Source organism: Actinoplanes sp. NBRC 103695, assembly GCF_030269485.1.
Taxonomy (GTDB): Bacteria; Actinomycetota; Actinomycetes; order Mycobacteriales; family Micromonosporaceae; genus Actinoplanes.
The window spans coordinates 113,382-283,457 of record NZ_BSTL01000016.1; the positions used below are offsets into that span (position 1 = coordinate 113,382).

A 170,076-nucleotide genomic window follows, 5' to 3' on the forward strand; every position below is an offset into this window, starting at 1 on the left:
CACCGAGAACAGCAGGAACGGCACCCAGTGGCTGATCACCTGGAAGCCGGACAGCGCCGGCGAGTGGAACCTCTCCCAGAGCACCCAGTAGGTGATGACGTGCTCGATGTTGTCGGCCATCATCGCCAGCGCGGCGCCGAACAGGTAGGGGCGAGCGTCCGGGTTGCGCAGAGCGGCGAAGCGGCGCGGCCGGGTCGGTGGGTTCGCGGCAGACATCGGAGTCAGCATGCTCGTCTTCGCCTGCCGGCGGCGGCCGAAGTGATCTAGCTCGCTGAGAGGTCGACCCAGTCCAGGTCGCCGTTGTAGTAGTCGCAGCCGACCTTGATCTGGTCGCAGCTGGGTTTGCCGCCGATGGTCACCGGCCAGGTGTTCGCGACCTTGCCGGTGGGCCCGGCGCGCCAGGCGACGAGCTTGTCGTCGGCATAGAGATAAACCCCTTTGCGCGTACGCTCGCAGCTCGTCACGTGCCAGTTGCCGTCGTTGAGCTTGCGTGGCGCCGAGACCAGGATCGCCCCGGCCGACCCGCGGTAGTAGCACTGCAGGATCCCGTTGGGGATCTGCACCTTGAAGTTGCCTCCGGCGACGGTCGCCTGGCCCTTCTGGATGATGTTGCCGAACTTGCCGGTGGTGCGGAACCGGAAGGTCACGGCGTAGTTCCGGGTGCCGGGGTCGAGGTCGGAGTCGTCCGGCACGGTGATCAGGTGACCGGGGTGCGGCGGCGGGACGTCCGGCAGGAGCCGCGCGAAACGGTAGGCGGTGGCGCCGTTCACGCGTACGCCGGTGCCGACCTCGTTGCCGATCTTCCCCCCGAGGCCGTGCCCGGAGTTGTCGGCCATGGTCCGCGCGCCGGAGGCCTCGTTCATCCACCACGAGGCGATCAGTGAGTAGGCGGCCGCTTCGGCGGGCTGGGGTCCGGCTGTCAGCAGGGCCACGGTCAGGACCGCAGCGGCGACGGGGTGCTGAATTCTCACGTGGCCTCGGTTGAGCTGGTCGGGATCAATCGGACAAATCCAATCTACGTGTGTAGGTGCCTCCGGCGGTGGATGCCGGCCGGTGCGGCGTCGGCGCCGAAATGGCGTACAGGCGACTTGACGCAGGAGCGCCATTGATACGTGTCGTTCCAACGGATCAACATGTCTCAATACGGCCTGCGTACCCATTGTTTCGATTGGGTTACGCGGCGTAAGTGTCGGGGCCGGGACTACCCCTGGCCGCCGTCGTCGCCGGGCGCGGACACCACCGCGCACCGGTATTGAGTGGGGGAGGAACACATGTCAGGTACGCGCTTGAGACGCGTGCGATCATCCGCGGTGGGCGGGGCGCTGCTCGCGCTCGCCATCGCCGCGGCGGGCTTAACCGCCCCGGCAGCGGCATCAGCGGCCGCACCGCGGCCGTCGGTCAGCTCCGAGGTCCTGTCCACACTGTCCGCCAAGGGCAGCGCCAGCTTCTGGGTCTATCTGCGCGAGCAGGCGGACATCGGCTCGGCGGCGAAGATCGCCGACTCCAACGTCCAGGGCGCCACGGTCTACCAGCGCCTGACCAGCACGGCCAAGCAGTCCCAGAGCGGCGTCGTCGCGCTGCTCGAGGCGCACAAGGCCAAGTTCAGGTCGTACTGGATCAGCAACGCGCTGCACGTCACGGGCGACCGTGAGCTGCTGGACGCGCTCGCCACCCGGGCCGACGTCGCCAAGATCGAGCCGGTCGCGACCTACAAGGTCATCCAGCCGGTCGCCAAGCGTTCCGCCGACAAGGCGCCGCAGGCCACCGAGTGGGGCCTGAACAGCATCAAGGCGCCGCAGGTGTGGGACGAGTACGGCGTGGACGGCACGGGCGTCGTCGTCGCCAACGTCGACACCGGCGTGGACTACACCCACCCGGCCCTCAAGAACAAGTACCGCGGCCTGCAGGCCGACGGCAGCTACGACCACAACTACAACTGGTTCGACCCGGCCAACGTCTGCTCCGGCGACGCGCCCTGCGACAACAACTCGCACGGCACGCACACCATGGGCACGATGGTCGGCAACGACGGCGGCGCCAACCAGATCGGTGTCGCGCCGGGCGCCAAGTTCATCGCCGCCAAGGGCTGCGAGTCGAACTCGTGCTCGGACACCTCGCTGCTCGCCTCCGCGCAGTGGATCCTGGCCCCGACCGACTCCACCGGCGCCAACCCCCGGCCGGACCTGCGCCCCGACGTGGTCAACAACTCGTGGGGCGGCGGCCGCGGCGACACCTGGTACCAGGACGCGGTCCGGGCCTGGGTCGCGGCGGGCATCTTCCCGGCGTTCTCCAACGGCAACTCCGGTCCGGGCTGCAACTCGGCCTCCGACCCCGGTGACTACCCCGAGGCCTACTCGGCGGGCGCCTACGACTCGTCCGGCACCATCGCCGGGTTCTCGAGCCGTGGCTCGTCGGCGTTCGACAGCCAGACCAAGCCGGACATCGCGGCGCCTGGTGTCGACGTCCGCTCCAGCATCCCGGGCGGCGGCTACGACTCGTACGACGGCACCTCGATGGCCTCCCCGCACGTGGCCGGCTCGGTCGCGCTGCTGTGGTCGGCCGCGCCGTCGCTGCGTGGCGACATCGCCGCCACCCGCACCCTGCTCGACGACTCCGCCACGGACACGCCGAACAGCCAGTGCGGCGGCACCGACGACGACAACAACGTCTTCGGCGAAGGCAAGCTCGACATCTACAAGGCGGTCACCGAGGCGCCGCGCGGCCCGATCGCCCGGGCCAACGGCACCGTCACCGACGAGGCCACCGGCCGCCCGATCACCGGCGTCACCGTGACGTCCGAGGGTCGTACGGTCACCACCGACACTCAGGGCCGCTACTCGCTGACCCTGGAGGCCGGCACCCACGAGGTGACGGCCGGCAAGTACGGCTACGTCGCCGAGACGGTCACCGTCACGGTGGAGGAGGGGCAGCTCCTGGCCCTCAACTTCGCCCTGGCGCCGGCCCAGATGGTCAAGCTGTCCGGCACCGTCAAGGACGGCTCCGGTCACGGCTGGCCGCTGTACGCCAAGGTCGAGGTCACCGGCCGGCCCGGCACCCCGATCTACACCGACCCGCTGACCGGCTCGTACTCGGTCGACCTGCCCGCCGACACCACGTACGCGGTGAAGGCGACGCCGGTCTACCCGGGCTACACCCCGGCCACCGCCGAGGCCGTGGTGGGCACCGCGCCCGCCACCGCGAACCTGGTCGCCAAGGTGGCGCCCGAGTGCACCGCGACGGGCTACGCCGCGACCTACGGCGAGCCGGCGGTCACCGAGGCGTTCTCCGGCACCGGCGCGCCCGAGGGCTGGAACGTCGTCAACCGCACCGACAGCGGCGGCTGGACGTTCACCGACGAGCAGGGCCGGGGCAACCTGACCGGCGGCAGCGGTGGCTTCGCCATCATCGACAGCGACGGCCTGGGCAGCGGTAACACCCAGGACTCCGACCTGATCACCAAGCCGCTGGACCTGAGCGGGATCGCCGCTCCGTTCCTGCGGTTCAACAGCGACTTCTGGTCGATCGGCAGCAGCAACCCGATCGACGTCGACGTGTCCTCCGACGCCGGTGCGTCCTGGACCAACGTCTTCCACACCACGGACAGCCGTCGCGGCCCGCGGGTCGAGGAGATCTCCCTCGCTCCGGTCGCCGGCAAGGCCGGCGCGCTGGTCCGCTTCCGCTACCTGGGCTCCTGGGCCTGGTGGTGGGAGGTCGACAACGTGCAGGTCCTGAACCGCGCCTGCCAGCCGGTCGCGGGTGGCCTGGTGGTCGGCAACACGACCGACTCCAACACCGGCGCCGCGCTCAACGGCGTCACGGTCACCAGCAACGACGTCCCGGCGGACAAGGCGGTCTCGGCCGTCACTCCGGACGACGCCAACCTGGCCGACGGCTTCTACTGGCTGTTCTCCACGGCGACCGGGTCGCACCCGTTCACCGCTGCCAAGTCGCCGTACACGCCCACCACCAAGACGGTCGACGTGGCCGCCAACGGTGCGGTCAAGGCCGACTTCGCCCTCGGGGCGGGCAAGCTGACGGTCACCCCGACGGCGATCGAGTCGCACCAGACGTACGGCTCGGCCCGGTCCACCAACGTGACGGTCAAGAACACCGGCAACGCGCCGGCGACCGTAACGCCCACCGAGCGCTCGAAGGGCTTCGAGGTTCTGAAGTCGGCCGAGGCGGCGGGCGTGGTGACCGTACCCGTCAAGGGTCTGAGCGTGGCCAACACCGGCCGCACCTACGCCACGGCGCCGAAGGCCGGCACCAAGGTGGCGGACGCCTGGACCGCGATCCCGAACGTGCCCAGCGCGATCATGGACAACACCGCCATCACCGCCGGCGGCAAGGTCTACTCGATCGGCGGCGGCACGGAGTCCGGCAACGAGACGAAGCTGTTCGTGTACGACCCGGCGGAGAGCACCTGGACGACCGGCGCGGCCCTGCCGCACGGCCGCGCCAAGCCCTCGGTCGCGGAATCGAACGGCAAGCTCTTCGTCTTCGGCGGCTGGGGCGACGGCGGCGACCCGGTGGCCTCGGTGGATGTCTACGACATCGCCGCGGGCACCTGGTCCACGCTGGACGCCACCAACCCGAAGCCGCGGGCCGCGGCCGGCACCGCGGTGCTGAACGACAAGGTCTACCTCGTCGGTGGCTGCGTCGACGGCTCGTGTGCTCCGTCGACCGAGACCGTCGTCTTCGACCTCGGCTCGGGCACCTTCGGTGAGGGCGCCGCCTACCCGCACCCGGTCTCCTGGACCGGTTGTGGCGCGGTCGGTGGCCAGGTCGTCTGCGCCGGTGGCGCGGACGGTTCGACCGGCGTGTTCTACGCGGACACCCAGGTGCTGGACGGCGACAGCTGGACCGCCGGCCCGAACCTGCCGAAGAACAACTTCGGTGCGGCCGCCACGGCGGCCGGTGGGGTCCTGGTGTACGCCGGTGGCGCGGTCGACAACGGCGCGTCGCTGACCAACCAGACCCTGGCGTACGACCCGGCGGCCGGCGAGTGGGCGAACCTGCCCGCCATGGCCGCTCCGAAGTACCGGGCCGCCGCCGCGTGTGGCGCGTACCGGCTGGGTGGCTCGTCCGGTGGCTTCACCGGCACGCCCGACGCCGGCTTCCTCGACGGTCTCGGTGACTGCGAGGGCGGCGGCGACATCACCTGGCTGACCACCGACGCGGACGAGGGCTTCACGCTGGCCCCGGGCGCGACGCGGAAGATCAAGGTGACGCTCACGGCGACGCCGGAGGCGGGCGTCCTGCAGCCGGGTACCTTCACCGGCCAGCTGGGCCTGACCACCGACAGCCCGTACGCGGTCCCGGCGATCGACGTGGAGATGAACGTGTCTCCGCCGGCCTCGTGGGGCAAGGTCGTCGGCACCGTCACCGGGGCGGCCTGCTCCGGCACGGTCCCGCTGAAGGCGACCATCCGCCTGAACGGCGCGGCCAGCAGCACGCTGGTGGCCGACGGCCAGGGCAAGTACGGCTGGTGGCTCCAGCGTGGCACCTACCAGGTCATCGTGGCGAAGGACGGGTACATCCCGGAGGTCTTCACGGTGAAGGTCAACGCGGGCTTCGTCGAGACGGCGGACTTCGAGCTGGCGCCGGTGGTGGCGTGTGCCGCCCGGGCCAAGATGGCCGAGCGGCTCGGAGAGGTCTGACATCTAGCCAGGTAAGGGCAGCGGCCGCCGGTTCACCGGCGGCCGCTGCTTGCTGCTACTCGAACATCGAGAAGCCGGTGCCCTGGACCCGTTTGCGGGCGCGGCGCCGCACCTGGATCACCACGATGTCGATCGCCGCCAGCAGGGCGAGCGCCGCCACGATCCAGCCCACCGGGGTCCGGCCGGCACGGAACGCCAGCACCGCAAGAACTGTGCTCGTCACCAGGCCGAAGATCGCCAGAGCAAGACGGAGATTCAGCGCACTGTACGGCCGGTCGACCGTGCCGCGGCGCCCGGGCGGTTGCGGATGCACGGACATACCTCCTTTCTACCCTGACGTCACCGAGTTACTCGGCGTCACCGGCCCGAGTGGTCGAAGTAGCGACCCCTGTCTATGGTGAGGCGCATTGCACTGATCTTCTCTGGGAGGACAACATCGTGCGACGACGCACAGTGACGGCAGCGGCGAGCGGAGTCCTGGTCGCCGCGGCGTCCGCCGTGTTCGCCATCGCCGGGATGGGCACGGCCAACGCCATCGCGAACGGTGAGCTGGTGCCGGAGGGCTCGTACCGGTTCTCGGTGCAGCTGGTCATGACGGGCATCCCGACCCCCACCGGCGGCAAGCGCAACAGCGGCTGCTCCGGCGCCCTGATCGCGCGGCAGTGGATCATCACCGCCGGCCACTGCTTCCGGGACGCCAACGGGGTCCGGGTGGAGCGCCCGGTCGCCGACTCGAGCCTGGCGACCATCGGCAAGGCCGACGTCAACGGCACCGGCAAGGGGTACGCCCTGCAGGTCGTCGCGGTGCGGCAGTCGCCCACCGCCGACGTGGCCATCGCCAAGCTGGCCTCCCCGGTCCGCGGCATCAAGCCGCTGAAGATCTCGGACACCCCGCCGGAGCCCGGCGACGTGCTCCGCCTCACCGGCTACGGCTCCACGCAGAGCGCCAGCCCGGTGCAGGAGACCAAGCTGCGCACGGGTCAGCTGTCGGTCCTCACGGTCGAGGAGAACATCATCGGCGTCGAGGGCTTCGCGCCGCAGCCGGACACCACGCCGTGCCCGTTCGACTCGGGCGGCCCGTTCTTCGTCGAGCAGCGCTGGCGCGCGCCGAAGCTGGTCTCCGTGGTCAGCAACGGCCCGTCGTGCCCGCACACGGACCTGGAGAGCAGCGCCCGCGTGGACAACATCAAGGACTGGATCGACGAGGCCATCGCCGCCGCCTAGGCGACGAGAAGGGGGTGGTCCATACCGGGCCACCCCCTTTTTCAACCCCTCAGCGGGCCGGCAGCCATTTCTGCCAGACCTCGCGGTTGTCGTCCAGCCACTTCTTGGCGGCGGCGTCCCGGGAGAGCTTGTCGACCGTGATGCTCCGGGCGACCTCGTTCTGGTCGGCGTCGGTCCAGCGGAAGTTCTTCACCAGATCGGCGGCCGGCGAGCCGCTGTCCGCGAACGCCTTGCGGGCGATCTTGTCCAGGTCGTACGGCTGGTAGTCGCAGGCCACCGTCTTCGGGTCGGCGTCGCAGCCGGGCTTGTAGATCGGCAGCGGGATGTGCACCAGCGGCAGATCCGACAGCAGCCACTGCGGCGAGTAGAAGTAGCCGATCAGCGGCTTCTTCTCCTCCTCGGCCTTGCGGAACGCCGCGATCAGCGCGTCCTCGCTGCCCGAGTACACCACCTTGTAGTTGAGCTTCAGGTTCTTGACCAGCGCCTCGTCGTTGGTGACGAAGGACGGGTCGCCCGCCAGGAACTGGCCCTTGGCGCCGGACTTGGCCGTCTTGAACAGCTCGGCGTACTCGTTGAGGTTCTTGAAGTCCTTGATGCCCGGGTGCTCCTTGACCATCCACGGCGGCACATACCAGCCGAGGATGCCCTTGTTGCCGGTCAGTCCCTGCTCCACCGCCACCTTGCGGTCGTCGATGTACTTCTTCTTCAGGTCGTCGTGGCCCCAGTTCTCCAGGATCACGTCGACCTGACCGGCGGCGATGCCCTCCCAGGACTCGTCCTCGGTCATGTCCTTCTCGGTGACCGTGCAGCCCAGCTCGGTCTTCATCAGGTAGTCGACGACGGCGGCGTTCGCCTCGTACCCCACCCAGGGGTTGATCGCGACATTGACCGTCCCGCACGCGGTGCGGGAAACACCCGGCGGGGGAGTGATCGCGCTGGTCGTGCTGCCGCAGGCCGCCATGACGAGTACGGACGACAGCGCCGTCACCTTCACCAGTGCCCTCACGCCGTCACCGCCTGCTGCCGGCCGAGCCGCTTCGCGAGGACCTCTTCGGTCAGCGCCACCAGCACGCTCTTCACCGACTCCCGGTACCGCGCGTCGCACTCCATGATCGGCACGCTCGGGTCGATGCCCAGCGCGTCCCGCACCTCCTCGGTGTGGAACCGCTCGGCCTGGTCGAAGTTGTTGATGCCGATCAGGAACGGAATGTCGTGCTCCTCGAAGTAGTCCACCGCGGCGAAGCAGTCCTCGATCCGGCGGGTGTCCAGCAGCACGATCGCGCCGAGCGCGCCGTCCACCAGGTCGTCCCACAGGAAGGCGAACCGGTCCTGCCCGGGCGTGCCGAACAGGTAGAGCAGCAGCGCGTCGTCCAGAGTGATGCGGCCGAAGTCGAGAGCCACCGTGGTGGTGTTCTTGTTCTTCACCGCCGAGGTGTCGTCCACACCGATCGAGCGTTCGGTCATCTCGGCCTCGGTGACCAGCGGCTCGATCTCGGAGATCGCGCCGACGAAGGTGGTCTTGCCGACGCCGAAACCGCCACTGATGACGATCTTGACGGACACCGGTGGCGGCGCCGTCGTGGGCTCACTAGAGCGCCCGAACACGGTCCCTGATCCTTTCGATCACGCTGATGGGAAGCTCGCCCTGCTGTTCCTCGATGCGCAGGTAGCTCTCGGTCACCAGGTCCGCGACGATCACCCGGACCACCCCGAGGGGTACGCGCAGCGCGACCGCCAGGTCGGCGATCGACATGGGCGCCTGGCACAACTCCACGATCCGCCGCGACTCGAAGCGCAGCGGCGCGGACAGGGCGGCCGGCGCCGCGTGCAGCAAGGTCTCGATGCGCAGCCCGTCGTGCAGCGGCCGGGTCCGCCCGCCGGTCAGCATGAACGGGCGGACGAACTGGTCCTCGCCCTCGTGTTCCGCGCGCTGGTGCCGGCCGCCGGCGTGCGGGAGATCGGCCGGCCTGTCCCAGGGCCCGGTCATCGCGGCAGGTACTGCCGGGACTCCGAGATCAGAGCCGGAGTCAGTAGGTCACCGAAGCGCTCGGCCAGCCGGGAGATCTCGTAGCCGACCAGGCCGACGTCGCTCTCCCCGCCGGCCACCACGCCGAGGCAGCTGCCGCCGTTGATCACGGAGACCAGCAGGAAGCCGCGTCGCATCTCGATCATGATCAGCTTGAGGCCGTCGAAGTCGTACCGGCGTGAGGCGCTGCGGGACACGCTGGCCAGGCTGGACACGATCGCCGCGAGGTGGTCCGCCTCGGCCCGGCCCAGACCGTCGGAGGCGGCGATCAGCAGGCCGTCGGAGGACACCGCCACGGCGTCGCGGACGCCGTCGGTCTGGTGCACGAAGTTGCCGAGCAACCAGTTGAACTGGTGCCGGTCCGCCGTGGTGTCAACGCTCATCGGAACCTTCTTCGGGGGGAGGGGAGTCGCTACCACGTTGAACGCCGGTGCGGAACGCGGTCAGCCGGGAACGGATGTCGTCGGGCGAGTCGACGACGGTGGCCGGGGGGCGTTCGGCGGTGGTGGTGGCGGCTGCCTGGGTGGGCGAGGAACTCTCGGACCGCTTCGCGCGTGGGGTGCGTTTGCGCAGTCCATTGGGCGTGCGCTCGGCCGATTCCGGCGTGGGCGCGAAGGTGTAGAGGTCGAGGCCGAGACTGGAGGAGGTCTTCGGCGATTCGTACGGCGACGCGGCCCGCTGCGCCGGCACGGTGGGGGTGCCGGTCGCGGTGACGTACTCGACGCCGGTCGGGCGCAGCCGCCCGTCGGGGGTGGTGGCCGAGGCCGGCTCGGGCGTGGCCGACAGGGTCAGCACCGCGGTGTCGGCGAGGTCGGGCCGGTCCAGCCGGCGTGGGGGCGCCGGGGCTTGCGGCGCCGGCTCCGACACCTGGGCCTGCACCGGGGCGGGCGTCTGCGAGACCTGGGCCGGGCCCTCGGCGAGCAGGTGCGCCGGCAGCGTGATGCGGGCCGTCACACCGGTCACCGGGGACGGGTAGAGCTGCACCTCGACGCCCATGTCCATGGCCAGCCGGCCGACCACGTAGTGGCCGAGGAAGCGGGCGGGCGCGCTGATGAAGTCGCCCTCGCCGCGCAGACGCTGGTTGGCCACGTCCATGTCGGCCGGGGTCATGCCGATGCCCTGGTCGGTGACCGCGATCAGGTAGCTGTCGCCGATCCGGCGGCCCTGGATCTCCACGTCCGCGTCCGGCGGCGAGAAGGTCAGGCCGTTCTCCACGAGCTCGGCGAGCATGTGCGCGACACCGCTGACCACGGCGCCGGCGATCATCGTGTCGTCCACCCGGCGCAGGGTGACCCGGCGGTACTCCTCGACCTCGGAGACCGCGGCCCGGATCACGTCGGCGATCGGCAGCGGTTCGGACCACTGGCGCAGGCTGGCCGCGCCGACCAGGACCAGCAGGCTCTCCGCGTTCCGGCGCATGCGGGTGGCCAGGTGGTCGAGCTCGAAGAGGTTCGCCAGGCCGGCCGGGTCCGACTCCTCCCGCTCCAGGCGGGTGATGAAGCCGAGCTGGCGGCGCAGCAGGTTCTGGTTGCGGCGGCCGAGGTTGGCCAGCGACTCGGTGGTGGCGTGCCGCAGCGTGGCCTGTTCGGTGGCCAGCGCGAACGCGGTCGCCTGCACCCGGTCCAGTGCGTCGGCGACCGAGCGGACCTCGTCGGAGGAGCCCTCGGGTACGCGGACCTCGAGCGGCGCCGCGCCCGGATCACCCGCGGTGGCCTGCCGCACCGCGGTCGGCAGCGTCTCGCCGGCCAGCCGGTTGGCCTCGCCGGCCAGGGTGGCCAGCGGCCGGGCGATCGACCGGGACGCGACCGCGGCCAGGTAGACCGAGCCGGCGAACAGGGCCAGCGCGACCAGGCCCAGGATGATCATCCGCTGGGTGGCCCGGTCCTGGAGCTCGCCCGCACGGGCCTGGATGACCGACCCGACGTGCTGCTCGAGCCGGAGCATGTCGTCCAGCACGGTGGTCAGGGCGGACCACCAGGACTGCGGGTTCACCTGGAGGTAGCGGCCGTCACCCGCCCCCAGCGCGACCTGCTCGAAGGAGGCGGCGGTCTGGGCCGCGCCGGTCCCGAACACGTAGTCCTTGGACTGGAGCTGGGTGTCGGTCGCGTACCGCTGGAAGGCGGCCAGCGCCGCGTCCTTGCTCGCGCGCATCGTGGCGAACTGGATGAACTCGCCCTTGCCGAAGCCGCTCGCGGAGAACACGCCGTTGAGGAAGGCCCGCTCCTGGGCGGTCGCCTCCTTGGCGTCGCTGAGCGCCTGCAGGGCCGCGACGCCGCGCCGCAGCTCGGTGTCGGCGGACGCGTCCAGTCCGAAGTCGACGTTGGTCAGGTCGGCGATGCGGCCGGTGTAGAAGGCGAAGGTGGGTGCGCGGCCGGCGGCGCCGGTGTCGGTGCCGGCGCGTACCCCGGCCAGCCCGTCCAGCTGGCGGACCGCGGTGGAGACCCGGTCCTCGACATCGTCGCCGTCGTCGAGCAGCCGCTCGACCGCGGCGCGGCGGTCGTCCACGCGCTGCCGGGCGGGTCCGAGCTCGGCCTTGAAGCCGACGTTGCCGCCGAGCAGACCGGCGGTCAGGCCACGCTCGGTCTGGAGTTCCTGCACGAGGTCCTGGACCGAGAGGACCATGGTGACGGCCTCGGCCGTGGCATCCGCGGTGCGGTAGCCGTCCACCTCGATGACCGTGATGACCCCGAGGAGACCGAGAACCGCCGCGACCGGTAACGCCAGGGTACGGACGATCCGGCGGCGGATGGTCCCACCGGAGCGGGCGGCGATCGAGCTGGTGACCGGGCGTCCTCGTGCGGACACGAGTTTCCTCTTCTCTGTGTGGCGACTGCGGCGTTACTCCCGCGGCATCGCACGGTAGTGATGCGATCACCGCTTTCGATCGGACGCGGTGTCCGTCATTGACGGGTCACTGTCCGCACATGGCGGGAGACACTCTGCACTACCTATGCACAGTTGTCCACAGTGGATCTAGTCTGACGGACTCGTTGTCCGCCGAGTCGGCGGGGTCTCGCGGAATGGTGGGGTCGGGGGGCGTACGCGGTCGCGCCGTCCGGTCAGCGGGAAGGGTGTGCGCTCCCCGCGGCGCATTGGCAAGGATCATGCCTTAATGCGTGCGGGTCAACGCTCTCCGTTGATCTTTTACCTATGTGTAATCCGTGAAGAACTGTCGGTGATGCGCAGAATGCCTGCTGGACGGCCCGGCTGAGCGACTCGGACGTAACCGGCAGGCCCCAATCGCCCGCCCCGCAGAAATGTCCTGGTCGTTCGGCCCCTCGCGGGCGACTTGGCGCACTTGATATCTTTCCGCGGTCACGGCCGGTGAGCCGACCCTGACGGGCTCGGGACGGAGTTCTCGATGACAGAATTCGACGGCGGATGAGCCGCCACGCACGGAGGTCTCCGATGACGGACAACCGGATGAAGGATCGAGTCAAAGTGATGCTCGGAACACCAGCCGAGACCGAGACGTCGGAGCATGCCATGGTCGGGCCCAATCCCCGCTTCCCGGATCAGGCCCTGCAGGTGCTCACCATGGCGCAGCGGACCGCCGAGGAGCACGTCGCCACGGCCCACCACCAGGCCGACAAGATCCGTACGGATGCCCAGGCGGCGGCTGAGCAGATCGCCCGGGACGCCCAGGTGCACGCGCACAACGTCCGTCGCGAGGCGGACAAGGTGCTCTTCGAGGCGCGCCAGGCCTCCGAGCAGATGGCCCGCGACGCCCGCGCCCGCACCGAGGAGGCGCAGCAGAACGTCGAGAAGATCATCTCCGCCGCCCGCGAGCAGGCGGCGACCGTGGCCTCCGAGGCCCACCACGAGGCCGAGCAGCTCAAGGCGGCCGCCCAGCTGCGCTACGACGACGTGGTCGGCAGCCTCGGCTCCCGCCGCGAGAGCCTGCAGCAGCAGATCGAGGCGCTGGAGGCGTTCGACCGCGAGTACCGCTCCCGGCTGACCCACTTCATGCAGGGCCAGCTGCGCTCGCTCTGGGTCGACCAGCCGCAGGTCACCGGCGAGCTCGTGGCGCCGGCCCCGCCGCCCCCGCCCGCCCACGCCGCCCAGGTCGAGGGCCAGCACGCCGCCGACGAGAACGCCGAGGGGCCGCAGCAGCAGCCCCAGCAGCAGCAGGCCGCGGTCGCCCAGGAGCACACCCCGAACGGATTCGTGCCCGCCCAGCGGCCCGGCCACGAAGAGGCCGCCGCCGTCGCCGCCGACGACTCCGAGGACGACGAGGCCGAGACCGGCGAGCGCTGACGATCTCGCTCCAGGCCGGGTGTCGCGACTCTCGCGGCGCCCGGCGCGCCCGGCACGTTAGGTTCTGTGCATGGCTCGCATCGTGATCATCGGAGGACATGGCAGGGTCGCGCTGTTGCTGGCGCCGCTTCTGGTCGCCGCGGGCGACGAGGTGACGTCGGTGATCCGCGATCCCGCCCACGCGGACGAGGTGGCGGCCACCGGGGCCCGGGCGGTGACCGCCGACGTGCAGGCACTGGACGTCGCCGAGCTGACCGAGCTTCTCGCCGGGCAGGACGCGGTGGTCTGGTCGGCCGGGGCGGCCGGGCGGGCACCATACCCGGAGACCACCTACGCGGTGGACCGGGACGCCGCGATCCGGTCGATGGCGGCGGCCGAGGCGGCCGGCGTACGCAGGTATGTGATGGTGTCGTGGTTCGGCTCCGGCAAGGACCACGGCGTGAGCTCCGACCAGCGGCTCCACCACTACGCCGAGGCCAAGGCGGCGGCCGACGACCACCTGCGAGCGTCGTCGCTGGACTGGACCGTCCTCGGGCCGAGCACGCTGACCCTGGACCCGCCCACCGGCCGGATCGAGACCGCGGCCCGGGGCGCCACCCCCGGTTCGGTCACCCGGGCGGACGTGGCCGCGGTGGCCGCCGCGGTGCTGCACACGCCGGCCACGATCCGCACGACCATCGACTTCAACAACGGCGACACCCCGATCGCCGAGGCGTTCTGATCGATCAGTACTTCGCGTTCAGCTTGTCGATGACTCTGCCGAGCAGGTCGTCGTCGAGCGGCAGGTCGGCGACCACGGCCCAGTGCACCCTGCTCGGCGAGATCCAGTCGTAGCGCGTCCAGTTCATGCCGGGCGTCATCTGGACCTCGACGCCGCGGAAGGTCCGGATGGTGGCCTTGTGGCAGAGAGACTTGACCGTGCCGACGCTGACCCCGAGCAGGTCGGCGACCTCCCGCTCCGGCCGGTCGTCCAGGTAGCGCAGCACCACCACGGCACGCTCGCGTACGGTCAGCCGGCGCAGCGCCGCCCGCAGCACCTGCCGGTCGTCGGCCGTGGCGTACGAGTCCGGCGCGGCCACCTCGGGCAACGCCTCGGACGCGGGCGCCTCATGCCGCCGATGCGACCGCCGCCACCAGTCGGTGACCGCGTTCGTGACCGCCCGCAGCAGATACCCGTACGGGTCGTCGTGCACGATCCGGTGCCACCGCGGATAAGTCCGGGTGAGCACCGTCTGCACGATGTCCCGCGCCTGCTCGGGATGCCCGCACAGCAGCTCGGCGTGCGCGATCAGCCGCCCCGACCGAGCCGCCACGAACGCTACGAACGACTCGTCGGCCCCGTCTCCCATGCCTCCACAGACGTGGCCACACCCGGAAAGGTTGCCGCCCTTCCCCGGTCCGGAGGAACCGCGGCGCCCGCGATGACCACCTCCAGGCAGTCGCGGAACAGGTCGTCCACGGTACGGCCGGGCCGGAAGTACTCGGCGATGGCGGCCACCACGGTCGGGTGCCGCTCGCCGAAGGCGCCCATGTCGAAGTCCTTCAGCGCCTCGGCGTCCGGGCGCGGCGCCTGCTCCTCGAGGACGTGGCCGACGGTGAAGCGCTCGACGGTCAGGACGATCACGCGGGCTCGCCGCAACGAGATGCCGCGCGCCACCAGGGTGCTCATCGCCAGTTCGGAGATCGCCGCCATGGTGCGGGAGAGCTGGGCGGCCGAGATGACCCGGGCGCCGTCCGGGTGGGCGAGCAGGGCCCGGCGCAGCCGCCCGGCGAGACCGCTCAACCAGTCCTGCCAGTCCTGGTCCGGCTCGGGCGGCGACATGTCGCCGAACTCCTGGTCGAGGATCGCGTCGGCGACCGCGGTCACCAGGGCCGCCTTGTTGGGCACATGCCAGTAGAGGGTCGGCGACTGCACACCGAGCCGCGCGGCGAGCTTGCGCGTCGTCACGCCGTCGAGCCCCTCGGCATCCAGCAGGGCGACGGCCTCCGCGACGATCCGCTGTCGATCCAACGCCACTGCGGCACCTCCACGCGTCACTCTATCAGTGCTAGAGTCTCTCTATCACTGGTAGAGAGGCGGAGATCGAAATGACGAACAAGCTGCACGAGGCGACACATCGCATTCCCGGAGTCCCTGGGCATGCCGAGCAGCCGGCCGGACACCAGGGCGCGGTGGCCCACGGTCGCGCTGCCTCGCGCCCTTCGCTGAACCGCAGGTGGAACCACTCGCCCGCGCGCCCGCCCCGGTTCCTCGCAGCCCTGCAACGCCGGGTGGCCGCTTTCTTCGGCCGTGACCTGGGGTAGTCGTGACCTGGGTGGCCGTGACCTGGGTGGCCGTGACCTGGTGTGGTCGTGACCTGGGGTAAAGGCGACGGTGCCGCGCCTCGCCGGAGCTGACCGTCGACGTGCGCGATCAGCCGCCCCGGCCGAGCCGCCATCGACGACTTGCCGGCCGCGTCTCCCATGCCTCCACAGACGTGACCGCGCCACCGGAGAATGTGGCCCGGCGCTCGGGCCCACCTCTGCGATCGGAAATACGTGCGGCTGAGCAGGCCCGCCACCAGCGCCTGCAGGCGGGCCTCGGCGACCGCGTGCAGGCGGGCCTCGGCGATCGAGCGCGAGCTGCCGAGAGGGACCCGGGGCAGCGCTCACGCCGGGAGGGCCACCGTCCAGTCGGGAGGATCGGCCGGGTGCAGGGCCGGGTCGTCGGCCGCGAAGGTGAGGACCGGCCCGGGCGGGGTCGCCGGCCCTTCGAAGCGGACGGTCACCACGCCGCGGCCGCTGCCCCACACCCATCCGGCGCCGTGGGTGTCGTGCCGCACGTCCTGCCCGGGCCGCCAGCCGGAAACCGCGAAAGCCGCTGCCGCGCCCACGCCGTTCGCAGGCGCGCCCACGCTGTTCGCAGGCGCGCCCACGCCGTTCGCAGGCGTGCCCACGCCGCTTGCAGGCGTGCCCACACCGCTCGCAGGCGCGCCCACGCCGCTCGCCGGCCGGTCGGCCCCCGCCGGGTCCGGCCTGTCGCCGACCGGCGATCCGACGTGGTCGTGGGTGGACGAGGAGGAGCGGTGGGCGGCGGAGTCGACGTGATGGTGAATGGGCGAGCCGACGTGGCCGTGGGAGGCGGAGTCGACGTGGTCGTGGGTGGGCGATCCGACGTGGTCGTGCGAGGCGGAGTCGACGTGGTCAGGGGTGAGGGAGCCGAACAGGTCGTCGGCCGAGGAGCCGAAAAGGTCGTCCTGGACGAAGCCTGCCAGCGTGGTGACACCGACCCCGAGCAGCCGGATGCCGCCGGAGGTGTCGATGTCGGCCAGCAGCCGCCGGGCGATCTGGGCGACGAGCCGGGGGTCGTCGGTGGGCTGGGCCCGCGTCGTCGAGCGGGTGATGGTGGTGAAGTCGTAGTGGCGGATCTTGATGGTGATCGTGCGCGCCGAGAGGCCTCCGGTGCGGAGCCGGCCGCCGACCCGGGTGGCGAGCAGGTCGATCTCGGTGTTCAGGCGGGTCCGGTCCGTGAGGTCGACGTCGAAGGTCTCCTCCGCGGACACCGACTTGGCCTCGCGCTCGCCGACGACGGCACGGTCGTCGTCGGCGCGGGCCAGCCGGTACAGGCCGGCGCCGTGGGCCTGGCCGAACCAGTCGATCAGCTCCGGCAGCGGCGTGCGGGTCAGCTCGCCGATGGTGTGCAGGCCGGCGCGGCGCAGCCGGTCGGCGGTGGCGGGTCCGACGCCGGGCAGCCGGGTCACCGGCAGCGGATGCAGCAGGGCCTGTTCCGTGCCGGGCGCGGCGACGGTCAGCCCGTCCGGCTTGTGCAGGTCGGAGCCGATCTTGGCGATCAGCTTGGAGGTGCCGACCCCGATGGACGCGGTGACCCCGCCGGTGGCCGCCGCGATCGCCGCCCTGACCTGCTCGGCGAGCCGGGTGACGCCGGGCACGGACAGGTCGTGCCGGTCGGCGGCGGCCAGGTCGACGTACGCCTCGTCGATGGAGACCTGCTCGACCAGCGGCGACACCTCGGCGAGCACGGCCATGACGACCTCGCTGGTCCGGCGGTAGGCCGGGAACCGTGGCGCCAGGAAAGCGGTGCCGGGCGGGCAGCGCCGCCGGGCCTCCGCGGTGGGCATCGCCGACCGTGCCCCGAACCGCCGGGCCTCGTACGACGCGGTCGCGACGACACCGCGGCCGGCCACCCCGCCCACGATGACCGGCCGCCCCCGCAGGGACACCTTGTCGCGTTGCTCGACCGCGGCGAACATCGCGTCTAGGTCGACGTGCGCGATGCTCGCCTCGCGCCTCACCGCCACCACCGTCCGCCGATCACAACTCCAGTGTCGGTCACGGGTATGACATAACTCCCCCCTGCGCCCGCTCAGCTGAGCACGCGCTGGTGCAGGGCGGTGACGACCGAGCGGGCCGAGACGAAGGCGCCGTGCTGCCAGGCGACCTCGTGGCTCAGCCAGTCCCCGGCGAAATAGACGCGGCCGGACGGCTCCAGCAGCCGGTTGTAGGCGGCCGAGCCCCACGGCGGCGACGTCCAGGCGCCCTCCAGGTAGGGCGTGCGGTGCCAGGCGACGGAGAACGCGGTCGTCAGCTCGCTCCGGTACTTCTCGCCGTGGATCTTGACGCCCTGGGCGACCGCGCGGGCGGTGCGCTCCGCGGGGGTGAGGGCGCCGTAGGTGCGGGCCGCCGCGCCGGTGTTGTAGTAGCCCACGATCAGGCCGCGCCGGGCGTGGAAGTCGTGGGACGGGTACCAGACGTGCGCCAGGTCCAGGTCGGTCTCGGTGATGCCGCCGTAGATCCGCAGGTCGGTCTCCCACCAGCGGCTGCGGTACTCGAGGCCGATCTTGCCGGAGGCGGTCGCCGGGAACGAGCCGAGCGCCGCGGTCACGTCGGCGCCCAGGTTGTGCGGGATGCGGGCCATCAGGTGCGGGGGCAGCGCGGCGATGCAGAAGTCGGCGGTGATCGACCGGGTGCGTCCGCCCCGCCGGTAGGTCACCGTGACGTCGTGGGCCCGGTTCGAGACGGTCAAGACCTCGGATCCCAGGTGTACGCGATGCCGGCCGATCGCCTCGGTCAGGGCCGCCGGGATGCGGTCCATGCCGCCGACCGGCTGGAACATCATCATCGCCTGGTCGTAGCCGAACTCGAAGCTGAAGTACCGTCCCACGTTGCTCGCGAGCACATCGGACAGCCCGGGCGGGCCGGGCAGCGGGGTGCCCTCGTCGTTGCCGGCGCCGGGGTAGGAGGTGAAGCCGCGGCGGCTGCCACCGGTGTACGTGTGCGCCGGCCCGATCGATCCGAAACCCTCCAGGAACGACAGCAGCCGCGCCTTGTCGCCGGGCGTCAGCCGCGTGTCGAGGGCGCCCTGGTCGGTGGCCTTGGCGAGCAGCTCGGACACGTACCCGTAGATGTCTGCTTTTGCCGTGCGATAGCGGACAGGGGCGCCGTTGGCCTCGTTGTGGATGAGCGCGTCGGCGTTGGCGTTGACGAACGGCTGGATGGGCACGCCCAGCTCGCGGCAGTAGTCGAGGGTGACCATCCACTGGGCGATCCGGGCCGGTCCGGCGTTCAGGTAGACGCCGGGGGAGTACCCGGCCCGCTGGGTGTGCCCGTCCAGGTCGGTCTGGGTGGTGCCGCGGCGGACGGTGAAGTTGCGGCCGCCGGTGACCCCGCGGGCCTCCAGGATCGTGCAGTCGTAGCCGGCCTTGCCGAGCTCGTACGCGGTGGCCAGCCCGGCGATGCCGCCGCCGAGGACGACCACCTTCTTGGCGCCGCGGCCGGTCAGGTGGAAGTCGGAGGGCCGCGGCGCCTGGAAGTCGGGGGCGGTGGCGTGGGCGGGGGCGAGCCCGAGGGCGCCCATCGTGGCGAAGAGGGCGCCCGCGCCGCCGCTGACGCCGACGGACTGGAGGAAACGACGACGGCTCACCGCAGCTGCATCACGCATGTGGTTGATCCTGTGTTCACAGTGTTACATCGACATCTGTCGAAAGTTGCGTGCCGGTTTCCGATAATCTGGCCCCTGTGCCGCTGCTGACCTCGCTGTACGGACCCGACCGGGCCGCCGCCGTGACCGCCCCGGACGCCACGCTGTCGCGGCATGAACTGCTCGAACGAGCCTCCGGGGTCGCGGCCGCGATCGGGGGCGCGAAGATCATCGCGGTGGAGGCGACGCCGACCGCCGCCACGATCGTCGCGATCACCGGCGCGCTGCTGGCCGGCGTACCCGTCGTACCCATCCCGCCCGACGCCGGGCACGTCGAGCGCGCCCACCTGCTCACCGACAGCGGGGCCTCGGTCTTCGAAGCGGGCGACGCCAAGGGCGACGTGCCGCCGGAGCCCGACCCGGCAGCGCCCGCGCTCGTGCTCTACACCAGCGGGACCACCGGGCCGCCGAAAGGCGTGGTCGTCTCCCGCGCCGCCATCGCCGCCGACCTGGACGCGCTCGCCGCCGCCTGGGAGTGGACCGAGGACGACACCCTCGCCCACGGCCTGCCGCTCTACCACGTGCACGGGCTGGTCCTCGGCGTGCTCGGCGCCCTGCGCACCGGGTCGCGGCTGGTGCACACCGGCAGACCCACCCCGCAGGCGTACGCGGCCGCGGGCGGCACCCTGTACTTCGGCGTGCCGACGGTGTGGTCCCGGATCGCCGCCGCGCCCGCCGAGGCCCGCGCGTTGCGCCCCGCCCGCCTGCTCGTCTCCGGGAGCGCCGCTCTGCCCGTACCCGTGTATGAGGGGTTGGAGAAACTGACCGGGCAGGCGCCGGTGGAGCGCTACGGGATGACCGAAACCCTGATCACGGTCAGTGCGCGGGCGGACGGCGAGCGGCGGCCCGGACACGTCGGCACCCCCGTCACCGGCGTCGAGACCCGGCTGGTGGACGAGCAGGGCTCTCCGATCGAACCGGACGGCGTCACGATCGGTCACCTGCAGGTTCGTGGCGCCACGCTGCTCGACGGCTACCTGCGCGGCGGCACGGTCGCACCGGCCGGACTGGTCGACGGCTGGTACCCGACCGGCGACGTCGCCACGATCGGCCCGGACGGCTGGCACCGGATCGTCGGCCGCGCCTCCACCGACCTGATCAAGACCGGCGGCTACCGGGTCGGCGCGGGCGAGGTGGAGGACGCGCTGCTGGCGCATCCCGCGGTCCAGGAGGCGGCGGTGATCGGGACGCCGCACGACGACCTGGGCGAGCAGATCACCGCGTTCGTGGTTCTGGGGAGCGCCGCCGGGGAACGGGAGCTGATCGATTTCGTCGCCGCACGGCTGGCCGCGCACAAGCGCCCGCGCGTGATCAGGCTGGTCGGGGAGCTTCCTCGCAACCCCATGGGCAAGGTGCAGAAGAGTCGCCTACGGTGAAGACGTGTCGACCATCCTGAACCGCCGCGATCTCGACTTCCTGCTGTACGAATGGCTCGACGTCGAGGCGCTGACCGCCGACCCGCGGTACGCCGACCACGGCCGGGAGACGTTCGACGCCGTGCTCGACCTCTCGGAGCGCATCGCCGAGCGGGAGTTCGCCCCGCACAACCGCCGCAGCGACCTCGAGGAGCCGACCTTCGACGGCACGTCGGTGACCGTGATCCCGGAGGTGGGCAAGGCGCTGCGTTCCTTCGCCGACGCCGGGCTGCTGTCGGCGACGTTCCCGCCCGAGGTCGGCGGGACGCACCTGCCGCACACGGTGAGCCGCGCCTGTTTCGCATGGTTCCAGGCGGCGAACATCGCCACGTCGGCCTACCCGATGCTGACCATGGGCAATGCGGCGCTGCTGCTGCGGTTCGGGTCCGCCGAGCAGGTCGCGACCTATGTGCGGCCGATGCTGGAGGGCCGCTACAGCGGGACGATGTGCCTGTCCGAGCCGCAGGCCGGGTCCTCGCTCAGCGACGTCACGACGCGGGCCGTGCGCAACGACGACGGCACCTACGCCGTCACCGGGTCCAAGATGTGGATCTCGGGCGGCGACCATGAGCTCACCGAGACCATCGTGCACCTGGTTCTCGCCCGCGTCGCCGGGGCGCCGGCGGGGGTCAAGGGACTGTCGTTGTTCATCGTGCCCAAGCACCACGTCGGCACCGGGCAACGGAACAACGTCACGCTGGCCGGGCTCAACCACAAGATGGGCTACCGGGGTACGACCAACGCGGTGCTCGCCTTCGACGGTGCGACCGGTCATCTGGTCGGCTCCGAGGGCCAAGGCCTGGCACAGATGTTCCACATGATGAACGAGGCGCGTATCGGGGTCGGGGCGGGCGCGGTGGCCCTCGGTTACACGGGGTACCTGCACGCCCTGGCGTACGCCCGCGATCGTCACCAAGGCCGGCCACCCGCCGGGAAGGACCCCTCGGCACCGCCCGTGCCCATCGTCAGGCACCCCGACGTGCGGCGGATGCTGCTGGCGTCGAAGAGCTACGTCGAGGGCGGCCTGGCGCTGGTCCTCTACGCCGCGAGGCTCGTCGACACCGGCAACGACCTGCTGCTGGACGTCCTCACGCCGATCGTCAAGGCGTGGCCGTCGCAGTGGTGCCTGCGCGCCAACGACCTGGCCGTCCAGGTGCACGGCGGTTACGGCTACACCCGCGAGTACCCGGTCGAGCAGTTCTACCGCGACAACCGCCTCAACCCCATCCACGAGGGTACGGACGGGATCCAGGCGCTCGACCTGCTCGGTCGCAAGGTCCTCCTTTCTTCCGGGGCCGGTTTGCGGGCGCTCGTGTCGGCGATCTCCGCGACCGCCGCCGCCGACCCGGTCTACGGCCCCCGCCTTCTCGCCGCGGGTGAACGACTCGCGGCGGTCACGTCGACGCTCTGGGCCTCCGGCGATCCCGGCAAGGCGCTGGCCAACGCGACGACCTATCTGGACGCCGCCGGGCACATCGTCATCGCCTGGATGTGGCTGTCGCAGCTCCATGCCGCCGGGGACAAGACGGGCGCGTTCTACGACGGGAAGCGGCTGGCCGCCCGGTACTTCTTCGACCACGAGCTGCCGCGCGTCGGCCCGTGGCTGGACCTGCTGGAGTCCGGCGACACCCTGCTGCTCGATCTGGACGACACGGTCCTTTGAGCCGGTGGCTGCTGGGCGCCGCCGGGTTCCTGGCGTTCGTGCACGCGTCCGCCGAGCTTCTCGACAAACCCGTCTTCCGGTACGCCGAGGTGCTCGCTCTCGTGGCGCTGCTGGCGGCGGCCCTCGTCGCCGGCCTGCCGTCGCCGCGCTGGGCGCTGCCGGTGGGCTTCGGAGCACTCATCCTGGACGCCCTCCTCTCGCTTCCCGAGGCTGCTCCGTCCCAGCAGTTCCTCAGCCCGACCGTCCTGCCCAGCCCGTCCGCCTTCGAGGTCGGCATGCGGCTGACCTGGGCGCCGTTCCTGTTCGCGATGGCCGTCCTGATCGCCTCGTTCCCGCTGCGGCGACGGTTGCTGCCCTTCGCCCTCGGCGCCGTGGTCCTCGGCTACGCGATCGGCATCGTGATCCTCGCCCACGACGGCGCCGACCCCGGCTACCTCCTGACCGGATCGCACCGCCAGACCGGCGCCGTCATGCCCGTGATCATGGGTCTGGGCGCCGCCGCGCTGGCCTTCCGCAGCGGCCCGCCCGCCGTGGCGCTCACCGTGGCCGCGCTCCTGCACATCGACGACGCGGTGGGCTCGAGCCTCGGCGTCTCCGCCCTGATCCCGTCCTCGACGACGCTGCCCGGCAGCCTCGCGGCGCTGACCACGGTGCTCGAGATGTCCGCGTACCTGCTGGTGGTGGCCGGCCTGAATTCGCGTACGCCGGTGCCCGTGCCTGACTAGCGTTCCTCAGCGATGACTCTCGTCCATGACGTGGCCGGCGACGGTCCTACGGTGGTCCTGCTCCACTCGACGGTGTGCGACCGCCGGATGTGGGCGCCGCACGGCATGGCCCGGGTTCCCGGTCGGCCCGGAACGCCGGGCGTTCGGGGAACGCGAGGACGAGTTCCTCGCCGCCGGCGACCTGGACGGCGCCACGGCGCTCAACGTGGACTTCTGGGTGGGCCCGGAGGCCTCGCCGGAGACCAGATCGCTGGTCGGCACGATGCAGCGCCACAACTTCGAGGTGCAGCCCGAGGATGCGACGGAGATCGACCACCCCTACGAGCCGTCGGCGATCACCGCGCCGGCCCTGCTGATCTCCGGCGCCCACGACGTACCCGAGTTCACCGCGATCGCCACCCACCTGGCCGGGCTGCTGCCCCGCGCCGAGCACCGCCACCTGGACTGGGCCGGTCACCTGCCGAGCCTGGAGCGGCCCGGCCTGCTCAACCCCATCCTGCTGGACTTCCTCGCCCGTACCCGCGCTTAGGTCCGGCCCCGCGCTTAGGTCCGGCCCCGCGCTTAGGTCTGGCCCCGCGCTTAGGTCCGGCCTGTACCCGCGCCTAGTTCCGGCCCCGCGCTTAGGTCCGGCCTGTACCCGCGCCTAGTTCCGGCCTGGGAAGCGGGTAGCGACGGCTCGGCGGTGGCCGACCCGCGGGGCCGGTGCCGTCGCATCGGCGGCCGCTGACCCGCGGTGCCGGCGAGCGTCGGCCGCCACCGTCTCGTCGTCGTCCTTCTCCAGCTCCTGCCGGATGTGCCGCGGGACGACATCGGAGGTGGCCATCGAACGGCGAACCTCCACCGACCGGTCGTGCAGCAGATCCCGCAGATCCGCCTCGCCCAGCTCCAAGGCCCGCACGAGCGTGGCGCGGACGTCGGGTGAGGAGTCCTGGGCCAGCTGGTGCCGCTGCTCAGGGGTGGTCCGCTCGTTGATGGCGAGACCCTTGCGCACCCGGACGGTGCGGTCGCGCAGCAGGGTCGAGATGACCTCGAGGTCGTGGGTGTGGCGGGCGAGCCGCTCCCTGACCTCGGGAGAGACGTCGTCGATGAGGATCGCGGCCAGCTCGGGCTCCAGGGCCGGCATCTCCGCGAGCAGGCCGCGCAGCTCCTTGTCCTGCGCCTTGGCCATCTTCGCCCGGACGGCGGCGTCACACCCCGGGTTGCCCGCGACCGCCCACCGCACCTTCCGGTCCGAGTCGGCCACGAGACGCAGCAGGTTCACCGGCGAGGTGGCGGGGTTGCCCGCGACCGCTTCCCGGACGGTGCGATCACGATCTCGGACGAGGGGCCGCAGCGCCTGCGCCGGAGCATCCGGGCGGGCCGCAACCGCGGCGCGGACCAGGACCGACGGGTCGGAGACCAGCTCGAAGAGCTCCATGGGCGCGGTCGTGCGGTCCTGCGCGAAGGCGATCCGTGCATCGAGGTCGCCGGTAGCGCGCTGATTTCCCATGGTCAGATCTTCTCACGGTCCGTCCCTGCGACTTTCATCCGGACTTCGGGCGTAGGGTCAGCATGCTGTACGGATTACGCGACCGCCACGCGTACGTCTTCCCTCGCCCGCGCCGCGTCTGGCGGGCACGAAGCTGCACGTCCACCACCCGTTTCAGGGAGGTTCGGTCATGTCCAAGGACTCGACGACGAAGGCGAACGTCAAGAAAAAGGGCAAGACGATCAAGGAGAAGCAGACGGCGAAGCGCGAGAAGCGCGACGAGCAGAAGGGCAGTTCCTCGAAGATCCCGCCCACGGGGCGCTGAGCGTCACGCCGGCGACCACCGCGACAAGCAGACCTCCGACAGGGAGCGCGATCCGGCAGACGGGGCCGCTACGCGTATCCGAGTGACGCCGGCTCGGGTTTCAGGAGGTAACGGTGGGGGTCCGTAGCGCGCTCCAACCGAGTACCCCGGTGACTGATTCCAGAGGGTTGCGGACGGTCAGGCCGTCCGCGCCGATGGTGAAGCAGCAGACGTCCTTGCTGTGGTCGCTGTTGCGCATCTTCACGATGTTGAGCGCTCGACCGGTGAAGGAGTTCATCTCGATATAGCGCAGCAGGATCACATTGTGGAACAGGAACGTGACTCCTCCGATGGGTTCTGGGCTGGGACCCAGTGTGGTGGTTTCGCTGGTGATGAGCAGGGTGGCGCCGGCGGCCCGGATGATCCCGGTCAGGCTGCGGGCGTAGGCGGGGAACCGGTCGGATTCGCGGGAGGCGAAGACCATCTCGGCGAGGCTGTCGATCACGACGCGGTGGACCGGCCCGCCGGCGAGTTGTTCACGGATACGGGCGGCGAGCAGATCCAGATCGAGTTCGCCGAGCGGCACGTGGTGAACGACCAGGTGCTCCTTCTCAAGGGCAGCGCCCAGATCCCAGCCGAACGTGGCAGCCATTTTGACGAGCTGGTCGGCGGTGTCCTGGAAGGTGACGTAGAGACAGCGTTCGTTCTGGGCGATGCCTTCGGCGACGAACCGCAGTCCGCCGATGGTCTTGCCGACTCCGGACGGGCCCAGGATGACGGTGGCCTCGCCGGCGCCGATCCCGCCGCCCATGAGGTCGTCGAGGCCGGGAATGCCGCTGGGGATTCGGCCGCTGACCTCTTGGGCCGGACCGGTGTCGAGGGTTTCGATGCGGGGGAACACCTCAAACCCGATGGGGCTGATCCGGAAGGTGTGTTTGCCTTCCAGGTGGTGGGTGCCGCGCATCTTCACGACCCGCAGCCAGCGCCGGTCGATCGGTTCGCGGGGCTCGTAGGCGAGGTGGATGATCGTGTCCGCCAGGGAGAACTCGACCCCGGCCGCCATCTCGGAGGGGGTGTACTCACCGAGCAGCAGCAGCGCCGCGTCGGTGTGCGCGAGGCGGCTGGTCAGGTCGTAGAACGCCATCCGCAGCTCGCGCTCGCCGGTGAAGTCCCGCAACGCCTTCGCGCTGTCGATCACCACCAGGACGGGATGTTCGTCCATCGTCTTGCGCGCCACCTCGTCGACCAAAGGTCCCATCCGCCCAGGCCGGTCGTCGCGGATGAGATCACCGAGATGCAGGTACTCCACCTGCGGGCCCAGCGATTCGGGAGCGAAGAAGTCGAACGGGTCCAGATGCCGGACCAGTTTGGAATGCGGCTCCGACAGGGTCGTGTAATACACAGACCGATGCTCCAGCGTGGCGTTGGCGAAGCACATCTGCTGGGCCAGGATCGTCTTGCCGGTCCCGGGGGCTCCGGCCAGCACCGTGACCGAACCGGGCTCCAGCCCGCCGCCGAGCACGACATCGAGTCCGGGAACACCGGTTGCCAGTCGCTTCACGTTCGGTCCGCCTTCTGTGCCAGGAGCGCGCCTACCGTGGCCAAAAGCTGTTGCGATGTCCAGGGTTTGGTCAGTACCGCGTCGGCGCCGTCTGCCAGATGGGCGTCACCGGTCACGGCCAGGATCGGTATCCGCGCGGTGACCGGGTCGCGGCGCAGCAGGCGAATGAGTTCGGCCCCGCCCATCACGGGCATCATCATGTCGGTCACCACCAGATCCGGCGGCGAACGATGAACGGCCTCCAGCGCCGATGCACCGTTCCCGGAGTCCGACACGCCATGGTCGGCCCGCTCGAAGATCCGTCGCAGGATGTAACGCAAGTCCGGCTCATCATCGACCACCAAGATCCTGAACAACGAGACCCCTCACCCGCTGTGAACGCCCACGGCGCCACCCGCTCGGTCAACCGGACGCCGGCCGAACGCCTCAGCCCTCCCCGGGGTCCAGGGGGCGGGGCAGCGAACGGCCGAGAAAGCCCTGAAAAGGCCGCGCGACAAGAGGCAAATTTACATTTTAGTCGTTTCTGAGGGGATTAGCGGTGAATTGACAAGATCGCTCCCGCGTCCACACATGGCGATGTCGGACCTGGCGTGCGGCAGGTCGTGCGGCTCCAGCGTGACTATACGAGGGGGAAGGCCCAGGACGAAGCAACTGCTTCCTCGGTCGTACACGGAAGATCGGTTCTCATGAGCAGTCCGTTTCTGGTCGTGGACAGTCCGGAGATCGCCTGTGTCAGTGAGCCTGGCCGGGCGCTGACGCAGATGGTGGTGCGCGGGCGCTGGAACGGCGGGCTTCGTCAGGAAGCGTCGCGGGTGTTGCGGGCATGCGTGGCGGCATCCCCGCGGGTGTTGCTGGTCGATCTGACGTGGTTGCAGGACCCGGCCGGCGAGTCCGTGTCGACGTGGCACACCGCGGCGCTGTATGCAAAGCGAGCCGATTCGCAGGTCATGGTTGTTCTGGCTGCGCCGCCGCCGGCGGTGCGGCGGCGTCTGTCGACGGGTGACGGTGATCCGGCGGTGGCGCTGGCCGACACCGTCGATGCGGCACTGGCCGCAGTGTCGAGCCTGGATGGCGGGATCCGGCAGCACCACCTGGCTCTGCCGGGACAGCCTACGGCGAGCGCGCTGGCACGCACGATGGTCGGTGACACCTGCCGGGTCTTCGAGATGGAGCACCTGACGCACCCGGCTCGGCTGATCGTGTCGGAACTGGTGACCAACGCGGTCCTGCACGCCGGCACTGATCTTGAGGTGTGGGCGTCGGTGCGCGGCGCGGCGTTGTATCTGGCCGTGCAGGACCGCAGCCGGGATTTCCCGCAACTGCTCGACGCCGGACACCGGCATCCTGCCGGATTTCCGGAATCAGGAATGGGACTCCAAGTGGTGACCGCTACGGCCACCACCTGGGGTGCCCTGTCGTGCCGGCGCGGGAAGGTGGTGTGGGCGACCCTTGCCACCAGTGCGGGGAGGGCGTCGTGACCGGCCCTGCCGATGACAGTGGCCGGCTGCACACCGCGGTGCATACCGACGGCGACCGGACCACGATTACCTTGACCGGTGAACTGGACCTGTTCAGCGGGCGGCCGCTGACGCGGCTGCTGGACACCGCGATGGACGGCAGCGTCAAGTACCTGGACGTGCGGATGGCCCAGGTCGGCTTCGTCGACGTCGACGGGGTGCGGGTACTGGTGCGTGCCTACCATCTCGGCGCGGGCCGCGGTGTCAAGCTGACATTGCATGATCCTCAGCCGGATATCGTCTGGCTGCTGCACACCACCGGCGCCGCCCTGTTGCTGGGCGACAGCACCGCATCCGCCGACGCCGTGATGCCGTGCCCTGGCGGCCCGCCACCGCCGGTCAGGGCCGCCGGTGAACCGGTGAACAAGGTTCCTTCCCTCCCGCCGGCAGGCACCACCAGCCGGCGTGACCGGCGTGCCGACGAGCGTGACCGGGCTGCCGATGAGCGTGAGGAACACGCCGACGACCGTGATCGGCTCGCGCAGGAACGTGATCGGCTTGTCGACGAACGTCAGCGACGCGTCAGCGAACATCAGCGCTGGGAGGACATTCGCGAGGACGTGGCCGACGCCCGCGAGCGTGACCTCGAACGCCGAGAGAGCGAACGCTGATCTTCAGGTCAGCCACCCGGCACCAGGATGCGCCACCTCGCCCGTGACAGCCAGGTCGGCGTCTCGACCGCCGCGCCGGTCATCCTCCACATAGACACAACCGCACCACAGGACAACTCTCCGGGTCGTCCAGGTCGTGTTTCGAACTCGCGCCTGGCCGGGTTTGGAACACGACCTATCGGGCGCTCTGCGAGCTGAGGTCGCGAAGGGTGCTCTGGTCGGCGACGATGGCGTGTGCGACGTCGGTGAGCTTGCGGTTGTTGTCCCGGGCGTAGGTGCGGATGCGGGTGAACGCGTCATCGACGCCGATCCCATGGGCCTGCGCAACGGCGCCTTTGGCCTGCTCGATCACGATCCGGCTGTTCAGCGCGCCCTGCAGCTGCTCAGTCAGGACTTCGCCACGGTGGATGGCGCGTTCCTGCAGCAAGGCGATCGCGGCGACGTCCGCGAGGGCCTGCACGATCGGCACGTCCGCACCTTCGAAGTCGCCGCCCTTGGTGTCGCCGAAGACGTTCAACGCCCCGATGATCTGGTTGCGTAGCCGCATCGGGAAGGCATGTACGGACTGGAACCCGATGGAGGTGGCGCGGGGAGCGAAGCGCGGCCATCGGGGGGCGGCTTGTTCGAGGTTCACGTTGATGACTGGCTGCCCGGTGCGGAACGCTTCCAGGCAGGGCCCCTCGCGGGTCTGCAGCTGGAACAGTTCGAGGAGTTTGACGTTCTCGTTGGAGCCCGCCATGAACTCCAGGCGGCCGCCCTTGTCGGCCAGGACCAGTCCGACGGCGGCGGCGCCGACCAGGTCGGCGGTCCGGTCGGTGAGCATGTGCAGGAACTCGATCAGGTCGAACTCATCGACCAGGGTGTCGGCGACCTCGACGAAGATCGTCGCGAGCCGTTCGGCGGAAACGGTGGTCATGCCTGCCTCCCGGCATCATCGCGTGGGTCTCGGTCGAACTGCAACCTGCGGGCTACGACGTCACGGGCGACATCACCGAGGCCACGACCCTCGGCGTAGGCGTAGGCCCGCATCCTTGCCATGGCCTCACTGATTGTCCCCCCGATCTGCACCATCACCATGCCTTGGGCCTGGAACAGTTCCGCCCGGTATTCGACCGCATCGGCCACACCATCGCCGGTGCCGGCGATGCCGGTGGCCTCGTGCTGGTCGAGCAAGGCCTCCATGGTGAGCTCGGCGAAGGTCATCGCGTCGCTGAGCTGGTCATCCGACAGGGCCCCGGGGTGTTCGCGGAAAACGTCCAGGACACCCAGCCGGGCGGCACCCGTCTGCAGCGGGAAGGCGAACACGGCTCGGACGCCGTTGTCGTGGGCGGCGGGACCGTACATCGGCCAGCGGGCCGCCGCCTGGCCGGCGAGGTCCGGGATCAGGACCGGGCGGCGGGAGTCGAAGGCATCGATGCAGGGACCCTCGCCGAAGACGAACTGGAGTTCCTCGATCCGCTCGCTGTGCGGGTCGGAGGCGGCGCATACCCCGCGCACACCGTCATCGGTCAGCACGCTGATCCCGGTCCCGGACGCCGACAACCTCCGGGCGGCGGTCTGACACACCCGCTGGAGGTAATCGGTGGTGCTGCGGGCCTGGCCCGGCCGCACCGCAATGAGATTTCTGAGCGCGGCGACCCGGTCACTCACGAGGCGTGCCGGAGCGGAACAGCGGCGTACTCGGTCGGCGCGGCGCCGTCATGGAAAAGCAAGAACGGAGAGCTGGCACGACTGCACCTCTGCGGTGGATGAAGTGACCGCCGGGGCTGATGGCAGTAGAACCAGACGATCCGATCCTCATAGCAGGCTACTCGCCCTGACGGTTCTCGGAGATCCGAGCAACGAAACGCCGGCCGGCGTGCGGGTGACAACTCCCCGGGCGGCATTTTCTGTTGCGGCTCCCGTGGTTGGGCCGTTGCACGGACCCGGCATTGCCGCACGCCACACAAGGCGGGATCATGCCATGACCCCTCGTCACGCTTTAGAGGCTGTCGGCCGGATGTCGGCTCAGGGTAGCTTGGGCGCGTATCCGTCAACGGCCGAGGAGCCCCCGGCTCAGGGGATCTCGCCAATTACGGTGTGGGATCTGAATTCCTCGCGCTAGCGCGAGGCGGGAACGTGAGGTCCTGACCAATGGCCGACGAACACTTTGCCGTGCAGCAATTGAGGGCTTTCCCGGACCAACCCGGACCTCCGGATCGGGTGTGGGAGCTGGTCAGCGCCTACGGTCCGGACCTGGCCGGCTTGTGTCAGGCCAGCGGCAGGCTCGTGCCCGGCGTCTCCGGGATCGGCTTGTCGGCCGGCAGCCCCGTGACGGGTCCGCGGCTCCGGTTCGCCAGTGACGACACCAGCTTTCTGCTCGAAGACCTCCAGCTCACCATGGACGAAGGCCCGCGCCGGGACGCGGCCGCCACGCGGCGGCCCGTGGTGGCCGCTGACCTGACGACCGGATCCTGGCGGCAGCGGTGGCCGCAGTTCACCCCCGCCGCCCTGGATGCCGGGGTACGGGCGGTGGTCGCTCTGCCGTTGCGGGTCGGCGGCGTGCGGCACGAAGGGGCGGTGAACCTGTATCGCCGTCGTCCGGGTGGGCTGAACGGCACTGAACTGGCGGCGGCGTCGGCCTTCGCTGCGGCAGCCGCGGAACTGCTCACTCTGGACGATCTGGATCTGAACCTGACCGACGCCTTCACCCGCGGCCGGCGCGGCGGCACGTGCCTGTCGGCCGGTGCCACGCCGATCATCGCCGGTTCCAGCGTCGCGGCAGGCTCGTCGGCGGTGCTGTCGGTCTGCTGGTTCGACGTCACGACGCTGGCCACCGTGCGCGAGCAGGTACGCGTGGAGTGTGCCGGCCAAGGCCTGGCAGGTGATGGCCTGTACGTGTTCGTTCTGGCCGTGTACGAAGCGATGACGAACGTCGCACGCCACGGCGGCGGTCACGGTCAACTGTTGCTGTGGTGGCACGCCGACCACCTGTGGTGTGAGATCACCGATCACGGTCCCGGCATCCCCAGCACCTGCCTGCCGGCCCGCTCACCCGGCACCAGCCTGCTCGGCGGGCGTGGGTTGTGGCTCATCAAACGTGCCTGCACCAGTTGCAAGGTGACCACCGACGCCACCGGCACCCGTCTGCTGCTCGGCTACCGCCTCGACCATCTCCCCAGCGCCAGCACAACGCCCCATCTCTGAGCCTTCCCCGCCGGTCGGCAGACACCGGGGCAACACCACTCTCGAGGGTGAATGACATCGACCCCACCGAGCACGACCCGGGAGCGCCTCGAGAGGGGAGAATGATCTCGGTACCGCCTGGCCACGCCTTTCGGTCCCGGTCCCGGTCGACCACCGAAGGCCGGTCGATAAGACCGGAATTTCCAGCCATCCGGTCGTCGTGTGCCGAAACGTCAAATCCGGGCCAGGCCCCGACCACCCTAGAATGCAAGGCGCGGTTCCTTTTGGCGAACCGCTGCCCCGGACCCCGGCATGCTACGAGCCAGCCAAGGCGGAACCATGCCTCCGGACTCCGACGGCGCCTACCAGATTCGCGAAACAGACCTCACCTTTGCGGTGTCCGCCTCACCCGCGGACACAGCCACACCCATGGCCATCTCCGGCATCCGGCATCCCTGCGGCACTCTCACCGTCACGGTGACCGGGGATCTCGATTTCTGCACCGCGTCCACCTTCCAACGGCAGATCCGCGGGCTCCTCGACGGCCGATACGGCGGCAGCCTGGAACTGGATTTCTCCCGTCTCGACTTCTGTGACCTCGCCGGATGGCGCGCCGTCCACGCGGTGGTCGAAACCGCCGCCACCATGCGGTACCAAACCCGCATCACAGCAGCGGCGCCATGCCTCGACGCAGTGCTACGGCTGTGCCAGATTCCTGCGTTCCTGGGTTACACGCCGCGGAAAGCGTTGTAGCAGTCCCATATACCGCCACGGCTGCCCGATCTGTGGGCCAGGGACGGGGGTTGCAAATGCCATGAAAACCCCTCAAGCTTGCTGACGTCGATCAATCTCTGTGAAGGCGGCTTCCATGGCCCGAGCGCTGAACCTTCTGTCGATCACGATCCTGGCCTGTGCCACCTCGATGGGAGTCAGCGCCCCGGCCCGGGCCGCAGTCCCGGAACCCGAGGTCATCCCCATCGACCTGTTGCTCGCCGGCTCCTACACCGACGCGGTCCGCGACGCGATGACGATCTGGAACACCACCGTCCCGACCATCCGGTTCGTCGAGCAGGACACCCCGGCAGCCCTACGGGTCAAGGAGTACAAGACGGCCAACGGCACCAGTTCCCACGTCTACATCAACGGCGCCGGCCGCGGCTGGGTCTACCTCGAGGTCGGAGACGCCGAGACGTACCGGCCTTCCCGGATCGCCGCCCACGAGCTGGGCCACATCCTGTCCCTTCCCGACCTCGGACCCGACAGCCCCTGCGTCAAGGTGATGTCGGGCGCCTGGGCCGGACCGGAGTGCGTCAACGACCATCCCGACGCCGAGGAGATCACCGCCGTCACGGACTTCTTCGCCGCCAACGACGTCGGCGACCCGGTCCCCTGGTGGGGAGGGTTCGCCCGATAGGCGGCGCCGTTGTGGACGGTTCGATCGATGGCCGGTCTTCAGGAGTCGCAGTCGCTCATCGGCTGGTCGATCTGCTCGATCACCTCGGTCAGCTGAACCCGGGCTTTCGCCAGTTCGGCGATCTGCGCGTCGATGCGTTCGCGCTCGGCGGCCAGCCGCGTCTTCGCGACGAGCGGGGTGATGCCCGCCCGGGGACAGGGCAGCAACTCCGCGATCGTCCGGCTGGACAGGTTCGCGGAGAACAGGCGTTGGATGAGCCTGACCCGATCGACGGCCACCTCCGGGTAACGGCGCTGACCCGTGGAGCTCCGCTGGGCGGGCAGCAGCTGTTGTTGCTCGTAGTAACGCAGGGACCGCGTGCTCACGCCGGCGCGGGCGGCCAGTTCTCCAATGCGCAAGGTGACCACGGCCACATTCCTTTGCTCTTCTCATTGGTGTCAACTTTTAGCGTACCGGCATGCACATTTCAGGAGCGATTGCCCTGGTCACCGGGGCGAACCGCGGCCTCGGCCGCCAGTTCGCCACCCAACTTCTGGAGCGTGGCGCCACCAAGGTGTACGCCACTGCCCGCCGGCCCGAACTCGTCACCGTCCCCGGGGTGGAGATCCTGCCCCTGGACATCACCGATCCCGCCTCGGTGGCCGCCGCCGCGGAGGCTGCCGCCGATGTCAATCTGCTCGTGAACAACGCCGGGGTGGCCTTCGGCACGGACCTCGTCGTGGGCGACCTGGACGTGCTCCACCGGGAGATGGACACCAACTTCTGGGGAACCCTCTCCGTGGTCCGGGCCTTCGCGCCCCAGCTGGCCGGCGGCGCGATCCTCAACGTGCTCTCGGTGCTGTCCTGGATCGCATTTCAGGGATCCGGCGGGTACGCGGCGTCGAAATCGGCCCAGTGGAGCCTCACCAACGGCGTGCGTCTGGAACTGGCCGGGCAGAAGACGCAGGTCACCGGTCTCCACCTGGGTGCCGCCGACACCGACATGACGGCCGGCTACGACGTCCCGAAGACGGATCCCGCGGTGATCGTGAAGGCGGGACTGGACGGCCTCGAAGCCGGCTACTGGGAGGTGCTCGCCGACGAATGGTCCCGTGGCGCGAAGGCCGCTCTCGCCGCGGACCCCCGGGCGTACTACAACCAGCAGTGAGGTGAACACGGCGGACGGGGATGAACCCACCCCGTCCGCCGCACGTCTCGGCGCCCGCGACGGCGGGATCGTCGGCGTCGGCGGCAGGTACCCCGCAGCGGCTGTGACGCGGCTGTCGGTCAGGGACCGCGGGGGTGGATCATCGTGCCATGAATTCCTCTGTGGACGAGTCGGGCCGGACTGACGCCGACGCTGTGGTCCTGCTGCATGGATTGGGTACGAGCGGCTGGATGTGGCATCGGATAGCGCCGATGCTCGCGGAGGATTCCCACGTTCTGGTGCCTGACCTGCCGGGCCATGGGCGCAACGGCCAGACATGGAGCTCCTTGGCCGACACCGTGGCGGCCGTGGCGGAGCTGATCAGAACCCGTACGGCGACAGGTCAGGCTCACGTCGTCGGCCTGTCGCTCGGCGGTTATGTGGCCGCGCTGCTCGCGGCGAACGAACCGGCCGTGGTGCGCAGTGCCGTCGTCAGCGGCGTGAACGTGCTGCCGTTCCCCCGTCCGGCGATGATGCGGCTGGCCGGCCGGATCATCGGCCCGTTCTCGACGTCCGGGCCGATGGTGCGCGCGAACGCGACGATCCGTGCCCATGTCACGGACGCCGACCTGCCCCCGAGCCTCCTTCGCCCGGCCGACGCCTGATCGTCCCGGCTGATTACCGAACAAACCGGCGTGATCGAGAAGCACCTTTCTCGGCAAAGCTGTGGTCGGCGCCTCAGCGGCCGAACGCCAGCCCGGCGGCCAGGTCGGGCACCGTCAGGTGGACGCAGTCGACCGCCCGCAGCGTGGTCATCCCTCAGGCGCCCACCAGCGTGCGGACCCGGTCGGCGCCGACCGCCAGGAGCAGGGTGGGCAGGCGCGGGCCGGTGTCGCGGCCGACCAGCAGGTGGTAGAGCAGGGCGAAGAAGGCACGCTGCGCGGCCTTCAGCTCGGGGGTCGGCTTGGTGTCCATCGGCAGGCCGGCCTGAGTCTTGGGTACGCCGTAGACGAGCGCCGTCAGCCCGTCGAGGGACCAGTTGTCGTCCAGCCCGGCCAGCAGCAGCCGCAGCGACTCGCGCTGGGTGTCGTCCAGCGTGGCCAGCAGTTCCTTGTCCGGTTCCTCGCGGACCCGGGTGCGCTGCTCGGCCGGCACCTGCGTGGCCACCCAGGTGGCGGCCCGGTCCAGGCGCGGGCGCACCTCGTCGAGGCTGGTCACCGGGTCGGCCGGGTCCAGGTCGTGCAGGATGCGCAGCAGCTGCTCCTCGACGCCGGTGGTGATGTCGGCGACCGAGGCGAGCATGCGGTAGGGCAGCGGGCGCGGCGTCGCCGGCAGCGGGCCGGCGGCGGTGCCGATCGCCCGGGTGTGCGCCGCCACCTCGGCGTCGCCTGCCTGACCGGCGGCGATCCGCTTCTCCAGGGCGTCCCACTCGTCGTACAGCCGCTGGATCTCCTGGTCGAACGCCACCTTGAAGGCCTGGTTGGGCCGGCGGCGGGCGTACAGCCAGCGCAGCAGCGGCGCCTCCATGATCTGCAGGGCGTCGGCGGGGGTCGGCACCGCGCCCTTGGAGCTGCTCATCTTGGCCATGCCGGAGATGCCGACGAACGCGTACATCGGGCCGATCGGCTGCTCGCCGCCGAAGATCTCGGTGACGATCTGCCCCCCGACGACGAACGAGGAGCCGGGCGACGAGTGGTCGACCCCGGACGGCTCGAACACCACCCCCTCGTACGCCCACCGCATCGGCCAGTCGACCTTCCACACCAGCTTGCCGTTGGTGAACTCGCTGAGCAGCACGGTCTCGGTGTGCCCGCAGCCGGTACAGCGGTAGGTCATCTCGGTGCTGTCGTCGTCGTACGCGACGACCGTGGTGAAGTCTTTGCCGCAGGACGAGCAGAACGGCTTGAACGGGTAGTAGCCGGTCGCCGCGGACCCGTCGTCCTCTTCCGCCGCGCCCGATCCCTGGGCGGCCTCGGCAGCCGCGGCGGCGTCGGCCTCGTCCAGCTTGGCGTTCTGCTGCGTGACCTTCTTCTTGGTGCGGTAGCGCTCCAGGATCGCGTCGATCCGCCCGCGTTCCCGCATCGCCAGCAGCACCTGCTCGCGGTAGGCCCCCGAACGGTACATCTCGGTCTGGCTGACGCCCCGGTACTCCACGCCGAGCTCGGCGAGCGACTCGACCATCGCCGCCTTGAAGTGCTCCGACCAGTTCGGGTAGGTGCTGCCGGGCGGCGCCGGCACCGCGGTCAGCGGCTTGCCGATGTGCTCCGTCCAGCTCTGGTCGATGTCGGCCGGCACCCTCCGGAACCGGTCGAAGTCGTCCCACGAGATCAGGTGCACCACGTCGTGGCCCCGGCGGCGGATCTCGTCCGCCACCAGGTGCGGGGTCATCACCTCGCGCAGGTTGCCCAGATGGACCGGCCCCGACGGGCTCAGCCCCGACGCACAGACGATCGGCTTGCCCGGCGCACGACGTGCCGCCTCGGCGATCACCTCGTCCGCGTACCGGTTGACCCACTCAACTTCAGCCACGACCTGCTACACCCTTCCCTGGAACCACAACCCTCCCATTCTCCCAGCCCGCCTGTCGCGCCGTTCACGCGGCCACGTGACCCGGCGGCGGCCGGCCGCTTTCGGTTGCGTCTCCGGCGCATCATCGGGTGATGAAGTACTTCCGGGACGCCCCCTGCGCCTACCGGGACCTCGATGCCGCTCGCCGGTTCTTCACCGAGGCCCTCGGCTTCGTCGAGCGGTCGGTGCGGCCCGACCGGGTCGAGCTCGTCTTCGAGCCCTCCGACCGGCTCATCGCCACCCGGGCCGAGCCCGGCCGGGTGCAGCCCCCGTCCGAGTATCACCAGGGCCGGTTCCTGATGGGCGCCGACTCGGACGCGATGGACCGGCTGGTCGACCGGGCGAGGGCGGCCGGCGCCGAGCTCGTCGACGTCGAGGTGGGCAGCTACGACGACGGGGACGAGTTCGACGGCGTCTACACCTTCACGGTGGTTGACCCGGAGGGCCACCGCTGGCGCTTCGACGGGGGCGTCGCCCTCAGCGGCTGACGGTCGCGGAGGGGGCGGCGTCCTCGTTGCGCTCCGGGAAGCGGCAGCCACCGGCGGTTGACCTGCCCGAATACCTCTTGTTACGACCGGTTGGGCGGACCAGAATCACTGCGTGGATCTGACAGAGCGGGCGGCGCGAAGCGCGGCGGTGGCGGCGGTGTTCGACCGGGTGGCCGACGTCTACGACGGAGTCGGGGTGCCGTGGTTCACCCCCATCGCGCGGGAACTGGTACGCCTTGCCGCGCCCGCGCCGGGCACGCGGGCCCTGGACGTCGGGTGCGGGCGGGGAGCCGCCACGATCGCTCTGGCGGAGGCGGTCGGCGGCGACGGTCATGTCACCGGTATCGACCTGTCCCCCCGCATGATCGAGGCGTGCGAGGCGGACTTCGCCGGCCTCGGTCTTTCGAACATCGACGTCCAGGTCATGGACGCCTCCTCGCCGTCGCTGCCGGCGGCCGGTTACGACCTCGTCGTCTCGTCCTTGGTGGTGTTCTTCCTGCCTGATCCGCCGGCGGCCCTGAGCGCGTGGCGGCGCCTCCTTGCCGTGCCGGGCGGCCGGCTCGCGATCTCCACCTTCGGCCCCCGCGATCCGGTGTGGGACGCGGTCGATGCGACTTTCCGGCCCTATCTGCCCGCGAAAATGCTGGATGCCCGCACGACCGGCGCCGCCGGGCCTTTCAGCAGCGACGCGGGCGTCGAGGAGCTGGTCGGCGCGGCGGGATACACCGGCGTGCGGACGACCCACTCCGACGTCGAGGTGACGTTCGCCGACGCCGGCGAGTGGTATCAATTCAGCCGATCGCATGGCCAGCGAGCGATGTGGGACGCCATCCCGGACGCCGACCACGACACCGTCAAGGCCGTCGCCGGAGAACACCTGGAAGAGGCCCGCGGTACCGACGGCCGCATTCATCTGACCCAGCAGGTGCGCTTCACCCTGGCCGCAGCGCACTGACAGCGCGCCGGCGCGCTTCTCAGTGGGTGGGGGTCAGGCCCGGCACCACCAGACCGCGGCCGCCCCGAGCAGCGTTACCTCGAGTCGCGGGCCGCGAAGCTGTCACCCCAGGCCGCTGCGGATGGCGGCGGCCGCGGTGGTCAGGACCAGCTGCTGAGCGGTCTCCAGGGCCCACCGCCCGGCCGCCCGGAGGTGGCGGTTCGTCCCGGTCTCGTCGCCGCGGGCCGCGGCCTCCCCGGCGGCCACCACGGCCGTCACCGACTCCTGCTCCTGCGGCGTGCGGGCGGCCGCGGACAGCACCTCCCGCAGCTCCGTCAGCTCGGCGGCCAGCGGCTTGAGGTCGGGCGCGGCGTTGATCGTGGTGTTCTCGATCCGGTTGCCGTCGCCGATGCTGCCGGACGTGACGGGGCCGTTGAAGGTCGAGCTGGACATGGTGCCTCCCTGGGCGTGGATCTCGATCCGGTTGGGTTGGTCGATGCGGCGGCGCAGCGTGTCGAGCTCCACCTGGAAGTTGCGTTCCCGGTCGCAGCGGCGCAGCGTGCTGTGCAGGAGCAGGTCGGTGTTGCCGGCCTCCGGGCGCTGGCCCATCACGCCGAGGTAGACCAGGCGGGCGGCCACCCGGTTGGCCTCGTTCCACTGGGCCCGGGCCTGGCGGATCAGGTCGCGGCACTCGTCCCACCGGCAGCGGTCGACGGCCAGCTCGGCGCCCGCCCAGGCCAGCCATCCGCGCACCCGGGCGAGTTCCATCTCGGTCAGCGCGCGGGCGTTGCGGGACACCTGGCGGCTCACCGCCTCGTCGAAGATCCGCTGGTACGCCGACACCGCCTCACGGCCGGCCACCACCGCGTCGGGATAGTTGCCGTTCTGCGCCTCGCGCAACGTCTCGACGAAGCTCTGCGCCGCCTTCACGTAGCGCACCCCGTCGGACAGGTCCCGGCGCAGCTCCTCGAACTGCGGGTCGGCCGAGTCGGACGCCTGGCGCAGCAGCTCGTCGAAGACCACGCCGGTCTTGTCGAAGCACCCGTACGCCCCGACGAAGTCCCCGGAGCGCATCTGCGAGAGCCCGGTGACCATCTGCAGCATCGCCTCGGTCAGCGTGTAGCGCAGCGCGCCCACCTCGTGCAACGGCAGGTCGTCGTCCTCGGCCAGGCGCGCGAACGCGGCCATCGCGGACCGCAGGTGCACCTCGGCGGTCTCGAAGTCGGCGGCGCCGCGGCGCTCGTCGGCCCGGTTGACGTCCTGCAGGCCCTCGGCGAGCAGGACCGCGCCGGTCGTCGCCGCGATGATGTGGTCGAGCGTCGCCGCGTACTCCGGATCGGCGTCCGCACCGGCCTGCCGCTCGCGCAGCGCGATCTCCCGCTGCACCTCGTTGAGCTGGGCGAACCGTCCGAACAACTCGTGCGCGCCGGCGAACTCGAACGCCTTCTGCCGGGAGGCCGCCGCGCCCATGACGATCGTCTCCAGGGCGGATTCGGCCCGCACGTACGCGTCGAAGGCCTCCCGGTCCAGGGACGGCTGGTGTTCGTAGTAGTCGACCTCGGCGACCAGCGCGTCGAAGTCGTCCGGGTCCGACGTGGCCGGTGGGCTGCTCGTCCTCACTCGTCCGGCTCCCCGGTCGCGGCCATCGCGGACACGGCGAAGGGCGGTGAGGAGGCGGTGCGGTGGACCAGGATGCGCGCGCCGGCGGCGGGTTGGTTCTCCAGGATCCACCGATTCAGGGGTACGCGTACCCAATCCTCCAGCAGCGGGCTGCGGATCTGCCGCGCGCCCAGCGCGGAGCCCCGCCGCGCGATCTCCTCGGCCACCGCGCGGCTGATCGCCGGCCGGTCCAGCACCAGGTCCCAGCCGCGGTGCCGGGCAGCCTCCTCGAGCTGGTCGAGGAACTTGGCGGTGATGTCCCTGGTGACGTCCTCGCGCAGCAGATCGAACACGACCACGCCGCTGCCCAGCCGGCCGAGCAGCTCGGGCCGCCGCAGCCGGGTGCCGAAGTGGTCGCGGACCGCCTGGTGGAAGTGGTCGCGGACGGCCTCGTAGGACATCTCCGGCCCGGCGTCGGCCCGCCCCAGGTCGCTGGCGCCGATGTTCGACGTGAAGATCACGATCGAGTGGCTGAAGTGCGCCGTCCGGCCCTGCCCGTCGGTGAGCCGCCCGTCGTCGATGATCTGCAGGAACTTGTCCATGATCTTCTCGTGCGCCTTCTCGATCTCGTCGAAGAGCAGCACGCTGAACGGCCGTTCCAGCACCCAGTTGGTGAGCGTGCCGCCGTGCTCGTGGCCGACGAAACCGGGCGGCGAGCCGGTCAGCCGCTCGCTGGTGTGCTCCTGGCTGTACTCGCTCATGTCGAACCGGCGCAGCGCGGTCTCGTCGTCGAAGACCAGCTCGGCGAGGGCCTTGGCCAGCTCGGTCTTGCCGGTGCCGGTCGGGCCGACGAAGAAGAAGACGCCCTTGGGCCGGCCGCCGGCCCGGTCGCCGCCCGCCCCGAAGTCCAGCCCGGACCGCGCGTTGACGAGCACGTCGGTGACCGCGCGGACGGCCGCGGGCTGGCCGATCACCCGCCGGGACAGCGTTCCCCCGGCGGTGCGGATCCGCTCCAGGTCGAGCTGTTCCCACGGGTCGTCGCGCAGGCCGAACCGGTGCCGGGCGACCAGCCGGTGCGGGGCGGTGGGCGGGATCCGGGCCAGCCGCGAGGTGTCCGCGAGCGCGCCGAGGTCGATCACGGTCATCCCGTCGGTCAGGTTGGCCAGCACGGTGGTGGCCCGGCCCAGCTCGTTCTCGGGCATGTCGGCGGCGCCGTGGTAGCCGCCGATCCGCTCGGCCAGGAACGCGGCCCGCTCGGCGACGGCGGGCCGCTCGGCCAGGACGGCGGCCACCGTCGGGTTGTCCCGGTGCAGCCAGGCGGGCAGGGCGGCCAGGTCGCGGGCGACCAGCACGAGCCGGGCGGCGCCGGTGGCGAGCAGGCTGCGGACGTGCGCGACGTGTGTGAGGTGGTCGCCGGTGACCTGGGCGGCCGTGCCGACCAGCAGGTCCGCCGACTCCCAGACGATCGCGCAGCTCCGCTCGGTCTGCGCGGCCAGCCGGCGGGCCACGGCGAGCAGGTCGGTCGCGGTGCGCGGTTCGGCCGTACCCGCGCTGAGAAGTTGCCTTTCGAGGGCGTCGGCCGAGGCAGCGAGCCGTTCCTGGCGAGGGTCGGCCGGAACCTCCGGATGAGGGCTGGGCGCCGGCTGGGTGGCCGGTCCGGGTTCCGGGCTCAGGTACGGCCGGACGAACTCGCGCACGGCCGGCGACGGGTACGTGATCCCGTCGGCCAGCCCGAACCGCAGCACCACCTCGAAGCCGGCCACCGCGAGGAAGTCGGTGAGCGTGGCCGGGAACGGCTGGTAGCGGTGGTCCCACCGGACCAGGTCGTCCACGTTGCCGTGGATCACCAGGTGCCGCCCGCGCTGCAACTCGTGGTAGGCGCGCACCAGCCACGGCGCGCCTTTCGGCGGATCGGTCACGGCCGAGCCTCCCGGCGGACGGCGTCGCCGGTCTGATGGGGGAGGCGGATCGCGCCGCCGGATGACGGGTCGTCGTCGCGGCCGTCCCAGGTGACGCCGCTGAGCACCACGCCGTCGTGTTCCGCCCGCACGTGCAGCGCGTTGATCACGTCGAGGAGGCTGTCGCAGGCGGGCCCGGGCCCGGTCTCCCGCCGTACCGTCTCGGACGCGTACCGCACCCGGTGACCGCCCTCCTCCTCGGCGGTGACCAGCACGGCCATCGCCTCGCCGCCGGCCCGGACCGCGCGCAGCCCGATCGTGCCGTCCGGGTTCTCGGTGAGGCTGCCGGCGTCCACCGCGAAGCCCACCGCGGGCAGCGCCTTGACCAGCGAGCCGAGGATGGCACGGCGTTCGGAGATCTGGTCGATCACCTCGTCCAGCCCGTCCTCGATGCCGTCCAGCCGGCGGCTCAGCGCCGCGCCGAGCAGCGGCACCTCGGTGACGTCGCGCGCGGCGATCCGCTCGTGCAGCATGGCGATCGCCTCCCCGGCGCGCTCGTCGTCGGCCAAGGGCACCCGGGCCACGCGGGCGTCCGCGCGCAACGTCTCCAGCCGGTCGGCGAGCCGGTCGACCAGGGCGCCGGCCTCCTCGCGCTCCCGCTCGGCGGCGGCCCGCGCGGCGGACACCCGGTCCAGGTGGGCGCCGACGGCGGCGGCGAGCGCATCCGGGTCAGCCGCGCCGGTGCCGGCCAGCTGTGCGTCGATCTCCCGTGCTCCGGCGGGGTCGAGGGCTGCCCGGTCGGTCACCCGGCTCAGCTCGGCGCGCAACGACTCCAGCTTGTCCCGCACCGACGCGCGTTCCCGGAGGGCGGCCTCGGTGCGCAGCCGTTCGATGTCCCGCCGCGTCCGGTCCAGCCCGGCCACCGCCTCGGCCAGTTCCTCGGGCGTACCGGCCGCCCCGAGCCGGTCGAGTGCCCCGGCGAGGTCCGCCTGCCGGCCGGTGGCCGCGGCGGCGGCGGTGAGACCGGCCGCGCCCGCCCGGTGCCGGGTCGCCGCCTCGGTCACCGCCCGCCGCCGTTCGCGGTCGGCGGCGTCGCGCCGGCGTCGCCGCCGGACGTCCTGCTCGCGGCGCAGCGCATCCCGGATCTGCCGGGTCATCTGGGCGAAGCTGTACTTCGGCGACCTGCTCACCGTGGATTCCTCCCCATCGCGTTCTCGAAGGAGCGGCGGAATCCGGCGACCGGCGGAACGCCCAGCCACTGCATGTCCCCGCCCGCGGTCACCTCGAACTGGAGCCCCGCGCCGCGGTCGTCGGCGAGCGGCGGATGCCGGTCGGTGAGCCGGTGCACCCGCTGGTTGTCCGAGCCACGCCAGCGCAGGTCGGCGTGCCGGTGCGCCAGGTACGGCCCGTCCACCAGCAGGTCCAGCAGCCCGAGCAGCCGGCGCTGGCCCGCGTCGCCCCGCCGCCGCAGATGCTCGATCGTGAAACCCGAGTACGCCATCGTGGACATCTCGCGCCGGGCCCGCACCGCGGTGATCAGGTCGGCCACCGCCCCGGCCTGCGCGAACGGTTCACCGCCCGAGACGGTCAGCCCGTCGACCGGCGCGCCGGCGATCCGGGCGGCCAGATCGTCCACCGGCACGTCCCGGCCGCCGGCGGCCGGGATCCATTGCGGGCTGACACAGTCCCGGCAGGTCAGCGGGCACCCCTGCACCCAGACCACGAAGCGCGTGCCGGGTCCGAGCACGTCACAGGCGGCGTGGGTCTCCGCTATCCGGATCATGCGGAGTTCGCCACCGCGACGCAGAGGATGAAGACGATGACCGACAGCACGACGATCGCCAGGATCAGGCCGGGCGAGGTCTTGGTCTCGACCTTCGCCGGGGTGACGGGCGGTGTCGGAGCCGGCTGGGATACCGGCTGGGTCACCGGTTGCGGCGCACCGGTCTGGACGGACGGTCGCGGCGGCGGGGGATAGGCGCTCAGCCGCGGACGCTGCCGCTGGAGCGGCATCGTCACGGTCGGCTCCCAGGCGGGCGGCGCGGTCCAGCCGGCCGGCGGCGGGAAGTGGTCGCCCTGCCCGGCGGCGATCCGGGCACACCACACGCAGGCCGGCGCCGACCGGTGGTAGGCGTGGCGCGGATTGTGGCGGCAGCCCATCAGCTCGTACCCGGTGCGTTCCAGCTCGTCCGCCCAGGCCAGGCCGGCCGGACGGTTGCCCGGTGCGGCGTACCCGGCCTCGAAGCAGGCGCCGATCAGCGCGCGTACCCGTGGAGGAAGGACCTCACCGCCCAGCGCGCCCACCGCCGGGACCATCCGCTCCGGATGGGTGACCCGGTTGTTCTGCAGTTTGATGTTGTCGGCGACGTTGACCGACGGCGGCGAACCGGTCGACACCCCCTCGTACGGGTGGTCGCCCTCCATCAGCAGCTGGCAGAGCAGCACGCCCAGCGCGAACAGGTCGTGCTCGCGGGTCATGCCGGCGCCCTGGCGCAGCAGTTCCGGCGCCGCGTACTCCGGGGTGAATTTCTCGCCGCGGTGCAGCTCACCGGTCACCGGATCGGTGAACTGCACGCCGTCGCAGTCCAGCAGCGTCACGTGCCCGTGCCGGTCGACCAGCACGTTGCTCGGGCTGACGTCGCCGATCACCACACCCGCCGCGTGCAGCATGTCGAAGAGCCGGCCGATCCGCGCCGCGATCGCGAACGTGGTCCGCCACGTCGGTTCGTCGAGCTCGGTGATGCGCCGCGCCGGGTCGAGCAGCCGCAGCAGCGGGACGCCGGAGATCCGCGGCACCACCACGCCGCGCAGGCGCCCGTCGTCGTCGCGCAGGGTGGCCCGCGGCCAGGCCACATGCAGGTGCCCGGAGCAGTCGCCGCCCCATTCCACCGGGGCGAGCCGGGTGAGCGCGTCCAGCCTCGGGCTCAGCCCCGCCGCCCGGTCCGGATCCGAGTAGATCTTGGCGCAGACGTGCTCGCTGTCCGCGACCGGCAGGACCACGCCTTCCGCGCCCCGGCCGATCTCCGCGTCGACGACGACGTCGACCGGGCGGCCCGCTGAGGTGTGCAACGTGCGAGTCCTCACTTGCGTACCGCCATGAGCAGGGTCTTGTCGTCGCCGGACGACGCCGCGAACTCGCGGGACGACAGCTTGCGGTTCAGGTCCGCCGCGTCCACCGCCGGGCTGCGGAACATGTCCAGGTAGGCGTCGACGTCGGCGGGCGCCGAATGGTGCATGCGCCCGTCCGGCGCCCGGGTCACGTCCAGCAGGCCGTCGATCACACCGTCGGTGCCCAGCGCGATCCCGCACAGCCCGGTGTCCACGAGCAGGCCGTGCCGCAGGTCGTCCTCGCGCCCAGGCGAGGTGAGGAAGACCGTCTCGCTCGCACTCTCCCGCGTGGCCGGTGGCGGCACGAGCAGCCGTGACCCGCCCGGTTGCCGCTGCGTGACGAGAAAACCATCACCGACGCAGACGTACGCGAGGAACGGCGGCCCGGCCACGACGGCGAGCAGCGTCGTCGCGTAGTCCGCCGGGGTTCCGCCGGACCGCACCACCTGCTGGTCGAAATACTGCAGGCAGGCAACCGCGAAGGTGGGCACCGCCGCACGCCACGCCGCCGGTGAGCCCGGAGGCCGGGCGAAGCACTGCACGGCCGCGTCCACGGCCGCCTCGACCGCGAAGTTCGAGCCGATCGACGCCCGCGCGGCCGATCCCGCGCCGTCCGCGACCGCCAGCACGTGCAGGCCGCCCGGCAGCGCCCGCTGCTTGACACTGTCCTGGTTGGGCAGCCCGACGTTGGCGTGGTTGGGGCCCGGGACCGAGCCGGCGATGACCCGCCAGCCCGGCAGGCCGGCCGTGGCGGTCATCCGTTCGTCAGCCAGTCACGCATGGCCGCGTTCTTCGCGTTGTCCTCCTGGAAGTGCTGGTAGATCTGGTCGGCCGGGGCTTCCCGCGACTCCGCCTGCGCCGAGCCGATGCTGGTCGACACCAGCCGCAGCACCTCGGTGAAGTTGGTGTCGTGAAGCAGGTAGTTCGCCTGAGGCGCCAGCCCGTTCAGCACCGCCGGATCGGCGCCGCGCACGCCCATCCCGAAGAACAGCAGGTGCTTGCCGGCCTCGTGCTGGCGCAGCAGCGGCGCCACGTCCTGCCAGCGGTCGGTGGGCCGGCCCTGCTCGTCGGTCGGCACCCCGTCGGTGAGCAGGTAGATCATCGGCCGGTACGCGAGGCCGACGCCCTCCTGCATCAGCTCCGACTTGCGCGTGCTGAGCACCTGCAGGGCGTACTGGATGGCCTCGACCATGGGCGTCACCCCTTCCGCCTCCAGCCGTGGCGGGTTGAACTCCCGGATCGGCGCGAACGGCCGGGTGGCCTGCCCCGCGACCTGCCCACGCGGATCCACCGCGACGACGTGTCCCCGCCCGAACGTGATCATCGCGATCTCGCCGGAGGACATCAGGAAGTCGTTGCCCCGCAACTCTTCGGCCCAGTTCCGCAGCGCGGTGTTGAGCTCCTCGATCGCACCGGTCTGCCGCATCGACGACGACGTGTCCAGCAGCATGATGATCAGCGTCCGGTTACGGGCCTGCCGCACCGGCAACGAGTCAACGGTCATGCCCGGACCTCCTGATGGCCGTCAGCGCCCCGTTGCGGTCCTGCCGCTCGGGCGGTGAGTCGATGGTCATGGCCGGACCTCCTGACGGTGGTCGGCGTCCGGTTGCGGTCCTGCCGCACGGGCGGTGAGTCGACGGTCATGGCCGCACCTCCTGCTTGACGCTGAGACTGACAACGAGCGCATCTTTTTCCTGACTGTGCTGGACGACGGAGAGTGAGCTGCCCGGATGGACCGGCTCGCCGGGCCGGCGCAGGGCGGCCCAGACCAGGACACCGCCGGCGTCCACATATCCGCCGCCCGGTCCGAAGTGGGTGACCGCGGTGACCGTCGCGGGAACGGCGTCCAGCACCTCGTCGGGCAGCGGCCCGGGCGGCGGGCCGACCTGCTGACCGTGCTGCCCGCCGTGGTGCGAGCCGTGCTGGCCGCCGTGGTGCGCGCCGTGCTGTGGGCCGGACTGCGTGGCGTGCTGCTGACCGTGCTGTGGAGCGGCGTGCTGCTGACCGTGCTGTGGAACGGAATGCGCGCCGTACTGCTGACCGGGGTGTGCGCCGTGTTGAGGGCCGGGCCTGTGGTGCCGTTCTTGCGTTCCGGCGACCGGACGCGTGACCGCCGGGGCCGTCGCCGGAGTCTGGGCTGAGGCCCGCGGCGACGGGTGCGACTGTGCGGGCGACGTCGGCGGGCCGGAACGCTGGTAGGGCGGCACCTGGTGCAGGCCTGTAGCCGCCGCTTGCTGTCTCCGCGCGCGGACGAGCAGAACGGACACCGCGACAGCACCCAGAAACGTCAGCACCCCGCCGGTCTTCACCGCCCGCCCCGTGCCGAAGTCCCGCCCACCCGAAGCCGAGAAGGTCCGCACGAACGTCGCGGTAGGGGCCCGCTGACCACGGTTCTCCCAGCCGTTCGGCAGATCGGTCCCATCATCGGAAGCCTCCAACGGCACGGCGTGCTCCCTCAGGTCGGCCAAGGCCCGACACGATTTCGGCACCGACGACTCTTCGCAGTCGGCGAGGCCGGCTTGGATCGTGGGCGACTCCGGCCGGACAACGACAACGAAGTCGGCCTCCACATCGGCGAGTTCCCCACTGAGCCGCCGGTCGTCACCCTTCTTGAAGGCATGCAGATCAACCACCGCAATCGTGGTCGTGCGCGCCGAGCCAGCGGTAAGCCCCGCGATCAACGGAGTGAACACCAGCACGACCGACACTCCGATCGCGACCGACGCGACGATGGCCAGCGCCCGTGCTTGCGCGTTCATGCACCTACCGCTCCCCGCACCGCCCCCGGCGATTCCGAAGGCATGCCGAATCCTTCGCCACGGCGAGTGACGGCTACAACGGCCGCGAGAACGGAACCGCCTGTCCGTTCCCTGCCCCGAAGCGGCGATCGACCTAATCCCTCCGGGGGAGTCCGAGGGTTCACCACCGCCTATGCGCCGGTCTGAGCGATCCGTCTGAGCCGGCCCGCGTGAGCTGCTCCGCCCGTGCGGTCTGCGAGCTGTTCTACCCCGTGCGGTCTGCTTGGGCTGCTCCGCCCGTGCGGTCCGCTTGAGCTGCTCTACCCGTGCGAACCCGTGAGCCGATCCACCCGTGCGATCCACCTGCCGGTCCGCCGCTGCGCCGGTCCACCGCTGCGCCGGTCCACCGCTGCGCCGGTCCGCCGCTGCGGTCGGGCAACTCCAGCACCCGTTCGCGCAGGTCGACGTCCGCGTGAGCCGGTCCGCGCGGGTGATCGACCTGAGCTGGTCCGCCTGGGTCGCTTCGCCTACGCGATCTGGTAGCCGACTCCCGGTGTCGTCGTGATGACCGGCGGGGCGCCGAGCTTACGGCGCAGCCGGCCGACCGTGACCGCCACGGTGTTGGTGAACGGGTCGGCGTTCTCGTCCCAGACCTGATCGAGCAGCGCCTCGGCGCTCAGGAAGCCCGGGCTGGCCGCCAGCAGCGCCTCCAGCACGGCGAACTCCTTGACCGACAGATCCAGATGGCGGCCGTCCCGGGTCGCGGTGCGCCGCAGCGGGTCGAGCTCGATGCCGGCGGACGCGAGCGTCGGCGGACGCGCGAACGGCCGGCGCCGGGCCAGCGCCCGAATGCGCAGAATCAGCTCGGGAAAGTGGAACGGCTTGGCCAGATAGTCGTCGGCGCCCAGCGTCAGCCCGCTCACCCGGTCGCCCGGCGCACCAGCCGCCGTCAACATCAGAACCATCGGCCGGTCCGCACGCTGAATGATCATCTGGCAGAGCGTGTCGCCGTGCAGCCGCGGCAGGTCCCGATCCAGGACGACCACCTCCGGCGTGGTGACATCCATCTTGGCCGCGGCGTCCAGCCCGTCATACGCGAGGTCGACCGCCATACCTTGGTCCCGCAGTCCCTCGGCGACCACCTCCGCCAGGGCTTGGTCGTCCTCGACCAGCAGGATTCTCATGCGGACGGCGAGCTTCCGGATGGCGGGATCACGAACGGGGAGGTCTCGGACGGCGGGGTGATGGATGGCGAGGTCCCGGACGGTGGGGTGACATACGGTCGAGTGCCTGACTGAGGGGTGCCTGACTGAGGGGTGCCTGACTGAGAGGTTACGGACGGAGGGTTGACGGGCGGCGGGGCGACGGATGGCCCGGTGTCGGACGGTGGGTTGACGGAAGGCGGGGTAATTGAAGGCTGGGTGTCGGACGGCAGGGTGATGGTCACGGCGAGGCCGCCCGAATGGCGGGCCCGCAGGTCGACCCGGCCGCCGTGGGCCGCCGCCACCGCGGCGACGATGGACAGGCCGAGGCCGGAGGAGCCGGTCCGTTCGCCGCCCAGCCGCTCGAAGGGCTGCGTCAGCCGGTCCACCTCGGCCTGAGCGAGCAACGCCCCGCCGGTCTCGACGGTCAGCGTCGCCTCGGCGTACCCGCGGACGCCCTTGATGGTGATCCACCCGTCCGGCTCGTTGTGCGTGACGGCGTTGTCGATGATGTTGCCGACCAGGCGGGACAGCAGCGGCGGACTGCCCCGGACCACCAGCGACGGAGGCATGTCCAGGGTCGTCGCCGGAGCATCGGCCGGCAACGCCGCCGTCACCAGCGCGGTCAGGTCGACCGGGGCGGTGTCGGCGAGGGCGCCGTGCTGGGCGCGGGCCAGCACCAGGAACCCGTCGAGCAGATGCTCCACCCGGTCCAGCTGGGGGCGTAGCCGGTCGGCGAGCGCCACCGTGGACGTCGCAGGGGCGGGTTTCGCGACCGCCACGTCCAGCGACGCGCGCATCGTCGCGAGGGGCGTTCGCAGCTCGTGCGAGGCGTTCGCCACGAAGCGGCGCTGTGCCCCGAACGACACCTCCAGCCGTTCCAGCAGCTCATCGACGGTGTCGGCGAGATCTTTCACCTCGTCGACCGGCCCCCGCACGGCCAGTCGCGCATCCAGGCTGTCGGCCGAGATGCGACGGGTGGCGCTCGCGATGTCCCGCAGCGGCCGGAGGACCCGCTTGGCCAGCAGGCGCCCGACCAGCAGGGAGGCGATCGCCATGATGATCAGCGAGAGCACCGCTCCCACCAGTAGCTGGCGTGTCTGGATCGCCTCGGGCGGCGGCGCCGGCGGACCTGGTGGCCTGGGCGTGCCCGCCGGGGACGTGGCCTTGGTCTGGGCAAGCAGAAACGTCAGCCCGATCATCAGCACCCCGGACGCGAGGAAGCCTCCCGCGTACAAAATCGTGAACCTCGCCCTCGCTCGCATGTCGCCCAGCATGCCCTGCGGCGCCTAACAGGGGCGTGACAACACCGATGCGGCTGGCGTTAGGCCCAGCGCCGTAGAACTTCTCGCATGCGCCGACTCATCGCCTTGGCAACCGCAGCCCTCATCGTCATCGGGCTGGGGCTGCTTTCCGCGTACGGAAATCGCTCCTCCTGCGGTGGACCTTGCCCCACGCCGCTGGCCGAGGGTTCCGACCAGTTCTGGTTCTACCACCGCGACCTGGGCCCGTCCGGCAGCATCACGGTGCGGCTGACCTCGATGACCGGCACGGTCACCTACCCGCCGAGGCCCGGCCTGGTGCCGTGGGCGAAGACCGGGATCATCGTCAAGGACGGCGTGCGTCCCGGCTCGTCTTACGCCGCGCTGATGCTGACCGGAGCGCACGGGGTCCGCTTCCAGCACGGCTTCGAGCACGACGTGGCCGGCGGCGACGGCAACTGGCTGCGCCTGACCCGCAGCGGCGACACGATCACCGGCGCCCAGTCCACCGACGGCAAGCAGTGGCACACCGTCGGCACGGCGACCCTGTCCGGCCTGCCCGAGACGGCGCAGGTGGGCCTCTTCGCCACCTCACCCGGCGCGCTGACGGTGCTCCGCAACGGCACGGAGCAAACCCGCTTCACCCAGGCGGTGGGCGTCTTCGACAACGTCACCCCGTCGTCCGCCCCGTGGCGCAGCGAGCCGGTCGGCGAGATGAACATGACCGACTGGGAGAAGCATCACCACGCCTCCGGAGCCGTCTCGCAGGACGGCGTCATCACGGTCAGCGGTACGGGCGACATCGGCCCGCTCAGCGATCAGGGCGTGCTCACCGTGCGGTCGCTGATGCTCGGCCTGCCGATCGCGCTGATCATCCTGCTCGTTCTCGGCGCTCGTCCCCGCTGGCGGTTCCTGCCCTTGGCTTTCGCCGCCTTCGCCACCGGCCTGGTGGCCGTCGGTGTCACGGTGGCCGCGGGCTTCGCTGTGCTGCACGCTCACCACATCCCGGTCCAGCCACTGTCTCCGCTGACGGGCGCGCGGGTGATCATCGGCCTCGCCGTGGCGCTTGCACTGAGTGCCGTCCTTGCACAGGGGCTGTCCCGCTGGACCCGGCGACCGTGGCTCGGTTCGGTGATCGCGGTGGCCCTGGTCTGCGTGCCCTACCTGCTCACGGCCCTGCCGCTGCTTCCCGATGCGGTGGCTTCGTGGCTGTTGCGGCTGACTCCGGCGGCCGGGTTCGCCGTGCAGCAGACCCTGGTCGAATACCCGCAGGTGGTCGCGAACTACGCGCCTTCGGCGGGTTACTTCCCGCTGCCTTGGTGGGGCGGGCTGGCGGTCCTGGCGGCCTACGCGGGGGTGGTGGTCGGTCTTTCCAAGATCAAGGCTTAGGTACGCGCAGCGAACGGTCCCGGCCTGGATCAGACGCTTCCGTAGGTCACGTGTCCGTCCGGGGTGGTGGTGGGTGTCTCGGGTTGCGGTCGACGGTGAGGAGGTGTCTCGGGCTTCAGCCGCCGGCGAGGAGGTGGAGGGCGGCGGCCACCGTGTTGGCCATCGCGTCTCGGGCCGGTGCGATGTACTTGCGGGGGTCCACCAGGCCGGGCTGGTCGGCGAGTGTGGCTCGGACCGCGCCGGTGAAGGCTGTGTTCAGGGCCGTGCCGATGTTGATCTTGACCATGCCGGCGTGGACGGCCTTGGTCAGTTCGTCGTCCGGGACGCCTGAGGAGCCGTGCAGGACCAAGGGCACGGGCACAGCCTCGCGCAGGCGGGCGATCAGGTCGTGGTCGAGTGTTGCGGTGCGCGTCAGCATCGCGTGGGACGAGCCGACTGCCACGGCCAGCGCGTCGATGCCGGTCGCCGTTACGTAGGCTGCCGCCTCCGCCGGGTCTGTGCGCACACCCGGGGCGTGCGCGCCGTCCTTGCCGCCGACCTCGCCCAGTTCGCTCTCCACCCAGAGGCCCTGGGCGTGGCACCGTTCCGCGGCGGCACGGGTTGCGGCCACGTTCTCCTCGAAGGGTCGCTTCGACGCGTCGTACATCGCCGAGCCGAAACCGTTGCCTGCGGCCTGGTCCAGCAACTCGTCGTCCTCGACGTGGTCCAGGTGCAGGGCCACCGGCACGGCGGCCGCCTCGGCGACGCTCAGCGCGGCCGCGGCGATCGGGGCCAGCCGGCCGTGGTGGAACTTCACCGCGTTCTGGCTGATCTGCAGAATCACCGGAAGACCGGCCTGTTCGGCGCCGGTCACGATCGCCTCGGCGTGCTCGATCATGATCACGTTGAAGGCGCCCGCCGCGCCGCCGGCCGCACGCGCCCGCTCGATCAGCTCTCCGGTCGGGGTGAACATGGTTGCTCCTTGGTGTTTCTCAGCGAAGTGGTTCGGGGCGGCCGGGCCCGGTCAGGACGGCGACCTCGGTGGCCGCTCTCGGCCTTTGGTATGGGGTTCGGGTCGAAGGTGCCGGCCACCAGCGTGACAACGGTCGCCCCGGCTGGCGCCACCGCCTCCACGAGCTCGACCACGGCGTGTGGTCGCCCTGGCCGGCGCCACCGCCTCCACGAGTGACTCGACCACGGCGTGTGGTCGCCCCGGCCGGCGCCACCGCCCCCACGAGTAACTCGACCACGACGTGTGGTCGCGCAGGCCGCGCGCCAGCGCCGTCGGCGACCGCGCCGTGCGCCGTGACTCGATCGGGGCCACCACGATCATTCTGCGATCGAGTCAACTGATCGAACGCGCAGCTGTCAACAGCCGTTTGTGCGCGTATGGTGCTGTCCAGCGCTGAGAAGCGGCATTCGAGCATTTCACAGTGAGCGTTTAGGAGCGAGCGTGGACGTACTGGTCGTCGGTGACGCCAACCCGGATCTGATCCTGCGGGGGGACGTGCGGCCTCGATTCGGGCAGGCCGAGCAGCTGCTGACGGCGGCCGACCTGGTGCTCGGCGGGTCGGCGTCGATCACCGCCGCGGGGCTGGGGCGGCTCGGGGTGCGTACGGCGCTGCTCACCAAGATCGGGCGCGACGTCTTCGGTGACGTGACCCGGCGGGCCATCACCGGCCGCGGGGTCGAGCTGCGGGAGGTCGACCGCGACGACGACACCCCGACCGGGATCAGCGTGATCCTCTCCGAGGTGGCGGACAAGGCGATCCTGACCTTGCCGGGCACCATCCCGGTGCTGCGCCCCTCCGACATCACCGGCGAGCATCTGGCCGGCGTCCGGCATCTGCACGTGGCCAGCCTCTACCTGCAGCCCGCGCTGGCCGCGGGGCTCGCGGACGTCTTCGGGCGCGCTCGGGCCTCCGGGCTCACCACTTCGCTGGACACGAACTGGGATCCGACCGGGAAGTGGGAGTCGATCGGGGCGATTCTCGAGCACACCGACGTGTTCCTGCCGAACGCCAACGAGCTTCGGGCGGTGACGGGCTTGAGTGATCTGGACGAGGCGGCGCGGTCGCTCGGGGACACCACCGTGGTCATGAAGGACGGCGAGCACGGCGCTCGGGCGTGGTGGGACGGGCGTCGGGTGGCGACGCCCGGTCACGTCGTCGACGTGGTGGACACGACCGGTGCGGGGGACAGCTTCAACGCCGGGTTCCTGGCCGCGAGGCTGCAGGGTGAGACGGTCGAGTCGGCGTTGCGGTGGGCGGTGGCAGCCGGGTCGCTGAGCACCCGTGCGGCCGGAGGGACAGCCGCGCAGGCGACTCGCGAGGATGTGCTGGCACTGATCGGCGGCGCGTAGCCGGTCGAGTATTTTCAACCCAGGTCGAGGGTGGCCTGGAAATGGGTGCCGAGTTTGTCGTAGCGGGTTGCCATGCCGCGCCGGTGCTTGCGCCGGTTGAAGCCGCGTTCGACCTGGTTACGCGGCTGGTGGGCGGCCGGGTCGAACGCGCGCGGCCGGCCGCCGTTACAGCCTCCGTGTTTGCGGTTGGTGATCCGCGAGACGGAACCTAGCCCTTCAGGCCGGTGAACGTCATCGTGGCGATGAACTTCTTCTGGGCTATCAGGAACGCGATGATCAGCGGCATCGTCGCCAGGACGTTGCCGGCCATCAGCTGGGACCATTCGGTGCGGCGGGTGCCCTGGAAGCTGGCCAGGCCCACCTGGATCGTGAACTTGCTGTCGTCGCTGATCGCCACCAGCGGCCACAGCAGGTCGTTCCAGCTGGACAGCAACGTGAAGACGGCCAGGGTGGCCAGCGCGGGCCGGGCCAGGGGCAATACCACGCTGGTGAAGGTGCGCAGGGTGGAGGCGCCGTCCAGTCTGGCCGCCTCCTCGAGTTCCACCGGCAGCCCCAGGAAGAACTGCCGCATGAGGAAGATCCCGAAGGCGGACGCCAGCCACGGTACGAAGGCCGCGGCCAGGGAGTCGACGATGCCGGCCCGGGCGAACATCAGGTAGGTGGGGATCATCAGCAGCTGGATGGGGATCATCACGGTGGCCAGGATCAGCATGAACGCGAGGCCCCGGCCGGCGAACTTGAGGCGGGCGAAACCGTAGCCGGCGAGTGAGCAGAGGATCAGGTGGGAGACGACCGAGATGGCCGACACGAGCACCGTGTTCGCCAGCCAGCGCAGCACCGGCGTCTCGGTCAGCAGGGCCTTGTAGCCCTCCAGGTGCAGGCTGGTGGGCAGCAGCTGGGGCGGGAACTGGTTGATCTCCGCCGTGGACATGAAGCTGGTCAGGACCATCTGCACGAGCGGCAGCACGAAGATCAGTGCCATCGGCATCAGCAGCAGGTGCCACGGGCTGAAGGGGAGCCTGCGACGCATCAGAACGCCTCCGTACCGCGGCGGCGGCCGTACCAGATGACCAGCGCGGACAGGAGCAGGGTCACCGCGAAGAGCAGGTACGCGGCGGCCGCTCCGTACCCGAGTCTCTGGGTCTGGAAAGCCAGCTCGTAGATGTAGTAGACGACGGTCTGGGTGCTGTTGAGCGGCCCGCCGCGGGTGGTGGTGTAGATCAGGTCGAAGAGCTGCAGCGCCGTGATGGTCTGCCAGATCGCGGTGAACACCGTGACCGGCCGCAGCTCGGGCAGGGTGACGTGCAGGAAGATCCGCCAGGGTGAGGCGCCGTCGGTGCGCGCCGCCTCGATCAGTTCCTTGGGGATGTCCTGGAGCGCGGCCAGGTAGATGACCGCGGTGAAGCCGATCTCGCCCCACAGCGCGATGATGCAGATGATGTACATCGCCTGGCCGGGGCTTTCCAGGAACTGCTGCGCGGGGATGCCCAGGTTGCGGAGGATCTCGTTGGCCGCGCCGAACTGCGGGTTGAAGACGAAGCCGGCGAGGATGCCGGTGGCCGCGGCGGACGCGACGTACGGCACGAAGATGCAGGTGCGGTAGAAGCCGATCAGCCGGATCTTCTGGTTCAGCGCGATCGCCACGAGGATGCCGATGACGATCGAGGCGGGTACGAACAGCGCGGTCAGCAGCAGCGTGTGCTGGGCGGCCGCGGCCATGTCGGGGTCGCCGGCCAGCCGCTGGTAGTTCTGCCAGCCGACCTGGGTGGCCGGGGCGATGCCGTTCCATTTGGCCCGGGAGATGAAGAACGCCCAGACGGCGGGGAACAGTGACAGCCCGACGACGATCAGGGTGGCCGGCCCGGCGAACGCCCAGCCGGTGAGGTGGCGGGACAGCGCCCGGCGGCCCGACTGGGGCCGCCGGTGACCGGCCGGTGCCGCGGAGCGCGGCGTTGCGGCGAAGGTCAGCGCCATCTCATTCCTCCACTGCGTCGGCGGACTTCTTGGCCGCCGCGTCGAGCGCCTCCTTGGCGGTGGCCTTGCCCTGCAGCACCTGGGCGATGGCGTCGCCGACGTTGCGGGACAGCACCTCGTAACCGGCGACGGTGGGGCGGGCCTTCTTGGCGTTGGCCAGGTTGTCGAAGAACTTCTGCCCGCCCTTGTACTCCTCGGTGTACTTCTTGAAGGCGGGGGTGTCCTTCTCGGTGGTGCGCAACGGCAGGTTACCCACGGCGAGGTTCCACTTGGCGTCGGTTTCCGCGCTGGTCAGCCATTTGGCGAACTCGCGGGTGGCGCCGGCCCGGTTGGCGTCGGAGTGATCGAAGAGCACCCACAGGTCGGGGCCGGAGACGGTGGTGTGGTCGCCGTTGGTGCCGGGCAGCAGGGCCACGTCGTAGTCGAGCTTGGCCGTCTTGAGGTCGAGCAGCGACCACGGTCCGGAGATCATCATGCCGACCCGGCCGCTGTTGAAGAGGGGGCCGTACTTCTCGTCGGTCTGGTCGAGGTACATCGACTTGTCGTCGACCGCGATCTGCCGGAGCGTCTCCAGCGCCTTGACTCCGGCGTCGGAGTTGAAGGTCGGCTTGGTGCCGTCGAGGATCTCCCCGCCGTTCTGCCACAGCAGCGGCCACAGGTGCCAGGTGGTGTCCTCGCTGCCGGAGACGGAGTACGCGGTGCCGTACTGGTTCTTCGCCGGGTTGGTCAGCTTCTTCGCGGTCGCCCGGAAGTCCTCCCAGGTCCAGTCGTCCTTCGGGTACGGCAGGCCGGCCTCGTCGAACATCTTCTTGTTGTAGATGACGGCCAGGTTGTCCACCAGCGCCGGTACGCCGATCACCTTGCCCTTGGAGGTGGCCACCTCCCGTGCGGCCGGCGGCATGTCGTTCCAGCCGAACGACGGCTCCTGCACGTACGACGTGAGGTCCTGCGTCTTCCCGCTCGCGCCGAGGTCACCGGCCCAGTTGCCGAAGGCGTACGAGATGTCGGGGTAGCTTCCACCGGCGAAGCCGGCCGACAGCTTGGTGAGCAGGTCGTCCACGGTGGGCGCGCCGGGGGCCGCCTTGATGGTCACGTTCGGGTGGAGCTTCGTGTACTCGGTGGCCAGTCCCTCCGCCACCTTCTGCGCCTCACTGGTCTGCCCGGTCCACCAGGTGAGCTCCACCTTGGCGTTGGGGTCGTACCCCGCGGCGTCGTCCTTGCCGTCGTCGGTCGTTCCGCCCATGCAGGCGGACAGGAGAAGAAGGGTCGCGCTCAGTCCGCCCAGGATCAGGCGGCCGCGCCGGAGGGTGGTCGTCATCGGCTTAAACCTCTATTTCGTCAGGCCACGGCGTCCGTGAGGACGACCGACCGGGTCAGCAAACGGGGGCGGTCGGGATCGAGGCCGCGATGTGCGGCGAGAGCCAGCGCGAAGCGCTGGGCGAGGACGAGCTGGGCGAGAGGGTCGAGACGATCGCGGTACGCGGTGGCACCGGCCGATCGCGCTACCTCGTCGAGGCCGGCCGCGACACCGCCGAACGACCAGACGAGGCTGCTGTGCCCGGCGACCGCCACCGGTCCGTGCCGGAAGTCGCCCGCCGGGTACGACTCGGAGTAGGCCTGGGCGGCCTCCCGGACCTTGAGCGCGGCCTCGTGGGCCAGCCCGACGGTCCAGCCGGTGCCGAGGAAGACCAGGTGTTCGATGGTGGACGGGTCGGCGGGCAGCGGGGCGGCGAGCGCCTCCCGCCCGTCCGCGGCCAGCCCGGCGAGGTCCTCGCCGAACGCGGCCCGGGCGAGGGCCAGGACGGTGGTCGGGAATCGGGTCTGGACGACGCTGCTCTCGTCGGCGAAGTCGAGCAGCAGCCGGGTGTCGGTCAGGGCGTCGACGGGCATCCCGGCGACGGCGGTGATCGCCACCTTGTGGGCGTCCGCGGGGGCCACGCGGAGCGCGTCCAGCACCTCGGTGGAGGTGCCGGACCGGGTGACCGCGACGATCCGGTCGTAGCGGCGGCGCGGAACGTATTCGGAGGCGCAGACCGCGTCGGTCTCGCCGAGCCCGGCACTCTCCCGGAGCTCGGCGATGCTCTGCGCGACGAACCAGGAGGTGCCGCAGCCCAGGACGAGCATGCGTTCACCGGGTGCGGCGAGGGCCGCCGTGGCCTCCCCGGCCAGCCCGAGGGACTGCTCCCAGACCGCGGGCTGGCTGGCAATCTCCGAAGACGTGTAATTCATGTTCGAGGATTATGCTCGTTTGCGCTCGCTTAACAAGATCTCGCCAACAAACGAACATTCTGGGTTGCGCGTTAGATGCTGACCTGCAGCGACTCGGGCAGAAGTTCACGATGCGCCGCCACCAGCTCGTTGCACAAGTCCCAGATGGCGTCGACGCTGAGCGTCGCCGCGGTGTTCGGGTCGACCATCGCCGCCTGACGGATCTTGCGCGGATCGTTGTCCACGGCGGCGGCCACGGTCAGCTGCCCCACGGAGACGAAGCTGCGGTTCAGCGCGGCGCACTGCGGTGGCAGGGCGCCGACCCGCTCCGGGCGTACGCCCAGGTGGTCCACCACGCACGGCACCTCGACGGCGTACCCGCCGGGCAGGTTGCTGATCAGGTCGTGGTTGGCGACGTTGCCGTGGATCCGGCGCAGCTGCCCGGTGACCATGCTGTGGATGACCTGCGGCGCGTACTCGGTGGCGTCCCGGCTGACGTCCAGCGGCTCGCCGGCCAGCACGGACTTGCGGGTGGCGTGGTACTCGGCCACATTGCCGGCGCTGATCTTCAGGTAGTCGCCGACCGGGATGCGCAGCCGCTCGATCTCCGAGTCCAGGTGCAGGTACCAGGGCAGGTACTCGGACGAGTGCTCGCTGGTCTCGGTGGGGAAGTAGCCGAGCCTGCGGTACATGTCCATGCGTACCCGCCGCCGCAGCTCGGGCTCGCGTTCCAGCAGCTCGTCGAGCTTGGGGTAGAGCGACTCGCCGTTGTGCTCGAAGCGCAGCAGCCACGCCTGGTGGTTCACGCCGGCGCCGGTGTAGTCGATCTCCTCGAGCGGCACGCCCAGCAGGCCCGCCAGGTCGTGCACGGTCCAGAAGACCGAATGGCACAGGCCGACCGCCTTGAGGTTCGGCGCCGTCGCGGCCAGGTAGCCGATGTTCATGGCCATCGGGTTCGTGTAGTTGAGCAGCCAGGCGTCCGGGCAGATCTCCTGGATGTCCTTCGCGATGCCGGCCAGCACCGGGAACGTGCGCAGCGCGCGGAAGATGCCGCCGACCCCGAGTGTGTCCGCGATGGTCTGGCGCAGGCCGTACTTGGCCGGGATCTCGAAGTCCTTGACCGTGGCCGCGTGCATGCCCACCTGGATCGCGTTGATCACGAAGTCGGCGCCGTCCAGCGCCGCCCGCCGGTCCAGGCTCGTGGTGATCACCGGAGTGGCCCCGAGCTGCTCGGACGTGCGCTTGGCGATGGCCTCGGCGGTCTCCAGCCGCTCCGGGTCGATGTCGTGCAGCGCGAGGGTGACGCCGCGCAGTTCGTCGAAGGAAAGGATGTCGGCGAGCAGCTCGCGCGTGAACACCACGCTGCCGGCACCGAGGAAAGTGATCACAGTCATGGCCGGATTCTCGTGATGTTTGTTGCGAACGCGCAAGCACATCTGGCTTATCGCTTGGAAACGAACTAGCCTGACTGCGCGTTTGAGCAAAAGGAGTACACATGCCGCCCAGCACGTTGCGTCGCGCCGACCGGGTGTCCGCGATCCTGGAGCGCGTGGCCAACCACGGCTCGGTCGACGCCGGGCACCTGGCCGACGAGTTCCGGGTCTCTCCCGCCACGATCCGGCGAGACCTTCAGGTGCTCGAGGATCAAAGACTGCTCTCGCGTACGCACGGCGGCGCGGTCGCCGTGGACGTGGCGTACGAGCTGCCGGTCCGCTACCGCGTCGGTCAGCACCGCGAGGAGAAGGCGCTGGTCGCCCGTACCGTCGCGAAGATCCTGCCCAAGGGCCCGCTGACCCTGGGCCTGACCGGCGGAACGACCACCCACCTGCTGGCCCGCCTGCTCGCCGAGCGGGTCGATCTGACTGTGGTGACCAACGCGCTGAACATCGCCGCCGAGCTGGCCCTGCGCCCCCGGCTCAAGCTGATCATGACCGGCGGCGTGTCCCGCACCCAGAGCTACGAGCTGGTCGGCCCGATCGCCGACCAGGCGCTGGCCGGGCTGAACATGGCGGTCGCCGTGGTCGGCGTGGACGGCATCAGCGCTCGCGGCGGCCTGACCACGCACGACGAGATCGAGGCGAACACCAACGCCCAGATGATCCGCCGCGCCGACAAGGTCATCGTGGTCGCCGACGGGTCCAAGATCGGCCGCATCTGCCTGGCCGGCATCTGCGCGGTCACCGACGTGGCGGTCCTGGTCACCGACAGCAGTGCCGACGACGCGGGGGTCGAGGCGATCCGCCGGATGGGCACCGAGGTCGTGGTGGCGGCCTGAATCACCGGCGCCGGCTCCACGCGTGAACCCGGCGCCCGCCGGTGAGCGGGCCCCGTCCGTCGCGTCAGGTCGTGATCAGAAGGGGGGTGCGTCCTGGCCCATCATCGCGAGCACGGTGCCTCCCTTGCCGCTCTTGAGGCTCTGGATCACGACCTTCCCGGTACTGCCGTCGGGCAGTTCCAGGGTGAAGGTCTTGCCGACCGCGTTCTTGGGTCCGTTGCCGGCGCTGTTGGCGGGCCGGAAGTCGCCTGCCCAGGGCGGAAACCCACCCTTGCGGGCCGGTTCGGCGAAGAGTGCGGCGGTGCCGGGAGTCCTGGTGCCGTCCGACGAGAGGAGCACTGAGGCGCTGCGAAAGGTAGCCATATGCGCCTAGGTTATCGCGGACCGCGCTCATCCGCGCCATGACACCGTGTCGGTCAGGCCGCGAACAGTAGCGCGGCGCTGATCAGAACGACGACCGCGGTGGCGAGATGGACGCCGAAGGCGACGGCCCTGGTGCCGCCGTTCCGCAGGACGATCACCATGTCTCCCAGTGGCACCAGCGCGATCACGAGCATGAACCAGGCGCCCGCCTGTGCTCCGACGAAGGCGAGCAGGGCCAGGCCGATCAGGCCGCTGGTGAGGTCACGCAGGCCCTTCACCGACAGGTAGGCGTCGCCCTGGCCCGCCACGGCCGGTACGCCGTAGCCCGCCGCGGCTTTCTGTGGAGCCAGGAGGAACCGGGCGCCGATGAAGATGATGAAGAGGTCGAGCACGATGGCGAGCCCGTACGCGAGCGAAGTGAGCATGACGACTCGAAGCTAGCAGTGCTAGATAGTAAGCCGACGCTAGCATGCCATCGATACGTACGCTAGCGCTGCTAGGAAGTTCGCCGTGCCGACCGGAGCCGTCGGTCCCGGCCCGAGCCGGCCCGCACGCTACGGTCTGCCTATCGCCGCGACCGTTCTGACGACGTCCGCAGCGATCAATCCGATCCTGGACAGCACGAGGAGACACAGATGACCGACGCCACCAGCGACGCCGACCCGGCTGCTGACGCCGAAGAGGGATCCGAGGACGTGCCGCAGCCCTTCGAGAACCGGGCGGCGCGCCGGTCCAAGGGCAAGTCGACCCCTAACCACGCCGGAGGCACCGGCGGCCGTGTCGTCGGCCGGTCCGGCACCGTGCAGAGCCCCCGCCAGTACGGCAACCGTCGTAGCGGCTGATCGCCGGGGATGTCAGCGGCCGCGCCTGAGAAGGCGCGGCCCGGCTGATCAGAACGACACGACGACGCCGATCATCGGCGGACGGCGCAGCCGCAGCAGACGAGCGAACCAGTTACCCACCCGCGACATCACGTACCGGCGGGCCAGCAGCTCGCGGGCCGTCGCCGTCCCGTCGTCGTCCAGCAGGCGGGCCGTTCCGGTCACGCTCGGCGCGTCCGGCGCCACCGTCCCCCGCACGGAACACGGCGTCACGCTCACCTGCGGGTTGTTCCGGATCCGCTTGACCTTGCCCGAGCCCGCCTCGGTCACGATCCACAACTCGCCCTCGTGCGGCACGTGCCAGACGGGCGTGCGCACCGGTGCGCCGGTCTTGCGGTACGTCGTCAGACTGACGTGCCGGCTCTGGACGATCTCGTCAGCCAAGGTCATTCTTCCAGCCTAGCGAGCCGCGACTGCCGGATGGTCACGACCAGGAGTGCGAGAAGCGTTCCCCCGAACGCGATGATCCAGCCGCGGTCGTCGATGTATCCACTGTCGAGCTCGTCGGAGACGTAGAGGTAGCTGTAGAGGAAGACCGCCGTACCCCCGCCGATCCAGCCCAGGAGGAAGGCGCCGGCGAGTCGCCGCGGAGACGCGAACGCCGCGTACGCCGGAACCACGAACGCCAGGCCGCTCGCGCAGAACCAGGGAAGCTCACCCCACGCCTCGAACCCGAACTGCGAGAGAGCCGGGGCGAAGACGAGCAGCGCCGCGGTGCCGGCGAGACCGAGGAGAGTCACCAGCCAGGCGACCGGACCGGAGGGCCGAAGGCTGAACCGTACGTCCGCCGTCCGGACCAGCACGGCCACCGCGAAGCCGGCGGCGAGCAACAACAGCAGGTGGGCGGAGAACAGGAACCAGAATCCGACCTCCAGTCCGTCACTGACCGCCAGCTCGACGCCGAGGAAGCCGAGTCCCCACACCGACGCGGCCGTGGCGCCGGCCAGGGCTGCCGGGCCGTCCGGCCGCCGGAGGGTGCGTGCGCCGATGCCGGCGGCCAGAACGGCCAGGACAAGCGCGTACGCGAGGAAGGACGACAACATCGGGTCGTCGTGCCCGACCATCGGCTCGTCCCACTGGTAGTCGGTGACGAGGCCGGTGACCAGCAGCGCCGCGCTCAGGACGGCCGACCAGCCCGCGATCCGCAGCCGCCGATCGGCCGCGGGCGGAGCCGTGGCCACGTTCCGGGGCGCGGGCGCCGCCACCACCTCCGGGGCGGGTTCCGGCCGTGGGGCGTCGGCGTGCAGCGCCGCTGCCGCGGCGGAGGCCACCGACCGGCTGTCGTCGTCGGTCAGATGTTCCAGGGCCTGCCTGGCGGCGAGGGACCGCCCGGCGTGCCGGCCGCGCAACACCCCCCGGAGTTCCTGCACCGCGCCGAGCCGGACGCCCGCCAGCGGATGGTCGAGCGCCTCCTGCAACTCCGCCGGGAGCGCCGCGGGCCGGGCCACCGGGCGGCTGCGCCGGGCGATGTACAACTCGCCCTGTACGCCGAACGTCCACTTGCTCGGCGTCTGGTTCGGGGTCGTGGCCCGGACCTTGTCGTAGATGTAGTCGTACAGCTCGTCCAGGGCGATCAACCCGTCCTGGTCGCGGTCGGCGTCGCCGGTCGCCAGCCCCTCCACCAGCGCGCTGCTGAACACCGACGGCGCGGGTTCGTGAACGTCGGTGAGCTGGTCGTCGGTGAGCTGGTCGCCTTCGAAGGCGTACTCCATCGAGCTGGACGCGGTGATCACCGCGCGACCGCGACCGCCCAGCTGCTCGGCGATGTCCACGCCCCCGGCGGCCCGTGGCGTCAGGCCTCGCTCGAAGGCTCCCGCATAGCAGCAGTCCAGCAGCAGCACGACCCGCCGGGAACGGGTACGGCTCATCCGCCGGTTGACGAAGTCGGCGGCCACCGCGGTCGCCGCCAGCCGGCGCAACCGGCTGTCGGCCATGGCGAAGTACAGCTCCCCGCCCTCGCCTTTGACCCCGTGGCCGGAGAAATGCACCAGCAGCAGGTCGTCGGGGTCACGGTCGGCGAAGAACTCCTCGACCGCCAGATTGACCAGATGCGCCGGCTCGTTCAGCAGGACGCGCACGTCGAACCCGCCGATCCGCGGGTCGCGCAGCACCGCGGCCAAGGCCTCGGCGTCCCTGGCCGGAGCCCGCAGCCGGCGCAGACCCGGATCCTGATAGTCGTAGCTGGCGACGATGAGCGCGCTGCGCGAGCCGTCCGCCGCCAGGGGAGTGGCCGCGCCCGGTCCGGGAGGGCTGTGCCGGCTCAGCCACGTGCGGGTCGACCGCCGCTGCTCGTCGGAGGGCGCCCCGGTCAGTTCGAGGACATCGCCGTCGATCTCCAAGGTGACCGACCGCTGCCGCCGGCCGGCGAGCCACGCGGCCACCGCGCTGACGACGGCGGCGAGGACCGGGGACTCCGCGATGGTGACCAGGATGGCGCCGAGCGCTTCCAGATCGACTGCCCTGGTCCCCGCGGGCGACGGCCCGGCCGGCACGGGTCCGGCCGCGGTGACATCGAGATCCAGTATTTCCCGCCGCAGCCCGGCCGCCAGGGCCGCGACCTCGTCCGGCTCCGCCAGTTCGTCGTGAACCCGCACCGTGATCCGGGTCGTGGGCTCTGTCATCACCGGCCTCCCCATCGGAGTGCCAAGCCCCATCGGATTGCCAAGCGCAACGATGCACGCATTGATAAACATAGGGCCGCGCGTGATCGCCCGACAGGCCCGCCGCTGTCGGATCTCATCGCTCGGGCGGTGGTATGGTCGTCGCCAGGTCATGAGTGCCAGCGCGTAGCCCCGGCTTGCTGGCCGGCAACCCTTGCGTTCGCGATGGGGTGCCCCGGGTGAGGACCAGGCACGCGTCAAAAGGCGCGGGCAAGCGCGGACCCGCGGAGGCGTTTCCATGTCCCTCACCCTGCGATCCATCGAGCTCGCCGTCGTCGGCGACGACCTGACGGTTGAGCTCTCCAGCGGCCGCACGGTCCGCTTCGCCCACCTCGACTACGCCGCCTCCGCCCCGGCCGTGCGCGCTGCCGCCGACGCCGTCCGCGACCTGCTCCCGTTCTACGGCAGCGTGCACCGCGGCACCGGCCTCAGGTCACAGACCTCGACCTTGGAGTACGAGCGCGCCCGCGACACCGTGGCCGAGTTCGTCGGCGCCCGCCCCGGCGACCACGTGATCTTCACCCGCAACACCACCGACGCCCTGAACCTGCTGGCCCGATCCCTGCCCGCCGGCACCACGACGGTCGTCTTCGACGGCGAGCACCACGCCAACCTGCTGCCCTGGGCGTCCCCGCTGCGCCTGGCGTCCCCGGCCACCCCCGACGCGGCGGTCGAGGCGCTGGACGCCGCGCTCGCCGGCCTCGAGGGGCCCGTGCTGGTCGCGGTGACCGGGGCGAGCAACGTGACCGGCGAGATCTGGCCGATCCGCCGCCTCGCCGACGTGGCCCACCGGCACGGCGCCCGGATCGTCGTCGACGCCGCGCAACTCGCCCCGCACGTGCCCGTCGACCTGGCCGACCTGGGCGCCGACTACCTGGCGCTGTCCGGTCACAAGCTGTACGCCCCCTTCGGCGCCGGCGTGCTGGCCGGCCGCGGCGACTGGCTCGACGCCGCCGACCCGTACCTGCGCGGCGGCGGCGCGAGCGCGGCGGTCGGCGACAACCCGGCCGACGTCACCTGGACCACCGGCCCCGCCCGGCACGAGGGCGGCACCCCGAACCTGCTGGGCGCGGTCACTCTCGGCGCGGTCTGCGCGGCCCTGCTCCGTGCCGACCGGGCCGCCCTGCACGAGCACGAGCAGAGCCTGCTGGCCGCGCTGGGCGGCGGTGTGACCCTCTTCGGCGGCCTGGCGCCGCGGGTGGGGATCGCGTCCTTCGCCGTGCCCGAGCCGGCCGTGGTGGCCGAGCGGCTGGCCAAGGACTACGGCATCGGCGTACGGGCCGGGCAGTTCTGCGCCCACCCGCTGGTCCGCCGCCTGACCGGCGCCGGCGGCGACTGCGCGACCACGGGCCTGCTGCGCGCCAGCTTCGGCCTGGGCTCCACCACCGAGGACGTCGACCGGCTGGTCACCGCCCTGGACGAGCTGGGCCTGTCCGGCGTCTGACCGCCGGCGCGTCGATCCGGCCGGGAGGGACCTTTTCGCCAGGTGCCGTTGCTGTCCGGTCGAGATGTCGGGTTCAGCAGCTTCGCAGCAGGCGGTCCAGGACGCGGGTGCCGAAGGTCAGGGCGTCCACCGGCACCCGCTCGTCCACGCCGTGGAAGAGGGCGGCGAAGTCCAGGTCGGGTGGCAGGCGCAGGGGCGCGAAGCCGAAGTGGCGGATGCCGAGGCGGCGGAAGGATTTCGCGTCGGTGCCGGCCGGCATCATGTACGGCAGGAGCCGCGCGCCCGGGTCCTCGGCGGTGATCGCGGCCGCCATCGCGTCCGGCAGCGAACCGTCGAAGGTGGTCTCGACGGCCGGCATGGTGTCGATCTCGAGTTCGATGCCGGGGCCGAGCACGGCGGCGAGCTCGGCCGTGAACGCCTCCTCGCGGCCGGGCAGGATGCGTACGTCCACGGTGGCGTGCGCGGTCGAGGGCACCACGTTGGTCTTGTAGCCCGCCTGGAAGACGGTGACCGTCGCGGTGTCGCGCAGCGTCGCGCCGATCATCCGGGACAGCGGGCCGAGCCCGGCCAGCATCGCCTCCGGGTCGGCCGGGTCGAACGGGATGCCGGTCATCTCGGAGAGCCCGGTCAGCAGGTCGCGGACCGGGTCGGTGAGCACCAGCGGGAACCGGTGCTGGTCGAGGCGGGTGACCGCGGCCGCCAGCTTGGCCACGGCGTTGTCGGTGTGCAGCAGCGAGCCGTGCCCGGCCGTGCCGCGCGCCTTCAACCGCAGCCACATGGTGCCCTTCTCGGCGGTCTCCACGAGGTAGGCGCGGGCCTGGCCGACGGTGACCGAGAAGCCGCCGACCTCACTGATCGCCTCGGTTGCGCCCTCGAACAGGTCGGGGCGGTGATCGACCAGCCATCCGGCGCCGTTGAGGCCACCGGCTTCCTCGTCCGCCAGGTACGCGAAGATCAGGTCTCTCGGCGGCACCACGCCCTCGCGCCTGAAGCGGCGGGCCACCGCGAGCGTCTGTGCCAGCGTGCCTTTCATGTCGACGGCGCCGCGCCCCCACACGTAGCCGTCGCGGACCTCGCCGGAGAACGGGTGCACCGCCCAGTCGGACGCGTCGGCGGGCACGACGTCGAGGTGACCGTGGACCAGAAGGGCGCCGCGGGACGGGTCGGCGCCGGGCAGCCGGGCGATCACGTTGCCGCGGCCGGGCGCGCCCGACTCGACGTACGTCACGTCGTAGCCCACCTCGGTGAGCTTCTCCGCGACGTACTCGGCGGCGGGCCGTTCCGTCCCGGGCCCGCCGGCGTCCGCGGTGTTGGTGGTGTCGATGGCGATCAGCTCGCTGGCGAAGCCGACCACCTCGTCCTCAGCGTCTGCCATGCCGGCTCCTCGATTGGCGGTCAACGATCGGTCAGCGACCTGTCGTCATTCTGATCGGACACCGGCCGGTCGGGGTCGGACGACCAGGCCGACCAGGAGCCCGGGTACAGCGCCGCGTCGATGCCCGCGATCGCCAGCGTGGCGATCTCGTGGGCGGCCGTCACGCCGGAGCCGCAGTAGACGCCGACCGGCCCGGTCACCGCGGCGAAGCGGTCCCGCAGTTCCGCCTCGGTCCGGAAGCGGCCGTCGCGTAGGTTCTCCGCGGTGGGCGCGCTGACCGCGCCGGGGATGTGCCCGGCCCGTGGATCGATCGGCTCGACCTCGCCGCGGTACCGCTCGGCCGCCCGGGCGTCGAGCAGCGTGCCGGTGGCCGGCAGGGCGGCCGCCTCGTCGGCGGTCAGGGTCGGCAGGTGGCCGCCGTCCAGCACGATCGTGCTCTCCGGCCGGGGGCGGGCCTCGCCGGTGGCTTCCGCGTGCCCGGCGGCGCGCCAGGCGCCCAGGCCGCCGTCGAGGATGCGTACGCCGGTCACCCCGGCCCAGCGCAGCAGCCACCAGGCGCGGGCCGCCGCGAGGCCGCCGCTGTCGTCGTAGACCACGACGCCTCGCTCGCGGGTGACGCCCCACCGGCGGGCCGCGGCCTGTAACCGCTCGATCGACGGCAGCGGGTGGCGTCCCTCGGCGGGCGACGGTGGCGCGGCGAGCTCGGTGTCGAGGTCGACGTAGACGGCGCCGGGCAGGTGCCCGGCCCGGTAGTGCTCGGCGCCGTGCGGGTCGCCGAGCGCCCAGCGGACGTCCAGCAGCACCGGCGCGTCGGGCTGGGCGGACCTCCGGTACACGTCGGCGGCGTCGATGAGCACATCCGACCTGAGTCCGGGCAGCGTGGCCGCGAGGTCGGCGTCGCCCAGCGACTGGGGTGCGATGCCCGCCTCGAACGCCTGGTGCACGCGCGCCTGGATCGCCGCGTTGGCCGGTGTGTCGACGCCGTGCAGGCGGCCGAGCAGGACGATCTCGCCGTTCAGGTAGTCGGTCTCCGGGCCGGTGGCGCGGGCCAGGCTCTGCCACGTCGAGTTGCCGCCGCGGTCGCGCCCGGGGATGTCGGCGACCCGGAACCCGGCGGAGTCCCTGACGGCCGGCACGATCCCGGCGGCCGCGTACACCCGGCGGGCCTCCTCGCGGAGCAGTTCCAGCGCGGCCGTCCGCAGGTCGCTCGGCGCGTAGAGCGCGTCCAGGCCGTTGACCAGGTTGCCGATCAGCTTGGCGGCCTTGTGCGCGGTGATGTCGGGTACGACGTTGACGGTGAACGTGCCGCGGCGCAGCTCCTCGGCGATCCGCTCGGTCTCGGCGTCGGCGCCCGCGGGATGGCGCCCGAGCCACAGCACGGCCGGGACCGGATCGGCGTGGTTGGCGACCTCGCCCGGGGTGGTGAAGGTGGCCGGGATCCAGACCACCCCGCCGATCACCCGGGCGAACGAGCGCAGCACGGTCCGCTCGTTGTCCAGCCCGTTCTGCAGGGTCACCGCGGGCACGTCGGCGGAGGCGACGCCGGTGCCGCCGTCGGCGCGCTTGACCGGCTGCCACGCCCAGTCGCGTACCGCGGCGGCGGTGTCCGGCGTCTTGGTGGCCAGCAGCAGGACGTCGCCGTCGGTCAGCTCGACCTCGGCCGGGCCGCCGGCGACCGGGATGTGCAGCCGGTGCTCGCCGTCCGGGCGCAGGTAGCTCAGGCCGTGCTCGCGGAGCGCCGCGAGCTGGGCGCCGCGCGCCACGAGCAGCGTGTCCACGCCGGCCCGGTGCAGTTCGGCGGCGATCGAGGAGCCCACCGCACCGGCGCCGACGACGATGTACCGGCTCATCGGATGATCGCGGCGCCGTTGCGCAGCCGCTCCAGGAAGATGACGACCGTGGCGGCCACCGTGCGGTGGCTGAGGTCGTTGAGCACGTCGTGCTTTCCACCATTGATGACTGTCACGTCGCCAGGGTAGGCGGGCGCGGCCTGGTCGAGCGGGCTGATCGGGTCGTCAGCGCCGTGCAGGCCCAGTGTGGGGACGGTCACATCGCCTATCAGACCGACCAGCTCAGTAGGAATTAGGGCCGAGAACAGGGAAGACGTCAGCACCCCTCGGTGGGCCGGGCAGCCGGTGCGCGCGTCGAGCTCGGCATCCCAGGACAGCAGGTTGATCCCGGCCGGCGCGCGCTGCACCGGGAGGCCGGCCAGCACCAAGCCGTCCAGCCCGGGTGCGCCCCGGGCGGCCAGGGTGCGGGCGAAGAGGGCGCCGGTGTCCGAGCCGACCACCACGCGCGGCGCCGGTAAACCGTCGTCCACCAGCAGTTTCCCGGCCTCGGCGAAGCTCTCGGCCAGGTCGGCGGTGACGTCCGGCAGGATGCGCACGCGGTACCCGTCGGCCGCGATGCGCCTGCCGAACCGCTGGTAGGCGTCGGCGGTCTCGCCGCGCCCGGCGGCGACCAGCACGGTGCCGCGAGGGTTGATGCCCTCGGGTTCGTCAAAGGCGTTCATGCCGGTCAGCATGCGGGCGCGGACGTGCATCGGTCCAACGCCGATCCGGCATCGGATCGAGAAGCAAACGCGATCGGAACGATGGGAAATCATCGTTGGACGTTGCGTGAGTATCCCTATTGACTATGTAGGACTTGTAGGGAAGGAAGCGCCGCATGAACGCCTTCGATCCGACCATCCCCCCGACCGCCTCGCCCGAGGTCGAGTTCATCAGCCTCACGCACCTGAACCCGTCGACCGAGATCAACCCGGTCCCGGCGCGCGGCATCGACCTCGGCTACTTCCGGCGCTACGTGGAGGCCCTGGAGGAGGGCGGCTACGACTACACCCTGCTGCCGTACGGGTCGTCCAGCGCCGACTCGTTCGTCACCGCGGCCGCGGTCGGCACGCTGACCGAGCGGATCAAGCCGATCGTGGCGCTGCGGCCCAACACCACGTTCCCGACCGTCGGGGCGCAGAAGCTCGCCACCCTCGACCAACTGACCGAGGGCCGCGCGGTGGTCCACCTGATCTCCGGCGGCAGCGACGCCGAGCAGGCCCGCCAGGGCGACTACCTGCCCAAGGACCGGCGGTACGCGCGCACATCGGAGTACGTCGACATCCTGAGGAAGTCGTGGACCGAGCCGGCCGCGTTCAGCCACGAGGGCGAGTTCTACCGGTTCGACGGCTTCGGGCCCGGCTTCGCGCCGTACGGGAGCCCGATCCCGATCTCCATCGGCGGCCAGTCCGACGAGGCGTTCGCCGTGGGCGGCGCGAAGGCCGACATCTTCAGCTTCTGGGGTGAGCCACTGGCCGACCTGCGCACCGAGATCGACCGGGTGCAGGCGATCGCCCGGGCGGCCGGCCGCACCGACCTGCCCCGGATCTGGGTGACCTTCCGCCCGATCATCGCCCGGACCGACGAACTCGCCTGGGTGAAGGCGCACGAGTACGTCGCCAGGGTGGCGGCGACCTTCCGGAACGCGCGCTTCGACCGGCATGGCACGCCGCAGAACTCGGGCTCGCAGCGGGCGCTGGCCTTCGCCCAGGCGTCCGAGCTCTACGACCGGGCGCTGTGGACCAAGACCGCCGCGGTGACCAACGCCGCCGGGGCCTCGACCGCGCTGGTCGGGTCGCCCGAGACGGTCGCCGCCGCGATCCTCGACTACGTCGACCAGGGCGCTTCGCTGGTCTCCATCCGCGGGTACGACACGCTGACCGACGCCGTCGACTACGGCCGCTACATCCTCCCGCTGGTACGCGAGGAACTGGCGCACCGCAGGGCGACCGGGCAGCGCGGCAAGCTGCAGGCCGAGCACGTCGGCAACTACGGCGCCGAGTACCGCCAGTTCGCCACGGCCGGCCATGTCTCCTGATCACCCCGACCTCTCCGACGCCGCGCTCGCCGACGTCACCGCCCAGATCGCCGCGACCGCCGCCGAGTACGACCGGACCGGCGAGTTCCCGTGGAAGGGCGTCGAGGCGGCGCATCAGGCGGGCCTGCTCACGGCCACGGTCGGCAAGCGGTTCGGCGGGCCGGGCGCCGGCCCGCGGGACACGGCACGCATCCTGAGCGCGATCGGCGAGGGCGACGCGTCGGTCGGCCTGCTCGCCGCCAACCTGCTGAACACCCACGCCGCCCAGGCGGACCGCCCGACCTGGCCCGCGGCCTACTACGACGACCTGCTGCGCCGTTCGGAGTCCGGCCCGGCGCTGGCCAACGCGATCCGGGCGGAACCCGAGCTGGGTGCCCCGGCGCGCGGTGGTCTGCCCAAGACCACTGCTACGCGTACGCCGCAAGGATGGGTTCTCGACGGTCGCAAGGCGTACGCCACGGGCGGCGCCGGCCTGGCCTACCACGTCGTCTGGGTGCTGGCCGCCGAACCGGACGGCGACCCGGACCGCCCCCGCGTCGGCCATCTGATCGTGCCCGGCGACCTCCCCGGCATCACCTGGGTCGACACCTGGGACCACCTCGGCCTGCGCGCCTCCAACACGCACGACGTGATCTACGACGGCGTGCGGCTGCCCGCCGACGCGTTCGTCGAGATCCCGCGCGGCCCGGACGGCGTCTACCGCGACCCGGCCGCGGCCACCGGACCGGGCGGCTTCGGCCACCCCGCCCTCTACATCGGCGTCGCCCGCGCGGCCCGCGCGGCATTCGCCGAGTTCGCCCGCACCCGGGTGCCGGCGGCGCTGGGCAAGCCGATCGCCGAGACCGAACGCATCCAGGCCGCCGCCGGCGAGATCGACCTCCAAATCGCCCAGGCCGAGACGCTGCTGCACGGCGCGCTGCTGCGCCTGGAGGCCGGCGACCCCGGGTTCGGCCCGCAGCTGTCGGTCGTCAAGGTGGCCATCGCCCGCGCGGTGATCGCCGCCACCCAGACCGCGGTGGCGGTGCTCGGCAACCCCGGCCTGTCCCGGCACAACCCCCTCGAACGGCACCTGCGGGACGCGCTGTGCATCCGGGTGCACCCGCCGCAGGAGGACGCCGCCCTGATCGCCGCCGGCCGCCGGCTGCTCCAACCATTCTGAGAAGAGGACGACGTATGCGCACCATTCGCCGCCGCTCCCTGTTCGCGGTCGCCGTTTCCGGACTGCTGGCGCTGGCCGCCTGTGGCGGCGGTCAGCCGGGCGCCTCCGACGGCAGCGGGCCGCCGAAGTCCGGCGGGACCTTGAAGGTCTCGTTCTGGCCCGACAACCCCACCTTCTCCTGCATCGACCCGTTCCAGGTGTACTGGATCGAGAGCCGGTCGATCATCCGTAACTTCGCCGACTCGCTCACCGACCAGGACCCGGAGACCGGGAAGATCGTGCCGTGGCTGGCCGAGAGCTGGGAGATCAGCAAGGACGGCAGGACGTACACGTTCAAGCTCAAGGACGGCGTGACCTTCGCCAACGGCAAGAAGCTGGACGCGCGGGCGGTCGCCGACAACGCCGCCGGGTGGATCGCCACGGTCAAGGCGACCAACGGCGCGGCGTTCGGCTCGTCGTACGTGCAGGGCCTGACCGGGGCGAAGGTGGTCGACCCGCTGACCGTCGCGTTCCAGCTCAGCAAGCCCAACTCGTCGTTCCTGCAGGCGACCTCCACCACCAACCTGGCGATCACCGACCCGGCCGAGTTCCAGCTCGCCCCGGCCGACCGGTGCGCCGGCAAGGGTGTGGTCGGCTCCGGCCTGTTCGCCCTCGACCACTACACCGCCAAGGTGGAGACCGTCCTCACCAGGCGGGCCGGTTACTCCTGGGGCTCCGAGCTGTCCGAGAACCGCGGTGAGGCGCGGCTGGACAAGGTCGTCTTCGACTACGTCGCCGAGGACAGCGTGCGTACCGGGAATCTGGTCTCCGGCGCGACCGACATCGCCTGGCCGCGCAACCCGTTCAGCCCGCAGGACGAGCAGCTGATCACGAAGTCCGGCAGCACCGTCGAGAAGAGGCCGCTCCCCGGCGTCGCGTACACCCTCTTCTCGAACACCGACCCCGGACGGCCTCTCGCCGACCCGCAGGTGCGCAAGGCGCTCTCCAAGGCGATCGACCGCAAGACGTACGCGACCACGATCTTCGGGCCGGGCTACCCGGTCGTGCAGGGGCCGTTCGACTCGACCACCCCGTACTTCGAACCGCAGGCCGAGAAGCTGGCCTACGACCCGGCGGGCGCGCGTCAGCTGCTGGACGCGGCCGGCTGGACCCCCGGGGCGGGCGGCATCCGGTTCAAGAACGGCGCCGAGCTGAAGATCGACTACCCGGTCACCTCGGCCGTCCCCGGCGGCGAGCTGCTGCAGGCCCAGCTCAAGCAGGTCGGCATCAACCTGGTGCTGCGCCCGCTCACCCCGGCCCAGCAGGCCACCTACACCAAGACCGGCGACTACGACCTGACCTCGACCTACTTCACCCGGGCCGACCCGGGGGCGCTGCAGTTCATCCTCAACCCGGACGTCGCCAACTCGAAGGGACTGGCCAACCGCGCCGCGCCCGCCGCGACCGTGACCCAGGTCAAGGCCCTGTTCGCCAAGGCGATAGAGGCGAGCGAGCCGGCGCCGGCCTACGCCGAACTGCAGGACTTCCTGGTCGACCAGGGCGTCACCATCCCGCTCTTCGAACGGGTGCAGAAGGCCGGCATCGGCAAGAAGGTGCACGGCTTCGCGTTCACCTCGGAGAGCTTCCTCAAGCTCAACGACGTCTGGAAGGACTGAGCGGACCATGGCCCGCTACCTCGTGGGTCGCATCGGGCAGGCGGTCGTGGTCCTCTGGGCCGCCTTCACCCTCACCTTCGCGATCCTCTACCTGCTGCCCAGCGACCCGCTGGAACTGCAGCTGGCCGCCGCCGGCATCCAGCAGGACAGCCTGACGCCCGGCCAGCTCGCCGCGCTCAGGGCCCAGTTCGGGCTGGACCAGTCGATCCTGGCGCAGTACTGGGACCACCTGATCGGCGCGCTGCACGGCGACTTCGGCGTCTCGCTCAGCCAGGGCGTGCCGGTCACCGACCTGATCGGCCGGCGGATCGGTCCGACCCTGCTGCTCAGCGTGTCCGCCGCGGTGGTCGCGCTGATCGCCGGGTCGGTGCTGGCGTACGTCGCCACGTTCGTCCGGTGGAACCCGCTGCGGGTGTTCCTCACCCGGCTGCCCGCCCTCGGCGCGTCGTTCCCGCAGTTCTTCGTCGCGCTGTTCCTGATCCAGTTCTTCTCGTTCCAGCTGGGCTGGTTCCCGGCCACCGGCTCCGAGGGCGCCGCCTCGCTGGTGATGCCGGTGCTGACCATCGCGGTGCTCGCCTCGTCGGTGCTGGCGCAGGTGCTGATCAAGAGCTTCGACGAGACGCTGCGCCAGCCGTACGTGATGACCGCCCGGGCCAAGGGCCTGTCCCGCACGGCCGTGCACCTCAAGCACGCCTTCCGCAACGCCGCGCTGCCCGCCATGACCATCCTCGGCGTCATCGTCGGCCTGACCGTGACCAGCGCGATCGTCGTCGAGACCGTGTTCACCCGGGAGGGCGTCGGCAAGCTCGCCCAGGAATCGGTGCTCTCCCAGGACGTACCGGTGGTCCTGGCCGTGGTGACCATCGCGGCGGCCGTCTTCGTCGTCGTGAACCTGATCGTCGACCTGCTCTACCCGCTGCTCGACCCGCGGATCTCGCACACCCGGGAGGTGGTTGTCGTATGACGCTGGTCGCCGATGTCGCCGCACTCGACTCCGAAGACGTGCCGGCCGAGGAGCCCGCCGGACGGTACGCGAACCTGCGCCACCGGCTGATCCAGCTCGCCCGGCGGCCGCTCTTCCTCGCCGCGACCCTGTACGTGCTGTTCGTGGTGGCGTCCGCGTTCCGGCCCGGCCTGTTCACCTCGAAGGGCCCGTTCGACACGCATCCCGAGGCGGCTGCCCTGCCACCCGGCGCCGGTCACCTCTTCGGCACCGACATCCTCGGCCGCGACCTGTGGACCCGCGTGCTCCACGGCTCGCCGCTGACCATCAAGGCCACCCTGATCGCGCTCGGCATCGCCCTGGTCGCCGGGCTCGGCCTGGGCATCGTCTCCGGCTTCTTCGGCGGGTTCGTCGACGCCGTCCTGATGCGCGTCATCGACGTCCTGCTCGCCATCCCCGGCCTGCTGCTCGCGCTGTCCATCGTGACCGCGCTGGGCTACGGCACGGTGCCGGTCGCGGTGGCCGTCGGCGTCGCCATCGTGCCGGGCTTCGCCCGGACCACGAGAGCGGAGGTGCTGCGGGTCAGGACGCTGCCCTACGTCGAGGCGGCGAGGGCCGGCGGTGCTTCCTGGGTACGCGTGCTGCTGCGTCACATCCTGCCGAACTCGTGGGGACCGGTCGCCGTGCTCGCGGTGCTCGACGCCGGGGTGGCCATCATCGCCATCGCGTCGCTGAGCTTCCTCGGCTTCGGGGCGGCGCCACCGGCCGCCGAGTGGGGGACGCTGATCGCCGACGGCCGCAACTACCTCGTGACGTCCTGGTGGCTGAGCCTGCTGCCCGGCCTGTTCGTGGCACTGCTGGTGCTCAGCCTCAACCACATCTCCAAGACGCTGCAGGAGCTCACCCGATGACACCCAGTCCTTCCGGGGCCGCCTTTCCCGCCGCTCTTCCCGACGCCGCGGGATCCCGCCTCGTCCACCTCGCCGGCCTCGACGTCGGCTACCTCCGGCACCGCGCCGTACGCCCGGCGGTGATCGGTCTTGATCTGACCGTCGACGCCGGTGAGGTGGTCGCCATCGTCGGCGAGTCCGGCTCCGGCAAGACCACCACCGCGAACGCGATCATCGGCCTGCTCCCCGCCAACGGCCGGATCACCGCCGGATCGGCCACAGTGGACGGGATCGAGACGGCCGGAGCTTCGGAACGGCAGCTGCGCTCACTGCGGGGTTCGGTCGTCGGTTTCATCCCGCAGGATCCGATGGTCGGGCTCAACCCCACCAGGCGGGTCGGGGCGCAGATCGGCGAGGCGGTGCGGCTGCGGGGGATCGCCGGGCCCGCCGTGCGTACCGAAGTCCTGGAATTGCTCGACCAGGCCGGGGTGCCGGACCCTTCGCTGCGCGCACGGCAGTATCCGCACGAGCTCTCCGGCGGCCTGCGTCAGCGGGCGCTGATCGCGACCGCGCTGGCCGGGAGACCCAAGCTGATCATCGCCGACGAACCGACCAGCGCGCTCGACGTCACCGTGCAGAAACGCATCCTCGACCACCTCGGCGGGCTCGTCCGGGACCAGGGCATCGCGCTGCTGATCATCACCCACGACCTGGCCGTCGCCGCGGACCGGGCCGACCGCGTGATCGTCATGCAGCACGGCCGCAAGGTCGAGGAGGGCGCGCCGGGCGAGATCCTCACCGCGCCCCGCCGCCGCTACACCCGGCAGCTGATCAGCGCCGCGCCGCGCCTCGCCCACGGCGGCCGGATCGTGCCCCGGTTCGACGTCCGCGACCAGGCCACGCCCGAGCCGGTGCTGGTGCTGGAGGGCGTCGGCAAGACCTTCGGCCGGGGCTTCCGCGCGCTCGACGACGTGAGCGTCACCGTACCGCGCGGGCGCACGCACGCGCTGGTCGGCGAATCCGGCTGCGGCAAGACCACCACGCTGCGCATCGCCCTCGGGCTGGAGAACCCGACCAGCGGCTCGGTACGCCTCGGCGGCACCGACATCGCCGGCCTCTCCTGGCGCCGCATGCGCCCGCTGCGCCGGACCGTCCAGCTGGTGCACCAGGACCCGTTCGCGACGCTCGACCCGAAGTTCACCATCGGCCAGTCGATCACCGAGCCGCTGGTGTCCTTCCGGATCGGCGACCGCCGCAGCCGTGCCGCCCGGGCCCGTGAGCTGCTCGACCAGGTGGGGTTGCCGCCGGCGTACCTGGACCGGCTGCCCACCGAGCTCTCCGGCGGGCAGCGTCAGCGGGTGGCGATCGCCCGCGCCCTGGCCCTGCGCCCCGATCTGCTGTTGCTCGACGAGCCCGTGTCCGCCCTGGACGTGCTCGTTCAGGAACAGATCCTCCAGCTGCTCGCCGACCTGCAGTCGGCGCTCGGGTTGTCCTACCTGTTCGTGTCGCACGACCTGGCCGTGGTCGCCGAGGTCGCGCACACCGTCTCGGTGATGAGCGAGGGCCGGGTCGTCGAATCCGGGCCGGTCGCCCAGGTCTTCACGTCGCCGCGGACCGCCTGCACGCGCGAGCTCATCGACGCGATCCCCGGCCGGAAGGCCCCCGCCACCGATGCCGCCTGACACCCGCCGTGTCCTGCTCCGGCTGGACGGGCGGCAGCCACACGTCAGGCCTTGACCTCGCGGAGGCGGCCGGTCTCGACCTCGTAGACGAAGCCGCGCACCGAGTCCTTCGCCGGGATGAACGGGTCGTCGAGGATGCGGCGGAGCGACTGGCGCACGTCGTCGTCGAGGTCCGCGAAGGCTTCCGCCGCCCACGCCGGTTTGATGCCGACCTCGGCCTGGATGGACGCCTTGAAGTCGTCGTCGGTGAAGGTCAGCATGCCGCAGCCGGTGTGGTGGATGAGGATGATCTCGGTGGTGCCCAGCAGCCGCTGGCTGATCGCCAGGCTGCGGAGCTGGTCGGCGGTGATCACCCCGCCCGCGTTGCGGATGACGTGGGCGTCGCCCTCGGAGAGGCCGAGCAGGCCGTACGGGTTGAGCCGGGCGTCCATGCAGGCGACCACGGCGACGTGCTTGGCCGGGGGCAGCGGCAGGTCACCCTTGTCGAAGGAGGCGGCGTAGCGCTCGGCGTTGGCGAGCAGTTCGTCTGTGACAGTCATGCCGCCAACCTATCTCGCCGATCGGATTTGGGGACAGGGTGCGCGGGGGAAACCCCAGTTCAGCGCAGGCGGCGGGTGAGCATCAGGCACAGGTCGTCGTCCACCGTGACCGGGTCGCCGGGCTCGCAGGTGCGGCCGCCGTAGGTGATGCCCCGGCCGTCGGGGCGGTAGCCGCGCGCCAGGTACATGAGGTGGGCGGGGCCGTAGTCGGCGTACAGGCCGACGCCGATGCCGGCGACCGGGCTGCGGGTGGCCTCGTGCTCCTCGGCCACGTCCATCAGGGCCGAGGCGATGCCGTGGCGGCGCAGGTGCGGCAGGACGTTCAGGTCCTGGACCTCGGGGATGCCCTGCTCGCGGAACGGGGCATATCCCGCATCCCACTTGACGGTCAGGTATCCGGCGAACTCCCCGCCGTCGGTCCGCGCCACCAGGATCAGCCGGTCGCCGGACGACTGCTCGCGGACGTAGCGTTCGTACTGCGGCCGGTCCTTGCCGGGCCAGCCGATGGCGGCGAACGCCGCCACTATCTCGTCGATGTCACCGGGTGTCAGCAGGTCGATCGGCATGGGCGGATCCTGCCCCAAGGCCGGCCGGGTGGCAGCTGATATTCGGACGGCGCGGCCCGGATTCCTGCGGGATGACCTGCGCGAAGTGTGAGAAGCCGAAAATTTCTGAGGTGCGATGTCGATTCCGGCCCTCGCCGTTCGAACTCCTCTGCGACGAAGGGAGCGGACATGCTGATCGCCGGGATCATCGCCGGGCCGTTGTACGGGGTCAGCGGATGGATCACCTTCGAGTCCGTAAAGATGAACGAAATGGAGGTAGCCCGATGAGGTTCCTGACCCTGCTCCGCGCCGCCCACCCCGACGGCCCGCCGCCGCCCGAGCTGATGGCCGCGATCATGCGGCTCGGCGAGGAGGCCACCGCGTCCGGCGCCTTGCTCGACACGGCCGGGCTGGCCCCGTCGATCACCGGCGCCAGGATCGCGCTGAAGGGTGGCGACCTGTCGGTGACGGACGGGCCGTTCGCCGAGGCCAAGGAGGTCATCAGCTATGCGATCTACGATGTCGGCAGCCGGGACGAGGCGGTCGAGTGGGCCTCCCGGTTCGTGAAGGTGCACCGGGATTCGTGGCCCGGCTGGGAGGGCGAGGTCGACGTGCTCAAGGTGTTCGGGCCGGAGGACTTCACGCCCGCGTGATGGACAAGGTCGAGGCGATCTGGCGGATCGAGTCGGCCCGGTTGATCGCCGGGCTGGCTCGATTCGTGCGGGACGTGGCTCTGGCCGAGGACCTGGCCCAGGACGCGCTGGTGGCGGCGCTGGAGCAGTGGCACCGGGACGGGGTGCCGGATGCGCCCGGTCCGTGGCTGATGGCGGTGGCCAAACGCAAGGCGATCGACGCGTTGCGCCGCCGCGATGCGTACGCGTCGAAGTTGATTTTGATCCAAGAAGTGCCCGAGGCGGAGGACTGGGACGACGCGATCGACGACCACCTCGGCGACGACCTGCTCAGGCTGATCTTCACCGCGGCGCATCCCACGCTGACCACGGACGCCCAGAAGGCTCTGATCCTGCGCATGCTGTGCGGCCTGAGCACGCCGGAGATCGCGCGGGCGTTCCTCATCCCGGAGGCCACCGCCGCCCAGCGCATCGTCCGGGCCAAGAAAACCCTGACCGGAGTGCGTTTCGAAATGCCCACGAAGGACGAAACGACCGCGCGGCAAAGTCAAGTGCTGCAAATCGTCTATCTGATCTTCAACGAGGGCTATGCGGCGACCGGCGGCGACGACTGGGCCAGGCCGGCGCTGTGTCACGAGGCGATGCGGCTCGGCCGTCTGCTGGCGTCGCTGCTGCCCGACGACGCCGAGGCGCACGGCCTGCTGGCGCTGATGGAGTTGCAGGCGTCGCGGCTGGCCGCCCGGGTGGATGCGGCGGGGGAGCCGGTGCCGCTGCTGGAGCAGGACCGCCGCCGCTGGGACCGGGCGCTGATCCGGCACGGGCTCGATGCGCTGGCCAGGGCCGAGGCGCTGGGCGGTGGCCCGTACACCCTGCAGGCGATGATCGCCGCCTGCCATGCCCGCGCGATCAACCCCGCGGCGACCGACTGGCCGCGGATCGCTGCCCTCTACGAGGTCCTCGCGCACGTGCAGCCGGGCCCGGTGGTGCGGCTCAACCAGGCGGTCGCGCTCGGCTTCGCCGGCGACCCCGGGCGTGGGTTGCGCATCGTCGATGAGCTCGATCTTCCCGATTACCCCCACCACCCCGCGGTACGCGCGGAGCTCCTGGACCGCCTCGGCCGCGGCGACGAGGCGCGCGCCGAGCTCGGCCGCGCGGCCGCGATGTCCCGCAACGCCGCCGAGCAGCGACTCTTCCGCCGCAGGGCCGACCGCATCAACCCCGCGAAGTAGTGCATGCTGATCTCATGCCTCATCGCGTAGTCATCGTCGGCGCCGGATTCGGCGGACTGTTCGCGGCCAAGTCGCTGCGCCGTGCCGACGTCGAGATCACGCTGATCAACGGCACCTCCTACCACCTGTTCCAGCCGCTGCTCTACCAGGTGGCCACCGGCATCCTGTCCGAGGGCGAGATCGCCCCGCCGATCCGCGAGATCCTCAAGCGGCAGGACAACGTGGACGTCCGCCTGGGCTGGGTGACCGGGGTGGACCCGGCGGCGAAGAAGGTCACGGTCGAGGCGCCGGGCATCGACTACGAGGTGGCGTACGACACGCTGATCGTCGCCGCGGGCGCCTCCCAGTCGTACTTCGGCAACGACGGCTTCGCCGACCACGCGCCGGGCATGAAGAGCATCGACGACGCGCTGGAGCTGCGCGCCCGGATCTTCGGCGCGTTCGAGCTGGCCGATTTGCAGACCGACCCGGTGACGATCGACCGCTGGCTGACCTTCGTGGTGGTCGGCGCCGGCCCGACCGGCGTGGAGATGGCCGGCCAGATCGCCGAGCTGGCCCACCGCACGCTGCCGGGGCAGTACAAGCACATCGACCCGCGCAAGGCCCGGGTGATCCTGGTCGACGCGATCGGCTCGGTGCTCAGCTCGTTCGGCGACCAGCTCTCCACCCGCGCCCTGCGGCAGCTGCACCTGATGGGCGTCGAGGTGGAGCTGGAGACCAAGGTGGTCGGCGTGGACGCCACCGGCATCGACGTGGAGACCGCCCGTGGCCGCGAGCGGATCGAGTCGATGACCAAGATGTGGGCGGCGGGGGTGGCCGCGCCGCCGCTGGCCCGGCAGCTCGCCGAGGCGACCGGCGCGCCGGCCGACCGGTCCGGCCGCATCGAGGTCAACCCGGACCTGACCGTGCCCGGGCACCCCGAGATCTTCGCGCTCGGCGACATGACCTCGCTGAACCGGCTGCCGGGCGTGGCCCAGGTGGCGATCCAGGGCGGCAGGTACGCGGCCGATCTGATCAAGCGCCGGTTGGCGGGCCGGGAGCCGGCCGGGCCGTTCCGCTACTTCGACAAGGGCAGCATGGCCACGATCAGCCGCTTCCACGCCGTGGCCAGCGTCGGCAGGCTGCGCTTCTCCGGGTTCTCCGGCTGGCTGCTCTGGCTGGCGGTGCACCTGCTCTATCTGGTCGGCTTCAAGAACCGGGTGACGGCGGTGCTGCACTGGGCGGTCAGTTTCCTGGGCCGGGGTCGTTCGGAGCGGGTTTCCACCTTCCAGCAGGCGTTCGCCCGGGCCGCCGTGCGCGAGTACGGGGACCCCTTCGAGCGCGTCAGAAACGGTCACTCAGCGCGTAACGACCCATGACGCTACGCGGTGTGACCATTTGACCGATGCGGGCGTATTCACCTTTCCCTAGCGTTGTCGAGCATGGGCGGGACTCCTACGTTGCGGAGCCGTCCCGCCGATCTGTCAGGTATGACCGTTGACGCGCGGGCGCCTATTCGCCATGTCCTGGCGACGGCGGCCCTCGTGATCGCCGGGTCGATCTGGTACGTGTTGTACGTATTCGGCGTGGCCGGCCCGTTCTGGCCGGTCTACTGGCTGCTGCCGATCGGCGGTGCGATCGCGGTCTACGGCATGGTCCGGCTGATCAACGCGGTGCCCCTGCTCCCGGTGGTGCGCCGGTTCTGGGGCCGGACAGCGGTCGCCGGCGCCTCGATCGTCACCGGCTACACGCTGCTGGCGATCGACGTGATGCGCAACTCGGTCGGCGACCGCCCGCCGCCGATCGGCGGGATCGCCGCCAGCTTCGTCGGCCTCGGCTTCGGCATGGCCATCTGGGCGGTCACCGCGGTGCCGATGGGCCGCGCGCGCGGCTCGCAGTGGCGGCTGCTGCTGGACCGGTCGATCGCGTTCTTCGGCCTGGCCGTGCTGCTCTGGCACTTCTGCGTGGCGCCGATGCTGTCCGCCGCCGACCCGTGGAGCGACGCCGGCATCGCGCTGGTCGGGATGGCCTGCCTGCTCGCGATGGGTGGCGTCGCCAAGGTCTCGTACGTGACCGGTGGCCCGGTGGACCGCACCGCCGTGCGCCTGATCGCCGCCATCGGACTGACCGCCGCGGTGCTCGCGGTGCTCGCGGTGAACCTCGGCTGGGACGGTGACGTGCCCGGCCAGGCCATCGTGCTGCCGATGGCGCCGCTGCTCGCCGCGCTGGCCGCCCGCTCGCAGTGGCAGGCGGTGCTCACCCCGCCGGTCGAGCCGGAACGCCCGAGCGGCTCCTGGCTGCCCTACCTCGCGGTCGGCTCGGTGGCGGTGACCCTGACCGCCGTCGCCACCGGCGGCATGACCTGGACCGACCGCACCGCGATGCTGCTGTCGGTGCTGGTCGGCCTGCTGGTCACCACCCGGCTCGGGGTCGGCTTCCGGGACAACGCGCGGCTGCTGGCCGAGCGGCAGCAGTCCGAGCTCCAGCTTCAGCACGAGGTCACCCACGACGGCCTGACCGGGCTGGCCAACCGGGCGCTGTTCCGCGACCGGCTCGCCGCCGACCTGCGGGTCCGGGACGCGGTGTCGGCGCTGATCATCGACCTGGACGACTTCAAGACGGTGAACGACTCGCTGGGTCACGCGGTCGGCGACCGGCTGCTGGTCTCGGTGGCCGAGGCGCTGCGCACCGCGGCGGGCTCGGACGGGCTGCCCGCCCGGCTCGGCGGGGACGAGTTCGCGGTGCTGGTCAGCGAGCGGCCCGAGATGGGCACCATCGTGGCGCAGCGGGTGCTCGACGCGCTCAGCCGCCCGCTCGGCCCGGACAGACTCCTCGTGCAGGCCAGCATCGGCGTGTCCACCGCGGCGAAGGGCACCACGCTGGACACGGTGCTGCGGCAGGCGGACGTCGCGATGTACGCGGCCAAGCAGCGCGGCAAGGCCGGCTATGTGACGTACCTGCCGGGCATGGAGAAGCCGGTGCTCACCCACATCCAGCTCGGCGGCGAGCTGCGCCGGGCGCTGGACGAGGGCGAGTTCCGGGTCCACTACCAGCCGGTGATGCGGCTGGAGGACAACACGCTGATCGGTCTGGAGGCGCTGGTCCGCTGGCAGCACCCGACCCGCGGGCTGGTGCTGCCGGGCGAGTTCATCGCGGCCGCCGAGCGCACCGGGCTGATCGTGCCGCTGGGCCGCTGGGTGCTGCGCGAGACCTGCCGTCAGGTGGCCGCGTGGCTGACCGAGTTCGGCCCGGAGTCGCTGCAGAAGGTCGCCCCGAACGTGTCCGCGCGGCAGCTGCACGACCCGGACTTCGTCGCCGACGTGCGCGAGGCGCTGGCCGAGAGCGGCCTGCCCGCGGAACGCCTGGTGCTGGAGCTGACCGAGTCCGAGGTGCTGCGCGGCCGGCAGGTGCTGATCGCCCTGCACGAGCTGCACGGGCTGGGCGTCCGGCTGGCCCTGGACGACTTCGGCACCGGCGAGTCGTCGCTCAGCCTGCTGCGGGCGTTCCCGGTGGCCATCGTCAAACTGGACAAGTCCTTCGTCGACGGTATCGAGATCGAGGACGGCGACCCGGCCGCGGCGGACGCCCGGCAGGCGGTGGCCCGCGCGGTCAGCCAGCTCGCCGGCGCGCTGCGGCTGGACACGGTGGCCGAGGGCATCGAAAATGCCGGCCAGGTCGCGAAGTTGCGCGAGCTCGGCTACAGGCTCGGCCAGGGCTATCACCTGGCCCGGCCGATGCCGGCGGAGCAGATGCGAAAGCTGCTGCGTGCCCAGGCGCACAAACCTGTCGTAGCCGCCAACTAAACTCCTCCTCCCATGGAGGCGGATGCGCTCACCGCGTGGCTCGACCAGCTGACCTTCGGCGACCTGACCACCGACGAGGTGACCGCCCGGGTGCTCGACGCCGTCGCGGAGTGGGGCAGCGGGCAGGGCTGGCGGGTCTACCGGCGCGCCCCCAGCGTGATGACCCTGCCGCCGCCGATGGACCGTCAGCATTCGGTGGTCGACCTGGCCTTCGCCCGCACCGACGGCCCGCCGCTGGTGGTCGAGGTCGATCACAGCGACCGCACGCGTACGGTCGACAAGCTGCTCGCCGAGGCGCAGGCCGGGCGCATCGCGATCTGGGTCCGCTGGGGGAGCGGCCCGTTCAAGCCGCCGCCGATGCCCGTCCAGATGGCCACCCTGACCGTGACCCGCCGTTCGGGTCGCCGCTTCGCCCGCGCGCATGATCTGATACCTCCGGCACACGGCGCCGGCTTCACCCAGGCGCAGGAGATCACGATGCCGTTCGGGGAGACCACATGACAACCGAGTCTTCGGTACGCCTGGCCTGGCGCGTCACCGAGCCGTTGCACGCGATGATCTACTTCGCGCCGGAGGCGTTCCGCCGCTTCGCCGACCTGGGCCTGAGCCCGATGGAGGGCTACTTCGCCTCGCGCGGGGCGGTGTTCGGTCCGGCCGGCCCCGGCCCGGTGATCGCCACCTTCTACAACTTCCACCCGGGCCTGGTCCGGCGGGTGCTGCCCGCGGTCTGGGAGCGGACCACCCCGGCGGCGGCACTGGACGCCCGGATGTCGGCGGCCGACGAGGCGCTGCGCCGGGGCCTGGGCGACGTCGGCACCGCCGAGATCGCGGAGGCGGCCGGTCTGGCACGCCTGGCGGCCGAGTCGGCGGCGGAGTTCCCGCAGGGCCGGCCGCTGTTCGCCGCGCACGCCGGCCTGCCCTGGCCGGACGAGCCTCACCTGCAGCTCTTCCACGCCCAGACGCTGCTCCGCGAGTTCCGTGGCGACGGGCACGTGAGCGCGCTGCTCCTGGCCGGGCTCACCGGGCTGGAGGCGAACGTGCTCCAGGTCGCCACCGGCCGGGTGCCACGGGTGTTCCTGCAGAAGACCCGGGGCTGGAGTGACGACGAGTGGGCCGCGGCGACGGACTCCCTGCGTACCCGTGACCTGGTCTCGATCGAGGAGCCGGCCACGCTCACCGAGGCCGGGCAGGCGCTGCTGGCGGACCTGGAGGCGACCACCGACCGGCTGGCGGAGCCGGGCTGGGCCGTGCTGGGCGAGGAGGGTCGGCTGCGGCTGGCCGAGCTGACCCGGCCGCTGAGCCGCGCGGTGGTCAAGGCGGGCATGCTCGACCCGATGACCCTGGTGAAAGCGGCACGTAACGGCGCACCATAGGACACCCTGGAGGGGTGGACGGTTCAGGGCACGCGCCGCACCCCGCGGAGTGGTGGGCCCAGTTCCCCGAGGCCTCCGAGCGGTTCGACGCGGCGCTGCTGGTGGACGGGTTCGGTGACCTGCTGGTCCGGCGGATCACCGCGCCGCTGCTGCGCCAGGAGGCCCGGCTGGCCACCGACGTGGTGGTGCGCTGGCTGAACAAGCCCGCCAGCAAGGAGCTGGAGACCTGGGCGCACGGCGCGGCCGCCCGGCTCGCCGACGCCGTGCGCCGGTTCAACGACAGCCCGACCAGCACCGCCTCCACCGAGGAGGCCCAGGTGCTCAGCCTGGCGCTGAAGGGTGACTTCGCCGAGGCGGCGGAGGGCGCCGAGCCGCTGGTCGGCTTCATGCCGCTGCTCCGGCTGTTCGTCACTTCGCTGCGGCTGGAGTACTTCGACATCCCGCTGACGCTGCGGCTGCTGGACAGCGGGCAGAACCCGGAGCAGGCGATCCGGTCCGGTTTCCTGATCGGCAAGTACGGCTGGTGGCCGGCCTGGCTGCTCAAGGTGGTCACCGAGCGGGCCCTCGCGGGGGCGCTGGACGCGGTCACGATCCGGGCGCTCGACCAGTGCGCGTACGCGGAGCTGAGTCCCTTCCAGGCCCGGCTGGCCCGCCGGCTGCTGGACGGCGAGACCGAGTTGATCTCCACGGCCGCGCAGCGACTCGAAGGTTTAGGCGAGAAGAACGCCGCTGAGCGGCTCAGACTCGGCGATCTGGAGACGGTGGCCCTGGCAGCTCGTCTCGTTCCGCTGTAGAGCCGTATGCACCGCCCCAGCCCCGCCGCCACCCTTAACCCGACTAAAGACGATTCAATCTGCTTACCGGGACTTAACTTTCGCACGATCTGACGAATCTTTATCTCGTGACGCCTTTAACTTCCCGGTAACGTCGCCATTGCACATCGTCGATCTTTCATCGCCCCGTGCCCGTCCACACCCGACCGGGGAGGCCACCTCATGACCGTCAGCCGCAGAAACTTACTCGGCGCCGCAGCCGCGGGCGCCGCCGCGCTCGGCACGTCCACAGTGATCTCCGCGCCCGCTCAGGCGAGCGGGACCAGTGGCCGCGTGCCCAAGGACCACATCAGCGTGCAGCTCTACACCCTCCGTGACCAGCTGAACATCGACCTGGAGGCGAGCCTGGAGGAGCTCGCCGAGATCGGGTACACCCGGGTCGAGCACGCCGGCTTCGTCGGACGCACCGCCGCCCAGTTCAAGGCGGCTCTCGACAACGCGGGCCTGCGGGCGACCTCCGGGCACGCCGGCATCCCGCAGCCGTGGAACGCCGACACCTGGAAGCGGACGCTGGAAGACGCCGCGATCATCGGCAACAAGTACATCGTGCACGCGTTCTTCGGGCTCGGCCCGAACGGGCCGATCCGGGACGCCGCGGTCTACCGTGCCTTCGCCGCCGACCTGAACAAGGCGGGCGAGCTGGCCCGCCGTGCCGGTCTCAGCTTCGGCTACCACAACCACCACCTGGAGTTCGTCCGCCAGGACGGCACCGACCGCACCGGCTTCGACATCCTCACCAGCCAGACCGACCCGCGGTACGTGCACCTCGAGGTGGACCTCTACTGGGCCTGGCGCGGGGCGAGCGACCCGGTCGACCTGATCCACAAGCACCGCGGCCGGATCCGGCAGGTGCACGTCAAGGACCTCAAGGTCGACACCAGCAACTTCACCAGCGCGCCGTTCGAGGACGCCGGCGTCGGGGTCATCGACTTCAAGCGGATCTTCCGGCTCGCCCGCGAGGCCGGACTGGACGAGTACATCGTGGAGCGCGACGACGCGGGCACCCCGCCGCGCACTCCGGAACAAGCCTTGGACACCGCCCGCGTGGGCTACGACTTCCTCAAGGGATTGCGGTTCTGACATATGCGCAGACTTCTTGCTTCCGCCGCTGCGGGCCTGCTGATCGCGGCCTCGCTCTCGACGCCGGCCATGGCCGCCGCCGCGCCACCTGACTCCGACTTCCAGAAGGTCACCCTCAACGACTTCCCGGGGGAGCCGATCGCCCTGGCCGTACTGCCGGACAAGCGGGTGCTGCACACCTCCCGCAAGGGCGACGTGCGCATCCACGAGCCGCGCACCGGCCGTAACGTGCTCGCCGCGCGCATCCCGGTGTACCAGCACGACGAGGAGGGCGTGCAGGGCATCGCGGTCGACCCCGACTTCGCCACCAACCGCTGGGTCTACGTCTACTACTCGCCGGTGCTGAACACGCCCGTCGACAACCCGGACACCCCGGGCGTCAACGAGGGCGACGCGCCGGAGAACGGCACCGCGGCCGACTTCGCGCGGTTCAAGGGCCACCTGCAGCTGTCCCGCTTCAAGCTCAAGGGCAACACCCTCGAGCTGGCCACCGAGCAGAAGATCCTCCAGGTGAACACCGACCGCGGCATCTGCTGCCACGTCGGCGGCAAGATCGACTTCGACAGCAAGGGCAACCTGTACCTGTCGACCGGTGACGACACCAACCCGTTCGCCTCGGCCGGCTACGCGCCGATCGACGAGCGCGCCACCCGGAACCCGGCGTTCGACGCGCAGCGCACCGCGGGCAACACCAACGACCTGCGCGGCAAGATCCTGCGCATCAAGGTGAAGCCGAACGGCACGTACTCGGTCCCGAAGGGCAACCTGTTCGAGGCCGGCACCCCCAGGACTCGCCCCGAGATCTACGCGATGGGCCTGCGGAACCCGTTCCGGTTCACCGTCGACCCCGACACCGACGTGGTGTACGTCGGTGACTACTCGCCGGACGCGAACGCCGACAACCCGTCGCGTGGTCCCTCCGGTCGTGGCCGCTGGGCCGCGATCGACAAGCCGGCCAACTACGGGTGGCCGTACTGCGTCTCGCCGACCCTGCCGTACGTCGACTTCGACTTCGCCACCGGGCAGTCGGGCCGGCCGTTCAACTGCGCCCAGCCGGTCAACGAATCACCGAACAACACCGGCCTGCGCAACCTGCCGACGGTCGAGAAGGCGGAGATCATCTACGGGTACGGCGCCAGCGCCGAGTGGCCGCAACTGGGCACCGGCGGCATCGGCCCGATGGGCGGCCCGGCGTACGACTACGACCGCACGAACTCCTCTGAGACGGCGTGGCCGGAGTACTACGACGGCAAGCCGCTGCTCGGCGAGTGGACCCGCGACTGGGTCAAGGCACTCACCCTGGACGGCCGCAACCAGGTCACGAACATCGAGTCGGTGCTGCCGTCGGTCATCTTCGACAACCCGATGGACCTCGAGTTCGGCCCCGACGGCGCGCTCTACGTCCTCGAGTACGGCGACGGCTACTTCGCCGAGAACCCGGAGGCGCAGCTCGCCCGGATCGACTACGCGCCGGCCAACAAGACCCCGATCGTGAAGATCAACGCGGAGCCGACGGTCGGCTCGGCGCCGTTCACCGTCGCGTTCTCCAGCGCGGGCACGTACGACCCGGACGGCGACGACCTGAAGTACGCGTGGGACTTCGACGCGGACGGCACGGTCGACTCGCGCAAGGCGTACCCGTCGTACACGTACACAACGAACGGCGACTACCGCGCCACCCTCAAGGTCACCGACTCGACCGGGCGTTCGGCCTCCGCCGAGTTCCTGCTGCACGTCGGCCCGGTGGCCCCCACGGTGCAACTGGTGACGGACCCCGCCGAGGGTGAGCCGTTCCAGTTCGGCGACGTCGTGACCTACCAGGTGACCGTCACCGACGACCGGCCGGTGGACTGCGCCAGTGTCACGGTGAACTACATCCTGGGCCACGACCAGCACGGGCACCCGCTGTCCGCGAGCGCGGGCTGCAGCGGCTCGATCACCACCTTCATCCCGGCCGGGCATGAGGGCGCGGACAACCTGACCGCGGTCTTCGTGGCCGAGTACACCGACGCGGACGGCTCCACCGGTTCCGCCCAGGTCGTGCTCACGCCGACCGAGTAGAGGTAAACGACAGATGAGGGCCGGGTGTACAGCACCCGGCCCTCACTGCTTTCCGTGACGTAGCCGCAACAAATACGCCATTTTGGGGAAACGGAAGGTGAACGAGCGACGAACAGTCGGACGTCTCACGTTCACGCTCTAGATGGCGGGCCGTTCGGGCAGTCACGATCTCCTCGTGAGCCACGAGTTCTTCATCCTGGTGCTGGTCGTCGTCACCGCGCTCGGCTTCGACTTCACCAACGGGTTCCACGACACCGCGAACGCGATGGCCACGTCCATCGCCACCAAGGCTCTCAAGCCGCGCACCGCCGTCGCCCTCGCCGGCATCCTCAACCTGGTCGGCGCGTTCCTCTCCGTCGAGGTCGCCCTCACCGTCACCAACGCCGTCGTCAAGATCCAGGACAAGACCGGCGCCCCCAAGGCCGAACTGCTCTCCGACGGCGGCGGCGCACTCCTGCTGATCGTGCTGGCCGGCCTGGTCGGCGGCATCATCTGGAACCTGTTCACCTGGCTCCTCGGCCTGCCGTCGAGCAGCTCCCACGCCCTGTTCGGCGGCCTGATCGGCGCCACCGTCGCCGGCCTCGGCTGGGCCGGCGTCAACTGGAACGGCGACGGCAGCAAACTCGACGGGGTCGTCGGCAAGGTGCTGCTGCCGGCCCTGCTGTCCCCGGTCATCGCCGGGGTGGTCGCCGCGTTCGGCACCTGGGTGATCTACCGGATCACCCTCGGCGTCGCCCAGCGCTTCACCGACCAGGGGTTCCGCTGGGGCCAGATCGGCAGCGCCTCGCTGGTCTCGCTGGCCCACGGCACCAACGACGCGCAGAAGACCATGGGCGTCATCACCCTGGCCCTGATCGCCGCCGGCGACTGGACGGACACCGGCGCGGTCCCGCTCTGGGTCAAGGTCGCCTGCGCGCTGGCCATCGCCCTCGGCACCTACGTGGGCGGCTGGCGGATCATCCGCACCCTCGGCAAGGGCATCGTCGAGATCACCCCACAGCAGGGCATGGCGGCGCAGAGCGCGTCGGCCGCGGTCATCCTGGCCTCCAGCCACCTCGGCTTCGCCCTGTCCACCACGCATGTGGCGACCGGCTCCATCGTCGGCGCCGGCATCGGCCAGCCCCGCGCGGTGGTCCGCTGGAAGGTCGCCGGCCGCATGATCGGCGCCTGGCTCATCACCGTCCCCGCCGCGGGCGTGGTCGGCGCCCTGATGTGGTGGCTGGGCCATCTGGTCGGCGGCGCGGGCGGCGCCCTGCTGATCTTCGTCGTCCTCCTGGCCGCCTCCGCCGCCATGTACCTGCACTCCCGCCGCCGCCCGGTGAGCGAGCACAACGTCAACGAGGACTGGGAGCCCGTGGCCCCCGTCTCGGTCTCCGGATAGGACGCGCCCCCGTGCACAACGTGACGTTCGCCCTCGACAGCGCCTGGCGGGTCCTGCTCACCTGCCTGATCCTCGGCGCCGGCCTGCCCATCCTCTTCGCCGCGGGCATCCGCGCCCTGGCCTGGTCCTCGGGCGGCGAGCCCACGGTCACCGAGACCGGCGTGGCCGTCCCCGCACCCCGCCCCGCGGGCAAGGTCCTCGCCTACGCCTGCTTCACGGTGGTCGTCCTGGCCGTCCTGCTCGGCATTACGTTCATCGTCGCCTCCGGCTTCGGCAAGGCCATCACCTTCGACCACGTGATCCCCACCCTCATCGACAAATAGCGGCCGGTCCGTGCGCGGTCCAACCCCATTTTCGGTACGCGCACACCGAAGTCCCGTGGCACACGCCCGGCCACCGTCGTGGTCAGGCTCCGCGAGCCGTTCCGGGTTGTCCTGCAACACCGGCAAGACCCCCGCCCACCCGCCGGCGCACGCCGAGCAGCGTCATCGTGGCCGGCGGAAGCCTCGGCGAACATCCGCTTGCCGCCGCCCAGCACCGGGCCGTGCAGCGACCGCCGGTCGTGAGTGGTCGGTCACCGTCCCCCGGCCAACGCCGCGCCCACCTGCTCGTAGGTGGGTGCCAGCCGTCGCAGACCGTCCGCGGCGGCCCGGTCGTCCCGGCGTACCAGAGGGAATTGAATGGCCCCGAGCAATTGCGCCTGACGTTGCAGAATAGCGGCCGCACCGGGAACGATGTCCGCGAGCCAATACGCGGCATCGGCGAGCCGTCGCGCTCCGAGGCGCACCGCGAAATAGACGAGATGGTCGCGGAATTTGTCGTCGATCCCTTTCTCGATCACGTCGGCGAGCCGGCCGACCGCCGTGCTGTCCGCGCCCAGCCACCGCACGGCGTGCGGAATGGACTCGCGCAGCGCCGTGGTCAGCGGCACCTCGCGCACCCGGCGGAACCCGGTCCGCAGGGCGTAGGGCCCGCCACACTCCACCGCGTCGGCCCGCCAGGCGGCCAGAAACTGCGCGGTGGGCAGCGTCGCGTAGGGAAACCCGTCCGGGTCGTGCAGCACCACCGTGTCGTCGTCCGCCTCCAGCACCACCAGCCAGTGGTCGGTGCCGGTGGCGACCCCTACCGACCAGGGCTGATGCGTCAGCAGCCCGATGTCGACCGGCCCGACCATGACCGGCCCGCCCCGGTTGGCCGCCCGCAGCCGCTCGAGCGCCTCGCCGGCGCTGCCACCGGAGGTGCGTTCCCCGGCCCACCCGAGCAGGTCGAGCGCGGCATCCAGCCCAAGATCCGGATCCCACCCGACCGGATCAAAATAGGGCAGCCCATTAGCCCCGAAGTGCATCCCGAACGGAGACCCGGTGAGCACTTCAATCACAGACGGCGGCGGCGAATCGTCACCGAGAACCATGGCGAGCGAATTGACATAGCAGTAGGGCCCCGACCCGAGAAACGACATCATCGCTCGAGCGTGTCATTTTGACATTTTCGTCGCCACCCCTATCGTCGAGCCGACGGCGTCGTCCTGGAGGTCGACCATGGCTGAACCGAAGACCACCGCCTCGTCGGCGAGCGCCGCCGACTTCCTGGACGCGGTGCCCGACCCTCGACGGCGTGCGGACGCGATCGCCGCCTGCGACCTGATCGCCGAGGTGACCGGCGCGGCGCCGGTGATGTGGGGCGGCAGCATCGTCGGCTTCGGCGCCTACCACTACCGGTACGCGTCCGGGCGTACCGGGGACTGGCCGGCGGTCGGGCTCTCGCCCCGGAAGGCGGCGCTGGTCCTCTACCTGTCCACCGGCTTCGACAGCGCGCGGTCGCTGCTGGACCGCCTCGGCCCGTACAAGATGGGCAAGTCCTGCCTCTACCTGAAGCGCCTCGACGACGTTGACCACGACGTGCTGCGTGAGCTGGTCGGCAACGCCTTCCGTTCGGTCGACGGCACGACGATCAACTCGAACTGACCGCCTTCTCGTAGAGCGCCTTCGCCTGCGGGGAGAGCCACGTGTAGTCCTTGAGCGCGGCCAGCACCTTGCTCGGGTCGTCCGGGAGTTTCTCCAGGGCGGGCCGCCGCTCCCCGGCCTCGGCCAGCGCACCCAGCTCGGTGCCGACGGCCTCGTCGAGATACGCCTGCGCCTGGTCGGAGAGGTCGCCCGGGTCGGCGCTGGGCTCGACGTCCTCCTCCTCGGTGACCTGCGCCGACGGGTCCGGGCCGCCGAACGGGTCGTCGCTCTCGGAGGTGGACGGAAAGATCGGGGCCGGTGGCGGCGGCAGCGGCGTCGGCGCCTTGTCGCTGCCACACCCCGCTAGCACCGAGGCGGCGATGACGACGAGTGTGCGGTAAACGATTCGGCCCATCCCGACATCCTGCGCATCGAGGAGCCCGGATCTCAAGATGAGCGGGCTATGGCGAAGAAGAAGATCGACAGGAGCTCCGCGATCTGAGCGGTCCGGCCGGGCGGTGCCGCGGCTTCCGGCGGAGGCCGTGACGTCGCGGTCACCCCGACGGGCGGCGAGTGCGATCTCGCCGGCCGTTTCCTGGATACGCTGCCCGCTCGATCGTGCGGAAGGGCGCCTGAACCGTGGTCAAGACCAATGATCCTCTCCGTGCGGCCATGCAGGCCACGCTCCGCGACGGGATGGGGCCGGTCAGCGGCGCGGCCGCCGGGCTTGCTCTCGGCGCGGTGGCGCTGCTGGCCGGCCACTCCGCCGCCGCGGCCACGGTGACGGGCGCGGCGATCGGGCTCGGCGGCTACCTCGCGTACGTGGCCAACGGCATCATCTGGAAGCTGAAGGCCGGCGCCGTCTCAGCCGCCGAGCTTCGCCCGGAAGGACGGCCGGACCGCGCTGGCGAAGGCGGCCGCGAAGGCCGCGGACAGCGACTTGGTCACGTCGACCTGTAGATCCTCCTCGTCGGTGGTGGCTCGCAGGATCTGCTGGAGCGGCGCCGCCTGGGTCTCGTCGGCGCAGACGCACACCGGGTACACGGGTACGGCCGCGACGTCGGCGCGCGGGTTGTCCAGCACTTCCCGCACGCTCTGGTCCCAGTAGTCGTCCTTCCCGTCGGTCATCACGACGACGGCGTAGATGTCGTCCGCACCGTCCCGACCGGCCGCTTTCCTGCGCGCCGCGACTCGCTGCTGAGCACCCAGGATCGCCTGGTAGAGCGGGGTGTCGTTGTCTTCCTTGCGGACCGCGAGCCCGGTCGCCGCCGCCGTGAACCGGGCCTCGTCGAACGGTTGCCACGTCGCCGGCCCGGTGCACACGGCCCGGCAGAGATCCACCGGATCGGGGCCCTTGGTCCCGCCGTTCTTCTTCGACCGGGCCGCGAAGCCCACGATCGCGAACTCGTCGTTACGCCCGAGCCACCCTTGGGCCCGGCGGAGCGCGTCGCGCACCTCGTCCATCCGGTTCTTCCCGCGGATCGTTCCCGGCTCGCCCATCGTCCCGGACTCGTCGATCGCCACCATCAGGTGCACCGGCCGGCGGCTGGCCAGCCAGCGGTCCCGGATGCCGGCGATCGCCGCGCCGTCGAGGTCCGGTGCGGTGGCGGTGGATCGCTGCGGCAGCACGTCGGCGCCCATCCGGCTGTTCAGGCCGGTGAGGCCCCCGGCCGGGAAGCGGTCGCCGTTGGAGTCCCGCAGGCCGGCGGCCGCCAGGAATCGCCGGGACGGTTCGGTGCGGATGAACGCGAGCAGGTCGTCGGCGGCCCGGCGCTGGTCGTCGGAGATCCCGGGCAGCCGGACGAAGGGGTGGTCCATGACCCAGTTGGTCTCGGCGTAGAAGGGCACCAGGTCCTCCGGCGTCCCCGCGACGCCGGACCGGCACGGGGTACGCGGGTTCGGGGCGCCGCCCAGGTTGTCGGTGTCGTACTGGTACATCAGCGACTCCTGGATGATCACGGCGCTGGTCGTGCCGCCCCAGTCCGGGCTGCCGCAGCGCGCCTCGAAGCGCAGGCCGCGCATCATCTGGGTGCCGTCCGGATCGATCACGCCCGGGACCAGCCGCTCGATGCGGCGCAGGTACTCGGGGACGGCCGCGTCGGGCACCCGGCCGGCCGCCGCGGCCTGGGCGACGGCGATCAGCGCGAACAGCCCCGACGTCGACTCCACCGGGTCGTCCTTGGTCAGCGCGAACCCTTGCCACTCCTTGCGGCCGCGGCCGAGCAGGCCGTCCCGCCCCCACCGCAGGGGTTTGCCGCCGACCACGAGCCGGTCGAGCAGCGACCAGTCGAATCGGGCGCCGGCCGCGTCCAGCCCCTCCTGGAACGCGACGGCCTTGCTCCGCGGCATCGCCAGCACGAGAGGGCTCCGCGCCAGCGACTCGGCCGCCCCGGGCGCCGGCGCCGCGGCCGGGTTCTCGTGCCGCAGCAGCGACACCCACGCCGACGAGGTGGGCAGCCACACGTCGGGCCGGCGCCGTTCGCCGGTCCGCCCGGTCCAGTTCGTCGCCAGCGCCCGCGCGGCGGTCCCCGAGGTCAGCGCGGTCAGCGAGATGTCGGCGCATCCTCGGCGACCGTCCGCGAGGGCGAACCGCCGGCCGCCCGCGTGGTAGGCGCCGACGATCTCGTCCATGGCCTTGGGTGACTCCGGCACCCCCGACGCCTTCTCGGTCGACGAGGACACCTGCAGCGCGATGCGCTCGCAGGCCCGGGCCCCCGGCCGCAACATGACGACGACGACGGCGGAGACGACTACGACGACCAGAACGCAGGCCAGTCCGGCAACACGAGACTTCACAGCGGCCATCGTCGACCGCCGAGATCCACGTTTGCGGACAACCAGTCCGATTCAGGCGTGGGCGACGCCGGCGATCTGGGTGTTGAAGGAGACGAACGGGGAGTGCAGCCGGTACGGCTCGATGTCGACCCGGGCGAACCCGGCCGCGCGCACCAGGCCGGCCAGGTCCCGCTCGCACGAGCACCCTTCGAAGACCCAGGCCCACGGCCGGCGCAAGGCCCGCTGGAGCGCGCGCGTGGGGCTGCCGTCGCGGGCGGCGACGTGCTCCACGAAGCGGAAGGTGCCGCCGGGCCGCAGGACGCGACGGACCTCGGCCAGGACCTCGGCGGGGTCGCTCACCGTGCAGAGCACCAGCGAGGAGATCACGCTGTCGGCGCTCCGGTCCGGGAGTCCGGTGCGCTCGGCGACACGGTCGCGGAGATCGAGGCGTACGCCGCGGCGCTCGGCGGCGGCCCGCAGCCGCCGGTGCATGGCGACGTTGGGTTCGATGGCGACGAGCGTGGTGCCCGGGTGCAGGTGGCGCAGGTTGGCGCCCACCCCGGGGCCGAGCTCGACGACCGTCCGCGGCAGGCCGGCGAACACGCGCCGCTTCTGCCGGCGCACGTTCCATTCGATGTACGGGCCCAGCACGCTGAAGAACGCGGCGTTGAAGGGTCCACGCGCACGGTGCAGCTCGAAGCCGGTTGTTGAAGACATGGCCACACTCTGCGCCGATCCCACCGGCGAATCAGGCGTGGAACTACCCCACTGTCAGAGCTGTGCGCTGAACCACGCGGCGATCTGAGCACGGGACCGGAACCCGAGACGCAGGCGGATCCGTTCGACGTGCCCCTCGGCCGAGCGCTCGTCGATGCCCAGCCGAGCCGCGATCTCCCGGTTGGTGCAGCCCTGGCTCACCAGCTCCGCCACCTCGCGCTGGCGTGCCGTCAGCCCACCGCCGGCGGACCGTGCCACCGGCAGGCCGAGGAACCGGCGGACCACGCGCACCAGCGCGTCCCGGTCACCCGCGTAGGGGAGGTGCGATCGGCCGGGCAGCAGTTCCAGCCGGGCGCCGCCGATGCCGGCGGCGAGGGCCTCGGCCTGTGCGACGGGCGCCGCGCGGTCGCCGGTCCGATGCACCACCAGCGTCGGCGCCCGGACCCGGCCGAGCTGGTCGCCGACGTCGAGCTCGTAGCTCAGCGCCAGCAACGCCCGGGCGGTCGCGGCGCTCGAGCAGGCGCGCTGGTAGCGGGCGAGCTCGGCACGGGTCGCACGGTCGGCGTCGGGGGCGAAGATGTCGGTCAGCACGTCCGACCCCAGACCCCAGTGCGATTCGATCAACCCCAGGACATGATCGCGTACGCCGGGCCGGGAAAGCTCGCGACCGCGCACCCAGCCGCCGTAGAGCACCAGCCGCCGGACCGTCTCGGGATGAGCCGCGGCCCAGGCCACCGCCACCGGCGCGCCCATCGACGTGCCGATCAGATCGAACGGCTCATCCAGCGTCCCGGCGACCGCGGCCAGCTGCTCCAGCTCGAACGCCAACGACGCCGGGCGGTCCACGGCCGCCGACAGCCCGCACCCGGCGCGGTCGTAGCGCACGAGCCGGCCGCCCCGCGCCAGCGCCTCGTAGAGCGCCCGCTCGGCCGGCAGCTCCCAGCTCAGCCGGAGATGCGTGAGCCACCCCATCACGTAGACCAGCGGCCGGCCGGCGCCCGCCGAGGCGTACGCCACGGTCGTGCCGTCGGCCAGCGTCGCCTGGTGGAGCCGCTGTTCCACCAGGTCATTGTCGCTCACCCCGGGGGCTGGGCCCCCGGCTGGCGTCTGGTGCACGCCGGCCGAGCCTGCGAGCGCCGGCCGGCGTGATGTCCGGGGCGCCGCGCCGGTACGGCCATACTTGTCCGCCATGAACCTGGACGAGTACCAGCGCGGCGCCCTGCGCACCGCCGCTCCCCGTGACAAGCGCAACGAGCTGCTCCACCTGGTGCTCGGCCTGGTCGGCGAGTCGGGCGAGGTGGCCGAGAAGTTCAAGAAGTGGGTCCGCGACCTGGACAGCGACGAGTCGCGGCTCGACCGTTCCGACATCGCCAAGGAACTGGGTGACGTGCTCTGGTACGTGGCGGTGCTCGCCGACTACCTCGAGTTGTCGCTGGACGGCATCGCCACGGCCAACCTGGCCAAGCTGGCCGGCCGCCAGAGCCGGGGCGTGCTCGGCGGCAGCGGCGACAACCGCTGACCGATGATCTCCACGTTCCTGGTCGAACATCGTGCTCTTCGTCGCGCCGGTGCTGCTGGCGGGCGTGGCCACGCGACGCCCGCTGGTGGTCATGGTGGAGGTGTTCCAGGCGGCCGTGCCGGCGCTCGGCCGTTCCTGCGACTCCGGCGACTGGATGACCAACACGATCGGCGCCGTCATCGGCGCGCTGCTGGCGTTGTTGTCGCTGGTGCTGGCTCGCTACTGGTCACGCCCGGCTTGCTGAGCGCCCCGGAGCCGCCCGTCCCGATGGTTGGCATGAGCTCGCCGACCATGGAGAGTGGCTCCATGACGTGCATCGTCGGGATCACGGACGGGCGGACCGTCACCATCGGCGGGGACTCGGCGGGGAGCGACGGGTGGCACGTCGCGGTGCGGTCGGATTCCAAGGTGTTTCAGGTGGGTCCGTACCTGATGGGCTTCACGACCAGCTATCGGATGGGTCAGCTCCTGCGCTACTCCCTGACGGTCGGCGAGCCCGACACCTGGGACGTCGACCGGTTCATGGCGACCTCGTTCATCGATGCCGTCCGTGAGTGCCTCTCCACGGGCGGCTATGCGAGGACCGAGGACGGCCAGGAGCAGGGCGGGCAGTTCCTCGTCGGCATTCGTGGCCGCCTCTACGTGGTCGGCGACGACTATCAAATCGGGCACACGATCTCGGGTTACGCCGCCGTGGGGTCCGGCTACCTGGTCGCCCTGGGGTCGCTGCACTCCACGGCCAGTTCGCCGGCCGGCGGTCACCGGCGTGCGGTGATGGCGCTCGAGGCGGCGGCCGAGCTGACCGAGGGCGTGCGGCCGCCCTTCACCGTGGTGCAGTCGGAGTGAGATGCGGCTCGGAGGAGAAATGGGTCGGCGTCTTCTACCAGGTTCGGATCACCGGCGGTGATCTGCGACCCGAGCCGAACGGCGAGACCGCCGAGTCACGCTGGATCCCGGCGTCCGATGTGGCGGGCCTGCGCCGATCGTCGCTCGTCGACGTCGGGCTTTCCCTGGCTCAGACCCTCCCTGTGACCGGCCATGTCGCTCCCGTGGCGGTCGGCGGGCGAATCCGGCACTGAGCCCGGGCGGGACGGACCACCCGAGACCGGCGGTCGCTGCACGGCCCGGACGGGCCGCTCAGGTCGCGGAGCGGGAACGGTGCTGTGCTGTGCGCGTACCGGAAAAGGTTTGTCAGGCGTCGCGTAGCCGGCGGAGAGTGTCGGCCGGGAGCATCGCGTCGCAGTGGGGGAGAGCGGCGGCGACGGCGGCTACGCGGGGTTCGAAGCCGGGGGCGCGGCGCGTGGGTTGAGCTAGGCCATGGCACGTGTCAACGGCGACCTAAGCAACTTGCTCAACCCGCGTGCCGCGCCAAAACAGCGATGGCGTCTTGCCCTTTCCGTCATCACCGCGTAACACTGACGACATGGAATTTGCATCACGTGTGCAATATTTCGGGCCGGACGCCGACGCCGTGATCGCGCTGGTCGACAAGGGTGCGCCCGGCGGGGCCCTGGTGCTCAGCGGTCCCACCGGCAGTGGCAAGAGCACGCTGCTGGAGGCGATCGCGGGCGAGTGCCGCGAGGCGCGGTTGGTGCGGGCGGATCCCGGCGAGACCGACATTCCGTACGCCGGACTCCAGCGTCTCGTCGGCCCCGACCTGCACCGGGCCGACGGATTGCCCCGATGGCAGCGCGACGCGCTCCGGCAGGCCGTCGAGGGCATGCCGATCCGGGCCGGCCGCCTCGCACTCGGCCTGGCCGCGCTGGGGGTGCTGCGAGAACGAACGTTATTTCTGCTGGTCGACGACGCGCACCACCTGGACCATCCATCCTGGGAGGTGCTGTCCTTCGTGGCGAGGCGGTTGCCCGGCGAGACCGTCACACTCGTTGCCACCGTCCCGCCCGGGCATCCGGTCGGCGGCCTCCCGGTGCGCCGGCTCGCCCGCTGGGACGCCGCCACCTCCCGGCGGATGCTCGCCGCCACCGTGCCCGGCCTGCCCGCCGACGTCGCGGCCGCGGTCGCCGACCTGGCCGGCGGCAGCCCCGGAGCGCTCGCCGACCTGGCCGCCGGCCTCACCCCGGCGCAGCGCCTCGGCGACGCCCAGGCCCCGGTCACGCTGCCCCGGCACAGCGCCGTGGCCGCTGCCTTCCGCGCCACCCTGGACGGACTGCCCGCGGACACCCGGCGGCTCGTCCTGATCGCCGCCGCCGCGGACGACCTGCGCCCGTCCGACCTGCACGCCGCCGCGCTGGCCCGCGGCACCGGACTGGACGCGCTCGCACCCGCCGAACGGGCCGGGCTGATCTCCACGTCCGGGCCGGTGGTCACGTTCGCCGAGCCGGTCACCCGGGCGGTCGCCTACCACGACGCCCCGCTCGCCGACCGGCGCGCGGCGCACGACCTGCTCGCCCGTACCCTCGCCGCCGGAGGCCGCAGACTGCCCGCGCTGATCCACCGCGCCGCCGCCACCGCCGGGCCTGACGAGGGTCTGTCCCGCGCGCTGATCGAGTCGGCCGCCGGCGCCGCACCGCGGGCCGCGGCCACCGCCCTGGAACACGCCGCCCGCCTCACCGCCTGCCCGGACGCCGCAGCCGAGGCCTCCCTCGCCGCGGCCCGCCAGGCCTGGACCGGCGGCCAGCGCCACCGAGCCGCCCTCCTCCTCCGCGCCGTCCCGGCCGTCACCCCCGCCGCCGTGGGCGCTCATCCGATCGGTGCCGGTGCCGGTGCCGGTGCCAGTGCCACTGCCGGTGCCAGTGCCAGTGCCACTGCCGGTGCCACTGCCAGTGCCGGTGCCAGTGCCGGTGCCGGTGCCGGTGCCGGTGTCGGTGCCAGTGTCGGGGCGGCTCGGCTCGACGCGGAGATGCGGCTGCGTGACGGCTCGGCCGCCCTTGCCGGCGACGCCCTGCTCGACCACGCCCGCCGGCTCGCCGGTCACGACGTGTCCGCGGCTGCCGAAGCGCTGGTCCTGGCGGGGGAGACCCGCTACCTGGCCGGGCGGCACGACCGCTACCAGGAGATCGCCCGCGAGATGGCCGCGCTGCGCCACGAGGACGGCCCGCCGGAGCTCACCCTCGCCTTCTGTCACGTGGCGGGCCTGGCGGCGATGTTCCGTGGCGACCACGCGGCCGCGTTCCCCGAGTTGCGCAGGGTCGTCGAGCTCGCCGACCACGTCCCGCAGCCGGCCGCGCTGATCCGGGCCGCGATGGCCGGCCTGCTGACCGGCGACGGCGCCCCGGCCGCCGACCTCGCCGCCCGCGCCGTCGCCCTGGCCCGGGCGCGGGGCGAGGCCGCGCTGGTCCCGCAGGCGCTGGAGGTATCCGCGTTCGCCGACCTGTCCGCCGGCCGCTACGAGGCCGCCACCACCGCCGCGCTCGACGGGGTCGCCCTCGCCCAGGCGTGCGGCCAGCCCCGCCTCGCGCAGAGCCTGCTCGGCACCCTGGCCGTGCTCGCGGCGCTGGCCGGCGACCGGGAGACGTGCCGGCTGCGCATCCGCGAGGCGGCCGTCCGGGACGGCGCCGAAGGCCCCGACCAGGCGCGCGGCCTCTGCGAATGGGCGCTGGCCGTGCTCGACCTGGTGCACGACCGCCCGCAGGCCACCCTGGACCGGCTGCGCCCCGGCCTGGTCGCCGCCGCCGAGCACGGCAACGTCGTCCTCCAGGTGGCCGCCACCCCGCACCTCGCCGAGGCGACGTGGCGCTGCGGCGAACTCGAACCGGCCGCCGACGCCGCGCTCAAGGACGCCTTCGAGGGCTGGGCGGCGATCACCGGCAAACCGGCCTGGCTCGCCCTGCGGGCCCGCTGCCAGGCCCTCCGCGCCGTCGACGAGGACGAGGCCGGACAGCACTTCCGCGAGGCCCTCGACCTGCACGCCACCGCCGATTTCCCCCGGGCGCACACCGAGCTGCTGTACGGCCGCGAACTCCGCCGTCGCCGACGCCCCGGCGCGGCCCGCGACCACCTGCGCAGCGCCCTGGAAACCTTCCACCTGCTCGACGCCCGCCCCTGGGCCGAGCAGGCCGACGGCGAACTCCGCGCGGCCGGCGAACATGTGGACCGCACGGGCACGGCCGGCCTCCCGCTGACCGCGCAGCAGGAGCGGATAGCCAGGCTGGTGGCCGACGGCGCGACCAACCGCGAGGTGGCCGCCCGCATGTACCTGTCCCCGCGAACCGTCGACCACCACCTGCGCAACGTCTTCATCCGGCTGGGCGTGCGCTCCCGCACCGAGCTGGCCCGCCTGATGGTTTCGGCCTGACACTAATCTCGGAGCCCATGATCGTATGGCTCAACGGGACGCACGGCGCGGGTAAGACGACGACCAGCGTATTCGTGCAGCGGCTGATCCCGGACTCGCGGGTGTTCGACGCCGAGCAGGTCGGCGTGGTGCTCATGGACATCAGGCCGGGGCTGCCCGAGACGGACAACTTCCAGCACTGGCCGCCGTGGCGTCCGCTGGTCGTGGAGACCGCCCGCCGGGTCCTCGACTACACCGGCGGCACCCTGGTGATTCCGATGACCGTCCTGGTCGAGCAGTACTGGCGGGAGATCAGCGCGGGTCTCGCCGACCACCGGATCCCGGTGCGGCACTTCGTCCTGCACGCCGACCAGGAGACTCTGCGCGCGCGGATCGCGGGGGAGCACGTCATCCCGTCCCCGTTCCGCCTCAAGTACCTCGAGCCGTACGCCGAGGCGGCCCGCACGTGGCTGCACGCCGAGGCCGAGGTCGTCGACACCACGCACCTCACGCAGGCCCAGTCGGCCGAGCAGATCGCCGATTCGCTCGGACGAACGTGCTGAGGCCGGTCACCGCGCGACCGGCGATCAGGGAGTTGATCTCGGACGCGAGGAACTCCCGCACCCGGGTGACGGTCGCGGACTCGTCAGCCGAAAGCAGGTCCTGGAAGCTGTAGAGGTCACCCACGAGAGACATAACCCCTGCATTCCCGAGCATCGGGCTGCCTAGACTTCCGTTCCATGCTCACCATGCAGGACGCGCTCGCCCGGTTGCTCGCCTACTGGACCGATCAGGGTTGCCTGACCGTCCAGCCGATGAACACCGAGGTCGGCGCGGGCACGCTCAACCCGGCCACCTTCCTGCGGGTGCTGGGCCCCGAGCCGTGGCGCGTGGTGTACGTCGAGCCGAGCGTGCGCCCCGACGATTCCCGGTACGGCGAGAACCCGAACCGCATCCAGACGCACACCCAGGTCCAGGTGATCCTCAAGCCGGAGCCGGGCGACGCGCAGGAGCTCTACCTGGGCAGCCTGGCCGCGATCGGCATCGACGTGGCCGCGCACGACATCCGGTTCGTCGAGGACAACTGGGCGTCGCCCGCGCTCGGCGCCTGGGGCCTCGGGTGGGAGGTGTGGCTGGACGGCCTGGAGATCACCCAGTTCACGTACTTCCAGCAGGCCGGCGGCGTCAACCTGGACCCGCCCGCGGTGGAGATCACCTACGGCGTCGAGCGCATCCTGATGGCGTTGCAGGACGTCAGGCACTTCAAGGACATCGCGTACGCCGGCGGCGTCACGTACGGCGAGGTGTTCGGGCAGGCCGAGTACGAGATGTCCCGCTACTACCTGGACGACGCGGACGTCGGCACCAACCGGGCGCTGCTGGAGCTGTACGCCCGCGAGGCGCAGCGGATGATCGACGCCGGGCTGCCGGTGCCCGCGCACACGTTCGTGCTGAAGTGCTCGCACGCGTTCAACGTGCTGGACTCCCGCGGCGCGGTGTCGACGGCGGACCGCGCGGCCGAGTTCGCCCGGATGCGCCGCCTCGCCGGTGAGGTGGCCCGGCTGTGGGTGGCCCGGCGCGAGCAGCTCGGCCACCCGCTCGGCGTCGCGGCGAAACCCGCGCGGGCTCGTGCGGTGCCGGCTGCCGAGGGCGGCTCACGGCCGCGGACCTTGGCCTTCGAGGTGGGTACGGAGGAGATGCCGCCGGCCGCGGCCACGGCGGCGGCCACCTTCTTGAAACAGCGGCTCACCGAGCTCCTGGGCGGCACGCGGCTGACATTCGGCGAGGTCAGGGTGGCCGTGACGCCGAGGCGGCTGATCGCGATCGTGCCCGAGGTCGCGGCGCGGGAGAACGAACGTTCTTTCCGCGTGAAGGGCCCCCGCGTCGGCGCGCCGGACCGCGCTCTCGAGGGCTTCACCCGAGCTCAGGGAGTTTCGTCGCTGGTCGTCGACGACGGCTACCACTACGCCGAGCGGCACGAGACCGGCCGGACCGCGGGCGCCGTGCTGACCGAGGTCCTCGGCGAGGTGGTCAAGGGTTTGCGCTCGGCCCGCAACATGCGCTGGAACGACCCGTCGCTGTCGTTCACCCGCCCGATCCGCTGGCTGCTCGCCCTGCTCGGCGACGACGTGGTGCCGGTGGTGGTGTCCACGCTGGCCGCCGGCCGTGAGACCCGGCTGCTCCGGGACTCTGCGGAGCCCGTCCTCACGGTGGCGTCGGCCGAGTCGTTCATGGAGGCCATCTCGGTGAACGGCATCGTCGCCGACCCCGAGGACCGTGCCGAGCTGATCGCGACCGGCGCGCAGGACCTCGTCTACCCCGACGGCCGCGCCGACCTCAGCGGCCTCCTCGAGCAGGTCACGCACCTGGTCGAAGCCCCCAACCCGCTGCTCGGCACCTTCGACGAGAGCTACCTGTCCCTGCCGGCCGAGGTGCTCACCACGGTCATGCGCAAACACCAGCGCTATTTTCCGGTACGCGACGAGAACGGCACCCTCCTGCCGATGTTCGTGGCGGTCGCCAACGGCGTCGTCGACGTGGAGCAGGTGCGGTCGGGCAACGAGGCGGTGCTGCGCGCCCGCTACGAGGACGCGGCGTTCTTCTACCGCGCCGACCTGGCCGTCCCGCCCGCCGAGATGCGGGCGCGGCTGGCCCGGCTGACCTTCACCGACAGGCTGGGCTCGATGGCCGACCGGGCGGATCGCATCGGCCGCCTCGCCGTCTCCCTGGGCTCCGCCGTCTCCGTCGGCTCTGCCGGCTCTATCGGCTCTGCCAGCTCTATCGGCTCTGCCAGTTCGCCGGGTTCCGCTGTTTCCCCCGGTTCCGTCACTTCTCCGGGTTCAACCTCTTCTCCGGGTTTCGCCTCGGCGACGCTGGAGCGTGCCGCCGAGCTCGTCAAGTTCGACCTCGGGGCGCAGCTGGTCACCGAGATGACCAGCCTGGCCGGGGTGATGGCGCGCGACTACGCCTACCAGGCCGGGGAGAGCCGCGCGGTAGCCCAGGCGCTCTACGAGTGCGAGCTCCCGCGCAGCGCCGGAGACGATGTGCCGGCATCCCTGCCAGGGGCGTTGCTGTCGCTGGCCGACCGGCTGGACCTGGTCGCCGGGCTGGCCGCGACCGTAGGCCTCCCGACCGGCAGCAGCGATCCGTTCGCCGTACGCAGAGCGGTCCTGGGCCTGATCGCCGTGCACCGCAGCCAGCCGGCGCTCGCGTCGCTCAGCCTGACCGACGCCCTGGCCCGCGCGGGCGACCTGCAGCCCGTGCCGGTCACCCCGCAGATCGTGGCCGACGCAGCCGAGTTCCTCGCCAGGCGGCTGGAGCAGCAGCTCACCGAGGAGGGCAACCCCGTCGATCGGGTACGCGCGGTGCTCGTGCACGCCGGCCGTCCGTCGGTGGCCGACGCCGTGCTCGCCCAGCTGTCCACGCTGTCCGGCGACGCGGCGTTCCAGAGGCTGGCGGCGGCCCTGACCCGGGCGCGGCGCATCGTCCCCGCGTCGACCTCAGCCACCTACGACCTGGCGCTGCTCACCTCGCCTGCCGAACTCGACCTGCACGAGGCCGTCTCCACCCTCACGCCCCCTTCTCCCGCCACCTCCACCCTCGCGCCTCCGGCTGCTGCCGGCTCGGCCCCCGTGCCCTCTTCCCTTGGCGGCTCCGCGCCCGTTGATCTCGTCGCTTTCACCGCCGCCGCCGGGCCGTTGGTGTCCGCGGTGGATCGGTTCTTCGACGAGGTGCTGGTGATGGCCGAGGACCCGGCGGTGCGGCAGGCGCGGCTCGGCCTGCTGGCGCGGGTACGTGACCTGGGAGAGCCGTTGCTGGACTGGCCGCAGCTGCGCCTCTGACAGTTCCCGGATCAGCTACGTCCACGCCACCTGCGCGTCGGATCGATCACCTTGGCTCGGTGTCGCTCGTACATCGTCAAGGAGGACCATCGTGGCTGACCGCCGTCAGGTGCTGCGCTACGGCGCGCTCGCCGTTGCCGCACCCGCCATCGCCGCCGCCGTACCCGCAGCTCCGGCCGTGGCCGCCCCGACATGGGCTCCGACATGGGCCGGACCGGCCGGGCCGGCCACCCGCCGTGGCCGCAAGCACATCGTGGTGGGTCACCGTGGCGCGTCCGGCTACCGTCCCGAGCACACCCTCGCCTCGTACGAGCTGGCGGCCCGGCTGGGCGCCGACTTCATCGAGCCCGACCTCGTGTCCACGAAGGACGGTGTGCTCGTCTGCCGGCACGAGCCGGAGATCGGCGGCACCACGGACGTGGCGTCGCATCCCGAGTTCGCCGACCGGCGGCGCACGGTCCTGCTCGACGGCGTGTCGGTGACCGGCTGGTTCACCCACGACTTCACGCTGGCCGAGCTGCGGACGCTCCGGGCCACCGAACGCATCCCCGCCGTGCGCCAGCGCAACACCCTCTACAACGGGCTGTTCCCGGTGCCGACGTTCAACGAGGTGCTGGCCCTGCGCACGCGCCTGTCCCGGGAACTCGGCCGGGAGATCGGCGTGTTCCCCGAGACCAAGCACCCCACGTACTTCCGCGCGCTCGGCCTCGCCTTGGAGACCCCCCTGGTCCGAGCCTTGCGCAACCACGACCTGGACCGGGCCGCCGCCCCCGTCTACGTGCAGAGCTTCGAGGCGGCCAACCTGATCGCCCTGCGCCGCGTGCAGAAGGTCAAGGCGCCCCTGGTGTTCCTGACCAGCGGCAGCGGAGGCCCGTTCGGCGACTCCCGTACGTACGCCGACTACCTGACCCCCGCCGGCCTGACCGAGCTGTCCCGCTGGATCGACGGCCTGGGCCCGGAGAAGTCCCAGGTCCTGCCCGCGACCCCGGCCGACACCCCCACCCCGCTGGTGGCCAACGCCCACGCGGCCGGCCTCAACGTCATCCCGTACACCTTCCGCGCCGAGAACCAGTTCCTCCCCGCCCACCTGCGCGCAGGCACCGACCCCACCGCCTACGGCAGGGCCATCGACGAGCAGGTCGCCTTCTGGAACGCCGGCGTCGACGGCCTCTTCACCGACATGCCCGACATCGGCGTCCTGGCCCGTTCCCTCGTCCACGTCTGACCTGAAGGTCCGGCCGTGCGGGGAATTCATTCGCCCACCCCGCACGGTCCGGAGTAATGTCGCGATCATGCGTTCAGGCATCGCTTCGATGAGGCTCCGCACCCGCCGCTGACGGCGGCGCGTCGAGCCCTTTCCGCCCCGCCGTCCCGGCCCTCCCGCCGGGCGGCTGACGAGGCTGCCCGGCTCCCTTCGGAGCTGCGGAGCATTCCCGTGCCTACCTCTTCCCATCCTGTAACCGCCCTGCCTACCGGCGATCCCGTTGTAACCGCCTTGCCTACCGGCGATTGTGGAGACTTCCGCGGCCCGGGTGCCGTCGCCGGACGTCGTGCTCACCTGCGCGCTGTCGACGTCAGCGTTACCTTGGGCGCCCGCCGTGTCCTCGATCGGGTGTCCGTCACCGTTTCCGCACGATCCCGCCTGGCGATCGTCGGCGAGAACGGCCGCGGCAAGACGACCCTTCTGCACGTCCTCGCGGGATCCCTGACACCGGACACCGGCACGGTCCAGCGGGCCGGCACCGTCGGGCTCGCCGAGCAGGCCCTGCACGTCGGCCCGCCTGCCCCGCTCGACCAACCGGGCGGTGACGCGTCCTCTCCTCACAACCGGCCGGACGGTGACGCCTCTCTTCCTCACAACCGGCCGGGCGGTGACGTCCCTCTTCCTCACGACCAGCCGGGCCGTGACGCGCGGCGGCTGACCGTGGGTGACCTCACCCGGGCGGCATTGCGTCCCGCATACGAGGCCCTGACCGAGTTCGACCGGGCCTCCGCCGATCTCGCCGCCGGGACGGCCGGGGCGGACGACCGTTACGCGGAGGCGCTGGAGGCGGCGACCATCCTGGATGCGTGGGACGCCGAACGCCGGGTGGACATCGCCCTGGCGGCCCTCGACGCCTGCACCGATCGCGCGCGCGAGCTGGTCACCCTCTCGGTGGGCCAGCGTTATCGCGTACGCCTGGCCTGCCTGCTCGGCGCCCACCACGACCTGCTCCTGCTGGACGAGCCCACCAACCACCTGGATGCCGGCGGCCTGGCCTTCCTCACCGAAAGACTGCGCTCGCACGCCGGAGGCCTGGCGCTCGTCAGCCACGACCGTGCCCTGCTCCGCGACGTGGCCGAGGAGTTCTTGGACCTCGACCCGAGCGAGGACGGCGCGGCCCGTTTGTACGCCGGAGGCTACGACGGCTGGCAAGCGGCCCGGTGCCGCGACCGGCGGCGCTGGGAGCAGGACTTCGAAGAACAGCAGGCCGAACACCGCCGGCTGACCACGGCCGTCGACCAGGCACGCGACCGCCTCAGCACCGGATGGCGCCCGGACAAGGGCACCGGCAAGCACCAGCGCCAGTCCCGGGCGCCGGGCGTGGTGCAGGCGCTCCACCGAGCCCGCCAGGCCCTCGACGCACACCGGATCACCGCGCCCGAGCCACCGCCGTCGCTGCGCTGGCCGGACCTGGCCACCCGGGTCGGCGCCGACGATCAGCCCCGGACCGGCCAGGTCCCCGATCGACCGGGTGCTGGTCCGGCCCGGGCTGACGAGTTCCGAGCCAGCGATGCGCTGATCCTGGCCGACGAGCTCCGAGTCGGCACCGCGCTGGTCCGGGCCGACGAGGTCATGGTCTCCGGCCGCCTGCACCGGCCGGTCACATTGACCCTGAACAGCGGCGGCCGGCTGCTCGTGACCGGCCCGAACGGCAGCGGCAAGAGCACCCTGCTGTCCCTTCTGGCCGGTCGGTCGCGTCCCACCGGCGGCCGGGTTCACCACCGGCCGGACACGCGCATCGCGCTGGTGGCCCAAGAGGTCCCCGAATGGCCGGCCGACGCGATCACGGCCGACCTGCTGCCGGGCGACACGATGGGTCTGCTGGACCGCGAGGCCATGCGTACCCCGGCGCGGCGCCTCTCGCAGGGCCAGCAGCGAAGGCTGGATCTCGCGATCAACCTGGCCACACGGCCCGACCTGCTGATCTTCGACGAGCCCACCAACCATCTGTCGGCGGTGCTGGTCGACGAGCTGACCACGGCGCTGCTGGACACGCCCACCGCGATCGTGGTGGCCACCCACGACCGCCAGTTGCTCGCCGACGTGGCCGGCTGGCCCCGGCTGAATCTCTGACGTGGCCGGTGTGACTGAGCGCGCTTGATGGCGGTTTGGCATGCAAGCTGGCGGCAGCAAGGGTGTCGACCAGCCTTTGTCGCTGAGCCGAAGCACGGTAGTTGTCACACAGGCGGGCATGTAGTCACCTGCGCGGTCGGACCGTTCTGGTCGATCTTGAGGGTGAGAGGCGGTCGGCAAGTCGGGCGAGAGTGTCGATCGGCATCGCCTTGACGGTGTCCGGGGTGGCCGTCGCGAACGGCATCGGATGCACGTCCTCGCGAAGCTCCGCGGCCCTCAATCGCCGCCCGCGGACACCCGGTGCTGTTGCGCGAACCGGATGATGGTGTCGCCCAGTTGTTCGAGGAATCGACCTGCCACGGCCAGTCGGGCCCCGGCGAGGGTGCCGCTCCCCAAGATGTCGGCGCCGCGCAGCACGGTCGCGGCCAGCCGCTGGTTGGCGCGGACGTTGACGACCGCGGACCGGATACCCGCGTCCTCGTCGAGGAAGTACCGATGGCGCCGGCTCCGGCCGTCGCGGCTGCGGCGTATCAGCCCGTGCTGTTCCAACAGCCCGACCGCGAGCGAGATCGTCGCCGGGCTGACCCGGAGTTGCCCCGTCAGCTCGGCGGTGGTGGCGCTACCGGTCTCTGCGGTGAACAGACAGGCCAGCACTCTGGCGGCGGTGCGCGGCATACCGGTGTCGATCAGGGCCGCGGTGAGATCGGCGACCAACGCGATCCGCGCGTCTGGATCGGGGCCGGCGGGTACGCCCGGGGCACCCCGGGCTGGAGCGTGCGGTCGGCGCCGACCGCGTCGGACGGTAGCCAGCTGCGCCAGCTCCGCGCGGTAGCGGCCCGGTCCGCCGTTGCGAGCCACCTCGCGGCTGACCGTGGATGTCGGGCGGCCGAGATCGCCGGCGATCTCGGCGAAAGTGAGCCCCTGCGCCAGCCCGGCGGCGATCCGCTGCCGGTCGGCGCTGGTCAGCCTGGGCCCGGGCATCCCGTTCGCCCCCCATCCGGTCCGCTGGCCACCAGTATGGGTGCCGATCGCCGTCCGTTGCAAAATGCGTGCATTCGCCGACACCGTCATTGCAATCACAACTACACCCTTGAACAGCGGAGATACCGACTCCCGACGCGGGCTGGGTGGACCGAGATTCGACCCGTGCCTAACGTTTGGTTACCTGTTCAGCAACCGAGAAGGAGCATTCGTGCGTGCCAAGGGCATCACCTACGACACCGGATTCACCCCCGGTGGGCGGAGCACCCGGCCCGACTTCAACCCCGGCGAAGTCAAGCAGGAGATGCGGATCATCGCCGACGATCTGCACTGCGACGCTGTCCGGATCACCGGCGGCGACCCCGAACGGCTGTCGGTCGCGGCCGGGCACGCCGCCAACGCCGGGCTCGAGGTCTGGTTCTCCCCGTTCCCCTGCGAGCAAACCGCCCAGGAATTGCTGCCCTACTTCGCCGACTTCGCCGACTTCGCCGACTGCGCCGACCGGGCCGAGGCCGCCGGCGCCGCGGTCTTCGTCGCCGGATGCGAACTGAGCCTGTTCGACGCGGGCTTCCTGCCAGGGGCCGACACCTTCGCCCGGATCAAGTCCCTGTCCAGCGGCGACCCCGAGGCGGTGGGCCAGCTCGCGGACGCCTCCGCCGCCATGAACACGCTGCTCGCCGAAGCCGCGGCGACCGTGCGCGGACGGTTCCGTGGCAATATCACCTACGCCTCCGGAACCTGGGAGGACATCGACTGGACGCCCTTCGACATCGTGGGCGTCGACGCCTACGTCGATCCCGACGACCCCGGCTTCCAGCCGGCCGTGCAGGAGTTCCGCCGGCACGGCAAACCGCTCGCGGTGACCGAGTTCGGCTGCTGCACGTACCGGGGAGCGGCTGCGCGTGGCGGCATGGGCTGGGACATCGTCGATCACGACGCCGATCCGCCCCGCATTCCCGGCGACCATGTCCGCGACGAGGAGGAGCCGGCCCGCTACCTCCGCCGTCTGATCGGCGCCTTCGACCAGGAGGGTGTGGACACCGCGTTCTGGTTCACCTTCGCGAGCTACAACAGCCCATACCACCCCGATCCGCATCTGGACCTCGACATGGCCGGATTCGGGGTGTGCAAGGTGCTGCCCGACGGTCGTCTCGAACCGAAGCGGACCTTCCACGCCATGGCCGAGCTGTACGGGAAGTAGCGGTCAGAGGATCTCGGCGGCCAGCTTGACTCGGTCGGACTCCAGCACCGGGCCTTACCCAACGGCCAGGTCCGGAGTGGACGGCGGGCGGTGGCCTAGGAAGCCTGTCAGCCAGACCAGGTAGTGACTGAGCGGCAGAGCCGTATTTCTCCCGGGGCATCGCCGCACTCGGCACCTACGGCTTCGTCGCCACCCTGCAGGCCGACGCCGACTTCGGCCGCATCCTCGTCGCCTACGGCGGCGTCTTCGTCGCCGGCTCCGTCGCCTGGGGCGTCGTGGTGGACAAGTTCCGCCCCGACCGCTACGACCTGGTCGGCGCTGCCATCTGCCTACTCGGCGTCGTGGTGATCATTAACGAGCCCCGGCATTGACCTCACGTCGTCGCAGCTCATCGACTCACCCAGGGTCTGCGGCGGTGGGAAGGGCGGCGGCCAGTCCCCTGTGGCGCCGGCGATCATCCCGTCCGAAACGGTTCGTCCGGACTCCTTGAAGCGGCCCGATTCCCGTGCCGCACCGTCAGTGCCGACCACGTCGGGGGTATCCGGGGCGAGGTTGCTACTGGTCGGTCTCGGCGTCTAGTTGGGCGATGAGCTCGTCGGTGTAAGACGTCAGCCGTTGCCGAAGCCACGCGTAGGTGCCGTTGCGGTGGCAGATGTGCTGCCACCGGTGCTGGATGTAGTGGGCGAGTTCGCGATCGCCGCGGGGACGACGTCCATTGGGCCGGGTCTGTGGGGAGAAGATGAAGTCGCCGTGGGTCACCCGGGCCCAGGCCCACGCGGCGTTCGGCCCGCTCAACACCGCCAGCTCGGCGACCTTCGCCCGCAACCGGTCCCGCAACAGCGTTCGCGCCGGATCGCGCCGGATCGTACGCGGTACGCGGTTCACCCGGCTCCGCCCGCAGCCGATCACCACTACGGAACCCGGTCTCCGCCTCCGACACGTGCGCGAACCGCAACCGCACCACCCGCTGCTGGTACTCGGTCATGTCCTCCATCCCGGGCGGCTGAACTCCACCAGCGCCGGCCCGCGGCGCCTGCGCGTCCCGCGGGGTCGTCACCGCGACCCGCTTGCCCGGCTCGCCGGCCACACCGCTGAACGGTCCGACAGCTGCGCCGCCAAGTCCACGCCGAGGCGCCGACACCACAGCAAGTGCAACACCACGCCGGCTCTGACTTCCCCGTGCGGACCGCCCGCTTCGTTGACAGCGATTCAGTGCCCGGCGCGGAGGTCATGTCAGGGCCGTGACCAGGCCGGATCATGGGCCGTGACCCGGTGAGGTCTGGGCTGTGGACGGGCCGGGTCATGTCTGGGCCCTGACCAAGGCGGTCTCGTAGGCGACGACGACCAGTTGCGCGCGGTCGCGGGCGTGCAGTTTGGCGAGCAACCGGCTGACGTGGGTCTTCACTGTCGGAAGGCTGAGCGTCAGATGTCTGGCGATCTCCGTGTTGGACAGACCTCGGCCGATCAGCTCGAGCACCTCACGTTCCCGGTCGGTGACCCCGTCCAGCCGCTTGCCGAACGCCCGCGCCGGCCGTGGCTCCGCAGTGAACGCGGCGATCAGTCGCCGGGTCACCGCCGGCGCCAGCAACGCGTCCCCGCGGGCGACGACCCGCACCGCCGCGACGAGCTCGGCCGCTCCGGCGTCCTTGAGCAGGAAGCCGCTGGCGCCGGCACGCAGCGCGCCGTACACGTACTCATCCAGGTCGAAGGTGGTCAGCATGAGCACCCGCACGTCCTCGGTCTCCGCGCAGATCTGCGCGGTCGCCTGAATGCCGTCCAGGTCGGGCATCCGCACATCCATCAGCGCCACGTCGGGCCGCTCACGAAGAGCCATCCGGACCGCGTCGCGCCCGGTCGCGGCCTCGGCGGCGACAACGAAGCCGGGCGTCGCCTCGAACAGGACCCGTAGACTGTCCCGCAGCAGCGTCTGGTCATCCGCGAGAAGCACCCGGATCGGGCCACCGTCCGCGCCGTCTGAGCCGGTCTCGTCTGTGCGGTCCGGGCCGGTCTCGTCTGTGCGGTCCGGGCAGGGGATGTTCGCGCGGTCCGGGCCGGACCCGGCTGTGCGGTCCGGGCGGGAGGCGCCCGCGCGTTCCGGGACGGGCACGCCCGCGCTCCTCGGGTCAGTCACGGCTACGCGCCGGGTCCGGGAGGTGGGCGATCACGGCGAAGCCGCCGCCGGCCGCGGGACCGGCGTCGAGGCGGCCACCGACGGCGGCGACGCGCTCACGCATCCCGCGTAACCCGTGGCCGCTTCCGCCGGCCGAACCCGTCCGGACATCGTCGGCGGCACCAGCCGGTCCGTGTCCGCTTCCGTCCGGCAGGGAGGCGGCGGCGACGCCGTCGTCGACCACCCGCACCTCGACGTGGGCCGGCATGGCCGTGATGGTCACGGTGCAGCGCGTCGCGTCCTTGGCATGCCGGATGACGTTGGTCAGCGACTCCTGCACGATGCGATGGACGACCGGTCTCATCCCGGCTGGGAACGCGTCGGCGATCAGCTCGATCGCGAGGCCGGTCTGGGCGACCCGCTTGATCAGGGTCCGAAGCTGGTCGTCGCCGCCCGGCTCGCCGTCGCGGAGCAGACCGACAGCCCTCCTGATCTCCACCAGCGCGTCTCGCCCCGACTCCTCGATGACCGCCAGCGCGCTCGTCGCCTCCTCCGGCCGGACCGACACGACGTGCCTGGCCACACTCGCCTTCATGGTGATCATGCTGAGGTGATGGGCGACGGAGTCGTGCATGTCCCGGGCGATGCGCAGCCGCTCATCGGCCACCGCCCGTTCGGCCCGCTCGGTCGCCAGCCGGTCCGCCAGCCGGCGTCGACGACGGACCAGCCGGCCGATCACCCAGGGGACCGCCACGGCGGGGAGGGCCACCAGCGGTGTCCCCGGCTCCCAGAATCCCAGCGCCCCGGCCGTCGCGATCCCGGCCGCCAGCGCCGGAATCGACCACGACCGGTGGACCGCCACGCCGACCGAGTAGAGCGGCAGAGCCGCCGCCGCGCAGAGCACCGCTCCCGCGTACACGGGAATGGTGCCTGACACCAGCAGCGCCGCCGCCGACCCTGTCATCGCCGCGGCCGCCGCCAGCGGCCATCGACCCCGGACCGCGACCGGAACGGCGACAGCGGTCACCAGGAGCCACTGCCACCACGCGAGCGGCCCGGTCTCGCCGGCCGCCCACGCGGTCGACAGCAGCAGGAGGGCTGCCGCCGCGCTATCCATCAGCTTGGTCACGCCGCCAGATTAGTGAGCGTGGAGGACGCTGCCATCAGACTCAGGGCGGTCATCCTGCGGGACCATGCCGGGTCGCAAAGATGAGACCCCGGTCAGACGCGGACCGGGGCGCCACCGCGAGAACGTTTGCGGCATGACGAATCAGCGACCAGCTTTCCCCGGGCCGTGGCTCGGCGGCATCTCCCTGATCCTCGGCCCGGCTCTGATGCTGACCGGCATGCTGCTGCGCTTCGGTGTTCCGTTCTTCTTCCCGCACCAGCTCGCCGCCTATCAGAACCGGCCGGGGCTGATGGGTGCCGCCTACGCGGTCTTCCTGGCCGGGGTGATCGCCCTCTGGCCGGGCGTCATCGTGGTGGCCACGCGCATCGCCGAGACGCGTCCGGGCTGGGCGGTGTGGGGCGGTGCGCTGGTGCTGAGTGGCCTGTTCGCACGGACGTTCCACGGTGGAGTCAACACGTTCGCGCTGGCGCTGACCGACAGCGCTGGTGTGGATGCCGCGACCAAGGCGGTGGCGTCCTATTACACGTTTCCGGAGTGGGTCGTCTCGAGTCTGAGCATGAGCGTCATGGCAGGCTGGATCGTCCTGGCCATCGGCGGACTGCTGTCACGCGTGCTCCGGCCCTGGTCGGCCGCGGCTCTGGCACTGCCGGCGGGCCTGATGATCGGCGTGCTGAAGGGCGCCGATTGGCTGACGATCGTCGAGCTGATCGGGCTCTCCGTGGCTCTCGTCCCCTTGGGGGTGGCCGAGCTGCGCCGGGCTCCACGTCCGTCCCATCGGGCGGCGGCGCCTCTGGCCGTGCTCTTCCTGGCCGCGTCGGTGGTGCTCGGGCGGCTCGGATGAAGCTCGAGTCGAGGTCGGCTCGGATGCGGCCGAAGCCAGGGCCAAGGCCGGAGCCGAGGAGGCCGGAGCCAGGACCAAGGCCGGAGCCGAGGAGGCCGGAGCCTCACTGCGTGCCTGTCCTACTACTCGCGCCTGCTCCTACTACCGCTCGCGCCCGGCCATGCTCGCGCCCGGCCACGCCCGGTCACGGCCGCGGGCGGCGGCAGTGACGGTGAGCGGGCACCCAGGCGCCTGGCACACCCGCATCGACCCACCGCCGCGCGATGGCGGCGGCAGCGACCGTGACCGGGCCGCATGGCAACCCGGCCCGACCCGAGACCCAGCGGAAACGCCGGCAGCAACGCCAGACCTTCACACCGAACGGTGTTCAGCGCGCCAGCCGGACGCCGCCGCCGTGGCGCTTGGCGCGGTACATCGCCGCGTCCGCGCCTCGGAGGAGATCGGGCATGCCGCCCGCATAGTCCGGGAACAGGGCGATCCCGATGCTGGCGCCTACCTTGATCTCCTGGTCGTCGACCCCGTACGGCTCGCACAGGCGCTCGTGGATGCGCTCCGCCACCGCGAACGCCCGCTCCTCGTCGGCGTTGCGGGTGAGGAGAACCGCGAACTCGTCGCCCCCGAGGCGGGCGACCAGGTCGTCGTCGCGCAGGGTGCTGAGCAGGCGGCCGCCCACCTGGTGCAGGAGGGCGTCGCCGGCGTGGTGGCCCGCGGTGTCGTTGACCTGCTTGAAGCCGTTCAGGTCCAGGAGCAGCAGGGCCATGCGGTTGCCGGTGGCGCCGGCCAGTTCGATCGCCTCGTCGGCGCGGTCGAGCAGGTGCGAGCGGTTGGGCAGGCCGGTCAGTGCGTCGTGGAACGCCTGATGGGTCAGGTTCTGCACGTGCGCGGCCTCGGCCTGGCGCATGCGGGCGCTGTCCACGATCAGGGCGCCCTCGACGGCGAGCTGGCGGGCCAATGTGCGGTCGTGTCCGGTCCACTTCCGGCGTCGGCTGCTGTCGCCGCAGACCACCATGCCCACCGGGGTCGTGCCGGCCAGCAGCGGGATGGCTACGCACGAGCGCAGGTGCATGGCCTGGGCCAGGCCGCCGGAGCGGACCTGCCCGTCGACGGCGTCGCTGATCAGCGCGGGACCACCGCCGACCACCGAGCGCCACACCGGCGACTTCAGGGCCTCCTTGCCCACGACTGCCGTACGGATGGCTTCGGTCTGCTCGTCGTTCATGCCGACGCCGATCGCGTGCATGATCTTGCCGTCGGAGTCGATCAGGGTGAGCGCCGCGTGCTCGGTGCGGAAGGCCGCCGACACGGTCTCGGCGAGCACCCGTCCGGCCTCCTCGACGCTCGTCGTGAAGGTGCCCTCCTCGAAGAGCCGCCGGGTAGCCGCGGTCACGTGCGCGACCATCTGGCGGCGGCGTTCCGCGTCCAGCGAGAGCAGGGTGGTGGCGACATGCAGAGCAAGAGCGCTGACGACGTACGGCTGGAGCGCCCCGGGGTCACCGCCGGCGAGGACCAGCACCCCGACGGTCTGGCCGCCGGCGCGGAGCCGGATGCCGAGCCGGTCCCGGTCGATCAGGGCGCCACCGCCGGCGGGGGCACGGAAGACCCGGAAGGCCAGGGCGCCGTCCTCGCGGTCGTCGGCGGGGCCGGCGACCACGCCCAGCGTGCCCTCCTCGGAGTCCAGCGCGAAGATCGTGATGTGATCCAGGCCGCACGCGTCGAGGTGGCCTTGCACGAGGTCGATGAGAGGTTCGATCGCCGGGGTGTCCCGGGTCATGAAACTCACCAGCTCGCTGAGCATCGCCACCTGCGGTTCGGGGGCATGCTGCGGCTGCGGCGCGGGCGTCTCGAGCACCGCGCCGTTCGGGAGCACTCCGCTACCCACGGTCATGGCTGACACATCGGCAGTCCTCGGCCCGGCTTGAGCGGTCCGGCGTCGGCTACGGTGTCGGTTGCCGTGGTGAAAGGGGACGACTGTCATGAAGGTGTGCGTGGTCGGCACAGGCTACGTGGGGCTCACGACCGGGGTTAGCCTGGCTTTCCTGGGACACGACGTGACCTGCGTCGACCTGGACGAGAACAAGGTGCAGACCCTGCGGGCGGGCCGGTCCCCGATCTACGAGCCGCACATGGAGTCACTGCTGGGGGAGGCCGCCGAGCGGCTCACCTTCACCACCGACTACTCCGAGGGTGTGCCCGGCGCCGAGGTGGTCTTCATCGCCGTGCAGACCCCGTCTCTCCCGGACGGCAACCCTGACCTGCGATATCTCAGCAGCGCCGCCGAAACGGTCGGACAACACATCTCGGGCGAGGGCGAGTTCACCGTGGTGGTGAACAAGTCGACCGTGCCGATCGGCAGCAGCAACTGGGTGGACTCGATCCTGCGTGAGGCGTTCGAGCGGTCGCACGGCCGGCGTGCGGACGGCGAGTTCACCGTGGCGTCGAACCCGGAGTTCCTGCGCGAGGGCGTGGCGATCTTCGACTCGCTCTACCCGGACCGGATCGTGGTCGGCTCGGACAACCCGCGCGGCCTGGACGTGCTGCACCGCTTGTACCGTGCCGTGCTCAACCAGACGTTCACCCCGCCCACCTTCCTGCCCCGGCCGGGCGAGGTCGGCGCCGTGCCCATGGTCTCCACCGACCTGGCGTCGGCCGAGCTGATCAAGTACGCGGCGAACGCCTTCCTGGCCACCAAGATCAGCTTCATCAACGAGGTGGGCCGCCTGGCCGGCAAGGTCGGCGCGGACATCACCCAGGTGGCGCGCGGTATCGGCCTGGATGCCCGGATCGGCCCGCGGTTCCTGGAGCCGGGTGTCGGCTGGGGTGGCTCGTGTTTCGGAAAGGACACCGCGGCGCTGATCACGACCGCCGAGGAGTACCACCACGACATGCCGATCGTGCGCGCCGCCCGCGAGGTGAACGCCCAGCAGCGCTCGGTGGTGGTCGATCAGCTGCTGTCCGAGCTGCGCATCCTCAAGGGACGCAAGATCGGGCTCCTGGGGCTGGCGTTCAAGCCGGACACGGATGATCTGCGTGATTCGCCCTCGGTGGACATCGCCCGCAAGCTGATCTCGCGCGGCGCCCGGGTGACCCTGCACGACCCGGTGGCCTCGGACCGGTTCCGCGCCCAGCACCCGGACCTGGCCGGTCAGCTGGCCGACTCGATCGACGAGGTGTTCGACGACGCGGACGCCGTGGTCCTGGTGACCAAGTGGGATCAGTACCTCGACCTGGACTGGGGCAAGTTCACCGGCATCATGCGCAAGCCGGTGCTCCTGGACGGCAGGCACTGCCTGGACGCCGCCCGGCTGGAGCGGCTCGGATACCGCTATCTGACGACGGCGGGCTGAGCAAACCGGCGGCCGGGGCAAAACCGGCGGCGGGCTGAGTAAAGCGGCGCAAACCCTTCTATCACGGTGTAGAACATCGGCGAGCATCACATCGAACCTTGACGTTGCCTGCGCAACATTGTTGAAATGTGTTTGCTCATGGCCGTCCACGATCGCTCCCGACAGCTTGTGTGGAGCGCGGCTGGGTGCTGTCCGCGTACCGATCAACGCGATAGAAGGGACCACCCCCCATGCACTACAGACGACGGCGCGTGCTCGCCGCGTCCTCCGCTGTCCTGATCGCGGTCGGCGTCGCCGGCCCGTCCGTCCCGGCCGCCGCCGCCCCGGCCTGGCACAAGGGCACGCCCCCGATCTCCACCCCGTGGACCGACGAGGTGGGCCCGGACAACGCGCTGCCCGAATACCCGCGTCCGCAGCTCACCCGCGACGCGTGGCAGAACCTCAACGGCGTCTGGCAGTTCGCCAAGGCCGAGGTCAACGAGGCGCCGCCGACCGGCCGGGCGCTGAACGAGCGCGTGCTGGTGCCGTACCCGATCGAGTCGGCGCTCTCCGGCATCCAGCGCCACGAGGACCGGATGTGGTACCGCCGGACCTTCACCGTCCCCGCCGCCTGGCAGGGCCAGCGGCTGGTGCTGCACTTCGGCGCCGTCGACTACGACGCCAAGGTGTGGGTCAACGGCACCCAGGTCGCCACCCACCGCGGCGGCTACGACAAGTTCGATGTGGACGTCACCAACGCGCTGCGCGGCAAGGGCCCGCAGGAGCTCATCGTCTGGGCCGAGGACCTCACCGACGCCACCGGCCAGCCGATCGGCAAGCAGCGCCGGCAGTCCGACCGGGGCATCTTCTACCAGGGCAGCTCCGGCATCTGGCGGACGGTGTGGATGGAGCCCGTCCCGGCGTCCAGCATCGAGAGCCTCAAGACCACGCCGGACATCACGGCCGGGGCGCTCAAGCTCACCGCCCGTACGGTGAACGGGTCGGGTCTGACCGTCAAAGCCGTCGCCCGGAACGTCAACGGTGGCATCGTCGGCCAGGTCACCGGCCCGGCCGACACGCAGCTGACGCTGCCCGTACGCAATCCGAAGTTGTGGTCTCCGGACAACCCCTACCTGTACAACCTCGAGGTTCAGCTGCTCAGCGGAACCACCCCGGTGGACACCGTCGGGTCGTACTTCGGCCTGCGTGAGATCGGCAAGAAGGCCGGCGCCGACGGCAAGCTGCGGATCGCGCTGAACAACCAGATCCTGTTCAACCTGGCCACCCTCGACCAGGGCTTCTGGCCGGACGGCCTGAACACCGCGCCCACCGACGCCGGCCTGAAGTTCGACCTGGAGGCGCACAAGCGGCTCGGCTTCAACGCCGTCCGCAAGCACATCAAGGTGGAGCCGGACCGCTGGTTCTACTGGGCGGACAAGCTGGGCCTGATGGTCTGGCAGGACATGCCGTCGTCGAACACCGGGCCGATCCCCGAGGCGTGGCGCGGCCAGTTCGAGGCCGAGCTGCACGAGATGGTCCGCGAGCACGACAGCTGGACCTCGATCGTCGCCTGGGTGCCGTTCAACGAGGGCTGGGGCGAGTGGAACCGGGAGGACACCGGCCGGATCGCCGAGGCGGTCAAGGCCCAGGACCCGACCCGTCTGGTCAACGCCCACAGTGGCGTGAACTGCTGCAACTCCAAGGGTGACTCGGGCAAGGGCGACGTCATCGACTGGCACGAGTACAACGACGGCGGTCCCGCCGCACCGTCCCCGGACGCGCTGCGCGTCTCCATCGACGGCGAGCACGGCGGCTTCGGCCTCGAGGTGCCCAACCACATGTGGTTCGGTGAGGGCCACGGCTACGCCGACCTGTTCCCGGACTCGGCGGCGCTGACCCGGCGCTACGTGACCAACGAGCAGGATGCCATCACGGCCGCCCAGCGGTGCGGCATCAGCGGCTCCATCTACACCCAGATCACCGACGTCGAGCACGAGGTCAACGGCTTCTTCACGTACGACCGGCAGGTCGAGAAGATGGACTTCACCAAGGTGCGCAACGTCAACAAGCGCATCATCCGGGAGGCCGACGGCTCGGCGGCCAACACGCCGCAGCCGCCGCCCGGCACGCCCGGCCTCGGCGGGGTCGCGTACTACCCGCTGGACGGCAACGCCCAGGACAGCGTCGGCGACCACGACGGCACGCTGGTCGGCAACCCCGCCTTCGTGGCGGCGCACACCGGTCAGGGCGTCGACCTCAACGGCAGCACGCAGAGCGTCGACCTGGGCGCTCCCGTGCTGGACACCTCCAGCGACTACTCCGCCTCGGCGTGGGTCAAGCTGGACAAGGCGGACGGCGCGTTCCAGACCGTCGTCAGCCAGGACGGGCCGGCCAACAGCGACTTCTTCCTGCAGTACTCGGGGCAGAACCAGCGCTGGGCGATGAGCTTCGTCGGAGTCCGGGCGCTCGGCCCGGCCAAGCCGGACGTCGGCCGCTGGTACCACCTGGTCGGCGTGCGCGACTCGGTCAAGGGTGAGCTCCGGCTCTACGTGGACGGCGAACTGGCCGGCAGCGCGAGCGCCTGCCTCAGCACGTCCACCCCGACCGGCAACACCGTGATCGGCCGCGGCAAGTACGGCGGCAACCCGGTCGACTACCTGGACGGCGTCACCGACCAGGTGCACCTGTACGACCGGGCGCTCTCCACCGACGAGATCCGCACCCTGTACAACCAGGAGAAGTAAGGGTTTCAGCTCACCCGACGGCCCCGCCGCGCATCCCGCGCGGCGGGGCCGTCGCCGTCAGCGGAGACCCCGCACCACGAGAGCGCAGACCTCGTCGAGGAGCTCGTCCTGGCCGGGCCGCTCCCACGAATCCGCGTGCGCCGGATGATGGAACGCGAAGGTCGCGGCGAACACCGCCACAGCCGCGCCGGCGGGATCGGTGACGGCGAAGTCACCGGACGCCACCCCCGCGGCGATGATCGACTCCAGCTGGCCGAGCAGGACCGCGACGTGATCGGACGCCGCCCTGCTGTCCTCCCGGACCAGGACACCGAACGTCGCGAACAGTTCCGGCTCGTCCTTCACAGCGCGGCGCTTCGACCGGTTGAGCGCGACCAGCCAGGCCGTCAGCCGCTCGGGCGGCGGGGTACTCGCATCGGCCGCGACCGCGTGCAGGCCGTCCACGGCCCGGGACAGCCAGCGGCGCGCTACCGCCTCGCGGAGAGCCGCCTTCGACGAGAAGTGCCGGTAGACGGCGGCGTGACTCACGCCGAGCGCCCGCGCGACGTCCACCACGGTCGCCTTCGCCGGACCGTATCGCCGCAGGACGTCCTCGGTCGCGAGCATGATCGTCTCGGCGTCCAGGGCAGCCATCAGGGCGACCCTAGCAGCGGCGGGTCCGGCGCCCGCGATTGTGCGAGTCGTCACGCCCGGCCTCCTGTGGACAAGCGGCCGGATCGTCGGTCCGGCGAGGTACGTTGGCGCCCACCCAGTACGGGGCGGGGGAGGCGGTGGCCCGCGTGTCGCGGCTTTCGCGCCTGCGTGTCGCGGCTTCCGGCGGCGGTCGCGTGCGGCGGCCCGAAGCCGCGTGCGCGGCCTCGGGCCTCGGCGTGCGGCCTCGGGCCTCGGCATGCGACCTCGGCCTGCGCGTGCGGTGCCCGGTCAGCGCTCGCTGTCCAGCAACGCCATCAACGGCGCCGCATACCGCGTGCCGGCCACCGCCCCCTCCGGCACCGCCTCGTCCACCGCGGCCAGCTCCGCCTCGGTCAGGCTGAGCTCCGCGGCGGCCACCGCCCCGTCGATGCGCCCGGGCCGGGAGGCGCCGACCAGCGCCACGATCCCGTCGCCCTGGGCGAGGACCCAGGCGATGGCGAGCTGCGCGACCGTCACACCGCGGGCGTCGGCGATCGGGCGCAGGCGTTCGACGAGGGCCAGGTTGGCGGTGAGGTTCTCGCCGTGGAAGCGGGGGATGTGCCCGACCTCGCCGCCGCCGCTGTAGACGCCGGTGAGCAGCCCGTGGGCGAGGACGCCGTACGCGGTGACGCCGATCCCGAGCTCGCGGCAGACCGGCAGGATCGACCGTTCGGGGCCGCGGCTGAAGATCGAGTACTCGATCTGGACGTCGGCGATCGGGTGAACGGCGTGGGCGCGGCGGATGGTGTCGGCGCCGACCTCGGACAGGCCGATGTGCCGCACCCAGCCGGCCTCGACCATCTCGGCGATCGCGCCGACGGTGTCCTCGATCGGGACCTGCGGGTCGAGCCGGGCGGGACGGTAGATGTCGAGGTGGTCGGTGCCAAGGCGTTGCAGGGAGTACGCGAGCGCGCTCTTCACGTACGCCGGATGGGCCTGGATCCCGACGAACCTGCCGGCCGGATCGCGCAGGGCGCCGAACTTGTCGCTGATCGTGAGACGGTCGCCGGGGCGCAGGGCCTGCCGGATCAGCCATTCGTTGTGCCCGTTGCCGTAGAAGTCGGCGGTGTCGATCAGGGTGACACCGGCGTCGATCGCCGCCCGGATCGTGTCGGCGCTGCCGGGGTCGCGCGCCGGGTCGAGATCGCCGGCGGACATCGGGCCGCAGCCCAGCCCGATCGGCGGCACCAGAGGTCCTTGGGTTCCGAGTCGTCTCATCTCCACGACGGAGGACCGTAACGGGCCGAGTTACAGATTTCAAGATCTGTAATCCGTCACCCTACGTCAGATCATGCGGAGCTTGCGCGTAGCCTTTCCGCCCACTCCACAACTGTCCGGGTTTGGGTGCGCGCTAGACGTCGAACTCGCCGTCCTTGACGCCCTCGACGAAGGCACGCCACCAGTCTGCTCTGCTCTCAGTGCCTGAAACCGCCGAATCCGGCCTGGGCATCGAGAAGGCGACGCCCCGGACTCGATCCTCGACCCTTCCGGCCCTCGTGTGGATCGCGGCGGGGACCATCGCCGGAGTTGCTGCGGCGCGATTGATCACTCGGCGGGCGAAGCGTTAGTTCGTGCGATCCGCAGAGGGTCGCGTGCGCTTGGGACGTCGGGCCAGGTCATGCGGAGCTTGAGTGGGACGCCGTTCAGGCGGGCCGGGTCGCTTGTCACCGGGACCGTCTCGCCGGGCGTGGCGCCGCACGACAGGTAGAACCGCTGGGCCGACGTGTTCTGCTGAAGCACCCATAGGTACATCGGGCCGGTGGCGGCGTGCCCGAGGAGTCGCCGGCCGATGCCCGTGCGGTGCCGGTCGCGGGTCACGTGCAGGTTGTCGACGAGGTTGCCCCACCGCGGATCGTGGTCGAACACGACGTGGACGAACCCCAGCAGCCGGCCGTCCTCCTCGGCCACGGTCGTCTCGGTGCCCGCCGGCGCGGACAGCCGGGCCGACCACGCCGCGCGGCGGTCGGCCACGACGTCGCCGTCCAGGAAGGAGTCGGCGTACGCGCCGCGGTAGTGCCGGCGCCAGCTGTCGGCGTGCAGCACCGCGATCGGCCCGGCATCGTCCACAATGGCACGACGAATGTCCATGACGGCTCCGGAGGAAGTCGTGGCTTGCCCGGCACACCGCGCGCCGAGCCGTGTCATCACCCGGAGCACCCCGCCCACGAATGGAGGGTTGCCGGCCAGCGAGCCGGGGCTTGATGCTGGCACTCATGACCTGTCCGAGACGGTAACACCGAGGAGTCCGCATGACCGACAAGTGGGCGGCCTGGCTGATGGGACGGCGCGACGGTGGCGACCCGGGCGTGCGACGCGATCATCACCCGTCGCTGGCCGGCTTCCGGGACGGGGTGCTGGAGCGGGCAGCGGTCGCCGAGGGCGATGTCGTGCTGGACGTGGGCGCCGGGACCGGGCTGATCGGGTTCGGAGCGCTGGACCTGGTCGGCGCGACCGGGCGGGTGATCTTCAGCGACGTGTCCGGGGATCTGCTCGCCGAGTGCCGGCGCCAGGCCGGTGACGACCCGCGCTGCTCGTTCGTGCGGGCGTCGGCCGACGATCTCGCGGGCATCGGCGACGCCTCGGTGGACGTGGTGACCACTCGGTCGGTGCTGATGTACCTGCCGGACAAGGCGGCCGGCTTCCGGGAACTGGCCCGGGTGCTGCGACCGGGCGGGCGGCTGGCGATCTTCGAGCCGATCAACAGCTTCACGGTGGACCGGGGGCGGCGGCTGTTCGGGCTGGACTTCGCGCCGATCGCCGACCTGGCCGACAAGGTGCTTGCCGCGTACCGGGGCGAGGAAGTGATGGTCGACTTCGACGAGCGGGACCTGCTGCGCTGGGCGGGCGAGGCCGGATTGACGGCGATCGAGCTCGACTACCGGGCCGAGGTGGAGGTGCCGGCGCCGCCGCTGCCGGCGGACTGGGACGCGCTGCGGCGGACCGCGCCCAACCCGCTGGCGCCCACCTATCAGGAGGCGGTCGACGAGACGCTGAGCACCGAGGAGGCGGCGCGCTTCACGGCGTACGCCAGGAATCTGATCGAGAAGGGCGCACCCCGCACCACCCTGATGGCCACCGCCTACCTGAAGGCCGTCAAGCCGGGCCTTCCAGAAGTCCCGTGACGCGCTCCGCCAGGAGCAGCGCACGGGCGTCCGAGTCCTGCCAGCTCTCGTCGGCGTCGTCGTCCGGCGGGCGCAGGCCCAGAGCGTTCATCAGGTGCGAGAGGCGGCCCGGGTCCGAACCCCACATCGTCTCCGGCGCGGGATAGCCGGGGTCGAACGCGACGACGGTCTCGCCGCCGACGGCATAGGCGAAGTGTGACGACTGCGGCGTCCGGGAGACCACGATCATCTCCGCCGCGTTCGAGTCCTCAGCAGCGCCGACCGACCAGCCCGACTCGTCCTTGAGATAGACGAGCTGGTAGCTCTCGCCGAGCCGGTCGGCCAGCGCGCGTGCGTCCTCGAGGTTCCTCACTCAGGCCAGGGTAGTGATCAGGCCTTCTTGAAGAACCGGTAGTCGGCGGTGTACTTGACGGCCGCGGTCTGGCCCGCGCTGCACGCGCCGGCCGGGGCCACGCCGCCCTTGGTGTTGAGCCGCTGGACGAAGGTCACGTCGGCGAAGACGCCGGACTGGGTCCGGGCGGGGGAGAGCACCTTCGCGGTGATCAGCAGCTGCGGGATGCTGTTCGGGTTGGCCGACGGGGCGGACACCGGCGAGGTGCCCTCGACCAGGCTGCCGTCCGAGTCCGACTGCCAGCTCGGGCCGCGGAAGTGGATCGCGCTGGCCGGCTTGACCGGCTTGAGCGACAGGCCGGTGAGCACCGCGGCCGGCTCGAGCAGCGCCCAGGCGCCGGTGGCGGAGCAGCCGTAGTTCTGCACGCCGTGCGCCTTGAAGACCGACGTCTGCACGTTGCCGCCGGGCACCTTGATCGCGTCGGGCACGGACGGTTTGCCGCCGAGGAAGCTGTCCGCCTGGGCGGAGGAGGCGTCGGCGGGCGCGGCGAGCGGTGCGGCCTGCGGCGTCTGGCCGGCGAAGGACACACCTGCGGAGACACCGATCATGGCGAGCGCGGCGGCGCCGACGCCGGAGACGATCCGGAACGTACGCTTCTTCACTTTTGAGGTCCCCTGATTCGACAATGGCGTTACGTGAGCGCCACCGACCCTAGAGAACCCTTCCTTAGGACGGGCATAAGTTTGTCCGATGCTTGCCTGAAGTGATGGCCGTCGAAGGATCAGTATCGTGCGTATCCGGGCATCTGCGGTCGCTGCGGACGGTTCCGGTTCCGGTTGCGCAGACGGAGCCGCATCAGCAGCCCGACCCCGATGAGTACCAGCACCGCGCCGACGATCAGACCCGGTCCGAGCAGGCTGGGCGTGCTGTCCTGACCGGCGGCCAGATCGGCGGAGATGCCGCTGGCGTCGGCCGGTGGCGGGATGGCCGCCTCGGACGACTCCTCCTCCGCCGGTTCCTCCGGCGCCTCGGAAGGAGGCGTCGACGGCTTTGCCACTCCTTCGATGTCGCTCGACGCGGCGGCCTTCTGCAGCAACGTCCGCCCGGCGTCGAAGGCCTCGGCGTCGAAGGTGATCCGGCCGTCCGGTGCGTTCTCGGCGACCGACACCTCGTACCGTGCCGTCACCGTGCGGCCACGGCACAACTGGCCGGGGTCGACCTGCGTGTCGGTGATCCGGGCCTTGCCGCCCTCGTCGCGGACCTGGGTGGGGAAGGTCCCGTTCTCCTCGACCCGGTTCACCCGGACCTGGTCCAGCTCGGCGCCCTCGACGCCGAGCACCATGGAGAACCGGATCTTGCGGCAGCGTCCGCGGTTGTCCGTGGAGACGACGACCTCCACGATCTGGGGGTCGTCACCCGCCTCGAAGTTGTCGGGCGCCTTCGTCACCTTGAGGTCGATGCCGTCCACCTCGGCGTGAGCCGGAGCCGGGAGGAGAACGGCGGTGAGAGCGGTCAGGGCGCCCGTGAGCAGAAGGGCAGCACCACGATGCCGCACGGCAATCATCTCCTTACGCTGGGGAGTCACGGTCGCCTGCACACCAGGTAGTTCGCACGGTCCGGACGAATGGTTCACCGGGTGGCCCGGCTCACCTTCCGGCGGCACCTTATTTTTGCCTTAGCTGACCGTTGCGTTTCCATGTCTGAGCAGCTCAGAGGCGGTCCGTAGGAGTGAGGTTGCAAGGTCGCCCAGATGAGTGAGCAAACTTCTCGCCGATGGTTCATCCGAACCCGCCCGGCCTACGTAGATGGGGGAGGGCACGAACAGGCCGCAACGCAGGGTGCAAAAGGGCAAAGGAGATATGCGGCCGCCCCGGCCCCCCAGAACTGAAGCGCGGGGCATCCCCCACGGATGCCGGCGTCCCGATTGCCCCGACGGACGCCAACCGCTGCGGAGAACGAGGAGTCAATGGCTCGGACGAAGTTCAACCAACGACCTGAGACCAGGCCGGAACCGGTGGCGATGGGTGCCACCGGCGGACGGAAGCCACCGTCGAAGTGGTCGGTAGCTCTGCTCGCCGTCTCGATCCTGACGGCCGTCTGGGCCGCGGCGATGCTCACGCCGTTCGGCCGGGTCGCGTACTACTACTTCTTCGCGTACTCCGAGTTCTACATGGGCGTGCTGACCCTGGTGTCGCTGTCCGTCACGATCATGGTCGGGCTGGTCTCCACCGACCGGCTCGTGCTCTCCATCCGGCAGCGCGTCCTGCTCCAGTCCGCGCACCGCACCACCGGCGTCATCGCGGTCACCGCACTGGTCGCGCACGTGTGGACCAAGTTCATGGAAGAGCACATCACCGCGCTCGACATCTTCATCCCGTTCCTGGCGCCCTACAACCGGGTGTTCATCGGACTGGGCACCCTGTCCGGCTGGGTGATGATCATGGTGATGTGGACCGGTATGGCCCGGTCCAAGTTCATCGGCCGCGGCAAGCCCTGGATGTGGCGCTCCATCCACGCGGTGTCCTACCTGATGTGGCCGCTCGCCCTGATCCACGGCCTCGCCGCCGGTCGCCCCGCCGCCACCTGGGTCACCGTCAGCTACGTGGTCTGCGTACTGGGCGTGCTGGTCGGCCTGGCCGTCCGCCTCTCGGTCAGCCTGAACCGGAAGAAGGACTTCTCGTCCACCGCGACCGGCGCGATGAAGCCGGTCGGCGCCGTGGTCCCCACCAACTCGGGTGCGGCCGCGCCCAAGCGCAAGCGCCGCGACGAGCCGGAGCCGCTCGCCGCGCCGGAGTCGTTCCGGCCGGCCACCCCGCGCCCGCCGGTGATGGAGCGGCCGTCCAGCGCCATGCCCGCCAGCGGCATTCCGTCCAGTGCCATGCCGGCCAGCTCGATGCCGATCAGCAGCAACCCGATCAGCCCGATGCCGTACGACGACGACGTGTACGCCCGCCGCAACGGCCGGCGCCGTGCCGACGAGCGTTACGACGAGCCGACCGGCAGCATCTCCCGCCGCGCGATCGAGTCGTACGACGACCCGGCGTCCACGGGCAGCATGTCCCGCCGCGCGATCGAGTCCTACGGCGACCCGGCGTCGACCGGCAGCATGTCCCGCCGGGCGATCGAGGAAGAGCGGTACCGCTACGAGGACGCGCCGCCGCCTCGCCGCCGGTATGCCGACGAGGACCGCTACGAGGAGGAGCCCCCGCGCCGCGCCCGCCGGTACGCCGACGACGAGCGTTACGACGAGACCCCGCCGCCGCGCGCCCGCCGCGAGTTCCGCGACGCCGACCCGCGCGCCACCGGCGAGTTCCGGGCGCCCGACTACCGCACCGGCGAGTTCCAGGCCTACGACGACGCCCCTCGCCGCGGCCGCCGGGACGACGTCGACGCCGCCGACTCCGGCCGGCACAGCCGCAGCGAGTTCGTCGACCTGGCCCCGCGCTCCGAGGGCTGGCGCGGGCGCACCGACCCGAACTACCGGGAGGAAGGCGACGAGGTGCCCACCCTCGTCGACATGGCATCCCGCCGTGCTCGCCGCCAGGCGCAGCAGGCGGAGCCGATCAGGCCCAGGGGAGGTCGCAGGGGCGACCGGGTCAGCGGCGGCAACGAATCGCTCGATGACGACCATTACTGGCGTCAACTCAGGGGAGAGGCTCGGTAGGTGAGTTCGTCGCAGGTCCCGCCGGTCACCAGCATCGGCACTCCGCGTATCACCGCGGGCTTCGACGAGTACGGCCGGCTTGATCTGACCGCGCACCAGGAGGTGCACGGCGGATTCGCGCAGCTGTCCTCCGGCGAGCTGATCGGCCTCGCCGACCGCATCGAGTTGCGCGGCCGGGGCGGCGCGGGCTTCCCGTTCGCCCGCAAGGTCCGCGCCGTGCTCGACTCCTGCCGGCGTCAGGACCTGCCGCCGGTGATCGTCGTCAACGCCACCGAGGGCGAGCCACCCTCCTGGAAGGACAAGGCGATCCTCACCCGGGGACCGCACCTGATCCTGGACGGCGCGGCCCTGGCCGCGGCTGCCCTGGACGCCGAGGAGATCGTCATCGGCATCGCCGACGACGGCATCGGCCAGGACTCGCTGGCCGCCGCGCTGGGCGAGCGCCGGATGCCGGTGCCCACCCGGATCGTCACCGTGCCGCACCGCTTCATCTCCGGCGAGGGCGGCGCGCTGGTCCGCGGCATCAACGGCGAGGCGCACATCCCGCCCGGCCGCAAGGTCCGCTCCAGCGACAACGGCGTGATGGGCCTGCCCACCCTGCTGTCCAACGCCGAGACCTACTCCCAGCTGGCGATCGCCGCCCGGCTGGGCCCGTGGGAGTACAACGCGGTCGGCATTCCCGAGGAGCCCGGCACGGTCATGCTCACGGTCGGCGGATCGGCGAGCTCGCCGGCCGTCATCGAGGCGCCCACCGGCACGTCGCTGATGGACGTCCTGACCATGTGCGGCGCCGACATCGGCCCCGGCCTGCTGGTCGGCGGCTACCACGGCAAGTGGATCAGCGCCGAGGCCGCCGAGACGGTGACCATCTCCCGCAAGGGATTCGCCGCGGTCGGCGGCACGCTCGGCGCCGGCATGCTCATCCCGATCGGCTCCAGTACCTGCCCGCTCGGCGAGGTCGCGCAGGTGACGCAGTACCTGGCCGGCGAGTCCGCCGGGCAGTGCGGCCCGTGCCGCCTGGGCCTGCCGGACCTGGCCCGCGCGGTGACGCTGGTGTCGCTGGGCGGCAGCGCGCTGGAGAACGTCCGGGCCGCCGCCGGCGTGGTCAAGGGCCGCGGCGCGTGCAGCCACCCGGACGGCACGTCCCGGTTCGCGCTGTCCGCGCTGGAGGTCTTCGCCAAGGACGTCGAGGCGCACGCCAACGGCGAGGGCTGCGGCAAGCAGGTGCGCGGCGTTCTGCCGCTGCCGTACCAGGCGGAGCAGGGCGCGCGGAAGCTCGCCGTGGACTGGTCGCGCTGCGACGGGCACGGGCTCTGCTCGGCCGTCGCGCCGGAGATCATCCGGCTGGACGGCAACGGCTTCCCGGCGTTCCCGCAGACGCCGCTGCCGCCGTGGCTGGAGAACGGCGCGCGCAAGGCGGTCAACGTCTGCCCGGCCCTGGCGCTGCGGCTGGAGGGCGCCAAGTGATCCGCCGCCTGCTCGCGGTCTTTCTCACGATCGGCCTTCTCACCGGATGCGGTGAGAAGGCCCCCGCCGACAGCGGCGTCCTGAGCTTCACGGGGAAGACGATCGACGGGCAGGCCTTCGACGCGGCCACGCTCGCCGGCAAGCCGGCCCTGCTCTGGTTCTGGGCGCCCTGGTGCGCGACCTGCGCGGGTCAGGCCGGCTCGGTGCAGGAGGTCCAGGAGGTGTACGCCGGGAAGCTCGGCGTCCTCGGCATCGCCGGCCTGGGCAGCAACGCCGAGATGCACGAGTTCGTCAGCGACCTGGAGATCCCGGACGTGCGCACGCTCGACGACGAGGCCGGCGAGGTGTGGCGCAAGTTCGGCATCACCCAGCAGAGCACGTACGTCCTGATCGACGCCGGTGGCACCGTCGTCACGAGCAGTTACCTGGACTCCGTCGACCTGCCCGCCAAGGTGAAGACCCTGGTGGGCTGACATGCTGGCGCTGGCGGTCACCGCCGGGATGCTGGGCGCGGTGAACCCCTGCGGGTTCGCGCTGCTGCCCGCGTACCTCTCGGTGATGGTCGCCGGCGATCGCCCCGGCGGATCCGTCGCGGCCGTCGGGCGCGCACTGCGCTGCGCCGTCCTGCTGACCCTGGGGTACGTGCTGGTGTTCGGCGCATTCGGCCTGGTGCTCACCCCGATCGAGGACCTCCTGCAACCCCGCCTGCCCTGGCTGACCGTGGTGCTCGGCATCGGCCTCGCGCTGGCCGGCGGCTGGTTGCTCGCCGGGCGTTCGCTGCCCCGGCTGGGCGGTGGGTTGCGCGCGCCGCGGCTGACCGGCTCGGCCTGGTCCACGGTGGCCTTCGGCATGGCGTACGCGTGCGCGTCCCTGGGATGCGCCTCGGGGCCGTTCCTGGCCATCGTCGTGGCCGGGACGCGAACCGGTTCATCCGTCGAGGGCCTGGGATTGTTCCTGGCCTACGGCGCCGGGATGAGCCTGGTCATCTCGGTGGCCGCGGTGGCGGTGGCGCTGGTCCGGGGCTCGGTCATCAGCCGGTTGCGCCGCGCGTCCGCCGTGGCGCCCCGCATCAGCGGCGCCGTCCTCGTCGTCACCGGCTGCTACGTCGCGTGGTACGGCGTCTACGAACTCCGGGTGGCCACCGACCGCCGCGCCGCCGGCACCGACCCGGTCGTGGCCGCGGCCGGCCGCATGCAGGAGGCGCTCGCGTCCTTCGTCGGCAGCGCCGGCGCCCTGTGGCTCCTCGCGGCCCTGACCGTCCTGGCCGCCGCCGCCCTGCTGGCCACCCGCCGCCGCGCCACCGGCCACGAGGCAGTGGTAGATCCTGGCGGTATCTCGCGCCCGGATGCCGCTCTGAGCCACCACTCTCCGGACGTCGCGAGCTAGAAACTCTTCGCGGTGGAGGTCCGGCTCGCATTGCCGGGACCTTCGGTGCGTGCGCTTGCTGCCGCGTGCCTTCGCCTGTGGTGGGGTCGGGGCGGGTTGCCAGGCGCCCGGGGTGCCCGCTCACCGTCGCTGCCGCCGCTCACCGTCGCTGCCGCCGCTCACCGTCGCTGCTGCCGCTCACCGTCGCTGCTGCCGCTCCCGGTGGTGGCTGCCGCTCGCGGTGGTAGCTGGGCGCGTGGGTGGTAGCTGCCGCTCGGGGTGGTGGCTGGGCGCGTGGGTGGTAGCTGGGCGCGTGGGTGGTAGTTGAAGGCGGTGTCCCCGGGGCTGGATGACCCGCAACGATCGCTCTGGCCCACCACTCGCGCCGCCGGTGGTAGGACCGGGCGCTGTCCGAGGCCGCTGACCGCTCCTGGCTACCACGTGCGCGGATCGTGGTAGTCCAGGACGGTATTTCGGCCTGGATACCGCGCCGCCCCACCACTGCATGCTGGTCCTGCCACTCGCGCCCGCTCCTACCACTCGCGCCCGCTCCTACCACTCGCGCCCGCTCCTACCACCGACCGCGCCCGGCCACGGCCGTGAGCGGCGGCAATCAGGGTGAGCGGGCACCCCGGCGCCTGGCAGCCGCCTCGGCCCCGCATCCGGCGGAAGCGGCGGCAGCGCGGGTGAGCGGGCACCCCGGGCGCCTGGCAGCCGCCTCGGCCCCGCATCCGGCGGAAGCGGCGGCAGCGCGGGTGAGCGGGCACCCCGGGCGCCTGGCACACCCGACAGTAAGCCTGACCAGACCTCGACCTCGACCTCGACCTCGACCTCGAAAGGTGCCCAGACGCCGCGGATACCGTCCACGTCGGACTGCCACCGGACGATCCCGGCTGGACTCACGAGGTGGGGCTGCGGCCGACCTGGGCGCGCTGGGCGTACGCGAGAGCCTCTTTCGCCAGCTCGAGCCACGGGACGTCGGAGTCCGGCGCGAGCACGAACCACTCGCGCATCGGAGCGCCGCGGAGGTCGGTGAAGTGTTCGCCGTAGCCCCGCGTGACCAGCTCGTCGACCAGGTCGCGGGGCAGTTTCACCGCCAGGCCGCGCCCGGCCAGCATGGCGATCACGCGGCCCTCGTAGCGCAGCGCGGGGGAGTGGAAACGACGGCCACCCGCGGGCGGTGTGGCGCCCAGGCCCGCCATCGCGGCGATCAGCTCGTCGAACCGATCCTCCGGATCCATGCCGCAGATGTTATCGCGGCGGAGGCCTCCGGTGATCGTCAGAACGGCGTGTTCGGAGGGTCCGGCGCGTGCTGTCGAGTACTATGTCGACCCGCTCGCAGCAGGTCGGCCCGGCAGTTCGCTCCGGCCGCGCCCCGGCGACCGGCGCACGGTGGTGTCCCACGAAAAGGTGATGCTCGGTCACCTGATGTTCATCTCGCCGGGGCGGCTGCCGCGATTACCGTGATCGAATGGACGCCCTTCTCGGTCCGGCGCGGCTGGTCCGCGCGGCTCGCGACGTCGCGCAGGTGCTGCTGGCCGACCTGCCGGAGCGGTGGCGGCACACCATCGGCGTGGCCCGCCGCGCCGAGCAGGTGCGCGGCACGGTCGGCCCGGCCGAGGGCGACGTGCTCGAGGCCGCCGCCTGGTTGCACGACATCGGGTACGCGGCCGCGCTGCACGACACCGGCTTCCACCCTCTCGACGGCGCGCGCCACCTGGCCGCGACGGGCTGGCCGGACCGCATCGCCGGGCTGGTCGGGCACCACTCCGGCGCGTTCTGCGTCGCCGAGGTGCGTGGCCTGGCCGGGGAGCTGGGCCGGTTCCCGCGGGAGGTGTCCGCGGTCAGTGACGCCCTGACCTACGCCGACCAGACGGTGGGGCCGAACGGGCGCGGCATGACGTTCGCCCAGCGGGTGGCCGACATGCTCGACCGGCACGGCCCGACGTCACCGAACGCGCTGGCCCACCCGCGGCGGGCGCCCCTGCTCGGTGCGGCCGTGGAGCGGGTCGAGCGGCGGCTGGCGGTCGTGCTGACCGCGTGACCTACTCCGGCTGGTTGATCCACTCTGGTGTGAGCATGCCGAAGACCAGGTCGTCGGTCCATTCGCCGTTGATCCAGGTGTGCTGCCGGCGCTTGCCCTCCAGGGTGAAGCCGAGCCGGGTGAGCAGGCGTTCCGACGCGGTGTTGCGGGCGTCGCACTCGGCCGAGACCTTGTGCAGGCCGCGGACCTGGAAGAGGTGGTCGAGCACGGCCGTCACGGCCTCGGTCGCGTAGCCCTGCCCCTGCGCCGGCCGGGCCAGGGTGAAGCCGATCTCGGCCTGCATCAGGTTCTCGTGCGTGTTGACGCCCACGTCGCCGATCAGGGTGCGGTCGGCGGTTCGCTCGATCGCGTACTGGAACCAGCCCGCCTCGTCGGGGTCGCCCGCGGCCAGCGAGGCCGCGGCGTCCAGGAGCGTCCAGCTCTGGAAGCGGGCGACCTGCGGATCGGAGCGGTACGCGATCAGCGCCGGGGAGTCGGACGGCCGGAACCGCCGCAGGACCAGGCGTGGCGTGGTGAGCACGGGGTCAGGCCGCGGCGACGTCGGCGACGATCACGCTGACGTTGTCCGGGGCGCCCGCGTCCAGGGTGCACCGGACCAGCTGCTCGGCGCACGCCTTGCGGTCGGGCTGGGAGCGGAGCACCTCGGCGATCCGGGCATCCTCCACGTAATCGGTCAGACCGTCACTGCACAGCAGGAAACGGTCGGCGTCCTGGATCGGGATCATCCGGCCCGCCGGGCGGAACGGGCCGCCCTGCACCGCCTGTGTCACCAGGGCCCGCTGCGGGTGCCGGCGGGCGTCGTCGGGGGACAGCACGCCCTGGTCGACGAGCGCCTGCACGTAGGTGTCGTCCCTGGTCAGCTGGTTCATCTCGCCGCCGCGCATCAGGTAGAGCCGGGAGTCGCCGACGTTCAGTGCGGCCACCCGGTCACCGGCCAGCAGCATCGCCGTGACCGTGGTGCCCATGCCGTCGCGGGCGTCGTCGTCGGCCACCGCCTCCTGGATGCGGTGGTTCGCGGTCTCGACGGCGTCGATCACCTCCTGCAGCGGCTCGCCGCTGTCCGGGTGCTCGTCCACCACCGAGAGTGCCTTGACCAGGATGTCGCTGGCCAGCTCGCCGGCGGGCAAGCCGCCCATGCCGTCCGCGATCACGAGCAGTCGCCGGCCGACGAAGACCGCGTCCTCGTTGTTGTTCCGGACGAGCCCCTGATCGGAGGCGCCGACCGCGCGGATGACGAACGTCATGTCTCCAACCCTGCCAAACCCCGCCGTCCGCGTCTCTAGTACACGTTACGTAGGGTTGAGAGTGTGATGCCGGTGCCGATGGTAGGACGCGACGCCGCTCTGCGCGAACTCAGGGAGGCCTGGGCACGCGTCAAGCGCACCGGACGCCCCGTGCCCGCGGTCATCACCGGCCTCCCCGGCACCGGCAAGAGCACCCTCGCGGCGGCCGCCGCCCCGCCCGGCGCGATCACCGGCCGGGCCCGCCTGCACACCTCCGCGCCGTACGACTGGCTGGCCTCCGCGGTGACCGGCCACGACCTGAGCGGCCTCGATCTGCCCCGCGACGCGCTGCGCTGGCTGGCCCAGGACCCGGACATGCCGCGCGAGCGCTACACGCCGGACGCCCTGCTCCGGATCGCCGTGGACATGGTCCGCGCGCTGGTCGACGGCAAGCCGCGCGTCCTCGTGGTGGAGGACCTGCACGCCCTGGACCCCGCCAGCCTCAACCTGATCGCGGAGCTGGCCACCGCCGACCTTCCCGCGCTGCTCGTGGTCACCAGCCAGCCACCCGACGCCGCGGTCTCCCCGCTGCTGACCGCCCGCACCCTGGCCCGCCTCTCCGGCGCCCCCGGCGCGGTCCGCCATCACCTCAACGCCTTGGACACCACCCAGGTCCACAAGATCCTCACCCACGTGTACGCGGACAGCCCGCTGCCGTCCGACTTGGTCGACACGGTCTGGCGCCGCACCGGGGGCAACCCGTACCGCCTGACCGAGCTGATCGCCGTCGAGGGCGCCGCCGGCCCGGCAGGACTGGCCGGCAACCCGTCGCCCGACCTGACCGCCCGCGAGCGCGAGGTCCTGGGCCTGCTCGTCGAGGGCATGTCCAACAAGCAGATCGCCCGCGCCCTGGGCATCTCGGTCCGCACGGTCACCGTCCACGTGTCCAACGTGCTCCGCAAGACCGGCGCCGCCTCCCGCACGGAGGCGGCCCTCAAGGCCGTCCGGGCCTGATCTTCTCAAGAGCGCGACCGCTCACGCACGTGGAGCGAAGCGACCCTCGGCGTGAGCAGCGGTCAGCACCACCCACCCGCCTACGACCTGGTGATCTTGACCTTGATCTTGATCTTCAAGGCGGGGCGGCGCGACAAGAAGACAGCGCCTGCGACACAATCCCCCCGTGACGACCACGATTCATCAGCGCATCGCGGCAGAGCTCGGGGTTCGGGAAGGGCAGGTGACCGCGGCGGTCGACCTGCTCGACGGGGGCGCCACCGTGCCGTTCATCGCCCGGTACCGCAAGGAGGTCACCGGCACGCTCGACGACACTCAGCTCCGCACCCTGGAGGAACGCCTCGGGTACCTGCGTGAGCTGGAGGAACGGCGCGCCGCGATCCTGGAGTCGATCCGGTCGCAGGGCAAGCTGGACGACGTTCTCGAGGCGCAGATCCGGGAGGCCGACACCAAGGCGCGGCTCGAGGACATCTACCTGCCCTACAAGCCGAAGCGCCGCACCCGCGCCCAGATCGCCCGCGAGGCCGGCCTGGAGCCGCTGGCCGACCTGCTGATCGGCGACCCCGGCAAGGACCCGCAGGCCGAGGCGGTGGCGTTCGTCGACGCCGACAAGGGCGTGGCCGACGCGCAGGCCGCGCTGGACGGGGCCCGGGCCATCCTGATCGAGCGGTTCGCCGAGGACGCCGACCTGATCGGTGAGCTGCGCGAACGCATGTGGACCCGGGGGCGGCTGGCGGCGAAGGTCCGCGAGGGCAAGGAGACCGAGGGCGCCAAGTTCAGCGACTACTTCGACTTCGCCGAGCCGTTCCCGAAGCTGCCGTCGCACCGCATCCTCGCCATGTTCCGCGGCGAGAAGGAGGAGGTCCTCGACCTCACCATGGACCCGGCGACCTCACCTGACGAAGAGGACCGCTCCTACGAGGCGTCGATCGCCGGCCGCAACGGGATCGTCGACCAGGGCCGGCCCGGCGACAAGTGGCTGGCCGACACGGTGCGGTGGGCCTGGCGTACGCGGATCCTCATCCACCTGGGCGCCGACGTGCGGGTGCGGCTGTGGCAGGCGGCCGAGGACGAGGCGGTCCGGGTCTTCGCGGCGAACCTGCGCGACCTGCTGCTCGCCGCGCCGGCCGGGACGCGCGCCACGATGGGCCTGGACCCGGGCTTCCGCACCGGCGTCAAGGTGGCCGTGGTGGACGGCACCGGCAAGTGCGTCGCGACGTCGGTGATCTACCCGCACGTGCCGCAGAACAAGTGGGACCAGTCCCTGCACACGCTGTCTGAGCTGGCCAAGCAGCACAACGTGGACCTGATCGCCATCGGCAACGGGACGGCGAGCAGGGAGACCGACAAGCTGGCCGCCGACCTGATCAAGAAGCACCCTGAGCTGAAGCTCACCAAGGCCGTGGTCTCGGAGGCGGGCGCCTCCGTCTATTCGGCGAGCGCGTACGCGTCGCAGGAACTGCCCGGCATGGACGTCTCGCTGCGCGGCGCGGTGTCCATCGCCCGCCGCCTGCAGGACCCCCTCGCCGAGCTCGTCAAGATCGACCCGCGGTCCATCGGCGTCGGCCAGTACCAGCACGACCTGTCCGAGGTGAAGCTGTCCAAGTCGCTCGACGCGGTCGTCGAGGACTGTGTGAACGCGGTCGGCGTGGACGTCAACACCGCGTCGGCGCCGCTGCTCACCCGGGTGTCCGGCATCGGCGCCGGCCTGGCCGAGAACATCGTGCTGCACCGCGACGCCAACGGCCGGTTCACCTCCCGCGAGGCGCTGAAGAAGGTGCCGCGGCTGGGCCCGAAGGCGTTCGAGCAGTGCGCCGGCTTCCTGCGCATCCCGGACAGCGACGACCCGCTGGACTCGTCGTCGGTGCACCCCGAGTCGTACCCGGTCGTGCGCACGATCCTGGCCACGGCCGGCACCGACATCAAGACGGTGATCGGCAACGGCTCGCTGCTGCGCGGCATCCGGCCCTCCGACTTCGTCACCGACGCGGTCGGCCTGCCCACGATCACCGACATCCTCAAGGAGCTGGAGAAGCCGGGGCGTGACCCGCGGCCCCAGTTCACCACGGCCAGCTTCGCCGAGGGCGTCGAGAAGATCAGCGACCTCAAGCCGGGCATGATCCTCGAGGGCCAGGTCACGAACGTGGCGGCGTTCGGCGCGTTCGTCGACGTCGGCGTGCACCAGGACGGGCTGGTGCACGTGTCGGCGCTGTCCGACACGTTCGTCAAGGACCCGCGTGAGGTGGTCAAGTCGGGCGATGTCGTCAAGGTCCGGGTGGTCGAGGTCGACGAGGCGCGCAAGCGGATCTCGCTCACGATGCGGCTCGAGGACAAGCCGGCGGCCCCGCGCGGTGAGCGGCCCCCGCGCGGCGAGCGGCCCCAGCGAGGCGATCGTCCCCAGCCGGGCGGCCAGCGTCAGGGTGGTGGCCAGCGTCAGGGTGGTGGCGGTCAGCGCGGTCAAGGCGGCCAGCGTCAGGGAGGCGGCCAGCGGCAAGGCGGTGGTCAGCCGATCGTGAACGACGCGATGGCTGACGCGCTGCGGCGGGCCGGTTTGACCAAGGACTGATTTACAGGCCGTGCAACTCGAGGGACGCGGTCCGCCGGCACTCGTCCAGCAGCTGTCGCAGCTGGCCGTCGTCGCGGGCCGCGTCGCCCTCCTGCCGGGCGAAGTAGCGGATGAGGAAGTCCGCGACGATCGTGCTCTCGATCCGGTCCGGCGACGGGCTCACGATGTCGTCGGCCTCGACCACCAGGAGCAGCAGGCCGGGCAGGCGTCCGGCGCCCGGCGCCAGCTCGGGCATCAGGTAGGGGATGGGCAGGCGGCGGGCCCCGAACCCGGCGTAGAGCCGTAGCCGCGCATCCCCGTCGCCGTAATCGACGACGCCGGCCCCGGCGTCGTCGCCTGTGGCCGCGTGGCCGGCGGCCGGGCCGGCGTCGAAAGCACGCGGGTCCTCGGCCTCGGCGAAGACGACGTGCGGCTTCAGATCGGAACGCCACCGCGGGGCGGCCTCGGCGACGAGCCGGCGGCCGATGCCCTGGCCGCGCAGGTCGGGGCGGATGGCGAAGTAGCAGAGCAGCGCCGCCCGGATGTCGGCGAACCACTCCAGGAACAGGGCGCCGACCGGCTCGCCGTCCGAGGTCACGGCGATCGCCCCGCGCAGCTCGTCGGCGGCCAGGACCCGGGTGAGCTTCTCCAGCGGCTCGCGCTCGGCGGGCAGGAAGCTGGGCGCGATGACCGAGTCGTAGAGCCGGCGCAGCGTGCCCATGTCCGATTCACCCTCGAGAAACCGGATCGAAACGTCATCCACGGTGATCAACTCTACAGTGGACCAAAAGGGGACATATCGATCAGCGGCTAGACTGCGGCATGATCGTCAGCACGAGCACGGCCGTCGCGGATGACGGGCACACCATCGGCTACGAGGTGCGGGAGCCCGGCGGCGGCGACGGGACGACGGTCGTCTTCCTGCCCGCCCTGGGTGTGCCGCTGTCCTACTACACGCTGCTGCTGGACGCCTGGGCCGCCGAGGGGCGCCGGGTGGTCGGGGTCGAGCACCGCGGCCAGCCGGCCAGCCCGATCGCGGACTGCGGCGGGGCCGGTTCGGATACAGCGACATGATCCGCCGCGACCTGCCCGCCGTCTTCGCCCGGCCGGAGGTCCGCGACGCGCCCCGGGTGGTGCTGATCGGGCACAGCATGGGCGGCGCCCTGGCGCTCCTGTCGACGGCCGCGGGGGTGGTCGCGCCGCACGCGGTGGTCACGATCGCCACCGGCACGAGCTGGTGCGCCGCCGAGTTCGGGGCGTGGAGGCGGGCCCGGCGGGCCGCCGGCATCCGGGTGGTCCGGCTGGTCACCCGCCTGCTCGGCTACTGGCCGGGGCACCGGCTCGGGTTCGCCGGCCGGCAGCCCAGCACGGTGATCCGCGACTGGGCGTACGAGGCGAGCCACGGCCGGTTCCGGCTCGCCGGCGACCCGTTCGACTACGAGGACGCGCTGGCGGCGATGACCACGCCGCGGCTGCTGCTCAGCATCGAGGGCGACCATCTGATCAACCCGCGCGCGGTCGCCCTGCTGGCGCGGCGTGCGGCGGGCGCCGAGCGCGAGACGGTGCGCTCGACGCCCGGCGTACGCGTCGATCATTTCTCCTGGGCCCGCCGGGCGATCGCGGACGTCTCCGCACCCATCGACCGCTGGCTGACCACCCTCGAACCGCAACCCTGACGGTACGGGCGGCAGTACGGGCAGCGGCATGACAGCGCGGGCTGTGAAGATCTCCGGCGTTCGGTTCGGACGAACGCGCGGGGGGAAACGGACGTGGCCGGGAGATGTCGGCGTGTGCTGCACGCTGTGGTGGGATTCGCACTGATCGGTGCCTTGGTGGCCGCGCCTCGGGCGGGCGGGGCCGCCGAGGCGGCGCCGGTCTGCACGTCGTCGGCGACGACCGCGGCCTCCTCGGGGGCGGCCGAGGCTCTGGCCCGCAGGTGCGGGCGCAAGGTCGAGAACCTCGCCGCCAAGGACGAGTCCACCCGGGAGTTCGCGAGCCCCGGCGGGACGACGATCCGGGAGATCGCGGCCGAGCCGGTGCGGGTCCGGCGCGGCGGCGGCTGGGTGGACATCGACCCGGTGCTGCGCCGCGACGGTGACGGCTGGTCACCGGGCGCCTCGACTCTCCCGGTCACGTTCTCGGGCGGCGGCGCTGATCCGCTGGTGGCGGCGACCGCCGGCGGGCACCGGTTCACGATGTCCTGGCCGGCGCCGCTGCCCGTGCCCGCGATCACCGGTGACACGGCCACCTACCGGAACGTCCACGACGGCGTCGATCTGGTGGTCCGGGCGACCGGCACCGGGTTCACCCACCTGCTCGTGGTCCGCTCGGCCGCCGCGGCGGCGAACCCGGCGCTGCGGAAGATCACCTACACCTTCGGTGGCACGGGCACGAAGGTCGCGCCTGTCCCGGACGGTTACCGGGTGACCGATCCGCGCGGGCGGACGCTGTTCACCTCCGTCGGGGCGGCGATGTGGGACTCGAGTGGGAACCGGGCCGGTGACGGCGCTCGGCGGGCCGATGTCGGGATGCGGGTCAGCGCGGACAGGCTCGTCCTGGTGCCCGATCGCGACCTGCTCGCCAAGGCCACCTACCCGCTCTACATCGACCCGCCGACGATCCGGCCCGGCGCGTCGCGGTGGGCGTACTCGAACAACCGCAACGAGAACAACGACCTGAGCACCGTCCGGGTCGGCCGCGACCCGGAGGGCGGCGCGATCTACCGGCCGTTCCTCGAGTTCCCGATGTCCATCGCCGGCACCCGGGTCGTCTCGGCGACCATGTCGATCGTCCTGTGGCACAGCTGGTCGTGCAGCCCGTCACCGGTGACGCTGTGGCGGGCCGGCCCGATCGCGTCGAGCCCGAAGAACCAGTGGGGCGCGACCCCGCTCGACTACCACCTCGACACCCAGTGGGCGGACGCGAACAAGGACCAGTGCTACAAGCCGGACACGCCGACCCTGTACTTCGGCAACAAGCTGGCCGGCGACCTCCAGTACGGCCCGGCCGACCGGGGCTGGGGCTCGTACACCGTCGCGTTGTCCGCCGGTGACGAGGGCGGCCTCGCGAACGAGTCGACCACGTCGCGCTGGAAGAAGTTCCTGCCCGGCACGGCCACGCTGACCGTGCAGTACAACCATCCGCCGAGGGCGCCCGGCCTGGACGGGATGTCGATCGACCCGGGTCAGCCGTGCGCCGCGCAGCCCCTTTACGTCAACGCGCTCAACGGCGTCACCCTGCGCGCCCGGCTGACCGACGAGGACGGCGACAACATCACGGCCCGCTGGCGGGTGTCCGGCCTGCCCGGCGGGTCCGGCCCGCCGGATTCCACGCCCGCGGCGGGTGGCGAGTTCACCACGACGATCCCGGCCGCGGCGTTCACCGACGGGCGGTCGTACACCTGGTCGGTGGCCGGCTGGGACGGCTTCCACGAGGGCGGCGGATCGGCTGGCTGCGCGTTCACCGTCAGCAACACGCTGCCCGGCGATCCGGTGGTCACGAGCTCGGAGCTGGCGCTGACCACCGGTCTGCTGCCGCCACCGCCGCCGGCCGGTGTGGTGGTCGGCGGCCCGGCCGGTGTCCGGCTGGCACCGGCGGCGGGCGACGACGACATCGCCGGCTATCTCGTCGGGGTCGGCGCGGGCACGCCGATCACACCGACTCTGTGGATCCCGGCGGGCGCGGACGGCACGGCCGTCGCGCCGGTCGCCCCGGCCACCGCGGGACCGGCACCCAACATCCTGACCGTACGGGCGCGCAACAAGGCCGGCACGTCGGGTACGACCGCGGTGTACCGGTTCGACGCCAACCCGACGACCAGGCGGGCCGAGGCCGACGACCTGACCGGCGACGGCCGTAGCGATCTGGTGTACCTGCGCGACGTCGACGGCCGGGCGACCGTCTGGATGTCGGCCACCCGGAACGACGGCTCCGGCTCGTTCGACCCGGTCCAGGTGTTCGACGGCGGCGACGCCTATCCCGCTGCCACGTCCCGTCTGGCCGGCGGCGACTACGACGGTGACGGCGACACCGATCTGGTCCTGCTCCGGCAGCTGGCCGGTGGCCGGGCGGACGCGTCGGTGCTGCACTCCAACGGCAACGTCCTGTTCGCCCAGCCGGCCTTCTGGGACTCCGGTGACGCGGGCTGGGACCTGACCACGATGCAGGTGTCCGGCGCCGATGTGACCGGCGACGGCAAGGCCGACCTGGTGGCCGCCCGGCCGGAGACGACCGGCTGGACCGCCCGGGTGTTCGTGTCGGCCGCCACCGGTCCGGGCGCGTTCACGTTCGCCGCGCCGGCCGCCTGGTCGACGGCGGAACCGTCGTCGGGGGCGTACGCCCGCACCGTGGTCCGCACCGCCGACCTCGACGGCGACGGCCGGGCCGACCTCGCCCGCGTGCAGGACAACGGCAACGGCCAGGTGAAGGTGTTCGTGCAGACTTCGACCGGCAGCGGATTCGCCGACCCGGTCGCCTGGTTCGACAGCGGCCCCGACCGGTGGGACTTCGACCGGCTGACCGTGCTGGCCGGCAACGTGTCAGGCACCAGCAAGGCCGACCTGACGCTGCTGCACCACGCCGGGAACGGGGTGACGTCGGCGATCGCGCTGCTCTCCGACGGCAGCCGGCTGACCTCGTCGCAGTTCTGGCACAGCGGCGGCCCGGACAGCTTCGACCCGGCCCGGGCCAAGGTGGTGGCCGGCGACTTCACCGGCGGCCCGGAGGCCGACCTGGCGGTGCTCTACGACCAGGGCCTCGCCCGCAGCCGCTACTCGCTGCTCGGCTCGACCGGTTCGGCCTTCTCCCCGGCCGCGAGGTGGACCGCGCCGCTCGACTGGACCCGGCTGGCCGTCGAGGGCGGCGGGACCACGCCGAACCTCGCGGCCGGCGCGACGGCCGGGGCGACCAGCACGGCCGCGACGTTCGCGCCGGGCCAGGCGGTCGACGGCCACCGCACCAGCAACCCGACCAACGGCTGGAGCTCCTGGTCCAACCTGGACAACGACCACGCCGAGACGATCGACGTGCTCCTGCCCGCCTGGAAGTACACCGACCGGGTCGACATCTACCCCCGCAACGACGGTACCAACGTGGGCACGTCGTTCCCGGCGAACTTCACCGTCGATGTGTGGACCCCGGCCGGCTGGCGCACCGTCGCGAGCCGGGAGAACCTGCCCAACCCGGGCGCGGCCATGGTCAGCGTCTCGTTCGGCGCGCGCTGGACCGACCACGTACGCATCACCGGCACGAACCTGCGCGTCATGCAGCTGGCCGAGATCGAGGTCTACCTGATCGGCCGGGGCGCGCCGCCGGCGAACCTGGCGCTGCACGGCACCGCGAGCGCGTCCAGCAGCGCCCCGGAGGACTGGGGCTGGGCGCCGAAGTGGGCGGTCGACGGCACCCGTGGGCTGCCCGGCTGGAGCTCGTGGGCGAACCAGGACGCCGACCACACCGAGTGGATCGAGCTGACCCTGCCGCGGTCCGGGCCGGTCAACCGGGTCGATCTGTACCCGCGGCCGGACGGCGGCGGCAACTTCTGCCGGGATTTCACGATCGAGGCCTACTGGGCCCGCGAGTGGCGGGTGATGTCCCGGCAGACCGGATACCCGGCGCCCACGTCCGGCGCCGTGCGGAGCTTCCCCTTCCCGACCGTGCAGACCGATCGGATCCGGGTGGTCTGCACGGGCGTGCGGCTCGTCCAGCTCGCCGAGATCGAGGCCTACCTCACCCAGTAACGACGTCCAGACGAGATACGGGGGAAAGTCGTGCGTCGAAGCATCATCATCACCGTGTTCAGCCTGCTGCTGCTCGGTCCGATCGTGGCGGTGCCGCCGCAACCGGCCGCGGCCGCCGCTGAACCGTCCGCCTACCGGTCGATGAAGGCCCAGAAGGGCGCGTACGCCGAAGCGGCGCCGCCCCCGATCGACCCGAGCGCGAAGAACACCATGCGATCCGTGCCGAAGGTGACCTGGCCGGCCGCGGGCACCGCGCGGGTCGCGCTGACCGGCACCTCCGGCCGCCGGGTCGCGGGCACCCTCCCGGTCCGGGTCGGCGGACGGACGGCCGGCCCCGACCGGGTCACGGTGACCATGCTGGACCGCGGGCAGTCGCAGCGGGCCGGGGTGTCCGGCCCGATGGTCCGGCTCGCCGCCCCGGCGGCGGGGAAGGTCTCGGTCGAGATCGACTACGCGGGCTTCCGGGATGCGTACGGCGGTGGCTGGGCCGACCGGCTGCACCTGGTGCGGGTGCCGGACTGCGCCGCCACCAAGCCCGCCGATCCGGCGTGCCGGCCGGTCCCGCTGGCCACCACCAACGACCAGGCGAAGGGCGTCGCCTCGGCCGATGTCGAGCTGGCCGGCGCCACGGCGGTCGTCGCGCTCGCCTCCGACCCGGCCGGGTCCGGCGGCGACTTCTCGGCGTCCAGCCCGGCCGCCTCCGGCACCTGGTCGGCCGGTGGGTCGAGCGGCGACTTCAACTGGCAGTACCCGATGCGTACCCCGCCGCCGCTCGGCGGGCCGGGGCCGCAGCTCGCGCTCGGCTACAGCTCGGGAAGCCTGGACGGGCGCACCGCCGCGTCGAACAATCAGCCGTCCTGGGCCGGTGAGGGCTTCGACCTGTGGTCCGGCTCGGTGACCCGCAGCTATCGGGCGTGCTCGGATGACGGCCAGGCGAACGTGGGCGACCTGTGCTGGGGTGGCGACAACGCGACGCTGTCGCTCGGCGCGCACGGCGGCGAGCTGATCCAGGAGAGCGGCAACCCCGATCGGTGGCACCTGCGCAACGACGACGGCACCAAGGTCGAGCGGGTCTTCGGCGCGGACAACGGCGCCTTCGAGGGCGAGCACTGGAGGGTCACCACGACCGACGGTGTGCAGTACTTCTTCGGGCTGAACAAGTTGCCGGGGCACAGCGGCGACGCCCCGGTCACGTCCAGCGCCTGGACCGTGCCGGTCTTCGGCAACCAGGACCGCGAGCGGTGCAACAAGCCCGCCGGTTTCGCCGCGTCCTGGTGCATGCAGGCGTACCGGTGGAATCTCGACTACGTCGTCGACCCGCACGGCAACTCCATGTCGGTCTGGTACGACACCGAGACGAACAACTACGCGCGGAACCGTACCGACGGCACGGTGTCGGGCTATGTCCGCGGTGGCACGATCAACCGGATCGAGTACGGGACACGCCGGGAGGGCGGCGCCGACAGCCGCTTCACCGGCACCGTACCCATGAAGACGGTCTTCGGCGCCGAGAACCGGTGCGTGACCGCGGGCGCGACCTGCACGCTGACCAAGACCAACGCGGCGAACTGGCCGGATGTGCCGATGGACCAGCTCTGCGACTCGGGGAGCAGCTGCCCCGGCGTCTACTCGCCGACCTTCTGGACCCAGCGGCGGCTGTCCACGGTCACCACCTTCGTGCTGCGCGGCAGCACCATGGCCGAGGTGGACCAGTGGAAGCTCAACCATGTCTACAAGGACCCGGGGGACGGCCGAGCCAAGATCATGTGGCTGGGCTCGATCGCGCAGACCGGGCTCGTCGGCGGTTCGGTCACCTTGCCGGCGGTCACCTTCAACGCGGTGCCGATGAACAACCGGGTCGACCGGTCGAACACGCTGGAGCCGATCATCCGGTACCGGATCTCGTCGATCGAGTCCGCCACCGGCGGGGTGACCAGCGTGACCTACGCCGGCCAGGACTGCGCCGTGGGCAGCCGCATGCCGTCCACCCCGCAGGACAACAACAAGCGCTGCTACCCGGTCTACTGGACCCGTCCGGGACAGAGCCAGCCGGGCTTCGACTACTTCCACAAGTACGTGGTGAGCAGCGTGACCGAGGCCGACCGTACCGGCGGGGCCCCGGCCTCGGTGACCGGCTACCGCTACCTCGACGAGCCTTCCTGGCACTACGACGAGGCCGAGTTCGTCGCGCCGGCCAAGCGGTCGTACGGGCAGTACCGCGGCTACGGGCGGGTCCGCGTGACCACCGGCGAGTCCGGCCAGGTGCAGTCCCAGACCGACACGCTCTACTTCCGCGGCATGGACCGCGACAAGCTGCCGAACAAGGGGAGCCGCTCCGTCTCGGTCACCGACTCGGACGGCGTGGCGCTGCCCGACTCGGCGTGGCGGCAGGGCCAGACCCGGGAGGTCATCGTCTACAACGGCACCGGTGACGCGGCGCCCGTCGTGACCAAGACGGTCACCGATCCGTGGCAGCACGGCCCGATCGCCACCCGGGAGCGCAACGAGGTGGTCGTGCAGGCGTACGCGACAGGGGCCTCCACCACTACGGTGAAGACCGCGCTCGACGGTGGCCGGGGCTGGCGGACCAGCAAGGTGACCAACACCTTCGACTACGACGACGGCTCGGCCGACCCGACCGGGCGGATCACCCGCAAGGACGACACCGGTGACGTGGCCACGACGGCCGACGACCGGTGCACCCGGATCACCTTCGCGGCCAACGTGAACACGCACGCGCTGGCGTACCCGGCGGAGATCGAGACCGTCGGCGTGCGTTGCGGGGCCACGCCGGACCGCGCCAAGGACACCCTGTCGCGGGTCCGCGTCGCCTACGACGGCGGCGCCTCGGTCGGGAAGGGCGACCAGGTCAAGGTCGAGAAGATGGTCGGCTGGAAGAACGACGCGCCGGTCTTCCAGCAGGCGATGCGCGCCACCTACGACGCGTACGGCCGGGTCGAGGACCAGTACGACTCGCTCGACCGGAAGACCTCGACGGCGTACACGCCGGAGAGCGGGCCGCTGATCACCACCACCGTCACCAACGCCCTCGACTGGACGACCAGCACCACGGTCGACCCGGGCCGGGGCCTGCCGACGCTGGAGGTCGACGCGAACGGGCGGCGGACCGAGTCGGCCTACGACCCGCTCGGCCGGCTGGCCGCCGTGTGGGCGCCCGGCCGGACCCGGTCGGAGAACCCGAACGTCAAGTTCACCTACGACGTGCGCTCCGGCGCGCCGGCCGTCACCTCGGTCGCCCGCCTGAACACCGCCGGCACCGGATACCTGACGTCGTACCAGATCTACGACGGGCTGATGCGGGAACGGCAGACCCAGACCCCGGCGGTCGGCGGCGGCAGCATGATCACCGATGTCGGCTACGACACCCGCGGCAAGGTCCGCAAGAGCACCGCGCCGTACTTCATGGCCGGCGCGCCGAGCGGGGAACTCTTCGTCCCGGAGGGCGAGCCGCAGTCGGCCACCTGGTCCGAGTACGACCCGGCCGGGCGGATCGCGAAGACCAGCCTCAAGGCGTCCGGCGCCGAACTGTGGCACACCACCCACACCTACGGCGGCGACCACACCGACACCACGCCACCGGCCGGCGGAACGGCCACCACGCTGTACGTCGACGCCCGCGGCCAGCAGAGCGAACTGCGGCAGTACAAGAGCGCCGACGCGTACGACCGGACCCGGTACACGTACACCGCGACCGGTAAGCCCGCGACGCTGACCGACGAGGCCGGCAACATCTGGACGTGGACGTACGACGACCGGGACCGGCTGATCGCCACCAGCGACCCGGACAAGGGCGTCACCACCCGGACGTACGACGAGAAGGACCAGCTCGCCACGTTCACCGACGCGCGCGGCGGGACGCTGGCCTACACCTACGACGAACTGGGCCGCCGGACCAGCATCCGGCAGAGCACGGCGACCGGGCCGAAACTCGCGTCCTGGGACTATGACACCCTGCTCAAGGGTTATCCGACCGGCTCCACCCGGTACGTCGGCGACAACGCCTACCGCACCGCCGTCACCGGCTACGACGAGGCGAACCGGCCGACCGGCAAGGTGGTCACGATCCCGGCGAGCGAGGGCAAGCTGGCCGGCACGTACGAGATGACGCAGACCTATCACGCGGACGGTTCACCGCGGGCGACGACGCTCCCGGCGATGGGCGGGTTGCCGGCCGAGACCCTCACGTACGGCTACAACCCGACCGGCCAGACGACCAGCCTGACCGGCGCCGCGACCTACCTCAACGAGGCGGTGTACGACCAGGCCGGCCGGCTCGGCATGCTGATCCGCACCAACGCCGCCGGCCAGGACCTGCTGGAGGAGTGGGCGTACGACGAGGCGACCGGCCGGGTCACCGAGCACGCCGGCTACGGCGACGTGGACCCGGAGGTGATCACCGACGCGCACTACACCTACGACCAGGCCGGCAACATGCTCGGCATCGCCGACCTGACCAGCCAGTACGCCAGCGGGCCGGACGACCGGCAGTGCTTCGGGTACGACAGGCTGGAGCGCCTCACCGAGGCGTGGACACCGGCCGTGAACGACTGCACGGCCGCTCCCGCGGTGTCGGCCCTCGGCGGGCCGGCGCCGTACTGGCAGAGCTGGACGCACGACGCCACCGGCAACCGGCTGACCCAGGTCGACCACGCCGCGGCCGGGAACACCACCCAGACGCTCACCTACCCCGAGGCCGGCAAGCCGCGGGCCCACGCGGCCACGTCGGTGAAGACGGCCGGACCGGGCGGAACCAAGACCGACACCTACACGTACGACCCGGACGGCAACGTGCTGACCCGCCCCGGCGCCCAGACTCTGACCTGGGATCCGGAGGGCCGCCTGGCGTCGGTGCTCGAGGCGGGCCGGACCACCTCCTATGTGTACGACGCGGAGGGCAACCGTCTCGTCGAGCACGGTCCGGACAGCAGCACGCTCTTCACCGACCTGGGCGAGTGCACGGCCACCGGCACCGCCGCACCGACATGTGTCCGCTCCTACGCGGTGGCCGGCCGGGTGGTGGCGGTCCGCACTACGCAGAAGGTCTCGTGGCAGGTCGCCGACCACCAGGCCACCGGGACGGCGTCGGTGGACAGCGCGACGATGGCGGTCACCCGGCGGCGGTCCCTGCCCTACGGCGGGGCCCGCGGTCCGAACCCGGCGTGGGACAACCGGCACGGCTTCGTCAACGGCATCGTCGACGGCACCGGCCTCGTCCACCTGGGCGCCCGCGAGTACGACCCGAAACTGGGCCGCTTCCTCTCGGTCGACCCGATCCTCGACAACGCCGACCCGCAGTCCCTCAACGGCTACACCTACGCCGGCGCGTCTCCGGTCACCGACACCGACCCCGACGGCAAGGTCAAGTGCCCCGACGGCGACTGCAAGGCCAACCCGCAGCTCCCGGTCGACAAGATCGAGACCGTCGCGCACCGGGACATCGTCGAGGAGGAGTACTTCCAGGGGAACCCCAAGATGGGGGTTTCGAAGAGGAAGAGCACGCCGCACACCTACAAGGTCCACCAGGGCAAGGTGGAGGACCACTACGGCTGCACGAACGTCACCTACGGCGTTCCGGGCGGCGGCAAGGGACCGGTCCGCGCCTCGGAATGCGAGGGCGACGCCGGCATGAAGGTGCTCGGGCCGGTCACCGCCTGCCACAAGGACAACACCGGTCCGGTGTGCTGGGAAGGCGAGGACGGCTTCATCCACGACATCAACGGCGGGAAGTCCTGCGCCAGGAACGACTTCAACTTCTGCGCCACCAAGGCGAACCAGGTACGACGGGACAACCGCGGTACGCCACCGACCGGCGGCAACATACCCAAGATAGGACCGGCCGGCCCGGCGGCCGAACGGAGTCTGGGCCGAAGCGGATCCGAGGGCTGGCTCAAGTCGATGGGTGTGTGCCTCAACTTCGGCTACTCCCGTGGCACGACGAACAGCTGGGCGGCCTGTCTCGCGTACGACGACCACGGCTGGGGTGGGTTGCTCACGAGCTCCCGCGGAGTGACTCCCGGCATCGGGGTCAACGCGTCGATCGGCATGTTCGGGTCCAACGGAACCTTCGAACAGCAGTACGGCGACAGCGAATCCGTCTCCGCCGGCTGGGAAGGGGGAGTGGTCGCGGAAGGGGTCGTCACGAGGTCCGACGACGGCAAGGTCTACGCCGTGAACGGAAACGCGGGCGCATCGCTCGGCATCGGCCCGCCCGTCGGCATCACCGACAACTACACCAAGGGGTGGTATTTCCCCTGGTGAGCTCCGCAGAGTGAGCGAGGGACGCCGCGTGGCGTCCCTCGCTTCCGCGTTGCCGCGCTCAGCCCTCGAAGTGCAGCCAGACGGCGCCGAGCGGCGGGATCCGCAGGGAGGCGCTGGCGTTCATGCCGTGCCAGGGGATCTCCTCCGCGTGGGCCTCGCCGAGGTTGCCGACGCCCGAGCCGCCGTACAGCGTGCTGTCGGTGTTGATCACCTCGCGCCACAGGCCCGGCCGGGGGAGGCCGATGCGGTAACCCTCGTGCGGGACCGCTGCGAAGTTGACCACCACGGCCACCATGTCGCCGCTGGGGGAGAAGCGCAGGAACGAGAACGTGTTGTGCTGGCTGTCCTCGGACGTGATCCAGCGGAAGCCGCTCGGCGACGTGTCCTGCGTCCACAGCGCCGGCGTGCGCTTGTAAACCGTGTTCAGGTCCTGGACCAGCCGGCGGACGCCGCCGCGGGACTCGTCGGCGATCAGGTTCCAGTCGAGGCCGCGCTCCTCGCTCCACTCGCGCTCGTCGCCCATCTCGGCGCCCATGAAGATCAGCTGCTTGCCGGTGAAGCTCCACATGAAGCCGAGCAGCGCACGGGTGTTGGCGAGTTTCTGCCACTGGTCACCGGCCATCTTGCCGGTCAGCGAACCCTTGCCGTGCACGACCTCGTCGTGGCTGATCGGCAGGATGTAGTTCTCGCTCCAGGCGTACACGGTGGCGAAGGTCATCTGGTGGTGATGCCACTGCCGGTAGATCGGCTCCTTCTCCATGTAGGACAAGGTGTCGTTCATCCAGCCCATGTTCCACTTGAAGCCGAAGCCCAGGCCGCCCAGGTGGGTGGGGCGGGTGACGCCCGGCCACGCGGTGGACTCCTCGGCGACCGTGATCACGCCGGGGTTGTTCTTGTAGACGGTCGCGTTCATCTCCTGCAGGAAGCTGATCGCGTCCAGGTTCTCCCGGCCGCCGTACTGGTTCGGCGTCCACTCGCCGTCCTTGCGCGAGTAGTCCAGGTAGAGCATCGAGGCGACCGCGTCCACCCGCAGGCCGTCGGCGTGGAACTCCTCGCACCAGTAGAGCGCGTTGGCCACCAGGAAGTTGCGGACCTCCTTGCGGCCGAAGTCGAAGACGTACGTGCCCCAGTCGGGGTGCTCGCCGCGCCGCCAGTCGCCGTGCTCGTACAGCGGGCTGCCGTCGAACCGGGCCAGGGCCCACTCGTCCTTGGGGAAGTGGGCGGGCACCCAGTCGAGGATCACGCCGATGCCGGCCTGGTGCAGCTTGTCGACCAGGTGGCGGAACTCGTCGGGGGTGCCGAACCGCGAGGTCGGGGCGAAGTAGCCGGTGACCTGGTAGCCCCACGAGCCGCCGAACGGATGCTCCATCACCGGCATCAGCTCGACGTGTGTGAAGCCCATCTCCACGACGTAGTCGGTCAGCTGGTCGGCCAGCTCGACGTACGAGAGTCCGGGCCGCCACGAGCCGAGGTGCACCTCGTACGCGCTCATCGGCTCCTGGTGCCACTGCCGGGTGGCGCGCTCGGACATCCACTCGGCGTCCTGCCAGTCGTACGACGACTCGAAGACGACCGACGCGGTGGCCGGCGGCACCTCGGTGTGCTGGGCCAGCGGGTCGGCGTGCTCACGCCACACCCCGTCCCGGCCGAGGATCTTGTACTTGTACTTGGTGCCGGAGTGCGCGTTCGGGACGAACAGCTCCCACACGCCGGACGAGCCGAGCGACCGCATCGGCCACCCGTCGTACGGACCCCAGCCCGCGAAGTCGCCGACCACCTGCACGCCGCGCGCACCCGGCGCCCACACCGCGAACCCCACGCCGGTGTCCCGCGGCTGCGCGCCCAGCACCTTCCACAGCTTCTCGTGCCGGCCCTCACCGATCAGGTGCAGGTCGAGCTCGCCCAGCGTGGGCGGGTGCCGGTACGGGTCGTCGAACTCGGTGCCGTCCACGTCGAGCCGGTAGTCGAACACCGAGCCGGGCACCTCGGCGGCGAAGATGCCGTCCGGGTGCACCCGCACCATCGGCGTCCGCTCGCCGCCGGCCACCACGGTGACCTCCTCGGCGCCCTTGCGGAGCGTACGGACGACGGTGTTGCCGCCGGCCGGGTGAGCGCCCAGGATCGCGTGCGGGTCGTGGGTGTCCCCGGCGATCACCGCGTTCATCGCGCGCGGATCGGCGGCGGTGGACGGCGTGCTCGGCTGCACGGTCATGGCACTCCTCTTGGGGGTTCTCAGGCGACCAGCCGCGAGATGGAGCGCAACGGGATGCGCAGCCATCCGGGGCGGTGCCGGGCTTCGTACGCGGCCTCGTAGACCGCTTTGTCGAGCTCGTAGGCGGCGAGCAGGCTGCCCTGCACGCGGGGGTCCGAGCCGCTGGCCGCCGAGTACCCGTCGCAGAAGGCGGTGCGGTTGCGGTCCACCCACTCGCGCGCGCGGGCCGCCAGGTGCTCGTCGTGGTCGTCGGACTCGACGAGCAGCTGATAGGCGGCGTACTCGAAGGAGCGCAGCACACCGGCCACGTCCCGCAGGGGTGAGTCGGGGGTGCGCCGTTCGTCGAGCGGCTGCCCGGGCTCGCCCTCGAAGTCGATCAGCAGCCACGCGGGCGGCGTACGCAGGACCTGGCCGAGGTGGAGATCGCCGTGCACGCGCTGCACGGTGACCGGCTCACCGGACAGCTTGCGGAACCGCTCCTCGATGGCCGGCGCGGCCCCGCGCAGCTCGGGCACCGCGGCGACGGCCGTGGCCAGCCGGGCGAGCACCGTCTCCACCGGGAACGACGCCTCGCTGGTGCCGAGCTCGGCGGCGAGCGTGGCGTGCACCGACGCGACCGCCTCGCCCAGCCGGTAGGACTCGCCCTGGAAGTCGCCGCCCACCTCGTCGGCGCGCAGCTCGGCGTCCTCGGCGAAGAGGTCCCGGGCGCTGGCCGTGGCCATCGCCCAGCCCTCGGCGGAGTTGGCCGCGTACGCGGTGATCATGCCGAGCGGGGCGTCGCCCGCGTCGAACGAGCCGAGCAGCGGCGCGACGTGCGTGTTCCCGGCCCGGGCGAGCACCCGGTTGAGCTCGACGTCCGGGTTGATCCCGGACTGCACCCGCCGGAAGATCTTGAGGATCGCCTCCTGCTCGAAGATCACGCTGGTGTTGCTCTGCTCGGCGTCGAACACCCGTGGCCAGGCGTTCACCGGCAGCGTCGTGCCCGGCTCCGGCTGGAAGACGATGTCGCCGACCGTCTCGCCGGCCGCGATCAGCGACAGCAGGTATTGCGCCGCCGACGGGTCGTAGAGCGCGTCGTAGCCGGTGCGCTCGCCGTCGTTGCCGATGGTGGCGACCGCGCTGTACTCGACGATCGGCCCGGAGTTCCACGACACCAGGATCTGGTAGCGCTCCGAGCTGCCGTCGGTGTAGCGGGCGTCCAGCAGCACGAGGTCGAGGTCTTCCCGCAGCGCGGTGGTGACGGCCGGCTCGGCCGACTCCAGGATCCGGCTGCGGCCCGCGTACCAGCGCTGCTGGGGCAGCCACTCGGCGTAGGGCAGCGTCATTGCTTCTCCTCCGAGCCGCAGAGCTGGAACCAGTAGAAGCCGTGCCCAGGGAGCGTCAGCAGGTACGGCAGGTGCCCGATGCGGGGGAAGTTGACGTGTCCGGTCAGCTCCACCGGCGTGTATCCGGCCCAGTGCTGCAGATTCAGTTCGATGGGCTGCGGGAACCGGGACAGGTTGTTCACGCAGAGCACAACATCGTCCTCGTCCTCGCGCAGGAACGCCAGCACCGACGGGTTGGAACCGCCGAGCTCCCGGAACGTGCCGATCGCGAAGGCGTCGTGCCGGCGGCGGACGGCGAGCATGGTCCGTGTCCAGTTCAGCAGGGATGTCGAGCTGTCCCGCTGGGCCTCCACGTTGACCGCCTGGTAGCCGTACACCGGGTCCTGGTTGGCCGGTAGATACAGCCGTCCGGGGTTGGCGGTGGAGAACCCGGCGTTGCGGTCCGGGGTCCACTGCATCGGCGTACGCACGCCGTCGCGGTCACCGAGCCAGATGTTGTCGCCCATCCCGATCTCGTCGCCGTAGTAGAGGACCGGCGACCCGGGCAGGGACAGCAGCAGCGCGGTGAACAGCTCGATCTGGTTGCGGTCGTTCTCCAGCAGCGGCGCCAGCCGGCGGCGGATGCCGACGTTCGCCTTCATCCGCGGATCCTTGGCGTACTCCGAGAACATGTAGTCACGTTCCTCGTCGGTCACCATCTCGAGCGTCAGCTCGTCGTGGTTCCGCAGGAAGATGCCCCACTGCGCCATGTCCGGGATGGCCGGCGTCTGCGCCAGGATCTCCGAGATCGGGAAGCGGGACTCGCGCCGGACCGCCATGAAGATGCGCGGCATCAGCGGGAAGTGGAACGCCATGTGGCACTCGTCGCCGCCGGTCTTCGGGTCGCCGAAGTACTCGACCACGTCGGACGGCCACTGGTTGGCCTCGGCGAGCAGCACCCGGCCGGGGAACTCGTCGTCGATCACCTTGCGGCAGTGTTTGAGGAACGCGTGCGTCTCGGGCAGGTTCTCGCCGTTGGTGCCCTCGCGCTCGAACAGGTAGGGCACCGCGTCCAGCCGGAACCCGTCGATGCCCAGGTCGAGCCAGAACCGCAGCACGTCGAGCATGGCGTTCTGTACGTCGGGGTTGTCGTAGTTCAGGTCGGGCTGGTGTGAGAAGAACCGGTGCCAGAAGAACTGCCGCCGCACCGGGTCGAAGGTCCAGTTGGACTCCTCGGTGTCGACGAAGATCACCCGGGCGTCCGAGTACTTGTCGTCGGTGTCGCTCCACACGTAGTAGTCGCCGTACGGCCCGTCCGGGTCGTGCCGCGACTCCTGGAACCAGGCGTGCTGGTCGGAGGTGTGGTTCATGACCAGGTCGGTGATCACCCGGATGCCGCGCTTGTGCGCCGCGTCGAGCAGCGCCACGAAATCCTCGACGGTGCCGAACTCGGGCAGCACCCGGTAGAAGTCGCTGATGTCGTACCCGCCGTCACGCAGAGGGGACTGGTAGAAGGGCGGCAGCCACAAACAATCAACGCCGAGCCACTGGAGGTAGTCCAGCCGCTCGATCAGCCCGCGCAGGTCACCCGAGCCGTCCGAGCTGGAGTCGTAGAACGCACGGACCAGCACCTCGTAGAACACGGCACGCTGGAACCAGGTCCGGTCGGCCGGGAGTGCGCGGGCGTGCTCGAAGTCGTCGGCCGTCGGGTGTTCCACCACGCCGTCCTCGACGTGGCTGCCGTCGCTCGGATCGTGGTCCGCGAGCGGGTCCAGGTCTTCCGTCAGGTCCATTGTTGTTCCACCTACCCCAGCCGCTGGATCTCAATCAAGAGCTAGTCGCGCCGATGCACGACGAAGATGTGCGACGGCTCGACGTACGGGTCGATCCGGACCGCGTTGTGCTGCCCCCACTCGTAGGTGGCCCCGGTGATCTGGTCGGTGACCATGATCCGGTCGTGCCAGTCCATCCCCAGCTCGGGCATGTCCAGCACGGTGTTGCCCCACTGCACGTTCGTGGAGTCGAACGAGCTGATCACCAGCACGGTGTTGCCGGTCTCCTCGTCCCGCTTGGAGAAGCACAGCAGCGAGTCGTTGTCGATCTCGTGGAAGCGCAGGTTGCGCAGCCGCCGCAGGGCCGGGTTCTGCCGGCGGATCTGGTTGAGCCGGGTGATGAACGGCGCCAGCGACCGGCCGGCCCGCTCGGCCGCCGCCCAGTCCCGCGGCTTCAGCTCGAACTTCTCGTTGTCGATGTTCTCCTCCGCGCCCGGCCGCGGGACATGCTCGTACAGCTCCAGTCCCGAGTACATGCCCCAGGACGGCGAGAGCATGCTGGCCAGCACCATCCTGATCTTGAACATCGGCGGGCCGCCGGTCTGCAGGTGCGGCGGCAGGATGTCCGGGGTGTTCGGCCAGAAGTTCGGGCGCATCCAGTCGATGGAGGCGAGCAGCTCCTGCATGTACTGCTTCATCTCCCAGGCCGTCGTGCGCCAGGTGAAGTACGTGTACGACTGCGTGAAGCCGATCTTGCCCAGTCCGTTCATCATGGCAGGCCGGGTGAACGCCTCGGCGAGGAACAATACATCCGGGTCCTCGTCCTTGACCTTGGCGATCAGCCACTGCCAGAAGTTCAGGGCCTTGGTGTGCGGGTTGTCGACGCGGAAGATCTTGATGCCCTGGTGCACCCAGTGCATCACCACGCGGTACACCTCGTCGCGCAGCCCGCGGTAGTCGTTGTCCCAGTTCAGCGGATAGATGTCCTGGTACTTCTTGGGCGGGTTCTCGGCGTACGCGATGGTCCCGTCGGCGCGCGTGGTGAACCACTCCGGGTGCTCGGTGACCCACGGGTGGTCCGGCGCCGCCTGCAGGGCGAGGTCCATCGCGATCTCCAGGCCGTTGTCGTGTGCGGCGGCGATGAACTCGCGGAAGTCGTCGAGCGTGCCCAGGTCGGGGTGGATCGCGTCGTGGCCGCCCTCGTCGGAGCCGATCGCCCACGGCGAGCCGACATCCTCCGGGCGGGCCACCAGCGTGTTGTTCCGGCCCTTGCGGTTGATCTTGCCGATCGGGTGGATCGGCGGCAGGTAGACGACGTCGAAGCCCATCGCGGCGACGGCGGGCAACCGGCCCTTCGCGGTCTGGAAGCTGCCGTGCTTGATCGGCGTCGCCTCCGGGCCGATCTCGGCGCCCTCGGACCGCGGGAAGAACTCGTACCAGGCGGAGAACAGCGCGCGTTCACGGTCCACCCACAACGCGTACGACCGGGTGGTGGTGACGAGCTGGCGGACCGGGTGCTCCCAGAGCAGCTCCTCCAGGTCGAGCGCGGGGGAGACCCGGGAGAACAGCGACCGCTGGTCGTCCCGGAGCGTGGCCGCCGCCTCGCGGACCAGCTCCTGGTCCTTCTCCGGCACGATCTTGACCGCCAGGTCGAGCACGTCCGCGCCCTCGGCCAGGTCGTTCGCCAGGTCCTCGACGCCCTGCCCGGCCCCGATCTTCTTGACCACGGCGTTGCGCCAGGTCAGGTAGGGGTCGTCCCACGCCTCGACGGTGAACGTCCAGCGGCCGACCGTGTCCGGCTTGATGACGCCGTGCCACTCGTCGAGGCCGGGCGCGCCGGGACGCATCCGGGTGAACGGCTCGTGGTGCCGGTCCGGGCCCTGCCATACCACGTTCAGGCCGAGCGCGTGATGTCCTTCGCGATAGGACACCGCCGAGACCGGGACGAGCTCACCGACCACCGCCTTCGCGGGGTAGCGGCCGCAGGACACCGACGGGGTTACGTCCTCGATGGGAAAGCGTCCGGTCATGATCTCCACCGTAATCAGAATGGCCGTGACGGATGCGGGCGTTAACAGGAACTTCTCCGCAGTGGAGCGTTCGCAAACAGACCGCCCGCGACAGTTCTCAACCTACCGGAGGGCGCTCAGGCGGGCTCATCGAGGAGGGGCATCGCACCGATGGCGAAATCCTCCCATTCCGGGCCCGTGACCAGCGGGCCGGCCGCCGGCCGGATCGCGGCGCCGGCGAGCAGGATCACATTGCCCGCCCGGCAGCCGCGGAGCATCCCGGCCGACGCCGACGCGCGAACCTCCGGGAAGACCGCGCGCAGGGTGGCCACCTGGGTCGCGGTGTGCGCCAGCGGCGGCACGTCGGCCACGTTCACCACCAGCAGGCCGTCCGGCTTCAGCGCGCGCCGGGCGGCCTCGGCGTAGCCGGTGGTGGTCACGCTGGGCGGCGGCCGGTCCCCCTCGAAGACGTCGGACACGATCACGTCGTAGCGCCCCGGCTCCTCGGCCGCCAGCCGCTCGCGCGCGTCGCCGATCACGATCTCGATCGCCGGCGGCGGCGGGAGCAGGCGGGTGACCATCGCCGCCAGGTCGGCGTCGCGTTCCACGACCCGCTGCGCGGAGCCGGGCCGCAGGTGGTCCAGCAGGCGGGGCAGGGCCAGGCCGCCGCCACCCAGGTGCAGAACCGTCAGGGGTACGCCCGCCGGCGCGCACCGGCGCAGCACGACGCCGATCAGCGTCAGGTAGGAGAAGTCCAGATGCTCCGGGTCGGCCAGATCGACGTACGACTGGGCCACCCCGTTCACCAGCAGCGTCCACGCCCGCGGAAAGGCCGGGTCGGGCCGTAGCTCGACGATGCCGGAGGCGGTTTCGGCGGCCACGGTTGCGCGCCGGTTGCCTTGGGGTGCCATCGAGGTGACCCTACTCAACCCCGGGCCCCGGCAGCCGAGTGGTGAGCCATGACGCGGGCCCGCCGGGCATGCGCCGACGAGGGGACACCACCGTGTCGGGACCGTCCAGCGACCTGTCGCCGGTCATTGCGGCAAGCGCGCACTGGCTCGCCCGGGCGTACCCGCCGGCGGCACAAGACGGGCCGTCGCACGCTCGCGCGGAGCAGCAGGCCCGGCAGGCCGTCACCGTCGCGGCGTGGCTGCGCTATCCGACCGTGATCGACGCCGCGCTGGTGGCGATCGCCGGGCCGGGCGGCTCGGCGGTGCTGGACTGGCGCGCCGGTTCCGAGCCGGACGACGAGTTCGCCTCCGAGGAGGGCTGGCGCACCTGGGTGGACGAGGTGGTCGTGAGCTGGGCCGCCTGCCTGCTGGCCGACCCGGCGCTGGCCCGTCGCGGCGTGGACGCCGTGGTCGCCGCGATGCCGGTCCCGGAGACGCGTCCGCGCCCGCACGCCCGCCGTGGCGGCGAGTTCCGCACACTGATCAGCCCCGACGAGAAGGACCGGGTGGCCACGATGCTGATGCGCCACCCGGATCTGCTCGAGCCGGTCGCCGGGATGCACCGCGACGATCTCTACTACCTGCTGGGCGTCGAGGCCGCCGTGGATTCGCTGCAATAGGCTCATCTTTCCCCCCGAGTGCGGAAAGATGGCGCGGGTGGACTCGGAAGGCCCGATGCCGGTCGGCGAACTGCTCGATCTCGCCGTGCGGATCTCGGAGGCCCTGGCAACCCTGCACCGGCGGGGTGCCGTTCATCATGACGTCCGCCCGGCCACCATCGTCGCGGACGGGGACGGCACACCGGTCCTGATCGACGCCGGGTCCGGGGGAGACGCCGGGTCCGGAGACATCGCCGCGGCGGACGGGCTGACCTATGCCGCGCCGGAGCGGACCGGCCGGACCGGCCGGCCGCTCGATCACCGCGCCGATCTCTACAGCCTGGGCGCCACCCTGTACGCGTTCGCCACCGGACGTCCGCCGTTCCCCGGCGACGATCCCCTCGACCTGATCCACGCCCACCTGACCCGGCTGCCCGAGCCGCCGGCGGTCGTCGAGCCGCGGGTGCCGGCCATGCTGTCGGCGATCGTCATGCGCCTGCTCGAGAAGGAGCCGGACCGGCGCTACCAGAGCGCCGAGGGCCTCGCCTACGACCTCCGGCGGCTGCGCGAGTCGCCCACCGCGGGTGACTTCCCGCTCGGGGAGCGGGACTTCCCGCCCCGGCTTTCGGCGCCGCCACGTCCGGCGGGCCGCGCGGCCGAGTCCGCGGCGCTGGCCGCCGCCTTCACCGCGGCGATGGCCGGCGGGAGCCGGGCCGTGCTGGTGACCGGCCGGCCGGGCGTCGGCAAGAGCACCCTGACCGGCGAGCTGCGCCCGATCGTCGCCCGCGCCGGCGGCTGGTTCGTCACCGGCAAGTTCGAGCAGTTCCGGCAGGGTTTCGGCGCGGACGCGGTCCAGCAGATTCTCCGGGCCCTGCTGCGGCGGCTGCTCGCCGAGCCGGCGGATCGGCTCGACGCGGTTCGCGGCGCCCTGCTCGACGACCTCGGCCCGAACGCGGGTCTCGCCGCCGGGCCCCTGCCCGAGCTGACCGTGCTGCTCGGGGTGGAGCCGGACACCGCCGGCCCGGACCCGGCCCTGCTCGGGCCGCGGTTGCAGCAGGCCGCGCTGGCGATCCTGCGGTCGGTCGCCTCCGCCGACCGGCCGGTGGTCATCGTGCTCGACGACCTGCAGTGGGCGACACCGCTGCCGCTGAGCTTCATCGACGCGGTGCTCACCGACGACGGTCTCGCCGGGGTGCTCGTGGCCGGCTGCTACCGCGACGAGGAGCCGGGCGAACCGCTGCTCGCCGTGCTGGAACGCTGGGCGGGACTGGGCATCTCGCCGCCGCGGCTGGCGCTGACCGGACTGGACGTGCCCGAGCTGGCGGACATGCTGGCGGCCATGCTGCGCACCGGCCCGGCGGCGGCGCGCGACCTGGCCACCCTGCTCCATCCGCCCACCGGCGGCAACCCGTTCGACGCCGTCGAGATGGTCGACGCTCTGCGCCGCGAGCAGGTCCTGCGACTGGGCGACGACGGCTGGCACTGGGACGCCGCGGCGGTGCGGCGGCACCTGGGCGCCGGTGACGTCGCCGGCCTCCTCGACGACCGGATCGGCGGGCTGCCGCCCGAGACGGTCACGCTGCTGACGACCATGGCCTGCCTCGGTGGCGGCCTGACGCCGCGGTCGCTGACCGTCGCCGCCGGCCTGGCACCCGGTGACCTCGACCGCCTGTCGGATCCCGCCCGGGACGCGGGCCTGCTGCTGGCCGGCGCCGACGGCGCCCCGGCCTTCCGGCACGACCGGGTGCAGCAGGCGGTCGTCGCCCGGCTGTCCGGTCCTGAGCTCACCGACCTGCGCCTGACCGTCGCCCGGCGGGTCGCGGCGGTCCCGGATCTCGCCACCGTCGCCGCGGAGCAGTACCTGCACGTCATGGCCGTCGTCGGCGACCCGGCCGAGCGGCGGCGGATCGCCGGCCTGTTCATCGAGGCCGCGGACGAGGCGCTGGTGCTGGCCAACCACGTGCTGCGCGAGCGCTACCTGGTGAGCGCGCTCGATCTGCTCGCCCCGGACCGCGACCTGGCCGCCGGCCGCCCCGGTGAGCACGACGGGACGGTCCTGCGGGTCGCCGTCGCGTGGCACGGCTCGCTCACCGGCGCGGGCCGCCTCGACGAGGCCGACGCGGTGTTCGCCTGGCTGACGCGGCTGAGCACCGACCCGTCGGCCACCGCCGAGGCGTCGGCGACCCAGATCACCAGCCTGACCAGCCGGGGACGGATGGCGGACGCGGTGGATCTGGGCCTGGCCACGCTGCGGTCGCTGGGCCTCGAGGTCCCGTCGGAGCCCGCCGAGCTGGGCGCCGGCGTCGCCGACGGGCTGACCGAGCTGTACGCCCTGGCGGCCGGCAGCACGGCGGCCGACGACCTGGCCCGGCCGGAGTACGGCGACCCCCGGATCGTGGCACTGGCCGGGGCGATCAGCCGGACCGTGCCCGCGGCCTTCTTCTCCGACCAGGTCACCATGGCGTGGCTCGTGCTGCAGGCGGTGCGTCTGTGGTCGGCGTACGGCCCGGCCCCGGCCCTGGTCGGTCCGCTCGGCAACGTCTGCTTCGTGACTCCGGCGCTGCGCGGGGACTACCGGACAGGCAACAGCTTCGTCCGCCGGGTCCTGGAGGTCGGCCGGCGGCGCGGGTACGAGCCGGGAACCTCCGAGGCGCTGTTCCTCTACGCGCTGGGCAGCGGACCCTGGTTCGAGCCGCTGGAGGACCTGGTCCGGCAGGCCCGCCGGGCGCACGAGGGGCTCACCCGCGGCGGCAGCATGCAGTTCGCGGCCAGCACTTTCTACGTCAGCCTGCCCGACCTGCTCGACTGCGGTCCCACGGTGGGTGACCTGGTCGCCGAGGCGGAGACCGCGATGGCGTACGCCGCCCGGGTGGGCAACACCCAGGCACACGACGCCTTCATCGCGTACCGGCAGCTCGGCCGGGCGATGCGCGGCGAGACCGCGGCGCCGGGCAGCCTGACCGGCGACGGGTTCGACCAGGAGGAGCACCTGGCGGCGCTGGCGGCGAACCCGACGGCGGCCGCGAACGTGCACGTCTGCGCCGCCGTCGCCGCGGCCGTCATGGGCGACGAGGCGGCGCTGGTCCGGCATGCCGGGGCGGTCGCGCCGCTGATGCCGTTCATCGTGCCCACCTACCTGACGGTCGCCGCGCACCTGACCCGGGCGCTGGCCTGCGTGACCACCCACCGCGCGACCCCGGCGCCGGAGGTGCTGGCCGAGCTCGACGAGCATGCCGCCTGGTTCGCCGCCCGGTGCGCGGACGCGCCGGGTCACCTGTCGCACCTGTGCGAGCTGGTCGAGGCGGAGCGGGCGGCCCTGCGCGGCGACCCGGCCGCCGCGGCCGGGGCGTTCGACGCCGCCCGCCGCTCGGCGGACCGGCACAGCAGGCCCTGGCATTCCGGCCTGATCGCGGAACGCGCGGCCGGCTTCTACCGGTCCCTCGGCGCCGGACGACCGGCGGCGGCGCTGCTGGAGGACGCGGCCGCGCACTACCGCAAGTGGGGCGCGACGGCGAAGATCGACCGGCTCGAGCAGGAGCACCCGTCGCTCCGGCGGGCGGACGCCGGCGCCGCCACGGATGCCATCGACATGATCGGCATCGTCGCGGCGTCGCAGGCGCTGAGCTCGGAGACGACGATGTCCGGGCTGCTCGCCCGGATCTCCGGCACCCTGTGCGCCCTGGCCGGGGCGACCGCGGCGCGGGTTCTGCTGCGCCGGGACGACGGCTGGTTCCGGCCGGTGGCCGACGACGAGCCCGGCGCCGAGGCCCCGATCCCGTTCAGCGTGGTGCGCTACGCCGGCCGGACCGGGCAGCCCCTGGTGATCGACGACGCCGTGCGGGACGACCGGTTCCGGCACGACCCCTACTTCGCGGGCCAGGACCGCTGCTCGCTGCTGGTGTCCCCGATCCACAGCCGCGGCCGGCTCACGGCGATGCTGCTCCTGGAGAACCGGAACACCCGGGCCGCGTTCTCCGGCGGCCATCTGGACGCGGTGGCCCACATCGCCGGTCAGCTCGCGGTGTCACTGGACAACGCGCAGCTCTACGCCTCGCTGGAGCGCAAGGTCGCGGAACGCACCAACGCCCTGGCCACCGCCAACCGGCGGCTGGAGCTGCTGTCCAGCACCGATCCGCTCACCGGCCTGGCCAACCGGCGCCAGCTGAGCGGGATGCTGGAACGCGAGTGGCGGGCCCGGCCCGGCGCCGAGATCTCCGCGATCATCCTCGACGTCGACCACTTCAAGCAGTTCAACGACGAGTACGGCCACCTGGCCGGCGACGACTGCCTGCGCCTCGTGGGCGAGGCGCTGAACCGGCACGTCCGCGGCGGCGACCTGCTCGCCCGGTACGGCGGCGAGGAGTTCGTCGTCGTCCTGCCCGGCTGCGACCTGACCCTGGCCGCTCAGGTCGGTGACCGGCTGCGCCAGGCGGTCGTCGAACTCGATCTCCCGCACGCCGGCTCGCCGTTCGGGGTGGTGACGATCAGCGGCGGGTGCGCCGCCACGACCCCGAACGACGCCTCGCGCCCGGACGACCTGCTCGGCCAGGCCGACATCCAGCTCTACCGTGCCAAGCACGACGGGCGGAACACGGTCCGCCCGTGAGCTGGGGTCCCGTCTCGTGGACCCCGCCTCGCACGCGGGTGATCCACGAGACAAGGACCTAGTCCGCCAGGCGGGCGGGGAAGCCGCCGGTGGCGATCGGGCCCCAGCTGTCGATCGTGATCCGGATGAGCGACTTGCCCTGGTCACGCATCGCCTGGCGGTACTCGTCCCAGTCGGAGTGCTCGCCGGAGATCACCCGGAAGTACTCCACCAGCGGCTCCAGCGCCTCCGGCAGGTCCAGCACCTCGGCGGTGCCGTCGACCTGCACCCAGGCGCCGCCGAAGTCGTCGGACAGCACGCAGACCGAGACCCGCGGGTTGCGCCGGATGTTCATCGCCTTGGCGCGCTCCGGGTAGGTGGAGATCACGATCCGGCCCTCGGTGTCCAGCCCGCACGTGTTCGGCGAGGACTGCGGCCGGCCGTCGCGGCGGGTGGTCATCAGGATCGCGTGGTGCCGCGGGCGGACGAAGTCCTCCAGCTCGGTGCGGGAGGCCTTCGTGGTGGTGGCGATGGTGCGTGGCATGCGGTCTAGCTCCTTGTCGGTGCCGGGGCGGCGGCCAGCTGTGCGGTCACGGCGGCGCCGATGATGCCCGCGTTGTTCAGCAGCGTGGCCGGCACCAGCGGCGTCTTGATGTCGATCAGCGGGAAGAACTTGTCGGACTTCTTGGACACGCCGCCGCCGATGATGAACAGCCGCGGCGAGAGCAGCATCTCCACGTGCCGCAGGTAGTCCTGCACCCGGCCCGCCCACTGCTCCCAGCTCAGGTCCTCGGCCTCGCGGGCCCGGTCGGCGGCGCGCAGCTCGGCGTCGTGGCCGTCCAGCTCGAGATGGCCGAACTCGGTGTTCGGGATCAGCGTGCCGTCCAGGAACAGCGCGCTGCCGATGCCGGTGCCGAAGGTCAGCATCATGATCAGCCCGCGCTGCCCGCGGCCGGCGCCGAAGGCCACCTCGGCCATGCCGGCGGCGTCCGCGTCGTTCAGCACGGTCGCCGGCGCGCCCAGGCGGTCGGCGAACAGCTGCGCGGCGGGCGCGTCGAGCCACGACTTGTCGACGTTCGCCGCGGTCCGGGTGACGCCGTCGACCACCACACCGGGAAAGGTCACGCCGACCCGTTCGTACCCGGGGAACCGCTCCGCCACCTCGGCGACCGCGTCGATCACCGCGGACACGTCCGAGGGCTGCGGGGTCGGAACGCGGTGGCGTTCCTCGAGCAACTCGCCCGCGACGGTGTCGACCGGCGCGCCCTTGACGCCCGAGCCGCCGATGTCGATGCCGAGGATGGCCATCAGTAGTCCTGTCTCCCGCACGGATGTTAAAGGTGCTGTGTACCACGACCGGGCGGAATCGAATCACGCGGTCACCACGACCGGGTGGTCTTGATCCGGAATTGACTCAAGACGCGCACGGAGCCGCCGATCTGACCGCCGCACAGTCTCCACGGCGTGAGGAGTCCCATGCGGGCCCGTCCCCTACGTACAGCCGCTGCTGCCGCGCTTGCCCTCGGCATCGTGGCACCCGCGGTTCCGGCATCCGCCGGAGCCTCCACCGGATCGGTCGACGTGGTGGTCCGCGCGGACTCCGCCACCGCGACCGGTGCGGCGGAGACTCTGGTACGCGACGCCGGCGGCACCGTCCGCCGCGACCTCGGGGTCATCGCCGGCTTCGCCGCCACCGTGCCGGGCAGCGTGGTCCGCGGCCTGCGTGGCCTGCCCGGCGTGCACGTCACCGAGGACGCCCCGGTACGCCTGAAGAGCGGCGAGGGCTGGCTCAACCAGATCGGCAGCACCCTGCTCGCGCCGGTGATCCGCGGCGCCGGCGGCGACAAGGCCGACAAACGCGACCCGGACGCCACCGACACCCCGACCGGCGTGCGGCTCACCGGCGCCGGCGTGGGCGTCGCGCTGATCGACTCCGGCGTCACCCCGGTCGCCGGCCTGAACGCGCCCGGCAAGGTGATCAACGGCCCGGACCTGTCCTTCGAGTCGCAGGCGCCCAACCTGCGGCACCTGGACACGTACGGCCACGGCACGCACATGGCCGGCATCATCGCCGGCGCCGACCCGGCGACCGTGACCGGCGCGGCCCGCTTCCAGGGTGTCGCCCCGGGCGCGAACATCGTCAGCGTCAAGGTCGCCTCGGCCGACGGCGCCAGCGACGTCTCGCAGGTGATCGCCGGCATCGACTGGGTGGTCGAGCACCGCAACGACAAGGGTCTGAACATCCGCGTGCTGAACCTGTCGTTCGGCACCGAGTCCACCCAGCCCGCCACCCTCGACCCGCTCGCCTTCGCGGTCGAGCAGGCCTGGGCGAAGGGCATCGTGGTGGTCGTCTCGGCGGGCAACGACGGGTTCGCCGCGAACAGCGTGACCATGCCGGCCGCCGACCCGGACGTGATCGCGGTGGGCGCCGCCGACTCGCGCGGCACCGAGAACCGCGCCGACGACGTGGTGGCCGACTTCAGCAACCGCGGCAACGCCGTCCGGCACGCCGACGTGCTCGCCGCCGGCCGGTCGGTGGTCTCGCTGCGCGTACCCGGCTCGTTCGTCGATCGGAGCTATCCCGCCGCCAGGCTGAGCGTGACCGCCGACCCGGCCCAGCGCCTGCTCCGCGGCAGCGGCACCTCGCAGGCCGCCGCGGTCGTCTCCGGCGCCGTGGCCCTGCTCCTCCAGCAGCGCCCGAGCCTCAACCCGGACCAGGTCAAGCGGCTGCTGACGGCGACCGCCAAGCCGATCGCCGGCGCCGACCCGTACGCCGGCGGCAGCGGCCAGATCGACATCGCGGCCGCCTCGGCGATGAAGACGCCGGCGAACGCGCCGCAGGTCAACCTGCCCGCCACCGGTCTCGGCACGCTGGAGAAGTCGCGCGGCGGCGTGCACGTCTACGACTCGTCGAACGACGTGATGCTCAACGGCGAGAAGGACATCTTCGGCAGGACGTGGACCGCCGCCACCTGGGCGCTCGCCTCGAAGACGCAGAACAGCTGGAAGGACGGCACGTTCAACGGCACCCAGTGGACCGGCAAGGCGTTCGGCGCCGACATCTCGGGCCAGCGCTCCTGGTCGGCGGTGGCCTGGGCCGGACGGTCGTGGGCCGGGTCGACCTGGGCCGGCCGCAGCTGGGCGGACGCGCAGTGGAACGGCCGCTCCTGGGCCGGCCGGTCGTGGGCCGGCCGCAGCTGGGCCTCGGCGGACTGGTCGGGAGCGCCGTGGCAGTGAGTCCCGCGGTGCGGGTCGGCGCGCTGACCGCCGGCATGGCCGTCGCCGCCGCCGTCGTGGTGGCCGGGTTCGCCCGGCACGGGGTGACGGCGCCGATCCTGCCGGGCGGAGCGTGGTGGCTGCTCGTCCTGAGCCTGCTCTTCGCCCTGACCGAGGGCTTCACGGTCTACGTACGCGTCCGGCGTGGCGCGCACGCGATCAACCTGAGCGAGTTCCCGATGGTTCTCGGGCTGCTCGCCTTCGACCCGGTGACGGTGATCCTGACCCGGGCGTTCGCCGGCGGCCTCGGACTGCGGCTGCTGCGCCGGCAGCGGGGCGCGAAGCTGGCCTTCAACGTCGCGCTGCTGGCCGTGCAGGCGAGCGTGGCGGTGGTGGTGTTCCAGGCCCTCGCCCCGCACGCGACGGCCGCCGGGCCGGACCTGAAGAGCTGGCTGGCGGCGTACGCGGCGATGGTGATCGCGGACGTGGTGGCGGCTGTCCTGCTGACCGCGGTGATCGCGATGCACGACGACCCGGGGGAGTGGCGCCGGCTGCCGGCCGCCCTGCGCAGCGTCTGGATGGTCGCGGTGACCACCACGATCGCCCTGGTCGGCTACTCGGCGGCGATCGAGGACCGGTGGGCCCTCGCGCTGGTCGCGGTCGTCGCGGTGGTGCTCTTCCTGGCCTACCGGGCGTACGACCGGCTGGGTCAGGGCAACGCCGAGGTGCAGCAGCTGTACGCGTTCACCAGCGACCTGGACCGCGCCCGCAACGTCGACGACCTGCTCAGCGTGGTCCTCGGGCTGCTGCGTGACGTGCTGCGCGCGGAGAACGCGGCGCTGGTCGTCCCGGGCGACGACGGCGTGCTGCGGCACCATGTGCTGCGCGGCCCGGCCACCGGCACGGTCACCGAGCTGGGCTGGCCGGCCGACGACGAGTGGCTGCGCCCGGCGTTCGCCGGCGAGCCGATGCTGCGTACGAGCGGCCCGGCCGGCGACGGCATGGCGGTGCCGATCGGGCCGCCGCACGAGCGGTCCGTGCTCGTGGTCACCGGCGGCATGTCGGACAGCGACCCGTTCGGGACCGGGCGGCTCACCCTCTTCCAGGCGCTCGCCAACCACGCCTCGACCGCCCTGGGCCGGGCCCACCTGGTCGACCGGCTGCGCGACGAGGTCGAGGAGAAGCGGCACCTGTCCCTGCACGACCCGCTCTCCGGCCTGCCCAACCGGCGCTACTTCCAGCAGCTGCTCGACGAGGCGCTGACCGCCGCGCGCTCGACCGGCGGCGGGGTGGCCGTGATGCTGCTCGACCTGGACCGGTTCAAGGAGATCAACGACGCGCTCGGCCACGACACCGGCGACCGGCTGATCCGCGAGGTCGGCGAGCGGCTGAGCGCGCATCTGGCCGGCCGCGGCGTGGTGGCGCGGCTGGGCGGCGACGAGTTCGGCGTGCTGCTGCCCACCACGGGCAGCGCCGAGGAGGCCACGGCCGCGGCCGCGGAGCTCGGCGCGGTGGTGGAGCGCGGCGTACGGATGGACCCGGTGACCGTCAGCGCGCGGGCCAGCATCGGCCTGGCGCTGGCGCCGCAGCACGGCGACGACGCGCAGACCCTGATCCGGCGCGCCGACGTCGCCATGTACGCCGCCAAGGAGAACCACAGCGGCCTGCGCGTCTACGACCCGGCCTCGGACCGGCACAGCGCCGAGCGGCTGGCCCTGATCACCGACCTGCGCGCCGCGATCGAGCGCCGGGACCTGGTGGTGGCCTTCCAGCCCAAGGTGGAGCCGCGCACCGGCCGAGTGGTCGGCGCGGAGGCGCTGGCCCGCTGGCACCACCCGGAGCTCGGCCCGATCCCGCCGGACGTCTTCGTGCCGCTGGCCGAGCACAGCGGCCTGATCCGCCCGCTCACCCTGCACGTGCTCGAGCTGGCACTGCGCCGCCGGGCCGCATGGGCGCGCCGCGGTCACGACCTGGACGTGGCGGTGAACCTCTCGCCGAACAGCCTGCTCGACGCGGAGCTGCCGGAGACGGTGGCGCTGCTGCTGGCGCAGACCGGGAACCCGCCGCACCGGCTGACGCTGGAGATCACCGAGAGCACGATCCTGGCCGACCCGGCGGGCAGCTCGGCCACGATCGAGCGGTTGCACGCGCTGGGGGTGAAGCTCTCCATCGACGACTTCGGCACCGGCTACTCGTCCCTGGGCCGGCTGCGTGAACTGCCGATTCACGAGGTGAAGATCGACAAGTCGTTCGTGCAGCGCAGTGCGACCGATCACCGTGACCGTGCGGTGGTGCGCTCGGCGGTGCAGCTCGGCCACGCGCTCGACCTGCAGGTGGTCGCCGAGGGCGTCGAGGACGAGGAGACGTACGCCTATCTCGCGACCGAGGGCTGCGACGTGGTTCAGGGCTTTCTCTTATCGCGTCCATTGCCCCCGGATCAATTCCTCGATTGGATAATCAGTCACGGTACGTCACTCATACTTTCAGCTGGTCAGGACTCAACCGACCGGCTAGCGTAGGAGATCTGAATGGTCGCCGCGTGCGAGCACGGCTCTCTGCTCGCTGATGGAGGACCCCAACCATGATCACCCTGCGTGAAGAACCGGCAGCCGCTCTGGCCGCCATGACCGCCGCGCCGGCCGGACCACGACGAGCCGGGCTACGAGATCGGGCGATCGAGGCGTGGTTGCCTCTGGCCCGTCACCTCGCCCACCGCTACTCCGGCCGCGGCGAGCCCACCGACGACCTGATCCAGACCGCGAACGTCGGCCTGATCAAAGCGGTCGACAAGTTCGACCCCG

The 170,076-nt window shown here is 71.5% G+C and carries 143 protein-coding genes, 2 pseudogenes and 2 riboswitches (1 of these 147 cut by a window edge); of the genes and pseudogenes, 73 read left to right on the forward strand and 72 right to left on the reverse strand.

Annotated elements, in window-relative coordinates; all coding sequences use genetic code 11:
* Together QSK31_RS28215 and QSK31_RS28220 are read right to left on the reverse strand one after the other, a co-directional pair.
* Positions 1–216: the start of an MFS transporter gene (locus QSK31_RS28215; RefSeq protein ID WP_285687446.1), read on the reverse strand. The gene continues 1,038 nt to the left of window position 1, outside the view; 216 of the gene's 1,254 nt are visible here — the first part of the coding sequence; it begins with the start codon at positions 214–216; the stop codon falls past the left edge of the window.
* Between the two features lie 47 nt (positions 217–263).
* A complete protein-coding gene (locus QSK31_RS28220) occupies positions 264–971 on the reverse strand; it encodes a laminin G domain-containing protein (RefSeq protein WP_285687447.1) in 708 nt (235 codons plus the stop codon).
* Positions 972–1,271: 300 nt separating this feature from the next.
* Between QSK31_RS28220 and QSK31_RS28225 the strand changes: the two genes are divergently transcribed.
* Positions 1,272–5,660: a S8 family serine peptidase gene (locus QSK31_RS28225; RefSeq protein WP_502873023.1), complete on the forward strand. Its 4,389-nt coding sequence runs from the start codon at positions 1,272–1,274 to the stop codon at positions 5,658–5,660.
* A 55-nt stretch (positions 5,661–5,715) separates the two neighbouring features.
* On the opposite strand, the gene QSK31_RS28230 is transcribed toward QSK31_RS28225, so the two are convergent.
* Positions 5,716–5,979: a DUF6343 family protein gene (locus QSK31_RS28230; protein WP_285687448.1), complete on the reverse strand. Its 264-nt coding sequence runs from the start codon at positions 5,977–5,979 to the stop codon at positions 5,716–5,718.
* Between the two features lie 119 nt (positions 5,980–6,098).
* Here QSK31_RS28230 and QSK31_RS28235 point away from each other — a divergent pair, with 119 nt between their 5' ends.
* Complete coding sequence (locus tag QSK31_RS28235; RefSeq protein WP_285687449.1) at positions 6,099–6,884, forward strand: S1 family peptidase; 786 nt, start codon at positions 6,099–6,101, stop codon at positions 6,882–6,884.
* Between the two features lie 49 nt (positions 6,885–6,933).
* Here the strand turns inward: QSK31_RS28235 and QSK31_RS28240 are convergent, their stop codons facing one another.
* Genes QSK31_RS28240 through QSK31_RS28260 form a run of 5 tightly spaced genes read right to left on the reverse strand, consistent with a single transcriptional unit; the run spans position 6,934 to position 11,715 of the window.
* Complete coding sequence (locus QSK31_RS28240; RefSeq protein ID WP_285687614.1) at positions 6,934–7,845, reverse strand: ABC transporter substrate-binding protein; 912 nt, start codon at positions 7,843–7,845, stop codon at positions 6,934–6,936.
* 41 nt (positions 7,846–7,886) lie between these two features.
* On the reverse strand, positions 7,887–8,489 hold the full coding sequence (locus QSK31_RS28245) for a GTP-binding protein (RefSeq protein ID WP_285687450.1): 603 nt from the start codon (positions 8,487–8,489) through the stop codon (positions 7,887–7,889).
* Positions 8,473–8,871, reverse strand: a complete 399-nt coding sequence (locus tag QSK31_RS28250; protein ID WP_285687452.1) for a DUF742 domain-containing protein — start codon at positions 8,869–8,871, stop codon at positions 8,473–8,475. The genes QSK31_RS28245 and QSK31_RS28250 overlap by 17 nt, the downstream gene beginning before the upstream one ends.
* Positions 8,868–9,293, reverse strand: coding sequence for a roadblock/LC7 domain-containing protein (locus QSK31_RS28255; RefSeq protein ID WP_285687453.1), 426 nt, complete (start codon positions 9,291–9,293; stop codon positions 8,868–8,870). Before QSK31_RS28255 ends, QSK31_RS28250 begins: the two co-directional genes overlap by 4 nt.
* Positions 9,283–11,715, reverse strand: coding sequence for a sensor histidine kinase (locus tag QSK31_RS28260; RefSeq protein WP_285687455.1), 2,433 nt, complete (start codon positions 11,713–11,715; stop codon positions 9,283–9,285). Before QSK31_RS28260 ends, QSK31_RS28255 begins: the two co-directional genes overlap by 11 nt.
* A gap of 639 nt (positions 11,716–12,354) precedes the next feature.
* Here QSK31_RS28260 and QSK31_RS28265 point away from each other — a divergent pair.
* A complete protein-coding gene (locus QSK31_RS28265) occupies positions 12,355–13,167 on the forward strand; it encodes a DivIVA domain-containing protein (RefSeq protein WP_285687456.1) in 813 nt (270 codons plus the stop codon).
* Positions 13,168–13,237: 70 nt separating this feature from the next.
* The gene (locus tag QSK31_RS28270; protein WP_285687457.1) at positions 13,238–13,888 is read left to right on the forward strand and encodes an NAD(P)H-binding protein; all 651 of its coding nucleotides are present in this window, start codon (positions 13,238–13,240) and stop codon (positions 13,886–13,888) included.
* A 4-nt stretch (positions 13,889–13,892) separates the two neighbouring features.
* On the opposite strand, the gene QSK31_RS28275 is transcribed toward QSK31_RS28270, so the two are convergent.
* The 4 genes from QSK31_RS28275 to QSK31_RS28290 form a co-directional block, all read right to left on the reverse strand.
* On the reverse strand, positions 13,893–14,516 hold the full coding sequence (locus QSK31_RS28275; RefSeq protein WP_285687458.1) for a SigE family RNA polymerase sigma factor: 624 nt from the start codon (positions 14,514–14,516) through the stop codon (positions 13,893–13,895).
* Complete coding sequence (locus QSK31_RS28280; protein WP_285687459.1) at positions 14,486–15,184, reverse strand: TetR/AcrR family transcriptional regulator C-terminal domain-containing protein; 699 nt, start codon at positions 15,182–15,184, stop codon at positions 14,486–14,488. The genes QSK31_RS28275 and QSK31_RS28280 overlap by 31 nt, the downstream gene beginning before the upstream one ends.
* Before the next feature lie 631 nt (positions 15,185–15,815).
* Positions 15,816–17,459 carry a DNA polymerase IV gene (locus tag QSK31_RS28285; RefSeq protein ID WP_285687460.1) on the reverse strand — a complete coding sequence of 548 codons (1,644 nt, stop codon included), beginning with the start codon at positions 17,457–17,459 and terminating at the stop codon, positions 15,816–15,818.
* A 71-nt stretch (positions 17,460–17,530) separates the two neighbouring features.
* Positions 17,531–19,105 carry a flavin monoamine oxidase family protein gene (locus tag QSK31_RS28290; RefSeq protein ID WP_285687461.1) on the reverse strand — a complete coding sequence of 525 codons (1,575 nt, stop codon included), beginning with the start codon at positions 19,103–19,105 and terminating at the stop codon, positions 17,531–17,533.
* Positions 19,106–19,182: 77 nt separating this feature from the next.
* On the opposite strand from QSK31_RS28290, the gene QSK31_RS28295 reads away from it, so the two are divergent.
* From QSK31_RS28295 to QSK31_RS28310, 4 genes are read left to right on the forward strand one after another with little or no spacing between them, the layout of a single operon-like run.
* On the forward strand, positions 19,183–20,520 hold the full coding sequence (locus QSK31_RS28295) for an AMP-binding protein (protein WP_285687462.1): 1,338 nt from the start codon (positions 19,183–19,185) through the stop codon (positions 20,518–20,520).
* A 4-nt stretch (positions 20,521–20,524) separates the two neighbouring features.
* Positions 20,525–22,222, forward strand: a complete 1,698-nt coding sequence (locus QSK31_RS28300; RefSeq protein WP_285687463.1) for an acyl-CoA dehydrogenase — start codon at positions 20,525–20,527, stop codon at positions 22,220–22,222.
* Positions 22,219–22,947, forward strand: a complete 729-nt coding sequence (locus QSK31_RS28305; RefSeq protein ID WP_285687464.1) for a hypothetical protein — start codon at positions 22,219–22,221, stop codon at positions 22,945–22,947. The genes QSK31_RS28300 and QSK31_RS28305 overlap by 4 nt, the downstream gene beginning before the upstream one ends.
* A 25-nt stretch (positions 22,948–22,972) precedes the next feature.
* On the forward strand, positions 22,973–23,476 hold the full coding sequence (locus tag QSK31_RS28310) for an alpha/beta fold hydrolase (protein ID WP_285687465.1): 504 nt from the start codon (positions 22,973–22,975) through the stop codon (positions 23,474–23,476).
* Positions 23,477–23,590: 114 nt separating this feature from the next.
* On the opposite strand, the gene QSK31_RS28315 is transcribed toward QSK31_RS28310, so the two are convergent.
* Positions 23,591–24,436, reverse strand: a complete 846-nt coding sequence (locus QSK31_RS28315) for a hypothetical protein (RefSeq protein ID WP_285687466.1) — start codon at positions 24,434–24,436, stop codon at positions 23,591–23,593.
* A 169-nt stretch (positions 24,437–24,605) separates the two neighbouring features.
* On the opposite strand from QSK31_RS28315, the gene QSK31_RS28320 reads away from it, so the two are divergent.
* Entirely contained in the window at positions 24,606–24,740 is a 135-nt protein-coding gene (locus tag QSK31_RS28320) for a hypothetical protein (protein ID WP_285687467.1), read from the forward strand.
* A gap of 100 nt (positions 24,741–24,840) precedes the next feature.
* On the opposite strand, the gene QSK31_RS28325 is transcribed toward QSK31_RS28320, so the two are convergent.
* Positions 24,841–26,280: a DUF7125 family protein gene (locus QSK31_RS28325; RefSeq protein ID WP_285687468.1), complete on the reverse strand. Its 1,440-nt coding sequence runs from the start codon at positions 26,278–26,280 to the stop codon at positions 24,841–24,843.
* Positions 26,277–26,636 carry a response regulator gene (locus QSK31_RS28330; protein WP_285687469.1) on the reverse strand — a complete coding sequence of 120 codons (360 nt, stop codon included), beginning with the start codon at positions 26,634–26,636 and terminating at the stop codon, positions 26,277–26,279. The genes QSK31_RS28325 and QSK31_RS28330 overlap by 4 nt, the downstream gene beginning before the upstream one ends.
* 351 nt (positions 26,637–26,987) lie before the next feature.
* Between QSK31_RS28330 and QSK31_RS28335 the strand changes: the two genes are divergently transcribed.
* Both QSK31_RS28335 and QSK31_RS28340 read left to right on the forward strand, forming a co-directional pair.
* Positions 26,988–27,758 carry an ATP-binding protein gene (locus QSK31_RS28335; protein ID WP_285687470.1) on the forward strand — a complete coding sequence of 257 codons (771 nt, stop codon included), beginning with the start codon at positions 26,988–26,990 and terminating at the stop codon, positions 27,756–27,758.
* Entirely contained in the window at positions 27,698–28,408 is a 711-nt protein-coding gene (locus QSK31_RS28340; protein WP_285687471.1) for an STAS domain-containing protein, read from the forward strand. The genes QSK31_RS28335 and QSK31_RS28340 overlap by 61 nt, the downstream gene beginning before the upstream one ends.
* 175 nt (positions 28,409–28,583) lie before the next feature.
* Here the strand turns inward: QSK31_RS28340 and QSK31_RS28345 are convergent, their stop codons facing one another.
* Both QSK31_RS28345 and QSK31_RS28350 read right to left on the reverse strand, forming a co-directional pair.
* Positions 28,584–29,324 carry a GAF and ANTAR domain-containing protein gene (locus tag QSK31_RS28345; protein WP_285687472.1) on the reverse strand — a complete coding sequence of 247 codons (741 nt, stop codon included), beginning with the start codon at positions 29,322–29,324 and terminating at the stop codon, positions 28,584–28,586.
* Positions 29,321–30,058: a GAF and ANTAR domain-containing protein gene (locus QSK31_RS28350; RefSeq protein WP_285687473.1), complete on the reverse strand. Its 738-nt coding sequence runs from the start codon at positions 30,056–30,058 to the stop codon at positions 29,321–29,323. Before QSK31_RS28350 ends, QSK31_RS28345 begins: the two co-directional genes overlap by 4 nt.
* Before the next feature lie 483 nt (positions 30,059–30,541).
* On the opposite strand from QSK31_RS28350, the gene QSK31_RS28355 reads away from it, so the two are divergent.
* The 3 genes from QSK31_RS28355 to QSK31_RS28365 all read left to right on the forward strand — a co-directional run bounded on the left by QSK31_RS28355 (position 30,542) and on the right by QSK31_RS28365 (position 32,987).
* Positions 30,542–31,594 (forward strand): ATP-binding protein, encoded by a 1,053-nt coding sequence (locus tag QSK31_RS28355; RefSeq protein ID WP_285687474.1) that lies wholly within the window; start codon positions 30,542–30,544, stop codon positions 31,592–31,594.
* 318 nt (positions 31,595–31,912) lie between these two features.
* Entirely contained in the window at positions 31,913–32,326 is a 414-nt protein-coding gene (locus tag QSK31_RS28360) for an STAS domain-containing protein (protein ID WP_285687475.1), read from the forward strand.
* A 115-nt stretch (positions 32,327–32,441) separates the two neighbouring features.
* Positions 32,442–32,987 carry a snapalysin family zinc-dependent metalloprotease gene (locus QSK31_RS28365; protein WP_285687476.1) on the forward strand — a complete coding sequence of 182 codons (546 nt, stop codon included), beginning with the start codon at positions 32,442–32,444 and terminating at the stop codon, positions 32,985–32,987.
* 38 nt (positions 32,988–33,025) lie between these two features.
* On the opposite strand, the gene QSK31_RS28370 is transcribed toward QSK31_RS28365, so the two are convergent.
* On the reverse strand, positions 33,026–33,385 hold the full coding sequence (locus QSK31_RS28370) for a MerR family transcriptional regulator (protein ID WP_285687615.1): 360 nt from the start codon (positions 33,383–33,385) through the stop codon (positions 33,026–33,028).
* 59 nt (positions 33,386–33,444) lie between these two features.
* On the opposite strand from QSK31_RS28370, the gene QSK31_RS28375 reads away from it, so the two are divergent.
* Entirely contained in the window at positions 33,445–34,134 is a 690-nt protein-coding gene (locus tag QSK31_RS28375) for an SDR family oxidoreductase (protein WP_285687477.1), read from the forward strand.
* A 134-nt stretch (positions 34,135–34,268) separates the two neighbouring features.
* Positions 34,269–34,778 (forward strand): alpha/beta fold hydrolase, encoded by a 510-nt coding sequence (locus QSK31_RS28380; RefSeq protein WP_285687478.1) that lies wholly within the window; start codon positions 34,269–34,271, stop codon positions 34,776–34,778.
* A gap of 154 nt (positions 34,779–34,932) precedes the next feature.
* On the opposite strand, the gene lysS is transcribed toward QSK31_RS28380, so the two are convergent.
* The gene (gene lysS, locus QSK31_RS28385; RefSeq protein WP_285687479.1) at positions 34,933–36,642 is read right to left on the reverse strand and encodes a lysine--tRNA ligase; all 1,710 of its coding nucleotides are present in this window, start codon (positions 36,640–36,642) and stop codon (positions 34,933–34,935) included.
* A 131-nt stretch (positions 36,643–36,773) separates the two neighbouring features.
* Here lysS and QSK31_RS28390 point away from each other — a divergent pair, with 131 nt between their 5' ends.
* A complete protein-coding gene (locus tag QSK31_RS28390) occupies positions 36,774–37,169 on the forward strand; it encodes a VOC family protein (protein ID WP_285687480.1) in 396 nt (131 codons plus the stop codon).
* 112 nt (positions 37,170–37,281) lie between these two features.
* Entirely contained in the window at positions 37,282–38,124 is an 843-nt protein-coding gene (locus QSK31_RS28395; RefSeq protein WP_285687481.1) for a class I SAM-dependent methyltransferase, read from the forward strand.
* A gap of 102 nt (positions 38,125–38,226) precedes the next feature.
* Here QSK31_RS28395 and QSK31_RS28400 read toward each other — a convergent pair whose 3' ends face one another.
* From QSK31_RS28400 to QSK31_RS28445, 10 genes are all read right to left on the reverse strand, one after another.
* Positions 38,227–39,723 (reverse strand): hypothetical protein, encoded by a 1,497-nt coding sequence (locus tag QSK31_RS28400; protein WP_285687482.1) that lies wholly within the window; start codon positions 39,721–39,723, stop codon positions 38,227–38,229.
* Positions 39,720–41,621, reverse strand: coding sequence for an AAA family ATPase (locus tag QSK31_RS28405; protein WP_285687484.1), 1,902 nt, complete (start codon positions 41,619–41,621; stop codon positions 39,720–39,722). The genes QSK31_RS28400 and QSK31_RS28405 overlap by 4 nt, the downstream gene beginning before the upstream one ends.
* Complete coding sequence (locus QSK31_RS28410) at positions 41,618–42,790, reverse strand: hypothetical protein (RefSeq protein WP_285687486.1); 1,173 nt, start codon at positions 42,788–42,790, stop codon at positions 41,618–41,620. The genes QSK31_RS28405 and QSK31_RS28410 overlap by 4 nt, the downstream gene beginning before the upstream one ends.
* Positions 42,787–43,383, reverse strand: a complete 597-nt coding sequence (locus QSK31_RS28415) for a 4Fe-4S single cluster domain-containing protein (protein ID WP_285687487.1) — start codon at positions 43,381–43,383, stop codon at positions 42,787–42,789. The genes QSK31_RS28410 and QSK31_RS28415 overlap by 4 nt, the downstream gene beginning before the upstream one ends.
* Positions 43,380–44,684 carry a protein kinase domain-containing protein gene (locus QSK31_RS28420; protein ID WP_285687489.1) on the reverse strand — a complete coding sequence of 435 codons (1,305 nt, stop codon included), beginning with the start codon at positions 44,682–44,684 and terminating at the stop codon, positions 43,380–43,382. Before QSK31_RS28420 ends, QSK31_RS28415 begins: the two co-directional genes overlap by 4 nt.
* Positions 44,681–45,466 (reverse strand): PP2C family serine/threonine-protein phosphatase, encoded by a 786-nt coding sequence (locus tag QSK31_RS28425; RefSeq protein WP_285687491.1) that lies wholly within the window; start codon positions 45,464–45,466, stop codon positions 44,681–44,683. The genes QSK31_RS28420 and QSK31_RS28425 overlap by 4 nt, the downstream gene beginning before the upstream one ends.
* Positions 45,463–46,212, reverse strand: coding sequence for a vWA domain-containing protein (locus tag QSK31_RS28430; protein WP_285687492.1), 750 nt, complete (start codon positions 46,210–46,212; stop codon positions 45,463–45,465). Before QSK31_RS28430 ends, QSK31_RS28425 begins: the two co-directional genes overlap by 4 nt.
* Positions 46,213–46,348: 136 nt before the next feature.
* Positions 46,349–47,467, reverse strand: coding sequence for a hypothetical protein (locus tag QSK31_RS28435; RefSeq protein ID WP_285687494.1), 1,119 nt, complete (start codon positions 47,465–47,467; stop codon positions 46,349–46,351).
* A gap of 506 nt (positions 47,468–47,973) precedes the next feature.
* Complete coding sequence (locus QSK31_RS28440) at positions 47,974–48,630, reverse strand: response regulator transcription factor (protein WP_285687496.1); 657 nt, start codon at positions 48,628–48,630, stop codon at positions 47,974–47,976.
* Positions 48,627–49,913: a sensor histidine kinase gene (locus QSK31_RS28445; protein ID WP_285687498.1), complete on the reverse strand. Its 1,287-nt coding sequence runs from the start codon at positions 49,911–49,913 to the stop codon at positions 48,627–48,629. The genes QSK31_RS28440 and QSK31_RS28445 overlap by 4 nt, the downstream gene beginning before the upstream one ends.
* An 87-nt stretch (positions 49,914–50,000) precedes the next feature.
* Here QSK31_RS28445 and QSK31_RS28450 point away from each other — a divergent pair, with 87 nt between their 5' ends.
* Positions 50,001–51,299 carry a DUF1349 domain-containing protein gene (locus QSK31_RS28450; RefSeq protein ID WP_285687500.1) on the forward strand — a complete coding sequence of 433 codons (1,299 nt, stop codon included), beginning with the start codon at positions 50,001–50,003 and terminating at the stop codon, positions 51,297–51,299.
* 115 nt (positions 51,300–51,414) lie between these two features.
* Here the strand turns inward: QSK31_RS28450 and QSK31_RS28455 are convergent, their stop codons facing one another.
* Positions 51,415–52,251 (reverse strand): class II fructose-bisphosphate aldolase, encoded by an 837-nt coding sequence (locus QSK31_RS28455; protein WP_285687501.1) that lies wholly within the window; start codon positions 52,249–52,251, stop codon positions 51,415–51,417.
* 480 nt (positions 52,252–52,731) lie between these two features.
* On the opposite strand from QSK31_RS28455, the gene QSK31_RS28460 reads away from it, so the two are divergent.
* The gene (locus tag QSK31_RS28460) at positions 52,732–53,640 is read left to right on the forward strand and encodes a carbohydrate kinase family protein (protein ID WP_285687503.1); all 909 of its coding nucleotides are present in this window, start codon (positions 52,732–52,734) and stop codon (positions 53,638–53,640) included.
* A 208-nt stretch (positions 53,641–53,848) separates the two neighbouring features.
* Here QSK31_RS28460 and QSK31_RS28470 read toward each other — a convergent pair whose 3' ends face one another.
* The 5 genes from QSK31_RS28470 to QSK31_RS28490 all read right to left on the reverse strand — a co-directional run bounded on the left by QSK31_RS28470 (position 53,849) and on the right by QSK31_RS28490 (position 59,216).
* Positions 53,849–54,670, reverse strand: coding sequence for a carbohydrate ABC transporter permease (locus tag QSK31_RS28470; protein WP_285687505.1), 822 nt, complete (start codon positions 54,668–54,670; stop codon positions 53,849–53,851).
* Complete coding sequence (locus QSK31_RS28475; protein WP_285687507.1) at positions 54,670–55,614, reverse strand: carbohydrate ABC transporter permease; 945 nt, start codon at positions 55,612–55,614, stop codon at positions 54,670–54,672. The genes QSK31_RS28470 and QSK31_RS28475 overlap by 1 nt, the downstream gene beginning before the upstream one ends.
* A 1-nt stretch (position 55,615) precedes the next feature.
* Complete coding sequence (locus QSK31_RS28480) at positions 55,616–56,932, reverse strand: ABC transporter substrate-binding protein (protein WP_285687509.1); 1,317 nt, start codon at positions 56,930–56,932, stop codon at positions 55,616–55,618.
* A 20-nt stretch (positions 56,933–56,952) separates the two neighbouring features.
* A complete protein-coding gene (locus tag QSK31_RS28485) occupies positions 56,953–57,843 on the reverse strand; it encodes an SIS domain-containing protein (RefSeq protein WP_285687510.1) in 891 nt (296 codons plus the stop codon).
* A 71-nt stretch (positions 57,844–57,914) separates the two neighbouring features.
* A complete protein-coding gene (locus QSK31_RS28490; RefSeq protein ID WP_285687511.1) occupies positions 57,915–59,216 on the reverse strand; it encodes an alpha-glucosidase/alpha-galactosidase in 1,302 nt (433 codons plus the stop codon).
* A 101-nt stretch (positions 59,217–59,317) separates the two neighbouring features.
* Between QSK31_RS28490 and QSK31_RS28495 the strand changes: the two genes are divergently transcribed.
* On the forward strand, positions 59,318–60,097 hold the full coding sequence (locus QSK31_RS28495; RefSeq protein WP_285687512.1) for a DeoR/GlpR family DNA-binding transcription regulator: 780 nt from the start codon (positions 59,318–59,320) through the stop codon (positions 60,095–60,097).
* Between the two features lie 75 nt (positions 60,098–60,172).
* On the opposite strand, the gene QSK31_RS28500 is transcribed toward QSK31_RS28495, so the two are convergent.
* Together QSK31_RS28500 and QSK31_RS28505 are read right to left on the reverse strand one after the other, a co-directional pair.
* Positions 60,173–60,460 (reverse strand): hypothetical protein, encoded by a 288-nt coding sequence (locus tag QSK31_RS28500; protein ID WP_285687513.1) that lies wholly within the window; start codon positions 60,458–60,460, stop codon positions 60,173–60,175.
* Positions 60,461–60,513: 53 nt separating this feature from the next.
* Entirely contained in the window at positions 60,514–60,885 is a 372-nt protein-coding gene (locus QSK31_RS28505) for a DUF4267 domain-containing protein (RefSeq protein WP_285687514.1), read from the reverse strand.
* Between the two features lie 210 nt (positions 60,886–61,095).
* Between QSK31_RS28505 and QSK31_RS28510 the strand changes: the two genes are divergently transcribed.
* Entirely contained in the window at positions 61,096–61,302 is a 207-nt protein-coding gene (locus tag QSK31_RS28510; RefSeq protein WP_285687515.1) for a hypothetical protein, read from the forward strand.
* 48 nt (positions 61,303–61,350) lie between these two features.
* On the opposite strand, the gene QSK31_RS28515 is transcribed toward QSK31_RS28510, so the two are convergent.
* Together QSK31_RS28515 and QSK31_RS28520 are read right to left on the reverse strand one after the other, a co-directional pair.
* The gene (locus tag QSK31_RS28515; protein ID WP_285687516.1) at positions 61,351–61,731 is read right to left on the reverse strand and encodes a PPOX class F420-dependent oxidoreductase; all 381 of its coding nucleotides are present in this window, start codon (positions 61,729–61,731) and stop codon (positions 61,351–61,353) included.
* Complete coding sequence (locus QSK31_RS28520; protein ID WP_285687517.1) at positions 61,728–63,962, reverse strand: caspase, EACC1-associated type; 2,235 nt, start codon at positions 63,960–63,962, stop codon at positions 61,728–61,730. Before QSK31_RS28520 ends, QSK31_RS28515 begins: the two co-directional genes overlap by 4 nt.
* A gap of 147 nt (positions 63,963–64,109) precedes the next feature.
* Positions 64,110–64,224, forward strand: a riboswitch (SAM riboswitch).
* 15 nt (positions 64,225–64,239) lie between these two features.
* Here QSK31_RS28520 and QSK31_RS28525 point away from each other — a divergent pair.
* Complete coding sequence (locus QSK31_RS28525) at positions 64,240–65,445, forward strand: aminotransferase class V-fold PLP-dependent enzyme (protein WP_285687519.1); 1,206 nt, start codon at positions 64,240–64,242, stop codon at positions 65,443–65,445.
* A gap of 73 nt (positions 65,446–65,518) precedes the next feature.
* Here the strand turns inward: QSK31_RS28525 and QSK31_RS28530 are convergent, their stop codons facing one another.
* The 4 genes and pseudogenes from QSK31_RS28530 to QSK31_RS28540 form a co-directional block, all read right to left on the reverse strand.
* Positions 65,519–66,820: a M20/M25/M40 family metallo-hydrolase gene (locus QSK31_RS28530; RefSeq protein WP_285687520.1), complete on the reverse strand. Its 1,302-nt coding sequence runs from the start codon at positions 66,818–66,820 to the stop codon at positions 65,519–65,521.
* Between the two features lie 20 nt (positions 66,821–66,840).
* A complete protein-coding gene (locus QSK31_RS49260; RefSeq protein WP_502873025.1) occupies positions 66,841–67,698 on the reverse strand; it encodes a sulfurtransferase in 858 nt (285 codons plus the stop codon).
* A gap of 69 nt (positions 67,699–67,767) precedes the next feature.
* Positions 67,768–68,670 (reverse strand): annotated as a pseudogene (locus QSK31_RS49265) (ketopantoate reductase family protein); the annotation flags it as partial.
* A complete protein-coding gene (locus QSK31_RS28540; RefSeq protein ID WP_285687522.1) occupies positions 68,667–69,332 on the reverse strand; it encodes an alpha/beta hydrolase in 666 nt (221 codons plus the stop codon). The pseudogene QSK31_RS49265 and the gene QSK31_RS28540, both read right to left, overlap by 4 nt.
* A 155-nt stretch (positions 69,333–69,487) precedes the next feature.
* Between QSK31_RS28540 and QSK31_RS28545 the strand changes: the two genes are divergently transcribed.
* Genes QSK31_RS28545 through QSK31_RS28570 form a run of 6 tightly spaced genes read left to right on the forward strand, consistent with a single transcriptional unit; the run spans position 69,488 to position 77,016 of the window.
* Positions 69,488–70,687 (forward strand): LLM class flavin-dependent oxidoreductase, encoded by a 1,200-nt coding sequence (locus QSK31_RS28545; RefSeq protein WP_285687523.1) that lies wholly within the window; start codon positions 69,488–69,490, stop codon positions 70,685–70,687.
* Positions 70,677–71,846 carry an acyl-CoA dehydrogenase family protein gene (locus tag QSK31_RS28550; RefSeq protein ID WP_285687524.1) on the forward strand — a complete coding sequence of 390 codons (1,170 nt, stop codon included), beginning with the start codon at positions 70,677–70,679 and terminating at the stop codon, positions 71,844–71,846. The genes QSK31_RS28545 and QSK31_RS28550 overlap by 11 nt, the downstream gene beginning before the upstream one ends.
* Positions 71,847–71,860: 14 nt before the next feature.
* On the forward strand, positions 71,861–73,501 hold the full coding sequence (locus tag QSK31_RS28555) for an ABC transporter substrate-binding protein (protein WP_285687525.1): 1,641 nt from the start codon (positions 71,861–71,863) through the stop codon (positions 73,499–73,501).
* A 7-nt stretch (positions 73,502–73,508) separates the two neighbouring features.
* Positions 73,509–74,465 (forward strand): ABC transporter permease, encoded by a 957-nt coding sequence (locus tag QSK31_RS28560; protein WP_285687526.1) that lies wholly within the window; start codon positions 73,509–73,511, stop codon positions 74,463–74,465.
* Positions 74,462–75,355: an ABC transporter permease gene (locus QSK31_RS28565; RefSeq protein ID WP_285687527.1), complete on the forward strand. Its 894-nt coding sequence runs from the start codon at positions 74,462–74,464 to the stop codon at positions 75,353–75,355. The genes QSK31_RS28560 and QSK31_RS28565 overlap by 4 nt, the downstream gene beginning before the upstream one ends.
* Entirely contained in the window at positions 75,352–77,016 is a 1,665-nt protein-coding gene (locus tag QSK31_RS28570; RefSeq protein WP_285687528.1) for a dipeptide ABC transporter ATP-binding protein, read from the forward strand. Before QSK31_RS28565 ends, QSK31_RS28570 begins: the two co-directional genes overlap by 4 nt.
* A gap of 44 nt (positions 77,017–77,060) precedes the next feature.
* Here QSK31_RS28570 and QSK31_RS28575 read toward each other — a convergent pair whose 3' ends face one another.
* Together QSK31_RS28575 and QSK31_RS28580 are read right to left on the reverse strand one after the other, a co-directional pair.
* Positions 77,061–77,555 carry a beta-class carbonic anhydrase gene (locus tag QSK31_RS28575; protein ID WP_285687531.1) on the reverse strand — a complete coding sequence of 165 codons (495 nt, stop codon included), beginning with the start codon at positions 77,553–77,555 and terminating at the stop codon, positions 77,061–77,063.
* Positions 77,556–77,614: 59 nt separating this feature from the next.
* Positions 77,615–78,121: a GNAT family N-acetyltransferase gene (locus QSK31_RS28580; RefSeq protein WP_285687532.1), complete on the reverse strand. Its 507-nt coding sequence runs from the start codon at positions 78,119–78,121 to the stop codon at positions 77,615–77,617.
* 263 nt (positions 78,122–78,384) lie between these two features.
* Here QSK31_RS28580 and QSK31_RS28585 point away from each other — a divergent pair, with 263 nt between their 5' ends.
* The 11 genes from QSK31_RS28585 to QSK31_RS28635 all read left to right on the forward strand — a co-directional run bounded on the left by QSK31_RS28585 (position 78,385) and on the right by QSK31_RS28635 (position 90,794).
* Positions 78,385–78,753, forward strand: a complete 369-nt coding sequence (locus QSK31_RS28585; protein WP_285687533.1) for a YciI family protein — start codon at positions 78,385–78,387, stop codon at positions 78,751–78,753.
* Complete coding sequence (locus QSK31_RS28590) at positions 78,753–79,961, forward strand: RNA polymerase sigma factor (protein ID WP_285687535.1); 1,209 nt, start codon at positions 78,753–78,755, stop codon at positions 79,959–79,961. The genes QSK31_RS28585 and QSK31_RS28590 overlap by 1 nt, the downstream gene beginning before the upstream one ends.
* A gap of 14 nt (positions 79,962–79,975) precedes the next feature.
* Positions 79,976–81,319 (forward strand): NAD(P)/FAD-dependent oxidoreductase, encoded by a 1,344-nt coding sequence (locus QSK31_RS28595; protein WP_285687536.1) that lies wholly within the window; start codon positions 79,976–79,978, stop codon positions 81,317–81,319.
* A 111-nt stretch (positions 81,320–81,430) separates the two neighbouring features.
* Entirely contained in the window at positions 81,431–83,743 is a 2,313-nt protein-coding gene (locus QSK31_RS28600) for a putative bifunctional diguanylate cyclase/phosphodiesterase (RefSeq protein WP_285687537.1), read from the forward strand.
* 12 nt (positions 83,744–83,755) lie between these two features.
* Positions 83,756–84,244 carry a hypothetical protein gene (locus QSK31_RS28605; protein WP_285687538.1) on the forward strand — a complete coding sequence of 163 codons (489 nt, stop codon included), beginning with the start codon at positions 83,756–83,758 and terminating at the stop codon, positions 84,242–84,244.
* Positions 84,241–85,116 carry an SCO6745 family protein gene (locus tag QSK31_RS28610; protein WP_285687540.1) on the forward strand — a complete coding sequence of 292 codons (876 nt, stop codon included), beginning with the start codon at positions 84,241–84,243 and terminating at the stop codon, positions 85,114–85,116. The genes QSK31_RS28605 and QSK31_RS28610 overlap by 4 nt, the downstream gene beginning before the upstream one ends.
* Before the next feature lie 14 nt (positions 85,117–85,130).
* On the forward strand, positions 85,131–85,910 hold the full coding sequence (locus tag QSK31_RS28615) for a hypothetical protein (RefSeq protein WP_285687541.1): 780 nt from the start codon (positions 85,131–85,133) through the stop codon (positions 85,908–85,910).
* Between the two features lie 201 nt (positions 85,911–86,111).
* On the forward strand, positions 86,112–87,029 hold the full coding sequence (locus QSK31_RS28620) for a sugar phosphate isomerase/epimerase family protein (RefSeq protein ID WP_285687542.1): 918 nt from the start codon (positions 86,112–86,114) through the stop codon (positions 87,027–87,029).
* 3 nt (positions 87,030–87,032) lie between these two features.
* Positions 87,033–89,090, forward strand: a complete 2,058-nt coding sequence (locus QSK31_RS28625; protein WP_285687543.1) for a PQQ-dependent sugar dehydrogenase — start codon at positions 87,033–87,035, stop codon at positions 89,088–89,090.
* A gap of 142 nt (positions 89,091–89,232) precedes the next feature.
* Positions 89,233–90,471 (forward strand): inorganic phosphate transporter, encoded by a 1,239-nt coding sequence (locus tag QSK31_RS28630; protein WP_502873024.1) that lies wholly within the window; start codon positions 89,233–89,235, stop codon positions 90,469–90,471.
* 11 nt (positions 90,472–90,482) lie between these two features.
* Positions 90,483–90,794: a hypothetical protein gene (locus tag QSK31_RS28635; protein ID WP_285687545.1), complete on the forward strand. Its 312-nt coding sequence runs from the start codon at positions 90,483–90,485 to the stop codon at positions 90,792–90,794.
* 251 nt (positions 90,795–91,045) lie between these two features.
* Here QSK31_RS28635 and QSK31_RS28640 read toward each other — a convergent pair whose 3' ends face one another.
* Positions 91,046–91,933, reverse strand: coding sequence for a YobF C-terminal domain-containing protein (locus QSK31_RS28640; RefSeq protein WP_285687547.1), 888 nt, complete (start codon positions 91,931–91,933; stop codon positions 91,046–91,048).
* Positions 91,934–92,009: 76 nt separating this feature from the next.
* Here QSK31_RS28640 and QSK31_RS28645 point away from each other — a divergent pair, with 76 nt between their 5' ends.
* Complete coding sequence (locus QSK31_RS28645) at positions 92,010–92,435, forward strand: DUF1801 domain-containing protein (RefSeq protein ID WP_285687548.1); 426 nt, start codon at positions 92,010–92,012, stop codon at positions 92,433–92,435.
* Here QSK31_RS28645 and QSK31_RS28650 read toward each other — a convergent pair.
* Positions 92,422–92,829 (reverse strand): hypothetical protein, encoded by a 408-nt coding sequence (locus QSK31_RS28650; protein ID WP_285687549.1) that lies wholly within the window; start codon positions 92,827–92,829, stop codon positions 92,422–92,424. The two genes, QSK31_RS28645 and QSK31_RS28650, sit on opposite strands and share 14 nt — an antisense overlap.
* A gap of 257 nt (positions 92,830–93,086) precedes the next feature.
* Here QSK31_RS28650 and QSK31_RS28655 point away from each other — a divergent pair, with 257 nt between their 5' ends.
* Positions 93,087–93,374: a hypothetical protein gene (locus QSK31_RS28655; protein WP_285687550.1), complete on the forward strand. Its 288-nt coding sequence runs from the start codon at positions 93,087–93,089 to the stop codon at positions 93,372–93,374.
* On the opposite strand, the gene QSK31_RS28660 is transcribed toward QSK31_RS28655, so the two are convergent.
* The 3 genes from QSK31_RS28660 to QSK31_RS28670 are packed head-to-tail and all read right to left on the reverse strand — an operon-like array spanning position 93,279 to position 96,968.
* A complete protein-coding gene (locus QSK31_RS28660) occupies positions 93,279–95,210 on the reverse strand; it encodes a substrate-binding domain-containing protein (protein ID WP_285687551.1) in 1,932 nt (643 codons plus the stop codon). The genes QSK31_RS28655 and QSK31_RS28660 overlap by 96 nt on opposite strands.
* A 51-nt stretch (positions 95,211–95,261) precedes the next feature.
* Positions 95,262–95,906 carry a class I SAM-dependent methyltransferase gene (locus QSK31_RS28665; protein WP_285687553.1) on the reverse strand — a complete coding sequence of 215 codons (645 nt, stop codon included), beginning with the start codon at positions 95,904–95,906 and terminating at the stop codon, positions 95,262–95,264.
* A 54-nt stretch (positions 95,907–95,960) separates the two neighbouring features.
* The gene (locus QSK31_RS28670; protein ID WP_285687554.1) at positions 95,961–96,968 is read right to left on the reverse strand and encodes an alpha/beta fold hydrolase; all 1,008 of its coding nucleotides are present in this window, start codon (positions 96,966–96,968) and stop codon (positions 95,961–95,963) included.
* A gap of 127 nt (positions 96,969–97,095) precedes the next feature.
* Here QSK31_RS28670 and QSK31_RS28675 point away from each other — a divergent pair, with 127 nt between their 5' ends.
* The 9 genes from QSK31_RS28675 (at position 97,096) to QSK31_RS28715 (ending at position 108,838) form a co-directional block, all read left to right on the forward strand.
* Positions 97,096–97,425, forward strand: coding sequence for a nucleoside triphosphate pyrophosphohydrolase family protein (locus QSK31_RS28675; protein ID WP_285687555.1), 330 nt, complete (start codon positions 97,096–97,098; stop codon positions 97,423–97,425).
* Between the two features lie 31 nt (positions 97,426–97,456).
* Complete coding sequence (locus QSK31_RS28680; RefSeq protein WP_285687556.1) at positions 97,457–97,669, forward strand: VanZ family protein; 213 nt, start codon at positions 97,457–97,459, stop codon at positions 97,667–97,669.
* 62 nt (positions 97,670–97,731) lie between these two features.
* Complete coding sequence (locus QSK31_RS28685) at positions 97,732–98,271, forward strand: hypothetical protein (RefSeq protein ID WP_285687557.1); 540 nt, start codon at positions 97,732–97,734, stop codon at positions 98,269–98,271.
* Positions 98,268–98,504 carry a hypothetical protein gene (locus QSK31_RS28690; RefSeq protein WP_285687558.1) on the forward strand — a complete coding sequence of 79 codons (237 nt, stop codon included), beginning with the start codon at positions 98,268–98,270 and terminating at the stop codon, positions 98,502–98,504. Before QSK31_RS28685 ends, QSK31_RS28690 begins: the two co-directional genes overlap by 4 nt.
* 344 nt (positions 98,505–98,848) lie before the next feature.
* Positions 98,849–101,680: a helix-turn-helix transcriptional regulator gene (locus QSK31_RS28695; RefSeq protein WP_285687559.1), complete on the forward strand. Its 2,832-nt coding sequence runs from the start codon at positions 98,849–98,851 to the stop codon at positions 101,678–101,680.
* 17 nt (positions 101,681–101,697) lie between these two features.
* A complete protein-coding gene (locus QSK31_RS28700; RefSeq protein WP_285687560.1) occupies positions 101,698–102,222 on the forward strand; it encodes an AAA family ATPase in 525 nt (174 codons plus the stop codon).
* Between the two features lie 177 nt (positions 102,223–102,399).
* On the forward strand, positions 102,400–105,501 hold the full coding sequence (gene glyS / locus QSK31_RS28705; RefSeq protein WP_285687561.1) for a glycine--tRNA ligase subunit beta: 3,102 nt from the start codon (positions 102,400–102,402) through the stop codon (positions 105,499–105,501).
* A gap of 91 nt (positions 105,502–105,592) precedes the next feature.
* Positions 105,593–106,726 carry a glycerophosphodiester phosphodiesterase gene (locus tag QSK31_RS28710; protein ID WP_285687562.1) on the forward strand — a complete coding sequence of 378 codons (1,134 nt, stop codon included), beginning with the start codon at positions 105,593–105,595 and terminating at the stop codon, positions 106,724–106,726.
* A 387-nt stretch (positions 106,727–107,113) separates the two neighbouring features.
* Complete coding sequence (locus QSK31_RS28715; protein ID WP_285687563.1) at positions 107,114–108,838, forward strand: ATP-binding cassette domain-containing protein; 1,725 nt, start codon at positions 107,114–107,116, stop codon at positions 108,836–108,838.
* 276 nt (positions 108,839–109,114) lie between these two features.
* Here the strand turns inward: QSK31_RS28715 and QSK31_RS28720 are convergent, their stop codons facing one another.
* Positions 109,115–109,819, reverse strand: coding sequence for a helix-turn-helix domain-containing protein (locus QSK31_RS28720; protein WP_285687564.1), 705 nt, complete (start codon positions 109,817–109,819; stop codon positions 109,115–109,117).
* Positions 109,820–110,030: 211 nt separating this feature from the next.
* On the opposite strand from QSK31_RS28720, the gene QSK31_RS28725 reads away from it, so the two are divergent.
* Together QSK31_RS28725 and QSK31_RS28730 are read left to right on the forward strand one after the other, a co-directional pair.
* Entirely contained in the window at positions 110,031–111,020 is a 990-nt protein-coding gene (locus QSK31_RS28725; protein WP_285687565.1) for a glycoside hydrolase family 113 protein, read from the forward strand.
* A 155-nt stretch (positions 111,021–111,175) separates the two neighbouring features.
* Positions 111,176–111,391 (forward strand): annotated as a pseudogene (locus QSK31_RS28730) (YnfA family protein); the annotation flags it as partial.
* Positions 111,392–111,575: 184 nt separating this feature from the next.
* Here QSK31_RS28730 and QSK31_RS28735 read toward each other — a convergent pair.
* The 3 genes from QSK31_RS28735 to QSK31_RS28745 form a co-directional block, all read right to left on the reverse strand.
* Entirely contained in the window at positions 111,576–111,905 is a 330-nt protein-coding gene (locus QSK31_RS28735) for a hypothetical protein (RefSeq protein WP_285687566.1), read from the reverse strand.
* Positions 111,906–112,320: 415 nt separating this feature from the next.
* The gene (locus tag QSK31_RS28740; protein ID WP_285687616.1) at positions 112,321–112,974 is read right to left on the reverse strand and encodes a response regulator; all 654 of its coding nucleotides are present in this window, start codon (positions 112,972–112,974) and stop codon (positions 112,321–112,323) included.
* 169 nt (positions 112,975–113,143) lie between these two features.
* Complete coding sequence (locus tag QSK31_RS28745) at positions 113,144–114,259, reverse strand: sensor histidine kinase (protein WP_285687567.1); 1,116 nt, start codon at positions 114,257–114,259, stop codon at positions 113,144–113,146.
* 133 nt (positions 114,260–114,392) lie between these two features.
* On the opposite strand from QSK31_RS28745, the gene QSK31_RS28750 reads away from it, so the two are divergent.
* A complete protein-coding gene (locus QSK31_RS28750; protein WP_285687568.1) occupies positions 114,393–115,100 on the forward strand; it encodes a hypothetical protein in 708 nt (235 codons plus the stop codon).
* A 367-nt stretch (positions 115,101–115,467) separates the two neighbouring features.
* Here the strand turns inward: QSK31_RS28750 and QSK31_RS28755 are convergent, their stop codons facing one another.
* On the reverse strand, positions 115,468–116,985 hold the full coding sequence (locus QSK31_RS28755) for a sensor domain-containing diguanylate cyclase (RefSeq protein WP_285687569.1): 1,518 nt from the start codon (positions 116,983–116,985) through the stop codon (positions 115,468–115,470).
* An 88-nt stretch (positions 116,986–117,073) separates the two neighbouring features.
* Here QSK31_RS28755 and QSK31_RS28760 point away from each other — a divergent pair, with 88 nt between their 5' ends.
* Entirely contained in the window at positions 117,074–118,444 is a 1,371-nt protein-coding gene (locus tag QSK31_RS28760) for a UDP-glucose dehydrogenase family protein (protein WP_285687570.1), read from the forward strand.
* Positions 118,445–118,674: 230 nt separating this feature from the next.
* Entirely contained in the window at positions 118,675–121,167 is a 2,493-nt protein-coding gene (locus QSK31_RS28765; RefSeq protein WP_285687571.1) for a LamG-like jellyroll fold domain-containing protein, read from the forward strand.
* Positions 121,168–121,224: 57 nt separating this feature from the next.
* Here QSK31_RS28765 and QSK31_RS28770 read toward each other — a convergent pair whose 3' ends face one another.
* From QSK31_RS28770 to QSK31_RS28780, 3 genes are all read right to left on the reverse strand, one after another.
* Complete coding sequence (locus QSK31_RS28770; RefSeq protein WP_285687572.1) at positions 121,225–121,854, reverse strand: TetR/AcrR family transcriptional regulator; 630 nt, start codon at positions 121,852–121,854, stop codon at positions 121,225–121,227.
* A 234-nt stretch (positions 121,855–122,088) separates the two neighbouring features.
* Positions 122,089–123,027, reverse strand: a complete 939-nt coding sequence (locus QSK31_RS28775) for an aldo/keto reductase (protein ID WP_285687573.1) — start codon at positions 123,025–123,027, stop codon at positions 122,089–122,091.
* A 357-nt stretch (positions 123,028–123,384) separates the two neighbouring features.
* Positions 123,385–123,927: a GNAT family N-acetyltransferase gene (locus QSK31_RS28780; RefSeq protein WP_285687574.1), complete on the reverse strand. Its 543-nt coding sequence runs from the start codon at positions 123,925–123,927 to the stop codon at positions 123,385–123,387.
* Between the two features lie 15 nt (positions 123,928–123,942).
* A riboswitch (SAM riboswitch) is annotated at positions 123,943–124,058 on the reverse strand.
* Positions 124,059–124,088: 30 nt separating this feature from the next.
* Between QSK31_RS28780 and QSK31_RS28785 the strand changes: the two genes are divergently transcribed.
* The gene (locus QSK31_RS28785) at positions 124,089–124,961 is read left to right on the forward strand and encodes a class I SAM-dependent methyltransferase (protein ID WP_285687576.1); all 873 of its coding nucleotides are present in this window, start codon (positions 124,089–124,091) and stop codon (positions 124,959–124,961) included.
* On the opposite strand, the gene QSK31_RS28790 is transcribed toward QSK31_RS28785, so the two are convergent.
* The 3 genes from QSK31_RS28790 to QSK31_RS28800 all read right to left on the reverse strand — a co-directional run bounded on the left by QSK31_RS28790 (position 124,933) and on the right by QSK31_RS28800 (position 126,856).
* Positions 124,933–125,313, reverse strand: a complete 381-nt coding sequence (locus QSK31_RS28790) for a DUF6461 domain-containing protein (RefSeq protein WP_285687577.1) — start codon at positions 125,311–125,313, stop codon at positions 124,933–124,935. The genes QSK31_RS28785 and QSK31_RS28790 overlap by 29 nt on opposite strands.
* Before the next feature lie 17 nt (positions 125,314–125,330).
* A complete protein-coding gene (locus QSK31_RS28795) occupies positions 125,331–125,954 on the reverse strand; it encodes a DUF3455 domain-containing protein (protein ID WP_285687578.1) in 624 nt (207 codons plus the stop codon).
* Between the two features lie 119 nt (positions 125,955–126,073).
* Positions 126,074–126,856, reverse strand: coding sequence for a hypothetical protein (locus tag QSK31_RS28800; RefSeq protein WP_285687579.1), 783 nt, complete (start codon positions 126,854–126,856; stop codon positions 126,074–126,076).
* 402 nt (positions 126,857–127,258) lie between these two features.
* On the opposite strand from QSK31_RS28800, the gene QSK31_RS28805 reads away from it, so the two are divergent.
* From QSK31_RS28805 to QSK31_RS28820, 4 genes are read left to right on the forward strand one after another with little or no spacing between them, the layout of a single operon-like run.
* Complete coding sequence (locus QSK31_RS28805) at positions 127,259–128,956, forward strand: translation initiation factor III (RefSeq protein ID WP_285687580.1); 1,698 nt, start codon at positions 127,259–127,261, stop codon at positions 128,954–128,956.
* On the forward strand, positions 128,957–130,423 hold the full coding sequence (locus QSK31_RS28810; RefSeq protein ID WP_285687582.1) for an NADH-quinone oxidoreductase subunit NuoF family protein: 1,467 nt from the start codon (positions 128,957–128,959) through the stop codon (positions 130,421–130,423).
* Positions 130,420–130,896, forward strand: coding sequence for a redoxin family protein (locus QSK31_RS28815; RefSeq protein WP_285687583.1), 477 nt, complete (start codon positions 130,420–130,422; stop codon positions 130,894–130,896). Before QSK31_RS28810 ends, QSK31_RS28815 begins: the two co-directional genes overlap by 4 nt.
* Before the next feature lies 1 nt (position 130,897).
* The gene (locus QSK31_RS28820) at positions 130,898–131,809 is read left to right on the forward strand and encodes a cytochrome c biogenesis CcdA family protein (protein ID WP_285687584.1); all 912 of its coding nucleotides are present in this window, start codon (positions 130,898–130,900) and stop codon (positions 131,807–131,809) included.
* A gap of 878 nt (positions 131,810–132,687) precedes the next feature.
* Here QSK31_RS28820 and QSK31_RS28825 read toward each other — a convergent pair.
* On the reverse strand, positions 132,688–133,029 hold the full coding sequence (locus QSK31_RS28825) for a hypothetical protein (protein ID WP_285687585.1): 342 nt from the start codon (positions 133,027–133,029) through the stop codon (positions 132,688–132,690).
* 230 nt (positions 133,030–133,259) lie between these two features.
* Between QSK31_RS28825 and QSK31_RS28830 the strand changes: the two genes are divergently transcribed.
* Positions 133,260–133,832 (forward strand): HD domain-containing protein, encoded by a 573-nt coding sequence (locus QSK31_RS28830; RefSeq protein WP_285687586.1) that lies wholly within the window; start codon positions 133,260–133,262, stop codon positions 133,830–133,832.
* Position 133,833: 1 nt separating this feature from the next.
* On the opposite strand, the gene QSK31_RS28835 is transcribed toward QSK31_RS28830, so the two are convergent.
* Positions 133,834–134,352 carry a GNAT family N-acetyltransferase gene (locus QSK31_RS28835; protein WP_285687587.1) on the reverse strand — a complete coding sequence of 173 codons (519 nt, stop codon included), beginning with the start codon at positions 134,350–134,352 and terminating at the stop codon, positions 133,834–133,836.
* Between the two features lie 4 nt (positions 134,353–134,356).
* The gene (locus QSK31_RS28840) at positions 134,357–135,076 is read right to left on the reverse strand and encodes a PP2C family protein-serine/threonine phosphatase (RefSeq protein WP_285687588.1); all 720 of its coding nucleotides are present in this window, start codon (positions 135,074–135,076) and stop codon (positions 134,357–134,359) included.
* A gap of 78 nt (positions 135,077–135,154) precedes the next feature.
* On the opposite strand from QSK31_RS28840, the gene QSK31_RS28845 reads away from it, so the two are divergent.
* Both QSK31_RS28845 and QSK31_RS28850 read left to right on the forward strand, forming a co-directional pair.
* Positions 135,155–136,069, forward strand: coding sequence for a helix-turn-helix domain-containing protein (locus QSK31_RS28845; RefSeq protein ID WP_285687617.1), 915 nt, complete (start codon positions 135,155–135,157; stop codon positions 136,067–136,069).
* A 166-nt stretch (positions 136,070–136,235) separates the two neighbouring features.
* Positions 136,236–138,635 carry a Tex family protein gene (locus QSK31_RS28850; protein WP_285687589.1) on the forward strand — a complete coding sequence of 800 codons (2,400 nt, stop codon included), beginning with the start codon at positions 136,236–136,238 and terminating at the stop codon, positions 138,633–138,635.
* A 1-nt stretch (position 138,636) separates the two neighbouring features.
* On the opposite strand, the gene QSK31_RS28855 is transcribed toward QSK31_RS28850, so the two are convergent.
* On the reverse strand, positions 138,637–139,377 hold the full coding sequence (locus QSK31_RS28855; protein WP_285687590.1) for a GNAT family N-acetyltransferase: 741 nt from the start codon (positions 139,375–139,377) through the stop codon (positions 138,637–138,639).
* 59 nt (positions 139,378–139,436) lie between these two features.
* Between QSK31_RS28855 and QSK31_RS28860 the strand changes: the two genes are divergently transcribed.
* The 4 genes from QSK31_RS28860 (at position 139,437) to QSK31_RS28875 (ending at position 150,628) form a co-directional block, all read left to right on the forward strand.
* Positions 139,437–139,688 (forward strand): alpha/beta fold hydrolase, encoded by a 252-nt coding sequence (locus tag QSK31_RS28860; protein WP_285687591.1) that lies wholly within the window; start codon positions 139,437–139,439, stop codon positions 139,686–139,688.
* Positions 139,586–140,290 (forward strand): alpha/beta fold hydrolase, encoded by a 705-nt coding sequence (locus QSK31_RS28865; protein WP_352244507.1) that lies wholly within the window; start codon positions 139,586–139,588, stop codon positions 140,288–140,290. Before QSK31_RS28860 ends, QSK31_RS28865 begins: the two co-directional genes overlap by 103 nt.
* Positions 140,291–140,446: 156 nt before the next feature.
* Entirely contained in the window at positions 140,447–144,349 is a 3,903-nt protein-coding gene (locus QSK31_RS28870) for a discoidin domain-containing protein (RefSeq protein ID WP_285687593.1), read from the forward strand.
* A 30-nt stretch (positions 144,350–144,379) separates the two neighbouring features.
* Positions 144,380–150,628: an RHS repeat domain-containing protein gene (locus QSK31_RS28875; protein WP_285687594.1), complete on the forward strand. Its 6,249-nt coding sequence runs from the start codon at positions 144,380–144,382 to the stop codon at positions 150,626–150,628.
* A gap of 58 nt (positions 150,629–150,686) precedes the next feature.
* On the opposite strand, the gene glgB is transcribed toward QSK31_RS28875, so the two are convergent.
* The 5 genes from glgB to QSK31_RS28900 form a co-directional block, all read right to left on the reverse strand.
* On the reverse strand, positions 150,687–152,792 hold the full coding sequence (gene glgB / locus QSK31_RS28880) for a 1,4-alpha-glucan branching protein GlgB (RefSeq protein WP_285687618.1): 2,106 nt from the start codon (positions 152,790–152,792) through the stop codon (positions 150,687–150,689).
* A gap of 68 nt (positions 152,793–152,860) precedes the next feature.
* The gene (locus QSK31_RS28885) at positions 152,861–154,165 is read right to left on the reverse strand and encodes a maltokinase N-terminal cap-like domain-containing protein (RefSeq protein WP_285687595.1); all 1,305 of its coding nucleotides are present in this window, start codon (positions 154,163–154,165) and stop codon (positions 152,861–152,863) included.
* Positions 154,162–155,937: a maltose alpha-D-glucosyltransferase gene (gene treS / locus QSK31_RS28890; protein WP_285687596.1), complete on the reverse strand. Its 1,776-nt coding sequence runs from the start codon at positions 155,935–155,937 to the stop codon at positions 154,162–154,164. Before treS ends, QSK31_RS28885 begins: the two co-directional genes overlap by 4 nt.
* Before the next feature lie 41 nt (positions 155,938–155,978).
* Positions 155,979–157,946, reverse strand: a complete 1,968-nt coding sequence (locus QSK31_RS28895; protein WP_285687597.1) for an alpha-1,4-glucan--maltose-1-phosphate maltosyltransferase — start codon at positions 157,944–157,946, stop codon at positions 155,979–155,981.
* A gap of 116 nt (positions 157,947–158,062) precedes the next feature.
* On the reverse strand, positions 158,063–158,836 hold the full coding sequence (locus QSK31_RS28900; protein WP_285687598.1) for a spermidine synthase: 774 nt from the start codon (positions 158,834–158,836) through the stop codon (positions 158,063–158,065).
* Positions 158,837–158,928: 92 nt separating this feature from the next.
* Between QSK31_RS28900 and QSK31_RS28905 the strand changes: the two genes are divergently transcribed.
* Together QSK31_RS28905 and QSK31_RS28910 are read left to right on the forward strand one after the other, a co-directional pair.
* Positions 158,929–159,495, forward strand: coding sequence for a hypothetical protein (locus tag QSK31_RS28905; protein ID WP_285687599.1), 567 nt, complete (start codon positions 158,929–158,931; stop codon positions 159,493–159,495).
* Positions 159,496–159,532: 37 nt separating this feature from the next.
* Positions 159,533–164,080 (forward strand): diguanylate cyclase domain-containing protein, encoded by a 4,548-nt coding sequence (locus tag QSK31_RS28910; protein ID WP_285687600.1) that lies wholly within the window; start codon positions 159,533–159,535, stop codon positions 164,078–164,080.
* Between the two features lie 58 nt (positions 164,081–164,138).
* Here QSK31_RS28910 and QSK31_RS28915 read toward each other — a convergent pair whose 3' ends face one another.
* Together QSK31_RS28915 and ppgK are read right to left on the reverse strand one after the other, a co-directional pair.
* Entirely contained in the window at positions 164,139–164,603 is a 465-nt protein-coding gene (locus tag QSK31_RS28915) for a PPOX class F420-dependent oxidoreductase (protein ID WP_285687601.1), read from the reverse strand.
* A gap of 5 nt (positions 164,604–164,608) precedes the next feature.
* Positions 164,609–165,367, reverse strand: coding sequence for a polyphosphate--glucose phosphotransferase (ppgK, locus tag QSK31_RS28920; protein ID WP_285687602.1), 759 nt, complete (start codon positions 165,365–165,367; stop codon positions 164,609–164,611).
* Positions 165,368–165,589: 222 nt separating this feature from the next.
* Here ppgK and QSK31_RS28925 point away from each other — a divergent pair, with 222 nt between their 5' ends.
* The 3 genes from QSK31_RS28925 to QSK31_RS28935 all read left to right on the forward strand — a co-directional run.
* Positions 165,590–167,296 (forward strand): S8 family serine peptidase, encoded by a 1,707-nt coding sequence (locus QSK31_RS28925; RefSeq protein ID WP_285687604.1) that lies wholly within the window; start codon positions 165,590–165,592, stop codon positions 167,294–167,296.
* A complete protein-coding gene (locus tag QSK31_RS28930) occupies positions 167,212–169,794 on the forward strand; it encodes a putative bifunctional diguanylate cyclase/phosphodiesterase (protein ID WP_285687605.1) in 2,583 nt (860 codons plus the stop codon). The genes QSK31_RS28925 and QSK31_RS28930 overlap by 85 nt, the downstream gene beginning before the upstream one ends.
* Positions 169,795–169,856: 62 nt before the next feature.
* The coding region (locus QSK31_RS28935) for a sigma factor (RefSeq protein WP_285687607.1) at positions 169,857–170,076 on the forward strand (220 nt) is incomplete at its 3' end.

Excerpts from the sequence above, each read along its gene's own strand:
- QSK31_RS28225 (WP_502873023.1), top strand. The coding sequence starts at position 1,272 with ATGTCAGGTACGCGCTTGAGACGCGTGCGATCATCCGCGGTGGGCGGG.
- QSK31_RS28230 (WP_285687448.1), bottom strand. The coding sequence starts at position 5,979 with ATGTCCGTGCATCCGCAACCGCCCGGGCGCCGCGGCACGGTCGACCGG.
- QSK31_RS28240 (WP_285687614.1), bottom strand. The coding sequence starts at position 7,845 with ATGGCGGCCTGCGGCAGCACGACCAGCGCGATCACTCCCCCGCCGGGT.
- QSK31_RS28250 (WP_285687452.1), bottom strand. The coding sequence starts at position 8,871 with ATGACCGGGCCCTGGGACAGGCCGGCCGATCTCCCGCACGCCGGCGGC.
- QSK31_RS28255 (WP_285687453.1), bottom strand. The coding sequence starts at position 9,293 with ATGAGCGTTGACACCACGGCGGACCGGCACCAGTTCAACTGGTTGCTC.
- QSK31_RS28265 (WP_285687456.1), top strand. The coding sequence starts at position 12,355 with ATGCTCGGAACACCAGCCGAGACCGAGACGTCGGAGCATGCCATGGTC.
- QSK31_RS28270 (WP_285687457.1), top strand. The coding sequence starts at position 13,238 with ATGGCTCGCATCGTGATCATCGGAGGACATGGCAGGGTCGCGCTGTTG.
- QSK31_RS28275 (WP_285687458.1), bottom strand. The coding sequence starts at position 14,516 with ATGGGAGACGGGGCCGACGAGTCGTTCGTAGCGTTCGTGGCGGCTCGG.
- QSK31_RS28290 (WP_285687461.1), bottom strand. The coding sequence starts at position 19,105 with ATGCGTGATGCAGCTGCGGTGAGCCGTCGTCGTTTCCTCCAGTCCGTC.
- QSK31_RS28310 (WP_285687465.1), top strand. The coding sequence starts at position 22,973 with ATGACGTGGCCGGCGACGGTCCTACGGTGGTCCTGCTCCACTCGACGG.
- QSK31_RS28315 (WP_285687466.1), bottom strand. The coding sequence starts at position 24,436 with ATGGGAAATCAGCGCGCTACCGGCGACCTCGATGCACGGATCGCCTTC.
- QSK31_RS28320 (WP_285687467.1), top strand. The coding sequence starts at position 24,606 with ATGTCCAAGGACTCGACGACGAAGGCGAACGTCAAGAAAAAGGGCAAG.
- QSK31_RS28345 (WP_285687472.1), bottom strand. The coding sequence starts at position 29,324 with ATGACCACCGTTTCCGCCGAACGGCTCGCGACGATCTTCGTCGAGGTC.
- QSK31_RS28355 (WP_285687474.1), top strand. The coding sequence starts at position 30,542 with ATGGCCGACGAACACTTTGCCGTGCAGCAATTGAGGGCTTTCCCGGAC.
- QSK31_RS28360 (WP_285687475.1), top strand. The coding sequence starts at position 31,913 with ATGCCTCCGGACTCCGACGGCGCCTACCAGATTCGCGAAACAGACCTC.
- QSK31_RS28365 (WP_285687476.1), top strand. The coding sequence starts at position 32,442 with ATGGCCCGAGCGCTGAACCTTCTGTCGATCACGATCCTGGCCTGTGCC.
- QSK31_RS28375 (WP_285687477.1), top strand. The coding sequence starts at position 33,445 with ATGCACATTTCAGGAGCGATTGCCCTGGTCACCGGGGCGAACCGCGGC.
- QSK31_RS28390 (WP_285687480.1), top strand. The coding sequence starts at position 36,774 with ATGAAGTACTTCCGGGACGCCCCCTGCGCCTACCGGGACCTCGATGCC.
- QSK31_RS28415 (WP_285687487.1), bottom strand. The coding sequence starts at position 43,383 with ATGATCCGGATAGCGGAGACCCACGCCGCCTGTGACGTGCTCGGACCC.
- QSK31_RS28425 (WP_285687491.1), bottom strand. The coding sequence starts at position 45,466 with ATGACCGCCACGGCCGGCCTGCCGGGCTGGCGGGTCATCGCCGGCTCG.
- QSK31_RS28430 (WP_285687492.1), bottom strand. The coding sequence starts at position 46,212 with ATGACCGTTGACTCGTTGCCGGTGCGGCAGGCCCGTAACCGGACGCTG.
- QSK31_RS28435 (WP_285687494.1), bottom strand. The coding sequence starts at position 47,467 with ATGAACGCGCAAGCACGGGCGCTGGCCATCGTCGCGTCGGTCGCGATC.
- QSK31_RS28440 (WP_285687496.1), bottom strand. The coding sequence starts at position 48,630 with ATGAGAATCCTGCTGGTCGAGGACGACCAAGCCCTGGCGGAGGTGGTC.
- QSK31_RS28445 (WP_285687498.1), bottom strand. The coding sequence starts at position 49,913 with ATGCGAGCGAGGGCGAGGTTCACGATTTTGTACGCGGGAGGCTTCCTC.
- QSK31_RS28450 (WP_285687500.1), top strand. The coding sequence starts at position 50,001 with ATGCGCCGACTCATCGCCTTGGCAACCGCAGCCCTCATCGTCATCGGG.
- QSK31_RS28455 (WP_285687501.1), bottom strand. The coding sequence starts at position 52,251 with ATGTTCACCCCGACCGGAGAGCTGATCGAGCGGGCGCGTGCGGCCGGC.
- QSK31_RS28470 (WP_285687505.1), bottom strand. The coding sequence starts at position 54,670 with ATGCGTCGCAGGCTCCCCTTCAGCCCGTGGCACCTGCTGCTGATGCCG.
- QSK31_RS28475 (WP_285687507.1), bottom strand. The coding sequence starts at position 55,614 with ATGGCGCTGACCTTCGCCGCAACGCCGCGCTCCGCGGCACCGGCCGGT.
- QSK31_RS28480 (WP_285687509.1), bottom strand. The coding sequence starts at position 56,932 with ATGACGACCACCCTCCGGCGCGGCCGCCTGATCCTGGGCGGACTGAGC.
- QSK31_RS28485 (WP_285687510.1), bottom strand. The coding sequence starts at position 57,843 with ATGAATTACACGTCTTCGGAGATTGCCAGCCAGCCCGCGGTCTGGGAG.
- QSK31_RS28490 (WP_285687511.1), bottom strand. The coding sequence starts at position 59,216 with ATGACTGTGATCACTTTCCTCGGTGCCGGCAGCGTGGTGTTCACGCGC.
- QSK31_RS28495 (WP_285687512.1), top strand. The coding sequence starts at position 59,318 with ATGCCGCCCAGCACGTTGCGTCGCGCCGACCGGGTGTCCGCGATCCTG.
- QSK31_RS28500 (WP_285687513.1), bottom strand. The coding sequence starts at position 60,460 with ATGGCTACCTTTCGCAGCGCCTCAGTGCTCCTCTCGTCGGACGGCACC.
- QSK31_RS28505 (WP_285687514.1), bottom strand. The coding sequence starts at position 60,885 with ATGCTCACTTCGCTCGCGTACGGGCTCGCCATCGTGCTCGACCTCTTC.
- QSK31_RS28510 (WP_285687515.1), top strand. The coding sequence starts at position 61,096 with ATGACCGACGCCACCAGCGACGCCGACCCGGCTGCTGACGCCGAAGAG.
- QSK31_RS28515 (WP_285687516.1), bottom strand. The coding sequence starts at position 61,731 with ATGACCTTGGCTGACGAGATCGTCCAGAGCCGGCACGTCAGTCTGACG.
- QSK31_RS28520 (WP_285687517.1), bottom strand. The coding sequence starts at position 63,962 with ATGACAGAGCCCACGACCCGGATCACGGTGCGGGTTCACGACGAACTG.
- QSK31_RS28525 (WP_285687519.1), top strand. The coding sequence starts at position 64,240 with ATGTCCCTCACCCTGCGATCCATCGAGCTCGCCGTCGTCGGCGACGAC.
- QSK31_RS28530 (WP_285687520.1), bottom strand. The coding sequence starts at position 66,820 with ATGGCAGACGCTGAGGACGAGGTGGTCGGCTTCGCCAGCGAGCTGATC.
- QSK31_RS28540 (WP_285687522.1), bottom strand. The coding sequence starts at position 69,332 with ATGAACGCCTTTGACGAACCCGAGGGCATCAACCCTCGCGGCACCGTG.
- QSK31_RS28545 (WP_285687523.1), top strand. The coding sequence starts at position 69,488 with ATGAACGCCTTCGATCCGACCATCCCCCCGACCGCCTCGCCCGAGGTC.
- QSK31_RS28550 (WP_285687524.1), top strand. The coding sequence starts at position 70,677 with ATGTCTCCTGATCACCCCGACCTCTCCGACGCCGCGCTCGCCGACGTC.
- QSK31_RS28555 (WP_285687525.1), top strand. The coding sequence starts at position 71,861 with ATGCGCACCATTCGCCGCCGCTCCCTGTTCGCGGTCGCCGTTTCCGGA.
- QSK31_RS28560 (WP_285687526.1), top strand. The coding sequence starts at position 73,509 with ATGGCCCGCTACCTCGTGGGTCGCATCGGGCAGGCGGTCGTGGTCCTC.
- QSK31_RS28565 (WP_285687527.1), top strand. The coding sequence starts at position 74,462 with ATGACGCTGGTCGCCGATGTCGCCGCACTCGACTCCGAAGACGTGCCG.
- QSK31_RS28570 (WP_285687528.1), top strand. The coding sequence starts at position 75,352 with ATGACACCCAGTCCTTCCGGGGCCGCCTTTCCCGCCGCTCTTCCCGAC.
- QSK31_RS28575 (WP_285687531.1), bottom strand. The coding sequence starts at position 77,555 with ATGACTGTCACAGACGAACTGCTCGCCAACGCCGAGCGCTACGCCGCC.
- QSK31_RS28580 (WP_285687532.1), bottom strand. The coding sequence starts at position 78,121 with ATGCCGATCGACCTGCTGACACCCGGTGACATCGACGAGATAGTGGCG.
- QSK31_RS28585 (WP_285687533.1), top strand. The coding sequence starts at position 78,385 with ATGAGGTTCCTGACCCTGCTCCGCGCCGCCCACCCCGACGGCCCGCCG.
- QSK31_RS28590 (WP_285687535.1), top strand. The coding sequence starts at position 78,753 with ATGGACAAGGTCGAGGCGATCTGGCGGATCGAGTCGGCCCGGTTGATC.
- QSK31_RS28595 (WP_285687536.1), top strand. The coding sequence starts at position 79,976 with ATGCCTCATCGCGTAGTCATCGTCGGCGCCGGATTCGGCGGACTGTTC.
- QSK31_RS28600 (WP_285687537.1), top strand. The coding sequence starts at position 81,431 with ATGACCGTTGACGCGCGGGCGCCTATTCGCCATGTCCTGGCGACGGCG.
- QSK31_RS28605 (WP_285687538.1), top strand. The coding sequence starts at position 83,756 with ATGGAGGCGGATGCGCTCACCGCGTGGCTCGACCAGCTGACCTTCGGC.
- QSK31_RS28610 (WP_285687540.1), top strand. The coding sequence starts at position 84,241 with ATGACAACCGAGTCTTCGGTACGCCTGGCCTGGCGCGTCACCGAGCCG.
- QSK31_RS28620 (WP_285687542.1), top strand. The coding sequence starts at position 86,112 with ATGACCGTCAGCCGCAGAAACTTACTCGGCGCCGCAGCCGCGGGCGCC.
- QSK31_RS28625 (WP_285687543.1), top strand. The coding sequence starts at position 87,033 with ATGCGCAGACTTCTTGCTTCCGCCGCTGCGGGCCTGCTGATCGCGGCC.
- QSK31_RS28630 (WP_502873024.1), top strand. The coding sequence starts at position 89,233 with ATGGCGGGCCGTTCGGGCAGTCACGATCTCCTCGTGAGCCACGAGTTC.
- QSK31_RS28640 (WP_285687547.1), bottom strand. The coding sequence starts at position 91,933 with ATGATGTCGTTTCTCGGGTCGGGGCCCTACTGCTATGTCAATTCGCTC.
- QSK31_RS28645 (WP_285687548.1), top strand. The coding sequence starts at position 92,010 with ATGGCTGAACCGAAGACCACCGCCTCGTCGGCGAGCGCCGCCGACTTC.
- QSK31_RS28650 (WP_285687549.1), bottom strand. The coding sequence starts at position 92,829 with ATGGGCCGAATCGTTTACCGCACACTCGTCGTCATCGCCGCCTCGGTG.
- QSK31_RS28655 (WP_285687550.1), top strand. The coding sequence starts at position 93,087 with ATGCAGGCCACGCTCCGCGACGGGATGGGGCCGGTCAGCGGCGCGGCC.
- QSK31_RS28665 (WP_285687553.1), bottom strand. The coding sequence starts at position 95,906 with ATGTCTTCAACAACCGGCTTCGAGCTGCACCGTGCGCGTGGACCCTTC.
- QSK31_RS28675 (WP_285687555.1), top strand. The coding sequence starts at position 97,096 with ATGAACCTGGACGAGTACCAGCGCGGCGCCCTGCGCACCGCCGCTCCC.
- QSK31_RS28685 (WP_285687557.1), top strand. The coding sequence starts at position 97,732 with ATGACGTGCATCGTCGGGATCACGGACGGGCGGACCGTCACCATCGGC.
- QSK31_RS28695 (WP_285687559.1), top strand. The coding sequence starts at position 98,849 with ATGGAATTTGCATCACGTGTGCAATATTTCGGGCCGGACGCCGACGCC.
- QSK31_RS28700 (WP_285687560.1), top strand. The coding sequence starts at position 101,698 with ATGATCGTATGGCTCAACGGGACGCACGGCGCGGGTAAGACGACGACC.
- glyS (WP_285687561.1), top strand. The coding sequence starts at position 102,400 with ATGCTCACCATGCAGGACGCGCTCGCCCGGTTGCTCGCCTACTGGACC.
- QSK31_RS28720 (WP_285687564.1), bottom strand. The coding sequence starts at position 109,819 with ATGCCCGGGCCCAGGCTGACCAGCGCCGACCGGCAGCGGATCGCCGCC.
- QSK31_RS28750 (WP_285687568.1), top strand. The coding sequence starts at position 114,393 with ATGACGAATCAGCGACCAGCTTTCCCCGGGCCGTGGCTCGGCGGCATC.
- QSK31_RS28755 (WP_285687569.1), bottom strand. The coding sequence starts at position 116,985 with ATGACCGTGGGTAGCGGAGTGCTCCCGAACGGCGCGGTGCTCGAGACG.
- QSK31_RS28760 (WP_285687570.1), top strand. The coding sequence starts at position 117,074 with ATGAAGGTGTGCGTGGTCGGCACAGGCTACGTGGGGCTCACGACCGGG.
- QSK31_RS28765 (WP_285687571.1), top strand. The coding sequence starts at position 118,675 with ATGCACTACAGACGACGGCGCGTGCTCGCCGCGTCCTCCGCTGTCCTG.
- QSK31_RS28780 (WP_285687574.1), bottom strand. The coding sequence starts at position 123,927 with ATGGACATTCGTCGTGCCATTGTGGACGATGCCGGGCCGATCGCGGTG.
- QSK31_RS28785 (WP_285687576.1), top strand. The coding sequence starts at position 124,089 with ATGACCGACAAGTGGGCGGCCTGGCTGATGGGACGGCGCGACGGTGGC.
- QSK31_RS28800 (WP_285687579.1), bottom strand. The coding sequence starts at position 126,856 with ATGATTGCCGTGCGGCATCGTGGTGCTGCCCTTCTGCTCACGGGCGCC.
- QSK31_RS28805 (WP_285687580.1), top strand. The coding sequence starts at position 127,259 with ATGGCTCGGACGAAGTTCAACCAACGACCTGAGACCAGGCCGGAACCG.
- QSK31_RS28820 (WP_285687584.1), top strand. The coding sequence starts at position 130,898 with ATGCTGGCGCTGGCGGTCACCGCCGGGATGCTGGGCGCGGTGAACCCC.
- QSK31_RS28825 (WP_285687585.1), bottom strand. The coding sequence starts at position 133,029 with ATGGATCCGGAGGATCGGTTCGACGAGCTGATCGCCGCGATGGCGGGC.
- QSK31_RS28830 (WP_285687586.1), top strand. The coding sequence starts at position 133,260 with ATGGACGCCCTTCTCGGTCCGGCGCGGCTGGTCCGCGCGGCTCGCGAC.
- QSK31_RS28840 (WP_285687588.1), bottom strand. The coding sequence starts at position 135,076 with ATGACGTTCGTCATCCGCGCGGTCGGCGCCTCCGATCAGGGGCTCGTC.
- QSK31_RS28845 (WP_285687617.1), top strand. The coding sequence starts at position 135,155 with ATGGTAGGACGCGACGCCGCTCTGCGCGAACTCAGGGAGGCCTGGGCA.
- QSK31_RS28860 (WP_285687591.1), top strand. The coding sequence starts at position 139,437 with ATGATCGTCAGCACGAGCACGGCCGTCGCGGATGACGGGCACACCATC.
- glgB (WP_285687618.1), bottom strand. The coding sequence starts at position 152,792 with ATGAACGCGGTGATCGCCGGGGACACCCACGACCCGCACGCGATCCTG.
- QSK31_RS28885 (WP_285687595.1), bottom strand. The coding sequence starts at position 154,165 with ATGACGCTGCCCTACGCCGAGTGGCTGCCCCAGCAGCGCTGGTACGCG.
- treS (WP_285687596.1), bottom strand. The coding sequence starts at position 155,937 with ATGGACCTGACGGAAGACCTGGACCCGCTCGCGGACCACGATCCGAGC.
- QSK31_RS28895 (WP_285687597.1), bottom strand. The coding sequence starts at position 157,946 with ATGACCGGACGCTTTCCCATCGAGGACGTAACCCCGTCGGTGTCCTGC.
- QSK31_RS28900 (WP_285687598.1), bottom strand. The coding sequence starts at position 158,836 with ATGGCACCCCAAGGCAACCGGCGCGCAACCGTGGCCGCCGAAACCGCC.
- QSK31_RS28915 (WP_285687601.1), bottom strand. The coding sequence starts at position 164,603 with ATGCCACGCACCATCGCCACCACCACGAAGGCCTCCCGCACCGAGCTG.
- ppgK (WP_285687602.1), bottom strand. The coding sequence starts at position 165,367 with ATGGCCATCCTCGGCATCGACATCGGCGGCTCGGGCGTCAAGGGCGCG.